Annotated in this window: 204 protein-coding genes, 3 rRNA genes and 5 pseudogenes (2 of these 212 running past the window's edge); 85 read left to right on the forward strand and 127 right to left on the reverse strand. The window is 72.8% G+C overall.

Going from position 1 to position 224005, the window contains the following annotated elements; translation table 11 throughout:
• Window positions 1-911, forward strand: the 3' portion of a protein-coding gene (locus ACQEU6_RS10970; protein ID WP_499331178.1) for a carbohydrate kinase family protein. Its footprint begins 34 nt before the window's first position; only the last 911 of its 945 coding nucleotides appear in the window; its start codon lies off the left edge, out of view; it ends in the stop codon at window positions 909-911.
• Here ACQEU6_RS10970 and ACQEU6_RS10975 read toward each other — a convergent pair.
• Window positions 887-1591 carry an HIT family protein gene (locus ACQEU6_RS10975; protein WP_499331180.1) on the reverse strand — a complete coding sequence of 235 codons (705 nt, stop codon included), beginning with the start codon at window positions 1589-1591 and terminating at the stop codon, window positions 887-889. The two genes, ACQEU6_RS10970 and ACQEU6_RS10975, sit on opposite strands and share 25 nt — an antisense overlap.
• A gap of 152 nt (window positions 1592-1743) precedes the next feature.
• On the opposite strand from ACQEU6_RS10975, the gene ACQEU6_RS10980 reads away from it, so the two are divergent.
• Complete coding sequence (locus ACQEU6_RS10980) at window positions 1744-3129, forward strand: prenyltransferase/squalene oxidase repeat-containing protein (protein WP_499331181.1); 1386 nt, start codon at window positions 1744-1746, stop codon at window positions 3127-3129.
• A 5-nt stretch (window positions 3130-3134) separates the two neighbouring features.
• On the opposite strand, the gene ACQEU6_RS10985 is transcribed toward ACQEU6_RS10980, so the two are convergent.
• The 7 genes from ACQEU6_RS10985 to ACQEU6_RS11015 all read right to left on the reverse strand — a co-directional run bounded on the left by ACQEU6_RS10985 (window position 3135) and on the right by ACQEU6_RS11015 (window position 10411).
• Window positions 3135-3968 (reverse strand): shikimate dehydrogenase, encoded by an 834-nt coding sequence (locus ACQEU6_RS10985; protein WP_499331182.1) that lies wholly within the window; start codon window positions 3966-3968, stop codon window positions 3135-3137.
• On the reverse strand, window positions 3965-5125 hold the full coding sequence (mltG, locus tag ACQEU6_RS10990) for an endolytic transglycosylase MltG (RefSeq protein WP_499331184.1): 1161 nt from the start codon (window positions 5123-5125) through the stop codon (window positions 3965-3967). The genes ACQEU6_RS10985 and mltG overlap by 4 nt, the downstream gene beginning before the upstream one ends.
• Window positions 5122-5580, reverse strand: coding sequence for a Holliday junction resolvase RuvX (gene ruvX, locus ACQEU6_RS10995; RefSeq protein WP_499331186.1), 459 nt, complete (start codon window positions 5578-5580; stop codon window positions 5122-5124). Before ruvX ends, mltG begins: the two co-directional genes overlap by 4 nt.
• 58 nt (window positions 5581-5638) lie before the next feature.
• On the reverse strand, window positions 5639-8308 hold the full coding sequence (gene alaS, locus ACQEU6_RS11000; RefSeq protein ID WP_499331188.1) for an alanine--tRNA ligase: 2670 nt from the start codon (window positions 8306-8308) through the stop codon (window positions 5639-5641).
• A 1-nt stretch (window position 8309) separates the two neighbouring features.
• Window positions 8310-8630: a DUF6167 family protein gene (locus ACQEU6_RS11005; protein ID WP_499331189.1), complete on the reverse strand. Its 321-nt coding sequence runs from the start codon at window positions 8628-8630 to the stop codon at window positions 8310-8312.
• Window positions 8627-9010 (reverse strand): DUF948 domain-containing protein, encoded by a 384-nt coding sequence (locus ACQEU6_RS11010; protein ID WP_499331191.1) that lies wholly within the window; start codon window positions 9008-9010, stop codon window positions 8627-8629. The genes ACQEU6_RS11005 and ACQEU6_RS11010 overlap by 4 nt, the downstream gene beginning before the upstream one ends.
• Before the next feature lie 138 nt (window positions 9011-9148).
• Complete coding sequence (locus tag ACQEU6_RS11015) at window positions 9149-10411, reverse strand: replication-associated recombination protein A (protein ID WP_499340139.1); 1263 nt, start codon at window positions 10409-10411, stop codon at window positions 9149-9151.
• A gap of 264 nt (window positions 10412-10675) precedes the next feature.
• On the opposite strand from ACQEU6_RS11015, the gene ACQEU6_RS11020 reads away from it, so the two are divergent.
• From ACQEU6_RS11020 to ACQEU6_RS11035, 4 genes are all read left to right on the forward strand, one after another.
• Window positions 10676-11125 carry a hypothetical protein gene (locus ACQEU6_RS11020; RefSeq protein ID WP_499331192.1) on the forward strand — a complete coding sequence of 150 codons (450 nt, stop codon included), beginning with the start codon at window positions 10676-10678 and terminating at the stop codon, window positions 11123-11125.
• A 117-nt stretch (window positions 11126-11242) separates the two neighbouring features.
• Window positions 11243-11890: a thioredoxin-like domain-containing protein gene (locus ACQEU6_RS11025; RefSeq protein ID WP_499331193.1), complete on the forward strand. Its 648-nt coding sequence runs from the start codon at window positions 11243-11245 to the stop codon at window positions 11888-11890.
• Window positions 11887-12513 carry a DUF305 domain-containing protein gene (locus tag ACQEU6_RS11030; protein WP_499331195.1) on the forward strand — a complete coding sequence of 209 codons (627 nt, stop codon included), beginning with the start codon at window positions 11887-11889 and terminating at the stop codon, window positions 12511-12513. The genes ACQEU6_RS11025 and ACQEU6_RS11030 overlap by 4 nt, the downstream gene beginning before the upstream one ends.
• A gap of 65 nt (window positions 12514-12578) precedes the next feature.
• Window positions 12579-13142 (forward strand): TIGR03086 family metal-binding protein, encoded by a 564-nt coding sequence (locus ACQEU6_RS11035; RefSeq protein ID WP_499331197.1) that lies wholly within the window; start codon window positions 12579-12581, stop codon window positions 13140-13142.
• A gap of 15 nt (window positions 13143-13157) precedes the next feature.
• On the opposite strand, the gene ACQEU6_RS11040 is transcribed toward ACQEU6_RS11035, so the two are convergent.
• Together ACQEU6_RS11040 and ACQEU6_RS11045 are read right to left on the reverse strand one after the other, a co-directional pair.
• A complete protein-coding gene (locus ACQEU6_RS11040) occupies window positions 13158-14393 on the reverse strand; it encodes a DUF349 domain-containing protein (RefSeq protein WP_499331198.1) in 1236 nt (411 codons plus the stop codon).
• A 73-nt stretch (window positions 14394-14466) separates the two neighbouring features.
• Window positions 14467-15216 (reverse strand): peptidylprolyl isomerase, encoded by a 750-nt coding sequence (locus ACQEU6_RS11045; RefSeq protein WP_499331200.1) that lies wholly within the window; start codon window positions 15214-15216, stop codon window positions 14467-14469.
• Window positions 15217-15436: 220 nt separating this feature from the next.
• On the opposite strand from ACQEU6_RS11045, the gene ACQEU6_RS11050 reads away from it, so the two are divergent.
• From ACQEU6_RS11050 to aspS, 3 genes are read left to right on the forward strand one after another with little or no spacing between them, the layout of a single operon-like run.
• A complete protein-coding gene (locus ACQEU6_RS11050; RefSeq protein WP_499331202.1) occupies window positions 15437-16132 on the forward strand; it encodes an MBL fold metallo-hydrolase in 696 nt (231 codons plus the stop codon).
• 11 nt (window positions 16133-16143) lie between these two features.
• Complete coding sequence (hisS, locus tag ACQEU6_RS11055; protein WP_499331203.1) at window positions 16144-17424, forward strand: histidine--tRNA ligase; 1281 nt, start codon at window positions 16144-16146, stop codon at window positions 17422-17424.
• The gene (gene aspS / locus ACQEU6_RS11060; protein ID WP_499331204.1) at window positions 17421-19181 is read left to right on the forward strand and encodes an aspartate--tRNA ligase; all 1761 of its coding nucleotides are present in this window, start codon (window positions 17421-17423) and stop codon (window positions 19179-19181) included. The genes hisS and aspS overlap by 4 nt, the downstream gene beginning before the upstream one ends.
• 54 nt (window positions 19182-19235) lie before the next feature.
• Here the strand turns inward: aspS and ACQEU6_RS11065 are convergent, their stop codons facing one another.
• From ACQEU6_RS11065 to pgsA, 18 genes are all read right to left on the reverse strand, one after another.
• Window positions 19236-21719, reverse strand: a complete 2484-nt coding sequence (locus ACQEU6_RS11065) for a RelA/SpoT family protein (RefSeq protein WP_499331205.1) — start codon at window positions 21717-21719, stop codon at window positions 19236-19238.
• 104 nt (window positions 21720-21823) lie between these two features.
• The gene (locus ACQEU6_RS11070) at window positions 21824-22348 is read right to left on the reverse strand and encodes an adenine phosphoribosyltransferase (RefSeq protein WP_499331206.1); all 525 of its coding nucleotides are present in this window, start codon (window positions 22346-22348) and stop codon (window positions 21824-21826) included.
• Window positions 22349-22360: 12 nt separating this feature from the next.
• A complete protein-coding gene (gene secF, locus ACQEU6_RS11075) occupies window positions 22361-23530 on the reverse strand; it encodes a protein translocase subunit SecF (RefSeq protein WP_499331208.1) in 1170 nt (389 codons plus the stop codon).
• A 2-nt stretch (window positions 23531-23532) separates the two neighbouring features.
• Entirely contained in the window at window positions 23533-25338 is a 1806-nt protein-coding gene (gene secD / locus ACQEU6_RS11080) for a protein translocase subunit SecD (protein WP_499331210.1), read from the reverse strand.
• A 41-nt stretch (window positions 25339-25379) separates the two neighbouring features.
• Window positions 25380-25880: a preprotein translocase subunit YajC gene (yajC, locus tag ACQEU6_RS11085; protein WP_499331212.1), complete on the reverse strand. Its 501-nt coding sequence runs from the start codon at window positions 25878-25880 to the stop codon at window positions 25380-25382.
• Between the two features lie 178 nt (window positions 25881-26058).
• On the reverse strand, window positions 26059-27132 hold the full coding sequence (gene ruvB, locus ACQEU6_RS11090) for a Holliday junction branch migration DNA helicase RuvB (protein WP_499340141.1): 1074 nt from the start codon (window positions 27130-27132) through the stop codon (window positions 26059-26061).
• Between the two features lie 143 nt (window positions 27133-27275).
• Complete coding sequence (gene ruvA, locus ACQEU6_RS11095; protein ID WP_499331214.1) at window positions 27276-27884, reverse strand: Holliday junction branch migration protein RuvA; 609 nt, start codon at window positions 27882-27884, stop codon at window positions 27276-27278.
• A complete protein-coding gene (gene ruvC / locus ACQEU6_RS11100; protein ID WP_499331216.1) occupies window positions 27881-28456 on the reverse strand; it encodes a crossover junction endodeoxyribonuclease RuvC in 576 nt (191 codons plus the stop codon). The genes ruvA and ruvC overlap by 4 nt, the downstream gene beginning before the upstream one ends.
• 55 nt (window positions 28457-28511) lie before the next feature.
• Entirely contained in the window at window positions 28512-29663 is a 1152-nt protein-coding gene (locus tag ACQEU6_RS11105; RefSeq protein WP_499331218.1) for a GNAT family N-acetyltransferase, read from the reverse strand.
• A gap of 92 nt (window positions 29664-29755) precedes the next feature.
• The gene (locus ACQEU6_RS11110) at window positions 29756-30511 is read right to left on the reverse strand and encodes a YebC/PmpR family DNA-binding transcriptional regulator (protein WP_499331220.1); all 756 of its coding nucleotides are present in this window, start codon (window positions 30509-30511) and stop codon (window positions 29756-29758) included.
• A 3-nt stretch (window positions 30512-30514) separates the two neighbouring features.
• Window positions 30515-31132 (reverse strand): pyridoxal 5'-phosphate synthase glutaminase subunit PdxT, encoded by a 618-nt coding sequence (gene pdxT / locus ACQEU6_RS11115; protein ID WP_499331222.1) that lies wholly within the window; start codon window positions 31130-31132, stop codon window positions 30515-30517.
• 105 nt (window positions 31133-31237) lie between these two features.
• Window positions 31238-31852: a DUF6928 family protein gene (locus ACQEU6_RS11120; RefSeq protein ID WP_499331223.1), complete on the reverse strand. Its 615-nt coding sequence runs from the start codon at window positions 31850-31852 to the stop codon at window positions 31238-31240.
• A gap of 140 nt (window positions 31853-31992) precedes the next feature.
• Window positions 31993-32916, reverse strand: coding sequence for a pyridoxal 5'-phosphate synthase lyase subunit PdxS (gene pdxS / locus ACQEU6_RS11125; RefSeq protein ID WP_499331225.1), 924 nt, complete (start codon window positions 32914-32916; stop codon window positions 31993-31995).
• Window positions 32917-33049: 133 nt separating this feature from the next.
• A complete protein-coding gene (locus ACQEU6_RS11130; protein WP_499331227.1) occupies window positions 33050-34090 on the reverse strand; it encodes a DUF3048 domain-containing protein in 1041 nt (346 codons plus the stop codon).
• A gap of 124 nt (window positions 34091-34214) precedes the next feature.
• Entirely contained in the window at window positions 34215-34757 is a 543-nt protein-coding gene (locus ACQEU6_RS11135; protein ID WP_499331229.1) for a LemA family protein, read from the reverse strand.
• 8 nt (window positions 34758-34765) lie between these two features.
• Window positions 34766-35929, reverse strand: a complete 1164-nt coding sequence (locus tag ACQEU6_RS11140; protein ID WP_499331230.1) for a glycosyltransferase family 4 protein — start codon at window positions 35927-35929, stop codon at window positions 34766-34768.
• Between the two features lie 10 nt (window positions 35930-35939).
• On the reverse strand, window positions 35940-36869 hold the full coding sequence (locus ACQEU6_RS11145) for a phosphatidylinositol mannoside acyltransferase (protein WP_499331232.1): 930 nt from the start codon (window positions 36867-36869) through the stop codon (window positions 35940-35942).
• Window positions 36866-37528, reverse strand: a complete 663-nt coding sequence (gene pgsA, locus ACQEU6_RS11150; protein ID WP_499331234.1) for a phosphatidylinositol phosphate synthase — start codon at window positions 37526-37528, stop codon at window positions 36866-36868. Before pgsA ends, ACQEU6_RS11145 begins: the two co-directional genes overlap by 4 nt.
• A gap of 363 nt (window positions 37529-37891) precedes the next feature.
• Between pgsA and ACQEU6_RS11155 the strand changes: the two genes are divergently transcribed.
• Both ACQEU6_RS11155 and ACQEU6_RS11160 read left to right on the forward strand, forming a co-directional pair.
• A complete protein-coding gene (locus tag ACQEU6_RS11155; protein WP_499331235.1) occupies window positions 37892-40048 on the forward strand; it encodes an elongation factor G-like protein EF-G2 in 2157 nt (718 codons plus the stop codon).
• A gap of 220 nt (window positions 40049-40268) precedes the next feature.
• Window positions 40269-41126: a polysaccharide deacetylase family protein gene (locus ACQEU6_RS11160; RefSeq protein WP_499331237.1), complete on the forward strand. Its 858-nt coding sequence runs from the start codon at window positions 40269-40271 to the stop codon at window positions 41124-41126.
• 24 nt (window positions 41127-41150) lie between these two features.
• On the opposite strand, the gene ACQEU6_RS11165 is transcribed toward ACQEU6_RS11160, so the two are convergent.
• Window positions 41151-41753, reverse strand: coding sequence for an HIT family protein (locus ACQEU6_RS11165; RefSeq protein ID WP_499340143.1), 603 nt, complete (start codon window positions 41751-41753; stop codon window positions 41151-41153).
• Window positions 41754-41965: 212 nt separating this feature from the next.
• Here ACQEU6_RS11165 and ACQEU6_RS11170 point away from each other — a divergent pair, with 212 nt between their 5' ends.
• Entirely contained in the window at window positions 41966-42622 is a 657-nt protein-coding gene (locus ACQEU6_RS11170) for an Asp23/Gls24 family envelope stress response protein (RefSeq protein ID WP_499331239.1), read from the forward strand.
• On the opposite strand, the gene ACQEU6_RS11175 is transcribed toward ACQEU6_RS11170, so the two are convergent.
• From ACQEU6_RS11175 to ACQEU6_RS11200, 6 genes are all read right to left on the reverse strand, one after another.
• Window positions 42604-43206, reverse strand: coding sequence for a hypothetical protein (locus tag ACQEU6_RS11175; protein ID WP_499331241.1), 603 nt, complete (start codon window positions 43204-43206; stop codon window positions 42604-42606). The genes ACQEU6_RS11170 and ACQEU6_RS11175 overlap by 19 nt on opposite strands.
• A 105-nt stretch (window positions 43207-43311) precedes the next feature.
• Entirely contained in the window at window positions 43312-45291 is a 1980-nt protein-coding gene (thrS, locus tag ACQEU6_RS11180; RefSeq protein WP_499331243.1) for a threonine--tRNA ligase, read from the reverse strand.
• Window positions 45292-45572: 281 nt separating this feature from the next.
• Window positions 45573-47036, reverse strand: a complete 1464-nt coding sequence (locus ACQEU6_RS11185) for a sugar porter family MFS transporter (RefSeq protein ID WP_499331245.1) — start codon at window positions 47034-47036, stop codon at window positions 45573-45575.
• 48 nt (window positions 47037-47084) lie between these two features.
• Window positions 47085-47717 (reverse strand): class I SAM-dependent methyltransferase, encoded by a 633-nt coding sequence (locus ACQEU6_RS11190; protein ID WP_499331248.1) that lies wholly within the window; start codon window positions 47715-47717, stop codon window positions 47085-47087.
• Between the two features lie 76 nt (window positions 47718-47793).
• Window positions 47794-48297 carry a cysteine dioxygenase gene (locus tag ACQEU6_RS11195; protein WP_499331250.1) on the reverse strand — a complete coding sequence of 168 codons (504 nt, stop codon included), beginning with the start codon at window positions 48295-48297 and terminating at the stop codon, window positions 47794-47796.
• Window positions 48298-48339: 42 nt separating this feature from the next.
• Complete coding sequence (locus ACQEU6_RS11200) at window positions 48340-48432, reverse strand: putative leader peptide (RefSeq protein ID WP_499331252.1); 93 nt, start codon at window positions 48430-48432, stop codon at window positions 48340-48342.
• A gap of 162 nt (window positions 48433-48594) precedes the next feature.
• Between ACQEU6_RS11200 and ACQEU6_RS11205 the strand changes: the two genes are divergently transcribed.
• Both ACQEU6_RS11205 and ACQEU6_RS11210 read left to right on the forward strand, forming a co-directional pair.
• On the forward strand, window positions 48595-49848 hold the full coding sequence (locus tag ACQEU6_RS11205) for a sensor histidine kinase (protein WP_499331254.1): 1254 nt from the start codon (window positions 48595-48597) through the stop codon (window positions 49846-49848).
• 258 nt (window positions 49849-50106) lie between these two features.
• Window positions 50107-50781 carry a response regulator gene (locus ACQEU6_RS11210; RefSeq protein ID WP_499331256.1) on the forward strand — a complete coding sequence of 225 codons (675 nt, stop codon included), beginning with the start codon at window positions 50107-50109 and terminating at the stop codon, window positions 50779-50781.
• A gap of 14 nt (window positions 50782-50795) precedes the next feature.
• Here ACQEU6_RS11210 and ACQEU6_RS11215 read toward each other — a convergent pair whose 3' ends face one another.
• A complete protein-coding gene (locus tag ACQEU6_RS11215) occupies window positions 50796-51752 on the reverse strand; it encodes a quinone oxidoreductase family protein (RefSeq protein WP_499331257.1) in 957 nt (318 codons plus the stop codon).
• Window positions 51753-51778: 26 nt separating this feature from the next.
• Window positions 51779-52525 carry an SDR family oxidoreductase gene (locus ACQEU6_RS11220; RefSeq protein ID WP_499331259.1) on the reverse strand — a complete coding sequence of 249 codons (747 nt, stop codon included), beginning with the start codon at window positions 52523-52525 and terminating at the stop codon, window positions 51779-51781.
• A 46-nt stretch (window positions 52526-52571) separates the two neighbouring features.
• Between ACQEU6_RS11220 and ACQEU6_RS11225 the strand changes: the two genes are divergently transcribed.
• Both ACQEU6_RS11225 and ACQEU6_RS11230 read left to right on the forward strand, forming a co-directional pair.
• Window positions 52572-53795, forward strand: a complete 1224-nt coding sequence (locus ACQEU6_RS11225; RefSeq protein ID WP_499331260.1) for an acyl-CoA dehydrogenase family protein — start codon at window positions 52572-52574, stop codon at window positions 53793-53795.
• Window positions 53792-54457, forward strand: coding sequence for a TetR/AcrR family transcriptional regulator (locus ACQEU6_RS11230; protein ID WP_499331261.1), 666 nt, complete (start codon window positions 53792-53794; stop codon window positions 54455-54457). The genes ACQEU6_RS11225 and ACQEU6_RS11230 overlap by 4 nt, the downstream gene beginning before the upstream one ends.
• 30 nt (window positions 54458-54487) lie before the next feature.
• On the opposite strand, the gene ACQEU6_RS11235 is transcribed toward ACQEU6_RS11230, so the two are convergent.
• Window positions 54488-55507, reverse strand: a complete 1020-nt coding sequence (locus ACQEU6_RS11235) for an ROK family transcriptional regulator (RefSeq protein WP_499331262.1) — start codon at window positions 55505-55507, stop codon at window positions 54488-54490.
• A 75-nt stretch (window positions 55508-55582) separates the two neighbouring features.
• On the opposite strand from ACQEU6_RS11235, the gene ACQEU6_RS11240 reads away from it, so the two are divergent.
• Entirely contained in the window at window positions 55583-56770 is a 1188-nt protein-coding gene (locus tag ACQEU6_RS11240; RefSeq protein ID WP_499331264.1) for an MFS transporter, read from the forward strand.
• Between the two features lie 89 nt (window positions 56771-56859).
• Here the strand turns inward: ACQEU6_RS11240 and ACQEU6_RS11245 are convergent, their stop codons facing one another.
• From ACQEU6_RS11245 to ACQEU6_RS11280, 8 genes are all read right to left on the reverse strand, one after another.
• Window positions 56860-57063 (reverse strand): cold-shock protein, encoded by a 204-nt coding sequence (locus tag ACQEU6_RS11245; protein WP_067639228.1) that lies wholly within the window; start codon window positions 57061-57063, stop codon window positions 56860-56862.
• Between the two features lie 193 nt (window positions 57064-57256).
• Complete coding sequence (gene kynU / locus ACQEU6_RS11250; RefSeq protein WP_499331265.1) at window positions 57257-58507, reverse strand: kynureninase; 1251 nt, start codon at window positions 58505-58507, stop codon at window positions 57257-57259.
• Window positions 58504-59550: an amidohydrolase family protein gene (locus ACQEU6_RS11255; RefSeq protein ID WP_499331266.1), complete on the reverse strand. Its 1047-nt coding sequence runs from the start codon at window positions 59548-59550 to the stop codon at window positions 58504-58506. The genes kynU and ACQEU6_RS11255 overlap by 4 nt, the downstream gene beginning before the upstream one ends.
• Window positions 59543-60115 (reverse strand): 3-hydroxyanthranilate 3,4-dioxygenase, encoded by a 573-nt coding sequence (locus ACQEU6_RS11260; protein ID WP_499331268.1) that lies wholly within the window; start codon window positions 60113-60115, stop codon window positions 59543-59545. Before ACQEU6_RS11260 ends, ACQEU6_RS11255 begins: the two co-directional genes overlap by 8 nt.
• Window positions 60112-60555: a RidA family protein gene (locus ACQEU6_RS11265; RefSeq protein ID WP_499331269.1), complete on the reverse strand. Its 444-nt coding sequence runs from the start codon at window positions 60553-60555 to the stop codon at window positions 60112-60114. Before ACQEU6_RS11265 ends, ACQEU6_RS11260 begins: the two co-directional genes overlap by 4 nt.
• On the reverse strand, window positions 60555-61298 hold the full coding sequence (locus ACQEU6_RS11270; protein ID WP_499331270.1) for a 2-keto-4-pentenoate hydratase: 744 nt from the start codon (window positions 61296-61298) through the stop codon (window positions 60555-60557). Before ACQEU6_RS11270 ends, ACQEU6_RS11265 begins: the two co-directional genes overlap by 1 nt.
• The gene (locus tag ACQEU6_RS11275) at window positions 61298-62083 is read right to left on the reverse strand and encodes a 2-keto-4-pentenoate hydratase (protein WP_499331271.1); all 786 of its coding nucleotides are present in this window, start codon (window positions 62081-62083) and stop codon (window positions 61298-61300) included. The genes ACQEU6_RS11270 and ACQEU6_RS11275 overlap by 1 nt, the downstream gene beginning before the upstream one ends.
• Before the next feature lie 11 nt (window positions 62084-62094).
• On the reverse strand, window positions 62095-63531 hold the full coding sequence (locus ACQEU6_RS11280; RefSeq protein WP_499331273.1) for a 2-hydroxymuconic semialdehyde dehydrogenase: 1437 nt from the start codon (window positions 63529-63531) through the stop codon (window positions 62095-62097).
• 187 nt (window positions 63532-63718) lie between these two features.
• On the opposite strand from ACQEU6_RS11280, the gene ACQEU6_RS11285 reads away from it, so the two are divergent.
• Window positions 63719-64648, forward strand: a complete 930-nt coding sequence (locus ACQEU6_RS11285; RefSeq protein WP_499331274.1) for a LysR substrate-binding domain-containing protein — start codon at window positions 63719-63721, stop codon at window positions 64646-64648.
• Here the strand turns inward: ACQEU6_RS11285 and ACQEU6_RS11290 are convergent, their stop codons facing one another.
• The 6 genes from ACQEU6_RS11290 to ACQEU6_RS11315 all read right to left on the reverse strand — a co-directional run bounded on the left by ACQEU6_RS11290 (window position 64649) and on the right by ACQEU6_RS11315 (window position 70077).
• Window positions 64649-65518: an alpha/beta hydrolase gene (locus ACQEU6_RS11290; protein ID WP_499331275.1), complete on the reverse strand. Its 870-nt coding sequence runs from the start codon at window positions 65516-65518 to the stop codon at window positions 64649-64651.
• Window positions 65519-65651: 133 nt separating this feature from the next.
• Window positions 65652-66404, reverse strand: coding sequence for an amino acid ABC transporter ATP-binding protein (locus ACQEU6_RS11295; protein ID WP_499340145.1), 753 nt, complete (start codon window positions 66402-66404; stop codon window positions 65652-65654).
• Window positions 66405-66442: 38 nt separating this feature from the next.
• Window positions 66443-67381: an amino acid ABC transporter permease gene (locus ACQEU6_RS11300; RefSeq protein WP_499340147.1), complete on the reverse strand. Its 939-nt coding sequence runs from the start codon at window positions 67379-67381 to the stop codon at window positions 66443-66445.
• A 13-nt stretch (window positions 67382-67394) separates the two neighbouring features.
• Window positions 67395-68336, reverse strand: coding sequence for an ABC transporter substrate-binding protein (locus ACQEU6_RS11305; RefSeq protein WP_499331277.1), 942 nt, complete (start codon window positions 68334-68336; stop codon window positions 67395-67397).
• Window positions 68333-69142, reverse strand: a complete 810-nt coding sequence (locus ACQEU6_RS11310; RefSeq protein ID WP_499331278.1) for a deaminated glutathione amidase — start codon at window positions 69140-69142, stop codon at window positions 68333-68335. The genes ACQEU6_RS11305 and ACQEU6_RS11310 overlap by 4 nt, the downstream gene beginning before the upstream one ends.
• Window positions 69139-70077, reverse strand: a complete 939-nt coding sequence (locus tag ACQEU6_RS11315) for a substrate-binding domain-containing protein (protein WP_499331279.1) — start codon at window positions 70075-70077, stop codon at window positions 69139-69141. Before ACQEU6_RS11315 ends, ACQEU6_RS11310 begins: the two co-directional genes overlap by 4 nt.
• Window positions 70078-70206: 129 nt before the next feature.
• Here ACQEU6_RS11315 and ACQEU6_RS11320 point away from each other — a divergent pair, with 129 nt between their 5' ends.
• On the forward strand, window positions 70207-71541 hold the full coding sequence (locus tag ACQEU6_RS11320; protein ID WP_499331281.1) for an aminotransferase class I/II-fold pyridoxal phosphate-dependent enzyme: 1335 nt from the start codon (window positions 70207-70209) through the stop codon (window positions 71539-71541).
• On the opposite strand, the gene ACQEU6_RS11325 is transcribed toward ACQEU6_RS11320, so the two are convergent.
• Genes ACQEU6_RS11325 through ACQEU6_RS11335 form a run of 3 tightly spaced genes read right to left on the reverse strand, consistent with a single transcriptional unit; the run spans window position 71538 to window position 73824 of the window.
• Complete coding sequence (locus ACQEU6_RS11325; protein ID WP_499331283.1) at window positions 71538-71981, reverse strand: NUDIX domain-containing protein; 444 nt, start codon at window positions 71979-71981, stop codon at window positions 71538-71540. The genes ACQEU6_RS11320 and ACQEU6_RS11325 overlap by 4 nt on opposite strands.
• The gene (locus tag ACQEU6_RS11330; RefSeq protein WP_499331285.1) at window positions 71978-72616 is read right to left on the reverse strand and encodes a response regulator transcription factor; all 639 of its coding nucleotides are present in this window, start codon (window positions 72614-72616) and stop codon (window positions 71978-71980) included. Before ACQEU6_RS11330 ends, ACQEU6_RS11325 begins: the two co-directional genes overlap by 4 nt.
• Entirely contained in the window at window positions 72604-73824 is a 1221-nt protein-coding gene (locus tag ACQEU6_RS11335; RefSeq protein WP_499331286.1) for a sensor histidine kinase, read from the reverse strand. Before ACQEU6_RS11335 ends, ACQEU6_RS11330 begins: the two co-directional genes overlap by 13 nt.
• Window positions 73825-73997: 173 nt before the next feature.
• On the opposite strand from ACQEU6_RS11335, the gene ACQEU6_RS11340 reads away from it, so the two are divergent.
• From ACQEU6_RS11340 to ACQEU6_RS11360, 5 genes are all read left to right on the forward strand, one after another.
• Window positions 73998-74729: an ABC transporter ATP-binding protein gene (locus tag ACQEU6_RS11340; protein WP_499331288.1), complete on the forward strand. Its 732-nt coding sequence runs from the start codon at window positions 73998-74000 to the stop codon at window positions 74727-74729.
• Complete coding sequence (locus tag ACQEU6_RS11345) at window positions 74726-77167, forward strand: ABC transporter permease (protein WP_499331290.1); 2442 nt, start codon at window positions 74726-74728, stop codon at window positions 77165-77167. The genes ACQEU6_RS11340 and ACQEU6_RS11345 overlap by 4 nt, the downstream gene beginning before the upstream one ends.
• 11 nt (window positions 77168-77178) lie before the next feature.
• Window positions 77179-77349, forward strand: coding sequence for a hypothetical protein (locus tag ACQEU6_RS11350; RefSeq protein ID WP_499331291.1), 171 nt, complete (start codon window positions 77179-77181; stop codon window positions 77347-77349).
• Window positions 77350-77459: 110 nt separating this feature from the next.
• Window positions 77460-78299 carry a DUF4253 domain-containing protein gene (locus tag ACQEU6_RS11355; RefSeq protein ID WP_499331293.1) on the forward strand — a complete coding sequence of 280 codons (840 nt, stop codon included), beginning with the start codon at window positions 77460-77462 and terminating at the stop codon, window positions 78297-78299.
• Between the two features lie 28 nt (window positions 78300-78327).
• Window positions 78328-79491, forward strand: a complete 1164-nt coding sequence (locus tag ACQEU6_RS11360) for a VldE C-terminal domain-containing protein (RefSeq protein ID WP_499331295.1) — start codon at window positions 78328-78330, stop codon at window positions 79489-79491.
• A gap of 7 nt (window positions 79492-79498) precedes the next feature.
• Here the strand turns inward: ACQEU6_RS11360 and ACQEU6_RS11365 are convergent, their stop codons facing one another.
• The 8 genes from ACQEU6_RS11365 to ACQEU6_RS11400 all read right to left on the reverse strand — a co-directional run bounded on the left by ACQEU6_RS11365 (window position 79499) and on the right by ACQEU6_RS11400 (window position 88863).
• Entirely contained in the window at window positions 79499-81391 is a 1893-nt protein-coding gene (locus ACQEU6_RS11365) for an ATP-binding SpoIIE family protein phosphatase (protein ID WP_499331297.1), read from the reverse strand.
• 168 nt (window positions 81392-81559) lie between these two features.
• A complete protein-coding gene (locus ACQEU6_RS11370; RefSeq protein WP_499331298.1) occupies window positions 81560-82333 on the reverse strand; it encodes an SDR family oxidoreductase in 774 nt (257 codons plus the stop codon).
• Between the two features lie 48 nt (window positions 82334-82381).
• A complete protein-coding gene (locus ACQEU6_RS11375; RefSeq protein ID WP_499331299.1) occupies window positions 82382-83242 on the reverse strand; it encodes a spermidine synthase in 861 nt (286 codons plus the stop codon).
• Window positions 83243-83285: 43 nt separating this feature from the next.
• Window positions 83286-84314, reverse strand: a complete 1029-nt coding sequence (locus ACQEU6_RS11380; RefSeq protein ID WP_499331300.1) for an ABC transporter ATP-binding protein — start codon at window positions 84312-84314, stop codon at window positions 83286-83288.
• Entirely contained in the window at window positions 84298-85332 is a 1035-nt protein-coding gene (locus ACQEU6_RS11385; RefSeq protein ID WP_499331302.1) for an ABC transporter ATP-binding protein, read from the reverse strand. The genes ACQEU6_RS11380 and ACQEU6_RS11385 overlap by 17 nt, the downstream gene beginning before the upstream one ends.
• An 8-nt stretch (window positions 85333-85340) precedes the next feature.
• Complete coding sequence (locus ACQEU6_RS11390; RefSeq protein ID WP_499331304.1) at window positions 85341-86303, reverse strand: ABC transporter permease; 963 nt, start codon at window positions 86301-86303, stop codon at window positions 85341-85343.
• A gap of 7 nt (window positions 86304-86310) precedes the next feature.
• Window positions 86311-87237 carry an ABC transporter permease gene (locus ACQEU6_RS11395; protein ID WP_499331306.1) on the reverse strand — a complete coding sequence of 309 codons (927 nt, stop codon included), beginning with the start codon at window positions 87235-87237 and terminating at the stop codon, window positions 86311-86313.
• A gap of 6 nt (window positions 87238-87243) precedes the next feature.
• Entirely contained in the window at window positions 87244-88863 is a 1620-nt protein-coding gene (locus ACQEU6_RS11400) for a peptide ABC transporter substrate-binding protein (protein ID WP_499331307.1), read from the reverse strand.
• Window positions 88864-89069: 206 nt separating this feature from the next.
• Between ACQEU6_RS11400 and ACQEU6_RS11405 the strand changes: the two genes are divergently transcribed.
• Window positions 89070-90470: a M20/M25/M40 family metallo-hydrolase gene (locus tag ACQEU6_RS11405; RefSeq protein WP_499331309.1), complete on the forward strand. Its 1401-nt coding sequence runs from the start codon at window positions 89070-89072 to the stop codon at window positions 90468-90470.
• Between the two features lie 57 nt (window positions 90471-90527).
• Here the strand turns inward: ACQEU6_RS11405 and ACQEU6_RS11410 are convergent, their stop codons facing one another.
• The 3 genes from ACQEU6_RS11410 to ACQEU6_RS11420 form a co-directional block, all read right to left on the reverse strand.
• Window positions 90528-91304 carry an ABC transporter permease gene (locus ACQEU6_RS11410; RefSeq protein ID WP_499331311.1) on the reverse strand — a complete coding sequence of 259 codons (777 nt, stop codon included), beginning with the start codon at window positions 91302-91304 and terminating at the stop codon, window positions 90528-90530.
• The gene (locus ACQEU6_RS11415) at window positions 91301-92296 is read right to left on the reverse strand and encodes an ATP-binding cassette domain-containing protein (protein WP_499331313.1); all 996 of its coding nucleotides are present in this window, start codon (window positions 92294-92296) and stop codon (window positions 91301-91303) included. The genes ACQEU6_RS11410 and ACQEU6_RS11415 overlap by 4 nt, the downstream gene beginning before the upstream one ends.
• A gap of 150 nt (window positions 92297-92446) precedes the next feature.
• On the reverse strand, window positions 92447-93091 hold the full coding sequence (locus tag ACQEU6_RS11420; RefSeq protein ID WP_499331316.1) for a PadR family transcriptional regulator: 645 nt from the start codon (window positions 93089-93091) through the stop codon (window positions 92447-92449).
• Between the two features lie 101 nt (window positions 93092-93192).
• Between ACQEU6_RS11420 and ACQEU6_RS11425 the strand changes: the two genes are divergently transcribed.
• The 3 genes from ACQEU6_RS11425 (at window position 93193) to ACQEU6_RS11435 (ending at window position 96015) form a co-directional block, all read left to right on the forward strand.
• On the forward strand, window positions 93193-94149 hold the full coding sequence (locus tag ACQEU6_RS11425) for a hypothetical protein (protein ID WP_499331318.1): 957 nt from the start codon (window positions 93193-93195) through the stop codon (window positions 94147-94149).
• A 64-nt stretch (window positions 94150-94213) separates the two neighbouring features.
• Window positions 94214-95251: an MBL fold metallo-hydrolase gene (locus ACQEU6_RS11430; RefSeq protein ID WP_499331320.1), complete on the forward strand. Its 1038-nt coding sequence runs from the start codon at window positions 94214-94216 to the stop codon at window positions 95249-95251.
• 125 nt (window positions 95252-95376) lie between these two features.
• A complete protein-coding gene (locus ACQEU6_RS11435; protein ID WP_499331322.1) occupies window positions 95377-96015 on the forward strand; it encodes a pyridoxamine 5'-phosphate oxidase family protein in 639 nt (212 codons plus the stop codon).
• Window positions 96016-96114: 99 nt separating this feature from the next.
• Here ACQEU6_RS11435 and ACQEU6_RS11440 read toward each other — a convergent pair whose 3' ends face one another.
• Window positions 96115-96303 (reverse strand): DUF5302 domain-containing protein, encoded by a 189-nt coding sequence (locus ACQEU6_RS11440; protein WP_185024029.1) that lies wholly within the window; start codon window positions 96301-96303, stop codon window positions 96115-96117.
• Window positions 96304-96444: 141 nt separating this feature from the next.
• Between ACQEU6_RS11440 and ACQEU6_RS11445 the strand changes: the two genes are divergently transcribed.
• Window positions 96445-97872, forward strand: coding sequence for a cytochrome P450 family protein (locus tag ACQEU6_RS11445; RefSeq protein WP_499331324.1), 1428 nt, complete (start codon window positions 96445-96447; stop codon window positions 97870-97872).
• Between the two features lie 11 nt (window positions 97873-97883).
• On the opposite strand, the gene ACQEU6_RS11450 is transcribed toward ACQEU6_RS11445, so the two are convergent.
• Window positions 97884-98243 (reverse strand): DUF7668 domain-containing protein, encoded by a 360-nt coding sequence (locus tag ACQEU6_RS11450; protein ID WP_499331325.1) that lies wholly within the window; start codon window positions 98241-98243, stop codon window positions 97884-97886.
• Between the two features lie 95 nt (window positions 98244-98338).
• Between ACQEU6_RS11450 and ACQEU6_RS11455 the strand changes: the two genes are divergently transcribed.
• A complete protein-coding gene (locus tag ACQEU6_RS11455) occupies window positions 98339-98746 on the forward strand; it encodes a DUF2795 domain-containing protein (protein ID WP_499331327.1) in 408 nt (135 codons plus the stop codon).
• Between the two features lie 7 nt (window positions 98747-98753).
• On the opposite strand, the gene ACQEU6_RS11460 is transcribed toward ACQEU6_RS11455, so the two are convergent.
• From ACQEU6_RS11460 to ACQEU6_RS11500, 9 genes are all read right to left on the reverse strand, one after another.
• On the reverse strand, window positions 98754-100250 hold the full coding sequence (locus tag ACQEU6_RS11460) for an FAD-dependent monooxygenase (RefSeq protein WP_499331329.1): 1497 nt from the start codon (window positions 100248-100250) through the stop codon (window positions 98754-98756).
• Window positions 100251-100355: 105 nt separating this feature from the next.
• A complete protein-coding gene (locus ACQEU6_RS11465; protein ID WP_499331331.1) occupies window positions 100356-101957 on the reverse strand; it encodes a long-chain-fatty-acid--CoA ligase in 1602 nt (533 codons plus the stop codon).
• Between the two features lie 77 nt (window positions 101958-102034).
• Window positions 102035-102898 (reverse strand): hypothetical protein, encoded by an 864-nt coding sequence (locus tag ACQEU6_RS11470; protein ID WP_499331332.1) that lies wholly within the window; start codon window positions 102896-102898, stop codon window positions 102035-102037.
• A 49-nt stretch (window positions 102899-102947) separates the two neighbouring features.
• Entirely contained in the window at window positions 102948-104102 is a 1155-nt protein-coding gene (locus tag ACQEU6_RS11475; protein WP_499331333.1) for a cytochrome P450, read from the reverse strand.
• 206 nt (window positions 104103-104308) lie between these two features.
• Window positions 104309-104674 (reverse strand): hypothetical protein, encoded by a 366-nt coding sequence (locus tag ACQEU6_RS11480; protein ID WP_499331335.1) that lies wholly within the window; start codon window positions 104672-104674, stop codon window positions 104309-104311.
• Between the two features lie 107 nt (window positions 104675-104781).
• Window positions 104782-106083 carry a UDP-N-acetylglucosamine 1-carboxyvinyltransferase gene (gene murA, locus ACQEU6_RS11485; protein ID WP_499331336.1) on the reverse strand — a complete coding sequence of 434 codons (1302 nt, stop codon included), beginning with the start codon at window positions 106081-106083 and terminating at the stop codon, window positions 104782-104784.
• Window positions 106084-106163: 80 nt separating this feature from the next.
• Window positions 106164-106787, reverse strand: a complete 624-nt coding sequence (locus tag ACQEU6_RS11490; RefSeq protein WP_499331338.1) for a LysE family translocator — start codon at window positions 106785-106787, stop codon at window positions 106164-106166.
• Window positions 106788-106849: 62 nt separating this feature from the next.
• Entirely contained in the window at window positions 106850-107875 is a 1026-nt protein-coding gene (locus ACQEU6_RS11495; RefSeq protein ID WP_499331340.1) for a M4 family metallopeptidase, read from the reverse strand.
• Window positions 107876-108059: 184 nt separating this feature from the next.
• Window positions 108060-108653 carry a TetR/AcrR family transcriptional regulator gene (locus ACQEU6_RS11500; protein ID WP_499331342.1) on the reverse strand — a complete coding sequence of 198 codons (594 nt, stop codon included), beginning with the start codon at window positions 108651-108653 and terminating at the stop codon, window positions 108060-108062.
• A gap of 63 nt (window positions 108654-108716) precedes the next feature.
• Here ACQEU6_RS11500 and ACQEU6_RS11505 point away from each other — a divergent pair, with 63 nt between their 5' ends.
• Both ACQEU6_RS11505 and ACQEU6_RS11510 read left to right on the forward strand, forming a co-directional pair.
• Complete coding sequence (locus ACQEU6_RS11505) at window positions 108717-109949, forward strand: MFS transporter (protein WP_499331343.1); 1233 nt, start codon at window positions 108717-108719, stop codon at window positions 109947-109949.
• Between the two features lie 300 nt (window positions 109950-110249).
• Window positions 110250-110759: a tetratricopeptide repeat protein gene (locus tag ACQEU6_RS11510; protein ID WP_499331345.1), complete on the forward strand. Its 510-nt coding sequence runs from the start codon at window positions 110250-110252 to the stop codon at window positions 110757-110759.
• A 427-nt stretch (window positions 110760-111186) separates the two neighbouring features.
• On the opposite strand, the gene rrf is transcribed toward ACQEU6_RS11510, so the two are convergent.
• From rrf to ACQEU6_RS11525, 3 genes are all read right to left on the reverse strand, one after another.
• Window positions 111187-111303 (reverse strand): 5S ribosomal RNA (gene rrf, locus ACQEU6_RS11515).
• Between the two features lie 151 nt (window positions 111304-111454).
• Window positions 111455-114568, reverse strand: a 23S ribosomal RNA gene (locus tag ACQEU6_RS11520).
• 446 nt (window positions 114569-115014) lie between these two features.
• A 16S ribosomal RNA gene (locus ACQEU6_RS11525) occupies window positions 115015-116530 on the reverse strand.
• Together the 16S, 23S and 5S rRNA genes form the textbook arrangement of a ribosomal RNA operon.
• Window positions 116531-117347: 817 nt before the next feature.
• Here ACQEU6_RS11525 and ACQEU6_RS11530 point away from each other — a divergent pair.
• Window positions 117348-118085, forward strand: coding sequence for a hypothetical protein (locus ACQEU6_RS11530; protein ID WP_499331346.1), 738 nt, complete (start codon window positions 117348-117350; stop codon window positions 118083-118085).
• On the opposite strand, the gene ACQEU6_RS11535 is transcribed toward ACQEU6_RS11530, so the two are convergent.
• Together ACQEU6_RS11535 and trxA are read right to left on the reverse strand one after the other, a co-directional pair.
• Window positions 118003-118836 (reverse strand): putative RNA methyltransferase, encoded by an 834-nt coding sequence (locus tag ACQEU6_RS11535; RefSeq protein ID WP_499331347.1) that lies wholly within the window; start codon window positions 118834-118836, stop codon window positions 118003-118005. The genes ACQEU6_RS11530 and ACQEU6_RS11535 overlap by 83 nt on opposite strands.
• Before the next feature lie 114 nt (window positions 118837-118950).
• Window positions 118951-119304 carry a thioredoxin gene (trxA, locus tag ACQEU6_RS11540; RefSeq protein ID WP_499331348.1) on the reverse strand — a complete coding sequence of 118 codons (354 nt, stop codon included), beginning with the start codon at window positions 119302-119304 and terminating at the stop codon, window positions 118951-118953.
• 130 nt (window positions 119305-119434) lie between these two features.
• On the opposite strand from trxA, the gene ACQEU6_RS11545 reads away from it, so the two are divergent.
• Window positions 119435-120445 carry a sigma-70 family RNA polymerase sigma factor gene (locus ACQEU6_RS11545; RefSeq protein WP_499331350.1) on the forward strand — a complete coding sequence of 337 codons (1011 nt, stop codon included), beginning with the start codon at window positions 119435-119437 and terminating at the stop codon, window positions 120443-120445.
• 146 nt (window positions 120446-120591) lie between these two features.
• Window positions 120592-121941, forward strand: coding sequence for a class II 3-deoxy-7-phosphoheptulonate synthase (locus tag ACQEU6_RS11550; protein WP_499331352.1), 1350 nt, complete (start codon window positions 120592-120594; stop codon window positions 121939-121941).
• 114 nt (window positions 121942-122055) lie between these two features.
• On the opposite strand, the gene ACQEU6_RS11555 is transcribed toward ACQEU6_RS11550, so the two are convergent.
• From ACQEU6_RS11555 to ACQEU6_RS11565, 3 genes are read right to left on the reverse strand one after another with little or no spacing between them, the layout of a single operon-like run.
• Window positions 122056-122424 (reverse strand): ATP-binding protein, encoded by a 369-nt coding sequence (locus ACQEU6_RS11555; protein WP_358468614.1) that lies wholly within the window; start codon window positions 122422-122424, stop codon window positions 122056-122058.
• Between the two features lie 44 nt (window positions 122425-122468).
• Entirely contained in the window at window positions 122469-122795 is a 327-nt protein-coding gene (locus tag ACQEU6_RS11560; protein ID WP_499331353.1) for an STAS domain-containing protein, read from the reverse strand.
• A gap of 43 nt (window positions 122796-122838) precedes the next feature.
• Complete coding sequence (locus tag ACQEU6_RS11565) at window positions 122839-125094, reverse strand: SpoIIE family protein phosphatase (protein ID WP_499331355.1); 2256 nt, start codon at window positions 125092-125094, stop codon at window positions 122839-122841.
• 328 nt (window positions 125095-125422) lie between these two features.
• On the opposite strand from ACQEU6_RS11565, the gene ACQEU6_RS11570 reads away from it, so the two are divergent.
• Together ACQEU6_RS11570 and ACQEU6_RS11575 are read left to right on the forward strand one after the other, a co-directional pair.
• Window positions 125423-129664: a HAMP domain-containing protein gene (locus ACQEU6_RS11570; protein WP_499331357.1), complete on the forward strand. Its 4242-nt coding sequence runs from the start codon at window positions 125423-125425 to the stop codon at window positions 129662-129664.
• 70 nt (window positions 129665-129734) lie between these two features.
• Window positions 129735-130391 carry a response regulator gene (locus ACQEU6_RS11575; protein WP_499331359.1) on the forward strand — a complete coding sequence of 219 codons (657 nt, stop codon included), beginning with the start codon at window positions 129735-129737 and terminating at the stop codon, window positions 130389-130391.
• A gap of 28 nt (window positions 130392-130419) precedes the next feature.
• Here ACQEU6_RS11575 and gltX read toward each other — a convergent pair whose 3' ends face one another.
• Window positions 130420-131820 (reverse strand): glutamate--tRNA ligase, encoded by a 1401-nt coding sequence (gene gltX, locus ACQEU6_RS11580; RefSeq protein WP_499331360.1) that lies wholly within the window; start codon window positions 131818-131820, stop codon window positions 130420-130422.
• A gap of 45 nt (window positions 131821-131865) precedes the next feature.
• Entirely contained in the window at window positions 131866-132444 is a 579-nt protein-coding gene (locus ACQEU6_RS11585) for a TIGR03086 family metal-binding protein (protein WP_499331362.1), read from the reverse strand.
• Window positions 132445-132541: 97 nt separating this feature from the next.
• On the opposite strand from ACQEU6_RS11585, the gene ACQEU6_RS11590 reads away from it, so the two are divergent.
• Together ACQEU6_RS11590 and ACQEU6_RS11595 are read left to right on the forward strand one after the other, a co-directional pair.
• Window positions 132542-133417: a helix-turn-helix domain-containing protein gene (locus ACQEU6_RS11590; RefSeq protein ID WP_499331364.1), complete on the forward strand. Its 876-nt coding sequence runs from the start codon at window positions 132542-132544 to the stop codon at window positions 133415-133417.
• Window positions 133414-134052: an NUDIX hydrolase gene (locus ACQEU6_RS11595; RefSeq protein WP_499331366.1), complete on the forward strand. Its 639-nt coding sequence runs from the start codon at window positions 133414-133416 to the stop codon at window positions 134050-134052. Before ACQEU6_RS11590 ends, ACQEU6_RS11595 begins: the two co-directional genes overlap by 4 nt.
• 3 nt (window positions 134053-134055) lie before the next feature.
• On the opposite strand, the gene ACQEU6_RS11600 is transcribed toward ACQEU6_RS11595, so the two are convergent.
• From ACQEU6_RS11600 to ACQEU6_RS11610, 3 genes are all read right to left on the reverse strand, one after another.
• Entirely contained in the window at window positions 134056-134817 is a 762-nt protein-coding gene (locus ACQEU6_RS11600; RefSeq protein WP_499331367.1) for an SDR family NAD(P)-dependent oxidoreductase, read from the reverse strand.
• Between the two features lie 84 nt (window positions 134818-134901).
• On the reverse strand, window positions 134902-135912 hold the full coding sequence (locus tag ACQEU6_RS11605; protein ID WP_499331368.1) for a methyltransferase: 1011 nt from the start codon (window positions 135910-135912) through the stop codon (window positions 134902-134904).
• 92 nt (window positions 135913-136004) lie between these two features.
• Window positions 136005-136505, reverse strand: coding sequence for an HAD domain-containing protein (locus tag ACQEU6_RS11610; RefSeq protein WP_499331370.1), 501 nt, complete (start codon window positions 136503-136505; stop codon window positions 136005-136007).
• A 101-nt stretch (window positions 136506-136606) separates the two neighbouring features.
• On the opposite strand from ACQEU6_RS11610, the gene ACQEU6_RS11615 reads away from it, so the two are divergent.
• Window positions 136607-137461, forward strand: a complete 855-nt coding sequence (locus ACQEU6_RS11615) for a class II glutamine amidotransferase (protein WP_499331371.1) — start codon at window positions 136607-136609, stop codon at window positions 137459-137461.
• Between the two features lie 57 nt (window positions 137462-137518).
• On the forward strand, window positions 137519-138331 hold the full coding sequence (locus tag ACQEU6_RS11620; RefSeq protein WP_499331372.1) for a PIG-L family deacetylase: 813 nt from the start codon (window positions 137519-137521) through the stop codon (window positions 138329-138331).
• Here ACQEU6_RS11620 and ACQEU6_RS11625 read toward each other — a convergent pair.
• The 5 genes from ACQEU6_RS11625 to ACQEU6_RS11645 all read right to left on the reverse strand — a co-directional run bounded on the left by ACQEU6_RS11625 (window position 138324) and on the right by ACQEU6_RS11645 (window position 143745).
• On the reverse strand, window positions 138324-139466 hold the full coding sequence (locus ACQEU6_RS11625; protein WP_499331374.1) for an ARPP-2 domain-containing protein: 1143 nt from the start codon (window positions 139464-139466) through the stop codon (window positions 138324-138326). The two genes, ACQEU6_RS11620 and ACQEU6_RS11625, sit on opposite strands and share 8 nt — an antisense overlap.
• On the reverse strand, window positions 139463-140905 hold the full coding sequence (locus tag ACQEU6_RS11630) for a hypothetical protein (RefSeq protein WP_499331375.1): 1443 nt from the start codon (window positions 140903-140905) through the stop codon (window positions 139463-139465). Before ACQEU6_RS11630 ends, ACQEU6_RS11625 begins: the two co-directional genes overlap by 4 nt.
• A gap of 476 nt (window positions 140906-141381) precedes the next feature.
• Window positions 141382-141744 (reverse strand): VOC family protein, encoded by a 363-nt coding sequence (locus ACQEU6_RS11635; protein ID WP_499331377.1) that lies wholly within the window; start codon window positions 141742-141744, stop codon window positions 141382-141384.
• An 83-nt stretch (window positions 141745-141827) separates the two neighbouring features.
• Window positions 141828-142460, reverse strand: coding sequence for a TetR/AcrR family transcriptional regulator (locus tag ACQEU6_RS11640; RefSeq protein ID WP_499331379.1), 633 nt, complete (start codon window positions 142458-142460; stop codon window positions 141828-141830).
• A complete protein-coding gene (locus ACQEU6_RS11645; RefSeq protein WP_499331381.1) occupies window positions 142453-143745 on the reverse strand; it encodes an acyl-CoA dehydrogenase family protein in 1293 nt (430 codons plus the stop codon). Before ACQEU6_RS11645 ends, ACQEU6_RS11640 begins: the two co-directional genes overlap by 8 nt.
• A gap of 106 nt (window positions 143746-143851) precedes the next feature.
• Between ACQEU6_RS11645 and ACQEU6_RS11650 the strand changes: the two genes are divergently transcribed.
• From ACQEU6_RS11650 to ACQEU6_RS11660, 3 genes are all read left to right on the forward strand, one after another.
• Window positions 143852-144916: a phosphotransferase family protein gene (locus tag ACQEU6_RS11650; RefSeq protein WP_499331382.1), complete on the forward strand. Its 1065-nt coding sequence runs from the start codon at window positions 143852-143854 to the stop codon at window positions 144914-144916.
• Window positions 144917-144972: 56 nt separating this feature from the next.
• Window positions 144973-145479: a GNAT family N-acetyltransferase gene (locus ACQEU6_RS11655; protein WP_499331384.1), complete on the forward strand. Its 507-nt coding sequence runs from the start codon at window positions 144973-144975 to the stop codon at window positions 145477-145479.
• Window positions 145480-145665: 186 nt separating this feature from the next.
• Window positions 145666-146604: a TIGR03621 family F420-dependent LLM class oxidoreductase gene (locus tag ACQEU6_RS11660; protein WP_499331385.1), complete on the forward strand. Its 939-nt coding sequence runs from the start codon at window positions 145666-145668 to the stop codon at window positions 146602-146604.
• On the opposite strand, the gene ACQEU6_RS11665 is transcribed toward ACQEU6_RS11660, so the two are convergent.
• The 3 genes from ACQEU6_RS11665 to ACQEU6_RS11675 are packed head-to-tail and all read right to left on the reverse strand — an operon-like array spanning window position 146601 to window position 150203.
• Window positions 146601-148094 (reverse strand): sugar ABC transporter ATP-binding protein, encoded by a 1494-nt coding sequence (locus ACQEU6_RS11665; protein WP_499331387.1) that lies wholly within the window; start codon window positions 148092-148094, stop codon window positions 146601-146603. The genes ACQEU6_RS11660 and ACQEU6_RS11665 overlap by 4 nt on opposite strands.
• A 1-nt stretch (window position 148095) precedes the next feature.
• Window positions 148096-149166, reverse strand: coding sequence for a sugar ABC transporter substrate-binding protein (locus ACQEU6_RS11670; RefSeq protein WP_499331388.1), 1071 nt, complete (start codon window positions 149164-149166; stop codon window positions 148096-148098).
• A complete protein-coding gene (locus ACQEU6_RS11675; RefSeq protein WP_499331390.1) occupies window positions 149163-150203 on the reverse strand; it encodes an ABC transporter permease in 1041 nt (346 codons plus the stop codon). Before ACQEU6_RS11675 ends, ACQEU6_RS11670 begins: the two co-directional genes overlap by 4 nt.
• 103 nt (window positions 150204-150306) lie before the next feature.
• Between ACQEU6_RS11675 and ACQEU6_RS11680 the strand changes: the two genes are divergently transcribed.
• The 3 genes from ACQEU6_RS11680 to ACQEU6_RS11690 all read left to right on the forward strand — a co-directional run bounded on the left by ACQEU6_RS11680 (window position 150307) and on the right by ACQEU6_RS11690 (window position 153593).
• Window positions 150307-151059, forward strand: a complete 753-nt coding sequence (locus ACQEU6_RS11680) for an SDR family NAD(P)-dependent oxidoreductase (protein WP_499331391.1) — start codon at window positions 150307-150309, stop codon at window positions 151057-151059.
• 27 nt (window positions 151060-151086) lie between these two features.
• Window positions 151087-152730, forward strand: a complete 1644-nt coding sequence (locus ACQEU6_RS11685) for a thiamine pyrophosphate-binding protein (protein ID WP_499331393.1) — start codon at window positions 151087-151089, stop codon at window positions 152728-152730.
• A 62-nt stretch (window positions 152731-152792) separates the two neighbouring features.
• Window positions 152793-153593 (forward strand): IclR family transcriptional regulator, encoded by an 801-nt coding sequence (locus ACQEU6_RS11690; RefSeq protein ID WP_499331394.1) that lies wholly within the window; start codon window positions 152793-152795, stop codon window positions 153591-153593.
• A 137-nt stretch (window positions 153594-153730) separates the two neighbouring features.
• On the opposite strand, the gene ACQEU6_RS11695 is transcribed toward ACQEU6_RS11690, so the two are convergent.
• Both ACQEU6_RS11695 and ACQEU6_RS11700 read right to left on the reverse strand, forming a co-directional pair.
• Window positions 153731-154414 carry an RlpA-like double-psi beta-barrel domain-containing protein gene (locus ACQEU6_RS11695; protein WP_499331396.1) on the reverse strand — a complete coding sequence of 228 codons (684 nt, stop codon included), beginning with the start codon at window positions 154412-154414 and terminating at the stop codon, window positions 153731-153733.
• Window positions 154415-155183: 769 nt separating this feature from the next.
• Window positions 155184-155681, reverse strand: a complete 498-nt coding sequence (locus ACQEU6_RS11700; RefSeq protein ID WP_499331397.1) for a hypothetical protein — start codon at window positions 155679-155681, stop codon at window positions 155184-155186.
• Window positions 155682-155999: 318 nt separating this feature from the next.
• On the opposite strand from ACQEU6_RS11700, the gene ACQEU6_RS11705 reads away from it, so the two are divergent.
• The gene (locus tag ACQEU6_RS11705) at window positions 156000-157094 is read left to right on the forward strand and encodes a winged helix DNA-binding domain-containing protein (RefSeq protein ID WP_499331398.1); all 1095 of its coding nucleotides are present in this window, start codon (window positions 156000-156002) and stop codon (window positions 157092-157094) included.
• A 103-nt stretch (window positions 157095-157197) separates the two neighbouring features.
• On the opposite strand, the gene ACQEU6_RS11710 is transcribed toward ACQEU6_RS11705, so the two are convergent.
• Complete coding sequence (locus ACQEU6_RS11710) at window positions 157198-158097, reverse strand: transposase (RefSeq protein WP_499328793.1); 900 nt, start codon at window positions 158095-158097, stop codon at window positions 157198-157200.
• 240 nt (window positions 158098-158337) lie between these two features.
• Window positions 158338-159426 (reverse strand): IS701 family transposase, encoded by a 1089-nt coding sequence (locus tag ACQEU6_RS11715; RefSeq protein ID WP_499340068.1) that lies wholly within the window; start codon window positions 159424-159426, stop codon window positions 158338-158340.
• Window positions 159427-159623: 197 nt separating this feature from the next.
• Here ACQEU6_RS11715 and ACQEU6_RS11720 point away from each other — a divergent pair.
• Window positions 159624-160621 (forward strand): annotated as a pseudogene (locus tag ACQEU6_RS11720) (IS5 family transposase).
• Between the two features lie 311 nt (window positions 160622-160932).
• On the opposite strand, the pseudogene ACQEU6_RS11725 reads toward ACQEU6_RS11720, so the two are convergent.
• Both ACQEU6_RS11725 and ACQEU6_RS11730 read right to left on the reverse strand, forming a co-directional pair.
• Window positions 160933-162081 (reverse strand): annotated as a pseudogene (locus ACQEU6_RS11725) (IS701 family transposase); the annotation flags it as partial.
• 77 nt (window positions 162082-162158) lie between these two features.
• On the reverse strand, window positions 162159-162428 hold the full coding sequence (locus ACQEU6_RS11730) for a hypothetical protein (protein WP_499331401.1): 270 nt from the start codon (window positions 162426-162428) through the stop codon (window positions 162159-162161).
• Between the two features lie 364 nt (window positions 162429-162792).
• Here ACQEU6_RS11730 and ACQEU6_RS11735 point away from each other — a divergent pair, with 364 nt between their 5' ends.
• Window positions 162793-164193: a DUF2786 domain-containing protein gene (locus tag ACQEU6_RS11735; RefSeq protein ID WP_499331403.1), complete on the forward strand. Its 1401-nt coding sequence runs from the start codon at window positions 162793-162795 to the stop codon at window positions 164191-164193.
• Between the two features lie 82 nt (window positions 164194-164275).
• Here ACQEU6_RS11735 and ACQEU6_RS11740 read toward each other — a convergent pair whose 3' ends face one another.
• Complete coding sequence (locus ACQEU6_RS11740) at window positions 164276-164488, reverse strand: helix-turn-helix domain-containing protein (RefSeq protein ID WP_021594883.1); 213 nt, start codon at window positions 164486-164488, stop codon at window positions 164276-164278.
• A 416-nt stretch (window positions 164489-164904) separates the two neighbouring features.
• Here ACQEU6_RS11740 and ACQEU6_RS11745 point away from each other — a divergent pair, with 416 nt between their 5' ends.
• The 3 genes and pseudogenes from ACQEU6_RS11745 (at window position 164905) to ACQEU6_RS11755 (ending at window position 169720) form a co-directional block, all read left to right on the forward strand.
• Window positions 164905-165864, forward strand: a complete 960-nt coding sequence (locus ACQEU6_RS11745; protein WP_499331405.1) for a hypothetical protein — start codon at window positions 164905-164907, stop codon at window positions 165862-165864.
• 236 nt (window positions 165865-166100) lie between these two features.
• A pseudogene (locus tag ACQEU6_RS11750) lies at window positions 166101-167326 on the forward strand (IS110 family RNA-guided transposase).
• Window positions 167327-169039: 1713 nt separating this feature from the next.
• On the forward strand, window positions 169040-169720 hold the full coding sequence (locus tag ACQEU6_RS11755; RefSeq protein WP_499331406.1) for a hypothetical protein: 681 nt from the start codon (window positions 169040-169042) through the stop codon (window positions 169718-169720).
• A gap of 138 nt (window positions 169721-169858) precedes the next feature.
• Here ACQEU6_RS11755 and ACQEU6_RS11760 read toward each other — a convergent pair whose 3' ends face one another.
• On the reverse strand, window positions 169859-170641 hold the full coding sequence (locus ACQEU6_RS11760; RefSeq protein ID WP_499331407.1) for a hypothetical protein: 783 nt from the start codon (window positions 170639-170641) through the stop codon (window positions 169859-169861).
• A 125-nt stretch (window positions 170642-170766) separates the two neighbouring features.
• Here ACQEU6_RS11760 and ACQEU6_RS11765 point away from each other — a divergent pair, with 125 nt between their 5' ends.
• The 6 genes from ACQEU6_RS11765 (at window position 170767) to ACQEU6_RS11790 (ending at window position 177508) form a co-directional block, all read left to right on the forward strand.
• Window positions 170767-171705 carry an aldo/keto reductase gene (locus tag ACQEU6_RS11765; protein WP_499331408.1) on the forward strand — a complete coding sequence of 313 codons (939 nt, stop codon included), beginning with the start codon at window positions 170767-170769 and terminating at the stop codon, window positions 171703-171705.
• A 63-nt stretch (window positions 171706-171768) separates the two neighbouring features.
• Window positions 171769-172677, forward strand: a complete 909-nt coding sequence (locus ACQEU6_RS11770; RefSeq protein ID WP_499331410.1) for a serine/threonine-protein kinase — start codon at window positions 171769-171771, stop codon at window positions 172675-172677.
• A gap of 461 nt (window positions 172678-173138) precedes the next feature.
• The gene (locus ACQEU6_RS11775; RefSeq protein ID WP_499331411.1) at window positions 173139-174422 is read left to right on the forward strand and encodes a citrate synthase; all 1284 of its coding nucleotides are present in this window, start codon (window positions 173139-173141) and stop codon (window positions 174420-174422) included.
• Between the two features lie 145 nt (window positions 174423-174567).
• Window positions 174568-175791: a cytochrome P450 gene (locus tag ACQEU6_RS11780; RefSeq protein WP_499331413.1), complete on the forward strand. Its 1224-nt coding sequence runs from the start codon at window positions 174568-174570 to the stop codon at window positions 175789-175791.
• A gap of 140 nt (window positions 175792-175931) precedes the next feature.
• Window positions 175932-176846, forward strand: coding sequence for a hypothetical protein (locus tag ACQEU6_RS11785; RefSeq protein ID WP_499331415.1), 915 nt, complete (start codon window positions 175932-175934; stop codon window positions 176844-176846).
• Between the two features lie 11 nt (window positions 176847-176857).
• Window positions 176858-177508, forward strand: a complete 651-nt coding sequence (locus tag ACQEU6_RS11790) for a hypothetical protein (RefSeq protein ID WP_499331417.1) — start codon at window positions 176858-176860, stop codon at window positions 177506-177508.
• 171 nt (window positions 177509-177679) lie between these two features.
• On the opposite strand, the gene bioB is transcribed toward ACQEU6_RS11790, so the two are convergent.
• On the reverse strand, window positions 177680-178840 hold the full coding sequence (gene bioB, locus ACQEU6_RS11795; RefSeq protein WP_499331418.1) for a biotin synthase BioB: 1161 nt from the start codon (window positions 178838-178840) through the stop codon (window positions 177680-177682).
• Between the two features lie 614 nt (window positions 178841-179454).
• Entirely contained in the window at window positions 179455-179685 is a 231-nt protein-coding gene (locus ACQEU6_RS11800) for a hypothetical protein (protein ID WP_499331420.1), read from the reverse strand.
• Window positions 179686-179845: 160 nt separating this feature from the next.
• On the opposite strand from ACQEU6_RS11800, the gene ACQEU6_RS11805 reads away from it, so the two are divergent.
• Window positions 179846-180529, forward strand: a complete 684-nt coding sequence (locus ACQEU6_RS11805) for an alpha/beta fold hydrolase (RefSeq protein ID WP_499331421.1) — start codon at window positions 179846-179848, stop codon at window positions 180527-180529.
• Window positions 180530-180637: 108 nt separating this feature from the next.
• Here ACQEU6_RS11805 and ACQEU6_RS11810 read toward each other — a convergent pair whose 3' ends face one another.
• Both ACQEU6_RS11810 and ACQEU6_RS11815 read right to left on the reverse strand, forming a co-directional pair.
• The gene (locus tag ACQEU6_RS11810) at window positions 180638-181258 is read right to left on the reverse strand and encodes a DUF4291 domain-containing protein (protein WP_499331423.1); all 621 of its coding nucleotides are present in this window, start codon (window positions 181256-181258) and stop codon (window positions 180638-180640) included.
• Between the two features lie 34 nt (window positions 181259-181292).
• Window positions 181293-181997: a TetR/AcrR family transcriptional regulator gene (locus tag ACQEU6_RS11815; RefSeq protein WP_499331424.1), complete on the reverse strand. Its 705-nt coding sequence runs from the start codon at window positions 181995-181997 to the stop codon at window positions 181293-181295.
• An 87-nt stretch (window positions 181998-182084) separates the two neighbouring features.
• On the opposite strand from ACQEU6_RS11815, the gene ACQEU6_RS11820 reads away from it, so the two are divergent.
• Window positions 182085-182981: a TIGR03620 family F420-dependent LLM class oxidoreductase gene (locus ACQEU6_RS11820; protein WP_499331425.1), complete on the forward strand. Its 897-nt coding sequence runs from the start codon at window positions 182085-182087 to the stop codon at window positions 182979-182981.
• 166 nt (window positions 182982-183147) lie between these two features.
• Here the strand turns inward: ACQEU6_RS11820 and ACQEU6_RS11825 are convergent, their stop codons facing one another.
• Window positions 183148-183804, reverse strand: coding sequence for a response regulator (locus ACQEU6_RS11825; RefSeq protein ID WP_499331427.1), 657 nt, complete (start codon window positions 183802-183804; stop codon window positions 183148-183150).
• Window positions 183805-183812: 8 nt separating this feature from the next.
• Entirely contained in the window at window positions 183813-184949 is a 1137-nt protein-coding gene (locus ACQEU6_RS11830; protein WP_499331429.1) for a sensor histidine kinase, read from the reverse strand.
• A 159-nt stretch (window positions 184950-185108) separates the two neighbouring features.
• Between ACQEU6_RS11830 and ACQEU6_RS11835 the strand changes: the two genes are divergently transcribed.
• From ACQEU6_RS11835 to ACQEU6_RS11845, 3 genes are read left to right on the forward strand one after another with little or no spacing between them, the layout of a single operon-like run.
• Window positions 185109-186014 (forward strand): ATP-binding cassette domain-containing protein, encoded by a 906-nt coding sequence (locus ACQEU6_RS11835; RefSeq protein WP_499331430.1) that lies wholly within the window; start codon window positions 185109-185111, stop codon window positions 186012-186014.
• Complete coding sequence (locus ACQEU6_RS11840; protein WP_499331431.1) at window positions 186011-186787, forward strand: ABC transporter permease; 777 nt, start codon at window positions 186011-186013, stop codon at window positions 186785-186787. The genes ACQEU6_RS11835 and ACQEU6_RS11840 overlap by 4 nt, the downstream gene beginning before the upstream one ends.
• Entirely contained in the window at window positions 186784-187566 is a 783-nt protein-coding gene (locus tag ACQEU6_RS11845) for an ABC transporter permease (RefSeq protein WP_499331433.1), read from the forward strand. Before ACQEU6_RS11840 ends, ACQEU6_RS11845 begins: the two co-directional genes overlap by 4 nt.
• Before the next feature lie 76 nt (window positions 187567-187642).
• Here the strand turns inward: ACQEU6_RS11845 and ACQEU6_RS11850 are convergent, their stop codons facing one another.
• Window positions 187643-187951, reverse strand: a complete 309-nt coding sequence (locus ACQEU6_RS11850; protein ID WP_499331434.1) for a hypothetical protein — start codon at window positions 187949-187951, stop codon at window positions 187643-187645.
• Between the two features lie 587 nt (window positions 187952-188538).
• Here ACQEU6_RS11850 and ACQEU6_RS11855 point away from each other — a divergent pair.
• Entirely contained in the window at window positions 188539-189405 is an 867-nt protein-coding gene (locus tag ACQEU6_RS11855; protein ID WP_499340149.1) for a Sco1979 family transcriptional regulator, read from the forward strand.
• 10 nt (window positions 189406-189415) lie between these two features.
• On the opposite strand, the gene paaI is transcribed toward ACQEU6_RS11855, so the two are convergent.
• Complete coding sequence (gene paaI, locus ACQEU6_RS11860) at window positions 189416-189856, reverse strand: hydroxyphenylacetyl-CoA thioesterase PaaI (protein WP_499331435.1); 441 nt, start codon at window positions 189854-189856, stop codon at window positions 189416-189418.
• Window positions 189857-189947: 91 nt separating this feature from the next.
• On the opposite strand from paaI, the gene ACQEU6_RS11865 reads away from it, so the two are divergent.
• The 10 genes and pseudogenes from ACQEU6_RS11865 to ACQEU6_RS11910 all read left to right on the forward strand — a co-directional run bounded on the left by ACQEU6_RS11865 (window position 189948) and on the right by ACQEU6_RS11910 (window position 200195).
• Window positions 189948-190349 carry a nitroreductase family deazaflavin-dependent oxidoreductase gene (locus tag ACQEU6_RS11865; RefSeq protein ID WP_499331437.1) on the forward strand — a complete coding sequence of 134 codons (402 nt, stop codon included), beginning with the start codon at window positions 189948-189950 and terminating at the stop codon, window positions 190347-190349.
• Between the two features lie 105 nt (window positions 190350-190454).
• Complete coding sequence (locus ACQEU6_RS11870) at window positions 190455-191573, forward strand: phosphotransferase enzyme family protein (protein WP_499331439.1); 1119 nt, start codon at window positions 190455-190457, stop codon at window positions 191571-191573.
• 146 nt (window positions 191574-191719) lie between these two features.
• Window positions 191720-192586 (forward strand): NAD(P)-dependent oxidoreductase, encoded by an 867-nt coding sequence (locus ACQEU6_RS11875; RefSeq protein ID WP_499331440.1) that lies wholly within the window; start codon window positions 191720-191722, stop codon window positions 192584-192586.
• A gap of 84 nt (window positions 192587-192670) precedes the next feature.
• Entirely contained in the window at window positions 192671-193060 is a 390-nt protein-coding gene (locus ACQEU6_RS11880) for a VOC family protein (RefSeq protein WP_499331441.1), read from the forward strand.
• Between the two features lie 13 nt (window positions 193061-193073).
• A complete protein-coding gene (locus ACQEU6_RS11885; protein ID WP_499331442.1) occupies window positions 193074-193676 on the forward strand; it encodes a class I SAM-dependent methyltransferase in 603 nt (200 codons plus the stop codon).
• A 67-nt stretch (window positions 193677-193743) separates the two neighbouring features.
• Window positions 193744-194583, forward strand: a complete 840-nt coding sequence (locus tag ACQEU6_RS11890; RefSeq protein ID WP_499331444.1) for a hypothetical protein — start codon at window positions 193744-193746, stop codon at window positions 194581-194583.
• Window positions 194580-195674: a hypothetical protein gene (locus ACQEU6_RS11895; protein WP_499331445.1), complete on the forward strand. Its 1095-nt coding sequence runs from the start codon at window positions 194580-194582 to the stop codon at window positions 195672-195674. The genes ACQEU6_RS11890 and ACQEU6_RS11895 overlap by 4 nt, the downstream gene beginning before the upstream one ends.
• A 7-nt stretch (window positions 195675-195681) precedes the next feature.
• Window positions 195682-197154 (forward strand): hypothetical protein, encoded by a 1473-nt coding sequence (locus ACQEU6_RS11900; RefSeq protein WP_499331447.1) that lies wholly within the window; start codon window positions 195682-195684, stop codon window positions 197152-197154.
• Window positions 197151-198506, forward strand: a complete 1356-nt coding sequence (locus ACQEU6_RS11905) for an AAA family ATPase (protein WP_499331448.1) — start codon at window positions 197151-197153, stop codon at window positions 198504-198506. Before ACQEU6_RS11900 ends, ACQEU6_RS11905 begins: the two co-directional genes overlap by 4 nt.
• A 71-nt stretch (window positions 198507-198577) precedes the next feature.
• Window positions 198578-200195 (forward strand): annotated as a pseudogene (locus ACQEU6_RS11910) (IS1182 family transposase).
• A gap of 84 nt (window positions 200196-200279) precedes the next feature.
• Here ACQEU6_RS11910 and ACQEU6_RS11915 read toward each other — a convergent pair.
• A complete protein-coding gene (locus ACQEU6_RS11915; protein ID WP_499331449.1) occupies window positions 200280-201347 on the reverse strand; it encodes an IS110 family RNA-guided transposase in 1068 nt (355 codons plus the stop codon).
• 471 nt (window positions 201348-201818) lie between these two features.
• Window positions 201819-202631 carry an ABC transporter ATP-binding protein gene (locus ACQEU6_RS11920; RefSeq protein ID WP_499331451.1) on the reverse strand — a complete coding sequence of 271 codons (813 nt, stop codon included), beginning with the start codon at window positions 202629-202631 and terminating at the stop codon, window positions 201819-201821.
• A gap of 192 nt (window positions 202632-202823) precedes the next feature.
• Between ACQEU6_RS11920 and ACQEU6_RS11925 the strand changes: the two genes are divergently transcribed.
• Together ACQEU6_RS11925 and ACQEU6_RS11930 are read left to right on the forward strand one after the other, a co-directional pair.
• Entirely contained in the window at window positions 202824-203339 is a 516-nt protein-coding gene (locus ACQEU6_RS11925; RefSeq protein WP_499331453.1) for a hypothetical protein, read from the forward strand.
• 101 nt (window positions 203340-203440) lie between these two features.
• Window positions 203441-204130, forward strand: coding sequence for a thioesterase family protein (locus ACQEU6_RS11930; RefSeq protein WP_499331455.1), 690 nt, complete (start codon window positions 203441-203443; stop codon window positions 204128-204130).
• 148 nt (window positions 204131-204278) lie between these two features.
• On the opposite strand, the gene ACQEU6_RS11935 is transcribed toward ACQEU6_RS11930, so the two are convergent.
• Both ACQEU6_RS11935 and pip read right to left on the reverse strand, forming a co-directional pair.
• The gene (locus ACQEU6_RS11935; RefSeq protein ID WP_499331457.1) at window positions 204279-206051 is read right to left on the reverse strand and encodes a chromosome segregation ATPase; all 1773 of its coding nucleotides are present in this window, start codon (window positions 206049-206051) and stop codon (window positions 204279-204281) included.
• Window positions 206052-206078: 27 nt separating this feature from the next.
• Window positions 206079-207080 carry a prolyl aminopeptidase gene (pip, locus tag ACQEU6_RS11940; RefSeq protein WP_499340151.1) on the reverse strand — a complete coding sequence of 334 codons (1002 nt, stop codon included), beginning with the start codon at window positions 207078-207080 and terminating at the stop codon, window positions 206079-206081.
• An 82-nt stretch (window positions 207081-207162) separates the two neighbouring features.
• On the opposite strand from pip, the gene ACQEU6_RS11945 reads away from it, so the two are divergent.
• On the forward strand, window positions 207163-207387 hold the full coding sequence (locus ACQEU6_RS11945; protein WP_499331458.1) for a hypothetical protein: 225 nt from the start codon (window positions 207163-207165) through the stop codon (window positions 207385-207387).
• On the opposite strand, the gene hrpA is transcribed toward ACQEU6_RS11945, so the two are convergent.
• The gene (gene hrpA, locus ACQEU6_RS11950) at window positions 207384-211316 is read right to left on the reverse strand and encodes an ATP-dependent RNA helicase HrpA (protein ID WP_499331460.1); all 3933 of its coding nucleotides are present in this window, start codon (window positions 211314-211316) and stop codon (window positions 207384-207386) included. The genes ACQEU6_RS11945 and hrpA overlap by 4 nt on opposite strands.
• Before the next feature lie 217 nt (window positions 211317-211533).
• Here hrpA and ACQEU6_RS11955 point away from each other — a divergent pair.
• Both ACQEU6_RS11955 and ACQEU6_RS11960 read left to right on the forward strand, forming a co-directional pair.
• A pseudogene (locus ACQEU6_RS11955) lies at window positions 211534-212109 on the forward strand (serine/threonine-protein kinase); the annotation flags it as partial.
• Window positions 212110-212383: 274 nt separating this feature from the next.
• Window positions 212384-212947: a lysozyme family protein gene (locus tag ACQEU6_RS11960; RefSeq protein ID WP_499331462.1), complete on the forward strand. Its 564-nt coding sequence runs from the start codon at window positions 212384-212386 to the stop codon at window positions 212945-212947.
• 14 nt (window positions 212948-212961) lie between these two features.
• Here ACQEU6_RS11960 and ACQEU6_RS11965 read toward each other — a convergent pair whose 3' ends face one another.
• Window positions 212962-213870: an SDR family oxidoreductase gene (locus tag ACQEU6_RS11965; protein WP_499331463.1), complete on the reverse strand. Its 909-nt coding sequence runs from the start codon at window positions 213868-213870 to the stop codon at window positions 212962-212964.
• Window positions 213867-214640, reverse strand: coding sequence for an SDR family oxidoreductase (locus tag ACQEU6_RS11970; protein WP_499331465.1), 774 nt, complete (start codon window positions 214638-214640; stop codon window positions 213867-213869). The genes ACQEU6_RS11965 and ACQEU6_RS11970 overlap by 4 nt, the downstream gene beginning before the upstream one ends.
• 87 nt (window positions 214641-214727) lie before the next feature.
• Between ACQEU6_RS11970 and ACQEU6_RS11975 the strand changes: the two genes are divergently transcribed.
• Genes ACQEU6_RS11975 through ACQEU6_RS11990 form a run of 4 tightly spaced genes read left to right on the forward strand, consistent with a single transcriptional unit; the run spans window position 214728 to window position 218192 of the window.
• Complete coding sequence (locus ACQEU6_RS11975; RefSeq protein WP_499331466.1) at window positions 214728-215474, forward strand: enoyl-CoA hydratase family protein; 747 nt, start codon at window positions 214728-214730, stop codon at window positions 215472-215474.
• On the forward strand, window positions 215471-216334 hold the full coding sequence (locus ACQEU6_RS11980; RefSeq protein ID WP_499331467.1) for a CoA transferase subunit A: 864 nt from the start codon (window positions 215471-215473) through the stop codon (window positions 216332-216334). Before ACQEU6_RS11975 ends, ACQEU6_RS11980 begins: the two co-directional genes overlap by 4 nt.
• Entirely contained in the window at window positions 216331-217062 is a 732-nt protein-coding gene (locus ACQEU6_RS11985; RefSeq protein WP_499331468.1) for a CoA-transferase subunit beta, read from the forward strand. The genes ACQEU6_RS11980 and ACQEU6_RS11985 overlap by 4 nt, the downstream gene beginning before the upstream one ends.
• Window positions 217059-218192: an NAD(P)H-dependent flavin oxidoreductase gene (locus tag ACQEU6_RS11990; RefSeq protein WP_499331470.1), complete on the forward strand. Its 1134-nt coding sequence runs from the start codon at window positions 217059-217061 to the stop codon at window positions 218190-218192. The genes ACQEU6_RS11985 and ACQEU6_RS11990 overlap by 4 nt, the downstream gene beginning before the upstream one ends.
• 25 nt (window positions 218193-218217) lie before the next feature.
• On the opposite strand, the gene ACQEU6_RS11995 is transcribed toward ACQEU6_RS11990, so the two are convergent.
• Entirely contained in the window at window positions 218218-218835 is a 618-nt protein-coding gene (locus ACQEU6_RS11995) for a TetR/AcrR family transcriptional regulator (protein WP_499331471.1), read from the reverse strand.
• Window positions 218836-218901: 66 nt separating this feature from the next.
• Between ACQEU6_RS11995 and ACQEU6_RS12000 the strand changes: the two genes are divergently transcribed.
• On the forward strand, window positions 218902-219483 hold the full coding sequence (locus ACQEU6_RS12000) for an AhpC/TSA family protein (RefSeq protein WP_499331473.1): 582 nt from the start codon (window positions 218902-218904) through the stop codon (window positions 219481-219483).
• A 32-nt stretch (window positions 219484-219515) separates the two neighbouring features.
• On the opposite strand, the gene ACQEU6_RS12005 is transcribed toward ACQEU6_RS12000, so the two are convergent.
• From ACQEU6_RS12005 to ACQEU6_RS12025, 5 genes are all read right to left on the reverse strand, one after another.
• On the reverse strand, window positions 219516-220496 hold the full coding sequence (locus tag ACQEU6_RS12005) for a quinone oxidoreductase family protein (protein ID WP_499331474.1): 981 nt from the start codon (window positions 220494-220496) through the stop codon (window positions 219516-219518).
• Window positions 220496-221506: an aldo/keto reductase gene (locus ACQEU6_RS12010; RefSeq protein WP_499340153.1), complete on the reverse strand. Its 1011-nt coding sequence runs from the start codon at window positions 221504-221506 to the stop codon at window positions 220496-220498. Before ACQEU6_RS12010 ends, ACQEU6_RS12005 begins: the two co-directional genes overlap by 1 nt.
• Window positions 221507-221613: 107 nt before the next feature.
• The gene (locus ACQEU6_RS12015) at window positions 221614-222474 is read right to left on the reverse strand and encodes a helix-turn-helix transcriptional regulator (protein ID WP_499331475.1); all 861 of its coding nucleotides are present in this window, start codon (window positions 222472-222474) and stop codon (window positions 221614-221616) included.
• A gap of 71 nt (window positions 222475-222545) precedes the next feature.
• Entirely contained in the window at window positions 222546-223748 is a 1203-nt protein-coding gene (locus ACQEU6_RS12020) for a CaiB/BaiF CoA transferase family protein (RefSeq protein WP_499331477.1), read from the reverse strand.
• Window positions 223745-224005 carry the final stretch of an acyl-CoA dehydrogenase family protein gene (locus ACQEU6_RS12025; protein ID WP_499331478.1) on the reverse strand. 918 nt of this gene lie beyond the right edge of the window, so the window shows 261 of its 1179 coding nt (coding positions 919-1179); its start codon lies off the right edge, out of view; its stop codon occupies window positions 223745-223747. The genes ACQEU6_RS12020 and ACQEU6_RS12025 overlap by 4 nt, the downstream gene beginning before the upstream one ends.

Consider the following 224005-nt stretch of genomic DNA (forward strand, 5'->3'; position numbering starts at 1 on the left):
GCCTCCACGGCGCCGCCGAGCGCCGCTTCACGCTCTTCGTCGTCGGGGACGCGGGAGTCGAGGTGCGCGCGAGCCTTCCGGACGTCCGCTTCGCCGAACTCGGCGCAGACCGGCTCTGCTACGCGCCGGCACAGGTGATGACCGCGGGGACGGCGGTGAACCTCGCCCGCTGCGCGGCGGGCTACTTCCGCCGGATCGGCGTGCTGGCCAAGGTCGGCGACGACGACTACACCGAGGCGATCCGCCGCGAACTGCGCCGGATCGGCGCGGCCCACCGCCTGGTCGTCGAGCCCGGCGTCCCGAACGGCGTCTCGGTCATGCTGCGCGACGGCGCCCGCGGGGCCGACGGCAGCGGGCCCGGCGTCCGGCTGCTGGTCGTCCAGGACGAGCCGCCCGCCCGGCGGCTCACCGCGGCGGACGTGCGCACGGCGGCGGACGGGATCGAGGAGGCCGACGTGCTGGCCGTGGACGGGTACTCGCTGCTGGCCCCGGACTCCCGGGAGGCGCTCCACGAGGCGGTCCGCACGGCGCGCGCGGCGGGAACCCGGGTGGCGTTCGACGTCGTCCCCCACGACATCGACGCGCGGCTCCCGGCGTCCTGCGTGCTGCCGGTCCTGGAACGGGCGGACCTGGTCGTCTCCGAGGCGCACACCCTCGCGCGCCTGCTCGGCCGTCCGCCGCCGGGCGGCGGGGAACCACGGGACCTGCTGCCGGTCCTCGACCGCGCCGTCACCGGCGGTCCCCTGTGGCTGCTGCGGTTCGGCCCGACGTTCCTGGAACGGGTGCTCGCCCACCAGCGGGGAAGGTCGCCGGTGACCTACTCCACCGGCTACACCCCCGATATGCCGCGGGCGGGGTACGGGGACCGGCTGGCCTCCTGCGAGCTCTACTGGTGGCTGTCGGGTGGCTGATCCGCGCCCGGCAGGGCGGCGGCCGCCGACCGCATCACCCGCAGCGTGCGCAGGAAGCGCCGCCTGCTGGCGGGCAGCCCGAAGGTCTCCTGCCAGCGCCAGGGCAGGTTCGGGCCGGCGGCCGCCACGGCCCAGCGCAGGAACTGGCTCGGCACGCCGTCGCCGGGGTGGACGGTCGCGGCGCCGCCCTCCTCGATCAGCAGGTAGGAGCGGCCGGCGCGGAAGCGGGTCCGGAGGGCCGCGTGGTCCGCCGGCACGCCGGGGCGCCCCTCCCGCTCCACGATCGCCCGTACCCCGGTCACGCCGGGGAGGAAGTGCCAGTGCGCGTGGTCGATGCACGCGCCGCCGCCCTGGGGCCCCGCCGGGCCGTGCTCGAACATCAGCAGTCCGCCGGCTCCGTACGCCTCCAGGTAAAAGCGGGCCACGCGGTCGCGCCACCGCAGCGCGCGCTCCCACATCGGCCCGGAGAAGTCTCCGGCGCACTGGTGGTGCTCGCGCGTCACCAGCAGCAGGTGCCCCTCGGCGAGCGGCGCGACGTCCGGGATCAGGAAGAAGTCGCGGTCGCCGGCGATGACGCCCGACTCGCCGGGCAGTCCGGCCATGCCGTTGAAGCGGAATCGCAGCGGGGGGCACAGGACGCAGTCGTGATCGGGCTCGTCCCGGACGGTCGGCTCTGCCAAGCCACCTCCAGCTTTGCGGCATGTGGGAGCGGTCTGCCTCCAGCGTGCCCGGTGTCCCGTGCCCACGCTCGCTACGGCGGCGGATACAGACGCGGAACCCGCGAGGTACAAAGCCTGGCCCGCCGGGAATAACAAGAGCAGAAGGCAAGAACGTGAACCAGACACCCCCGCTCCCTTCCCGTGCGCCCCGTGCGCCCCGCGCCGCCCGCTCCGCCGCCTGGCGCCGCGGCGCGGACGCCCCGTTGATCGATCTGGCCGTCCTCGACGCCCGGCTGAACGAGTCGCTGGACGTCCTGCGCGACACCTACGCCCCCGCACTCGGCGCCGGCGGGGGCTGGTACCACGAGCTCGCGCGGCCCGAACCCGGCACCACCGCCACCGCCCTCGGGCTGATGGCGTTCGCGGAGGCGGGGCGGACGTTCGAGCACTTCGACGACGGCCTGGAATTCCTCGCCGCCCGGCAGACCCGGTCCGACGACCCGCTGCGCGACGGCGGCTGGGCCACCAAGACCAGCCTCGGCATGCCGGTGGTGGAGGCGACCGGCTGGATCGCGCGGTTCCTCGCCCGCGCCCGCTGCGACCTGCGCGACGACGCCCCCGACCTGGAGCGCGCCTACCGGTGGCTGCTGTACAACCAGAACTCCGACGGCGGATGGGGCTCGCTGCACGGCTGCCCGTCCCGGGTGTGGCTGACGTGCCTGGCGCTCCGCGCGCTCAGCCAGCTCAACCCCTACGACCCCGCCGTCGACCGCGGCGTGGAGTGGCTGACGGCGGACCGGACCGCGAACCGGCCCGCCTGGGGGCCGACGCAGGCGGCCCGGCCCACCGTCACGCACACCGCGTTCGCGCTGGTGACGCTGGCCGAGGCCCGCCCCGGCCTGAAGACCGAACGGCTGCTGGACGCCTACGACTGGCTGCTGGAGCACCTCGACCCCGACGACGACCACACGTGGATCGAGACCTACGGCGTCTCGCCGCCCACCGTGCCGGAACGCGCCGGGCAGGAGCCGGTGTGGCGGCTCGCCCTGTGGCACTACGGGCTGCCGATCGCGCTCACCGCGCTGCTGCGGGACCCGCGCGGCCCGCACGGTCCGACCGTCGCCCGCGCGTTCCGGACCCTGGTGCGCGGGGAGGTCGCCGATCCGCGCTGGAACGGCTCCCCCGGCAGCGGGCGCACGTCGCTGTGGACGCTGTGGTGGCGGCTGGAGACGCTGGTGGCGCTGTCCCGGATCCCGCTCGCCGGGAACGCCGACATCCTGCACTGGCTGCCGGACGCGATGGTCGTGCAGCGCGCCCACGCCCGGGAGCGCGGGCTGCCCGACCTGCTCCCGCACCGCCGCCTCGTCGACCCGGTCGGGCTGGTCCAGCGGCACTGGGCGGCGTTCCTGCTGAGCCTCGTGTGCGCCGGCAGCGCGCTCGGGGTCGGCGCGGGCCTGTGGGGCTGGAAGGACTTCTGGCTCAGCGTGATCCTGCCGATCGTCCTCACCAGCATCGACGAGTCGGTGAAGCGGCGCCGCGCCCAGCGCGCCCCTCCCTGACCGGGTCAGCCGCGGCGGGCGATCTCCGCCTCGCCCGCGGCGCGCATCGCCTCCACGGGCACGTCGTCGCGGCCGGTCATCAGGGCCACCTGCCGGACGGCCTGGTGCAGGAGCATCGCGAAACCGCCGACGACCGTGCCGCCCGCGCGCTCGACGGCCGCGGCGAGCGCCGTGGGCCACGGCGCGTACACGACGTCGAACAGGGCCGCGCCGGACGCGGCGACCGGTGCGGCGAACGCGTCGGCGGACCCTCCGGGGAGGGTCGACACGACGAGTTCCGCGGGCAGATGCGCGGACGCCTCGTCGAGCGGCACGACCCGGACGGCGAGGCCGAACCGCTCCCCCACCCGGGCCGCGCCGGCGGCGCGCTCCGGCGTCCGCACGGCGAGGACCGCCTCGCGCGTGCCGAGGCCGGCGAGAGCGGCCAGTGCGGACGCGGCGGTCGCGCCGCCGCCCAGCACCAGCGCCGCGGCCGGGGCCTTCAGCCCCGCCTCGGCGAGCGCCGTCTCGATGCCGTGCACATCGGTGTTGTCCGCGTGCCGCCGCCCGTCCCGCAGGACGATCGTGTTCGCGCCGCCGACCTTCGCCGCGAGGTCGGAGACCGTGTCGGCGAGGCCGAGCGCGACGCGCTTGAGCGGCATGGTCAGCGACAGGCCCGCCCATTCGGGCCCGAGACCGTCCAGCAGCACGGCGAGGCCGTGCTCGCCGCACTCGATCGCCTCGTAGGACCAGTCGTCCAGCCCCATCGCCGCGTACGCCGCCCGGTGCAGGACCGGCGACAGGGAGTGCGCGACCGGCGACCCCAGCACCGCCGCGCGGCGGCCCGTCCCGACGGTCATTGGCCCGGGTGCGCCTTCTGCCAGGTCCGGAACTCCTTCTCGATCGCCTGCCGCTCCTTCTCCGTCGTGGCGAACTTGGTGACCTTGTTCGTCGGGTCGGTCGCGATGAAGTACAGCCAGGTCCCGTCCTCCGGGGCCAGCGCCGCCTCGATCGCGTCCGGCCCGGGATTGGAGATCGGGCCGGGCGGCAGGCCCGCGTGCTGGTAGGTGTTGTAGGGCGAGTCGGTCAGCAGGTCCTTCTCGGTGACGGTGAGCCGCCGCTCGTTCAGCGCGTACAGCACCGTGGTGTCGAACTGCAGCTTCATGCCCTTGTCCACCCGGTTGTAGATGACCCGGGAGATCCTCGGCAGGTCGCTGGGCTTGCCGCCCTCGGCCTGGACCAGGCTGGCGAGCGTCATGACCGTCGCCGGGTTCATGTGGGCCTTGCGCGCCTCGGCGACCAGGTCGACGCTGTCGGCCTCCCTGGTGAACCGCCCCACCATCTCCTTGAGGATCTGCTCCGCCGAGCCGTTCGGGTCCAGGTCGTAGCGTCCCGGGTACAGGTACCCCTCGATCCTGCCCCGCGCGTAGGAGGGCAGCCCGAGGTTCTTCGGACGCTTCGCCACCGCCTGGAACTCCTTGACGGAGATGCCGGTCTTCTTCGCCAGCAGTTCGAAGACCTCGACGGCCCGCCGGCCCTCGGGGATCGTGACCTGGTTGCCGGCCCGCGACTTCGGGTCCAGCAGCAGCGCCACCGCCGCGGCCGAGGACATCTGCAGCCGCATCTGGTAGAAGCCCGGCTGGATGCTGGAGGCGCGCGTCTCCTTGTTGTAGGTCTTCACGAACGCCTCGGAGCTCTTGACGACCCTGTGCTGCTTCAGCGTCGTCCCGATCACCGACCCGGTCGCGCCGTCCTTGATCTGGACGGTGACCTTGCCGGAGCCCGCGCCCTCGAAGTCCGGCGGGTGCCACTTGTTGTCGAGCCACGCGTACCCGAGGACGCCGCCGGTGCCGAACACCGCCACGAGGAACGCCATCGCGAACAGCGCGGCGGCGCGCCCGCTGCGCCTGCGCCGCTTCTGGCGTTTGCGCCGGCGCCGCTGGTCCCGCCTGCCGCGGGACTCCTCGGAGGCGGGCCCGTCGCCGTACGGGTCGGAGAAGAGGTCCAAGTCGTTCATGAGCTCCCCTGGACGATCTCGCCCGGGGGGCGTCCGGTCAACCGTTCGGCGTCGAGGGCCGCCTGGAGCAGGACCGCCGCGGCGGCCTGGTCGACGACCTTGCGCCGCGCCTGGCCGTGCACTCCGCCGGCCCGCAGGCCGCTCTCGGCGGTGACGGTGGTGAGCCGCTCGTCGTGAAGACGCACCGTCCCCGCGGGGAGGCGCCCGGCGAGCCTGGCCGCGAACCTGCGCGCCGACTGCGCCGCCGGCCCCTCCCGGCCCGACAGCGAGGTGGGCAGCCCGACGACGACCTCGATCGCCTCGTGCTCGGCGACCAGGCCGACGAGGCGGTCGACGTCGCCCTTGCCGCTCTTCACCGTCTCCAGCGGAGAAGCGAGGATCCCGCCGGGATCGCATCGGGCGACCCCCACCCGCACGCTCCCGACGTCGACCCCCAGCCGCACGCCGGTCCTCATGGCCTCGCCCCCGCCCGGCGGTGGCGCGGCCCGTTTCTCCCGCCCCGTCGTGCCGGGCTCACGCGGCCCCTACTGCCTGCTCGACGGCGGCGAGGGCATCGCCGATCGCGGCGGGGTTGGCGCCGCCCCCCTGGGCCAGGTCGTCCTTGCCGCCGCCGCCCCCGCCGAGCGCCTTGGCGGCCAGGCCGACGAGCGCGCCCGCCCTGAGCCCGCGGTCGCGCGCGCCCTGGGTGACGGCGATGACCACGACGGGACGGTCCTTCGGCACGCCGGCGACCATCACGACCGCGGGGCGCGCGGTGAGGCGCCCGCGGACGTCGACGGCGAGCTTGCGCAGGTCGTCGGCGCCGGTGCCGTCGGGGGCGCGGTGCCCCACGAACGCGGTGCCGCCCACGTCCACGGCGCCCTCGGCGAGAGAGCCGGCGATCGCCAGCACCTGCTGGGAGCGCAGCTTCTCCAGCTCCTTCTCGGCGTCCCGCAGCCGGGCGACCACACCGGAGACGCGCTCGGGCAGCTCCTCCTTGCGGGCCTTCATCTGCTCGGCGAGCTGCGCCACGAGGACGCTCTCGCGGGCCAGGAAGCGGAAGGCGTCGATGCCGACGAGCGCCTCGACGCGCCGGACGCCGGCGCCGATGGACGCCTCGCCCAGCACCTTGACCAGGCCGAGCTGCCCGCTGCGGGCGACGTGGGTACCGCCGCACAGCTCGCGGGAGTAGTCGCCGACCTCGACGACCCGGACCTCGTCGCCGTACTTCTCGCCGAACAGCGCGAGCGCGCCCATGGCGCGGGCCTCGTCGATCGAGGTGTGGAAGGCGCGGACGTCCAGGTCGCCGACCAGGACCTCGTTGACCTCGTCCTCGACGTCGCGCAGCACGCTCGCGGGGACGGCGCCGGACGCGGTGAAGTCGAACCGGAACCGGCCGGGCGAGTTCTCCGACCCGGCCTGCGCGGCGGACTCGCCGAGCGCACGGCGGAACCCGGCGTGCACCATGTGGGTCGCGGTGTGCGAGCGGGAGATCGCCCGGCGCCGCTCCACGTCGACCTCGGCGTAGGCGGTGTCGCCGGCCTGCGCCTCGCCGCTGCGGACCCGCCCGCGGTGCACGATGAGCCCGGCGAGGGGCGCCTGCACGTCGGTCACCTCGACGACGGCGCCGTTGCCGAACCTGATCAGGCCGTGGTCGGCGAGCTGGCCGCCGCCCTCGGCGTAGAACGGGGTGCGGTCGAGGACGACCTCGACCTCGGCGCCCTCCCCGGCGGCGGGCGCGTTGGCGCCGTTCACCAGCAGCCCCACGAGACGGGCGTCGCCGGCCAGGCTGCCGTAGCCGGTGAAGTCGACCCTGCCGCCGGCGCCGGTGAGCAGCTCGTCCAGGACGGACACGTCGAGGTTGCCGGTCTTCTTGTCGCGGGCGTCCTTCTTCGCGCGGTCCCGCTGCTCCTTCATGAGCCGGCGGAAGCCCTCCTCGTCCACCTGGAGGCCCTGCTCGGACGCCATCTCCAGGGTGAGGTCGATCGGGAAGCCGTAGGTGTCGTGCAGCTTGAACGCCTGGTCGCCCGCCAGGGTCGCGCCGCCGGAGCGCTTGGTGTCCGCGACGGCCGTGTCGAAGATCGTGGTGCCGGTGCGCAGCGTCTGGAGGAAGGAGTCCTCCTCGGCGTCGATGACGGTGTGGATGTTCGCGGCGGTGCGCACGAGCTCGGGGTACTGCTGGCCCATCGCCCGGATCGCGACGGCGGTCAGCTCGTGCATGAGCCCGGCGTCCTGCCCGCCGAGCAGGCGCAGGTTGCGGATGGAGCGGCGCAGGATGCGGCGCAGCACGTAGCCGCGGCCCTCGTTGCCGGGGCGGATGCCGTCGGCGACCATCATCGTGCCGCTGCGGACGTGGTCGGCGACGACGCGCAGCGACACGTCCGCGCGGTGGTCGCGGCCGTAGGAGGTGCCGGTCAGCCCGGCGGCGCGGTCGAGGACCCGCCACAGGGTGTCGGTCTCGTAGATGTTGTCGACGCCCTGCAGGATCGCCGCCATGCGCTCCAGGCCCATGCCGGTGTCGATGTTCTTGGCCGGCAGGTCGCCGAGGATCGGGAAGTCGGTCTTGCTCTCCCCCGGACCCCGCTCGAACTGCATGAAGACGAGGTTCCAGACCTCAAGGTAGCGGTCCTCGTCGGCGACCGGGCCGCCCTCGCGGCCGTACTCGGGGCCGCGGTCGTAGTAGATCTCCGAGCAGGGGCCGCACGGGCCGGGCACGCCCATCGACCAGAAGTTGTCCTCCATGCCGCGCCGCTGGATGCGGTCGAGGGGGACGCCGACCTTGTCGTGCCAGATGTTCTGGGCCTCGTCGTCGTCCTTGAAGACGGTGACCCACAGCTTGTCCTCGGGGAACCCGAAGCCGCCTTCGTCCCGCGACCGGGTCAGCAGCTCCCAGGCGAACGGGATCGCCTGCTCCTTGAAGTAGTCGCCGATGGAGAAGTTGCCCAGCATCTGGAAGAAGGTGGCGTGCCGGGTGGTCCTGCCGACCTCTTCGATGTCGGGCGTGCGCACGCACTTCTGCGCGCTCGTCATCCGCTGGGACGGCGGGGTGCGCTGGCCGAGGAAGTACGGCTTGAAGGGGACCATGCCGGCGTTGACCAGAAGCAGGGTCGGGTCCTCGGCGACCAGGCTGGCCGAGGGCACCACCGTGTGCCCGCGCTCCTCGAAGAATCCGAGGAAGCGGCGTGCGACCTCTGCCGACTCCATATCAGTGGCCATCCTTGTCGTTCTCGATGATCGTGTATCTCGCCTTGAGCACGCGGCGGTGCGCCGGCCCCCCGCCGTCCGGCGGGGCCTGGTCCATGCGGACGGCCTCGCGCAGCTCGTCCTCACGGGCCTGCATCTCGGTACGGACGTCGGAGGCGAAAAGCCTCAGCCGCTCTCCGGCACCCTGCCCGGTCGACACCGCCCGCGCCGCGACGCCCTCGGGCGACAGGGCGCGCGCGAAGCGCTCCACGCGCCTCTTGACGCGGTGCGTGGCGTAGACGCCGGCGCCGGCGCCGACCGAGATCCAGAACAGCCGCCTCATCTGCGTCCCCTGCCCGGGGAGCGGGCCGGAAGCTCCGGACGTCCGGACGCGGCGCGCTCCTCCCCGTCGCGGTTGCCGAGGGCCTTGCGGACGCCGTAGGAGAAGGCGGCGGCCTTCACCAGGGGCCCGCCGACCACCGAGGTCATCACGGTGGTGACGGCCGAGACGTTCTGCGTGACGCCGGCGACCTGCCTGGTGATGACGTCGGTGCGGCCGAGCTGCTCGTTGGCCCGCTTCACCGTCCGGGTCATGTCCTCCATCAGCGGGCCGGCCTGGTCGCCGATCTCGCGGACGAGCTCGCTGGCCTCGCCGAGCAGCCTGGAGAGCTTCAGCAGGGTGAGCGCGATGAACGAGACGAGCACCGCCCAGAACACGGCCACGATGAGGCCTGCTAGCTGTCCACCAGTAAGCATCAGGGCTTTCCGTTCACGTGAGGTCGGCACGGGGCCGGGCATGGCCTGACAGACCTTACCGGTCCACCAGGCCGCATGGCGGGAGCACCGGCCGACCAGGAACGATCATCGCCGGTCGGCGGCGCCGCGCAGGACGGAGCGGATCCGCGCGAGCACCTCGGTGAACCGGGCTTCCGCGCCGTGCCTGGTCGGCCGATAGTACTCCCGTCCGTCGACCGCGTCAGGCGCGTACTGCTGCCGGACCACCCCGCCGGGGTGGTCGTGGGCGTACCTGTAGCCCTGCCCGTGCCCGATCTTCGCGGCGCCCTTGTAGTGGGCGTCGCGCAGATGCCCGGGGACGGGCCCGGCGAGCCCCTTGCGGACGTCGCCGAGCGCGCCGTCCACCGCCGTGATCACCGCGTTGGACTTCGGCGCGAGGGAGAGATGGATCACCGCCTGGGCCAGGTTGATGCGGGCCTCGGGCAGGCCGACGAACTCGACCGCCTGAGCGGCGGCGACCGCGGTCTGCAGGGCGGTCGGGTCGGCCATGCCGACGTCCTCGCTGGCGTGCACGATCAGCCGCCGGGCGATGAACCGGGCGTCCTCGCCGGCCTCGATCATGCGGGCGAGGTAGTGCAGCGCCGCGTCGACGTCGCTGCCGCGGATGCTCTTGATGAACGCGCTGATGACGTCGTAGTGCTGGTCGCCCTCGCGGTCGTAGCGGACGGCGGCCCGGTCGACGGCCTTCTCCAGCACGTCCGCGTCGATCGCCCCGCCGTCGTCGACCACGAGCGCGGCGGCCTCCAGGTAGGTGAGGGTGCGGCGGGCGTCGCCGCCGGCGAGCCGGACGAGGTGGTCCTCGGCGGCGGGGTCGAGGGTGACCGCCCCGCCCAGCCCGCGCTCCTCGGTGAGGGCGCGGCGGATCACCTCGCGCAGGTCCTCCTCGCCGAGGGGCTCCAGGGTGAGCAGCAGCGAGCGGGACAGCAGCGGGCTGATGACGGAGAAGAACGGGTTCTCGGTGGTGGCGCCGATGAAGGACACCCAGCGGTTCTCCACGGCGGGGAGCAGCGCGTCCTGCTGGGCCTTGTTGAAGCGGTGCACCTCGTCGACGAACAGGACCGTCTGCCGGCCCGTCATGCCGAGCTCCCGGCGCGCGAGGTCGATCTCGGCGCGGACGCGCTTGACGCCGTCGCTGACCGCGGAGACCTCCACGAATCGGCGGGAGGTGACATGGCTGACGACGGTGGCGAGCGTGGTCTTGCCCGTGCCCGGCGGGCCCCACAGCACGAGCGACATCGGCACGTCCCGGTCGACGAGCTGCCGGATCGGGGTGCCCGGGCCGAGCAGGTGGCCCTGGCCGACGACCTCGTCGAGGGCGCGGGGCCTCATGCGGACCGCGAGGGGCTGCTCCGCGCCGCCCCGTGCGGGCGCCGCCGGCGGCTCCGCCCGCACGTCCGCCGGGACCGCCCCGTTCCGCTCCGGCGCGTCGAAAAGGCCCTCCGGCTCGCCCGATTCCGCCCTGCTGGTCACGCTCCGACACTATCTCTCGGCACGGACAGTCCCGGACGGTCCCTCGCAGGTCCGCGCGGGCGGGAACCCGGAGGGCGGCTGCGGCGTTGGAACAGCCCGGAAGACGCGACCAGGAGCGTGACGGTGTCCGGTGAGGCCCCCCGTCGACGCCACGGGCTGGCAGGGCTGCTCGTGGCGCTCTTCGTCGTGGGCGGGCTGGTGTTCAGCTACGGGCTGGGCCACGCTCCCCCGCCGCGCGTGTGCACCCAGCACGCCGTGAGCGTTCCCCTCGGCGCCGTCTCGGGGTCCGCGGGCCACGAGCAGCCGGGCGACGGGGCCGTGCCGCTCCACGCCTCTCACGGCCTCGCACAGGGCGCGCCGGCCGCGGCCCCGATGAAGGTGCCCGCGCCCGTCCCCCTTGACGCGTGCCTGTGCCTGGCCGTCCTGTTCGCCCTGGTCCTGCTGGGCCTGGCCGCGGGGCTGCGGCGGCCGGCCGCGCGCCTGCCCGCGCGTCTCGGCTGGACGTTCGCCCCGCCGCCCTGCACGCGGCTCGCCCCCGCGTCCTCGCCCTCGCTCCAGGTTCTCCGGCTGTAGACGGACCGGCCTTCCGGCCGTTCGCACCGCCCGCATCACGCCTTCGCCGGATGCGGCGCCGCACTGTCCGTTCTGACCAGTCCGTTCTGACCTACAGCACCCCTGAGAGGACGCCGCATGTCCAAGAGCGCCCGCAACAAGAACGCCCGCAACAGCGCCGCACGCGACCAGAACGCGCGCGGCAGGACCACCAAGAACGCACTGACGCAGCGCGAGGTCCCGTGGGGAGGCATCGCGTTCTTCGCCGTGATCGGCCTCGTGGCGGTCGTCGCCATCGGCTTCACGTTCATGCAGACCAGGTCGTCGTCCGCCGACGGCTCCTCCTCCATCCGCGGCCTGGTGACCAAGGACGGCCTCGGCCGCGGCCACGTCGACGGCGCCGTCGAGTACGAGAGCGACCCCCCGATGGGCGGGGACCACAACACCGTCTGGCAGAACTGCGACGGCCGCGTCTACGACGCGCCGCTGCAGAACGTGAACGCCGTCCACTCGCTGGAGCACGGCGCCGTCTGGATCACCTACCGGCCCGACCTCCCCGCCGACCAGCTCGGCGCGCTCAAGGGCAAGGTCACCGGCACCGACTACACGCTGCTCAGCCCCTACCCGGCCCAGGACTCGCCGGTCACGCTCACGGCATGGGGGCGGCAGCTGAGCCTCCAGGAGGCCGCCGATCCGCGGGTGGACCAGTTCCTGCGGGACTTCGTGAAGGGCCCGCAGACCCCCGAGCCGGGCGCGGCCTGCTCCGGCGGCAAGGACGCCCCGTGAGCGACGCCCCCGCGGCGCCGCGGGGACGGCGGGCCACCGTCGTCCTCGCGGCCCTGGTCCTGCTCGCCGGCGCCGTGCTGGTCGCGTTCGCCGTCTCCCGCTCGGGAAGGCCCGGCGCGGACGGTCCCGAGGCCGGGTTCGCCCGCGACATGAGCGCGCACCACGCCCAGGCTGTGCAGATGTCGTTCATCGTCAGGGACCGTACGGACGATCCCGAGACCCGGCTGCTGGCCTACGACGTCATCAACACCCAGTCCGCCCAGATCGGCATGATGACGGCCTGGCTGGACGAGTGGGGCGTGCCGAAGACCGATCCGGCCGGGCGCATGCGCTGGATGTCCGGGCACGGCGGCCACCGCGCCGGCGGGGCCGCGATGCCGGGGATGGCGACCCGCGAGCGGCTCGCCGAACTGGAGAAGGCGTCCGGCCGCGCCGCCGAGGTGCTGTTCCTCAAGCTGATGATCGCGCACCACCGCGGCGGCGTGGACATGGCGCGGGCCGCGCTGGAGCGCACCGGGCACGACCGGGTGCGGCGGCTGGCCCGCACGATGGTGGAGGGGCAGGAGGCGGAGATCACGCAGATGAACGCGATGCTCCGGCAGCGCGGCTCCCCCGCCGTGTGATCCGGTCCCGGCGAGCTTCGCGATAGCGCTTGACAGCGCCGCCGGATCGCGCGTCACTGACCACCATGGCTCACAACCTCAGCGGCTACCACCGGGCCCTCGACCTCTTCGAGGGCCTGGTGGCCGGCGTCCCCCGCGACGGGTGGGACGCTCCGTCCCCCTGCGCGGGCTGGACCGCCCGGGACGTCGCCGGACACGTGACCGGCGGCCAGTTCCTGGTCCGGGCGCTGGCCTCGGGAGAGCCCGAGCCGGACCTCGGCGCCGACCCCGCGCGGTACGTCGCGGGCGACGTCCTGATGAGCTGGCGGACGGCCCGCAAGGAGTGCGCGGCCGCCCTCACCCCCGACGCGCTCGGCCGCCCCATCCCGTTCGACGGGCTGGGCGAGCTGCCGCTGGGCGACTACCTGGAGGGCTACATCCTGGAACCGCTGGTCCACGCCTGGGACCTGGCCCGCGCGACGGGCCAGCCGTCCCGCCTCGACCCGGACCTCGTCCACCACGCGTTCGCCACGGCCCAGGTGGTCGCCGCCTCGCTGCGGGCCGAGGGGCGTCTGGCGCCGCCCCTGCCCGCCCCGCGCGGCGCGGACGAGCAGACGCGCATGCTCGCGTTCCTCGGCCGTACGGCCTGAAGGCGGCGGCGAAGGTCAGGAGAACTCGGCGAGGGTCCGCTCGGCCTCTTCGAGCCAGGCGCGGCGGGCGCTGAGAGCCTCCTCCGCCTCCTTGACATCCTTCTGGCGGCCCGCCTCACGGGCCTTGCCGAGCCGCTTCTCCAGCTGGTCGATGGAGCTGCGCAGCTGGCCCACCGTGGCCTCGGCGCGGGCGCGGGCCTCGGGGTTGGTGCGGCGCCACTCGTTCTCCTCGGCGGAGCGGACGGCGTCCTCGATCTTGCGGAGCCGCCCTTCGAGCCGGTCGCGCTGGTCGCGCGGCACCATCCCGGCGGCCTCCCAGCGCTCCTGGACCGTGCGCAGCGCCTGGCGGGCCTGCCGGACGTCCCGCACCGGCAGCAGCCGCTCGGCGTCGGCGAGGATCTTCTCCTTCTCCTCGGCGTTCCCGCGGAACTCGGCGTCGCGCTCGGCGAACGCCGCGCCGCGGGCCTGGAAGAAGGTGTCCTGGGCGCCCTTGAAGCGGGCCCACAGGTCCTCCTCTGCGTCCCGGGAGGCGCGCCCGGCGAGCTTCCAGCGGCGCATCAGGTCGCGGTAGGCGGCGGCGGTGTCGCCCCAGTCGGTGGAGCCGGACATCGCCTCGGCCTCGGCGACGAGGCGCTCCTTCTCCCTGCGGGCCTCCTCGCGCTGGTCGTCGAGGGTGGCGAAGTAGGCCTTGCGGCGCTTGGTGAAGGCGTTGCGGGCGGTGGACAGCCGCTTCCACAGGGCGGTCTCGGTGGGGCGGTCGATGCGGTCGGCGGCCTTCCACTCCTCGACCAGCTGGCGCAGGCGCTCGCCGCCGTTCTTCCAGTGCGTCTCATCGACGGCGATGCGCTCGGCCTCGGCGACGATGCGCTCCTTGATCTCGCGGGCCTCGTGCCGGTGCTGCTCGCGCTGGGCCTTGACCTCCTCGCGGCGCCGGCCGACCTGCTCCGACAGGCCGTCGAGGCGGCGCAGGAGGGCGTCGAGGTCGCCGACGGCGTGCGCCCCGGCGACGGCCTCGCGCAGCCGGTCGATGCCCTGCTGGGCCTGGCCCGGCTGCAGGTCGGTGGTGCGGACCCGCTGTTCGAGCAGGCCGATCTCGGTGACGAGCGCGTCGTACTTGCGCTTGAAGTAGGCCAGGGCCTCTTCGGGCGCGCCGGCCTGCCAGGATCCGACGACCCGCTCACCGTCGGCCGTCCTGACATAGACGGCGCCGTCCTCGTCCACCCGGCCCCAGGGATCGGTCGCGCTGGACACCCTTGCCTCCTGAATCGCGGGTCCGGACGCGCTCACGGCGGCCGGACCCTCCACACCTTAGTATCCCGTTCGCCTATTTCCCGGCGATCGTGACGTCCTGGATCTCTACCTTCTTCTTGGGCTTGCCGTCGCCCTTCGGGTCCGAGCCCGCACCGGCGATCTTCTTCAGCACGTCCAGCCCCTTGGTGATCTTTCCGAACACCGTGTAGTCCGGCGGGAGCTGCGAGTCCTTGTAGACCATGAAGAACTGGCTGCCGTTGGAGTCCGGCAGGCTGCTGTGCGCCATGGCGAGCGTGCCCTCGGTGTACGTGGCGCCGCTGGTGTTCTCGTTGGCGAACCCGTAGCCCGGCCCGCCCGTGCCCTTCGCGGTCGGGTCGCCGCACTGCAGCACGTTCAGCCCGCCGCTCGTCAGCCGGTGGCACGAGGTCTTGTCGAAGAAGTTCTTCTGCGCCAGGTACGTGAACGAGTTGACCGTGCACGGCGCCTTGCTGCCGTACAGCTGCACCTCCACGTCGCCCTGGTTGGTCTTCATCGTCGTCTGGACCACGTCCGTGTGGGCGGGCTTTCCCGGAGGGGTGCCGATGCCCTTGGGCGCACCGTCCTGCTGGGCCGCCTTGTAAGTGCACTGGGGCCCCGCGGCGGTGGACTTGTCGTCCTTGGTGAAAACCATGTACGCGGCGCCGCCGACGACGACGACCGCCACCACCGCCGCGGCGGTGATGACCTTGAGTCGGCGCGCCCGCGCCGCCTCCTGCGCCTGCCGCTGCTGCTGGCGCTCGTAGCGCTGCCGCGCGAGCTGCTTCTTGCGGTCTTTCGCCGCCACGTACCTCGCCTCTCCGGTGTGATCAGGTGAACGTGCAGCGCATAGTAGCGGTACCCGGGAGTAAAAGCGCCTCCGCGTTCAGGGAGCGCCTTCCCGCCGGGCCGCGCCCGGCGGGCCGCGCCGCGCGACACGTCGGCCGCGCCATCTCGTTCGCGGTGGCCGTGGCCGCGCCGGTACCCTCGGACACGCCCACCCGAGATGGTTCTAAGGAAGGACGACCGTGCTCGTCGCCGGGTTCCCCGCTGGATCATTCGCCGCGAACTGCTACGTCGTGGCGCCCGCCGCCGGTGAGGAGTGCGTGATCGTCGATCCCGGGCAGGACGCCGAGGGCGGGATCGAGGAGATCCTGCGCGAGCACCGGCTGAAGCCGGTCGCGGTGCTGCTGACGCACGGCCATCTCGATCACGTCTGGTCGGTGGCCCCCGTCTGCGGCGCCAAGGACGTCCCCGCCTACGTCCATCCGGACGACCGCGACCTGCTGACCGATCCGGCCAGGGGCCTGTCCCTCGGCGCCGGGCAGCAGCTGTTCGGCGGCCTGGAGCTGTCCGAGCCGGACGACGTGCGCGAGCTGGCCGACGGGGCGGTGCTGGAGCTGGCCGGGCTGAGCTTCACCGTCGACCACGCGCCGGGCCACACGCCCGGGTCGGTGACGTTCCGGACGCCGAAGGCCCAGCAGATCCCGGACGTGATGTTCACCGGCGACCTGCTGTTCGCCGGCTCCATCGGGCGCACCGACCTGCCGGGCGGATCGTACGAGCAGATCCTCGCCAGCCTGTCCCGGGTGTGCCTCACGATGCCCGACGAGACGGCCGTCCTGCCCGGCCACGGCGAGCAGACCACAATCGGCCGCGAGCGTGCGACCAACCCGTTCCTCTCGGAGTTGGTCCCCGCGGACGGACCTGACAAGGGATTCTGATCTAAAAGACCATGAGTTCGAGTTTCCGGGCCCCGAAGGGGGTCAGCGAATACGTTCCGCCGCGCGCGGACCTCTTCTACGCCATCCGGGAGGCGTTCGCCGAGCAGGCGAGGCTGGCCGGTTACGGCTACCTGGAACTGGCGGTGTTCGAGGACACCAACCTGTTCCGGCGCGGCGTCGGCGAGTCCACCGACGTCGTGTCCAAGGAGATGTACACCTTCGAGGACAGGGGCGGCCGGTCCCTGACCCTGCGCCCCGAGTTCACCGCGTCGGTGCTGCGCTCCGTCCTGGAGAACAACCTGCACAAGGGCCCGCTGCCGGTGAAGGTGTGGACCACCGGGGCCGCGTTCCGGGCCGAACGCCCGCAGCAGGGCCGCTACCGGCAGTTCTACCAGCTCGACCTGGAGGCGATCGGCAGCGAGGACCCGCAGGTCGACGCCGAGACGATCGCGATCGCGTGGAACTGGTACCGCTCCCTCGGCCTGACCCGCGTCCGGCTGCTGCTGAACTCGCTCGGCTGCAAGGAGTGCCGCCCCGCCTACCGGGCCCTGCTGCAGGACTTCCTGCGCGGCCTGGACCTGGACGAGGACACCCGCGCCCGCGTCGAGATCAACCCGCTGCGGGTGCTGGACGACAAGCGCCCCAAGGTCCGCGAGCAGCTCGCCGGCGCCCCGCTGATGGCCGACCACCTGTGCCCGGCCTGCAAGGCGCACCACGACCGGGTCCGGGAGCTGCTGGCCGACCTCGGCATCGCGTGGGAGGACACCCCCACCCTCGTCCGCGGCCTGGACTACTACACCCGCACCACCTACGAGTTCGACCACCCGCTGCTCGGCGCCCAGTCCGGCATCGGCGGCGGCGGCCGCTACGACGGGCTGTCGGAGGACATCGGCGGCCCCGCGCTGCCCGGCATCGGGTTCGGGCTCGGCCTGGACCGCACGGTCCTCGCCCTGGAGGCCGAGTCGCCGGACGGGGAGGGGCCCGCGTTCGCCGCGCGGCCGCGCTGCGAGGCGTTCGGCGTGGCGCTCGGCGACGCCGCCGAGCGGCGCATGTTCGCGCTCGTCGCCGAGCTGCGCCGCGCCGGGATCGCGGCCGACATGGCGTTCGGCGGCAAGAGGCTGAAGGGTGCCATGAAGGACGCGGACCGCTCGGGCGCCCGGTACGCCGTGATCCTCGGGGAGCGAGATATCGCGGACGGCGTCGCCCAGGTCAAGGACCTGGCCGAGGGCGAGCAGACCGCCGTCCCGCTCACCGACCTCACCACGACGTTGAAGGAAAGGCTCTCGAAATGATCCGCACCCACGAGGCGGGCACGCTCCGCAAGGAGCACGCCGGGCAGCAGGTAACGCTGGCCGGCTGGGTCGGCCGCCGCCGCGACCACGGCGGCGTCACGTTCATCGACCTGCGCGACGCCTCCGGAACCGCGCAGGTCGTCTTCCGCGAGGAGGACACCGCGCACGACCTGCGCGCCGAGTACTGCGTCAAGGTCGTCGGAGAGGTCCGCGTCCGGCCGGAGGGCAACGAGAACCCCGAGCTGCCCACCGGCGATGTCGAGGTCGCCGCCGACCGCATCGAGGTGCTCTCCGACGCGGCGCCGCTGCCGTTCCCCATCGAGGGCGACGTCAACGTCAACGAGGAGATCCGCCTCAAGTACCGCTACCTCGACCTGCGCCGCGAGAGCGTCGCGCGGGCGATGAGGATCCGCTCGGAGGCCTCGTTCCTGACGCACGAGGTGATGCGCGAGCACGGCTTCGTGAACGTCGAGACGCCCACCCTCACCCGGTCCACCCCCGAGGGCGCCCGCGACTTCCTCGTCCCCGTCCGGCTCCAGCCGGGCCACTGGTACGCGCTCCCGCAGTCGCCGCAGCTGTTCAAGCAGCTCCTCATGGTCGGCGGCCTCGAACGCTACTACCAGATCGCCCGCTGCTACCGCGACGAGGACTTCCGCGCCGACCGGCAGCCCGAGTTCACCCAGATCGACATCGAGATGTCCTTCGTCGACCAGGACGACGTCCTGGCGGTCGGCGAGGACCTCGTGGCGCGCCTGTGGAAGGGGATCGCCGGGTACGAGGTCCCCCGCCCGATCCCCCACATCACCTACGCCGACGCGCTGGCCCGCTACGGCTCCGACAAGCCCGACCTGCGGTTCGGCAACGAGCTGACCGACATGACCGAGTACTTCGCCGACACCTCGTTCCGCGTGTTCCAGGCCCCGTACGTCGGTGCGGTCGTCATGCCCGGCGGCGCGTCCCAGACCCGCAAGGAACTGGACGGCTGGCAGGACTGGGCGAAGGCCCGCGGCGCCCGCGGCCTCGCCTACGTGCTCGTGCAGGAGGACGGCACGCTCGGCGGCCCGGTCGCCAAGAACCTCTCCGACGCCGAGAAGGCGGGCCTCGCCGCCAGGACCGGCGCCTCCCCCGGCGACGCGGTCTTCTTCGGCGCCGGCAAGCGGCACGCCACCCAGGAGCTCCTCGGCGCCGCGCGCCTGGAGATCGGCCGCCGCCGCGACCTGATCGACGAGTCCGCCTGGAAGTTCGTCTGGGTCGTGGACGCCCCGATCTTCGAGCCCGTCGAGGACGACAAGGGCGAGCAGATCGGCTGGACGTCGGTGCACCACCCGTTCACCGCGCCCAAGGCCGAGTACGCCGACACCTTCCAGGACGACCCGGGCACGGCCCTCGCCGACGCCTACGACCTCGTCCTGAACGGCAACGAGATCGGCGGCGGCTCCGTCCGCATCCACCGCGCCGAGATGCAGCAGCGCGTCTTCGACGTGCTGGGCCTGTCCAAGCAGGAGGCCGAGTCCAAGTTCGGCTTCCTGCTGGAGGCGTTCAAGTTCGGCCCGCCCCCGCACGGCGGCATCGCGTTCGGCTGGGACCGGGTGGTCATGCTCCTCGCCCGGCAGGAGTCGATCCGCGATGTGATCGCCTTCCCGAAGGCCGCGTCCGGCCACGACCCCCTGACCGCCGCGCCGACCCCCATCACCCCGGAGCAGCGCGCGGAGGCCGGCGTCGACTTCGTCCCCGAGGACGAGCACGCCGAGAACTGACCCGTACGCGAAAGGGCGGCCGCGGGTGCGGCCGCCCTTTCGCGTACGCGGGTCCTACTTGGCGGCGCCGCTGGTCACCCGGTAGACGTCGTAGACGCCGTCGATGGAGCGGACGGCCTTCAGGACGTGGCCGAGATGCTTCGGGTCGCCCATCTCGAAGGTGAAGCGGCTGACGGCCACGCGGTCGCGGGTGGTGGTGACCGACGCCGACAGGATGTTGACGTGCTGGTCGGACAGGACGCGGGTCACGTCCGACAGCAGGCGGGGGCGGTCCAGCGCCTCCACCTGGATCGCGACGAGGAACACCGAGTCCTCGCCCGGGGACCACTTGACGTCGATCAGGCGGTCCGGCTGCGACCTCAGGCTCTCGACGTTGGCGCAGTCGGAGCGGTGGACGGAGACGCCGTGGCCGCGGGTCACGAAGCCGACGATGTCGTCGCCGGGAACCGGGGTGCAGCAGCGCGACAGCCGGACCCACACGTCCGGGTCGTCGGCCACGACGACGCCCGGGTCGCCGGCGGGGCGGGTGCGCTTGCGGCGGGTCGGCAGCGCGATCTCGGCGAGGTCCTCCTCGGCGCTCTCCACGCCGCCGAGGGCGTCCACGAGGCGCTGCACGACGTGCTGCGCGGAGACCTGGCTCTCCCCCACGGCCGCGTACAGGGACGACACGTCCGGGTAGCGCATGTCGCGGGCGAGGGCGAGCAGGGCCTCGCCGGACATCATCCGCTGCAGCGGCATGTTCTGCTTGCGCATCGCGCGGGCGATGGCGTCCTTGCCGGACTCGATCGCGGTGTCGCGGCGCTCCTTGGAGAACCAGTGCTTGATCTTGTTGCGGGCGCGGGCGCTCTTGACGAAGCCGAGCCAGTCGCGGCTCGGGCCCGCGTCCTGCGACTTGGAGGTGAACACCTCGACGGTGTCGCCGTTGTCGAGGGTCGATTCGAGGGGGACGAGGCGCCCGTTGACGCGGGCGCCGATACATCGGTGCCCGACCTCGGTGTGGATCGCGTACGCGAAGTCGACGGGGGTGGCGCCCTGCGGCAGCGCGATCACGTCGCCCTTCGGCGTGAACACGAACACCTCGGAGACCGACAGGTCGAAGCGCAGCGACTCCAGGAACTCGGCCGGGTCGGCGGTCTCCTTCTGCCAGTCGAGGAGCTGGCGCAGCCACTGCATGTCGCCGGCCTTGCGGCCGCCGACCGTCTCCTCCTTGTACTTCCAGTGCGCGGCGACGCCGTACTCGGCGCGGCGGTGCATGCCCCACGTGCGGATCTGCAGCTCGACGGGCTTGCCCTCCGGGCCGATCACCGTCGTGTGCAGCGACTGGTACATGTTGAACTTCGGCATCGCGATGTAGTCCTTGAACCGGCCGGGGACCGGGTTCCATCGCGCGTGGATCGAGCCGAGGGCGGCGTAGCAGTCGCGGACGCTGTCGACGAGGACCCGGATGCCGACCAGGTCGTAGATGTCGTCGAAGCTGACGTCCCGCGCGATCATCTTCTGGTAGATCGAGTAGTAGTGCTTCGGCCGGCCCGTCACGGTGGCCTTGATCCGGGCCTCGCGCAGGTCGGTGGAGACGTTCTCGATCACTTCTTGCAGGTAGACGTCGCGGCGCGGGGCGCGCTCGGACACCAGGCGGGCGATCTCGTCGAACCGCTTGGGGTACAGCGTGGCGAACGCGAGGTCCTCCAGCTCCCACTTCAGCGTGTTCATCCCGAGGCGGTGCGCGAGCGGCGCGAACACCTCCAGGGTCTCGCGGGCCTTCTTCTCCTGCTTGTGCCGCGGCATGTAGCGCAGGGTGCGCATGTTGTGCAGCCGGTCGCCTAGCTTGATCACAAGGACGCGGATGTCGCGGGACATCGCCACGACCATCTTGCGGACGGTCTCGGCCTCCGCGGCCTCCCCGTACTTGACCTTGTCGAGCTTGGTGACCCCGTCGACCAGGGCGGCGATCTCGTCGCCGAACTCGGCGCTCAACTGGTCGAGGGTGTAGGGGGTGTCCTCGACGGTGTCGTGCAGCAGCGCGGCGCAGAGCGTCTCGGTGTTCATGCCGAGCTCGGCGAGGATGGTGGTGACCGCGAGCGGATGGGTGATGTACGGGTCGCCGCTCTTGCGCTTCTGGTGCCGGTGGTAGTGCGCGGCCACGTCGTAGGCGCGCTCGATGAGCCGGAGGTCCGCCTTCGGGTGCGTGTTGCGGACCGTCTTGATCAGTGGTTCGAGTACCGGGTTCATAGCGGGGCCGCGCTGGGCGCCCAACCTGGCGAGCCTACGGCGCACCCGGGCGGCGGACGGCGGGATCGTGGCCGGCGTGGGCCTGGACGGGACGGCGGCCCCGGACGCGTCATCGTCGTCCGGGGCGGTGCCAGGGCCTGGAGCAGGGGTGACATCAGATCTCGACGAGGGCTGGGCGGGCGGGGCGGACGGGGACGTCCGCGCTGCGGGCTCGTCGGGCTCGGGCGGCCGGACGTCGGGCGGTGGGGGCGCGCGCCGGTCCTCGGCGGCGGTGTTCACCGCGTCGGTCGATACCACCTCACCTGGCACCCAGCCTCCCTAGTCCACACCGGGCGCCGCACCCGCCGTCGCGCGGGCCGCGCCCGTTTCCTCCGGACCCTGATGGCGTCAGTGTATCCGGCCCCTATTTCGTACTAGACCGTAACCAGGGTATGAACGTCCAGATTCCCCAGCTTGTCGCGTCCGCGCAGGAACGACAGCTCAAGGAGGACCGACAGTCCGACGACCTCTCCGCCGCCCCGCCGGACGAGTTCGGCGGCGGCCCTGGCCGTTCCGCCGGTGGCCAGGACGTCATCGACGATCAGCACCCGGTCGCCGGGTTCGAAGGCGTCGAGGTGGATCTCGATCGTCTCGCTCCCGTACTCGAGATCATAGGTCTCCGCGTCCGTCGCCGAGGGCAGTTTCCCCTTCTTGCGCACCGGGACGAAGCCCGCCCCGAAGTGGTAGGCGACGGGCGCGGCGAGGATGAACCCGCGTGCCTCGATACCGACGATCTTGTCGACGGTGCCGCGGCCGTGGTGGTTGACCACGGCGTCGACCACCCCGGCGAACGCCACGTGGTCGGCCAGCAGCGGGGTGATGTCCTTGAACATCACCCCCTGCTTGGGGTAGTCGGGGATGTCGCGGATCCGCTCCTGGATCAGCTTGCCGAGGTCCACTCCGTCCCCGCCCTACTTGCCGCGCCGCTGCTGCCGCGACCCGCGTTTCGGCTGCTGCCGCGACCCGCTCTGCACGACCTTCCGCACGGTGACCGTGCTGGAGATGTCGGGAGTGCCGTCGCCGGCGTCGTCACCGGCGTCGTCGTCGGACGGGGCGTCGTCCTGCCCCCCGGCGGCGGAGGCGCCGGCCCCGGCCCTGACCTTGGTCTTCGACGCCCGCTTGGGGCTCTGCTCGCGCCGGGCGATGTTCTGCCGGATCTGCTTGAACTTCGGCTCGCGCTCCTTGAACTGGACGAGCAGCGGCGTCGCCACGCAGATCGAGGAGTACGTACCGACGATCATGCCGACGAACAGGGCGAGCGACAGGTCCTTCAGCGTGCCGGCGCCGAACAGCGTCGTCCCGATGAACAGGATCGCCCCGACCGGCAGGATCGCCACCAGCGAGGTGTTCAGGGAGCGGACCAGGGTGCTGCTGAGCGCCTGGTTGGCGGCCTCGCTGTAGGTCGTCCTGGAGGTCGGGCCGAGCGGCTTGGTGACCTCCTTGATCATGTCGAAGACGACGACCGCGTCGTACAGCGAGTAGCCGAGGATCGTCAGGAAGCCGAGCAGTGTGGCCGGGGTCACCTCGAAGCCGGACCAGGCGTAGATGCCCGCCGTGATCACGAGGTCGTGGACGAGCGCGACCACCGCGGCCACGGCCATCCGCCACTCGAACGCCACCGACAGGTAGGCGATGATCAGGACCATGAAGACGAGCAGCGCCTGCCACGCCTTCTTCTGGATCTCACCGCCCCACGAGGCGCCGACGACCTGCGTGCTGACCTTGTCGGCCGGGACGGTCAGCTCCTTGGCGACGCTCGTCTTGACCTCGGTGACGCGGTCGGAGGACAGGCTCTCGGTCGTGACCCGCCAGTCGCCGCCCGCCTTCTGCACGATCACCTGGTGGGCGCCGCCGTCGCCGACGGCGCTGCGCACCTGCTCGATCGACGCGCTCGGCGCCTTGAAGGTGAAGACGGAGCCGCCCTTGAACTCCACGCCGAAGTTGAGGCCCTGCACCAGCAGGCCCGCGATCGACAGTGCCAGCAGCAGCCCGGAGATCGTGTACCAGATCTTCGGCCGGCCGACGATGTCCGCGCTGATCTCGCCCCGGTAGATCCGGGAGATGGCCGCACGCGTTCCCATGCTCAGGCCTCCTGGCTCGTCGTGCGGGCGGCTGGGGCGGAGGTGTCCTGCGCCTTGTGCAGGCGCCTTGGATCAAGGCCGGACATCGGATGCCCGCGCCCGAAGAAGTTCGTGCGCGCCAGCAGCGCGACCAGCGGCTTGGTGAAGAAGAACACCACGATGACGTCGATGAGCGTCGTGAGGCCCATCGCGAAGGCGAACCCGGCCACGCCGCCGACCGCGAGGAAGTACAGCACCAGCGCCGCGAGGAAGGTGACGGCGTCGGCGACGAGGATGGTGCGCCGCGCCCGCTTCCAGGCGTTCTCCACCGACGAGCGCAGCTTGCGTCCGGCCCGCAGCTCGTCCCTCAGCCGCTCGAAGTAGACGATGAACGAGTCGGCGGTGATGCCGATGGACACGATGAGGCCGATGATGTGCGGCAGGGAGAGCCGGAAGCCCATGCCCTCACCGAGGATCACGACCGCCTCGTAGGTGATGGCCGACGCCACGACCAGGCTGGACACCGCCACCAGGCCGAGGCCCCGGTAGTAGAACAGGCAGTAGAGCACCACCAGGCCGAGCCCGATCGCGCCGGCGATCAACCCGCCGGTGAGCTGGTCGGAGCCCAGCGTGGACGACACCTCGTCGATGGAGCTCTGCTTGAACTCCAGCGGCAGCGCACCGTACTTGAGCACGTTGGCGAGGTCGGTGGCGTACCCCTGGTTGAAGCTGTCGGGCGGGCCGTCGATGCTGGCGGTGCCGCCGGTGATGGCGCCCTCGCGGATGCTCGGCGCGGAGACGACCTGTCCGTCCAGGACGATCGCGACCTGCGCCTGCGGGGAGGACGGGTTCTGCTGGTAGGCCTGGGACGCGGCGGTGGTGACCTCGCCGAACTGGCGGGCCCCCGTGCCGTCGAACTTCAGCGACACCGACCAGCTCGCCTGGCCCTGCTGGGCGTTCGGCGGCATCGCGCTCGCCGAGGAGACGTTCTCGCCCAGCACCCGGACCGGGCCGAGGATGTACTTGGCGGCCTGGCCGCTCTCCTCGTCCTGGTCGCAGGCGGCGACGAACTTGCGGTTCGGGTCGTTGGACCCCGGGGCCCGCCGCTCGCCGCCGTAGCAGTTCAGCGCCTCGAACTGGCTGATCACGGCCTTGTCGGTGACGCCCGGGTAGTCCTGCGTGGGCGCCGTGGGCTGCCCGGACGGCTGGCCCAGCGGCGACGACGCCGAGGGCGCGGCCGACGGGGACCCGGACGGCTTCGGCGTCGGGGCCGTCAGCGCACCCGACAGGGCCCTGCCGCGCGGGGTGGACGACGCCGACGGCGAGGCTCCGCCCGAGGGGGAGGCCGACGCGGACGGCGAGGGGCTCTTCTTGCCCCCGTCCTTCTTCTCCCCCGTGCCCTTGGACGGGCTGGGGGACGGGGCGGGCGCCGCCCCGTTCGACGGCTTCCCGTCGGCCACCGCGAACACCTGGCGGAACTGCAGCTTGGCCGTCGTCCCGATCAGGTTGACGACGCGGCCCTGCCCCTCACCGGGGACGTTCACCACGATGTTGTTGCTGCCCTGCTTGGCGACCTCGGCGTCGGAGACCCCCAGACCGTTGACGCGCTTCGTCATGATCTTGACGGCCTGGTTCATCTGGTCGGCCGGGGGGTTCTTGCCGTTCGCGGTCTTGGCCGTGAGCGTCACGGTCGTCCCGCCGGCCAGGTCCAGGCCCAGCTTGGGTTTCGTCTGCCCCTGCCAGACCGCCAGACCGGCCATGACCACCATGACCGCGAAGAGCGCGAGGAGCGTGCGCCCGGGCTTGGGAGCATTCTTGGGCGGAGCCACTTGTCGTCGTACTTCCCGTCGTATCGTCGCCGTGAGAGGGGTCAGGCGGGCTTGTCGCCCGCCTCGACCTTCGCCTTCCCCTTCGGCTTGGACTCGGGCTCGCCGTCCTCGCCCGCGGCTTCCGCGGCCTCGTCGTCGCCGTCCTTGGACAGGTCGACCTCGGAGCCGTCCTTGGAGAGGTCGACGCGGTCGCCGTCCTCGTCCTCGACGTCCTCGACGTGCTCGTCGTCGAGTTCCTCGGGCTCGTCGTCCTTCAGGACCTGCATGACGGCCTGCTTGACGAACCGGACCTCGACGCCTTCGGCGATCTCCAGCACGATGCCGTCGTCGTCGACCGACACGACGGTCGCGCGCATACCGCTGGTCGTCAGGACGCGGGCGCCCGGTTCCATGGCGTTCTGCATCTGCATCTGCTCTTTGCGCCGCTTGCTCTGCGGCCGGATGAGCAGGAAGTAGAAGACCAGTGGCACGGCGAGGAGCAGGAGCAGGTTGAAAGACCCGCTACCGCCGGAACTCGCCGCGAGAATCATGTCGCTGCCCATTACTGGGGCATCCTTCCGAAGTCGATTGCCCAGCCTGTGACCAGACCGGTCACGTGCAACGGGACCGCCGGCTGGAGACGGTGAACCAAGTCCCGGAGTCTAGAGAGTACGCGAGACCCCGGCAACGAGGCGACGATCGGCGACGCCGGGAAGTTCCCAACCCGTTATCGGATGATCACTATTCCGCCCCGCCGACGTCCCTGTCCAGGTCGAACAGGGTGCCCGCCATCGGCGCCGTCGGCGGCTGGGCGAGCCCCAGGTGCGCCCACGCGGCGGCCGTGGCGACCCTTCCGCGCGGCGTCCTGGCGAGCAGGCCCTGCCGGACGAGGAACGGCTCCGCGACGACCTCCACGGTCTCCGGCTCCTCCCCCACCGACACGGCCAGCGTCGACAGGCCCACCGGCCCGCCGCCGAACTTGCGCATCAGCGACTCCAGGACAGAACGGTCGAGCCGGTCCAGGCCCCGTTCGTCCACCTCGTACAACGCCAGGGCGGCGCGGGCCGATTCCCGCGTGACCACGCCGTCCGCGCGCACCTCGGCGTAGTCGCGGACGCGGCGCAGCAGCCGGTTGGCGATGCGGGGCGTGCCGCGCGAGCGCCCGGCGACCTCGGCGGCGGCGTCGTCGGAGACCTCCACGTCCAGCAGCCGGGCGGAGCGGCGGACGATGATCTCCAGTTCGGCGGGCTCGTAGAAGTCCATGTGCGCGACGAAGCCGAACCGGTCGCGCAGGGGGCCGGGCAGCATGCCCGCCCGCGTGGTGGCCCCCACCAGCGTGAACGGGGCGATGTCCAGCGGGATCGCCGTCGCCCCGGGGCCCTTGCCCACGACGACGTCGACGCGGAAGTCCTCCATCGCCATGTAGAGCATCTCCTCGGCGGGCCGCGCCAGCCGGTGGATCTCGTCCAGGAACAGCACCTCGCCCTCGGCGAGCGTCGACAGCACGGCCGCGAGGTCGCCGGCCCGCTCGATCGCCGGCCCCGAGGAGATCCGCAGCGGCTGCCCGAGCTCCGCCGCGATGATCATGGCGAGGGTGGTCTTGCCGAGCCCGGGCCCGCCGGACAGCAGGACGTGGTCGGGGGTCCGGCCGCGCCCCAGCGCGCCGTGCAGCACCAGCGAGAGCTGCTCGCGGACCCGCTCCTGCCCGACGAAGTCGTCCAGCTTCTTCGGCCGCAGCGCGGCCTCGATCTGCTGCTCCTCGACCCCGTCGACGTCCGCGGACACCAGTCGCCCGGTCTCGTCGATCCCGCTCATCCGCGCTTCCCGCGCCTCCCTCGGTTCGCTGCCGCTCATGCGTGTCTCCTGTGGGGGGCGACCCCCCACACCCCCCGGTTCGCTGCCGCTCATGCGTGTCTCCCGTGGGAGGCGACCCCCCACACCCCCCGGTTCGCTGTCGCTCATTGTTTGCTGAGCTTCTTCAGAGCCGACCGCAGCAGCGTCGCGACCGGGGGCGTCTCGCCGCCGTCGAGCTCCGCGGCGACGGCGTCCACGGCGGCGTCGGCGTCCTTGGCCGACCAGCCGAGGTTGACCAGGCCCATCTGCACCTGCCCGCGCCAGGGCTCGGCGCGGGCGGGGCCGCGCGGGTCGCCGGCGTCGTCGCCGACCGGGCCGCCGAGGCGGTCCCGCAGTTCCAGGACGATGCGCTGCGCGCCCTTCTTTCCGATGCCGGGCACCTTGGTGAGCGCGGTCACGTCCTCGGTGGACACGGCGCGGCGCAGCGCGTTCGGCGAGTGGACCGCCAGCATCGCGAGGGCGAGGCGGGGCCCGACGCCGCTCGCGGTCTGGAGCAGCTCGAAGACGGTGCGCTCGTCGTCGTCGGCGAACCCGAACAGGGTGAGGGAGTCCTCGCGGACGACGAGGGAGGTCGGCACCCGCGCCTCCTCCCCGACCCGCAGGCCGGCCAGCGTGGCGGGGGTGCACTGCACCGAGAGGCCGACCCCGTGCACGTCGACCACCGCCCCGTCGGGTCCCGCGGCGGCCACCCGGCCGCTGACGAAGGCGATCACTGGACGCTTCCTCCTCTGCTCCGGGCGGCGAGCCGCTCCCGTTCGGCCCTGGCCGCCTCCTCGATCCGCGACCGCCGCGCGTGCGCGAGCCGCTGCTGCGCTCCCCCGCGCCACACGTGGCAGATGGCCAGGGCGAGCGCGTCGGCGGCGTCGGCCGGCTTCGGCGCCGTCTCCAGGGACAGCAGCCGGGTCACCATCCTGGTCACCTGCGCCTTGTCCGCGCGGCCGTTCCCGGTGACGGCGGCCTTGGCCTCGCTGGGGGTGTGCAGCGCGACGGGCAGGCCGCGCCGGGCGGCCAGCAGCATGGCGATCCCGGCGGCCTGGGCCGTGCCCATCACGGTCCGGACGTTGTGCTGGGAGAACACGCGCTCGACGGCGACGGCGTCGGGGCGCAGCTCGTCCATGACGGCCGCGATGCCGGTCTCGACGCCCAGCAGCCGCAGGGCGTGGTCCTCGTCGGGGGCGGTCCGCACGACCGACACGTGCACCAGGTGCAGCCGCTTCCCCGGAGCGCCCTCGACGACCCCGACCCCGCACCGGGTGAGCCCGGGGTCCACCCCCATCACCCGCACGGCCGCTCCTTCGATCACTTGTTCGGCCGCCAACGCTACCAATCCGCGTGGCCGGTCAGAAGTAATCGAGCGAGAACGGCGTGGCCGCGAACACGGCCGTGAGCGCCTCCGCGTCCCCGCCCTGGAGGAGGCCGGAGCGGCGCAGCGTCGACACCGGGATCCCGGAGTAGAGGGCCGCCAGGCCGCACGGGCCGAGGCGCACGGCTCCGTCGTCGGCGGCGGAGCGTTCCAGCCGCCCCTCCCCGTCCTTGACCTCCAGGCGCCAGTGGCCCGAGTTCGCCGGGCGCCACGGGTCGTCGATCTCCAGCGGGACCCCGGCCGCGACCCCGGCCGGATAGCCGCGCGCCGCGATCGCCGCGGGCGCGTCGACGACCCGCAGCATCCACTGGGAGCGGTGGACGGCCTCGTGCTCGCGCTCGCGCGGCAGCCACAGCACCGGGTCCATCGGCGACACGCAGGCCCGCACCGACTCGGCCGTGGACGAGCCCGACCCGACGACGGCCCACAGCGCCCTCAGCGTCCTCTCGGAGGAGGCGACGAGCCGGAGGACCTCCAGGCCGGCGTTGCCCTCCGTCCACCGGTAGGAGAGGAACCCGTCCTCGGCCAGGTAGTGGTAGGTGTCCGGGACGTCCAGGAGCTCGCGCCATCTCGCCTCCGGCCAGCCGACCGGACCGCAGTCGCGCGCCGCCCGGTGCGCGCGGCCGAGGACGGCGGCCACCTCGGCGGCGTCGCCGGGCCCGGCCCTGCGGACCGGGACCCGCTCGGCCGCGATCGTGCGCAGCGCCTCGGTCGACAGGTCGACGTGGTGCCAGCCCCCCGCGTGCTCCCAGCCGAGCGACCGGTAGAGCCGCGTCGTGGCCGGATAGAGCACGGCGAGCGGGTGCCCGAACCCGGCACACCGCTCCAGCAGGTCGGTCATCAGCCGGCGGCCGAGACCCCGCCCGCGCTCCTCGGGGGCGACCGTGATCGCGCCGACGCCCGCCGCGGACACCGCCCGCCCGTGCCACCACTGCGTGATGTCGAGCAGGGCGCCCGCGGCGACGACCGCGCCGCCGTCGAACCCGGCGAACTGGCGCCCGGCCTCCGCCGCCCGCCGGCCGTGGCGGGCCCCCCGCGCCCACACCTCGTCGGGCACCGGCCCGAAGGCCCGGGCCCGGATGTCGCGGACGGCGTCCACCTCGTCGGGTGCGAGAGCGCGAATCTCCATGATCCAGACCGTACGCGACGGCGCCGACGAGAAACGCCGCCGCGCCCGGGCGGGCGGCGGCGGCGTCGCCGGCGCTGTCGTCAGACGGGGCGTCAGGCGTCGATGGAGGCCATGACCTCGTCGCTCACGTCGAAGTTGGCGTAGACCTCCTGGACGTCGTCGGAGTCCTCCAGGGCGTCCAGGAGCCGGAACACCTTCTTGGCGTTGTCCTCGTCGAGCGGGACGGTGACGCTCGGCAGGAACTTGCTCTCCGCCGACTCGTAGTCGATCCCGGCCTCCACCAGCGCCGAGCGGACCGCGACCAGGTCGCCGGCCTCGCTCACGACCTCGAAGTTCTCCGCGTCGAGGTCGTTGACCTCCTCGGCCCCGGCGTCCAGGACGGCCATCATCACGTCGTCCTCGCTGGTGCCCGCCTTGGGGACGATCACGACGCCCTTGCGGTTGAACATGTAGGAGACCGAGCCCGGGTCGGCGAGGGAGCCGCCGTTGCGGGTGAGCGCGACGCGGACCTCCGAGGCGGCCCGGTTGCGGTTGTCGGTCAGGCACTCGATGAGCACGGCGACACCGCCCGGGGCGTAGCCCTCGTAGGTGATGTTCTGCCAGTCGGCGCCCCCGGCCTCCTCACCGGCGCCCCGCTTGCGGGCGCGCTCGATGTTGTCGTTCGGGACCGAGTTCTTCTTCGCCTTGTAGATGGCGTCGTAGAGGGTGGGGTTCGCCTCGGGGTCGCCGCCGCCCGTGCGGGCCGCCACCTCGATGTTCTTGATCAGCTTGGCGAAGAGCTTGCCCCGCTTGGCGTCGAGGGCCGCCTTCTTGTGCTTGGTCGTCGCCCACTTGGAATGGCCGGACATCTGTCAATCCTCCTCTGTCGTCCGGCGCACCAGATCGGCGAAGTAGTGGTGCACGCGGAAATCACCCGTCAACTCCGGATGGAACGCGGTCGCCATCAGGCGGCCCTGGCGGACGGCGACGATCCTACCGGCGTTCGGGCCGCTCTCCGCGCGTCCGAGGATCTCGACGGCGTCGCCGACGGACTCCACCCAGGGTGCGCGGATGAAAACGGCGTGGTACGGCGTGTCCCCCATACCGGTCAGCGGGACTGCGGCCTCGAACGAGTCGACCTGCCGGCCGAACGCGTTGCGCCGCACGGTCATGTCGATCCCGCCGACGGTCTCCTGGCCCGCCACGCCGCCCCGGATCCGGTCCGCCAGCATGATCATGCCGGCGCAGGAGCCGTAGGCGGGCATGCCCGCCTCGATCCGCTTGCGCAGCGGGTCGAGGAGCTCGAACGAGCGCGCCAGCCGCCACATGGTGGTGGACTCGCCGCCGGGCAGGACCAGCCCGTCGACCTGTTCCAGCTCGTCGGGACGGCGCACCTTCACGGTGCGCGCCCCGGCCTCCTCCAACGCGCGCGCATGCTCGCACACGTCGCCCTGCAGGGCGAGGACACCGATCGTGGGCACAGCAGTCACGTGGAAACCTTCCGGGACACAAGGAGACGTCTCAACCCTAGACGCTCCTTACAACGCCCCACGACCTTGCTGATCTTCCCCGCGCCCGCTCCGGCCCGGGCGGGGTCAGGCGTGCCGGAAGCGGCGGACCGGGAGTTCCAGGGGCAGGAAGCCGTCCTCGCCGCGGTCGGCGATGCCGCGGCCGAACATGTACTGCTCGGCGAGGGCGAGGCCGAACTCCTCGGGGTCGAACGGGAGCGGCACGTCCGGGGCGCCCGCGTCGACGGCGCGCCAGAACGGGCGCTCGGCGCGCAGCCGCTCGCCCTGGTCGACGACCACGCCGTCCTCGGCGGTGACGTACACGTCGCGGAGCAGCACGCCCGACTCGTACCAGCGGAACCAGCAGCTGCGGACCACGTTGTGCAGTACGAGGACGCCGCAGCGGGAGCCGGGAAGCGCCGCGGCGGCGGTGTCGGCGATGCGGCGCGCGTCGTCGTCGAGGCAGAACAGCCGCCTGTCGCACAGCAGCAGCGCCCGGTCGAAGGCGCCGACGAACAGCTCGTCCTCGTACGGCCAGAGCGCGAAGTCCAGGACCGTGTCGCCGGTCTCGGTGAGGGTGGCCGCCGGGTACAGGCGTCGCGCGATCTTCGCGGCGGCGTCGGGGTCGGGCGCCAGGCCCGGCCGGAACACCTCGCCGGGTTCACCCGCGCTCGCGCACGCCAGCGCGACCGACCAAGCCATGCTCTTCCCTCCCGCGGCCGGGCACCGGCCAGGGCTCGCCCCTCCGACCGCGCCGTCAGCGTAGACCCTCGCGGCGGCCCGTGTGGAGGGGGATACCCACCGATCCGCCCGGCCACCCGGGCCGGGCGGACGCACCTGCGCTACCAGCCGCGGCCGGCGAACTTCTGGTCCTCGCCGAGGGTCGCGGCGTTGATGCCGACCATGGCCTCGCCGAGTCCGCGGGACACCTTGGCGATCACGTCGGGGTCGTCGTGGAAGGTGGTGGCCTTCACGATCGCCTCGGCGCGCTGGGCGGGGTTGCCGGATTTGAAGATCCCGGATCCGACGAAGACGCCCTCGGCGCCGAGCTGCATCATCATCGCGGCGTCGGCGGGGGTCGCGATGCCACCCGCGGTGAACAGCACGACGGGCAGCTTGCCCGCCCGTGCGACCTCCTTGACCAGCTCGTAGGGGGCCTGGAGCTCCTTGGCCGCGACGAACAGCTCGTCCTCGGGCAGGGACTGCAGACGGCGGATCTCCTGCCGGATCCTGCGCATGTGCGTCGTGGCGTTGGAGACGTCGCCGGTGCCGGCCTCGCCCTTGGAGCGGATCATCGCCGCGCCCTCGGTGATGCGGCGCAGCGCCTCGCCGAGGCTGGTGGCCCCGCAGACGAAGGGGACGGTGAACGCCCACTTGTCGATGTGGTTGTCGTAGTCGGCGGGCGTGAGCACCTCGGACTCGTCGATGTAGTCGACGCCGAGGGCCTGCAGCACCCGGGCCTCGACGAAGTGGCCGATGCGGGCCTTGGCCATGACGGGGATGGAGACCGCGGCGATGATCCCGTCGATCATGTCGGGGTCGCTCATCCGGGAGATGCCGCCCTCGGCGCGGATGTCGGCGGGCACCCGCTCCAGGGCCATGACGGCGACCGCGCCCGCGTCTTCGGCGATCTTCGCCTGCTCGGGCGTGACGACGTCCATGATCACGCCGCCCTTGAGCATCTCCGCCATGCCGCGCTTGACGCGGGCGGTCCCGGTCTCGGGTGCGGCGTTGTCGGGGGCGGGAGTGGAAGTGGACACGGGCATTCCTTACGTGGACGGACGACAAGTCTTTTCCCATGATATTGCCTGCTCGTCCTGCCTCTCGACCCGGCAGAGTGTCAGCGGGGGGGCACCGGCCGCTTACGGAGTGACGGGACGGGCCGCCGGACGTGCGCCGCTAGGGCGTGTAGGGCTTGCCGTCGTTGACGAGCACGACCCAGACCTGGCCGCGGGCGAAGTTCATGGGCTTGCCGTCAGCGGTGGTGTAGGTGGTGCCCGCGCCCTCGGAAGGGCGCGACCACTTGGCGTTGTAGGCCTTGCCGTCCCGCAGGACGACCGCGCGCCCGCCGCCCGTGGTGTGGATCAGCGGCGTGTAGCTGCCGAGGAAGTCGTGGAACTTCGAGCGCGTGGTCTTGGCGTACTGGACGACGACGGTCCTGCCGCCCAGCAGCCCGCCCTCGGCGGCGCGGTCGGGGCTGCCGCCCCAGCTGGCGAGCCACCGCTTCTGCTTGGCCGACCATGTGAACCCCATGGTGGCGGCGGGCCACCGGGCCGTGAACGAGCGGGTGGGCTTGCCGCCGTCGGGGGCGTCGCCGAAGCGGAAGCCGATGTCGCGCGGCTTCGCGGCCTTCGGCGCCTGCTTCAGCAGATTCCTGGGGTCGGCGTAGAGGTTGTAGGGGATGCGCCTGTCGCCCGAGCGGAAGTACGCGCTGCCCGCGCTCTCCTGTGAGATGTCGTACAACGGCGCCTTGCGGATGTACTTCTTCATCTTGCTCTGGACGCCGGAGAACGCGAAGGCGGGACGGCCGAACTGCGGCAGGATGTGCAGGTCGGAGATGCGGGCGCTGCGGACGGGCCCGACCTTCTTCGGCAGCTTGGAGGAGTAGACCGCCATCAGGCGGGTCTCGCCGCCCTCGACCTGCTCGACGTAGACGATGTCGGCGGCCGACACGCCGCTCTGCGGGAGCGCGGGCCGCGTGTTCTCGATCTTGACCGCGAGGACGGGGTTGGCCAGGCCCCTGGCTCCGCCGGTGAACGGATGCGTCGCCGGAGCCGGCGTCGCGGTGTCCTGGGGCGCGCCCGTGCCGCTCGGCGACGGCGGCGGCGCCGACTTCGCGCCGTCCGAGCCCGAGCAGGCCGACAGCGCGGCCCCGAGGACGAGGACGCCCAGCCCCGCGGCCGCGCGGCCCCGGACGGTGGTGTCCCAGACAGATCGCACGATCTACCCCTCCTTTGGACGATCTGCCAGAGGGTAGCGAACGCGGTCCGGTGCGCTCGCCCGCCCGGTGGTACGGCGGCGGGGGCCTCGCCCGATCAACGCCGCCCCGGCGGATCGCGGGACCTCAGATCCCGGGCGGGTCGTCGTCGATCTCGAAGAAGTCCGGGAGCGGGGCCCTCCCGGCCAGCGGCAGGACGCGGATGAGCAGCTTGCGGCGCGCGATCCGGGCCTGGGAGACGGCGTCGTTGTAGAAGCGGCGGGCGTAGGCGACCTTCGCGGCGGCGGACGACAGCTCCTCCAGGACCACCTCTCCGTCGCCGCCGCCGCGGGCGGCGAGGGTGTCGACGAACCCGGGCTGGTCGACGGCGGCGCGCAGCGCGCGCGACAGGTCGCTCTCGGCGAACTCGCGGCCGTCGGCGTCGGCGGTGCGGGCCTCGTGTGCGGCGGTGGCCAGCACCAGACTGGTGGCGGGGTCCAGGAGCCGGGACGCGGCCAGCTCCAGCGTGGCGGCGGCCCGCCTGACGAGCGCGGCGTCCAGCGCGGCGCGGGCCGTCTCGACCCGCACGTGCAGCCGGTCGAGCCGCGTGGCGCGCCACGAGACGTACACCCCGACGAGGAAGACGACGGCGACCCAGAACAGGACGTCGATGATCCAGTCGTAGGACACGCCGCCCCCTACGCGCCGAGCCCGGACTCGACCACGCCGGCGCGGCCGCCGGTGACGGTCTCGTACACCCGGACCACGTCGCGGGCCACCGACGACCAGTCGTAGACCCGGACGGCGGCGCGCGCCTCCGCGGACAGGTGCTTGCGGCGGGCCGGGTCGTCGAGCAGCTCCCCGGCCGCCGCGGCGAGCGCCTCGTGGTCGCCGGCCGGGAACAGCACCCCGGCCCGGCCGCCGCGCAGGACGCGGTCGAACGCCTCGATGTCGCTGGCGAGGATGGGCGCGCCCGCCGCCATGGCCTCGGCGAGGACGATGCCGAAGCTCTCGCCGCCGAGGTTGGGCGCCACGAACACGTCCACCGAGTGGTAGGCGCGGACCTTGTCCCGCTCGCTCACCATGCCGAGCACGACGACGCGGTCGCGCAGGTCGGCCGGGACCCGGGCCAGCACGTCGCCGGCGTCGCCGGGGCCGGCGATCAGCAGCCGCAGCCCCGGGCGCAGGCGGCCGAGGACCTCGAAGGCGCGCAGCAGCACCGGCAGCCCCTTGCGCGGCTCGTCCATCCGGCCGAGGAACCCCAGGGCTCCCCCGTCGCCGCCCCGGGGCGGCGCGTCCGTGCGGCCGCGCCAGCCCGGCAGCGGCTCCGCCATCGCGTAGCGCTCGGTCGCGACGCCGTTCGGGATCAGGACGGCGTCGCCGCCGAGGTTCTCCACGAGGGTGGTGCGGGCGGCCTCCGACACCGCGATCCGGCCGGTGATCTTCTCCAGGGCGCTCTGCAGGATCGGCGCGGTGACCGACAGCGCCCGGGACCTCTCGTAGGACGCGTGGAACGTGCCCACGATCGGCCCGTCGGCCGCCCAGCAGGCCAGCAGCCCGAGCGAGGGCGCGGCGGGCTCGTGGACGTGCAGGACGTCGAAACCGCCCTCGCGGATCCAGCGCCGGACCCGGCCGGCCGAGAGGAACCCGAACGCCAGCCGCGCGACCGAGCCGTTGTAGGGAACGGGGACGGCCCGCCCGGCCGGCGCGACGTAGGGCGGCAGGTCGGCGTCGTCGTCGGCGGGCGTGATGACCGACACCTCGTGGCCGAGCGCGACCAGCGCCTCGGCGAGGTCGCCGATGTGCTGCTGGACGCCGCCGGGCACGTCCCAGGTGTAGGGGCAGACGATTCCCACCTTCATCGGCCGGCCCTCATCTTCGGCCGTCCGCGAGGTCGTCCACCCAGACCTTCTGCAGCATGTGCCAGTCCTCGGGGTGGGCGGCGATGCCCTCCTCGAAGGCGCACGCGAGGTCCTGGGTCATGGCCTGGATCTTCTCCTGTCTGCCGCCCTCGTCCGGCACGGGGATCTCCTCGTGGACTCGCGCCGCCCAGTACTCGCCCTCATACCAGAGTGTCACGGGGATGAGCGCGGCGCCCGTCTGAACGGCCAGCGCGGCCGACACGGCGGGCATCCGGGCGGTGGCGCCGAAGAACCGCACGTCGATGCCGCTCTCGGTGAGGTCGCGGTCGACGACCAGGCACACCGGGCGCCCGGCGCGCAGCCGCTGCGCCATCCGCCCGTAGGCGGAGGCTCCCCGGTGGGCGAGGACCTCCATCCCGAGGCCCTCGCGGAACTCGACGAACCGGTCGAACAGCGACGCGGGTTCGAGCCGCTCGGCGACGGTCGTGAAGGGGTAGCCGCAGTGCACCAGCCAGGCGCCGGCGTGCTCGTAGTTGCCCATGTGGGGCAGCGCCAGGATCACGCCGCGCCCGGCGTCGAGGTTGGTGAAGATCTTCTTCTCGCCGGTGACCCGCATCCGGCCGAGGATCCGCGCCCGGTCGTACTCGGGAAGCCGGAAGACCTCCAGCCAGTAGCGGAAGTAGGAGCGGAGCACCTTCTTGCTGAGGACGCGGACCTCGTCGTCGACGGCGTCCTTGCCGAGGACGCGGCACAGGTTCTTCTCCAGCTGCCGCACGCCTCCGCCGTAGCGGTGCCAGGTGCGGTCGGCGAGCGCCGTGAACGCCAGGCGCGCCGCGCTCTCCGGCATCTTGCGGACGACCGTCCAGCCCAGGGCGTAGACGGCGTCGGTCACCTCGTCGCGAAGCGACGGCGGCGCCTCTTCGCGGCGGGGCGTGGTCATGGGCGCGGCTCCGGCGTCTTCTCGGCCCCGTTCCGCTCGCCGTCCCCCGCTCCCGCGGCCGCGCCGGGCCTCGCCTGGGCGTACACCGCGGCGAACCGCTGCCCGACCGTGACGGTGCTGAGCACGGCGAGGCCCCACAGGGCGACGGCGAGGATGTAGGGGACCCCGAGCCCGTCGAACCCGGCGGCGACCAGGGCGACGATGAGGCGCTCGGCCCGCTCGGCGATGCCGACGTTGCACGTGTAGCCGAGGCCCTCGGCGCGGGCCTTGGCGTAGGACACCACGACCCCGGCGACCAGGCAGTACAGGGCGACCCCGGCGAGGGGCTCCTGGCCGCTCCGGTACAGCCCGATCATCAGCCCGGCGAAGATCGCGGCGTCGGCGACGCGGTCCATGGTGGAGTCCAGGAACGCGCCGAACGCGGAGATCTTCCCGGTGACCCGGGCGACCGCGCCGTCGAGCATGTCGAACAGGACGAACGCGGTGATGACCATCGTCCCCCAGAAGAACTCGCCGCGGGGGAACAGCACGAGCGCGCCGGCGGCGACGCCGACCGTCCCGATGACGGTGATGGCGTTGGGCGAGACCCCGGTCCGCGCGACCGCCTGTCCGACGGGGGTGAGGACTCGCCCCAGCGCGGGCCTGATCTTGTTGAGCATCGACGTCCGTTCTCGTGATCATCGGGAGTCGCGGCCGCCGGGAGTCGTGCTCACCGGGGGCGGCCCCGCCGCGGGCGACCGGCGCCCACGCGGCGCGGCCCATCGTAGTGCGCACGCCGCGGGCGCGCGGCCGGTCAGGGGTCCGCGGCCGCCGACCGGCCGCACGGCCGGCGGATCGCGGTTGTTTGCCGTTCACCCCTTGTGATCCCGGCCGCCACGGGAAAGGCTGTTGACACGGGTGTGACGTCGGTCACGCGCGATGGACGAGGTCGGACGCCGCACTCGGACGTCAGGGCCGGGCCCGCCGGGCCGGGCCCCAGCCGCACGCGGGCCTCCGCGAGAGGCCTGTCCGAGGAGGTAGTCATGGCGGACAAGGGAGGCCACCCGGGAGCCCCCGGCAGGGCACCGGAGGCCGGCGGGTGCGACAAGGTGCGCAACGTCGCGCTGGTCGGCCATTCTGGGGCCGGCAAGACCACGCTCGTCGAGGCGCTGCTCGCCGCCACGGGCGCGCTGCAGCGGGCGGGGAAGGTCGAGGACGGCACCACGGTCAGCGACTCCGACGAGGTGGAGGTGCGCCAGCAGCGCTCGGTCAACCTCGCGCTCGCGCCGCTGACGCACGGCGACATCAAGGTCAATCTCATCGACACCCCCGGCTACGCCGACTTCGTCGGCGACCTGCGGGCCGGGCTGCGCGCCGCCGACGCGGCGCTGTTCGTGATCTCGGCCGTGGACGGCATCGACGGGCTCACCCGGATGATCTGGGAGGAGTGCGCGGCGGTGCGCATGCCGCGCGCCGTCGTCATCACCAAGGTCGACCAGCAGCGCGGCGACTACGACGACGTGGTCCTGACCTGCCAGGACGTCTTCGGTGAGGGCGTCGCGCCGCTGTACTTCCCGGCCCAGGGCGACGACGGCCTGAAGGGCCTGGTCGGGCTGCTGTCGCAGCGCTGCCTCGACTACTCGACCGGGCGGCGCACCGAGTGCGACCCCGATCCCCGGTACCTGGACCAGATCTCCGAGCAGCGCGCCTCGCTCATCGAGGGGATCATCCAGGAGAGCGAGGACGAGACCCTCATGGACCGCTACCTGTCCGGTGAGGAGATCGACGTCAAGGCGCTCATCGAGGACCTGGAGACCGCGGTGGCGCGCGGCAGCTTCTACCCCGTCCTCGCGACGTCGGTGCCGCACGGCGACCACCCCGGCCCGGTCGTCGGCATGCTGGAGCTGCTGGAGGTCATCACCCAGGCGTTCCCGTCCCCCCTCGAACACGGCATCCCGCCGGTGGCCCCGGTGGCGGGCGGCCCCCCGAAGGAGATCGCCTGCGATCCGGAGGGGCCGCTGGTCGCCGAGGTCGTCAAGACCACGTCCGACCCCTACGTCGGGCGGATCTCGCTGGTCCGCGTCTTCTCCGGGACGCTGCGCCCCGACACGACCGTGCACGTCTCCGGGCACGGGATGGAGGACCGCGGCCACGAGGACCACGACGTCGACGAGCGCGTCGGCGCGCTCACCTCCCCGCTGGGCAAGACGCAGCGCACCGTGTCGTCCTGCGGGGCGGGCGACATCTGCGCGGTGGCGAAGCTCGGCCGCGCGGAGACCGGCGACACGCTGTCGGATCCGGGCGCCGCCCTGGTGATGGCCCCCTGGTCCATGCCGGACCCCCTGCTACCGGTCGCGATCCGTGCGAAGTCCAAGGCCGACGAGGACAAGCTGAGCCAGGCGCTCGGCCGGCTCGTCGCCGAGGACCCGACGCTGCGGCTGGAGAACAACGCCGAGACCCGGCAGCTGGTCCTGTGGTGCATGGGCGAGGCCCACGCCGACGTGCTGATCGACCGGCTGCGCGCCCGGTACGGCGTCGAGGTCGAGCGGGTGGACCTGCGGGTCCCGCTGCGGGAGACGTTCGGCGGGACGGCGAAGGGCCTCGGCCGACACGTCAAGCAGAGCGGCGGGCACGGCCAGTACGGCATCTGCCACATCGACGTCGAGCCGCTGCCCTCCGGCGACGGCTTCGAGTTCGTCGACAAGATCGTCGGCGGGGTCGTCCCCCGCCAGTTCATCCCGTCGGTCGAGAAGGGCGTCCGGCAGCAGATGGAGCGCGGCGTCTCCGCCGGGTACCCGATGGTGGACATCAAGGTCACGCTGCACGACGGCAAGGCGCACTCGGTCGACTCCTCCGACATGGCGTTCCAGGCCGCCGGCGCGCTCGCGCTGAAGGACGCGGCGGGCCAGGTGCCGATCCTGCTGCTGGAGCCCGTCGACGAGGTGGAGGTGCTCATCGCCGACGAGTACGTGGGCCAGATCATGTCCGACCTCACCTCGCGGCGCGGCCGGGTGCTCGGCTCCCAGGCGGTGCCCGGCGGACGCACGATGATCAAGGCCGAGGTGCCGCAGCTGGAGATCGTCCGGTACGCGATCGACCTGCGGTCGATGTCGCAGGGCACCGGCACGTTCACCCGCGGCTTCCTGCGCTACGAGCCGCTCCCCTCGCATCTCGCCGACAAGGTCGCCGCCGACGGGTGACCGCGCACGCCGGCGGACGGGGCCCGGCGCGGGCCGGGCCCCGGCGCCCCGTGAGCAGGCCCGCCCCGTTCCCGCCCCCTCCGCCGCGGTGACGCCCGCCGCCCGCGGGCTCGACCTCGGGGGGGAGCCGGGCTCATCCCGCAGGGTGACCCGCGATTCGGCCGCACGGCCGATGATCAGGGCGGGTCCGCGGTGGCATCGTGGTCGCACAATGGAAAACGTGGACGACCCCCGGCGTCCGGCCGCCCCCGGACGCCGGGCGTTCATCAAGGGGTTCGGTCTGGCGGCCGCCGGAGCGGTCACGCTGGGCGCGGGGGCGGAAACGGTCGGCGCCGTGGTCGGTTCCGGCAACCCGCCGACGTCGGCGATGGCGGTTCCCATCGCCGGTCCGTGGCGGCCGGGGAGCGCGCATGTGGACGTGGTCTGGGGCGTCGACACCGCCCAGAAGCTCGTCGCCCTCACCTTCGACGACGGGCCGATGCCCAACTGGACGCCCATGGTGCACGACATCCTGGACGCCGAGCGGGTCAAGGCCACGTTCTTCCTCGTCGGGGAGCGGCTCGTCCGGCACGCCCGGCTCGTGCACGGGCGGATGGACCGGCACGAGGCCGGAAACCACACCTGGCAGCACCAGGACCTGTCGCGCCTCTCCGACGCGCGGGCCCTGGAGCAGTTGCGGCGCGCCCACAACGCCATCGGGCGGATCGTCGGCAAGGAGCCCCGGTTCCTGCGGCCCCCGTTCGGCCGCCTCGGCGGGACCACGCTGAGCGCCGCGTGCCGGTTCGAGTACGACATCGCGCTGTGGTCGATCAAGATGCTGGAGAAGACCTACGAGGACGACCCGCCCGCGCTGGTGGACTACATCGTCGGCAACACCGGGCCCGGGGCGATCCTGCTCGCCCATGACACCGGCCACCACGACCGCCTGGTCGCGCTGCGCAACCTCGTCCCGATGATCCGCGGCCTGCGCGCCAAGGGGTACGAGTTCGTCACGGTCTCGGAGCTGATGAGCGTCTCGCAGGCCCCGCCCCGCCCGCCGGGCGACGGGGGCCTGCGCCGCGCCGCGCCTCCTGCGTAGGACGGGGGCGCGGCGGGCCGAGGGTCAGGCGTGCGGCCAGGCGTCGGCGAGCATCTGGCGGGTGTCGCGCAGCAGCTGCGGCAGGACCTTGGTGTGCCCGACGACCGGCATGAAGTTCGTGTCGCCGCCCCAGCGCGGGACGACGTGCTGGTGCAGGTGAGCGGCGATGCCGGCGCCGGCGACGAGGCCGAGGTTCATGCCGACGTTGAAGCCCTGCGCGCCGCTCGCCTTGCGCAGCGCCGTCAGGGACCGCTGCGTGAACGTCGCCAGCTCCACGTACTCCGGCTCCTCCAGGTCGGCGTAGTCGGCGACGTGCCGGTACGGGACGACCATCAGGTGCCCGGAGTTGTAGGGGTAGAGGTTCAGCACCGTGAACACCGACTCCCCCCGGGCCACGATGAGGCCCTCCTCGTCGGTCATCTTCGGGATCTCGCAGAACGGGCAGCCGTCGCCCGATCCCGCGCCCGTGGGCTTGTTCTCGCCCTTGATGTAGGCCATCCGGTGCGGGGTCCAGAGCCGCTGGAAGTTGTCGGGCGTGCCCGCGCCGCCCTTCTCCTCCTCGAAGCGGGGCGTGCGCTCGTTCCCGGCGCCCGACCCGGGCGCGTCCTCGCGCCCCTGCTGCACCACGTACTCCTCCGGCTCTGCGCTCAAGGCGGCGGTCTCCTTTTGTTCACGGCCTGACCAGCAGCATAGAGAGAGACGCCCCCGGGACTGTAGCCGGGATCCCCTAGCATGGCCCGTCGGCGGGCCTTCGGACGCGCCCGCGATCCGGTGCCTGCGTGACGTTCCGCGCGTCGCTCCGACACCATGGTCACCCGACCGAACCGCAGGGAGCGATCATGACCGGGCTCGACAAGCGCCAGACCGGGAACGCCGAGCAGACGCCGGGGGCCGGACCCGGGCCGCTGTTCCCCGGGGCGCCCGCCGGCCGCCCGGGGACGGAGCCTCCCTCCCTCACGGGCGCGGTTCCCCCGGGCACGCCCTCCCAGAGCACTCCCTCCCAGAGCACGCCGTCCCAGAGGGAGCCGTCCCTGGGCGCACCGCTCCCCGGAACGCCGCTGTCGGCGCCGCCCGCGGCCCCGCCCGCGGCGCAGCAGTCGGTGCCTCCCCCGCGGGGCGTGCTGTCGTCGGGCCCGAGCGCGGTGCCGATGACGATGCACGGCTCGTCCGGCGACCTCAGCGCGCCGGTGGACGGCCGCATCACGATCGGCAACGCGGTGATCGGGAAGATCGCCGCGTTCGCGGCGCTGGAGGTGGAGGGCGTCGCCGGCCTCACCGTCCGGGACGAGCCCGCCGCGACGGGCGTGCGCGTGGTCCAGAACGACGACGAGGTCACGCTGGACGTCGCCATCGCCGTCGAGTACGGCCTCGTGATCAAGGACGTGGCCACGAGGGTGAAGGCGAACGTGGCGCGGGTGGCGGGCATGATGCTGGGGACGCGGGTCGCCGCCGTCAACGTGTCCGTCGAGGACGTCCGTCAGGCGGGCCGGGCGTAGCAGTTCTGCATGCCGCCCCCCACCGAGATCGTGGTGACCTTGACGCGCTCGACCAGCTGCGGCGCGACGCCCGTGAAGTGGAACGTCTGCGGCCCGCCCCCGCGCACGGTGGTCTGCTGAGCCTTCGGCTCCTGCCCCCGCAGCGAGAGTTCCGCCCGGATCGCGCCGCTGGCGGAGACCGCGATGACCACGTCCACGCCGGTGGGTGTGGCCCGGTAGTACGCCGTGCCCCTCGGGCAGGCGCCGACGCCGCCCGAGCCGTTCTGCGAGGGGATCTGCGGGCCGCCGCCCGGGCCGCCGGAACCGTCGCCGCCGCCTGGATAGGGCTGGCCGCTCCCGTTCTGCTGCGGGGCGGGATTGGTCGGGGTCACAGGGAGGCCGGCGCCTCCGGGAAGGCCCGTCTGACCGCCCGGCGCGGACGGGTTCGCCGTCCCCCCGGCGCCGGCCGCGCCCTGCGTGCCCTTGTCCATCAGGGGCATGAGCAGGACGACGACCGCGGCGGCGACGAGCGCCAGGGTGCCGGTGTAACCGGCGATCCGGAGCCAGAGCGACCGGCCCCGCCGGCCCGGCCTCCTGGACTTCATCTCCGCTGTCTCCCCGGTCCTCGAACGTGGTCGATGAGGCTACCAACTCCGGGCGCGCCACTTCCGGGTCGCGCTCGCGCGGAGCGGGCGCGACCCGTCCGGGGCTCAGATCTGCACGCGGGCCCGCACGGCCTCGACGATCTCCTCGACCGCCTCGTCGATCGGGACGCCGTTCTTCTGCTCGCCGCCCCGATACCGGAACGACACCGCGTCCTTGGCGACGTCGTCGTCGCCCGCGAGCAGCATGTACGGGACCTTCTGCTTCTGCGCGTTGCGGATCTTCTTCTGCATCCGGTCGGAGGAGGCGTCCACCTCGACGCGCAGGCCGTGCTCGCGCAGCCGCGCGGCGACCTTCTCCAGGTGCGGGACGTGGCCGTCGCCGATCGGGATGCCGACCGCCTGCACCGGCGCCAGCCACGGCGGCATCGCGCCCGCGTAGTGCTCCAGCAGCACGCCGAAGAACCGCTCGATCGAGCCGAACAGCGCCCGGTGCAGCATCATGGGCCGCTGCCGGGTGCCGTCGGCCGCCTGGTACTCCAGGCCGAACCGCTCGGGCTGGTTGGGGTCGACCTGGATGGTCGACAGCTGCCAGGTGCGCCCGATCGCGTCCTTGGCCTGGACCGAGATCTTGGGGCCGTAGAACGCCGCGCCGCCCGGGTCGGGGACGAGGTCGAGCCCGGTGGCCTCGGCGGCGTCGCGGAGGGCGGCGGTGGCCTTCTCCCACATCTCGTCGGAGCCGATGAACTTGTCGGACTCGTCGCGGGTGGACAGCTCCAGGTAGAACTCGTTCAGGCCGTAGTCGCGCAGCAGGCCGAGGACGAAGTCGAGGAGGCGCTTGATCTCCTCGCCCATCTGGTCCTCGGTGCAGTAGATGTGCGCGTCGTCCTGGGTCATGCCCCGGACGCGGGTGAGGCCGTGCACGACGCCCGACTTCTCGTACCGGTACACCGACCCGAACTCGAAGAGCCGCAGCGGCAGCTCCCGGTAGGAGCGACCGCGCGCCCGGTAGATCAGGTTGTGCATCGGGCAGTTCATCGGCTTGAGGTAGTAGTCGCCGCCGTCGATCTCCATGGCGGGGAACATGTCGTCCTTGTACCAGCCGAGGTGCCCGGAGGTCTCGAACAGGTGGCCCTTGGTGATGTGCGGGGTGTTGACGAACTCGTACCCCTCCTCCTCGTGCCGGCGGCGCGAGTAGTCCTCCATCACCTTGCGGACGGCGCCGCCCTTCGGGTGGAAGACGGCGAGGCCGCTGCCGATCTCGTTCGGGAAGGAGAACAGGTCGAGCTCGGCGCCGAGACGGCGGTGGTCGCGCTTCTCGGCCTCCTCCAGGAACCGCAGGTACTCGTCCTGCTTGTCGCGGGACTCCCAGGCGGTGCCGTAGATCCGCTGGAGCTGCGGGTTCTTCTCGCTGCCGCGCCAGTACGCGCCGCCCGAGCGCATCAGCTTGAAGGCGGGGATGACCCGGGTCGACGGCAGGTGCGGGCCGCGGCACAGGTCCTTCCAGCGGAGCTCGCCGGACTTGGCGTCGAGGTTGTCGTAGATGGTCAGCTCGCCGCCGCCCACCTCGACCTCGGCGCCGTCGGCCGCGTCCGGGCCGGAGCCCTTCAGGCCGATCAGCTCCAGCTTGTAGGGCTCGGCGGCCAGCTCGGCGCGCGCGTCCTCGTCGGAGACGGGGCGGCGGGAGAACCGCTGCCCCTGCTTGACGATCTCGCGCATCCGCTTCTCGACGCGCTTGAGGTCGTCGGGGGTGAACGGCTCGGGGACGTCGAAGTCGTAGTAGAAGCCGTTCTCCACGGGCGGGCCGATGCCCAGCCTCGCCTCGGGGAACAGCTCCTGGACGGCCTGCGCCATGACGTGCGCGGCGGAGTGCCGCATGATCGCCCGGCCGTCGTCCGAGCCGATCTCGACCGGCTCGACGGCGTCGCCGTCGCCCAGCTCGCCGGCGAGGTCGCGCAGCTCGCCGTTGACGCGGGCGGCGATCACGGTGCGGCCGTCGGCCTCCAGCGCCTGGCCCGCGGTGGTGCCCGCCGGCACCGCCCGCTCGCTCCCGTCGAGGGTGATGCGCAGCTCAGACACGGTGGACACGGGTACTCCTCGGAATGATGGGTCGGGGTCAACGGGGTTCGATGCTATCGACTCGGGGTGTCCCCCGGCGTCCGGCTCCATCGGCCGTTCCTCTCGGTCGGCGGAGGGCCCGCGGCGTCCCCGGACGGCGGAAGGGCCCCGGGGATCGCTCCCGGGGCCCTTCCGCGTGCAATGTCAGAACATGCCGCCGTCGCGCCGGGAGTGACCCGGCGTCGTCGTCTCTGCGAACACGTGCGGCATGGATCCACTGTAACCGATGGGCGGGCGCGCGGCCCGGCCTTTCACGCGCGGGCCCGCGGTGCGGCGAGGTCGTCCATGTCCTCCAGCTCGCGGCCCTTGGTCTCGGGGACGGCGCGCAGCACGAACAGGAACGCCAGGATCGAGAAGAGCGTGTAGATGCCGTACGCCAGGCCCAGGGAGAAACCGGAGATGCCGGGGAACGTCGTGGTGATCACCCAGTTGGCGAGCCACTGCGAGGCGGCGGCGACGGCCAGGGCGGACGCCCGGATGAAGTTGTTGAACATCTCGCCGAGCATCACCCACACGACCGGCCCCCACGTCGCGGCGAAGGAGGCGACGAACACGTTCGCCGCGACGAGCGCCACGGGGCCGGCGACGCCGCCGAGGCCGGGAGCGCCGTCCACCACGGGGGCGGTCGCGAAGCAGACCGTGAGGGTGCCGAGGGAGGCCGCCATGCCGGCGGCTCCGGCCAGCAGCAGCGGGCGCCGCCCGATCCGGTCGACGAGCGCGATCGCGACCAGTGTGAACGCGACGTTGACCACCGAGTTGATCACCGAGGTGAGCATCGCGTCGTTCTCGGAGAACCCGACGGCCTGCCACAGCGAGGAGGAGTAGTAGAAGATCACGTTGATGCCGACGAACTGCTGGAACACCGACAGCAGGATCCCGGCCCACACGACCGGCATCAGGCCGAGCCGGTCGCCGCGCAGGTCGCCGAGCCGCACGGGCCGGTCCGCGGCGATGGACCGCTCGATCTCGGTGATCTTGACGTCCACGTCCCCCCGGCCCATCACGCGCCGCAGCACCTGCCGCGCGCGGGCCGTCTCGTGCTTCTTGACCAGGTAGCGGGGCGACTCGGGGATCGTGGTGGCGATCAGGCCGTACAGGACGGCCGGGACGACCGCGCTGACGAACATCCACCGCCACGCGCCGCCGCCCAACGGGAACGTTCCAGTCGCACCGCCGTCGGACACCCGCGCGATGACGTAGTCGACCACGAGGGCCGCGAAGATGCCGAGCACGATCGCCATCTGCTGCAGCGAGCCGAGCCGGCCGCGCAGCTCGGCCGGGGCGATCTCGGCGATGTAGGCGGGCGCGATCACCGACGCGGCGCCGATGGCGAGGCCGCCGACCAGCCGCCAGACGGTGAGGTCGACCGCGCTGAAGGCCAGCGCGGAGCCGAGCGAGCTGACCACGAACAGCCCGGCGGCGATGAGCATCACCCGCACCCGGCCGATCCGGTCGCCGAGCGGCCCCGCGAACCAGGCGCCGGCGGCGCAGCCGAGCAGCGCGGCGGAGACCACGAAGCCGACCGCGAAGCCGCCGAGGCCGAACTCCTGCTTGAGCGCGTCGACCGTTCCGTTGATCACCGAGGAGTCGTAGCCGAACAGGAAGCCGCCGAGAGCGGCGGCCCCGGCCAGCAGCGCCGCCACCGCCGCCGGGTGCGACCCCCCGTCCTCGCGGTGCTCGTCCGCCTGCCTCGGTCCGCTGCCCGCTGTCGTCATGGAGGCCGATCTTCCCCGGGAGCCGGACCTTATGCGGGCGCCGCGGGCTCAGTCGCGGACGGCGATTCCGAGCACGTGCGGCGACGCCGGGTTGGCCCGGCTCGGCTCGGGGAACTCGAACCGCCGCTCGGCGCGCACGGTGAAGCCGCTGCCGGCGATCCACTCGCTCGTCGGGCGGGTGACGTGGCAGCCGGCGGCGAAGAACGGCCACAGCAGGTCCGCGTAGCGCTGGAAGCGCACCTTGCCGGGGGTGCTGCCCCGCACGTGCTCGTAGTAGCGCAGCTCACCGCCCGGCTTGAGGACGCGCCGCAGCTCGGCCAGCGCCCGGACGGGGTCCCGGACCGAGCACAGCACGAGCGACGCGACCGCCACGTCGAACGAGGCGTCGTCGAGGTCGAGGTCCTCGGCGAGACCGGGGCGCACCGTGATCGGCACCGGCGCGCGCTCCGCGGCGTGGGCGGCCTTCGCGCGCAGCCGCGGCTCGGGTTCGACGGCGACGACCCCGGTGACCTCGGGCGGGTAGTGCGGGAAGTTGGCCCCGTATCCGGCACCCACCTCCACCACGCGGCCGGACGCACCGGCCAGCAGCTCCGCGCGGCACGCGTCGCCGCCCGCCTTGGCGCAGCCGGCGTCCAGCCGCGGATAGAGGCGGGCGAAGATCGGATGGCTCAGGTCGGTCATTCCCGCAGTCTCCGTCGCCCCGGCGATCACCGCAAGATCGGCGCTGCCTCGGGGTGCGCACCCGGGCGGCCGGGCCTCACCAGTCGGCGGCGGACTCGTCGGCGAGCCGGATCAGGCCGCCGCCGGCGTCCACGTCGTACCGCCGCATCGCGCTGAGCGGCGGCGAGTAGACATGGACGCTCACGGCGGGCGCGTCCGAGGTGTTGCGGACGTCGTGGACGTAGCCCGGCCCGAAGGAGTGGGCCTGCCCGGCGCCGACGCCGCGCGCGGTCCCGATCCGGCGCGCGGCGTTGACGCGCTGCTCCTCCAGGGCGCCGAGGGCGACCGCGAACGCGCCCGCGGAGTCGCCGTGGTCGTGGAAGCCGGTGGACTGGCCGGGGAGCCAGCTGATCAGCCATATCTCGTGGTCGGCGTCCTGGTGGACGCGCTCGTACCAGCGTCCTCGCGGGTCGAGCCGGACCCGGAGCAGCCACTCCCCCGGGTCGGTGGCGAGCCCGCGCGCCCGCTCGGCGAGGCGCCGGGGCGTGAAGGGCGCGCCTTCGGGCGCGGGCACGGTGAGTCCGGTCGTGGTGACGGTCATGCGGTCGCTCTCCTAGCGGTGTGCTGCCATTCCTCGTCGCGCTCAGCGGGACGGGCGGCGACACAGCGCGCTGGCCTGGCGGCGCAGGTCGACGTGCAGGCGCTCATGGCGAAGTCCGGAGATCGGCACGGGCACCAGCGTGGCGCAGATTCCCTATAAAGTCAATCGGAAATAGCCGTTTACCGCCCCTCCGCGGCGAGAGGAGCGCTGCTCAGGGCTGATACCCAGGGGCTGCATCCGATCTCCCTCCCCGGGGTCAGGCCGCCGGGGCGCCGGAAGTCCTAGGCTCGCAGCCAAATGAACGATGAAGACCGCCCCGCGGCCTCGGGCCGCACCCGGCTGGCCGCCGGTGTCCGCGCCGCCCTCGTGCTCGGCCGCGACGAGCCGGCCGTCACCCTGCTGCCCGCCCATCCCGCGCTGCGCATCCCGATCCTGCTCGTCCTGACGCTGCTGGCCCTCGGGTTCACCGCCGGGGCCATCGCCATCTCCGTCACGCAGTACAAGGTCAACGCGCAGCTGGCCTGGCCCCTCGGCGCGCTGCAGGCGATGCCCCTGCTGTTCGCGGCCCGCTGGCCGCTGGCCGCCTGGCGGGTCGCCGCGGCCGGCCTGCTCCTGACGGTCTTCGTCCGGCACGGCGAGGGCTTCATGCCGTGGCCGGTGACGGCGATCCTCGCCCTGATCGTCATCCTGTTCTTCGTCGGCGTCGGCGCCGCCCGGCAGACCACCGTCGGCGTCGGCGCGGTGACCATCGCCGGAGTACTGGTGCCCGCGGTGCTGCTCGGGATGCCCGGCTGGTTCGGCATGATCCTCGCCGGGATCGCGGCGGTCGCGCTGACCTTCGGCGACGCGGTCGGCGGGCGGCACTCGGCGGTGGAGGAGCTGCGGTGGCGCGAGGAGCAGCACCGGCGCGACCTGGCCCGCCAGGCGGTTCTGGAGGAGCGGGCCCGCATCGCCCGCGAGCTGCACGACGTCGTCGCCCACCACATGTCGGTGATCGCGATGCAGGCGGAGGCCGCCCCCTACAAGATCCCCGAACTGCCGGACGCGGCGCGGCAGACGTTCGAGGTCGTCCGGGACGCGGCCCGCGAGGCCCTCACCGAGACGCGCCGGGTCGTCGGGCTGCTGCGTGCCGACGACGAGGGCGCCGAGCGCGCCCCGCAGCCCGGCCTGGAGCGGCTGGACGACCTGGTCGCCGCTTCCCGCCGCTCCGGGCTGTCGGTCGCGAGCGCCGTCGTCGGGATGCCGCGCCCCCTGCACGCCGGCGTCGACCTGTCGGCGTACCGGATCGTGCAGGAGTCGCTGAGCAACGCCGCCCGGTACGCGCCGGGCTCCCGGGTGCACGTCGAGGTGCGGTACGGCGCCGACACGCTGACGGTGTCGGTCACCGACGACGGCGCCCGCAGCACCCCGGAGGAGTCGCACGGCGGCGGCCACGGCCTGGTCGGCATGCGCGAACGCGTCACGATGCTCGACGGCAGGCTCGACGCCGGCCCGCGGGAGGGCGCCGGCTGGTCGGTCGTGGCCGAGCTCCCCTACGGCGATCCGGACTAGTCTGTGTTTCACAGTCCCGGCCCGCTTCGCTCGCCTTGCGGCCCGCTTCGCTCGCCTTGCGGCCCGCTTCGCTCGCCTTGCGGCTCGCTACGCGACCGGAACTGGGCGAACGCGGCATCGCTTCGCGATCCGCCCGGTTCCGCTCGCCTCCGGCTTCGCTCCACCGGGCGGCTCACGCGTTCACGAGCATGGCCGAGGCCACTTCGAAACACGCCCTAACCCGGGGCGAGCCGATCATCCGGCCCGTAGGGTTGTTCCGTGACGATTCGGGTGCTGATCGCCGACGACCAGGTGATGATCCGCGACGGGCTCGCGGCGCTGCTGTCCTCCGACCCGGGGATCGAGGTGATCGGGCAGGCGGGCAACGGCCGCGAGGCCGTGGAGATGGCCCGCCGGCTCGACCCGGACGTGGTCGTCATGGACATCCGGATGCCGGAGATGGACGGCCTGGCCGCCACCGCGGAGCTGGCCGGCTCCCCCGAACCGGACGCGGACCCCGCCGAAGCGCGGCCCAAGGTGCTCATCCTGACCACCTTCGACCTCGACGAGTACGTCTACGAGGCCCTCGGCTCCGGGGCCAGCGGGTTCCTGCTGAAGGACGCCTCGGCCGCGGACCTGGTGAACGGCGTGCGGGTCGTGGCGGCGGGCGACGCGCTACTCGCCCCGTCCATCACCCGCCGGCTGATCGGGGACTTCGCGCGCCGGCGCCGGCACCAGCGGCCGAGCCCGAAGGCGACCGCGGGCCTGACGCCCCGCGAGCTGGACGTGCTGCGCCTCATGGCGCGCGGCCTGTCCAACGCCGAGATCGCCGCCGAACTGGTGCTGGCCGAGCAGACGGTCAAGACGCACGTCGGGCACGTGCTGACCAAGCTCGGGCTGCGCGACCGCACCCAGGCCGTCGTCTACGCCTACGAGAACGGGCTCGTCGGCTAGCGGCGCGCCGCGGCTCAGCGCGACGGGTCGAGGACGAGCTTGCCGGTGGTGCGCCTGGCGCGCAGGTCCTCATGGGCCCGCCGCACCTCGGTGAGCCCGTACTCGCCGCCCGCGACGACGCGGATCCCGCCGTCCGCGGCGAGGGTGAACAGCTCGTCCAGCGCCCGGCGCATCACGTTGCCGGGGAGCTGGAAGACGTGCGCCAGCCACATGCCGGAGATCGTCGTGGAGTGCGACATGAGCGTGGCGGGCCGGACGGGCGAGGGCTCCGTGCGCGACGCCATCCCGTAGAAGGCGAGGCGTCCGAACGGCGCCAGGGCGCGCAGGCTCTGGTCGGTCACCGTCCCGCCGGTCATCTCCAGGACGGTGTCGACGCGCCTGCCCTCGTTGGCGTCGATCAGCGCCCGGGTGAGGTCGGGCACGCCGGCGTCGATCGCGACGTCGGCCCCGAGGTCGAGGGCGAGGCGCCGCTTGCTCTCGGAGGAGGCGGTGGCGATGACCCGCCCGGCGCCCCAGGCCTTGGCGAGCTGCACGGCGATCGTCCCGACCCCGCCCGCGGCGGCGTGCACGACGACGGACTCGCCGGGCTCCAGGTGGACGCTGCGGCGCAGCAGCACCCACGCCGACGCCCCCTGAACGATCATGCCGAGGGCGGTGACGTCGTCGATTCCGTCCGGGACGTCCCAGGCCAGCGCCTCGGGGGCGACGGCCTTCTCCGCGTAACCGCCGGTTCCGACGAGCGCGACGACGCGGCGGCCGCCCGGCGTCGTCCCGACGACCTCGCCGCCCGGCACCATCGGCAGCGTGGACTCCGAGAGGTAGCTGTTCTCGGCCTGGTGGGTGTCGGCGTAGTTGACGCCGGCCCGCGAGACGTCGATGAGCAGGTGGCCCGGCCCGGCGGACGGCTCGGGCAGCTCGGTGGCGGTCAGGACCTCGGGCCCGCCGAACTCGGTGATCTGGATCGCGCGCATGACTCTCCTCGGAAGCTCTCGGATGCTCAGCGGGGCCCGGGGACGCCGCGGAAGCGGAACGGCTCGGACGGGCGGCCCGGCACCACGTACCACGCCTCGCCCGCGCCGTCGGCGTCCAGGATCCGCATGAACGCCTCGACGACGTCCCCCACCTCCAGGATGGGGAAGCCGGTCTCCTGGAGATGCCCCTTCAGCGGGGTCAGGATGTCGGTGTCGGCGAAGGACGGGCACAGCGCGTTCACGCGGACGCCCTCGCCGGCGAACGCGGGGCCGAGGGCGCGGACGAGGCCGACCACGGCCGCCTTGTTGGCGCCGTAGACCGGGTCGAACGGCGTCGCGGTGAGCGCCGCCATGCTCGCGGTGGCGACGATGTCGCCGCCGCCCCGGGCGCGCAGCGCGGGCAGCGCGGCGTGCGCGCCGAACACGACGCCGTCGAGGTTGATCTCCATGGCCCGCCGGTACGCGGCGAGGTCGAAGTCGTCGCCGACGCCCCCGCCGCCCGCGACCCCGGCGTTGAGGAACGCCACGTCCAGGCCCCCGAAGCGGTCGACGGCGACCGCGACCGCGGCCTCGCTGTCGGCGGGGTCGCGAACGTCGCAGCGGACGAACGCGCCGCCCAGCTCCCTCGCGAGCGCGTCCCCGGCCTCCGCGTCGACGTCGGCGAGCACGACCCGCGCGCCCTCGCGGGCGAGGCGGCGCGCCACCGCGGCCCCGATGCCGTTGGACCCGCCCGTGATCAGCGCGACCCTGCCGGTGCCGTCGAAGGGTGCCATGGGGGACTCCTCCCGAAGTAACTGACTCGTCAGTTACTCTAGCGGAATGGACTTCGGTTTGAGCGAGCGGGCCCGGGAGCACCTCGGCCGCCTCCAGGACTTCATGGACTCCCACGTCTACCCGGCCGAGCCGGTCTACGCGGCCCAGCGGGCCGAGCTGCGCGCGGCGGGCCGCGAGCACCACGTCCCCCAGATCGTCGAGGACCTCAAGGCGGAGGCGCGCGAGCGCGGCCTCTGGAACCTGTTCCTTCCCGACTGCGAGGACCCCGCACACGGGCTCTCGGTCACCGACTACGCCTCCCTCGCCGAGGTGACGGGCCGCTCCCCCGCCCTGGCGCCCGAGGCCACCAACTGCGCGGCGCCGGACACGGGCAACATGGAGGTCCTGCACCTGTTCGGCACGCCGGAGCAGAAGGAGCGCTGGCTCGCGCCGCTGCTGAACGGCGAGATCCGCAGCGCGTTCGCGATGACGGAGCCGGACGTGGCGAGCTCGGACGCCACCAACATCTCCACCCGGATCGAGCGCGACGGCGACCACTACGTCGTCAACGGCCGCAAGTGGTGGATCAGCGGCTCCGCCGACCCGCGCTGCAAGATCATGATCGTGATGGGCAAGACGGACCCGGAGGGGCACCCCTACCGGCAGCAGTCGATGGTGCTCGTGCCGCTCGACGCTCCCGGGGTGGAGGTCGTCCGGCCGCTGCCCGTGTTCGGCTACCAGGACCAGCACGGCCACTGCGAGATCACCTTCACCGACGTCCGCGTCCCGGTGGAGAACCTGGTCGGCGAGGAGGGCGGCGGCTTCGCCATCGCGCAGGCCCGCCTCGGCCCCGGCCGCATCCACCACTGCATGCGCGCGATCGGGATGGCCGAGCGGGCGCTGGAGCTGATGTGCGAGCGCGCGGTGTCGCGCGTGGCCTTCGGCGGGCCGCTGGCCAAGCAGGGCGTGGTGCGCCAGCAGATCGCCGAGTCGCGGATGGCGATCGAGCAGGCCCGGCTGCTCACCCTCAAGACCGCCTGGCTGATCGACCGGCAGGGCGTCCAGGCCGCCCGGTCCGAGGTGGCGGCGATCAAGGTGATCGCCCCGCGCGTGGCGCTGGACGTGGTCGACCGCGCGATCCAGGTGCACGGCGGCGCCGGCGTCAGCGACGACACCCCGCTCGCCGCGATGTGGGCGGGGCTGCGCACGCTGCGCCTCGCGGACGGCCCGGACGAGGTCCACGTGCGGAGCGTGGCCCGCGCCGAGCTCGGCAGGTACCTCGGCACATGACCGGCGGCACGGGGGAGGCGGCGCCGGGCGCGCGGCGGCGCATGCCGCACGCCCGGCGGCGCGAGCAGCTGCTCCGGGCGGCGCTCGCGGAGTTCGGCCGGCGCGGGTACCACCTGACCCAGATGGAGCACGTGGCGGCGGGGGCACAGGTGTCCAAGGCGCTGCTGTACCAGCACTTCACCTCCAAGGAGGAGCTGTTCGCCGAGATCACCGAGGCGATCGTGGCCGAGCTCACCGGGCGGCTGAACCACGCCGTGCTCGCCGCGCACGGCTCGGCGGACGGCATCCGGGCCATGATCCGGGTGCTGTTCGACTACGCCACCGAGGAGCCGGACGCGTGGGCCCTCGTGGTCCGGCATCTCGACAAGCCCGAGGTGGGCCTGGAGCTGCGGGAGCTGCGCGACCGGCTCGGCACCGCGTTCGCCGACCTGCTGCTGCGCCGCCGCCGCGCCGACCCGGCGCTGTCGCCGGCGGCGCTCGCGGTGAACGAGCGGCGGACCCGGCTGCTCGTGCCGCTGATGTACGGGTCGATGCTGTCGATGGTGTCGTGGTGGCTGGAGCATCCCGACACGCCGCGCGAGCGGGCCGAGCAGATGGCCGTGGAGTTCATCTGGCTCGGTCTGGACCGGCTCCGGTCGGGCGAGCGCCTGCCGAAGGAGTGAGCCGCCCGAGGCCGGTCGGCCTCCGGCCGCTCAGCCGAAGACGTCGTCGCGGACCAGGTCGAGGGCGGTCAGCACCGCGCCGCGCAGCACGGCGTCGCCCTCGACGAGGCTCGGCCGCACCTCGGTGGCGGCCGGGCTGAGCAGGCCCAGGTGCGCGGCGACCAGGCCCGCGAGCCGGTCGCCGCCCGCGCGGCCGAGCGCACCGCCGAGCACGACGAGCCCGGGGTCCAGCACGGCGACGAGCACGAACACGGCCTCGGCGATGCGCCCGGCGATCGTCTCGTCGCGCAGGCCCGCGACGGCCGGCCCGTCGAGCAGGGCGCAGAAGTCCGTGCCGCCGACCTTCAGCAGGCCCACCTCGCCCGCGCCGCCGGACGCGCCGCGCCGCAGCCGGCCGTCCAGGACGAGCGCCCCGCCGACGCCGTCGTCCAGCCAGAGCAGCGCGAAGTCGTCGCGGCCCGCCGCCGCGCCCTCCCGGTGCTCGGCGACGGCGCCGAGGTTGACCTCGTTCTCCACCAGGACCGGGACGCCCAGCCGGTCGCGCAGGGCCGCGCCGAGGTCGGGCCGGCCGCCGGGGACGCCGCTGTCGGTCGCGCGCCCGGTGCGCGGGTCGATCAGCCCGGGGGTGCCGAGCACCACCGTGTGCAGGGCGCGTCCGCCCGCCGCCTCGGTCACCGCGCCGGCGACGAGGGCGCACAGGTCGGGGGACGGGGGCAGCGGCCGCGACGCCGATCCCGCCGGGCTCCCCGCGATGTCGGCGACGCTGACGTGCACGGCGTCGCGGCGCAGGTCCACCCCGGCGACGTGGGCGCGGTCCGCGACCAGCCCGTAGAGGCGGGCGTTCGGGCCCCGCCGGTCGGCGCCGGTCTCGCCCGCCACCTCGATCAGCCCGCCGGCCCGCAGCCGCTCGATCAGGTCGGACACCGTCGGCCGCGACAGCCCGGTCAGCGTCCGCAGCTGCGGCGCGGTCAGCGGACCCCGCCTCAGCAGCAGGTCGAGGGCCAGCCGGTCGTTGATCGCGCGGGCCATCGTCGGGTCGGCGGTCTTCACGGCCCCATCGTAGTAGGCAGGGAACCTGCGTGATCCGCTTTTCATCAGGAAGGCTGCCTGTTAGTTTCTTGGATCATGAACTCCCCCCACCGCGCCATCGCGGTCGTGTTCGCCTTGCACGGCGCCGTCGCCGGCACCCTCGCCACCCGCATCCCCTGGATCCAGGACCGGCTCGACCTGTCCCCCACCGTGCTCGGCGCGGCGCTGCTCTGCCCGTCCATCGGCGCGTTCGCCGGCATGCCGACCGCGAGCCGCATCGCGCACCGGATCGGCGAGCGCCGGGCCACCCGCCTGCTGATCGCGGCCTGGTGCGCCGCGGGCGCGCTGCCCGCGCTCGCCCCCGCCCCCGCCTTCCTGTTCGCGGCGATGCTGCTGTTCGGGGCCACCGCCGGCATGTCCGACGTGGTGATGAACGCGCACGCGGTGTCGGTGGAGCGGCACCTGGGGCGGCCGGTCATGTCGGGGCTGCACGGTCTGTGGTGCGTCGGCAGCCTCGTCGCGGGCGGCACCGGGATCCTGGCCGCGCACGCGGACGTCGACGCCCGGCTGCACCTCGGTCTGGTCGCGGTCGTGCTGCTGGCGGTGGGCGTGCCGGCGGGCCGCGGGCTGCTGCACGCCCGGCCGTCCCCCGGGACCCCGGCGCCGCGCCGCTTCGCGCTGCCGACCCGCGCCGTCCTCGCCATCGGCGTCGTCGGCTTCTGCGCCACGTTCGCCGAGGGCGCCAGCGCCGACTGGACGGCCGTCTACCTGACCGAGGTGGCGGACGCGGGCCCCGGACTGGCCGCCGCCGCGTACACGGTCTTCATGTCGTGCATGGCGGGCACCCGGCTTCTCGGCGACCGGCTGGTGCGGCGGCTCGGCCCGGCCCGGGTGGTCCGGTGCGGCGGCGTGGTGGCGGTCCTCGGCGGCGCGCTGGTGGTCGCGTCACGGGCGCCCTGGCCGGCCATCGCCGGGTTCGCCCTGCTCGGCGTCGGCGTGGCGACGGTCGTGCCGCTGGTGTTCGCGGCGGCGGGCGCCGCCGGCGCCACCCCGGGCGAGGGCGTGGCGGGCGTCGCGACGATCACCTACCTGTCCGGGCTGACCGCGCCCGCCATCACCGGCTGGACGGCCGGGGCGCTGTCCTACCCGGCGGCGTTCGCGGTCATCACGTGCGTGGTCGCGGTGATGACCGTGACGGCCGGGGCCCTGAACCCGCGCGACGGCGGCGCGGCCGGGCGGCCCGCGGCCGAGCCCGCCGGCCGGGCCGAGAAGGCCGTGCCCTAGGGACGTCCCGGCGGGCACGCGTCCGGCGGGCATGCGAAAGGCCGGGAACGCGCGAGCGTCCCCGGCCTCAGCTGAGATCCGGCAGGACCTTAGAGCGGGTAGACGCCCTCGGCCTGCGGGCCCTTCTGGCCCTGAGTGATCTCGAACCCGACGCGCTGGTTCTCGTCGAGGCTGCGGTAGCCGTTGGTGGTGATCGCCGAGTAGTGGACGAACACGTCGGGGCCGCCGCCGTCGGGCGCGATGAACCCGAAGCCCTTCTCAGCGTTGAACCACTTCACGGTGCCTTCGGCCATGGTCTTTCCCTTCCGGGTAAAACGTCTCCGGCCCGCCGGTCGACGGGGCCGGGCTGCAAGCGGACTCACTCACGCCCGCCGGTCACCCGGAGAAAACGCTTCGAGACTGCTTGGCGCCGGCCGGCCGGGCCGACGCCATCGTGCAACGCAGACGAACTTACCCGATGCCGGGCGGGCCCATGCACCGACACACCTAAAGAAGATCTGCCAGGGCGGCGGCGGCCCGGTGGCAGTCGTGGAACGTGCAGTACAGCGGGACGGGCGCCAGCCGGACGACATCCGGATCCCGTGCGTCGGCGATGACGCCGTGCTCCCCGGCGAGCCGCCGGACGAGCCCGCCGGCGTCCGGCGCCCGCACCGACAGCTGCGCGCCGCGCGCCGCCGGGTCGGACGGCGTGACGACCTCGGCGCCGATCCCCGCGAGCCGGTCCGCCAGATAGCCGGTGAGGCGCTCGCTCCTGCCGCGCAGCGCCTCCATCCCCACCCGGTCGAAGATCTCCAGGGAGGCCAGCACCGGGGCGAGCGCCATGATCGGCGGGTTGGAGAGCTGCCAGGCGTCGGCGGAGGCGGGCGGCGCGATGTCGGGGTCCATCCGGAACCGGACGGCGGGGTCGGTGCCCCACCAGCCCGCGAGCTTCGGCACGGAGGCGTCCCGGACGTGCCGCTCGTGGACGAAGCACCCCGCGACGGCGCCAGGACCGCCGTTGAGGTACTTGTAGGTGCACCAGGCGGCGAAGTCCACGTCCCAGTCGTGCAGCCGCAGAGGGACGTTCCCGGCGGCGTGGGCGAGGTCCCAGCCGACGACCGCGCCGGCGGCCCGGCCCGCCTTGGTGATCGCCGCCATGTCCATGAGCTGGCCGGTCAGGTAGTTGACCCCGCCCAGCAGGACCAGCGCGACCGTCGCGCCCTCGCGGTCGAGGAACGCGACGACGTCCTCGGTGCGCAGGGCGTCCTCGCCGTCGCGGGGCCTGAGCCGCACGACCGTCCCGGCGGGGTCGAGCCCGTGGTGCTCGGCCTGGCTCGCCACCGCGTAGGAGTCGGACGGGAACGCCGCGTCCTCGATGACGATGCGGGTGCGCGTCCCGGCGGGGCGGTAGAAGCTCGCCATCATCAGGTGCAGGTTCACCGTCAGCGAGTTCATCGCGACCACCTCGTGCGGCAGCGCGCCCACGAGGCGGGCCGCGGGCCCGCGGAGCAGCTCGTGGTAGTCCACCCAGGGGCGGCGCCCCTGCGTGTGGGCCTCGACGGCGAGCCGCGCCCAGTCGTCCAGCTCCTCGCGGATCCGCCCCGCCGCGCTCCTCGGCTGGAGCCCGAGGGAGTTGCCCGCGAAGTAGGCGGCCTCCGGGTGGGGCCCGCCGGGCGCGGGCGGGATGAGGAACTCCCCGCGCAGCGCGGGCAGCGGATCGGTCTCGTCGAGGCGCCGCGCCTCGTCCTCCAGGGTCACTGCGCCATTCCTTCGGTGGTCACCAGGTCGTGGGCGGGCGCGAAGAACGCCTCCGCGTTGCCGCCGAGCAGCCGGGCGCGCTCGGCGTCGTCCAGGCCGGGGCACGCCCTGATCGTCGCGCCCGGGTCCTTCTCGCCGAGCGGGAACGGGTAGTCGGTGCCGAGCATGACGCGCTCGGGGCCCATCACGTCCACGAGCAGCCGGAGCGCGCGGGGGTCGAACACGGCCGAGTCGACGTGGAACCGGCCGACGTACTCCGACGGCGGGCGCGGCGAGTCGGCGCGCACGATGTCGCGCCGGTGCCAGGCGTTGTCGGCCCGCCCGAGCAGGAACGCGAAGCTCCCGCCGCCGTGGCAGAAGCACAGGCGCAGGGACTCCGGGAGCCGCTCGAACGCGCCCGACAGCATCAGCCCGAGGATGCTCAGCTGCGTCTCGGCCGGCATGCCCGACAGCCACGGCAGCATGTGGCCGCGCATCCGGTCGGCGCCGAGCATGTCCCACGGGTGCGCAAGGACCGGCAGGTCGAGTTCCGCGCAGTAGGCGAGGAAGTCCGTGATCCCCTCGTCGTCGAGGTTGCGGTCGCCGACGTGGTTGCCGATGTGGACGCCGCGGTGCCCCGCGGCGGCCGCCCGCTTGGCGACCTCGCGGGCGAGGTCCGGATCCTGGAGCGGCACCTGGCAGAGCGGCAGGAGCCGGTCGGGGGCGTCCGAGCAGAACGCCAGGACGCGTTCGTTCACGAGGTCGCACCAGTCGGCGGCGCGGGACGGCTCGGCCGCGTACCCGAACATCAGCGGCGTGGACGAGACGGCCTGCCGGCCGACGCCGGCCGCGTCCATGTCGGCCACGCGGCGCGCGGCGTCCCAGAGCGCCTCCCCGACGGGCCGGTACTCGGCGTCGCCGCACATCATCATGCCGGCGCCGCCCCCGTCGACGCGCAGCCACGGCTGCCCCTCGTCGGCGAGCATCCGCCCCTCGTCGCGGCCGATCTCCGGGAAGACGTGCGTGTGGACGTCGAAGACCGCCGCCGAGGCCCCGTCAGGCACGGGGAGCCGTCGTCGGGGTCATGGACCGCGGCCACTGCCGGCCCGGGTGCACCGCGCCGCAGTTCGGGCACTTCCGGTCGCCGCCGTAGAAGCCCTCGAACGCGGGCGGCAGGTCGTCCACGATCGAGCGGACCTGGAGCTCGGCGCGGTGGACGAGGTGGTGGCACTCGGTGCAGTACCACTCGAACGCCTCCGTGAGGCCCTCGGGGCGGGGGATCTCCACGACGAGGCCGATCGACCCGGGCTCGGGCCGCTGCGGGGAGTGCCGGACGTGCGGCGGCAGCAGGAAGACGTCGCCCTCGTTGATCTGCAGGTCGGTGGGCGGGCGGCCCTCCTCCTCCATGACGCGCAGCACCATGTTGCCCTTGAGCTGGTAGAAGAACTCCTCGGTCGGGTCGTCGTGGAAGTCGGTGCGCTGGTTGGGGCCGCCGACCACCATGATGATCAGCCCGGCGTCGTCGAAGACCTGCACGTTGCCGACGGGCGGCTTCAGCAGGTCCCGGTGCTCCTCGATCCAGGCGTCGAAGTTGAACGGCCGTCCGAACGACGGCTGGGGCAGGGTCATGCTCCGCCCTCCTTTCCGGTCAGCGTCGCCTGCGGTAGGTGCGCGACGCACGAGATCTCGACGAGCAGGTGCGGGTGCGGGAGCTGGTGGACGGCGACGGTCGTGCGGGCGGGCCCGGTCTCGTCGAAGTACTCCCCGTAGACCTCGTTGTAGCCGCCGAAGTCGTTCATGCTCACCAGGTAGGCGGTGACGCTGACGAGGTCGGACAGGCCGCCGCCGACCGCCTCCAGCAGGTCGCGGATGTTCTCGATGACGGCGCGGGTCTGCTCCCGGACGTCGAGGTCGGTGACGCCCATCGCGTCGGCGCTCGCCCCGGCGAACGTCCCGTCCGGGCGGCGCGAGCTCGTCCCGGACACGAACACCAGGTCGCCGGCCCGCCGCAGGTGCGGGAACCGGCCGCGCGGCCGGGCCTTGCCCTCGACGAGGATCGCGTCGTCCATCAGGTCGTCACCTCCACCGCGCCGAGGCCCGCGCCGACGACGCGGACGTGGGCGTCCTTCGGCAGCGGGACCGCGGCCGTCGCGGCGCCCGCGAGGACGATCCAGCCCGGCTCCAGCGTCATCCCCGCGCCGAGCGCGAGCCGGGCCGCCGCCCGCAGCGACCGCGCCGGGTCCCCGAGGATCGCGGCGGACGAGCCCGTCTGCACCGGGCGCCCGTCGATCTCCAGCAGCAGCCCGGCGTTCGACAGGTCGCGGGGCGCGTGCCAGGCGCCGACGCCGAACCGGGCCGCCGAGGCGTTGTCGGCGATGACGTCCGGGAGCGTGAACGCGAAGTCCTCGTAGCGGGAGTCGAGCACCTCGAACCCGACGGCGACGCCGGCCACGGCCGACTCGACCTCGGCCGCGGAGCGGACCTCCCGCCCGATCAGGTAGGCGATCTCGGGCTCGATCCGCGGGTGGACGAGCCGGGACACGTCCACCGACGGCCCGGCCGCCATGCCGTCGGTCAGCAGGCCCCAGATGACGTCGTCCACGCCCATCTGGACCATCTTCGCCCGGCTGGTGAACCCCATCTTCACCCCGGCGAGCCGCTCGCCCCTGCGGCGCCGCCGCTCGATCCCGGCGCGCTGCACCGCGTACGCCGTCGCGACGTCCAGCGGCCCCCGGCCGGTCAGCTTGGGGATCGCCCGGACGTCCCGGGCGGCCTCGTCGAGCGCCGCCGCGAGCGCGTGCACGTCCGCCATCAGGACTCCTCCTTGCCGAAGGCGACGCGGACGTCGCCGAGCCCGTCGATGCGGGCCTCGAACACGTCGCCCGGCCCGGCCGGGACCACCGGCCCGAGCGCGCCGGTCAGGACGGTGTCGCCGGCGCGCAGCGGTCGGCCGACGCGGACGAGGGTGTCGGCGAGCCAGAGCGCGGCGTTCAGGGGGTGCCCGAGGCAGGCGGCGCCGTTGCCGGTCGAGACCTGCTCGCCGCGCCGCTCCATGACCATCCCGCACAGGCGCAGGTCGACGTCGGCGAGCGGGACGGGGCGGTTGCCCAGCGCGTACATGCCGGAGGAGGCGTTGTCGGCGACGGTGTCGGCGAGCGTGATGTCCCAGTCGCGGACGCGACTGCCGACCACCTCGATGGCGGGCAGCGCGAACGCCGTCGCGCGGATCACGTCGGCGGCGGTGTGCCGCTCGTGGGTCAGGTCGCGCTCCAGCACGAGGGCGACCTCCGCCTCGGCGCGCGGCTGCAGCACGGCGCCGGCGGGGATCTCCTCCCCGTCCGGGACGGCCATGTCGGCGAACAGCATCCCGAAGTCGGGGCTGTCCACCCCGATCTGCGCCTGGACGGCGCGCGACGTCAGGCCGATCTTGCGGCCGGCGAGGCGGCGCCCCTCCCCCAGCCAGCGGTCGGTCAGCCGGTCCTGGACGGCGTAGGCGTCCTCCGCCGTGCTGATCAGGTCGCGGACGGGCGCGCACGGCGCGCCGGCGGCGTGGGCGCCGAGCAGCCGCTCGGCGGCGGCCTCGATGTTCGTGGTCACTGGGCTCGCTCTCAGATCTGGACGCAGACGTTGACGGGTTCGGAGAAGAAGTCCAGGGAGTACTCTCCCCCCTCCCTGCCGATCCCGGACGCCTTCACGCCGCCGAACGGGGTGCGCAGGTCGCGCAGGTTCCAGCAGTTCACCCAGACGATCCCGGTCTCGACGCGCGGCGCGACCCGGTGCGCGCGCGACAGGTCCCGCGTCCACACCGTGGCGGCGAGCCCGTAGGGGCTGTCGTTGGCGAGCGCGAGGGCCTCGTCCTCGGTGTCGAACGGCGCGACGTGGCAGACCGGCCCGAAGATCTCCTCCCGCACGGCCCGGGCGGTCTCGGGGAGACCGGTGAGGACGGTCGGCTCGACGTGGAAGCCGCCGTCGCGCGCGTCCCCGAACCGCGGGGCGCCGCCGCCGGCGACGACCGCGGCGCCCTCCTCGCGGGCGAGCCGGAGGTACGACAGGACCTTGTCGCGGTGCCCTGCCGAGATCATCGGCCCGTAGCCCTCCAGCGCGCGGGCCCGTGCGCCGAGCCTCGCCGCGAACTCCTCGAAGACGGGGCGCTCCACGTAGACGCGCTCGGTGCACAGGCAGATCTGCCCGGAGTGGGTGAAGGAGGAGCGGACCGTCCCGTCGACGGCGGCGTCCAGGTCGGCGTCGGCGAAGACGAGCGCGGGGTTCTTGCCGCCCAGCTCGAACGAGACGGGGGTGACGTGGTCGGCGGCGTTGCGCATGATCGCGGCGCCGGTGGCCGACTCGCCGGTGAACGCGATCGCGTCCACCCCGGGGTGCCCGGTGAGGAACTCCCCGGCAGCGCCGGGCCCGTGCCCGTGCACCAGGTTGAACACGCCGTCGGGAAGGCCCGCGTCGTCGATCACCCGGGCGAGCAGCGTCGCGGTGGAGGGCGTCTCCTCCGACGGCTTGGCCACCACGGCGTTCCCGCAGGCGAGCGCGGGCGCGATCTTCCAGGTCGACAGCAGCAGCGGCAGGTTCCACGGCGAGACGACCGCCACCACCCCGAGCGGCCGGCGGACCGTGTAGTTGAGCGCCTCGCCCGTCCCGGAGCTCCACCCCGGGACCCGCGTGGTGTACGCCCGCTCCGGTCGCCCGTACAGCAGGTCGGCGTAGGCGCGGAAGTTGCCGACGGCGCGCGGCACGTCGACGGTCTCGGCGAACGCGCGGGGCCGGCCGGTGTCGGCCACCTCGGCGTCCACGAACTCGCCGAACCGGGCCTGGACGCCGTCGGCGACGCGCCGCAGCGCCGCGGCGCGCTCCTCGGCGGCCATCGCGCCCCAGGGGCCTTTCAGCGCGGACCGGGCCGCGGCCACGGCGTCGTCGACGACCTCCCGCGTGGCCTCGGGCACGGCTCCGAGCTCGGCGCCGTCCGCCGGCGAGACGAGGGGGAAGGCCGGACCGTCCGAACGGAACACCCCGCCGACGTAGTGCTCAGCCTTCATGCGCTTCCCTCCCGCGTGGCTCGACATCCCGATACTCCGCCCGCGAAGCTATGCCTGGCAAATACCAAATCCCCCGGCGGCTATGACGGAACGGCTATGGCCCGGCCCCGGTCTCGGCCCGGCGGCCATACCCGAACGGTGACCCCGAACCCCGCCGGATATGACTGAACTGTGATACCAAGTCGGTATGCGCCCCATCGACCTGCTCAACGGACGGCTGAAGCTGCGGCACCTGGTGCTCGTCGTCGCCGTCGCCGACCAGGGCAGCGTCCTGCGGGCGGCCGAGCATCTGCGCCTCGCGCAGCCCGCGGTGACGCGAAGCCTGCGCGAGGTGGAGGGCCTCCTCGGCGTCGAGCTGTTCAGCCGCGGCCCGCGCGGCATGACCCCGACGATGTTCGGCGACGCGTTCGTCGAGCACGCCCGCGCCGTCCTGGCCGAGCTCCGCCGCGCCGGCGAGCGCATCAGCGGCCTGGCCGACGGCGAGGTCGGCACGGTCACGATCGGCACCCTGCTCGCCGGCTCCAGCGTCCTGCTCCCCCGCGCGATCGCGGCGCTGAAGCGGGACCGGCCCGGCGTCACCGTGATCGTCCAGGAGGCCACCTTCGACGCGCAGGTCCCCCGCCTGCTGGACGGCGAGATCGACCTGATCCTCGGCCGCCTCAACCCGATCGGGGACCTGCGCGGCCTGCGCCAGATCACCCTCTACGGCGAGCCCGTCCGCCTCGTCGCCCGCCGCGGCCATCCCGCGCGCTCCGTGCCGGGCCTCGGCCTGGCCGACCTGCTCGCCTACCCCTGGGTGCTGCCCCTGGAGCAGACGGCGCTGCGGTCGGAGCTGGAGCAGGTCTTCCGCGCCGCCGGCCTGGACCCGCCCGGCAACCTCGTCGAGTGCACGTCGGTGCTGACCGTCCGCACCCTCGTCCGCGACACCGACATGATCGCCGCTCTTCCGGAGCTGGTCGCGCGGACCGACGCCGACATCGCGCCGCTTCCGGTGCCGCTGGAGACCGTCCGCCGCCAGGTGGGCGTCACGCTGCCCGCGCACCGCGCCCCGACCCCGTCCGCCCGGCTGATGCTGGACCACCTGCGCGCCGCGGCGGCCGAGATCACCGCCGGCTGATCACACCGCGCGGACCAGGTCGACGAGCGCCCGGCCGGTCGCGGAGTCCGGATCCGCCAGGTCGAGGACCACGTCGAAGTGGTCGCGGTCCGGCACGATCATGAGGTCCCCGGCGTCCCAGTGCGGATGGAACGTCCGGGACTGCGCGAGGAAGCCGTCCCCGTCGTCCTCCGCGACCACGAGGACGGCCGGGCAGCGGTAGGGCGCCGGCAGCAGCGCCGGGCTGAGCGCCGCGGCCCGCGCCAGGTCCAGCCGCACGGCCTCGTTGACGTAGACGCGGGTGATCGGGCGGATGTCGAACAGCCCGCTGAACGGCATCGCTGCCTTGACGACGTCGGCCGGCAGCCCGAGCGGCTCCTGCCAGCCGCCGACCATCGTCATCCCGGTCAGGTGCCCGCCCGCCGAGCTGCCCCCCACCACGATCCGCTCGGGGTCGAGGCCGTGCTCGCGGCCGTGCCGGTACACCCAGGCCACGGCCGCTCTCGCCTGCCGGACGATCTCCTCCAGCGTCGCCTCCGGCGCCAGCGTGTAGTCGGGCACCACGGTCGCGACGCCCTGCCCGTGCAGCATCCGCGCCATGAACGACGACACGTCCCGCGACAGCGCCATCCAGTAGCCGCCGTGCAGGAAGACGAACACCGGCCGCAGGCCCTCGCCGGTGCCCCAGACGTCGAGCCGCTCCCCGCTCGCCTCGTCGTAGACGATCCCCGGACGACCCGGCAGCCCCTCGACGGCCGCCTCCGACATGGCCCGGTACCGGGCCATGTGCCGGTCGAACAGCTCGGGCCCGGCCTTCCTGCGCACGTTGTAGGCGACGTCCAGTTCCTCGTCGCTCAGTCCGGCGCCCGGCCAGTCGTCCAGATCGTCCACGAACGCACCTCCTCTTCCGGGGCAAGCCTCGCGCCCGCCCGGGACACGATCAAATACCCTTCCCGGCTCGCGGTATCACGCCCTCGCCATACCCCGGCCGGCGGCCCCGCCGCGCCGGCCGGGAAGCGGGACGTCAGAGCACCTTGCTGAGGAAGGCCTTCGTGCGCTCGTTCTTCGGACGGTCCAGGACCTCGGAGGGGCTGCCGGACTCCACGATCACACCGCCGTCCATGAAGACGACGCGGTCGGCGACCTCGCGCGCGAAGCCGATCTCGTGCGTGACGACGATCATGGTGAGGCCCTCCTCGGCGAGGGTCTTCATGGTGTCCAGCACGTCCCCGACGAGCTCGGGGTCCAGCGCGGAGGTCGGCTCGTCGAACAGCATCAGCTTCGGCCGCATCGCCAGCGCGCGGGCGATCGCGACGCGCTGCTGCTGCCCGCCGGACAGGTGGCGGGGGTAGCCGCCCGCCTTGTCGGCGAGGCCGACCTTGGCCAGCAGCTCGGCGGCCCGCGCCCTGGCCTCGGCGCGGGACTCGCCGCGCACGCCGGTCGGCGCCTCGATGACGTTCTGCAGGACGGTGAGGTGCGGGAACAGGTTGAACTGCTGGAACACCATGCCGATCTCGCGGCGCTGCCGCGTGATCTCGCGCTTGCGCAGGTGCCGCACCTTCCCGCCGGACGCGCTGAAGCCGATCAGCTCGCCGTCCACGCGGACGGAGCCCCCGTCGATGGTCTCCAGGTGGTTCACGCACCGCAGGAACGTCGACTTGCCCGACCCGGACGGCCCGAGCACCACGACGACCTCTCCGGGGCTCACGTCCAGGTCGACGCCCTTCAGCACCTCCAGATGGCCGAACTTCTTGCGGACGCCTCGGGCCCGCACCATCGGGACCGCGGACGCCGGCGCGCCCTTCTCCAGCGTGGTCACGGCGACACCTCCGGGACGGGACGGCGGCGCCGCATCAGGACGAAGTCCCAGAAGCCCTGCCGGGCGTCGCGGGTGGCGCCGCGCGAGTAGTGGTGCTCGATGAACGACTGCCCGACGTACAGGATCGAGGTGATCACCAGGTACCAGAGGCAGGCGACGAGCAGCAGCGGGATGGTCTGGAACGTCCGGTTGTAGATGGACTGGACGGTGTAGAGCAGGTCGGCGAGGGCGATCACGCTGACCAGCGAGGTCGCCTTGAGCATGTTGATCACCTGGCTGCCGGTCGGCGGCACGATGAACCGCATCGCCTGCGGCAGCACGATCCGCCGGAAGGTGCGGGCGCCGCCCATGCCGAGCGCCTGCGCGGCCTCGGTCTGGCCCGGGTCCACGGCGAGCAGCCCGCCGCGGATGATCTCCGCCATGTAGGCCGCCTCGTTGAGGCCGAGGCCGAGGATGGCGGCGATCAGCGGGGTGATGAGGTGGTTGGTGTCGCCGTGCAGGAACTCCGGCCCGAAGGGGACGCCGACCGACAGCCGCGGCAGCAGCGCCGACAGGTTGTACCAGAGCACGAGCTGCACCAGGACGGGCACGCCGCGGAAGAACCACACGTAGAGGCCGCAGGCGCTGCGCAGCAGCGGGTTGTCCGACAGCCGCCCCACCGCGAGCATGATGCCGCCCGCGATGCCGACCGCCATCGCGATGACGGTCAGTTCGAGGGTGATGGCGATCCCGTCTCCGATGATGGAGGCGTTCATGTAGCGGCCGACGACGTCCCACTGGAAGTTGTCGTTGGTCCACAGCAGGTGGGCGAACTGGGCGGCCAGCACGAGCACGACGAGCGTGGCGACCCACCGCAGCGGGTGCCGCACGTGCGCCGCGCCCGCCACGTCGACGTCGACGTCGCCGACGGTGCCGCGGGGATGCTCCTTGGTCATGGTCACCGCCGCCTCACTCCTTCCTGGGCGCCAGGTTCACGCCCGGCTTGTCGAGCATGTTGTCGGTCAGGCCCCACCTGGTCATGACCTTCTTGTACGTGCCGTTCTCGATCAGCTTCCGGAACCCTTCGAGCAGGACGCCCCGCAGCGGCGAGTCCTTGGCGACGACCGACCCCTGGTAGAGGTCGTCGAACCCGTTGGGCCTGCCCGTCCCGGCGAGCTCCAGGTCGTCGCCCGACTGCTCCACGAAGTAGCTGAGCGGCGCCTGCGAGGAGAAGAAGCCGTCGGCCCGGTTGGACCGGACGGCGAGGATCGCGGTCGGCTGGTCCTTGTAGGACTGGACCTGCACGGCGGGCTCGCCCTGCTGGACGCACGCGGCCGACTGGGTCTTGACGACGTCCTCGGCGGAGCCGCCCGCCATCACCGAGATCTTCGTCCCGCACGTGTCGGCGATGGAGCCGATGTGCTTGGGGTTGCCCTTGGGGACGGCGAAGACGACGAACTCGCGCACCCAGTCGACGAAGTCGTTGGCGGCCTCGCGCTCGGGGAAGTCGCCGACCGGGCCCATCGCGAAGTCGTAGCGGTCGGCCTTGATGCCGGTGAGCAGGCTGGGCAGCCCGTCCACGGTGACGTGCTCGATCTTGACGCCGAGCAGCTGGCTGAGGGCGGTGGACAGGTCGGCGGAGGCGCCGCTCAGCGACCGCCCGTCCGAGCCCGCGATCTCGTAGGGCGGGAACGAGCCGTTGTTGACCGAGATCAGCTTGCCGGACGCCTTGTTCTTGGCGGGCAGCCGGTCGTGCAGCGCGCGGTCGAGGGTCTGGCGGAGGTCGGCGGCGCCGACGCCCTGCGAGGACTTGCCGTTCAGGATCCCCTCCGCCTCGGGCGGGTTCGCCCCGCACGCGGCGGTTCCCGCGAGCAGGGCCGCCGCCGACAGGGCGGCGATGGCGCGCCTCATGCGGTCTCCTTCAGCGGGCGGATGGACGGGTCGACGCGGAACCTGCGGTTGGCGAGCACGGGCAGCGCGCGGCGGGCCTCGGCCAGCTCCTCCCGGTCGGCGATGGCCCACAGGAGGCCGGGCCGGCCGCCCAGCCGGTCGCGGACGGTGCCGAGCGGGTCGACGACCATGCTCGCTCCGATGTTGCGGCGGCCGCACTCCCCCGACGCGGCGACGTAGCAGGTGTTCTCCAGCGCGCGGGCGGTCACCATGACCTCCCAGTGCCGCTCCTTCGCGGGGCCGCGCACCCAGGCGGCCGGCACCGCGAGCACGTCGGCGCCCGCGTCGACCAGCAGCCTGGCCATTTCCGGGAATCTTACGTCGTAGCAGGTCATGAGGCCGACCCGCCAGCCGTCGCAGTCGAGGACCACGGGCTCGCCGTCGCCGGGCGTCACCCGGTCGGACTCCCGCGCGCCGAACGCGTCGTAGAGGTGGACCTTGCGGTAGGCGGCCACGAGCTCGCCGTCGCGGACCGCGACGAGGGTGTTGTGGACCTTGCCGTCCCCGGCGGGTTCGTGCACGCCAGCGACGACCGTGGTGCGCGAGCCCGCGCTGTGGGCGCGCAGGGCGGTGACGAAGGGGCCGTCCAGCGGCTGCGCCGCGCCGGCGATCCGGTCGGGCTCGTCGATGAACAGGGCGAGGGAGTCCTCGGGCAGCACCAGCAGGCCGGCGCCGCCCTCGACGGCCTCGTCCATCAGCGTCACGCAGGTCTTGAGGTTGGTCTGCCAGTCCTCGGTGGAGGCGAACTGGCCCACGGCGATCCTCATCCGAAGAGCTCCTCGGCCTTGATCGGGCGGGGCGCGATGCCCTGCTCGTACAGTTCCGCGCAGAACGCGGCGGTCATTGCGGCGTTGGCCTCGGCCCCGTAGGGCATCCAGTCGGGTCCGAAGATCCGCGCCTGCGCCTCCAGCTCGTCCAGCAGCCAGGGCGTGGTGTCGGCGAGCAGCCGGCGGCGCTCCAGCCAGAGGCGCTTGGACGCCTCGAAGGCGTCCTGGACGGCCTCGGGGAGCCAGGGGTGGGCGTCCACGACCTCCCGCTTGAGGGCGAGGAGGTGGATGCCGGGGACGAACCCGGTCCGGGCGTAGTAGGCGGTCTCGGCGGCGCGGTAGTCGCCGTAGAGGTGGCGGAACCGGCCGCGGGAGGTGAACATCTCCGCCGGCATGAACGGCGTGAGGACCGCGTCGAGGCTCCCGTCGGCGAGACCCTCGACGAGGGGCGTGCCGGTGACCCGTACGTTGCCGGGCAGCGGGCGCGAGCCGACCCGGTCCTTGCCGGTCTCGCCGGGCGCGAGGGACCCGACGCGCCACTGGACGCCGGACAGGTCGACGCCCTCGGCCCGCAGCAGGGCCCGCGTCCAGGTGTTGCCGGAGTCGGGCCAGCCGGTGAGCCCGATCGTGGCGCCCGCCAGGTCCCGGGCCGAGGAGAGCTCGCTGCTCCCGCGGACGAGCACGCAGCGGTGCCGGAAGCCGCGCATCAGGAAGACCGGCAGGCCCACGAGCCGGTCGTCGCCGCCGGCGCGCCCGAGCGCGTAGCGGCTGAAGGACGTCTCGCCGCCGTCCAGGTCCGGTTCGGCGAGGACGTCGGGGGTGGCGTCCCGGGTCTCGACCTCCAGGGCCGCCCCGCGGGCGCGGGCCCGGCCGGTCAGCAGCGGGACGACATGGTCCCAGTCCCGCACCGCCAGACGAATCCGTGGAATCGGCACAGCACTCCATTTCCGCATGTAGAAGGGGGTTTGCCCGCCCATCGGGCGCGATGGGACCCGACTTTAGGGTCTGTTTGTAGCCAGTACAATGGGCCTTTTGTTACTGCACATAACTTGTCCGGAGGTACCGTGACCGACGCGGCGTGGCTGGCCGAGCGCATCGGCGACCGCACGGCCCGGGGCATCGCCGCCGCGATGACGGGCCTGATCCGCGGCGGGGAGATCCCGGCGGGCACCCGGCTGCCGACCGTCCGGGGCCTCGCGGCGGAGCTCGGCGTGAGCCCCGGAACCGTCGCCGACGCCTGGGCGACGCTGCGCCGGCACCGCGTCGTCAGCGCCCAGCGGCGGCGCGGCACCGTGGTGATCGGCCCGCCGAACGTCCCGCACCCGGCGCGGTACGAGCGGATCGGGGAGTTCGGCACCCGGCTCGCGATCGACCTCGCCGTCGCCGCGCCCGACCCGGCGCTGCTGCCGCCGCTGGACGCGGCGCTCGCGGCCGGCGCCCGGACCCCGCACCTGAACGACTACACCCGCGAGACGATCACGCCCGCGCTGCGCGCCGCCGTCGAGCCGGGCTGGCCCTTCCCCACCGCCGGCATGCTCACCGCGGGCGGCGGCTACGAGGGCGTCCAGCTCGTCTGCCAGACCGTCGCCGTCCCCGGCGACCGCATCGCCGTGGAGGACCCGACCGGCGCCCGGCTGCTGGACATCCTGGAGGCGCAGGGCGCCGAGATCGTCCCGGTCTCGTGCGACGCCGAGGGCCCCGAGCCGGACTCGCTCGCCGAGGCTCTCGCGGCGGGGCCGGCCGCGTTCGTGTACCAGCCGCGCGCCCACACCCCCCGCGGGCACGCGCTCACCCCCGCGCGCGCCGCCGCGCTCGCCGCGCTCCTCGCCCCGGCCAGCACGCTCGTGATCGAGGACGACGGCACCGGCGAGGCGTCCGCCTCACCGGCCGTCAGCGTCGGGACCCACCTGCCGGACCGCACCGTCCTCGTCCGCTCCTACTCCAAGTCGCACGGCCCCGACCTGCGCATCGCCGTGATCGGCGGCGCGGCCGAGCCGGTGGAGCGGGTCCGGGTCCTGCGCAGTTTCGGCACCGGGTGGACGAGCCGCGTCCTGCAGGACGCCCTGGCGCACCTGCTGACCGACCCCGCGACCGGCGAGATCGTGGCGCGGGCGCGCCTGGCCTACGCCGAGCGCCGCGACGGGCTGGCCGCCGCGCTCGCCGAGCGGGGCGTGCCGACGGGCAACCGCGACGGGCTGATGCTGTGGGTCCCGGTCGCGGACGAGTCCGGCGCGCTGGTCACGCTGGCCGCGCACGGCGTCGCCGCCGTGCCCGGCAGCCGCTACCAGATCGTCCCGTCCGGCCCGCACCTGCGGATCGCGACGAGCCGCCTGCACGACGCCCCGTTCCCGCTCCCGGAGCTGGCGGACCTCATCGCGCTGGCCGCCCGCCCCCGCTAGGGGACGAGCCCCGGCAGGTCGCCGGCGTGGTCGCGCAGGTAGGCGGTGAGCACCTCGGGGACGAGGTTCAGGCGCCCCGCGCCGGCGGGCGTGCACGGGACGAGGTCCACGTCGTAGCGGCCGTTGGCGGGGTCGTCGAACTCGGGGCCGTGCCGGCGCGAGAGGTCCATCGTCACCAGGCGGCAGACGTAGAAGGTGTTGAGGCGGTGCACCTCGGGGGTCTGCTCGGCGCACGCGAAGACCTGCCGGACGGGCCCGGCGGTCGCGCCGAGCTCCTCGTCCAGCTCCCGGCGCAGCGCCGCCTCGGCAGACGCGTCGGCGGGCTCGATCCTGCCGCCCGGGGTCGTCCAGTAGACGGGGCGGCCGGGCACGGTGCGGCGCAGCAGGACGAGTGCGTCGCCGTGCAGCAGGAGGGCGCGGGCGCCCCGGCGGACCCTCACGCGTTCAGGTACGCCAGGACGGCGAGCACGCGGCGGTGCCCGCTGTCGGTGGGCGGGAGGCCGAGCTTGGCGAACACCGCGCCGATGTGCTTGCTCACCGACCGCTCGGTGATGACGAGGGTCGCGGCGATCGTGGCGTTGTCGAGGCCCTGCGCCATCAGCCCGAGGACCTCGCGCTCGCGGGGCGTGAGCTCCTGGAGCGGGTCGTGCCGGGAGGTCATCAGCTGGGACACGACCTCGGGGTCCAGGGCGGTGCCGCCGGCGGCGACGCGGTCGAGGGCGTCGAGGAACTCGTCGACGCGGCCGACCCTGTCCTTGAGCAGGTAGCCGACGCCGCCCGCGCCGCCGGCGAGCAGCTCGGCGGCGTAGGTCTGCTCGACGTACTGCGACAGCACCAGCACCGGCAGGCCCGGCAGCCGCCTGCGCGCCTCGATCGCCGCGCGCAGCCCCTCGTCGCGGAACCCCGGCGGCAGCCGCACGTCCAGGACGGCGGCGTCCGGACGGTGCGTCAGCAGGGCGGGCAGCACGTCCGGGCCGCTGCCGGCGGCGGCGACCACCTCGTGGCCGCCCGCGTCCAGCAGCATGGCGAGGCCCTCGCGGAGCAGGACGCTGTCCTCCGCGATCACGATCCGCACGGCAGTTCCACCTGAAGCGTCGTCCCTTCCCCGTCGGGGCTGTCGAGGCGGGTCGTCCCGTCGAGCGCCGCCACCCGGCGGCGGATGCCCGCCAGGCCGCTGCCCCGGTCCGGGTCGGCCCCGCCCTTGCCATCATCCCGCACGGTGATCGTGAGGCGGGCGGGTTCGCGGCGGAGCGCGACCCACCCGTGCCGGGCGCCGCTGTGCCTGGCGATGTTGGTGAGGGCCTCGGCCACGACGAAGTAGGCCGCGGCCTCGACGGCGGCGGGCGCCCTGCCGTCCTCGACGTCCAGCTCGACGGGGATCGGCTGCCCGGCGGCGAGCGCCCGCAGCGCCCCGGCCAGGCCGCGGTCGGACAGGATCGGCGGGTAGATGCCGCGGATCACCGTCCGCAGCTGCGTGAGAGCCTCCTCGACCCCCTCCCTGGCCTCCAGGAACAACGTCCGGGCCGCGCCCGGGTCGGCGTCGAAGCGGCGGTCGGCGAGGCCGAGCCGCAGGGCGGCGGCGACGAGCTGGGCCTGCGTCCCGTCGTGCAGGTCGCGCTCGATGCGGCGCAGTTCGGCGCCGTGCGCCTCCAGGGCCTCGGCGCGGGTCTCGGCCAGCTCCTCGACCCGCTCGGCCAGGCTGGTGCGCCGGGTCGGCGACAGCAGGACCTCGGCGAGCCTGGCCTGCCACCGCAGGATCCGCGGCACCAGCCACAGCAGGATCGCCAGGTCGAAGGCCCCCTGCAGGAACGGCATCGTCAGTGCCTTCGGCCAGCTGTCCAGGGTGATGAACGCCGCCTGGGAGCCTTCGGGCGCCGCCCACCACCACAGCGGCAGCGACAGCGTGAACGGGACGGCCGGCCACACCGCGACCGCGACGGCCGCCGCCGCCAGGGCGGTGAGCCCGTGCGCCGCCATCCACGCCGCGTCCCGCCAGGTGGAGGGCGATCGCAGCAGGCGGCGCGCCTCGCCGAGCCCCTCGCCGGAGGACGGCCGGTACGGCTCGGGGATCTCGCGGCCGAGAACGCGCCCGGCCCGCCGCCGTTCGGCGTTCGCCAGCGCCCGCAGGGGCTTCACGGCCGACGGCAGCCACGGCAGCAGCAGGAACGACAGGGTCAGCGCCGCCGTGAGCGGGACGAGCCCGGCCATCGCGGGCAGGCCCGTGCGCAAGGCGCCGACCACTCCGCGGGTCGCGTCCGCGCTGCGTTTCAGGGCTCTGCTCATGTCACCTCGAAGCACACCGTAAGCGACGTCGACGCGACGCGCACCCGGGCGTGCCCCCGGGCCGGTGGTGTAGCCCGCTACACCACCGTTTCGGGAGCGCGCGCCCATGTGCCCGACCCCCCGCGGAACCTAGGTTCGTCCAGGTGAGAGGCGGCATCCGACGGAGGGGGACCATGACCACGATGACGGCCGAGGCGACCGCGGAGGCGGTGGGCCTGGACGCGGTCACCAAGACCTACGGGGCCGTGCGGGCCCTGGACGGCGTCACCTGGACGTTCCGCCGCGGCGGGTTCACCGCGGTGATGGGGCCGTCCGGGTCGGGCAAGAGCACGTTCCTGCACTGCGCGTCCGGGCTCGACCGCCCGAGCGGGGGCACGGTCCGGATCGGCGGCGTGGACATCGGCGGGCTCGGCGAGGCGAAGCGGACCCGGCTGCGCCGCGAGCGGATCGGGTTCGTGTTCCAGGCGTTCAACCTGGTCCCCTCCATGGACGTCGAGCAGAACATCACGCTCCCGCTGCGCCTCGGCGGCGCCGAGCCCGACCCGGCCCGGCTGGAGGAGATCGTCCGGCGGGTGGGCCTCGCGGACCGGCTGCGGCACCGCCCGTCCGAGCTGTCGGGCGGCCAGCAGCAGCGCGCCGCGCTCGCCCGCGCCCTGATCACCCGTCCCGAGGTCGTCTTCGCCGACGAGCCGACCGGCGCCCTCGACCCGCGCACGGCCCGCGACGTCCTGCGGATGCTGCGCGAGGCGGTCGACGGGACCGGCCAGACCGTCGTCCTGGTCACCCACGACCCGGCGGCCGCCGCGTGGGCCGACTCGGTGCTGTTCCTCAACCGCGGCCGCATCGTCGACGAGCTGGCCGCCCCGACCGCGTCCGCCGTCGCGTCCCGCTGGGAGGCGCTGTGAAGGGCGGGACCGGGCAGGGCAGAGGGGCGTTCGCCGGGATCTTCGTCGCGCTGGCGTTCGCGGCGACGCTCGTGGGCGCCTGCGGGGTCCTGCTGGAGTCGGCGCTGCGGGCGCACGCGCCGGCCGGGCGGTTCGGCGCCGCCGCCGCGGTCGTGACCGGGCCGCGCGAGGTCACCGACCGGATGAAGAGGTTCGCGGACGAGCCGGAGGAGCAGAGTCGGCCGCTGGCCGAGCCCGCCCGCGTCCCGGTCGCCGCCGCGGCGGGGCTGCGGGCCGTTCCGGGCGTGCGGGACGTGGTCGCGGACGTGTCCTTCCCCGCCCTGCTCTCCTCCGGGCGGACGGTGACGGGCCACGGCTGGGAGTCCGCGGCGCTCCGGCCCTACCGGCTGGGCGCGGGCCGCGCGCCGCGGGCGCCGGACGAGGTCGTGCTGAGCCGGTCGTCGGGCGTGGCGCCCGGGGCGGTGGTCCGCATCCAGGTCGACGGTCCGCCCCGTCCCTACCGGGTGTCCGGGGTCGTCGCCGAGGGTCCCGCCGCGGCGTTCTTCACCGCGGCGACCGCCGCCGCCCTCGGCGGGCACCCGGGCTTCGCCGGCGCCCTCGCGGTCCTCGGCGACCCCGACGAGGACGCGCTCCGCAAGGCCGCTCCCGGCCTCGCCGTCTCCTTCGGCGCGGCGCGCGGCGACGCCGCGGACCCGGCCGTCGCCTCCGCGCGTCCCGACATCGTGGAGCTGTCCGCCTCGCTCGGCGGCGTCGCCGTGATGACCGCGCTCGTGGTCGTCGGCGGGCTGATCGTGCTGTCGGTGCGGGAGCGGGCACGCGAGTTCGCGCTGCTGCGGGCGGTCGGCGCGACCCCGGGGCAGGTGCGGGGCCGCCTCCTGCGCGAGACGCTGCGGGTCGGGGCGCCGGCCGCGCTGACCGGGGGCGCGCTGTCCCTCGGGGCGGGCGCCGCGCTGCACGCCGCGATGGTCCGCGAAGGCGTCCTGCCGGACGGCTTCGGGCTGGCGCTCGGTCCGCTCCCCGTCCTCGCGGCGGTCGCGGTCACACTGATCGCCGCGGCCGCGACCGCGTTCCTCGCCTCCCTGCGCCTGTCGCGGATCCGGCCCGTGGAGGCGCTCGGCGAGGCCGCCGCCGAGAACCCGCGCCTGCCCCGCTGGCGCGCCGTCACCGGCGCCGCCTTCCTCCTCGTCGGCCTGAACGCCCTCGGATTCTCGGCGGGCGCCACCGGCGCCGCCGCGAGCGCCTCGATCGGCGGCCTGGTCATCTCGCTGATCGTCGCCACGGCCTTCCTCGGGCCGCTGGTGGCGCGGGCCGGGAACCGGGTGCTGGGCCGCGCCGCCAGGACCGCCGCCCCGGTGGCCGGCCGGATGGCCCAGCACGCCGCCGGCGCCGCCGCCCTGCGCGCCGGGTCGCTGATCACGCCGGTCGCCCTGGCCGTCGCGTTCGCGGGCGTCCAGCTCTTCGCGCAGTCCACCGTCGCCCACGCCGCGCGGACGCAGGCCGAGGACGGGAACCGCGCCGACCGGGTCATCGTGGCGGCCGGCCCCGGGCTTCCGCGGGGCGTCGCCGAATCGGTGCGACACGTCCCCGGCGTCACGGCCGCGACGCCGGTCAGGCGCACCACCGTCGTCATGGCGGTCAAAGAACTGGGCGAGAAGAACCTGCGCTCGCTGAACGGCAGCGGCGTGGGCGCGGACGCCGCCGCGACGCTGGATCCGGGGGTGTCGTCCGGGCGGCTCGGCGACCTGCGCGGCGACGCCGTCGCGCTCAGCCGGGACGTCGCCGGCGGCCTGCGCGTCGGCTCGACGGCTCCGCTGTGGCTCGGCGACGGGACGCCGATCCGGGCGCGCGTCGTGGCCGTCTACGACCGCGGCCTCGGCTTCGGCGACGTGCTGCTCCCCCACGGCGTCGTGGCCGCGCACTCCGCCTCGCCGCTCGACGACCGCGTCCTCGTCCGCGGACGCGCCGACCTGGGCGCGGTCACCGCCGCCTACGCCGGGGCCCGGGTCGTCTCCCCGGACGCGTTCCACGAGGGCCTCTCGCGGGAGATCGAGCTCCAGGGGTTCGTCAGCCGGCTGGTGGTCGCCGCGATCACGGGGTTCATCCTCATCGGCCTCGTCACGACGCTGGCGCTGGCGACGGCGGCGCGCCGCCGCGAGTTCGCGCTGCTGCGGCTGGTCGGCGCCACCCGCCGCCAGGTCCTGCGGATGCTGCGCCTCGAGGCCGCGATCGTGCTCGGCACCGGCATCGCGGTCGGCGCCCTCATCGCGGCGGTGACCCTGACGGCGTTCGCGGCCCGCGTGACGGGCCTCCCCCTGCCCTCCGTCCCGCCCCTGCCCTGCGCGGCGATCCTCCTCGGCGTGGCCGGTTCCGGCGCCGCCGCGATCCTCCTCCCGGCGCGCGCCGTGCTGCGCCGGCGCACCCCTCCCTCCCTCTCCTGAAAGGCGCTTCCATGAGCAACTCCACCCGCTGGACGCTGATCTGCGTCCTCATCGGCGTGAACGTCCTGTCGAACGCGGTCCTCGGCGACGGCTGGGTCCAGATCGCCGTCAGCGCCGTCACCGGCCTCGCCGCGGCCGCCGTACTGATCGACCTGCTGCTCCGCGGCCGCCGCGAGCCCTGATCCCGGCGGGGCCGACCGCCCGGACGAGTGAACCGCACGGCTCGTCTCCCGGTCGGCCCCCACCGCCGTTACGATCGCCACTGGCATGCTCTGTACCGGAACGGCGTGAAATGGATGATGTGGAGGTCCGGCACCTGCCGGGCGACCTGCCGCAGCTGTTCGACGGCGGCGCCGGGGACGGCGCGGCCGGACGGACGCTGTCGGTTCCGCTGCCCGACGGTGATCTGGTCTGGCCCGACCCCGGGTACCCGCAGCGGCAGTCCCTCCTGCGGCCCGCGTTCTGGCTGAGCGACGAGCCCACCGGCGGCGGGCTGTGGGCCCGGTTCCGCGCCGAGCACGCCCGGTCGGGCCTGTGGCCGCTGCTCATGGACGAGTCCGACCAGCCGTGGGCCGCCGGCCAGATCGCGCCCGAGCCGGTCGCCGAGGTCGGCAACTACCACCCCCACGCGTTCATGTACGAGGTGTGGGCGGACTGGGCCGAGCAGGCGGCCGACGAGGACCACGACGACCTCGCCCCCTACGGGCGGCACTGCCCCGGCCCCGCGCCCGCGGGCGTCCCCGTCGACGACCCCGGCGCCATGGCCGACCGGCACGCCCGCGCCCTGGCCTCCCGCGGCCTGTCGCTCGGCCTGGTCGCGGTGGACCGCGGCGCCGACGCGGTCGCCGCCGTCGGCTGGCAGGGCGCGCTGAACCACAACGAGTGGACGGCGCCGCTCGCGGCCGTCCTGCGCAGCTGGGAGGACCGCTTCGGCGCCCGCGTCGTCGCGCTCGGCTTCAACACCCTGGAACTCAGCGTCGCGGCGCCGCCCGTGACCACCCGGCACGCCGTGCACGTCGCGGCCGAGCACTGGGCGTTCTGCCCCGACATCCTGTTCCAGGGGCCCGGCACCCTCGCCGGGTACGCCGAGGAGATCCGCGGCAAGACCAACTGGTCGTTCTGGTGGGACTGACCGGCGACGGAGACGGGGGCGGGCACCGATGCGACGCAGCGGCAGGGCGCTTTCCGCGGTCATCGCGGCCGGGATCGTCCTCACCCTCGCGGCCGACGTCACCGTGCTCGCGCGCGCCCGGACGGGCGGCGGGCCCGGCGGGCCCGGCGGGCCCTCGCGCGGGACGACGAACGACCTCGTGTCGGTCGCGGACGAGCCGCGGGCGCCGGCCGTCGCGCCGCTGACCCGCCGCTACACCCCGCACCTGCTGGTCGCCGGGACGTCCTCGCTGCCGCCCTGGGCCGTCGAGCGGACCAGGCGGCTCAAGGGCGTCGCCGGGGTCACGGTCGTGGACGCCGCGCGGGCCAGGGTCGGCGGGCGCCGCATGGGGCTGCTCGGCGTCGACCCGTCGGGGTTCCGCGCGTTCGCGCCCGAGCCCACGGCCGGTTCCGACCAGCTGTGGCAGACCGTGGCGTCCGGCGGCCTGGCGGTGTCGTTCGAGCGGGGCCGCGACGGGGCGCTGCCGCTCGGATCCGTGGTCCCGGCGGGCCGCACCGCGAACCCGGCGCAGATCCGCGTCGGGGCCTACGCCTCGATGGGCATCGGCGACGTCGACGCCGTCGTGTCGCGCGGGCAGGCCCGCGCGATGGGCCTGCCCGACGGGAACGGCCTCGTCATCAGCGCCCCGAAGGCCGACACCGCGACGCTGGTGAAACGCCTGAAGAAGATCCTCCCGCGCGGCACGAAGGTGGCGACGCTGGCGGCGGCGAAGAACGGCGGCGGTGCGCGGCGCAAGAGCCCCCCGCGGGTGACCGGGCGGCCGGACGGGGCTTCCGGCGACCGCACGCCCATCACCGGCAACGCCATGACGCCCACGATGCGGACCGTCCTGCTGGAGGTCGCCGGGATGTTCGGCCCCTTCCCCGTGATCGGCTGCCACCGCTCCACCGGCGACCCGCAGGACCACGGCGACGGCCGCGCCTGCGACTTCATGGAGAGCACCGGCGGCCGGGCGCCGAGCGCCGGCGCCCGGCGGCACGGCGACCAGGTCGCCGCGTACGCCGTCGCGAACGCGCGGCGGCTCGGGATCTCCTACGTCATCTGGAGGCAGCACATCTGGAACGTGCGCGGCGGCGGATGGCGGCCGATGGAGGACCGGGGAAGCATCACCCAGAACCACTACGACCACGTCCACATCTCGGTGCTGCGCTAGCCGCCCCTCACGGGAGCGGCAGCTCGCACCACACCACCTTGCCGCCCTTGGTGCGGCGCACGCCCCAGCGCTGCGCCAGCCGCCCCACCACGTGCAGGCCCCGGCCCGACTCGCTCGCCTCGTCGTCCTCGTCGTGGTGGCGGATGCGGGGGCGCCCGTCGGAGGAGTCGAACACCTCGCACACCAGCCCGCCCTCCCGCACCAGCCTCAGCCCGATGCGGCCGCCCGCGTGCCGGATGGCGTTGGTGACGAGCTCGGAGGCCAGCAGGGTGGTGGTGTAGGCCATGTCCTCCAGGCCCCAGCGGGCGAGCCGGTCGCGGATGAGCCCGCGCGCCCGGCGCACGGCGGCGGGCTCGGCGGGAAGCTCCCAGGAGGCGTGCCGGTCGGCCGGGATCCGCGCCAGCCGCGCCACGAGCATGGCGATGTCGTCGCGGTGCTGGTCGTCGTAGACGCCGTCGAGCGCCGCCTGGCACAGGTCCTCCAGGGGGCGGGCGGCGGCGCCGGGCCCGAAGGTGGTCTGGAGCCGGGCCAGGCCGTCGTCGATGTCGCGGGCCCGGTTCTCCACCAGGCCGTCGGTGTACAGGAACAGCAGCGTCCCGTCCTCGACGGTGAACTCGCGGCTGACGATGGGGCCCTGGCCGCCGACGCCGAGCGGCGGCGCGGGCGGCACCGGCAGGTACTCCGAGGCCGCGCCGGGCGGGACCAGCAGCGGCGGCAGGTGCCCGGCGCTGGCCACCTCGCACCGGCCGCTGACCGCGTCGTAGACGACGTACGCGCAGGTGGCGAAGTGGGGTTCGCGCTCGCCGAGCGTCCGCATCAGGGAGTCCAGCCGCTCCAGCGCCTCGGCGGGCGGCAGCTCCAGCCCGGCGAGGGTGTGGATGGCGGTGCGGAGCCGTCCCATGGTGACGGCGGCCTTCACGCCGTGCCCGGCCACGTCCCCGACCACCAGCGCGACCCGCGCGCCCGGCAGCGCGATCGACTCGTACCAGTCGCCGCCGACCTCGATGAGCCGGCTGCCCGGCAGGTACCGGTGGTGCACCTCCACCGGCGACGGCGCCGACAGCCCGGTCGGCAGGAGGCTGCGCTGGAGCGTCAGCGCGGTGGCCCGCTCCCGCGAGTACTGCCGGGCGCTCTCGACGAAGATGGCCGCCCGGCTGGCGAACTCCATCCCGATCTCGACGTCGTAGGCGTCGAAGGGGCGGTGCGCGACGTTGCGGGTGCAGACGAAGAAGCCGAGGACGCCCACCGCCGAGGTGATCGGCAGCAGCAGCATCGAGGCGCCCTTGAGCAGCTCGGCGACCGGCGGGCGGCGCCACGACGAGGCGAGCCTCGACGCGCCCTCCCCGCCGAGGGCGCGCAGCACCGGCTCGCCGGACTCCAGGCACAGCGCGTACGGGGTCTCCTCCGGGTAGACGAGGGACTCCCCGGTCGGGAACGTCGCGTCCCAGGCCGGGTCCTGGTCGTCGAACCCGATCGCCATCCGGCGCAGCTGCGGGCCGTCGGGGCCCTGCGGCCCCTCGTCGGCGTCGATGTGGCTCTCCAGCAGCATCAGCGCGCCGGAATTGCAGAAGTGCGGGACGAGCACGTCCATCAGTCCGCGCGCCAGCAATTCCAGGTCGAGCGTGGAGCCGATCCGCGGGAGGGCGTCGTCCAGCAGAGCGCGGCGGATGACGGCCGGGTCGACGAACCGGTCCGCGAGCGGCACCGGCACCTTCACCACGGCCAGCGCCGTGACCTCGGGCGCGCCGCCGCTCATCGGGTGGACGGTCACGACAGCGTCGAGCATGCCGCCGACCGGGGTCTCCACGGCGAGCATGGCGGTGCGCTCCCGCCCGGCCCTCAGCGCCTCCAGCAGCGGCCGGTGCGCGCCGGGGATCACCTCGTCCAGCCGGGCGCCCAACAGGCCGTCCCCATTCGGGCACAGAACCGCAGCGGCGTTGCGGTCGAACTGGAGAATTCTCCCCGACGAATCCATGCCGAGAATGAGAATTCGGGTGGACGACTCCATCGCTCGATTATGGGACATGGCGGAGCCCGATGAGAGCGATACGCGCGGGGAATCCGTCCCTTACCGATGCGTATGGGTCTCGGCCAGGAACTGACCCCAGGTCCGCTTCCCCACGGCGCGGTCCGGCGCGAGATGACGCCCTTCCCGGAAAGCCCGCGCGGCGCGTCCGGGAAGCGGCACCGGCACCCGGACGGGGCGCCGCAGCCCCCGCGCCTCCAGGTAGTCCCGCATCATCTCCTCGACCGTGAGCACCTCCGGGCCGCCCATGTCCTCGACCCGCCGCGCGGGCCCGGCGGCCAGGGCCAACTCGGCCAGCCGCCCGGCCACCTCGCCGACGTCGACGGGCTGGTCGCGCAGCCCTCTCGGCAGCAGCACCACGCCCGGGACTTTGGTGAGCGCCTTGAAGACCGCGTCCGGCAGCGTGTGGAACTGGGTGGCCCGCAAGATCGTGTAGGGCAGGCCCGATTCCTCGATCGCCCGCTCCACCGCGTACTTGATCTTGTAATACCTGTAAGGGATCGTGTCGACGCCGACGATCGAGATATAGACCAGGTGCGGCGCGCCCTGCCGGCGCGCGGCCTCGACCAGGGTCCGCGCGGCGGGCAGGTCCCGCTTGGCGTGGAGCGGGTCGCTGGCGCAGTGCACGATCGTCTCGACGCCGGCGAGCGCGTCCTCGACGCCCTCGCCGCTCACCAGGTCGCCCCTGCACCAGGTCACCCCGGCCTCCGGTTCCCTGGCGCGGCGGCTGAGCGCGCGCACGTCCGCTCCGGCCTCGGCCAGCAGGCGGGTGACGGGCCGGCCGAGCGTGCCGCTCGCCCCGGTCACGAGGATCATGGGTGTCTCCTGGTCGGTCGCCGGACGGGGAAGGCCGCTCGCCATCGGTCAGGACCTGCCGAAGACCTGCGGCGGCGGGACGGGCGCGACGATCTCCTCGCCGTCGCGCAGCGGGGCGGCGCCGGCGCAGAACGCCGCGAGGTCGCCGTCCTCCAGCAGGCGGGCGCGGGCGGCGCCGCCCGCGGCGCGGCGCGTCAGCTCCGCCGCGGGGAGCGGCTCCCGGGACGCGGCCACGATCAGGTTCCCGAAGCGGCGGCCCCGCAGCACGCCCGGGTCGCCCATCAGCAGCGCGTGCCGGAACACCGACCGGATCGTCGAGGTCACCCGCCGGGCGAACGGCAGCCGGAAGCCGTCGGCGACGTTGGCCAGGTAGACGCCCCCGGGCCGCAGCACCCGCGCGGCGTCCAGGACGAACTCGCGGGTCGCGAGCTCCGGCGGCATCGACGCCCCGGCGAAGGCGTCCATCACGACCAGGTCGTCGGCCTCGTCCGCCAGCGCCGCGATCCCCGAGCGCCCGTCGGTGACACGGATCCGCAGGCCGGCGACGCCCTTGACCGGCAGCTGCTCCCGGACGACCTGCACCAGCGCCGCGTCCGGCTCCAGCACCACCTGCCGCGAGCCGGGCCGGGTCGCGGCGATGTAGCGGGGCAGGGTGCACCCGGCGCCGCCGACGTGGACCGCGTCGAACGCCTCCCCTGCCAGTCCGAGCGAGTCGACGACGTCGCCCATCAGCCGCATGTACTCGAAGTCGAGGTAGGTGGGGTCGGACAGGTCCACGTACGACTGGGGGACGCCGTCGACCAGCAGCATCCAGCCGCCGTCGCGGTCGGCGTCGCGCAGCAGCTCGGCCTCCCCGCCGGCGATCTCGTAGGTTCGCGGACGGGGGGCGTGCCTGCCCTTGCGTGCCATGGCCCCCACCCTACGGACAGCGGGCCCCGGAGCCCGCGACACCTCAGGTCTGCTCCGTCACGTCCGTCAGGGCGGCCTCCGCCGCGAAATGGCAGGCGCTGGGGTGGGCGGAGCCGTCCCGCTCCTCCAGGGCGGGCGGCTGCTCCGCGCAGACGTCGCGCGCCTTCCAGCAGCGGGTGCGGAACCGGCAGCCGGACGGCGGGTCCAGCGGCGACGGCGGCTCGCCCTCCAGCCGGATCTGCTCCGCCCAGCCCGGCGCGTCCGGGTCGGGCACCGGGACGGCCGACAGCAGCGCCTGCGTGTACGGGTGCGTGGGGTGCTCGTAGATCTGGGCCTCGTCGCCGGTCTCGACGACCTTGCCCAGGTACATCACCGCGATCCGGTCGGAGATGTGGCGGACGGCGGCCAGGTCGTGTGCGATGAACACGTACGCCAGGCCGAGTTCGCGCTGCAGCTCGGCGAGCAGGTTCATCACCTGCGCCTGGACGGAGACGTCCAGCGCCGACACCGGCTCGTCGCACACGATGACGTCGGGCCGCAGCGCCAGGGCGCGGGCGATGCCGACGCGCTGGCGCTGCCCGCCGGAGAACTGGTGCGGGTAGCGGTTGACGTGCCCGGGGTCGAGGCCGACGAGCTCCAGCAGTTCCCGCACGCGCCCGCGCCGCTCGCCCTTCGGCGCGACCTCGGGATGGACGGCGAACGGCTCCCCCACGATGTCGCCGACCGTCATCCGCGGGTTGAGCGAGGAGTAGGGGTCCTGCATCACCATCTGCACGCGGCGGCGCAGCGCCCGCAGCTCCGGCTTCGGCAGCGCGAAGATGTCGCGGCCGTCGAAGCGGACGGTCCCCGCGGTGGGGCGCTCGGCGGCGAGCAGCAGCTTGGCCAGGGTCGACTTCCCGCACCCGGACTCCCCGACGATCCCGAGGGTCTCTCCGCGCCGCAGCTCCAGGTCCACCCCGTCCACGGCCTTGATCTGGCCGACCGCGCGCTTGACGACGACGCCGCGGGTCACGGGGTAGTGCTTGACGAGCCCCTCCACCCGCAGGATCGGGTCCTCACTCGGCTCCGGCACCGTGCACCTCCTCGGCGAAGTGGCAGGCGGCCTCGTGCCCGGGGGCGACGGTGACGAGCGGCGGCCGCTCCGCCGCGCAGAGCGCCTCGGCGCGGGGGCAGCGCGGCTGGAACGGGCAGCCCGGCGGGAGCGCGGCCGGGTTCGGCGGCGCCCCCTTGATCGGGACGAGCGGGCCGCCGCGCCGGTCGAGGCGCGGCACCGAGGCCAGCAGGCCCCTGGTGTAGGGATGGGCGGGCCGCGCGTACAGCTCCCGGGCGGGCGCCTGCTCGGCGACCGACCCCGCGTACATGACGACGATCCGGTCGGCGACGCCCGCGACGACGCCGAGGTCGTGGGTGATCAGCACCATGCCCATGCGCAGCTCGTCCTGGAGCCCGGCCAGCAGCCGCATGATCTGCGCCTGCACGGTCACGTCGAGCGCGGTGGTCGGCTCGTCGGCGATCAGCACGTCCGGCTCCAGCGCCAGCGCCATCGCGATCATGATGCGCTGCCGCATGCCGCCGGAGAACTGGTGCGGGTAGTCGCCGAGCCGCTTGGCGGCGGACGGGATCCGCACCCGCTCCATCAGCTCGACGGCCTTCGCCGTGGCGTCGCGGCGGCCGAGCCCCCGGTGCACCCGGAACATCTCGCGGAGCTGGTCGCCGACCGTGAAGACCGGGTTGAGCGCGGTCAGCGCATCCTGGAAGATCATCGAGATGCGGTCGCCGCGGTAGGCGCGGCGCCGCCGCTCCGGCAGGCCGAGCAGCTCCTCGCCGCGCAGCCTGACCGAGCCGCGCTCGACGCGGGCGGGCGGGACGTCCAGGATGCCCATGACGGCCTGCGCCGCGACGCTCTTGCCCGATCCCGACTCGCCGAGGATCGCGAGCGTCTCCCCCTCGCCGAGCGTGTACGACAGCCCGTTCACCGCGTGCACGTCCTGGTCCCGTACGCGGAACCGGACGTGCAGGTCCTCGACGCTCAGGAGCGGCGCCGGCGGCTCCGGGGCCGGAACCGGTTCGTCCTTCAGGTCCGTGGTCATGTCTCGGCTCACCGCAGTTTGGGGTCGAGGGCGTCGCGGACGGCGTCGCCGAGCATCAGGAAGCTCAGCACCGTCGCCGACAGGAACAGCGCGGGGAAGATCAGCAGGTGCGGGTGGTCGACGAAGGAGTCCTTCGCCTGGTTGAGCTGGAGCCCCCAGGAGACCTCCGGGTACTGCAGGCCGACGCCGAGGAAGTCCAGCGTCGCCTCGCCCACGATCACGTGGCCCACGTTGAGGGTGGCCACCACGATCACCGGGGCGATCGCGTTCGGCAGGATGTGCCGGAGCATGATCCGCCGGTCTGACGCGCCGAGCAGCCGCGCCGCCTGCACGTAGTCGGCGTCCCGGACGGAGATGACCTGCCCCCGCATGATGCGGATCATCGTCGTCCAGCCGAGCAGGACCAGCACCAGCGTCATCGCCCCCACGCCGTGCGAGGGGAACGCGACCAGGATCACGGTGGCGCCGAGCACGAACGGCAGCCCGAAGAAGACGTCGGTCAACCGGGCGATCAGCGCGTCGACGAGCCCGCCGTAGTATCCGGCGAGCAGCCCGAACAGCAGCGCGATCAGCAGCGCGAACACGGTGACGGCGACGCCGATCAGCAGGGTCGGGCGGGCGCCGTGCACGACGTGCGCGTAGTAGTCGCAGCCCGCGAGGTCGGTGCCGAACCAGTGGTCGCCGGACGGCCCGAGCTTGGCGTCGTTGGGGTCGCAGCCCTCGTTGACGGCCGTGGCGGTGAACAGCCGCGGGACCACGGCCATGACCGTCACGAGCGCGAGGACCGCCACCGAGCCCCAGAAGACCCAGCGGCGCCGCAGCTCGTGCCACGCGTCGTCCCACAGCGAGGCCCGGCCGATCGCCCCGCCGGCGGCGGCGACCGCGGCCGCGCTCGTCCCCGGGGCCCCGCCGCCGGGCGCCGGCTCCGGCTCCGCGCCCGGCGGCCCCGCGTCCGGCTGCTTGATGGTCATGCGCTCCTCACTCGTACCTGATCCGCGGGTCGAGCACCCCGTACAGCAGGTCCACGACCAGGTTGACCAGCAGGAAGATCAGCACCAGCAGGGTGACCGCGCCGACCACGACCGGCCCCTCCTTCAGCTGGATCGACTGGAACACCTGCTCCCCGATGCCCGGCAGGTTGAAGATGCCCTCCGTCACGATCGCGCCGGCCATCATGTTCCCGAAGTCGACGCCGAGGTAGGTCACCACCGGGATCAGCGAGTTGCGCAGGGCGTGCCGGCCGACCACCCGCGCCCGCGACAGGCCCTTGGCGTTCGCCGTCCGCACGTAGTCGGCCCGCAGGTTCTCCGACAGGCTCGTCCGGGTCAGCCGCGCCACGTACGACAGGCCGAGGGAGCCGAGCACCATCCCGGGCAGCAGGTAGGACATCGGCCAGCCGTCGTCCGTCCCGGCCGTGGGGAAGACCTGCCAGTGCAGCCCGAACAGGAGCTGCGCGGTGTAGCCGAGCACGAACACCGGCACCGCGATCACCAGCGTGGTCCCGCTGAGGACGAGGCTGTCGGCGAACTTCCCACGGCGCAGCCCCGCCCAGACGCCGAGCAGGATCCCGACGACCAGCTCGAAGACCCAGGCGGTGACGGCGAGCTGCACCGTCACCGCCCAGCGCCCGCTGAGCATCTCCGACACGCTCTGGCCGGTGTAGTTCTCGCCGAGGTCGCCCTGGAGGAGGCCCCACATGTACTTCGCGTACTGCACCAGCAGCGGGTCGTTCAGGTTGTAGCGGTCCCGGAGCGTCTCCAGGACGTTGTCCGGGACCGGCTTGTCCCCGGCGAGCGCCTGGATCGGATCGCCCGGCAGCGCGAACACCATCGCGTAGATGAGCAGCGTGGTGCCGATGAAGACGGGGATCGCCTGCAGGAGCCGCCGGAGGACGTAGCGCCACATCGCCGGCTACTTCACCGTCACTTCGGTGGCGATCAGCCCCGTCGAGAACGGGGTGATCGTGACGTCGTCCACCCGCTTCGAGCGGCCGCCCTCGCCCGCCCACGTCCACAGCGGGATCATCGGCATCTCGCGGACGGCGACGTCCTCGGCCTGGTTGTAGAGCGCGTTGGCCTGCTGCTGGTCCGACGCCTTGTTCGCCTTGGCGATGAGGTCGTCGAACTCCGTGCTCTTCCAGCCCATGCGGTTGCCCGCCGAGCCCCACATGTTCTCCAGGTAGTTCTGCGGGCTCGGGTAGTCGGCCTCCCAGTTCTGCCGGTAGGGGCCCTTCTCCTTGCGGTCGCTCAGCAGGGAGAAGTAGTCGGACGCGGGCACCTGCCGGAACTGGATGTCCTTGATGCCGAGGTTGTCGCGCAGGGAGTTGGCGACGATCCGCATCCACTGCGCGTAGGTCGGCTGCGCGTTGGAGAAGTACAGCTCCAGCGTCCCGGAGAACCCGCCGGCCTTGTCGAACAGCTGCCTGGCCTTGGCGGGGTCGTAGGTGCACAGCTCGCCGCAGGCGTTGGCGCGGTGGCCCGGGATGATCGACGGGATCAGCGAGTCGGCGGGGAAGTAGGAGCCGTTGAAGACCGCCTTGTTGATGCCCTGGCGGTCGATGGCCATCGAGATGGCCTTGCGGAGGTCGGGGTTGGCGAACCGCTTGTCGAACACCGGGAGGCCGAGGTAGTCGGTCGTGCTCATCTTGCGGGCGAGGAACCGGTCGCCGAGGAGCCGCTTGGCCTCGGGGACCTTGGCGGACGGGATGGTCTGGAGCACGTCGATGCGGCCCGCCCGCAGGTCGGTGTAGGCGGTGTCGGCGCTGGAGTAGCTCTTCCAGGTCACGCCCTTGTTCTTCGCCTTGCGCGTCCCCGCGTAGCCGGGGAACGCGACGAGCTTGACCTGCTTGTTGCGCTCCCAGTTCCCGTCCATCTTGTACGGGCCGTTGCCGATCGGGTGGTCGTCGAACGCCTTGGGGTCCTTGAGCCCGGCCTTCGGCATCGGCGCGTACGCCGGGTAGGTCAGCAGCAGCGGGAACTGGCTGAACGGGTCGTTGAGCGTGACCTTGAGCGTGCTCTGGTCGACGACCTCGATCCCGGAGAGCTTGTCGGCCTTCGGCTCGGCCTTCTCGTCCTCGGGGTTCATGTCCTCGTACCCCTTGATGTACGAGAAGTAGTCGTTGGCGCCCATCGCGTTCGGCCCGTAGGCGGCGTTGTTCCACGCGTCGGCGAAGCTCTGCGCCGTCACCGGCTCCCCGTTGTGGAACTTCTGGCCGGCCCTGACCTTGATCGTCCAGACCTTCTGGTCGTCGGAGGTGACCGACTCGGCCGCCAGCGGGACGGCCTTGCCGTCCTTGGTCAGGTCCATCAGGTTGTCGAACAGCTCGGTGATCACGTCGAAGGCGTAGCTGCCGGTCGTGTTGGCGGGCATCAGGTGGTCGGGCTCGGAGTGGCCCACGGTGAACGTGCCGTCGCTCGCCTTGGCGTCGTCCCCGCCGCACGCCGAAAGGCCGAGCGACGCGGCCAGCGCCACCGCCGCGAGACCCGCGACGTTCGACCGGAGACCCCTTCCGGCACCCCTCAGGCTGGTCATGCTCCTCCTCGGCCTGTCGTTCGGCGCACGGGCTCTTGACCGCCCGCCGTCCCTGGAACGCTCGCAGCGTCGTACTCAGCGTGGCAGTTTGGGTACGGCGCTGACGGAGTCGCAACCGGATCGAGACGAACTTGATCATTCGTTGACACTGGTCAGCGAGGGAGCAAAATGAAGCCTCGTTGCGGAAGGGGAGCGAGGGGGCAGTGGTGCGGTTCGATCAGGCGGGCGGGACGGCCGGCGGCACGGTGGAAGACAAGGTGGACGGCAAGGCGGACGGCAGGGCGGGTGGCGCGGCGGACGGCACCGGAGGTGACCGGGCCGGCGCCGAGGCGGCGGCGATCTGCGCCGACCTGATCAGGTTCGCCACCGTGAACCGGGGCGAGGGGGTGGCCGAGCCGGAGCGCCCGGCCGCCGAGTACGTCGCCGGCCTGCTGGACGAGGCCGGCGTCCGGGCGACGGTCGTGGAGTCGGCGCCGGGCCGCGCGAGCGTGCTCGCCCGCGTCCCCGGCACGGACCCGTCCCATCCGGCGTTCCTGGTCCACGGGCACCTGGACGTGGTGCCCGCGGACCCGGCGGACTGGACGGTCCCGCCGTTCGCCGGCGAGGTGCGGGACGGGTGCGTGTGGGGACGCGGCGCCGTCGACATGAAGGGCAGCCTCGCGATGACGCTCGCGACCGTGCGGGCGCGGCTGCGCGAGGGGCGGCGCACCCGCGGCGACCTGGTGCTGGCGTTCCTGGCCGACGAGGAGTGCACCGGCGACTACGGCTCCCGGTACGTGGCGCGCGAGCACCGCGCGTTCTTCGAGGGCTGCACGGAGGCGATCAGCGAGTCCGGCGGGTTCAGCGTCGACGCCGGCGGAACGCGGATCTACCCGATCGCGACCGGCGAGCGCGGCACGACCTGGATGCGGCTGGCGGCGCGCGGGACCGCCGGGCACGGGTCCAAGCCGGCGCCCGACAACGCGGTCGCCGAGATCGCGCACGCGGTCTCCCGGCTCGCCTCCCATGAGTGGCCGGTCCGGCTGACGCCGGGGGTGCGGGCCCTGCTGGACGGGCTCGCGGACGCCCTCGGCACGTCCATCGACCACGACCGCCTCGACGCGGAGGCGGCCCGGCTGGGACGCGCCGGGCACCTGTTCGCGGGGACGATCCGCAACTCGGCGAACCCGACCCGGCTCGACGCCGGCTACAAGGTCAACGTCGTGCCGGGCACGGCGTCCGCGCAGGTCGACGGCCGCTACCTGCCCGGCACGGGCGAGGAGTTCCTCGCCACGATCGACCGGCTGCTCGGCCCGAAGGTGACCCGCGAGTTCATCAACTACGAGGAGGCTCCCGCGGCCGACCCCGCGGGCCCGACGTTCGCCGCGCTCGCCGGCGCGCTCCGCGCCGAGGACCCGCTCGCGCGCCCCGTCCCGTACGTGATGGCGGGGGGGACCGACGCGAAGTCGTTCCACCGCATCGGCATCACGAGCTTCGGTTTCGCGCCGCTGCTGCTCGGCCCCGAGCTCGACTACTTCGGGATGTTCCACGGCGTGGACGAGCGGGTCCCGCTGGACGGCCTCGCCTTCGGGACGCGCGTGCTGGACCGCTTCCTCGGCACCCGTTAGCCCGGCAGGGGGTTCCGGTGCCGGCGGCCACCGGAACCCCCTCGGGCCTCTCCCCCGTCACTGCGACTTCTGGTAGCTCCGGAGCGAGTGGACCGCGAGCCCCACGGCGGCGGCGGTCAGCACGAGCAGCCATCCGCCGTGCGTCACGACGGCCCCCCGGTCGGGCTCGGCCGCGAGCGCCCCGCGCGACGCGTCCAGAGCCCAGCTCACCGGGTTGCCCTCCGCCACGTGCCGCATCCACGGCGGCATCAGGCCCTTGGCCATGAACGCCGACGACAGGAACGTCAGCGGCAGCAGCAGCATCACGTTCAGGCCGATGATCGTGTTGCGGTCGCGCACGAGCAGCGCGAGCGTGTTGGACAGCGCCGCGAGGACGACGCCGATCAGCACCGACGCGGCGACGAGCACCGCCAGGCCGGCGGGGCCGCCCGGGTAGCGCGCGCCCGCCGCCCGGCCCAGGGCGATGATCACGACCGACTGGAACGCCGTGCTGAGGGCCTGCTCGACGACGCCGGCGTTCGCGATCGCGCCGCGCCGCACCGGCGTGACGAGGAACCGGTCCAGGGTGCCGCGCTCGATCTCGTCCATGGTCGCCATCCCGGCGAAGGAGTTCAGCGACACCGCGTTCATGACCACCACGCCGGGCACGATGTAGTCCAGGTAGGACTGCGCGCCGAACCCGGGCAGCTCGGCCACCTTCCGGAACAGCCCGCCGAACAGGAACAGCCAGATCATGGGCTGCGCCAGCGTCATGACGACGACGGCGGGGTTGCGCGCCAGCGCTGACAGCCGCCGGTGCGTCATCCACCAGGTCCCGGTCGCGAGCGCGGTCATCGGGCACCTCCTGCGGCGGCGGTCTCGGCGTGGCCGGGGGCGTCGGCGCGCGCGAACCGGCGCCCGGCGTAGCGCAGGTACACGTCGTCCAGGGACGGCCGCGCGACGGTCGCCGCCGCGGCGGGGACGCCCGCCTGGTCGAGGGCGGCGAGGACGGCGGGCACGGCCGACGCGCCGTCGTCGGCGCGGGCGCTCAGGCGCGGCCCGTCCAGGACGACGTCGCGGACGCCGGAAAGGCGGCCGAGCGCCTCCCGCACCGGCGGCCCGGGCGGCGCCTCCCGCCATTCCACGTGGACGGCGTCGCCGCGCAGCTCGCCCTTGAGGGAGTCGGGGGTGCCCTCCACCACGACGCGGCCCCGGTCGACGATCGCCAGCCGCCGCGCGAGCCGGTCGGCCTCCTCCAGGTAGTGGGTGGTCAGCAGGATCGCGAGCTCGTCGTCGCCCGCCAGTCGCGCGATCTCGGCCCACATCGACGCGCGGGCCTCCGGGTCGAGACCGGAGGTGGGCTCGTCCAGGAACAGCACCCGCGGCCGGTGGACGAGGCCGAGCGCGACGTCGAGCCGGCGCCGCATGCCGCCGGAGTAGGTCTTCACCGGCCTGCCCGCCGCGTCCTCCAGCCCGAACCGGGCGAGCAGCTCGGCCGCGCGGCTCCGCACCCGCGCCCCGCCCATCCCGTGGAGGCGGCCCTGCAGGACGAGGTTGTCGCGGCCGCTCGCCTCGGGGTCGGCGCCGGACCGCTGCGACACCACGCCGATGAGGCGGCGGACCCGGTCGGGCCTGCGCAGCACGTCGTGCCCGGCCACGGCCGCGGCGCCCGCGTCCGGCCGGACCAGCGTGGTGAGGATCTTGACGGTGGTGGACTTGCCCGCCCCGTTGGGGCCGAGCAGGCCGAGGATCTCGCCCTGTCCGACCGTGACCGACAGGCCGTCCAGCGCCCGGACGTCGCCGGGGTAGTTCTTCACGAGGCCCTCGGCCTCGACGGCATGCGCCATGTTCTCCTCCGTGCCAGGAAACGTGCCGCACGAAGGGCCCCGGATAGGCTGGTGTCGCGTCACGCCGCCAGGGCCCGCCTCGCGCGGGTTCTCGGTGGTGGGTCCGGCCCGGCGGCGGTGTTGCAGCACCGCCGCCGGGCCTTTCGCTCGCTAGTCCTCCGGGGCTCCCCTCTCCGCCAGCTCGGCGATCTCGGGCGGCATCTCGCCGGTCGCGTGGAAGGAGCGCCACAGGTCGAGGTGCGGCAGCGTGCCGTCCTCGATCTCGGCGAGGAGGCCGCGCACCCACGCGGCCTCGGCGCGCCGCATCGCGAGGTCGTACTCGGCCTCCAGCAGGAAGAGGCGCGGCACCTCCGGCTCGCCCTCCAGCGCGGTCCGGTCGGCGGCGATCTCCCGCTCCATCGCGTCGAGGCGGCCGCGCAGCAGCGCCGCCGCCTCGTCGGGGCCGAGCGCGCCGAGGACCGAGAGCCCCGCCTCGAACCGGGGCCGCTCGCGCTCGGGCACCCCGATCAGCTCCCGGACCCAGTCGGCCAACTCGTCCCGCCCCGCGTCGGTGATGCCGTACACGGTGCGCTCGGGCCGCGCCCCTTCCCGGGCGCTCCCCTCGACGGCCAGGAACCCGTGCTTCTCCAGGTTGCGGACCACGGTGTAGAGCGAGCCCCACTTGATGTCCATGTCGCGGTCCTTGCCGCGGGCGCGGATCAGCGACGCCATCTCGTACGGGTGCATCGGCCTGGCGGTGACGGTCGACAGCACGGCGAGCCCCAGCAGGTTGCCCACCTTGCGCCGCTTGGCCATCCCCGCCTCCTCGCGAACGAGTATTCGTGGACGAGTATCACAGCCGCGGCCGCCTTCGTCCACCCCGATGCCCGCGCCTCAGGCGCGGGTAGAGATCGGACGTGGACTTCTCCAGCGCGGCCGACGACCTGTACGGCGTCCTGCCCGCCGACTTCGTGGAGACCCGGAACCGCCTGGCCCGGGAGGCGAAGGCGGCGGGCGACGCCGCGCTCGCGAAGCGGATCGGGGCGCTGCGGCGCCCCGCGCTCTCGGCGTGGGCGGTGAACCTCCTGGCGCGTTCGGCCGCGGACGAGCTCGCCGGCCTGCTGGACGTCGGCGAGGAGATGCGGGCGGCCTGGGGCTCGGGACGCCGCCTCGGCGACCTGGAGCAGCGCCGCGCCGGGCTGGTCGGGTTGCTCGTGCGGACCGCCGGCGAACTCGCCGCGGACGCGGGCGGCGCGCTGCGCGAGCAGGCCGCCCGCGAGGTGGAGGACACCCTCCAGGCCGCCACGGTGGACGCGGGCGTCGCCGAGGAGGTCCGCGAGGGACGGCTGTCGCAGCCCCGCAGCCATTCCGGCTTCGTTCCCGCCGGGTTCCCCATGGCGCCGCCGGATGGAGAAGAACGCGCGGAACCGGAGCCCGAGGAGAAGCGCGCCGCGCCGAAACCCTCTGAGGAGGAGGGCGCCGAGCGGAAGCGACCGCCTGGGAGGAAGGCGGAGCCGGCGAAGTCGAACGTCACGCGCACGAGCGCCGCCCGCGCCAAGCGGGCGGAGACGCTGCGCAAGCGCGCCGAGCAGGCCGAGGACAAGCTGGCCGAACGCGAGGAGCGGGCCGACGCGGCCCGGCGCGAGATGGAGGAGGCGTCCGCCGAGGTGGGGCGTATCCGGCACGATCTGGAACGGGCGATCGCCGAACGGGACGCCGCGTCCAGAAGGGCCGACCGCGCCGAGCAGAACCGCGCCCGCGCGGAGGCGGCCGTGCGGGAGGCCCGCGGGGCCGCCGCCGAGGCCCGCCGCGCCGCCGCCCGCGACCCGCACCCCCAACGGGCCCGCGACCGGGGCGGGGCGGGGCGGGGATAAACGGGATCTCCGGGATGAAGTAGGTTCTTCCCGAACATGGTTCGGCAATCAGAGGGGGCGCGCGGTGGCGGCACCGGTCGTGGAGCAGCCGACGGACTGGACCGAGCCGGGCGCTCATCCGGTGGCGCCCGGGGTGCACCGGATCCCCCTGGCGCTGCCGATCCCGTCGCTGCACGCCGTCAACGTGTACGTCGTCGAGGACGCCGAGGGCCTCGTGGTCGTGGACTCCGGCTGGGCCATGCCCGACACGAAGGCCGCTCTCGAAGCCGCGCTCGCCGTCCTCGGGCATCGGCTGGACGACGTCGCGCAGTTCCTGGTCACCCACGCCCACTGGGATCACTACTCGCAGGCCCTGGCGCTGCGCGAGTCGTTCGGGACGCGGGTGCGGATCGGGCGGGGCGAGCGGCCGTCGATCGAGGCGTTCGACGCCCGCCGGGGGCTGCACCCCCGCCAGGTCGAACTGCTGCGCCGGTGCGGCGCGGACGAGGTGGCCGACGAGATCGCGGGCCGGCCCGTGGAGCGTTCCGAGCGGGACGTCCCGCACACCATGCCGGACGCGTGGCTGGACGACGGGGAGCGCGTCGCCCTGACGGACCGGGGACTGGACGTCTTCGCCACCCCGGGGCACACGCGCGGCCACGTCGTCCTGCGCGACGCGGTGGCCGGGCTGCTGTTCGCGGGCGACCACATCCTGCCGCACATCACGCCGTCGATCGGACTGGAGACCGAGCCGGAGCCCAAGCCGCTGCGCAGCTACCTGGAGTCGCTGCGGCTGGTCCGCGACATGCCGGACACCGTGCTGCTGCCCGCGCACGGTCCCGTGCGGCCGAGCGTCCACACCCGGATCGACGAACTGCTGGAGCACCACGCAGAACGGCTGGACGCCGCCGCCGCGCAGGTCCGCGCCGGGCGCGCCACGGCCTTCGAGGTGGCGGCCGCGATGCCGTGGACGCGCCGCAGGCGCAGCCTCGACGACCTGGACGCGTTCAGCCGGATGCTGGCCGTGCTGGAGATCGAGGCGCATCTGGACGTCCTCGCCGACCGGGGCGCGCTGGACGCCCATGAGGAGGGCGGCGTCCGCCGCTACGCCCCGCGGCGCTGACGCTCCCGGCGTTCGGATCCGGCGCGCCGACGGGGTCCGGCTGCTTCCCCCGAGGGGCGCGGCCCGGTGCCCGCAACCCCCCGGGTTACGCTGATCTCCGGATTCTCCCGGCGGAAGGAGCGGCGATGACGGTCGCCTCCGAGTTCACTGCGATCACCTCCGCGCAGGAGCTGCGCGAGCTCCTCGGCGCGCCGATGCGGCGGGCCGTCGACAAGGAGCGGGTCACGCTGCACGAATGGGACCGCGCGTGGCTCGCCCGGTCCCCGTTCTGCCTGATCGCCACCAGTGACGCCGCCGGGAACTGCGACGTCTCCCCCAAGGGCGACCCTCCGGGGTTCGCGCACGTCATCGACGGCACGACGATCGCCGTCCCGGACCGTCCCGGCAACCGCCGCGCGGACGGGTTCATGAACCTGCTGAGCAACCCGCACGTCGGCTTGATCTTCTTCGTGCCGGGACGCACCGAGACCCTGCGGATCAACGGCCGGGCCATGCTCGTCCGGGAGGCGCCGTTCTTCGACGAGATGGTCGTCAAGGGGCACCGGCCCGCCCTCGCGCTCGTCGTGGACATCGAGCAGATCTTCTTCCACTGCGCGAAGGCGCTCATGCGCTCGAAGCTGTGGAAGCCGGAGTCGTGGAATCCCGAGGCCCTGCCGCCGCACGCCCGGATCGTCAAGGACGTCCAGTACACCGAGGAGAGCGTCGAGGAGCTCCGGGAGTACTACAGCGAGGCGAACTACGGCAAGAAGCTCTACCAGGGCTGACACGGCGGCCGCCGGCCGCGCCGCCGCTCGCGGGCGACGGGGGCGCCGCAGAACGCGAAGACCCCCGCGCCTTCCGCGCGGGGGTCTGCGAGCGTGCGGTCAGCCGCTCTTGCGGCGGAACTGCCGCTGGTGGTCGGCGCGCTCGTGGGTGCCGCGCACCTTCGAGCCGCTCCGGCCGCCGGCGCCGGCGTTCTTGCTCTCCGCGCCGCGCTTGCGCTCCAGCGCCTCCCGGAACCTGCGCTTCACCTCGTCCTCGCCGTCTTCGGGCGCTCCTGCGGAGTCGGCCATGCGGACCTCCAGCTCTTGTATGGGCACCCCTAGCGTCACATACCCCGCGAGAGCCGCGGGCTCGTGCACGCCGAAAGATCGCCGTGGGAGATTCCAGCATAAACCGGCCACCGGTGAACGATCTCTCCTAGGTTTGTGCACGTGGAGCCCCAGACGCCGCAGGCCGAGTCCGCCCCCGCCCATCCGCCGCTGGAGGCGCTCGCCGTCCAGCCGCTGCTGAACCGCGACCACGGGTCCCGTCCCGCGGCGTTCTACGAGGAGCTGCGCGCGGAGTACGGCCCCGTCGCGCCGGTGGACGTCCTCGGGGTGCCCGCCTGGCTCGTCGTCGGCTACGCCCAGACGCTCGACATCCTGCGCGACGCCCGCGGGAACTGGAGCCGCCGGGTCGGCACCTGGCGCGCGTACCGGGAGGGCGCGGTCCCGGCCGACTGGCCGATGCTGCCGGTGGTCGAGTCGGACAACTGCGGGTTCCGCGACGGCGCCGACTCCACCCGGCTGCGCGGCGCCTGGAGTGAGGGGCTGCGGCCGTTCCAGGACCGGGGCCGTCCGGAGGCGAAGGCGCTGGAGCAGGCCGTCCGGCGGTACGCCGACGAGCTGCTCACGGTGATCGCCGAGAGCGGCGGCCAGGCCGGGGAGGCGGACCTGGCGGCGCAGTACGCGCGGCCGCTGCCGCTGATGGTGATCGGGCGGCTGCTCGGCTCCGGGACCGGCGACGGCGACGGCGACGGCGACGACGACAGCGGCGACGAGCTGATCGCCGACCTGTGGCGAGTGATGGACGCGGGCCCGGACGCCCAGGAGGCGTCCGCCCGGCTGATCGCACGGGTCGCGGACCTGTGCGCGGCACGGGTCGCGGACCCCGGCGAGGACCTGCCGTCCTTCATGCTCGCCGCCGTGCCGGACCTGACCGCCGAGGAGCTGACCGCCGAGATGGCGATGATGACCGGCCTCGTCGGCGACGTGACGGGAACGCTGATCAGCAACACCATCACCGAGGTCCTCGCCGGCGAGACCGGCGCCGGCGACAGCCTGTCGGCCGGGATGCTCCAGGAGGCGGTCAACCGGGCGGCGGCCGCCAACCCGCCGTTGGCGAACCTGGCGTTCCGCTGGGCCAAGTCCGACGTGCGCCTCGGCCGCTTCCGGATCGCGGCGGGCGACCCGGTCATGGTCTCGCCCGCCGCCGCGCACCGGGACCCGGCGTTCGCGGCGGGCGGCGGCCCCGACTCGATCTACAGCTCGCGCGCCCATCTGGCGTGGAGCGCCGGGCCGCACGCCTGCCTCGGCCGCGACCTCGCCACCACCGTCACCACGATCGCGGTGGAGCGGCTGTTCGACCGCCTCTCCGGGCTGCGGCTCGCGCTGCCCGCCGACGAGCTCGCGTGGCGCTCGTCGCCGCTGATACGCGGCCTGCGGTCGCTGCCGGTCACCTTCGAGCCGACGGGGGCCCCACCCGAGCCGGGGCCCTCCCCCGCCGTCGAGGAGGCGGCCGAGCAGGAGGCCCCGGGCGAGGGAGGGCAGGACTCGCTCGTGCGGCGCGTCCTGCGGACGATGCGGCTGTCGCAGTCCTGACCGCCGCCGGCTCACCCGCCGGCGGGCTCTCCGACGCCGTCGACCTCCACGGTCCACACGCCGTCCATGGCCTCGGTGAGGGTGAGCCGCAGCACCAGGGCGGAACGCCCCTCCTGCGCCGTCCACAGCGGGAGGGCCACCCCGAAGACGCGCTCTCCGCCCGAGACCGGCTCGCCCCCGGTCACCTCAAGGTCGGCGAAGGCGCCGTCGGGCGGGCTGATCAGGTCGCGCCCGGACGCGGTCACCGCGTCGGCCATCTCCGAGGCGCTCAGCCTGCGTCCCTCGGTGAGGGTCTCGAGCTCCTCGTAGTCGCCGCGGACCAGCAGCCCGACCACGACCCGCACCGCGTTCACGCCCTCTTCCGGCAGCATGCGCCACACCGTACCGCGCCGCCGTCCGCGGGATCCCCCGCATGTTTGGACGCGCGCCCGGGAACGTTCAGTCCGATAGGCGCAGGGAGGTTGAGATGCCGGACAAGAGCGACAAGCACGGCGCGAAGCTGGACGAGGAGATCGGCCGCGAGACGCAGGGCATGGTCCGCGGCGGCCATCCCACCCACGCCGAGGAGTTCAAGGAGACCGAGCCGTTCTCCAACGACTACCCCGCCGACCCGGCGGCGGCCACCGCCGGCGACCGGGAGGGCTCCCCGCCCGGGATGAGCGCGCGGGACGTGGAGGGCCGCAGCGCCCTCGGCAGGATGCTCAGCGGCGCCCGCTACCCGGCCCGCCCGAACGAGCTGGTCCGGCACGCGGCCGAGGGCGGAGCCCCGGACCAGGCGCTCGACCAGCTGCGGACGCTGCCGAAACGCGAGTACGAGAACGTCGCCGACGTGGCCGAGCAGCTCGGCTACGGCCGCGAGGAGCGGCTCTACTGATCGAGCGCTACTGATCGGCGCCGGGGCCGCACCACCGGCTCAGCGCGTCCCGGATCGCCGCGGCGCGCCGGTCCGGCGCCGTCTCGTCGCTCGCCCAGGCGATGTAGCCGTCCGGGCGCACCAGCACGGTCGTGCGCGTCGCGCCACCGGCGACGGCGCAGTGCACGCGCCCGGCCCACCGCTTGGCCGCCGGGTAGGTGACCGCGGGGTCGTTCGCGGCGACGACCAGGACGAACCGGCCGTCCGCCGGCAGCCGGCCGAGCCTGCCGGCCCCGCCCAGCAGCGGGACGTCCGGGGCCCGCCTCCCGGTCAGGGGATGCGAACCGCGCGGCGCCGGGTAGGCGATGTCGATGCCGGAGACCGCGGCGGCGACCCGCCGCGCGGCGGGCGGGAAGCGGGTCGCCGCGAACGCCGTCGCGGCGCGGGCGGTCCGCAGCCATCGGGGCTCGGCGAAAGTGAACCGCAGCAGCGCGCCGCTCCTGCGCAGGACGGTCCTCCCGACAGGATGCCGCTCCTCGTGGTAGCTGTCGAGCAGCCATGACGGCGCCCAGCCGCGCAGTTCGGCGGCCAGCTTCCACCCGAGGTTCGCCGCGTCCTGCATCCCGGTGTTCATCCCCTGCCCGCCCGCGGGCGAGTGGACGTGCGCGGCGTCCCCGGCGAGGAAGACCCGTCCCACCCGGTAGCGCGGTACCTGCCGCTCGTCGCTGTGGAACCGGGACGTCCATCGGGGGTCTCGCATGCCGTGGTCGGTGCCGAGGGCGCGGCGGGTCACCTCGCGCAACTCGTCCATGTCGACCGGTTCGGAGTCGGGCGCCTGGTGGCGCCGGTTCCACGCGATCACCCGGTACCAGCCCTCCCCGAAGGGGGCGACGAACGCGAACGCGTCGCCGACGGCGCCGGCGGTGAGCACGTCTTCGGGCGCCTCGTCCAGCCGGACGTCGGCGAGCATCACCGACCGCACCACCGCGCGGCCGGGGAACGGCACTCCGAGCGCCCGCCGGACGGCGCTGCGGACGCCGTCGGCGCCGACCGCGTAGGACGCGCGGAAGGTCCGCGTCCCGCCGGCGGTCCGCGCGTCGATCTCCACACCCGCCGGGTCCTGGCGGAGCCCGACGGCCTCGGCGCCGTACACGATCTTCGCCCCGGCGGCCGCGGCCCGCTCCCTCAGGACGCGTTCGGTCTCGTACTGCGGTGTGACGAGGACGTACGGGAAGCGGCCCGGGAGCCGGGACATGTCGAGGTCGGCGGAGCCGAGCAGCCGCAGCCGATCGGTCCGCGTCCCCGTCGCGACCAGTTCGTCGGCGACGCCGCGCGCGTCCAGGATCTCCAGGGTGCGGGCGTGCACGGCGAACGCCCGCGTCAGGTCGGTCGTCTCCTCGGCACGGCGTTCCAGCACCGTGCAGCCGATCCCGGCCGCGGCCAGGTCCCCTGCCAGCAGAAGGCCCGTAGGGCCCGCTCCCACGATCAGCACGCGCCCGGTCGGTCCGTCGGTGGGCGGCATCATGCGCTCCTCTCGCTCGCACCCGGCGGCGCGGGTGCCCGGCGCAGAGGACACTTCCCGCGAACCGCCGCGCCTCACACGCCGGGAGGCCCCGCGACGGCGGGGTTCTCAGCCCTGGACGCGGCGCTCGCGCCCCGCCCACTCCTTCTCGCGGAGCTGGAACTTCTGGATCTTCCCGGTGGACGTCTTGGGCAGCTCGGCGACGAACTCCACCGCGTCGGGCGCCTTGTACCGGGCGAGGCCCGCCCGGACGTGCTCGACCAGCTCGGCCTCGGTGGCGGTGCGCCCCTCGCGCAGGACCACGAACGCCTTCGGGCGTTCGCCCCACCTGTCGTCCGGCACCGCGACGACCGCGACCTCCAGCACGGCCGGGTGCGAGTCGATCGCCCGTTCGACCTCGACCGTGGAGATGTTCTCCCCGCCGGAGACGATGATGTCCTTGGACCGGTCGCGCAGCTCGACGTAGCCGTCGGGGTGCCGGACGCCGAGGTCGCCGGAGTGGAACCAGCCGCCGCGGAACGCGTGCGCGGTGGCCTCCTCGTCCCGGTGGTAGCCCTTCATGACGTTGTTCCCGCGCATGACGATCTCGCCGAGCGTCGTCCCGTCGGCCGGGACGTCGTCCATGCCGCCGTCGACGACCCGCAGCCCGTCGGTCTGGATCATGCCGACGCCCTGCCTGGCCAGGAGGCGGGCCCGGTCACCGGCGGGCAGCCCCGCCCAGCCGGGCTGCGGCTCGCACACCGAGTACGGTCCGTAGGTCTCCGTCAGCCCGTACACGTGCACGATGTCCGCACCGAGCCCCTCCATCTGCCTGATGATCGTCGGGCTCGGCGGCGCGCCCGCCGTCGTGACGGTCAGCGGCCGCTCCAGCGGGTGCGCCTCCGCCGCGTTCGCGATCGTCACGAGGACGGTCGGGGCGCCGTTGAGGTGGGTGACGCCCTCGGCGTCGATGAGCCGCCAGATCTCCGCGGCGGCGACGGCGCGCAGGCACACCTGCGTCCCGCCGGTCGCGGCGAGCGCCCACGGCGTGCACCAGCCGTTGCAGTGGAACATCGGCAGCGTCCACAGGTAGACGCTCTCGGGGGTGTGCCGCGAGTGCACGACCTCGCCGAGCGCGTTGAGGTAGGCGCCGCGGTGCGTGTAGACGACGCCCTTCGGCCGGCCCGTGGTGCCGGACGTGTAGTTGATCGAGATGGCGGCGTTCTCGTCCGCGACGGCCCAGGGCAGCGGGTCGTCGGAACCGCGCTCCATCAGCTCCTCGTAGCCGATGCCGCCGACCGCCGGGTCGGGGTCGGCGCCGGCCGCGGGGAGGGTGACCGTCAGGGGCAGGGCGCCCGCGAGCGGCGCCGCCGACGGATGCAGCCCCGCGTCCACGACCAGTGCCTTCGCACCCGAATGACCGAGGATGTAGCGGATCTCGTCCGGTGCCAGCCGCGTGTTGATCGCCACGAGCACGGCCCCGGCGAGCGGCACCGCGAAATGCGCGACGAGGAGTTCGGGGACGTTGGGCGCCAGGTAGGCGACCCGGTCCCCGGGCTCGATCCCCGAGGCGCGCAGCGCGTTCGCCAGCCGGGTCGTCTCGGCGGCGAACGCGGCGTAGGTGGCGCGCCGGTCCCCGTGGGCGTAGGCGGTCTTGCCGGGGAACACCCGGGCCGACCGTTCGAGGAACGCGAGCGGGGTGAGCGCCGTGTGACCCGGGCCGTTGTCCATCGGGAGCCTCCGGTGCCGTCGGATGTGGCCTGCGTCTCCAGGATCCCACGCGCGCCCGTCCCGCACCCGGACGGCGGCTAGCGGCCGGCGTTGCGGGTCAGGATGGAGACGGCCCTGACGGTGGCGTACCCGCGCCATTCCAGTTCGGCGGCCGGCGAGTAGGAGGCGAAGTCGACGCGCCATCCGCCGTCGTCCTCCTGCATGCCGTCGAGCCGTCGAAGTTCGGCGGCCACGACCTCCGGCTCGAAGAGGGACCGGGCGGGGCGGCCCGGGTAGGGCGCGAAGTCGAGCGGGCGCAGCGTCTCGTCCTCCAAGCCGCCCTCCACGTGGAGGAGGCCGTCGTCCGGGACGTGCCCGCCGAGCAGGGCGAGGGCCTCCGTGTCGCCGGCGGCGTCGGCCAGCCACATGGCGAACTGCGCCTCCAGGGCGTGGAACGCGCCCTTGGCGCGGAGGGCGTCGAGGCAGTAGCGGGTGGCGCGGTCGAGCCAGGGGTGCCGCGCGACCGCGCGGTCGTGGGCGGCGACGCGCCGCGCCGTCGCGGCGACCACCGAGGTGATCTGCAGCGAGGACGACCCGGGGTCGGCCTCCGCCCAGAACGGCGCGCAACCCGCGGGGTCGGGGACGGCCAGGCCGAACGGCAGCCCGCCGTCGGGCAGTGTCACCGAGTCCAGCCAGTCGCAGAGCGCCACCGCCTCCGGTGCGGTCGCCGGGGCGAGTTCCTCGAAGACCTCGAAGGCGTGCAGCGCGGGGCCCGGCTGGCTCGTCCGCGACCGGAGGTCGGGCTCAAGGCCGTGGCCGTACCCGCCGTCGGGATTCCGGTAGGCGTTGAGCGCGGCGAGCAGGGCGTCCCGGTCGCCCTCCCCGGTCAGCAGTTCGAAGCGGCGGCGGTCCAGAGGACGCGCGTGCGTGGCCATGAAGTCGGATGCCTTGGACAGATCCATGCCTCCAGCGTGGCCGCCGGGGGCGCCCCCGTCTTGTAGGTTTCGGCCATCACCAGGTAAGGAACAGCTCCTTGGGCGAGCGGTGGATCAGGCTCGGCAGCATCTCCACCGGTTCCTCGACGCGCAGGCCCGGGAGCCGCGCGGTCAGCTCCTCCAGCGTGACGCGGACCTGTTCGCGGGCGAGCTGCGAACCCGGGCAGGCGTGCACGCCGTGCCCGAACGCCAGGTGCCGCTTCGGCTCGCGGGTGATGTCGAACTCGTCGGGCCGGTCGTGGGCCAGCGGATCGCGTCCGGCGGCGGCGTAGGCGACGAAGACCTCGGCGCCCGCGGGCAGTTCGGTGCCCGCCACCCGCACCGGCCGCGTCGTGACCCGGCGGAACCCCTGGACCGCCGGGTCGTAGCGCGCGGCCTCCTCGACGGCCGCCGGGATCAGCTCGGGCCGGGCGCACAGCAGCTCCCACTGCTCCCGGTCGCGCAGCAGATGCAGCACCGCCGTCCCGATGAGCGCCGTCGTCGTCAGGTGCCCGGCCAGCAGGATGTTCTGCAGGTTGGAGATCAGTGTGCCGTGCGGCTCGATCGCCCGCGCCATCTCACCGCACAGGTCGTCCCCCGGCTCCCGGCCCCGCACGTGCGCGTCCAGCACCCGCTTCATGCCCGCGACCCGCTCGGCGGCGGCGACCTGCTCGTCCGCGCCCATCGGCCGGAAGACCAGGTCCTCCGCCCGGTAGCCGCCCTCGATGAGGGCGGGCACCTCGTCCGGGTCGATGCCGAGCATGTGCCCGATCACCTCGCCCGGCAGGACGCGGGCGTACCGTCCCATCAGCTCGACGCGGTGGTCGCCGGCGAAGGACGCGACCAGTTCCCGGGCCCGGCGGGTGACGAACGGGAGGGCCGCGGCGACCCGCTTCGGCGACAGCCCCCGCGTCAGCGGCTCGCGCACCCGGCGGTGGTCGTCGCCGTCCGCCGTGAGCACGACGGGGCGGCCCTGCGGCAGCGACCGCAGCACCTCGACGGCCTCGGGCCCCGGGATCACGTCCGGCCGCAGCGCGTTCGCCGAGGAGAACGTGTCCGGATCGCGCAGCACCGCCCGCGCGTCGGCGTGCCGGGCGACGAGCCAGGCGTCCAGCTCGGGGACGAGGGTCAGGCCCTCGGCCTCGCGCGCCCGGGCGTAGAACGGATACGGGTCGGTCCGGTCGAACTCCACGGCGCCCCTCCAGAGGTCTGATCATCACCGTAGGAAATGGGAGTGCGGCGCGGGAAGGCCCCGGCCTAGCCTGGCCGGATGGACGTCAGTTTCGAACGAACGGGTGACCGCCGGTACGCGACCGTCGTCAGGCTTCCGGGCCGGCGCCCGCGCCGGATGGACCCGGCCCCCGGCTACGACGACCACATCCCCCACGACCTCGTCCACTACCTGGCCGAGGCCGAGACGGGCCTCACGTCGGGCGTGTTCGGGCGGGCCGCGGCGGGCGGCGGCGACTTCACCGAGACCGTCGAGACGCCCGGCGACTCGCGGCGGCGGGCCAGGGAGCAGCGCCGGCTGAAGAAGCGGGAGGCGTTCCTCAACCGGTCCGACCGCGGCGACATGGAGAGGTCGGAGTACCTGGCGGGCCTGTGCGACCTCGCCTGGCGCCGCCGCGCCGGCGCGCGCACCCCCGCGTGGGCCGAGCACCGGCCGATCCCGCCCGAGGACGGGCCCGCGGTGGACCGCGTCCTGGCCCGGCTGGACGAGCTGGCGCCGCTCTGGCACGACCTGCCCGTCGGCGGCTCGCTCACCTTCACCTGGCCACGGACGACCCCCGCCCCCGGCCGTCCGTCCCAGGCTGCGTTTCACAGTCCCGGCCTGCTTCGCGCGCATGGCCGAGGCCACTTCGAGACAAGCCCTAGCCCGCCCGCAGCGACAGGCCGAGCGTCCGGAACTGCTCGACCGGACGGTGGTAGCCGCGCTCGATGTGGTGCACGCCCCGGAGCGTGGACGGCCCCTCCGCGACCGCCGCCGCCAGGACCGCCGAGAACCCGGCCCGGATGTCGGGCATGGTCACGTCGCCGCCGCGGAGCTTGGACACCCCGCGCACCACCGCCGAGTGCAGCGCCGCCGTGTCGTGGTAGCGGCAGGCGGGACCGCCCAGGCACGTGTCGTAGACCTCGATCTCAGCGCCCATGCTCTGCAGCGCCGGGACGTAGGCGAGCCGGTTCTCGTACACGGTCTCGTGCAGCACCGACATGCCGTCCGCCTGGGTGAACAGCACCATCAGGGGCGTCTGCCAGTCCGTCGCGAACCCGGGGTGGGTGTCGGTCTGCACCGCCGCGGGGCGCAGCCCGCCGGGCGCGGACGCCATGATCCACTCATCGGTGATCTCGAACTCGGCGCCCATCCTGGTCAGCGTCGTGATGGCGGTGACGAGCCGGTCCTGCGGGCATCCGTGCACCCGCACCTCGCCCCCCGTCACCAGGCCCGCGACCAGGTAGGAGAACGCCTCGATCCGGTCGCCGCCGAGCCGCGTCTGCGCGCCGCTCAGCCGCTCGACGCCCTCCACGACGATGCGCCGGTCGGGGGCGAAGGAGATCCGCGCGCCCATCCGCTGCAGGAACAGCGCCAGCTCGGTGATCTCCGGCTCGGTCGCCGCGTTGCGGATGACGGTCTTGCCCTCGGCCCGCACCGCCGCCAGCAGCACCGTCTCGGTGGCGCCGACGCTCGGGTACGGCAGCTCGATGCGCGTCCCGACCAGGCGCGTGGCGTGCGCGTGGATCCCGTCGGACGCGAGCGACACCTCGGCCCCGAACGCCCGCAGCGCCTCCACGTGGAAGTCGACCGGCCTCCGCCCGATCGGATCGCCCCCGACCAGCGGCACGAACGCCTCGCCGGCCTGGTGCAGCAGCGGGCCCAGCATCAGGATCGGGATGCGGTTCAGCCCGGTGAACGCCTTGCCGACGCTCGGGTCCGACACCGGCCCCGGCACGACGGTCACGTCGCCCCCGGACCGCTCCACGGTCATCCCGACGTGCTCCAGCATCCCCGCGGTGATGCCGACCTCGCCGACGTCCGGCGCGTTGCCGATCGTGCTCGGCCCGTCCCCGAGCATGGCCGCGACCATGTGCTTGCTGACCGCGTTCTTCGCCCCGCGCACGGTGACGTCCCCGCGAAGCGGGCCCGACGGCTCGATGTGCCACAGCTTCTCAGTCACCCGAGCAGCCTACGGCGTCCCGGCCGGGGCCCGCCGTTTTCGCCGCAACCCCGGCGCTCGCGGTGACGACGATCACCCGGTCAGGGGCGCCCGGTCAGCAGGCCGGCGGCGAAGCCGAGGAAGGCCACCCCGCTGAGCCGCTCCGTCCGCCGCCGGAAGGACGGGCGCCGCAGCCGCCCCCCCATGGCGGCCGCCGCGCCCGACACGAGCCAGAACCAGACCGCGAGTTCGGCCACGTCGATCGCGGTGAACAGGACCGTCGTGCCGAACACCGGCGCCCCGTGCGGCATGAACTGCGGGACGAGGCTCATGTAGAAGACGCCCGCCTTGGGGTTCAGCAGGTTGGTCCCGATCCCGGCGCGGAAGGCGGCGCGCCGGCCCGCGGCCGCGACGGGCTCCGGGCATGCGGCCTCGGCCTTCCTCCTGGCGTGCCGGAGCGCCGTCGCCCCGAGCCACGCCAGGTAGGCGGCACCGCAGACGCTCACGGCGGTGTACGCGACGTGCGAGGCGGTCAGCAGGGCGGTCAGGCCGGCCGCCGTGGCGAGCCCCCACACCGCGCACCCGGTCATGACGCCGAGCGCCGCGGCCAGCCCGCAGCCGCGGCCCGCCGAGACGGAGGTCCGCAGCACCAGGAACGTGTCGAGCCCCGGCGCCACGTTGACGATCATCGCTGCCAGGGCGAAGGCGAGCGCGGCCGTGATCATGAGCAGATGCTACGACGCTCCTGACGGCCGCACCACGCCCCCGCGGTCACGCGGTCACGCGGTCACAGGATGCCCCGCGCGGCGAACGCGTCCCGTGCGGCGCGGGCGGCCGCCGCTCCGTAGAGGCGCTGCGCCGCGGCGACGGTCGCCTCGGCCGCGGCCTCGAAGGAGGTGTCCGGAGCGAACGCGAACTGCGCCTCGACGATCAGCGTGCTCGCCCGGGCGTCGCCCAGCGCCTGCCGGACGTCCCACAGCGCCCGCGACCAGATCTCGCCGTCGGCGTGGACCTCGCCGACCACGTCCTCGGGGTAGTGCTTGGTCCCGTCCAGCCTCCGCAGGCAGTGCGTCGGCCCGGACGTGTAGGCCACCGAGTCCCAGTCGGCGACGCACGGCTCCGGGGTCCTGGTGGGCGTGCCGGCCGCCCAGCCGGTGACCGCCACCGCCAGGTAGTCGCCGAACGCCTCGCCGATCGCGCCCGACTCCAGGTTCGCGCCGAACCCGGTGACCTGCCCGTCCTGCACGGAGTGGCCGTACTCGTGGATGATCACCTCGGCGTCCTCGGCGTCGTCCACCCCGCCCTTGCCGAGCGTGATGTTCGCCTTGTCGCCGCGGAAGAAGGAGTTGTCGCCTCCGTACTGGTTGATCCGCAGCTCGATCTGCCGCTGGTTCACGGGGCGCAGACCGGACCCGAACCCGAGGTGCTGGAGGTACCGCTGCGCGGTCGTCACCCAGTGGTAGCCCATCACCTGCTCGAACTGGTCGGAGTCGCGGTGGTAGGCCGGCAGCGCGCCGCCGTCGATCCGGGCGGCCTTGCCGGTCTCGCTCTTCACCCGCACGTACCGCCCCGTGAGCGAACCGGACCCGTCGAGGTCGGTGAGGGTGACCTGCCGGTAGGCGGGCGCGAGCGCGGCGTAGTCGGCGTCCTTGGCGTCGGTGAGGGACTGGTCGCCGAGCTGCTGGACGGGGTTGGGGGAGAAGACCGTCCCGGCGGCGGTCGCGCCGAAGTCCGCGGCGGACGCCGCCGGCGTTGCGGCCATCAGGGGAAACGCGGCCACGGCCGCCAGGGCGAAACGTCGTGTGTTGCGCATGGGCGGACGGTATGACCAGGTCCCGCCCGAGGACAGGTCCAATCCGCACCGGGCCCAAGTCTGTCGGGCATCGCCTGGCGGCGCCGCCGAACACTGGCGAGGTTTGCGCTGGCGCCCGCGCCGCGCGCAGGAGTAGCGCCATCGCGGGGGTCGGACTCGGCGTCCTGCGGCCGACAGGCCGGGGTCAGGGCGCCGCGGCGCCGTTCTCCGTCCAGGAGTCGGCGAGCGCGCACAACTCGCCGAGCGCGGTCTCGACGCGTTCCCGGTCGCCGGTGGTGAGGAAGTCGGTCAGCAGACCCGAGTAGGCGCCGTTGAGGAACGTCGCCCTGACGCGGGCCGGGCCCGCGGCGAGACCGCGGGCGGTCAGGGCTCCGGCGACGAACCCGGCCCGTTCCGCGAGGAACGCCGGCACCTTGTCGCCGAGACGGCCCGCCGCCGCGAGCCCTTCGATCTCAAGGACGAGCCGGGTCCGCGCGATGTTCTCAGGCGCGAGGTGGCGGTCCCAGGAGTCGCGCACGACGGCGCCGATTCCGCGCGCCGTGTCGTCCCAGCCCTCGGTCGCGTGAAGCTGCTCGTGCTGGACCTCGTCCAGGCGCTTCAGCAGCGCGCCGAGGAGCGCGTCCTTGTCGGCGAAATGGTGGGTCAGGACGCGCGTGCTCTGGCCGAGCGCCTCGGCGATGGGACGCATCGACAGGCCGGACATCCCGTGCTCGGCGAGGTGGTCGAGCACGGCGTCGAGTATCTCGGTGCGGCGGCGGGGGTCGCGCGGCCTCGGCACTGGCGGTTCCTTCCGTGGTCCGGGGCGTCCAGCCTATAGGGCAACGACTGTTACCTTTATGGCGTGCCCCTCTTCCGACGCCCCCGCGGCGACCTCCGGCTCGCCGCGCTCGCACTGACCGCGTTCGCCCTCCAGACCGACGACTTCGTGATCGTGGGCGTGCTGCCCTCCATCGCCGGCGGACTCTCGGTCAGCGAGGCCGCGGCCGGGCAGCTCGTGACCGTCTTCTCCGTCATCTGCGCCGCGATCGCGCCCGTGGCGGCCGTGGTCACGGCGTCCTGGCCGCGGCGCCGCCTGCTGACCGGCGGCATGCTGGTGTTCAGCGCCGCCAACCTCGCCGTCCCGCTCGCCGCGTCGTATCCGGCGCTGATGGCGCTGCGGATCCTGGCCGCGCTCGCCGCCGCGGCCGTCCTGCCCGCGGTGTTCGCGGTCACCGCCGCGCTCTCTCCCCCGGAACGCCGGGGCCGCGACCTCGCCACCGTGATGGCAGGGCTCACGGGCGCCGTCGTGGTCGGCGTCCCGCTCGGGACGTGGACCGGTGCGGTGCTCGGCTGGCAGGCCACCTTCGTGACGGGCGGCCTCCTCGGCCTCGCCGCGCTGGCGTTCCTGCGCGTCGCCGTGCCGGACGCCCCGCCGTCGCCCGCGACGGGTCTCGGCGAACGCCTGCGCCCCCTGGCCCGCCCCGCCATCATGTGCGCACTGCTCGCCGCCGTCGCCGCGGTGCTCGGCAACCTGATGATCCAGACGTATCTGGCGCCTTTCCTGGCCGGGGCCGCGCGCGTCACCCCGTCCGGCCTCGGCGGCCTTCTCGTCCTCACCGGCGTGGCGGGCATCGTGGGCGGGCGTCTCAGCGGCTCCCTGGTCGACCGCTTCAGCCCGTTGAGAGCGTTCGCGACCGCCTCGGCCGCCTTCATCGCGGCGATGGGCGGGCTGGCGCTGGCCTGGTCGATGCGTCCGGCGCATCTGGTGCTGGTCGTCCCGCTGCTGCTGGTGTGGTCGGCGGCGGCCTGGGCCGTCCCTCCCCCCGTCCAGGCGCGCGTTCTCGCGCTGGCCGCCGAGGAGACCGGCCCGCAGGCGCTGGCGCTCAGCAGCAGCGCGGTCTACGTCGGCGCCTCCCTGGGCGCGGGCCTCGGCGGCTGGCTGCTCGGCACGCTGGGAGCGGGCTCGCTGCCGCTCGCCGCCGCGGCCTGCGCCCTCGGGGCAGTGGGGCTTTTCAGACTTGCCGGGCGCGACGCGTCGGACTCCGTCCCGGAGGACGGGCCCGGCGTCACCGGGAACCGCGGTGCGAGCGTGTGACCTGGGAACCGGCGGCCGCGCCGGTGCGAGGTGTGTGGGTTGGCACCGGCGCGGCCCTAGTTCCGACCGTGGCCGGACGGTCCAATCCTGCCGTAACCAACGTTGCACCAGCGTTGCGGCGACCGCGCCGGCGGCCTCATACGGACGCGGAGCCCGTCTTCGAGAAGGGGAGGCCCCTCTGCATGATCGCCGGAAACGCCACCCGCCGGCAGACCGTGCCTGGCGGAGCCGGCGCTCATGGCGCGCTCTGGCTCGGCCTTGCCTGCGCGGCACGAAACCGGTGACCGTATTCTGGCGGACATGATCGATCCCGCGCCCGACTGGGAGCAGCGCATGGCCGGCCTCTGGGCCGCCTTCGACGACCACGAGCCCGCGGACTTCCTCGCGAAGGTCGAGGCCCTGACCGCCGAGCTCCCGTCCGGCGACGCCGTCGGCGAGTACGAGCTGGCGTCCGCACACGACTCGATCGGCAACGAGGCGAAGGCCGCCGACCACTACCGGCGGGCCTTCGCCGCCGGGCTCCCCGAGGCGCGCCGCAGGCCGGCCACGATCCAGTACGCCAGCACGCTCCGCAATCTCGGCCGGGCCGAGGAGAGCGCCGCCCTCCTGGCGGCGGAGCGCGTCGCCGGTTCGGACGAACTCGACGACGCCGTCACCGCGTTCCTCGCGCTCGCGCTCACCGACGTCGGCCGCGAACGCGAGGCGGCCAGCCTCGCCCTCGGCGCCCTGTCCCGTCATCTCCCCCGGTACAACCGCTCGCTCTCCAACTACGCGAAAGCCCTGACACAGAACGACGGACCCACGAGCTAGCGCCCCCTGCGACAGTCCTCACACTCCGCGCGGACATCCGGCCTTCCCGCAAGCGCCGTCGGCTCTGCGCCAGGCTGGTTCGACGGAGGACGACTGGCCGCCCGCCTCCACGCGGCATCGGCATCCGCACGCCGTGACCGCCCCGCCCGCTCACCGGGTCTGCGACGCGGTTGAAGCCAGTCCCATGAACAACCCGACGCGCCGGCCGGGGCGACGGCTGCCAGTCTCACGCGGCCCAGCTCCACGCATGGCTGCCTTCACCGGCAAGGAGCCGATAGAACGATCCCTTCCGAAATGTTCCGGCCGCCCCTGGCGTATGAGCGCCGGGCCGGCGAGGCGATCACATGATCCACGAAAGCCCGCGACTCATTTCCCGCGAAAATGAGAAAGGCCCCGCCGGTAACGGCGGGGCCTTTCTGCAAAATATGTCCGGCGGCGTCCTACTCTCCCACACGGTCCCCCATGCAGTACCATCGGCGCTGAAGGGCTTAACTTCCGGGTTCGGGATGGGACCGGGTGTTTCCCCCTCGCCAAAACCACCGAACGTCTCAACGCACCACCCCAAAGGGGCAGGCAAATCCACGTTCGAACCATTCGGCTCGACATTCACTTATCAACACGGGTTCCCGGTTGTTTCCTGGGAACCACACAGGGACGCGAACAACTCACACAGCGACTCACTCTGAACGTTCAGTGTGTTCAAGCCACTCGGCCTATTAGTACCGGTCGACTCCACACGTTACCGCGCTTCCATCTCCGGCCTATCAACCCGGTCGTCTACCGGGGGCCTTACACCCACAAAGGGATGGGAGAACTCATCTCGAGGAAGGCTTCCCGCTTAGATGCTTTCAGCGGTTATCCCGACCGAACGTAGCCAACCAGCCGTGCCCCTGGCGGGACAACTGGCACACCAGAGGTTCGTCCGTCCCGGTCCTCTCGTACTAGGGACAGACCCTCACAATTCTCCTACGCGCACAGCGGATAGGGACCGAACTGTCTCGCGACGTTCTAAACCCAGCTCGCGTGCCGCTTTAATGGGCGAACAGCCCAACCCTTGGGACCTACTCCAGCCCCAGGATGCGACGAGCCGACATCGAGGTGCCAAACCATCCCGTCGATATGGACTCTTGGGGAAGATCAGCCTGTTATCCCCGGGGTACCTTTTAGCCGTTGAGCGACACCACTTCCACACGTAGGTGCCGGATCACTAGGCCCTGCTTTCGCACCTGCTCGACACGTCCGTCTCACAGTCAAGCTCCCTTGTGCCCTTGCACTCGCCACCTGATTGCCAACCAGGCTGAGGGAACCTTTGGGCGCCTCCGTTACATTTTGGGAGGCAACCGCCCCAGTTAAACTACCCACCAGGCACTGTCCCCCACCCGGATACACGGGTGCGGGTTAGACGCTCAAAACGACCAGAGTGGTATTTCACCAATGACTCCACCCAAACTGGCGTCTGAGCTTCAGAGTCTCCCACCTATCCTACACAAGACGCTCCAAGCGCCAATGCCAAGCTATAGTGAAGGTCCCGGGGTCTTTCCGTCCTGCTGCGCGAAACGAGCATCTTTACTCGTACTGCAATTTCGCCGGGCCTGTGGTTGAGACAGCGGGGAAGTCGTTACGCCATTCGTGCAGGTCGGAACTTACCCGACAAGGAATTTCGCTACCTTAGGATGGTTATAGTTACCACCGCCGTTTACCGGCGCTTAGATTCTCAGCTTCGAAGGAACAAGTCCCCCTAACCGGTCCTCTTAACGTTCCGGCACCGGGCAGGCGTCAGTCCGTATACAGCGTCTTACGACTTCGCACGGACCTGTGTTTTTAGTAAACAGTCGCTTCCCCCTGGCCTCTGCGACCCCACCCAGCTCAGACAGAAAATGCCATCACCAGGCAAGGTCCCCCTTCTCCCAAAGTTACGGGGGCAATTTGCCGAGTTCCTTAACCACAGTTCACCCGATCGCCTTGGTATTCTCTACCTGACCACCTGAGTCGGTTTGGGGTACGGGCCGCCGGTACACTCGCTAGAGGCTTTTCTCGGCAGCATGGGATCACTCACTTCACCTAAAACGGCTCGGCATCAGCTCTCAGGATACGCGAGAGACGGATTTACCTGTCTCTCTCCCTACAGCCTTACCCCGGGACAACCATCGCCCGGGCTGAGCTACCCTCCTGCGTCACCCCATCACTCACCTACTACCCCCTCGGGTCCCACGCTCCCCATCCACCAGGCCCGAAGGCCCAAAGAACAGTTCGGGTGGTTAGCATCAGAAGGTTCAGCGTTGGCGCATACCAGCGGGTACGGGAATATCAACCCGTTGTCCATCGACTACGCCTGTCGGCCTCGCCTTAGGTCCCGACTTACCCTGGGCGGATTAGCCTGCCCCAGGAACCCTTGGTCATCCGGCGCACACGTTTCTCACGTGTGATTCGCTACTCATGCCTGCATTCTCACTCCCGCACCCTCCACCCCTGGGTCACCCCGAGGCTTCACCGGATACAGGACGCTCCCCTACCCATCAACACCACATGGTGCCAATGCCACGGCTTCGGCGGTGTGCTTGAGCCCCGCTACATTGTCGGCGCGGAATCACTTGACCAGTGAGCTATTACGCACTCTTTCAAGGGTGGCTGCTTCTAAGCCAACCTCCTGGTTGTCACAGCAACTCCACATCCTTTCCCACTTAGCACACGCTTAGGGGCCTTAGCCGATGATCTGGGCTGTTTCCCTCTCGACTACGAAGCTTATCCCCCGCAGTCTCACTGCCACGCTCTCACTTACCGGCATTCGGAGTTTGGCTGACGTCAGTAACCTGGTAGGGCCCATCAGCCATCCAGTAGCTCTACCTCCGGCAAGAAACACGCGACGCTGCACCTAAATGCATTTCGGGGAGAACCAGCTATCACGGAGTTTGATTGGCCTTTCACCCCTAACCACAGGTCATCCCCCAGGTTTTCAACCCTGGTGGGTTCGGGCCTCCACACCGTCTTACCGGCGCTTCACCCTGCCCATGGCTAGATCACTCCGCTTCGGGTCTACAGCATGCGACTAAAAACGCCCTATTCAGACTCGCTTTCGCTACGGCTACCCGCCACCGGTTAACCTCGCCACACACCATAACTCGCAGGCTCATTCTTCAAAAGGCACGCCATCACCAACAACAACCCCGAAGAGTCGCCGAGGAGGCTCTGACGGCTTGTAGGCACACGGTTTCAGGTACTATTTCACGACCCCTCACCGGGGCACTTTTCACCTTTCCCTCACGGTACTGGTCCGCTATCGGTCATCAGGAAGTATTCAGCCTTACCACGTGGTCGTGGCAGATTCACACGGGATTTCACGGGCCCCGTGCTACTCGGGAACACACCCAGAAGCCACTCAAATTTCGTCTACCGGACTCTCACCGTCTACGGTCGGCCATCCCAAGCCATTCGACTATCCGAGCAGTTTATAACTCCTCGGCCCAGCGGCAGCTGGACCAGGGTGGTCCCACAACCCCGCACACGCAACGCCTGCCGGCTATCACACGCGCACGGTTTAGGCTCCTCCGCTTTCGCTCACCACTACTCACGGAATCACTATTGTTTTCTCTTCCTGCGGGTACTGAGATGTTTCACTTCCCCGCGTTCCCACCAACCTGCCTATACATTCAGCAGGCGGCGACACCCCATGACGAGTGCCAGGTTTCCCCATTCGGAAATCCCCGGATCAAAGTCTGGTTGCCGACTCCCCGAGGCATATCGCAGGCTCCCACGTCCTTCATCGGCTCCTGATGCCAAGGCATCCACCGTATGCCCTTAAAAACTTGAACACACAAAACGATCAGAACAAATCGCAGATAAACAAACAAGAACAACCCGAAGACAACCCCTCACAAGAGAGGATCACTCCAAGGAGCTCTCATCGTTCACCAGAGATGCTCGCGTCCACTGTGCAGTTCTCAAAAAACAACCGGGCCCACCAAAACCACACCCCAACCAAGAGGTGCGGTTCTGGTCCCGTAATCCGAGGTCACCCGGGCTTGCGCCCGTTCCCTCAGGACTCAACAGCGTGTTCAGCCTCCCAGCCGCCCGGAGCTCACCTTTCCCACTCCCCGAGGTCACCCCCGAAGCGGTACTAGCTGAGCCGCACGGCCAGCAGACTGAGTAGCCAGTGCTCCACATCTATGAGCAGCCACCTGACAGACATTCGCTGTCAACAGCAGCCACCGACCGGAATCCCTCTCACGAGGCGACCCGGCCAGTTGATGCTCCTTAGAAAGGAGGTGATCCAGCCGCACCTTCCGGTACGGCTACCTTGTTACGACTTCGTCCCAATCGCCGGCCCCACCTTCGACCGCTCCCCCCACAAGGGTTGGGCCACGGGCTTCGGGTGTTGCCGACTTTCGTGACGTGACGGGCGGTGTGTACAAGGCCCGGGAACGTATTCACCGCAGCGTTGCTGATCTGCGATTACTAGCGACTCCGACTTCACGAAGTCGAGTTGCAGACTTCGATCCGAACTGAGACCGGCTTTAAGGGATTCGCTCCACCTCACGGTATCGCAGCCCTCTGTACCGGCCATTGTAGCATGTTTGCAGCCCAAGACATAAGGGGCATGATGACTTGACGTCATCCCCACCTTCCTCCGAGTTGACCCCGGCGGTCTCCCATGAGTCCCCACCCGAAGTGCTGGCAACATGGAACGAGGGTTGCGCTCGTTGCGGGACTTAACCCAACATCTCACGACACGAGCTGACGACAGCCATGCACCACCTGTCACCGGCCCAAAAGGACCCACCATCTCTGATGGTTTTCCGGCGATGTCAAGCCTTGGTAAGGTTCTTCGCGTTGCGTCGAATTAAGCAACATGCTCCGCCGCTTGTGCGGGCCCCCGTCAATTCCTTTGAGTTTTAGCCTTGCGGCCGTACTCCCCAGGCGGGGCGCTTAATGCGTTAGCTGCGGCGCGGAATCCGTGGAAGGACCCCACACCTAGCGCCCAACGTTTACGGCGTGGACTACCAGGGTATCTAATCCTGTTCGCTCCCCACGCTTTCGCTCCTCAGCGTCAGTACAGGCCCAGAGAACCGCCTTCGCCACCGGTGTTCCTCCCGATATCTGCGCATTTCACCGCTACACCGGGAATTCCATTCTCCCCTACCTGCCTCTAGTCTGCCCGTATCCACCGCAGACCCACGGTTAAGCCGTGGGCTTTCACGACAGACGCGACAAACCGCCTACGAGCTCTTTACGCCCAATAATTCCGGACAACGCTTGCGCCCTACGTATTACCGCGGCTGCTGGCACGTAGTTAGCCGGCGCTTCTTCTGCAGGTACCGTCACGTTAGCTTCGTCCCTGCTGAAAGAGGTTTACAACCCGAAGGCCGTCATCCCTCACGCGGCGTCGCTGCGTCAGGCTTCCGCCCATTGCGCAATATTCCCCACTGCTGCCTCCCGTAGGAGTCTGGGCCGTGTCTCAGTCCCAGTGTGACCGGTCGCCCTCTCAGGCCGGTTACCCGTCGTCGCCTTGGTAGGCCATCACCCCACCAACAAGCTGATAGGCCGCGAGCCCATCCCCAACCGAAAAACTTTCCACCAACACCCCATGCGGAGGCTGGTCACATCCGGTATTAGACCCAGTTTCCCGGGCTTATCCCAGAGTCAGGGGCAGGTTGCTCACGTGTTACTCACCCGTTCGCCGCTCGAGTACCCCCGAAGGGGCCTTTCCGCTCGACTTGCATGTGTTAAGCACGCCGCCAGCGTTCGTCCTGAGCCAGGATCAAACTCTCCATCAAGGTCACACGACCAGCCAGGGGGCGAACCCCGACCAGCCAAACCTCAGGAAACAATCCCAGCATCGCCACCTCAAACGAGGTGACATTGCCTCAAAGAAATCCCCACCACCCCCGAATAAACGAGAGCGGCACGGGGCGACCCGGCCAAAACATGACCGAGCCGATAAAGGCACTGGCTTTTAACACGCTGTTGAGTTCTCAAGAAACGGACACCCACCGCGCCGGACCCCGCTTCCGCGGCCCCCGGCTCCGGGGCAACCCTGCTAAATTACCAGACTCATCCTCGCTGTCAAGCCGATCCGCGAAGATCTTTTCGACGAACGAAGGTGGGCCGGTCCCCCACGCGGACGACACAACACCAAGCCGAAGACTCGGAGAGATCGTTCTGTGGGAGGCGCCCTGCGGGCCGGCCACCTTGCGGCGTCCTGCATCCCGTCCTGGGCTTGCCCTTCAAGAGTACCCCGGCCGCAGAGTCCTGCGAACCGTTTTCCTCTTTCGGTGTCCCCAGGGCCGGCCGCCTCTCGGCGTCCGCTTCCCCTTGGGGCGAGAGAGACATTAAGACGCCTCGCCGGGAGCGTCAAATCGCGGCGCCCGCGAGGCCGTCCCGCTCGTCACCCGGGCACACCATCAGGGGCGCTGACCTCGCTTTTCACGTACTACGTGCTTCGGGTCACAGTGGGGTAGCGTGCCCTGACCGCTCTCCCCGCGGCGAACTGGCTCGCGGGGCGGGCGGCGGCTCCCGGGTCGGCTGTCGCCCGAGGTCAGGAGGAACCCGGTGAATGTGTCCGTCGCCGTTCGCGCTTCGGCGGAGCGTCTCGTGGTCGCCGCGACGATGGGGCCCACGGTCCATGACGTCCACGCCTGGCGGTTCAAGGTCGTTTCCGGCCTGATCGAGGTGCACGCGGACCCGGCCAGGTTCCGGCCCGGGCACGATCCCGCGGGGCGCGGCCTCCACCTCGGCAGCGGCGCCGCGCTGGTGAACCTGCGACTGGCCGCCGCGCAGCTCGGTCACGAGGCCGTCGTGCGGTTGCTCCCCGACCCGGGACGTCCATCCGTCCTCGCGTCCGTGCGCCTGGCCGGACGGCACCGCATCACCCGCGAGGAGCGACTTCTCTACGCGGCCACGCTCCGCCCGTTCCGCGCCGGCACTCCGGCCGTGGGCGCTCGCCCCCCTTCACGGGTCGTCGACGAGCTGGCCGGGGAGGCGCGGCTGGAGGGAGCGACGCTTCACCGGCTTCCACCGACGACTCACTCCTCGGGGCAACGGGCGATTCTGACGACGCGAGGGGACTCCCCTGCCGAGTGGCTCCGCGCGGGCCAGGCCCTCCAGCGCCTTCTGCTGAGTGCGACCGCCCGCTCGCTCGCCACGTCGTTCCGCTACGAGACGCTCGACGTGCCGGGCGTCGAAGGAGAGACGGAGCCGGGCGAGACCCCGCAGGTCCTCCTGGAGATCACACAGGCCGGGGACGCGTCTACTCCAGCCGCCGGTAGGTGGACAGGACGAACGACAGCGGTGCGCGCAGCGGCTCGGGCAGCCGTTCCAGCCTCTCCCTGAGCCGCTCGGGCGGGACGTGGTGCGCGCTCGGCCCCATGCCGACGAGCGTGACCACCTCGCCGTGCGTCAGGACGGTCTCGGTTTCGAGGTCCTGACGTGCGTCCAGCTTGAAGAAGCCGGAGAGCGCGGCGTCCATGCGCTCGGTCTTGTTCTCGTCGATCGAGAGCAGGCCCAGTGGCTCCACCAGCGTGCCGAGGTGCCGGGGCGACGGAGTCACCGTGAACAGCAGCCCGTCGTCGCGGAGCACGCGGTGGAACTCGGTCGCGTTGCGCGGAGCGAACACGTTGACGACGGTGTCGGCCGCGCCGTCGCGCAGCGGGAACGGGCGCCAGAGGTCCGCGACGACGGCGCCGCAGCGCGGATGCGCCTTGGCGGCCCGCCGGGCCGCGTGCTTGGAGATGTCCAGGGCGAGACCGGCGGCGTCCGGCGCGCGGTCGAGGATGCGGCTGAGGTAGTGCCCGGTTCCCGCGCCCGCGTCAAGGACGAAGGCGGGGTCGGCGCGCGAAACGTTCCACGCCAGTCTGTCCGCGAGACCCGCGAAGTGCCCCGCGCTCAGGAACTCGTCTCTCGCGCGGACCATCTCCGGTGTGTCCGCCGTCCCCGGACGGGCGTTGCCCGGCAGAAGGTTCGCGTACCCCTGCCGCGCGATGTCGAAGGCGTGCCCGCCCGGGCAGGCCAGGCTGCGGTCGGCCAGTTCGAGGTCGGCTCCGCACACGGGGCACACCAGGTATCGGACGACATCGGCGAGCATCCGTCCATCATCGACCATGCCGGCCGGTGCGGGGGCGGCGGCGTCCGCTTCTTTGCCGTCGCGCCTCCCCGGCGCCCCCCGGGCGTCGCGTCCGCGCAACCTGGCGGACGGCGGTCAGGCCTTCGCGCGCCGGCGGACGTCCTCCATGTCCAGGCCGCGGACCTGCTCGATCACGTTCTCCAGCACCGACTCGGCAAGCGCGCCCGGCTCGGCGAACACGATCATCCCGTCGCGGATCGCCATCAGCGTGGGGATGGACCGGATGCCGAACCGCTTCGACAGCTCGGCCTCGGCGTCGGTGTCCACCTTGCCGAAGACGATGTCCTCGTGCTTGCCCGCCGACCTCTCGAACACGGGTCCGAACCTCTTGCACGGCCCGCACCACTCGGCCCAGAAGTCGACCAGCACGATGCCGTCGCCCTGGGCCACCTGATCGAAGTTCTCAGCGGTCAGTGTGACCGTCGCCATGTCGGTTTCTCCTCAGTCGGGGTATCACGACGTAGAGCGGCTTACAGCCCCGCAGTATTCCTCACGTGGGAATCACAGAGCGGTAATTGACGTTGTCCTCCTAGGGAGATCGCACCGGAGAAGGGTCAGGATGGCTGGAACCCGTACCAAGGGCGACAGGGTCGAAGTCCCCGACAAGGATCTTGTCGGGGCGTACCTCGACCGGATCGGCCGTACTCCCCTGCTCGACGCGCAGGAGGAGGTCGATCTGGCCAAGGCGATCGAAGGGGGCCTGTACGCCGAACAGCTGCTCGACGAGGGGAAGGTGCCCGAGGGGGCGTCCCCCGAGGAGCTGGCGGAGCTGGCCGCGGCGGGGCTGCGCGCGAAGCAGCGCTTCGTCGAGGCCAACCTGCGGCTGGTCGTCTCGATCGCCCGGAAGTACCCGACCGACTCGTTGCCCCTCATAGACCTCATCCAGGAGGGGAACCTGGGGCTGATGCGCGCGGTGGAGAAATTCGACTACCGCCGCGGCTTCAAGTTCTCCACCTACGCCACCTGGTGGATCCGGCAGGCGATCGGCCGCGGGCTGAGCCACACCGCCCGCACGATCCGCCTGCCCGTCCACGTCGAGGAGGAGCTGTCCCGGCTGCGGCGCGCGGAGCGCCAGCTCAGCCGTGAGCTCGGCAGGGAACCGAGCCGCGAGGAGCTCGCGGGCGCCGTCGGCGCCGACGCCGAGCACGTCGACGAGCTGCTGCGCTGGCGGCGCGACCCGGCGAGCCTGGACGCGACCGTCGACGACGCCGGCGAGACGCCCATGGGCGACCTGCTGGAGGATCCGGACGCCGTCACGCCCGAGGCCGAGATCCTCGCGCTGGACGACATCGAGGGCCTCGGGCGGCTCCTGGACCGGCTTCCCGAGCGCGAGTCCGCGATCCTGCGGGCCCGGTTCGGGATGGACAGCGGGCAGCCGCTGTCGTACGCGCAGATCGGCGCCCGGTACGGGCTGAGCCACAACCGCGTCCGGCAGATCACCGACCGTTCGCTGCGGCGGCTGCGGCAGCTGGCCGGCGAGACGGACCTGAGCGGCCGCCGGGCGCTGGTCGGCGGCGCGGGCAACGGCACCGCGCCGGAACCGGCCACCGCCGGGTCCCGGGCGGCCTGAGCGGGCGCCCGAAGCGGCGTTCACGCCGCATGACCGGCGACAGGGCGGCTCCGGAAACGGGGCCGCCCTGACCCGTCCGGGGCCCGCGCCCCCGCCGTGCGGGGCTTCGCGTTCACGCAGGGCGGACCGTGCCATAGCCTTTCAGGGTGAGTACTTCCGCCGTCTTCGGGGACCTCGACGCGTGGCGCGCCCTCCCCGCCCTCCAGCAGCCCGATTGGGACGATCCGGACGAGGTAGGCGAAGTGGCCGCCGAGCTGGCGGCCCAGCCGCCACTCGTCTTCGCCGGCGAATGCGACCAGCTGAAGGCCCAGCTCGCGGACGTCGCCCGGGGTGAGGCGTTCGTCCTGCAGGGCGGCGACTGCGCCGAGACGTTCGAGGGATCGAACGCCGACGCGGTGAAGAACAAGCTGAAGACGCTGCTGCAGATGGCGGTCGTCCTCACCTACGCGGCCAGCGTCCCCGTCGTGAAGATCGGCCGGATGGCGGGCCAGTACGCCAAGCCGCGCTCCAAGCCCGTGGAGGCCCGCGGCGGCGTCGAGCTGCCCGCCTACAGGGGCGACGCGGTGAACGGGTTCGCCTTCGACGGCGCCTCCCGGCGCAACGACCCGCAGCGCCTGCTCAAGGCCTACCACTGCTCCGCGGTGACGCTGAACCTGTGCCGGGCGTTCACCAAGGGCGGCTACGCCGACCTGCGCCAGGTGCACGCCTGGAACCAGGACTTCGTCGCGCAGAGCCCCGCGGGCCGCCGCTACGAGCAGCTGGCGGGCGAGATCGACCGGGCGCTGACGTTCATGAAGGCGTGCGGGGCCAACCCGGACGAGTTCCACGGGGTGGAGTTCTACTCCAGCCACGAGGCGCTGCTGCTGGAGTACGAGCGCGCGCTGACGCGCATCGACCACCTGAGCGGCCTGCCCTACGACGTGTCCGCGCACTTCCTGTGGATCGGCGAGCGGACCCGGCAGCTGGACGGGGCGCACGTGGAGTTCCTGCGCCACATCCGCAACCCGATCGGGGTGAAGCTCGGCCCGACGACCTCGGCCGACGACGCGCTGGCCCTGATGGAGCGCCTGAACCCCGAGCGCGAGCCCGGGCGGCTCACCTTCATCACCCGCATGGGCGCCGACCGCATCCGCGACGCGCTGCCGCCGCTGATCGAGAAGGTGCACCAGAGCGGGGCCCCGGTCGCGTGGATCTGCGACCCCATGCACGGCAACACGTTCGAGGCGCCGAGCGGGCACAAGACCCGGCGGCTGGACGACGTGCTCGACGAGGTGGCCGGGTTCTTCGAGGTCCACCGGGCCCTCGGCACGCACCCGGGCGGCATCCACATCGAGTTCACCGGCGACGACGTGACCGAGTGCGTCGGCGGCGGCCAGGGGCTCGCGGAGGCCGACCTGCACCAGCGCTACGAGACGGCCTGCGACCCCCGGCTCAACCGGGGCCAGTCGCTGGACCTGGCCTTCATGGTCGCGGAGCTGTACCGCAAGTCCGTCTGACCGGCGCGGGACACACCCGGCCCGCCATGATCGGTGCGCGCCCGCCCGCCCCGTGCGGCGGGCGCGCCGCCGATCGGGGCCGGTGCGCGAGGCGCGTTCCAGACGGGACGCGTGTCAGATGTCGACCTCGGCCCAGACGACCTTTCCGCCGGTCACCGGGTCGGCGCCCCAGGAGTTGGCGAAGCGGTCGACGATGAACAGGCCGCGGTGCGACTCGTCCAGGGGGCCGGGGACGGTCAGCCGGGGCAGCTGCGCCGCGCGGTCGCGGACCTCGACGCGGATCCGGCCGCTGCCGCGCAGCAGCCGCAGCTCCAGCGCCGTCCCGGCGTGCCGGACGGCGTTGGCCACGAGCTCGGCCACGATCGCGGTGACGAGCTCCTCACGTTCCATGAGGGCCCAGGTGCGCATGGTGCGGGCCGCGAGTCGCCTGGCGTACTCGACCGCCTCGGTCTGGGGCGCCGCGCGCAGCGTGGTCTCGGTCATCGGGTCGGTCACTCCGCCCGCTCGCCGTTCTTCATCGTGTCCCTTCACCGCCCATCGGCCGAAGCCTCCTCCGCCGGGCCCTCGATGAGGAAGCGGTCGAGCCCGGTCGTGCGCAGCACGTTCTCGACCCGGCCGTAGGCCCCGGTGACGGTGAGCGTGGCGTTCTGCGCGCGCGCGTGCTTGTACGCGCGGACGAGGACGTTCAGGCCGGAGGAGTCACAGAAGTCGACCGCCGCGAGGTCGACGACGACCGACCGCTCGCCCGCGTCCACGAGCTCGGTCAGCCGAGCGCGCAGCTCGTCGGAGGAGTGCAGGTCTATCGAGCCGCGCGCGGAGATCGTCGCACGGCCGTCCTGTCGTGTCGTGTGCAAGGCAAGCCCCACGCCACCCCACCTTACCGATTGTTGGTCTCCATCATGACGCCCGCAGAACGATGAGGGCAACGTCGTCGTTCGAGGGCTCCGGGCCGAAGTCGCGCACCGCGCGCTGGATGCGTGCCGCCACCGCGCCGGCGCTCAGTCCGGTGCAGCCGGCGAGAAGCCGCTCCAGGCCGTGCCCGTCGCCGAGAAGCCGGTTGCCCGAGCGCCGCTCGGTGACGCCGTCGGTCACGCAGAGCAGGACCTCTCCGCGGTGAAGGTCGACGGTGTCGGTGTGGAACTCCACGCCGTCGAAGACGCCCAGCAGCGGCTGGGGCGAGGCGGCCTCGCGGACGCCGCCCTCCGGGTCGAGCACCAGCGGGGGCGGGTGCCCCGCGCTCGTCAGTTCGATCGTCACTCCGTCGCGGCGCCGGCGGGCCGCGATCTCGCCGTGCAGCAGGGTGAGCAGCCGCCCGCGCTCGCCCTCGCCGAGGATGAGCCGGTTGAGGCGGGTGAGGACGGCCGGGACGGTCAGGTCCTCGGCGGCGAGGATGCGCAGCGCGTGCCGGGCCAGGCCGGTGACGGCGGCGGCCTCGGGGCCGGTGCCGCACACGTCGCCGATGGCGAACCGCCAGCGGGACGCGGGAGCGGGCCCGCCGGGCCGGCGGCCGCTCTCGAAGACGTCGTAGAAGTCGCCGCCGACCTCGCTGCCCTCCCCTGCGGGCTCGTAGACCACCGCCACCTCAAGGCCGGGGATCTCGGGGATGCCGGGCGGCAGCAGGCTGCGCTGCAGGGCGCTGCTCATGGCGGTCTGGGCGGAGAACAGGCGCGCGTTGTCGACGGCCAGGGCGGCGCGGCGGCTCAGCTCCTCGGCCAGCTCGATCGCGCTGCGCGGGAAGCGGTCGCCGGCCGGGCGGCCGATCACGATGGTGCCGATGCGGCGGCCGCGGGCGATCAGGGGGAACGCGTAGACCTGGTCGGTGGCGGTGCCGCCGACGGCGGCCCGGACCTCCTCGGGCGCGGCGGCGAGCCCGTTCCAGGGCCCGGCGGCGTCGGTGGGCGGGACCGCGCCCGCGTGTTCGAGCAGCTCGCGCAGGCCGTCGGAGCGCTCCTCGTCGGCGTGCCACACATAGGCGAGCCGGTCGGGCTCGGCCTCGGTGACGGTGTAGACGGCGCACCAGGTGGCCAGGCGCGGCACGACGAGCTGGGCGACCAGCGCCATCGTGCGCTCCTGGTCGAGGGTGCCGGCGAGCAGGTCGCTGGCCTCGGCGACGAAGCTGAGCCAACCGCGCCAGGATCGTTCCAACTCGCCCACCCTGGCCTTCTCCAGGGAGAGCGACATCTCGTCGGCGAGCCGGCCGAGCCGGGCGCCGTCGGACTCCTCGAAGCGGCCGGACCGGGACGAGACCGCCACGATGAGGCCCGTCAGGCGCCCCTGGGACTCCAGCGGCGCGGCGGCCAGGGACGCGGCCCCCAGCGCCGCCGCGGTCGGATCCGAGGCGTCCGCGGCGACCCAGGGGGCGCCGGCGCGGGCGGCGGGGCTGAGGGAGGCGACCGACAGCTCCCCGAGCGGCATCTCGGCGGCCGTCCCGGCCGCCGACCCCATGATCAGTCGCCCGTCGCGCTCGGTCAGCAGTACGGCGGCGCCCTCGGCGCCGAGCACCTCCCGGGCGGCGGCGGCGCCGTCCTCCATCGCCTCGACGGCCGCCGGGGAGCGCAGGAGCCGGTCGCCGGCCACGGGCATCTCGCTCGCGCCGCCCGCGAGCCGGTCCTCCCGGGGCTGCCCGCCGGCGCCCGAGCCGTCCCGCGCCGGCTCTGCCGCTTCACGGGCGCGGACGGCGTGCTCGTCCCGCACGGCGCCGCCGCCGGCGTCGGCGGTGAAGGCGGCCTCCGCGCCCTCCGCGGCCGCGCCCGCGGCCGGTGCCCCCGGGCCGGTGGCGCCCGGCCTGGGCAGCCGGAACCAGACGCCCTTGGTGCGGCGGTCGTAGGAGACGCCCCAGGAGTCCGCGAGGCGGGCGATCGACGGGAGGCCGCGGCCGCTGGAGGCGGTGACGCCCGGCATCTCGATGCCCCGGGTGGGGTGGCGGTCGCGGACCTCGATCTCGACGTCCCGGCCCGCCAGGCGGCAGGAGACCTCGAACGAGGTGCCCGCGTAGGCGATCGCGTTGGTGGCGAGCTCGCTCGTCGCGAGGACGGCGTCGTCGGCCATCTCGTCCATGCCCCAGTCGGCCAGCACCTTGCGGACGAACCGGCGCGCGTCCGCCACCGCCGCCGCGGCGGACGGGAAGGTGGCCGTCGCCGTCTGCCGATCCAACTGTCGTCCCTCGTTCGAAGCGTTCCCAACCCGGGCCTGGCTATCGTGACAGACTGGTCGGCCGCCTGGCGCCGAGAGCCGCGAACCCGCCCGGGAATGCGTCCGGCCTGGGCCTTCACGATCCCCGCCACAACACGACAGACCGTAACACGAAGGCTACGAGGGCGGACGCGCGCCCGGTCCCGCCCCGACAGCGGAAGAACACGGAGGAAAGTCCGCCGCGGCGCGGCGACGTAGAGTACAGGTGCGGCCGATGAGGCCCCCAGAGCAGCCAGGAGTCCGTGGTATCCGGATAACCGATGAATCGCGGGCCAGGAGGATGAAGAGCATGCCGCGTACCGCGTCACGTGCCCGCCCCAGCGGCGGGTACCGCGACACCACCCCGCGTTACAGCGACGCGGACCTCGAACCGCTGTTGAAGGCGCTGGTCGCCGTGCGGGACGGCAAGGCGAGGTCGGAGCTGAACGTGCCGGGCGAGGGCGCCGTGGCGGAGGCCGCGGCCGTCCTGGAGGAGATCCGCGAGAACGGCATGGAGCTGGCCTCGGGGCTGAGCCGCGTCCGCAAGGAGATCGGCCGGGACGGGCAGCTGCGGGGGCGCCTGACGCCGGGGACGCTGCGGGGGACCTGGGCGGGCGCGGTCGAGGACTCCAACGCGATCATCGACAAGCTCACCGACCTCGCCACCGGGATGAGCCAGGTGGTCGAGGCGGTGGCCGCCGGCGACCTGAGCCAGCGGGTGGAGCTGCGGGTGCGCGGCAGGCCGATGCGCGGGGAGCTGCTGCGCATGGCCAAGTCGGTCAACGGCATGGTCGAGCTGCTCGACCAGTTCACGTGGGAGGTCACCCAGTTCGCCCGCGAGGTCGGCACCGAGGGGCGGCTCGGCGGCCAGGCGCCGGCGCGCGGCATGACCGGCCGCTGGCGGGACGTGACCGCGTCGGTGAACGTGATGGCGTCGCGGCTGACCTCGCAGGTCCGCGACATCGCGGAGGTCACCACGGCGGTGGCGCGCGGCGACCTGACCCGCAAGGTCACGGTGGAGGCGTCCGGTGAGCTGCAGGAGCTGAAGCTCACGGTGAACACGATGGTCGACCAGCTGTCGGCGTTCGCCGGAGAGGTCACCCGCGTGGCCCGGGAGGTCGGCACCGAGGGGCAGCTGGGCGGCCAGGCGAACGTGCCGGGCGTCAGCGGCGTCTGGAAGAACCTGACCGACAACGTCAACGCGATGGCGAACAACCTGACCTACCAGGTCCGCAACATCGCCCAGGTCACCACCGCCGTCGCCGAGGGCGACCTCGGCAAGAAGATCACGGTCGACGCGCAGGGCGAGATCCTGCAGCTCAAGAACACCGTCAACACGATGGTCGACACCCTGTCGGCGTTCGCCGACGAGGTCACCCGCGTGGCCCGCGAGGTCGGCACCGAGGGGCGGCTCGGCGGCCAGGCCCGGGTGCCCGGTGTGAGCGGCGTGTGGAAGGACCTGACCAGCAACGTCAACGGCATGGCGTCCAACCTGACCTACCAGGTCCGCAACATCGCCCAGGTCACCACCGCCGTCGCCGAGGGCGACCTCGGCAAGAAGATCACGGTCGACGCGCAGGGCGAGATCCTGGAGCTCAAGGACACCGTGAACGCGATGGTCGACACGCTGTCGGCGTTCGCGTCCGAGGTGACCCGCGTGGCGCGGGAGGTCGGCACTGAGGGGCGGCTCGGCGGCCAGGCGATCGTGCCCGGCGCGGGCGGGGTCTGGCTCGACCTGACCGACAACGTCAACTCGATGGCGAACAACCTCACCAACCAGGTGCGCGGGATCGCGCAGGTCACCACGGCGGTGGCGCAGGGCGACCTGACCCGCAAGATCGAGGTCGACGCGCAGGGCGAGATCCTGCAGCTGAAGACGACCCTCAACACGATGGTGGACACGCTGTCGGCGTTCGCCGACGAGGTCAGCCGCGTCGCCCGCGAGGTCGGCACCGAGGGGCGGCTCGGCGGCCAGGCCCGGGTGCCCGGCGCCGGCGGCATGTGGAAGGACCTGACCGACAACGTCAACGGCATGGCGTCCAACCTGACCTACCAGGTCCGCAACATCGCGCAGGTCGCGACCGCGGTCGCGCACGGCGACCTGACGCGGCGCATCGACGTGGACGCCCAGGGCGAGATCCTGGAGCTGAAGACCACGCTGAACACGATGGTGGACACGCTGTCGTCCTTCGCGTCCGAGGTCACGCGCGTGGCGCGGGAGGTCGGCATCGAGGGGCGGCTCGGCGGCCAGGCCGAGGTCGAGGGCGTCTCGGGCACCTGGAAGCGGCTCACCGAGAGCGTCAACGAGCTGGCCGGCAACCTGACCACCCAGGTCCGCGCGATCGGGGAGGTCGCGAGCGCGGTCGCCACCGGCGACCTGACCCGCACGATCACCGTGGAGGCGCGCGGCGAGGTCGCCGAGCTGAGCGACAACGTCAACCTGATGGTCGCCACGCTGCGCGAGACGACCCGCGCCAACGAGGAGCAGGACTGGCTCAAGACCAACCTGGCGCGGATCGGCGGGCTCATGCAGGGCCACCGCGACCTCCAGCAGGTCGCCGACCTGATCATGCGGGAGCTGACGCCGACCGCGAGCGCCCAGTACGGCGCGTTCTACCTGGCCGAGAGCGCGGGCGAGGAGCCCGACCTCGCGCTCATGGCCGGGTACGGGACGCGGCGGCACCGCGGCGGGCCCGTCCGGTTCGGGCTGGGCGAGGGCCTGGTCGGGCAGGCGGCGCAGGAGCGCCGGCCGCTGCTGATCGCCGACGCCCCGGCCGACTACGTCAAGATCGGGTCGGGTCTCGGGGAGGCGTCCCCGGTCAACATCATCGTGCTGCCGATCGTGTTCGAGGACGAGGTCCTCGGCGCCATCGAGCTGGCCTCGTTCGGCCGGTTCACCGACGTCCACCTGGCGTTCTTCAGCCAGCTGATCGAGACGATCGGGGTCACGCTCAACGCGATCCGGGCCAACACCCGCACCGAGGCGCTGCTCGGCGAGTCCCAGCGGCTCGCGCAGGAGCTGCAGGAGCGCTCGGACGAGCTGCAGCGCCAGCAGGGCGAGCTGCGGCACTCCAACACCGAGCTGGAGGAGAAGGCGGCGCTGCTGGCCCAGCAGAACCGCGCGATCGAGATCCAGAACTTCCAGATCGAGCAGGCCAGGCGGACGCTGGAGGAGCGCGCCGAGCAGCTGGCGATCTCCTCGCGGTACAAGTCGGAGTTCCTGGCGAACATGTCGCACGAGCTGCGCACGCCGCTGAACAGCCTGCTCGTGCTGGCCAAGCTGCTGTCGGAGAACCAGGACGGCAACCTCACCGGCAAGCAGGTGGAGTTCGCCCGGACGATCCACGAGTCCGGCACCGACCTGCTGGAGCTGATCAACGACATCCTGGACCTGGCGAAGGTCGAGGCCGGGAAGATGGAGGCGCACCCGCAGCGCCTGTCGGTGTCGGCGCTGGTCGACTACGTGGACGCCACGTTCCGCCCGCTGTCGGTCGACAAGGGCCTGCAGTTCGGCGTGGAGGTCGCGCCGGACGTCCCGGCCGCCCTCAACACCGACGAGCAGCGGCTGCAGCAGGTACTGCGGAACCTGCTGTCGAACGCGGTGAAGTTCACCGCCGAGGGCGAGGTGCGGCTCCTGATCGAGCGGGCCGGCGACATCGACTTCACGCTGCCCGCGCTGTGGAACACCCCCGACGTGATCGCGTTCCGGGTGATCGACACCGGGATCGGGGTGAGCGCCGACAAGCTCCAGGAGATCTTCGAGCCGTTCCAGCAGGCCGACGGGACCACGAGCCGCCGGTACGGCGGCACCGGGCTCGGCCTGTCGATCAGCCGGAACATCGCGCGGCTGCTGGGCGGGGAGATCCACGCCGAGAGCCAGCCGGGCAGGGGCAGCGTGTTCACGCTCTACCTGCCCGCCCAGTACAGCGACCGCGACGACCGGCGCCGCTCGGCGCTGCCGGACGAGGCGGTCGCCGCGGGCGCGGAGACCCCGCCCGGGGTGGTCGCCGGGGGCCCGCACGGGAACGGCGGCGCCCTTGGCCCGGCCGGGGAGGGCGCGCTGCCGGTCGAGCAGCGCCCACCCGGCGGGGAGCGCACCGGCAAGCCCGAGCAGGCGCTGAACGGGATGCTGCAGGAGCCGCCCACGGACTTCCTCGACACGGTCCTGTCGGGCCGCAAGGTCCTGATCGTCGACGACGACGTGCGGAACGTGTTCGCGCTCACCAGCGTCCTGGAGGGCTACGGCATGGAGGTCCTCTACGCCGAGGACGGGCAGGCCGGGATCGACGTCCTGCACCGCAACCCCGACGTGGCCGTCGTGCTGATGGACATTATGATGCCCGGCCTCGACGGCTACGCCACCACCGCCGCGATCAGGGAGATGCCGCAGTTCGCCGAGTTGCCGATCATCGTCATCACGGCCAAGGTGATGAAGGAGGACCGGGAGAAGAGCCTCGCCTCCGGCGCGTCGGACTATGTGCCGAAGCCCGTGGACGTGGACCATCTCCTCGATGTCATGAGGAACTGGCTGCAGCCCTCCATCGTCCGCTGAGGAGAGGAGCCGGGCAGTAGGGTCGCCGTGGGTGTGCGGCGCTGGAGGGACCGGGATCGGAGAGACGCGCGTGGACGACAAGGCCAAGATCCTGCTCGTGGACGACCGCGAGGAGAACCTGATCGCGCTGGAGGCCATCCTCAGCTCGCTCGATCAGGATCTGGTCCGGGCGCGGTCCGGCGAGGACGCGCTGAAGGCGCTGCTCACCGAGGAGTACGCGGTCATCCTGCTGGACGTCGTCATGCCGGGCATGGACGGGTTCGAGACGGCCCGCGACATCAAGCGCCGCAAGAAGACCCGCGACCTGCCGATCATCTTCCTCACGGCGGTGAACAGCGACCCCGACTACGCCTTCCGCGGCTACGCCGCGGGCGCGGTCGACTTCATCTCCAAGCCGTTCGACCCGTGGGTGCTGCGGGCCAAGGTCTCGGTCTTCGTGGAGCTGCACAACAAGAACAAGCAGCTCCGCGACCAGACGGTGCTCCTGCGCGAGCAGGCGGCGCTGCTGAGGGAGCAGACGGCGCTGCTGAAGGCGCGGCCCGCGGAGGCGCCGCCCGAGGAGCCCGCCGACGACGCCGCGGGCGACCGCCTGGCCTCGGTGGAGGAGCAGGCCGAGGTGCTCGGCAAGCACGTCCCGTCCACGCTGCGCGACGAGTACGAGGAGCTCAGCCGCAGGCTCCTGCTGCTCCGCGAGGCCCTGGACGGGCAGGAGCCCGTCCAGGACTGACCGCCCCTGCGGAGCCCGCGGGGCACCGCTAGGCGGCGGCCTCCAGGCGGGCGCGGGCGGCGGCGATGCGGGCGAGCGTGCGGTCGCGGCCCAGGATCTCCAGGGACTCGAACAGCGGCAGCCCCACCGTGCGGCCGGTGATGGCGACGCGGACGGGCGCCTGCGTCTTGCCGAGCTTGAGCCCGTGCTCGGCGCCGATCCGCTCCAGCCGGTCCTTCAGCTCGCCGGCGTTCCACGGCGCGTCCTGGTAGGCGGCCTCGGCGGCGGCGAGGATCGCGGCGGCGGGCTCCTTCATGGCCTTGTTCCAGGACTGCTCGTCGGACGGCGGCTCGTCCAGGAACGCGAAGTCGATCATCTGGACGATCTCCGACAGCAGCGCGACGCGGGTCTGCGCGAGCGGCGCCAGCTCGGCGAACACCGCGACGTCGACGTCGAAGGGCGCCTCCTGCAGGAACGGCAGGCACTCGGCGATGAACTTCTCGGGGGGCAGCGCCCGGATGTACTCGCCGTTGATCGCGCGGAGCTTCTTGACGTCGAAGAACGCGGGCGAGGTGTTGACGTCCTCGATGCGGAACTCCTCGACCATCACGTCCCACGGGACGATCTCGCGGTCGTCGGACGGGGCCCAGCCGAGCAGCATCAGGTAGTTGCGCATGGCGTCGGCGAGGTAGCCCTCGGCGCGGTAGTCCTCCAGGGCGACCTTGTCGCGGCGCTTGGACAGCTTCTGCCGCTTCTCGTTCACGATGACGGGCACGTGCGCCCACACCGGCGGCTCCGCGCCGAGCGCCTCCCACAGCAGCTGCTGCTTGGGCGCGTTGGACAGGTGCTCCTCGCCGCGCACCACGTGGGTGATGCCCTGGCTCATGTCGTCGACCGCGTTGGCCAGCAGGAACATGACGGACCCGTCGGCGCGGGCGATGACGAAGTCCTCGAGGAGGGCGTTGTCGAAGACGGGCTTGCCGCGCAGCAGGTCGACGACGGTGGTCTGCCCCTCGTCCGGGGTGCGGAAGCGGAGGGCGCGACCGGGGCCCGTCTCCAGGCCCCGGTCGCGGCAGAAGCCGTCGTAGCCCTTGTGCTGGTCGCCGGTCCGGGCCACCACCGCTTCGCGGGAGCAGTCGCAGTAGTAGGCGCGGCCGGCGTCCTTGAGCGTGTGGACGGCCTCGGCGTGCCTGTCGGCGTTGGCGGACTGGAAGTAGGGGCCCTCGTACTGCCCGCCGTCCATCCCGAGCCACGCCAGCGCGCGGATGATGCCCTCGGTCCATTCGGGGCTGTTGCGGGAGGCGTCGGTGTCTTCGATCCGCAGCACGAGCGTGCCGCCCGACTGCGCGGCCATCGCCCAGTTGAACAGCGCCGAGCGGGCGCCGCCGACATGGAACATGCCGGTCGGTGACGGGGCGAAACGTACGCGGATCGAAGAGGTCGAAGACATGCCTCCCAGCGTAGAGCGATCGGGGACCCGCTCGCGCCGGGTTATTCAGGGCTTCCAGCGCGGATCGCGGCCGGACAGCCCGAGGACGCGGTCGAGCATCGGCGCGTCGTCCGGCACGGCGACCTCGGGCCCGATCACGCCGTACTGGCGGCTGATCTCGGCCGTGGAGGCGATCTGCTCCCACGCCGCCTGGACCACCGGCTCCGGGAAGGTCGGCTCGCGGCCGGTGGCGACGGCGAGGTCCCAGCCGTGCAGGACGTACTCGCCGAGCACGATCCCGGCGATGAAGCCGGCGGGCATGCCCTCCTTGTTGCCGGTGAGGCTGGTGTTCCCCTCCCAGGCGGCCGGGTCCTGCCATGCCTCGGCGGTCCGCCGCGCCTGCTCCGCGAAGCGCTCGGCCCAGCCGGGCTCGGCGGTGAGGTCGTGGTCCTCCCCCGGCCCGGCGGGCGGCGCCTTGCGCGCGGCGGTCTCGCCCCGAGCGCTCCAGAGGGCCAGATGGTTGACGAGGGCCCGCACGTCCCACTCCGGGCACGGTGTGGGCGCGCCCATCCTCTCTTCGGGAACCTCCAGGACGATCCGCGCCGCGGCCTCCGCGGCGGGCGTCAGCCGGCTCCGGATATCCATGATCTCTTCCTCGCTCATCCGTTCGAACACACGCCCACGCTAGGGCGGGCCCGCGGCGCCGGTCTTGAACAAACGCGACACCGATTAGCCTGAGCCGGTGGAACGATCCCTGCCCGGCGGGACGCGGGGCATCCTGCACGCGCGAACGGGGCTGGAGCGGTTCCGGATCGAGCGGTTCGAGCCGCCCGCCGCGCTCGCCGCGTTCGTCGCGAACTTCTGGGTGCTGCGCTGGGACCTGCGCGGGCGGCCGCCGCACCGCCAGCGGGTCATCACGCGCCCGTCGGTCCACATGACGTTCACCAGTTACCTGACCGCCGGGACGACGCGGGCGCGGATCGCGGGAGTCGTGCGGGACGACTTCGTCGAGGAGATCCACGGCGAGGGGCGCGTGGTGGGGGCCGCCTTCCGGCCGGGCGGGTTCAGGCCGTTCATGGACGCGCCGGTGTCCACGCTGACCGGCCGGTTCCCCGGAGTGGACGAGGTCTTCGGCGAGGAGGGCCCGGCGCTCGCCGAGGAGGTCTTCGCGACCGCCGACGCACGGGAGGCGATCGGGCGGCTCGCGGCGTTCCTGTCCGGCCGGGATCCCGAGCCCGACCCCGCCGCGGGCAGGGCCGCCGCGATCGTCGAGCGGATCGCGTCGTGGCCGGGCCTGGTGCGTGTCGACGCGCTGGCCGCGGACGTCGGCCTGAGCGCGCGCAGCCTCCAGCGCCTGTTCCACGAGTACGTGGGCATCGGCCCGAAGTGGGTGATCCGGCGGTTCCGGATGCAGGAGGCGGCCGAGCGGGCCGCGTCCGGGACCGGGGTGGACTGGGCCGATCTGGCGGCCGATCTGGGCTACGCCGACCAGGCTCACTTCACCCGCGACTTCACCGCCGCCGTGGGGACCTCGCCCGCGCGGTACGCGCGGGAGGCCGGGCCGGACGAGGAGACCGGACGGGACGAAGAGACGGGGCCTGGCAGGATCGACGCATGAGCGCCCCCTCCCCCGGCCCCCTCGACGACCTCGCCGCGTTCCGGGCGCTCGCCGCCGTACGGCTCGGCTCGTTCGAGCACACGACCGTCCCGGACGCGCCCGGCCTGCGCCGCGCCGGGGTCGTGCTGTGCGCGGTCGAGCACGACGGCGTCCCGTCGCTGATCCTCATCAAGCGCGCCTACCGGGGACGGAACCCGGGCCAGTGGGGGCTGCCGGGCGGCGGCCTGGAGGACGGCGAGACCCCCGAGCGGGCGGCGCTGCGCGAGCTCCACGAGGAGATCGGCCTGACCGCGGGTCCCGCCGACGTCCTCGGCAGGCTCGACGACTTCCCCGCCGCCTCCGGCTTCACGATCACACCGGTCGTGGTGGCACTGGACGTCCCGGGGCCGCTCACGCCGAGCCCGGACGAGGTCCACTCCGTTCACCACACGAGCCTGCGCAGACTCGCCGACGACGACACCCCCGTCTGGGTCCCGCGGCCGGGCGGCGGGCATCTGCTGCAGATGCGGCTGGGCCCCGAGTGGCACGTCCACGCCCCCACCGGCGCGATGCTGTGGCAGTTCCGCGAGGTGGTGCTGCTGGGCCGGCCCGCCAGGGTCGCCGACTTCGCCCAGCCCGACTGGACGCGCCACTGAGGGTCAGAACGTCCCGCCGTCCACGACGACGCGCTGCCCGGTCACATAGGACGCGGCGTCCGAGACGAGGAACCGGACCACGTCGGCGACCTCCTCGGGCGTGCACACGTGCCCGTAGGGGGACACGGCGTCCTGCTGCCGGATGTCCTCGACGCCGGCCGTGGCGCGGACCAGCCGGCGCCCCATCTCGGTGTCCACCAGGCCCGGGGCGACGACGTTGACGTGCATGCCGTTGCCGCGCTCCTCCTTGGCGATCACCTGGGCGAGCGCCTCCATCGCCGCCTTGCCCATCGCGTAGGGGCCGCCGAACGGCGGCATCAGGTCCGTGGCGACGCTCGACACGAAGACCATGTCGCTGCGCTCGGCGCGCCGCATCAGCGGGATCAGCGCCTGGCTGAGGTGGTGCGGGCCGAACGCGTGCACGCGCATGACCCGCTCCAGCTCGGCGGGGTCGGTGCCGGCCACGCTGTCGCCGCGGCTGGCGATCCCCGCGCTGTGCACGAGGACGTCCAGCCCGCCCAGCTCCGCCCCCACCCGCGCGGCCAGGGAGCGGCACTGGTCGAGGTCGTCGACCGAGGCGCGGAACGCGAGGCCCCGCGCCCCGGCGGCCTCGATGTCGGCGATTGTCCTGCGCGCGGCCTCGTCGTCGCGCCGGTAGGCGACGGCGACCCGGGCGCCGTCCGCGGCCAGCGCCAGGGCGATGGCCCGGCCGATCCCCCGGCTTCCTCCGGTGACCAGGGCCGTACGGCCGTCGAGAGAACTCACGCGACCCTCCTTCGTCGGGCTGCCTGGGGCGGTCCCATCCTGCCCGGCCGCGCGCCCCCGCCGTAAGCGGCCCCTGACACAGGGCTAGTCCGCGATTTCCGCCTCGATGACGTGGTAGGCGGACTCTCCCAGCGGCCCGGTCAGCGAGACGACCGCGAGCCCCGCGCCGGCCAGCAGCTCCCGGAACTCGGCCTCGGTGCGTTCCCGGCCGCCCGTCGCCACGAGCATGTTGAGGTCGTTGTTCACGATCCCCGCCGAGCCCGGCGTGACCGTCTCCGGCATGACCTGCTCCAGCAGGAGCACGCGGGCGTCCGGGCCCATCGCGGCCCGGCAGTTGCGCAGGATGGCGGTGGCCTTCGCGTCGTGCCAGTCGTGGATGACGCTCTTGAGCACGTAGGCGTCCGCACCGGGCGGAACGGCCTCGAAGAAGTCGCCCGGCACGATCTCGGCCCGGTCGGCGACGTCGGCCAGCGGGCCGGCGGCGGCGGCCAGCCCCGTCGGCAGGTCGAAAAGGACGCCGCGCAGGCCGGGGTGGGCCCGCAGGATCGCGGCGAGCAGCGTGCCGTCCCCGCCGCCGAGGTCGGCGACCGTCCCGTAGCGGCCGAAGTCGTGGGCCTCGACGACCGCCGGGGCGACGTCGCGGGTGTGCTCGGCCATCGCCCGGTTGAACGTCTCCGACAGCTCGGCGTCCGACGCGAAGTACTCGAACGGCGTACTGCCCGTCACCCGTTCCCACGCGTACTCGCCCGTGCGCACCGTCTCGGCCATGTCGCCCCACGTCCGCCACACCTGGGGGCCGCAGAACAGCCTGATCAGCGAGCGGACCGAGTCGGGGGCGTCCGCGCGCAGCCGCCGCCCCTCCTGCGTCAGCGCGAACAGGTCCGGCTCCTTCTGCTCCACGACGCCGAGGCCGGTGAGGCCGCGCAGCAGCCGGTGCAGGGACGGCGCGTGGGCGCCGGTCGCCTCCGCCAACTCGGCGCTCGTGCTCGGCCTGCCCTCGGCGAAGGCGTCCGCCACCCCGATCTCGGTGGCCACGTGGATGATCTGCGCCGGCATGAACCCGAAGGCCAGGTCCATCAGCGGTGATCTCGGCATAGTCGGCTCCCTTCGTTGCCCTCCCCAACGCTAGGAGGCCCTCGGAAGGGGCGTCTTGGACGAATGGAACCTCGGGCCGCCCGGGCCCGCTCTCACCCGGAGCGGGCGCGCAGCCAGGCCGCGGCGGACTCGACGTGGTCGTCGGTCAGGCCGGTCAGCGGGTCGATCTCCACGAGGAGGTGGTCGGCGACGTCCGGCTCCCCCGCGATGCAGTCGGTCGCGTCCGGCTCGTCCTCGAACCAGACGAACGGCCGGTCCTGCGCCCACGCGGCCACGTGCCGGGCCTTCCAGGCGCCCAGCGTGCGCCCCTCCGTGATGCCGGGGAACCGCGGGATCGGCACGAACGGCAGCTCCGGAAGCCCGATGCGGGGACTGATCCACACGTTGGCGTTGTGGCCCCAGTAGCTCGCCCAGGCCAGCTCGGCGCCCGTGGACGCCGCCAGGTCGAGCAGCGACGCGCCGTGCCCGGGATAGAGCCACAACTTGTACGTCACGCCATTCGGCGAGCACTCGTGCCGCTCGAAGCCGCTGTGCGGCCGCTCGAACGGGTTGAGCACGCCATCGACGTCCAGCAGAACCACCGGCGACCCCATACCCGGACCGTACGGCATCCGGGACCGCCAGTCGAAGGCGCTTTGCCGTGCGCATGACCGTGCGCGGTCTTAGGCCGCCGCCATGCGGGCATCGTCCCTGTATGTGCCGCTTGTTCGGGATGACCACGGGAGGACCGCGCGTCCGCGCCACCTTCTGGCTGCTGGACGCTCCCGACAGCCTGCGCTCCCAGAGCCGCCGCATGCCGGACGGGACGGGCCTCGGCTGGTTCTCGCTCGGCGGGGAGCCCGTCCGCGACCGCGCCCCCGTCGCCGCGTTCCGGGACGCCGACTTCAACTCCGAGGCGCGGCACGTGGTGTCGCACACCTTCATCTCCCATGTCCGGTACGCCTCGACCGGCGCCCCCGACGTCCACAACTCCCACCCCTTCGTCATGGACGACCGGCTGTTCGCCCACAACGGGGTGGTGCGGGGGGTCGACGTCCTCGACTCGTGGCTCACGGACGTGGACCGGGCGCTGATCCAGGGGCAGACCGACTCGGAGTTCGTGTTCGCGTACATCACCGCGGAGATCCGCCGGCAGGGCGACACCGCGTCCGGGCTGATCGCGGCCGTCCGGCGCATCGCCGCCGAGTTGCCGATCTTCGCGTTGAACATCCTGATGGCGGAGTCGGGGCGGCTGTGGGCACTGCGCTACCCGGACGCCCACGAGCTGTGGGTCACCACGCCGGACCTGAGCGAGCCGGGCACGGAACGCCATCTCGGCGCCGGCAGCGAACAGGGCCGGGTGAAGGTGGCCGCCCACCGGGAGCCGACGCCCGCCTGCGTCCTCGCCAGCGAGCGCCTGGACGACGACCCCGGCTGGCGGCTCCTCGACCCCGGCGAGCTGCTCATGCTGGACGGCACGGAGGCGTCCTCGGAGTTCCCCTTCGACGCGCCAGCGCACCCGCTGACCGCCGCCGACCTGTCGGGGGCCGAGTCCACCTCGCAGACCTGATCGACTGTCGCACCCGGCACATAGAGTGGACGGCCGAACCTGCCGAGGAGTCTCCAGATGACGCAAGAACTCACGCTGATGGCCGTCCACGCCCACCCCGACGACGAGGTGCTGGGAACCGGGGGGCTGCTCGCCCGCAGCGCGGCCGAGGGCGTCCGCACGGTCCTGGTCACCTGCACCAACGGCGAGCAGGGCGACGACGACGGCGGCGTGAAACCCGGCGAGCCCGGCCACGACGCCGAAGGGGTGGCGCGGCGCCGGCTGGCCGAGCTCCGCGAGTCGGCCGCCCTGCTCGACATCGGCCATCTGGAACTGCTCGGCTACCAGGACTCCGGCATGGACGGCTGGTCCACCAACGACGACCCGGCGGCGTTCGCGAACGTGCCGCTGGAGAAGTCCGCCGGGCGGCTCGCCGCGCTGATGGAGCGCTACCGGCCGCAGGTGGTCGTGACCTACGACGAGAACGGCGGCTACGGGCACCCCGACCACATCCAGGCCCACCGGATCGCGCTCGCCGCCGCCGAGCGGACCGGCATCCCCGACAAGGTCTACTACACGGCCATCCCGCGGTCGGGCGTCAAGCAGATGTTCGAGGCCGCCCGGGCCGCGGGCATGGACCTCGGCTTCGAGCCGCCCGACGACTTCGGCACCCCCGACGAGCTGATCACCAGCGCGCTGGACGTCTCCGCCCACTTCGAGGCCAAGCGCGACGCGCTGCTGGCGCACGCCAGCCAGGGCGAGAACATCTTCTTCCTGAAGCTGCCGGAGGAGATGCAGAAGGCGGCGTTCTCGTCGGAGGCGTTCATCCGCCACTTCAGCCGGGTGGAGGCACCGAACCGGGAGGACGACCTGTTCGCGGGCCTCAGGTAGCGCGCCGCTGCGCCCGGAAGTGGTCGAGGACGTCCTGCCGCAGCAGGTAGCCGAACCCCGCCCGTTCCAGGCGCAGCGCCAAGCCCGCCCTGTCGGCGCCGAGAGCGGCGGCGGCGGCGCCCAGCCGCCAGTCGTGCTCGGCCAGCCGCCTGAGCAGGTACCCGCGCCTGACCTGCGCCTCCGAGAGCCGGAACGACTTGAGGTAGGCGACCTCCCCGTCCCCGCCGGTGATGACCTCGCCGATGTGGTTCTCCCTTCCCAGCGTGAACGAGGGCAGGAACCGCGCCAGTTCGAACCCGCGCAGCGACTGCACCGCCCGGCGCGTCCCGTCCTCGTCGAAGAGCCGCGCGGCCATGACCTCGTCGTGGAAGGCCGCCCACTCGGCCTCGCGCGTCTCCGCCGCGGCGCGCAGGTCGCCGAGCGTCCTGATCCCGGCGGGGTCGATCGGCGCGGACAGGTCGCCCGCCGGCGCGCCCAGCAGGCCGTACATGTAGATCAGCTCGCCGAAGAGGTCCTCGACCAGGGTCGGGTGCAGCGCCCGGTAGTCGTCGGGGTGCGGCACGGCGAACGCGCTCGCCAGGGCGTCGGCGACGTACACCAGCACCCCGCACTGCCCGGGATGGATCTCGAAGATCCGCAGCGCGTCCTCCAGGCCGCGCACCCGCCCGCCGAGGTAGGACTCCTCGCAGCGCGGCGACAGCCCGTGCCTGACCGCCCTGCGCGACCACTCCTCCCAGGCGATCTCCGGGCCGCCGAAGTGCAGCGCCAGATAGCCCTCCACGGCCAGGTGCAGGGGAAGGAAGCGGAGCCGGTCCCTGCCCGCCTTCCTGGCCATCCGCCGCGTGAACCGCACGGGCATGCGCGGCGGGGCGGCCCGGGTGTCGCGCTCCAGGAGGCGCGCCCCGTACGAGGCCGCCTGCGCCTGGTCGCCGTCGCTCCACGTCGCGACGAAGGCGTGGGGGACGAACGAGACGTAAGCGGCGTCGCCCACGTCCACGACCGTCACCGGCTCCTCGAACGCCTTCCGGTGCAGCCGCAGATGGGGCACGGGCTCGTCCCGGACGAGGGGGACGAGCCTGACCGAGCCCCACACCTGCGCGGGCCTGGTCTCCAGCCCGTCCAGCGTGATCGTCATGCGCGGTCCCCGAGGAAGCGCGCGGACCGGTCGGCCAGGTGCGCCCGCAGCTTCGGCAGGCCGACGCGCCCCTCGGCGAACCGGGCCAGCTCGACCAGCGCCGGCAGGTCCTCGGCGTCGCGTACGCCCGCGGTCGGCACGCCCGGCGCCAGCCGCCGCACGTCGAAGTCGTCCGCGTCGTAGACCGGGTTCAGGTGCACGATCATGACCCGCTGCCCCGGGGCGCGGCGGTGCCCGGGGTCAAGGCGCGTACGCCAGACGCGCAGGACGTCCGCGGCGAGCCCGGGCGGCGCGTTGTCCCAGCCGTCGGAGACGATGAGGAGCCGTTCGGGCCCGGTCCCCAGCGCGTCGATGATCCGACGGCCGAGCGGCGTCGGGCCGGACGGGTACACCAGCAGCTCGTCGGTGCGTCCCGACGTCCACAGCGGCGTGTACTCCTTCGCGAGCGCCTCCAGCAGGTGGTGCGCGGCGAGCGCGACCGCCAGCGGGCGCCTGCGCTTCTCTCCCGAGCCCAGCGAGGAGTAGCTGTCGTCCAGCACGGCCGTGACCCGTCCCCAGGAGCCGCGCGCGGACCCGGCCACGCGCCGCGCGGCGGTGCGCAGGGCCTCGGACAGTTCGGCCCGCCGCCGGGCCCGGTCGTCCAACGGCAACGCCAGCACGTAGGACGCGAGCCTCGTCAGCGGCATCTCGCCCAGGTCGGCCCGCACGGCCTCGACCCCGGCCTCCCGCGCGCTCTCCTGCAGGCGCAGCCGCTCCAGCCGCGTCATCCTGTGCTGGATCTTCTCCAGGAAGACCTCGCGCGGGATCCCGTGCTTGGCGGCGAACCCCTCCGCGACCGTGTACGGAAGCTCGTAGATCGCGGCCTGCTCGTAGTGCGCCCGACGCCACTGCTCGTAGAGGGGCGTCCGGAACGCCTTCACGCCGGACGGCGCGAACAGGAACGCGGGCTGCTCCCCGCCGAGCCGCAGGTGCGCGTGGCGCACCGCGTCCTTCACCGCCGTCCGGTACTTGACGGAGTCGAACGCCGGGTCGCGGCGGCCCGCTATCCAGTCGCGGATGACGGCGCGCGTCCGCCGGTTGTTCACGCCGAGCCGCCGCAGGTCGCGGAACAGCCGGTACACCCGCTGCGGCGGCAGCCGCTCCAGCCGCCGCGCGATCAGGCGCCCCTCGCCGCGCCGCCGCTCCACGCCCACGTCGCCCGCCCGCACCAGCAGGTTGCGGATGATGATCGCCGCATTGTGGTCGTTGACGTCCAGCGCGAGCACCGCCGCGTACATGTCGCGGTAGTTCTCCAGCATGTACTCGTGCAGGAACTCCAGGCTGAGCCGCTGCTCCCCCGAGCCATGGTGGAATTCCCGCTGCCCGGTGGACGTGATCGCGGCGTTGACGAACATCAGCACGTCCTCGCACGCGACGAGGTCGGCGAACGTCTCGCTCATCACTCCCCCGGTCGGTCGAAGGCGCCGGCCGGGGAATGGGGGCGCGAACAGCGAAGCATCGCTTGAGAGGCAAGTTCCGGAAGTCGCACCGAAGTCCCGCGGCCGGCCCCCGCACCGTAGCACCGGGCCGCCGCGGCGGCCGTTCATTATTCCGGACGGGAGGACTGCCGGCCGTGCGGGCGCTGAGCATCATCGAGGCGACGTCGAGGACGGCGACTGATTTCATTCCTGGGCTGCCGAAAATTGCCGGAAAAATGGCGAGGCGGGGCCGGGCATCCTCGCAGTTCAGAGCGCGGAGGAACTGCCCCGTCCAACGGATCTCGGCAGATCTCGACACGAGGTGTCAGTGCCGGAGAGCTGAGCGATACCGTCCGACACGGAATTGCTCAACGCCCTCGCCCGGCGGCGTTCGACAGGGTCCACGGGCCGATGCTGGGGCCGGCGGCGGGCGGCCGCCCGGTGAGGGCGCGGCGAGGTCAGGGGCGGTAGGTGCCGAAGTACCACTCGTTGCCGTCGGGGTCGCGGGCCGCGTAGTCGCGGGAGCCGTAGTCCTGGTCGGTCAACTCGCGGAAGATCTCGGCGCCGGCGGCCTTCGCGCGGTCGTGGTGGGCGTCCGGGTCGTCGACGGCGACGTAGACGGCCGCCCTGGCGGTGGCGGCGGCCCCGAACATGATGAGGCCGGTGTCGTAGCGCATCTCGGCGTGGACGATCGCGCCCTCGCCGTCCTTGTGGACCTCCACGGGTTCGAAGCCGAACGCCTTCTCCAGCCATTCGAGCGTCCTGGCCGGCTCGGCGGCCCGGATCAACGGGTAGAAGGTGCGGCGGATCTCGCTGGTCATCTCGTCCTCCCTGAGGTCTGGATGCCCAGTCTGCGGGGAGCCGATCCTCCCGTCTTGGACGAATGCGACCCGACCACCGGCGGTCAGCGGCGGGCGGCGTCGCGTTCGGCGGCGAGGCGCCGGGTCTCCGCGGAGACGGGGGCGCCGAGGATCGCCGCGACGACGTCGACCAGGTAGCTGGTGAACAGGCGGTCGTCGGTGCGGGGGCCGGAGCGGGCGCGGCGGGCCAGTTCGATCGCGGCGCAGAGGATGGCGGTGAAGCGGCGGTGGAGCCGGGCCGCGTCCTCCTCCAGAAGGGGCTCCACGAGGGTCCGCCAGCGGCAGAGGCTGTCGCGGGGATCGTCCAGGACGGCCACGGGCACGACGGGGTCGGGGCGGTTCAGCACGTCCGCCCAGATCTGCAGGTAGGCGCGGCCCGAGTCGTCGGCCAGGCGGGCCGCCAGGGGCCGGACGAGCGCCGCGGCCAGGGGGCGGACGCCCCGCTCGCCGTCCTCGTAGGCGTCGAGCAGGGCGTGCCGGCGGGCCTCGACCTCCGGGGCGTGCCGGGCGAAGATCGCGCGCAGGATCCCGGCGCGGTCCCCGAAGTGGTACTGGACGGCCGTGGCGTTGCGGGCGCCGGCCTCCTGGAGGATCTCCCGGAGGCTGACGGCGTCCACGCCGCGAGCGGCGTAGAGGGCCTCGGCGGCGTCCAGCAGTCGTTCCCGTGTGTCACTCATTGCCGATCGCATGCTCCAGGGCCTCGGCGAACCGCTCGCGGGCCGCCTCCCGGCGGGTGGGCAGGTGGCCGGACGGCCACAGGCCCTCGACGGGCTCGACGTCGCGCAGCAGCTGCCGGGCCAGGGTGATCTTGTGGACCTCGGTGGGGCCGTCGGCGATGCCCATCGCCTCGGCCCCCATCATCATGGCGGCGAACGGCATCTCGTTCGACACGCCGAGCGCGCCGTGCAGGTGCATCGCCCGCTGGACGACGTCGTGGTAGACCTTCGGCATCGCGGCCTTCACCGCGGCGATGTCCCTCCGGACGGCCCTGTAGTCCCGGTGCCTGTCGATCAGCCAGGCGGTGCGCAGCACGAGCAGCCGGAACTGCTCGATCTCGATCCAGCTGTCGGCGATCTTCTCCTGCGTCATCTGCATCTTCGCCAGCGGCCCGTAGCGGGTCCGGCGGGAGACCGCGCGCTCGCACATCATGTCGAACGCCTTGCGGACCTGCGCGATCGTCCGCATGGCGTGGTGGACACGGCCGCCGCCGAGGCGGGTCTGGGCGATGGCGAACGCGCCGCCCTCCTCGCCGAGGAGGTTCCCGGCCGGCACCCGGACGTCCTCGTAGCGCAGGTACCCGTGGGAGCCCTCGCGCTCGCCGCCGACGCCCACGTTCCGGACGGTGACCAGCCCCGGCGCGCCGGCCGGCACGATGAACATCGACATGCCCTCGTAGGCGGAGACGTCGGGGTTCGTCACGGCCATCACGATCAGGAACGTCGCGTGCCGGGCGTTGGACGAGAACCACTTCTCACCGGTGATGACCCAGCCGTCCCCGTCGCGGACGGCGCGCGTGGTGAACAGGGTCGGGTCGGCTCCCCCGTGCGGCTCCGTCATCGAGTACGAGGAGGAGATCTCGCCGTCCAGGAGGGGGCGCAGGTAGCGCTCCTTCTGCTCGGGCGTGCCGAAATGGGCGATGATCTCGGCGTTGCCGGAGTCGGGCGCCTGGCATCCGAACACCGACGGCGCCCAGCGGGAACGGCCGAGGATCTCGTTCAGCAGCGCGAGCCTCACCTGCCCGTACCCCTGGCCGCCCAGTTCGGGACCCAGGTGACACGCCCACAGGCCCTTCTCGCGCACCTGGTCCTGGAGGGGGCGCACGAGCCGCTTGCAGCGGGGGTCGGCCTTGTCGTAGGGGTCGCCGAGCACCAGGTCGAGCGGTTCGACCTCGTCCCGGACGAAGGCGTCCGCCCAGTCGAGAAGTTCCTGGTAGGCGGGGTCGGTCTCGAAATCCCAAGCCATGGCGAGCCTCCTCGGCCGTGTCCCCCGATAATCGATCTACCTCAGTAAGTAATGCAAGTGCATGACTGTTACTCTCCGGTCCATCGAGCGTCGGAAAGGGACCGCCGTGCAGCCTGAGCAGATCGACCGCGCCCTCGTGGACTTCGACGTCCTGGCCGGGTGGATGGAAGGCCGGGGCCTGCCGGGCGGCCCGTTCGACGCCGTCGAGCGGCTGGCGGGCGGCACCCAGAACACGCTGGTCCGGTTCCGGCGGGGCGGCCGCGACTACGTGCTCAGGCGCGGCCCGGGCCACCTGCGCGCGAGGACGAACGAGGTCCTGCGGCGCGAGGCCCGCGTGCTGGGGGCGCTCGACGGGACCGACGTCCCCGCGCCGCGCCTGATAGCGGCCTGCCCGGACGAGACCGTCATGGGCGGCGCGGTCTTCTACCTGATGACCCCGGTGGACGGCTTCAACGCGTCGGTCACGCTGCCCGAACCGCACGCGCGGGACGCGTCCGTCCGGCGCGAGATGGGGCTGAACGCGGCGCGTGCTCTTTCCGCCTTGGGCGCGGTCGACCACGAGGCGGTCGGGCTCGGCGACTTCGGCAAGCCAGAGGGCTTCCTGGATCGGCAGGTGGGCCGCTGGCTGTCCGAACTCGACTCCTACGGCGCGCTGGACGGCTACCCAGGGCCGGACATCCCCGGCCTCGACGACGTCGCGCGGTGGTTGGAGGAGCACCGTCCCAAAGCGTGGCGCCCGGGGATCATGCACGGCGACTACCACCTGGCCAACCTGATGTACTCCTACGACGGGCCGGAGGTCGCGGCGATCGTCGACTGGGAGATGTCCACGATCGGCGACCCGCTGCTCGACCTCGGCTGGCTGCTGGCCACCTGGCCCGACCGCGCCGACCAGAGCGCCGCCCTCGCCGGCCCGCTCGGCGCCGCCGGGGGGCTGCCCACCGCCGAGGAGCTCGTCGAGGTCTACGCGGAGCGCGCGGACGCCGTCGACGGGCGCGACCTTTCGTCCATCACCTGGTACGCGGTGCTGGCCTGCTTCAAGCTCGGCATCGTCCTGGAGGGGACGCACGCCCGCGCTTTCGCGGGCAAGGCCCCGAAGGAGACCGGCGACCTCCTCCACTCGATCACGCTCGGTCTCTTCACCCGCGCCCGAGACTTCATCGGCTCCTGAGGACCTCGCGCCGGCGGCCGGGAACTGCCAGGATCTCCCTCGCACGGGGAGGTGCGATGGAGATCCGCAAGGGCGGGCCGGACGACGCGCCGGTGATGACGGCGATGCTGGACGGCGCGGTGGCGTGGCTCGCCGCCAACGGACGCACGGGGCAGTGGGGCGGCGAGCCGTGGTCGCAGGACCCGCGCCGCGTCGAGCGGATCGCCGGCATCGCCCGCGACGACGAGATCTGGGTGGCGCTGATCGGCGGGCGGCCCGCCGGCGTCATGGCGGTCGCGCCCGGCCCCCCGCACTACGTGGACCCGGTCGAGGAGCCGGAGCTGTACATCACCCTCCTGGTCACCGACCGCGCGTTCGCCGGGCGCGGGGTCGGCGGCGCGCTGATCGCCAAGGCGAGGGACGAGGCCGGGGCGATGGGCGTCGGTCTGCTGCGCGTCGACTGCTACGGCGGCGACGACGGGCGGCTGGTGGAGTACTACCGGAGCAACGGGTTCGAGACGGACGCCGCCTTCACCGTCGGCGACTGGCCGGGACGAGTGCTCTCCCAACGTATCCGCAGGTAGACGGCCTGTCGCTTGCAAAACAGCGCCGCGCGCCGCAGCCTGGAAGTGACCGGCGTGAACGGGGCAGTCGGTGACGCCCTTACGCCGCACGGACGGCGACCGAGCCGCTCGCCCCGTTCCGCCGGTCGAAACCTCATGTCGTATTCCTGCCAGCCAGGCGCCCCCGCCACGGGGCACGCTCGGGACATGCACAAGAACTTCCGCTTCGGCGTGGTGGGCGAGTCGATCCGCTCGGGCGCGGAACTGACCGCCACGGCCCGCCGCGCCGAAGAGCTGGGATACGACGTCCTGACCTTGCGAGACCACTTCGTCGCCGAGCCGTTCGGCGACCAGCTCGCACCCATGGTGGCGCTGGCGTCCGCCGCGTCCGCGACGACCGCCCTGCGGCTGGGCACGATGGTCCTCTCCAACGACTTCCGGCATCCGGTGATGCTCGCCAAGGAGGCCGCGACGCTCGACCACCTGTCGGGCGGGCGGTTCGAGCTCGGCCTCGGCGCCGGCTGGCTGCGCGAGGAGTACGAGGCCGCGGGGATGCCGTTCGACCGGCCCGGGGCGCGGGTCGGGCGGCTGGAGGAGTCGCTGCAGATCCTGCGCGGCCTGCTCGGCGGGGAGGAGACCTCGTTCGCCGGGGAGCACTACACGGTCGACGGCCTGACGGTGTTCCCGCGCCCGGAGCGGCGGCCGCCGCTCGTCGTGGGAGCGGGCAGCCGGCGCATGCTCGGCATCGCCGGCCGGCACGCCGACACGGTCGGGATCCTCCCCCGCGCCCTGCCCGAGGGGGAGATCTCGGACGAGCTCTCCGAACGCCTTCCGGACACCATCGCCCGCAAGGTCGACTGGGTCCGCGAATCCGCCGACGGGCGGGACGTCGAGCTGAGCATGATGGTGACGCCCGTGTTCGGCCCCGACCCCCGCGGCGCCGCCGCCAAGGTCGCGGTGACGCGCGGGTGGGGCACGTCGTCGGCCGGGCTGGTCCTCGACATGCCGTCCCAGTTCGTGGGCCCGCCCGAGCACATCGCAGAGCAGATGCTGGCCCGCCGCGACCGCTTCGGCTTCACCTACTACCAGGTCCCGGACGCGGCCATGGAGGCGTTCGCCCCCGTCATCCCCCTCCTGACCGCCTAGAGGGGATCGGCGAAGCCGGCGTTCATGGCGAGGCTCAGTTCCGGCTCGGTGAGCCGCTCGCCCGCCAGGGCGTCGACGATGCGGCCGCGCTGGAGGACCACGACGCGGTGGCACAGCTCCACCAGCTCGGCCAGGTCGCTGGAGGCGATCAGGACCACCTTCCCGCCGGCGGCGAGGCCGCGGACGATGTCGTGCAGTTCGGTGCGGGCGCCGACGTCCACGCCGCGCGTCGGGTCGTCCAGGGCGAGGACGGCCGGGTCGGCGTCCAGCCACTTGGCGAGGACGGCCTTCTGCTGGTTGCCGCCGGACAGGTTCCCCGCCCGGTCGAGGACGTCGCCGCGCACCCGCAGCCGCTCCATGTGGCCGCGGGACCGCTCGACGAGGCGGGCCCGGCGCGGCATGGGCCCGCCCCGCCCCTGACCGAGCCAGCTCACGGACGTGATGTTCTCCCAGAGGGGCTTGTCGAGCATCAGCCCGCGGCCCTTGCGGTCGCCGGAGATGTAGGCGACGCCCGCGGTGACGGCGTGCCGGGCGGACCGGGGCGTCCGCCCGCCCGGCAGGCGGACCGTGCCGGACGACGGCCGGGCCCGGCCGCACACGGCGTCCAGCACGGCCAGGTGGCCGGAGCCCTGCAGGCCCGCCAGCCCGACGATCTCGCCGCCCTCGGCGGTGAGGGAGACCTCGCGCAGCCGGCCGGGCACGGTCACGCCGGTCAGGGCGACCGCCGCCCCGCCGGGGCGGCGCGGGGCGGCGGTCGCGGCTGCCGCGTCCCGGGCGGGCTGCCCGAGCATCGCGGTGACCAGGGAGTCCAGGCCGACGTCGGCCGCGGGCTCGCCCGGCAGCACCACCCGGCCGTCCCGCAGGACGGTGACCCGGGTCGCCACCCGCATCACCTCCTCCAGGAAGTGCGAGATGTACAGGACGGCCAGGCCCCGCCCGGCCAGCCGCCGGGTGACGGCGGCGAGCCGCGCGGCGGCGTCGCGGGGCAGCGCCGAGGTGGGCTCGTCCAGGATCAGCACGCGCGGTTCCTGCAGCAGCGCCCGGCAGATCTCCAGGAGCTGCCGGTCGGCGAGGGGCAGTTCGCCGACCCTGGCGTGCGGCGGGACGTCCAGGCCCAGCTCGGCCAGGACGGGCCCGGCCAGGCGCCGCATCTCCCGCGTGCTGACCAGGCCCCCGCGCCGCGGCGCCCCGTAGGGGAAGAGGTTCTCCAGCACGGTCAGGTCGTCGTAGGTCATCAGCTCCTGCGACACGATCGCGACGCCCTGCGCCGCGGCCTGCCGCGCGTCGGCGAACCGGACGCGGGCGCCGTCCAGCTCGACGACGCCGCCCTCGGGCCGCACCACCCCGGAGATGATCTTCACGAGGGTGGACTTGCCGGCGCCGTTCTCGCCGACGAGCGCGTGCACCTCCCCCGCGTCCAGGGTGATGCCGACGCCGTCGAGGGCGGTGACCCCGCCGTAGTGCTTGACCAGGCCGGAGGCGACCAGCATCTCAGCGGGCCTCCTTGAGCGGGCGCATGCTCGCGCCGGGGCTCGCGAGCAGCCGGTCCAGCTGCGGCTTGTACCACTGGTAGGCGTCCCGCACCGACCGCTGCCGCTTGATGATCTCGTCGATGTCGGAGGAGTCCATGACGAGGCCCGGCGTCTTGAACCAGCCGTCCGGCAGTTCGCCGTCCTTCTCCCGCACCGAGGAGATGAGCATCGCGGTCGCGACGTAGCCCTTGAGGTAGTGCTCGGGGTCGACCCCGGCGAAGTTGGTGCCCTTCCTGATGTACTCCAGGGTCTTCGGGTCGACGTCGAAGCCGGCGGTGAGGTACTTGCCCTTGCGCTGCTCCTTGAGGCGGCCGAGGTTGTAGCTGTCGGCGTCGCCCACGCCGAGGAACGCCAGCGCGGCCGGGTTCGCGTTCACCTGCGACTGCCAGGCGCCGAAGTTCTGCGCCGGGTCGCTGTAGGTCTGGAACGGGCCGAGGACGCGGATGCCGGGCGCCAGCTTCGCGAGCGTGTCCTTGATCCCCCTGGCCCGGCTGTCGAGGACGGGCGTCCCGGGGTTCGGGACCCCGACGACCACGGTGCCCTTGGCGTCCCTGCCGAGCTTCTTCACCGTCGCCTCGGCGAGCAGCCCGCCGAGCTCGTAGTTGTCGTTGCCGACGTAGAAGCCGACCTTGCTGCCGTCGGTCGGCGCGGTGTCGAGCGCCACGATCGGGATGCCCTTGTCGACGGCCTGGGCGGCGGGCCTGGTGAAGATGGGCGGGTCGAGGTTCTCCAGGACGATCCCGTCGGGATGGGTGACGGTGAGGTTCTGGAACAGCTGCTGCTCGGCGGGCCCGTCGGTGTTGGGCGGGCCGACGACCTTGAAGTCGATGTTCCCGGCCTGCCTGGACGCCTCCGTGGCGCCCTCGTACATCTCCCGGGCGAAGTTCAGGCTGTAGTTCGCGACGGCGATGCCCATCCTGAGCCGCTCGCCCTTGCCGGAGCCGCCTCCGTCACCGCAGGACGCGGTGAGGGCGGCGCCGAGCACGAGGGCGAGGGCCGCCGCGACGGGCCCGCGGGGACGCGGGATCATGGGTTCCTCCCTGGTGAGCGCAGGTCACGGACGCGGCGCAGCAGTGGCGCGGCGCCGACGGCGACGAGGATCACGCCGCCGGTCGCGAAGGTCGTCCAGTTGATGGGGACCTCGAAGAACACCAGCGCCGCGGTGACGACGCCGAGGATGAGGGTGCCGGCCGCGGCGCCGAGGACGGAGCCGGTCCCGCCCTTCAGCGGGGTGCCGCCGATGATGGCCGCGGCGATGGCCGTGAGCTCGTAGCCCTGGCCGATGGTGGGGTCCCCGGCGATGAAGAACGCCAGGGCGAGGACGGCCGCGACGCCCGCCATGAGCCCGGACAGGGCCAGCGCGGCGACGCGGGTCCGGGTGACGGGCAGCCCGCCGAACTCGGCCGCCTCGGGGTTGGAGCCGATGGCCCGCACCCGCGCGCCGAACCGCGTCCGCGTGAACACGACCGTCAGGACCGCGACGGCGAGCGCGAACACCCACACCGCGTTCGGGACGCCGAGCGACTCGCCGCCGCCCAGCACGGCGAAGAACGCGTGGTCCTGCGGCAGGTCGGTGATCTGCTTGCCCTCGGCCAGCGCCAGCCCCACACCGCGCAGCAGCATCGACGTGGCGAGCGTGACGATGAACGAGGGGAGCCGCAGATACGTGGTGACGGCGCCGTTCAGGGCGCCGACGAACGCCGACAGCGCGAGCACCGCGAGAGCGGCCGCCCACGGGTTCCAGCCGTCCCGGATGAGGAGGGCGCCGGCCACGACGCCCATCGCGTACATCCCGCCGACCGACAGGTCGACCTCCCGCATCGCCAGCGCGAACACCATCCCGCAGGCCATCAGGCCGACGTAGACGGAGTTGTGCGCGGTCGTCAGCAGGTTGCCGGCGCGCAGGAAGTCCGGCTGGAGCAGTCCGACGCCGAGCACCAGCAGGATCAGCACGCCGACGACGCCGGCCTCGTCGGGGATCGGCCGGCGGGCCCGGGGGCGCCGCGCCGGGAAGGCGTCCTTGTCGTTCTCCGAGGCCGGCACGGCCGCGGGCTTTCGTACGGACATGCGGCGAGCATGTGACCCGCGCCACGCCATCACAAGGAAGCCGTTTCACCCAGTGGAAACCGCGCCTTGCCCGGCGGCCCGGGGGTGGCGCACGCTGCCGTCCATGAGCGAGACGCCGTCGAGCGACGGACCACAGCGGGTCGCGCTCGTGACCGGCGCGGCGGGCGGGCTCGGGCGGGAGTTCGCGATCGCCCTGGCCGCGCGCGGGCACCGGGTCGCGGGCCTCGACCTCGCCGACCTGTTCGGCACCGCGGACGCGATCGGCGACCGGTTCCACCCCGTGCGGGCGGACGTGACGGACCCCGACGAGGTCGAGGCCGCCGTGGAGGAGACCGCCGCCCGCCTCGGCGGCCTGCACATCGTCGTGAACAACGCCGGGATCTACCCGCCGCTGGAGTTCGAGAAGACGACGCTGGAGGACTGGCGCCGGGTCATGCGCGTCAACCTCGACGGCCCCTTCCTGGTCTCGCGGGCGGCTCTGCCCCACCTGAAGGCGGCCGGCTGGGGGCGGATCGTCAACATCGCCTCCGCGGTGGTGTTCCTCGGGCCGCCCGACCTCGTCGCCTACACCACGTCCAAGGCCGGGCTCGTCGGCTTCACCCGGGCTCTGGCGAGCGTCGCCGGCCCCTACGGGATCACGGTGAACGCGATCGCTCCGGGCCTGACCCGGACGGCGACGGCGGCGCGGACGACGGGCGCGGCCGGCGGGTTCGAGCGCGTCCGCGACCTGCAGATCGTGCGGGCCGTCGAGGAGCCGGGCGATCTGCTGTCCACGCTGCTGTACGTGTGCGACGAGGGCAGCGGGTTCCTCACCGGCCAGACGATCAACGTCGACGGCGGCTCCGCCAAGCACTGACCGCCGAGGAACGAAAGAGGCACCCGCATGAGGCCGATCGAGGCGCTGCTGGAGATCGCCCGCGACGAGGGCGTGACGCGGATCTTCGGCAACCCCGGCACGACCGAGCTCCCCCTGATGGACGCGCTGGCGGAGGCCCCCGACCTGCGCTACGTCCTGGGGCTGCAGGAGGGGTCGGTGGTGGCGATGGCCGACGGCCACGCGCGGGCGTCCCGCCGCACGTCCATGGTCAGCCTGCACGTCGCCGCGGGCGTCGCGAACGGCCTGATCGGGATGCTGAACGCGCTGCGCTCCCGGACCCCGATGGTGCTCGTGGCGGGCCAGCAGGACCGCCGCCACCTCGTCCAGGACCCGATGCTGTCGGGCGACCTGGTCGGCCTCGCGTCCGCGGCGACCAAGCAGGCGGTGGAGGTGCACCACGCCCGCGACCTCCCGATCGTGCTCCGGCGCGCCTTCGCCCTCGCGGCGCGGCCCCCGGCGGGGCCCGTGCTCGTGTCGGTCCCCATGGACCTGCTGGAGGAGGACGCCGACGTCGCGGTGCCCGCCCGCTCCCCCGCGTCCGGGCCGGGCGCGGCCGAGGCGGGCGACGCGGCGGCGCTGCTCGCCCGCGCCGAGCGCCCGGTGATCATCGCGGGCGACGGGGTGGGGCGGGCGGGCGCGGTGGCCGAGCTGGTCGCGGTCGCGGAGCGGCTCGGCGCGGCCGTCCACCACCAGCCGATGAACGACGGCATCGACTTCCCCACCGGGCATCCGCTCTACGCCGGCATGCTGGCGCCGCGCAACGCGGCCATCCGCGAGACGCTCGCCGGCTACGACGCGGCTCTGATCGCCGGCTGCCACGCGTTCATGCCGCACCACTACACCCCCGGCCCTGCCGTCCCCGACGGGCTCGCCATCGTGCAGGTGGACGAGGACCCCGCGGAGCTCGGCCGCAACTTCGCCGTCCGGCACGGCCTGACGGGCGATCTGCCCGGGACGCTCCGGGCGCTCGCCCGCGGCCTCGACGGAGCCGTCCCGGCAGCGCGGGAGCGCGCCGAACGGCTGGGGGCCGAGCACGCGCGGGCGAGGTGGGAGGTGGAGGAGGCCGCACGCGCGGCGTACGAGGCGTCCCCGACGGACCCGCGTGCCGCCGCCCACGCCGTCGCGGCCGGGCTGCCCGGCGGGGCGGTGGTCGTCGAGGAGGCCATCACCGTCGGGCTGAAGCTGCGCGCGGTGCTCCGCCAGGACAGGCCCGGCTCCTACGTGCACACGGTCGGCGGCGGCCTCGGCTGGGGCATCGGCGCGGCGGTCGGCACCCGGATGGCGGACCCGGACCGCCCCGTGGTGGCGGTGCTCGGCGACGGATGCTCGATGTTCGGCCTGCAGGGCCTCTGGAGCGCGGCGCGGTACGGGGTGCCCGCGGCATTCGTGATCATGAACAACGGCGAGTACCGCACCCTCAAGGACACCCTCGACCAGACCGGCGGCGCCTCCGCCGAGCACGGCCGGTACGTCGGCATGGACCTCGCCCCGCCCGCGCTCGACTGGCAGAGCGCCGCGCGGCTGTTCGGCGTCGACGCGGTGCGAGCGGGCTCGGCGGACGAGCTGCGCGACGCGGTCGCCTCCGTCAAGGACCTGGCCGCGCCGCTGCTGATCGAGGCGCCCGTCGCGGGGCACGGGGCGGACCGGTGACCGGAGGGGCCGCGCGCTTGCGCGCCCTTGCCCGCGGGACCGTTCACGGACACCATCGGGGCATGGACGTGCGGACCACGGGCGAGGAGCCGCCCCGATCGGTGCTGGCGCGCGGGCTCAGCCTGCTGGACGCCTTCGGCTCCGCCGACACCGAGCTGAACCTGACCGAGCTGGCGGCCCGCACCGGGCTGCCGAAGCCGACGGCGCACCGGCTCCTGGGCGAGCTGGTGCGGTGGGGCGGGGTCGAGCGCACCGGGTCCGGCTACCGGCTCAGCATGCGGCTGTTCGTCCTCGGGCAGCGGGCGCCCCGCCCGCGCGGGCTCCGCGAGGCCGCGCTGCCCTACCTGGAGGACCTGTACGAGGCGACCCACGAGAACATCCACCTGGCCGTCCTCGATGGGACGGACACGCTCTTCCTGGAGAAGGTGACCGGGCGCCGGTCGATGCCGATCGTGTCCCGGGTGGGCGGACGGCTGCCCGCGTACTGCACCGCGACGGGAAAGCTGTTCCTCGCGCTCGGGCCGCCGGAGCGGCTGGAGCGGGTGCTCTCGGCGGGGCTCGTCCACTACACCCCGCACACGATCGTCATGCCGGGGCTCCTGCGGAGGGAGCTTGCCCGCACCGCCGACCGCGGCTACGCCGTCAACCGGGAGGAGTCGGAGGCCGGGGTCTCCGCCGTGGCGGCGCCCGTCCTCGACCACCGGCGGCGGGTGATCGCCGCGATCTCCATCACCGGCAACGTGTGCCGGCTGGACCTTGACCGGCTCGCCCCCGCGGTGCGGACCGCGGCGCGGGCGTTGTCGCGGGAGCTCGTCCGCGACGGCGCGCGCCCGGGCGCGCTGAAAGCGGGGATTCCCCGGTGATCTTTCGATACCGGGGAATCCCCGCTTTCCATGCACCGGCAGCCCTGTGCCGGGACTGGGAGAGGCCTTGCGGACCGGGCGTGGGCGGGTTCACATTCGCACTGTGAGCCGTTCACGAATGGCCCGCCGGCCTCATGTCATGAGCCGAAAGGCTTCGGGGCGCCCTTCTTGCCGGCGCCGGAGCCCCAGGACAGGACCTCCCACTTGACGCCGCTCAGGTGACCCTCGCCGGTGCCGGCGTTGTACTTGCTGGCCGGCTTCTTGCCGTCCAGCAGGTACCGGAAGGTGTAGGTGTCGAGGTCGAGCATGACGCCCCGGTGGGACGGCTCGCCCGGCCCGCGGTCGCCGACGAAGCCGGTGACGCTGCGGCCCTTGTAAGTGACCTTGACCTTGGTGTGCATGGGCCAGCTGGGGCTGGCGAACAGGCCCTTCTGCATCGGCTTGCCGCCGGCGGGGGCGCCGGTGTCGCCGTTCACTCCGGACCCGTCGTCCCAGAAGTAGGACGCCTTCGTCTTGCCGCTGAGCAGGGCCTTCGGGCCCTTCTTCGCGGGCTTGGCGGCCTTGGACCGGGCCTTGGAGTCGGCCTTGGCCTCGACCTTGGCCTTCGCGGGGGCCTTCGGCGCGGTGAACCCGCCCAGTGCTCCCTTGTCGGCCGGCCGCTCGGGGGACTTGTGCTCCTGCGCGGCCACGGCCTGCTGCGGCAGGAACTGCTTCTTGGGAGCGGAGTCATCGCTCGCGGCGGCGACACCGGCCACCATCATGCCCGCGAGGGCGGTGCCGGTGACGCCGGTCAGGATGATGTTGATCGCTCGCTGCTGCATGGAGATCCTTCGTTCGGGGTACAGGGCTGCCGTTCCGCACGGGACGGACGTGCAGGTCGCACGCCTGTTCCAGGCAGGGGTGAACGGCTCCGAGACTCGAGACTCGGGAGATGCCGCCGCGGCGGAGACCCGCTTTGGAACGATCCACGGGCATGGTGGACCGCGCCCGCGCTCATCCGGGCACGACCGGTCTCGGGCGTGCGCGGCGAAACAGGCTCGGGTGAAGCGGGAAGGGTGCCGACCGGGGGCTCACGGGCCCAGCACGGTGCGCGGCCGCTGCATGGTACGGCTGCGTTCGGCGAAGGAGATCCCGCCTGGCGGGCGGGAAGCGGCGGTTATGCGATTGGCCGGGTCAACGGTTCTTTGACCCTGACCTGGGCATGACTATATACGGCATTACCGTGCTATCGCCAAACGGGGGATTTCTTTACCTTTGACAAGGTAGATCTTTTTCTCCCGGACTGGCCGGGAACGCCTTTCCCGTAAGGCCTGAGGGCCGGTCACAAGGCGCCGAACGCACCCCAAGAAAGATCTTAATCCGATGGCCCCGGCTCCGCCGCGGCCTGGAAGCACCGCTCAACCGCGGGCGCGGGACCAGCCCGCGGCGCACGGGCGCTGAAGACGGGTGACCGCACACCCGGGCCGCATCACGGCACACGCGTGACCGCATGAAAGAAGGCGGCCCGCATGATCGGGCCGCCCGGCGCGGCCGCCGCCGGAAAGGCGCGGCCGCCTTCCCGCACGGCCGTCAGCCGTACGGGGGACGTCGTCAGTGGGTCGGGTAGACCGAGGGCACGAGCGGCGTCGGGCCGGTTCCACCGGTGAACACGGCGGGGCCCGGCTGCGGAGCGGTGTAGGGCGACTCTGCATAGGGGGCCTCCACGTATGGAGCCTCCCCATAGGGCGCCTCCACGTACGCGGGCTGCCCGTATACGGGCTCCCCGTAGGGCAGGGCCGCCACGATGGGGCCCTGCGCCGCCGGGACGGCCTGGGCCGCGGGCGGCGGGAGGGGAGGCGGCACATGCGAGCCGTCCGCCCTGCGCTGCTCCGTCGCGGCCACGCCGCGCCGCTCGGCCAGCACGGCCATGAGAGCGCGGGCCGTCTCGGCGTCCATCTTCAGCAGGACGCTCGGCATCCCTGACTGATCGACGAACGGGGACACCGAGGGCGGTGCCGGCAACTGCGGGAGAGCCGCCCGCATCTCCTCGCGGAGATCCTGGGCCAGCCGCAGCGCCTGTCGGTCACTGTCGTTCAAGTGTGCGGTCATCGCGATCTCCGGGGAGTTCACGTGCGGGGGTCCGGGGCAATCCTGCTAGGGATGGCGTGCAGGTGCAAGGGCTGATGCACGTGCATTTCAAGAAAAATCCTTCCGTAACCCCCGGGTCTGTCGATCGTTCCGGATCAAGCCGAGGGCCTCCAGAGCGCCTTGACCAGCACAAACCCGAACAGCAGGCCACCCTCCCGCAAACGGTCCATACGGTACGTACCTGCCCGGCTACGCAAACCGCCGCCGGGCGTTCGCCCCGAGGGGGCCTCGCCTGGCTACAGCGCTGCGTACGGAGATCGTCCACGGCATTCTGGACGGATGACAGAGACCCTGAGCGTTCGGGCCCTCAACCGGGCCACGCTGGCACGGCAGTTGCTGCTCGCACGCGAACCGATCCCCGTCACCGAGGCGGTGGGGCGGCTGGGCGGGATGCAGGCTCAGGAGCCCAAGCCTCCGTTCCTTGGGTTGTGGACGCGTGTCGAAGGGTTCCAGGCGTCCGATCTGCACTCCGTCTTGCACGACCGGTCGCTCGTGCGCGCCACGATGATGCGCGCCACGTTGCACCTCATGGCGAGCACGGACTACACGGCGTTCCGTACGGCGATGCAGCCGATGCTGAACGACGGCCTCCGGATACTGGGCGACCGCGCCAAGGGACTGGATCTGGAGAAGGTCGTTCCCGCCGCACGCTCCCTCCTGGAGGCGGGACCGCTCACGTTCAACGAAATACGCGAGCTACTCCAGCAACGGTTCCCGGAGGTCAACGACCGTGCCCTCGGGTATGCCGTCCGGCTGTGCGTACCTCTGGTCATGGTGCCGACCGAGGACAGGTGGGCCTTCCCCCGCACGTCGCGCTTCGCACTGGCCGACTCGTGGCTGGGTTCGCGGCCGAACACCGAGAACGCCGTCGACGAACTGGTGCTCCGCTACCTCGCCGCCTACGGCCCGGCGTCCGCCGCGGACGCGCAGACGTGGTCCGGACTGTCTTCGACCGGTGAGGCGCTGGAACGCCTTCGCCCGGGCCTGCGCACCTTCAACGACGACAAGGGCCGGGAGTTGTTCGACCTGCCGGACGCGCCGCGCCCCGGCGAGGACGTCGCCGCGCCCGCACGGTTCCTTCCCGAGTTCGACAGCCTCGTCCTCGCGCACGCCGACCGCAGGCGCATCATCGCCGACGACCACCGCCCGATGCTCACGACCAAGAACCTTCGCGTCCGCGCCGTCTTCCTATGGGAGGGGTTCGCGCACGGCATCTGGGAGACGGAGTACAAGCGGAAGGTGGCGACACTCCGGATGCGGCCGTTCAAGGCGCTTCCACGGGCTGCCGTCGCCGGGCTGAGGGCCGAAGGCGAAGCGATGCTGCGCTTCCTTGAGCCGGACGCCAGGGACACGGTCGTCACCGTCGAGGAATGACGAGACCGCCTTCCGCCCCGCATACGGCGGCCCCCTGACGATGGCCAGGGGCCGCCGGGGAGACCGCTGCTAGATCGTTGATGGGGGTTGTTGAGTGCTCTGGTTAGTGGTCGTAGGCGGTAAGTGATCGCTTGGTTGGGGCGTCGATGAGCCAGTTGTGCCAGATCGCGGCGTTGAGGGCGCAGATGCGCTGGCACAGGCGCGTCCACAGGCCTTCGGTGGTGCGGGCGGCGTGGCGTTCCAGCCCGAGTTGGTTCTTCAGTGTCCAGATCACCGCCTCGATACGCTGGCGCAGCCAGCTGGGGAACACCTTCACGGCGGGTTCGGGCTCGTCGTCGCGGACGGGGCGGATCAGGATATGGCCCAGGTCGGCGGCGGCCTTTTCCACCCCGGCTCCGGCGAATCCCTTGTCGCACACGATCGGGCACGGTCCCGGCGCGGCCTGCTGGACGTGCAGCAGGTGCACGGCCTGTTTGCGTTCGTCCAGCTCTTTGGGGTGGGCCAGGCTGAAGGAGCACACCGCGCCTTCGGCGGTGGTGATCAGCATCAGTTTGGCGCCCCAGTAGAAGGCGTGGTGGGACTTGTCCATGCCGTAGCCGGCGATCTCGCCCAGGGCCGAGCGGTGCACGGTGGTGCGTGAGGCGCCGCAGCGCAGCGGAGTGCCGTCCATCAGCCGCAGCCGCTCCTGCCAGGAGGGCGTCTGGCGGACCAGCCACATCGAAGCGGCGAACAGAGCGGGCGCGGCATCGCGCAGGTGCCGGTTGTACTCGGACTGACCGGGCAGCCGCGGGAACAGGTGCCCGATCCTGCCGGGCGCGGTCCGCAGCCACCGCCGCTCGGAATCGCAGCCGAGCAGGACCTGGGCCACAGCGACGCACACCAGTTCAGCGTCGTTGAGGGTGCGGTCGGGGCCGCGTCTGCGGGTGCGGTCGGCCGACCGCAGGACGTGATCGTCCAGATGGACGTAGAGTGCGGTCAGAAGGGCGTCCAGGTTTGTCTTCACACACTGATCATGGGCGCCCTTCGTCATGCCCGCAGCGGTTCAGCAAACCTCCATCAACGATCTAGTACTGCAACGACAGGTTGTGTCTCTCGCGTCTGCGATAGTGGCTGTCTCTGGCTCGTTGCTGGGCGCGTCTTCTCCATTCAGACCATTTCAGAGCGTGGTCGATGAAGTGTGTGGTGCGCATTACGACGCGGTTCCACAGGCGACGGATCTCGTTGATGCTCAGCGGGCGAATACCTACCGGCAGGTATTCGAGATCTCCCCTTTTTGGCAGGCCCGCTGGAGCCTGAGCAGGAAGGCGGAAGCAGCCATGGACAAAGTGATGTGCCGATACCAGGCCTGGTAGCCGCGGACCTGATAGTGGTCGAATCCTGTCTCATTCTTGGCCGCTTGAAAGCACTCCTCGATGGCCCACCTACTGCCCGCCACACGCACCAATTCCTTGAGGAGAGTCTGCTCTGGGGCGAAGCAGATGTAGTAGGCGATTTCATTCGGATCGCTGATGCTTCTGCGCGCAAGAAGCCAGTGCCCTGCTCCGGGTTCACGAAATGGTCTGATGTCGACAGCAGCCCAGTCGTACAACCGTGGACCATGAGCTCCGTCTCCGCAGCTCAGCCGCTGCCACGCGTCCTCCTCCAGTTCGTCGATCAAGTGGTGGACACGCTCCTGGGTCAGCTTCATCGAGATCACCATCTGCGTTTTGGGAACGGCGACCACGTGGGCGATGCCGCGTTCTTCCATCCACCACCGCAGCCGCCACACCTGCCCGTAGGCCGCGTCCGCGGTGACCCACCGGAAGGGGATCCCCGATGCGACCACCCGTTCAAGTAAGGCCTTGCCCAGATCGGGCTTGGTGGCGAACTCCACTTCATCGCCGATACCCGCCTGGCGGCACCGTTTACGGTCTTCAGTCCACGACTTCGGCAGATAAAGCTCACGATCGATTAGCGCCCGCCCCGCAGGACTCGCATAGGCGCAGAAAACGCCAATCTGACAGTTCTCGATCCTGCCGGCGGTCCCTGAATACTGGCGGGCCACCCCAGCGGACCGCATGCCCTTCTTTAGGAACCCTGTGTCATCAAGAATCAGCACACCCTGTTCAGGGTCCCCGATGGATTTAGCGACCATAGTACGAATGTCGTCCCGCAAACCATCCGTGTCCCAGGCGTAGAAGTTCAGTAGACGCTGAAGACGCTCAGGACCATTCTCACCCGACATCTCAGCAAGAGTCCATCCGTTCTTCCGCTCCAACTCGCTCAGGAGTCCACGCAGGTAGGAGGCTGCCTGGCGGCGTGACTCCACCCGGGGAAAACGATGAGCGAACATAGCCAGAAAGTCAGAGAATTCCCGCGACCAGGCTTCGACATCGATCGTGACCACCACCACTGCCTACCGTACGCAGCGCCGTGATCACAACCTGTTGTTGCAGTACTAGGGCCTGTTCGTAGTTCGGATCAGTTGCAGCCGGTCACAATCCAGTAACTCGCCCACGCCGATGCGAGAGCGGGCGATATCACCGGTGCATGACGCGCGGTGATGTGACCGATACCGAGTGGGAGCTGATTGAGCCGCATCTGCCGTTGGGGGTGTCTGGGCCGATCGGTGACCTGCGCAATCAGTTCAACGCGGTGATGTGGAGGTTCCGGACCGGCAGCCCGTGGCGGGACGTGCCCGCCACCTACGGCAACTGGTCCACGATCTATGACCGATTCCGGGCCTGGGCGTGCCAGGGGGTCTTCGAGAACCTGATGAACGCGGTGATCGACGAGGCGGCGGCCCGGAGCGATGTCGACCTGGACCTGGTCAGCGTGGACTCCAGCGTCTGCCGCGCACATCACCACGCCGCCGGGATGGTGGTCGCGCCCGAGCGGTTGGAGGAGTTGGAGCGGGCCGCGGCCGAGGAAAAGGGGCTACGCCAAAAGGGCAAACCGGGCCCATGGACCAGCACTCCGGCGACGAGCCCGACCCCGCACGGGAGCGCCGGCGCCGGGTACGCCGACGCCGCAAGGCCCGGCTGAAGGCCGCTGATCTGGGCCGGTCCCGAGGCGGGCTGACCAGCAAGATCCACCTGTCGGCCGACCGGCGCTGCCGCCCCCTGTCGATCGTGCTCACCCCCGGGCAGGCCGCCGACAGCCCCCGTTTCATCCCCGTCCTGGACAGGATCCGGGTGCGCGGCCCGGTCGGCCGCCCCCGGACCCGGCCGGCCGCGGCCGCCGGCGACAAGGCCTACTCCTCACGGGCCAACCGCGCCTACCTGCGCAGACGCCATATCAAGGCGGTGATCCCGGAGAAGGTCGACCAGGCCGCCAACCGCAAGAAGAAGGGACGACGCGGCGGCCGCCCGGTCAGCCACGACGCCGAGCTCTGCAAAGACCGCAACACCGTCGAACGCTGCATCAACAAGTTCAAGGAATGGCGAGGGCTTGCCACCCGCTACGACAAGACACCCGATAGCTACAAGGCCGGGCTCCACCTGCGCGGATGCATCATCTGGCTGCGCAGCCTCCCAACCCTCCCATGATCCGAACTACGAACAGGCCCTAGTACTACATAGCTAGATCTGGATGATCTGGAGGCGCAGGTGTCGCCTGAAGTGGTGCCTGCGCGCTTCAGCTTGATGGCCACGGCGGAGGGCGGACCAGTAGAGTCCCAGGTCAACAGCGTGATCGTCTTTACCGATCAGGTTGAACAGACGCCGGATCTCTGCGATCGACAGGGCGATCAGTCGCCGGAGAGGCCGTTGAGGTGACCGTCCGGGGGGCGGGTGGTGATTGCTGCCGGTCCGTCTGTTGTGCGCCGCCGGTCGCCGCCGGTTGTCCACAGGGGGCGGGTCCCCTTTTTGGCGGTATGGCGCAGCACGGCGAGAAAGGCCATGGCGAGCATCGCCAGGGTGATGTGGCGGTACCAGGCGCGGTAGAGCCGGAACTGGTATTGCGCCAGCCCCGCTTCCTGTTTGGCGGCCTCGAAACATTCCTCGATCGGCCAACGGGAGCCGATGACCCGGACCAACTCGCATAATCCTTCCCCGCGCGGGTTGTAGGAGTGAAAGTACGCGAGTTCGCCATCGGTGATGTTTCGCCGGAACACGTACTGGTGTCCCGGGAACGGTGCCTCGATCACGGCCCAGTCATAGACCCGGAAGCCTTTCGATCCGATTCCGCAGGCTCGGCGTTGCCAGTCGTGGGGTTTCAGTTGTGCGGCGACGGTCTCGACAATGGCGGGGTCGCCTGTCGCCGAGGAAACGCTTCCGGTGATGACGGTGGTGTTCTTGGGCACGGCCATGCAGTAGGCGATCTGTTGTTCCTCCAGATGACGGCGCAGTCTGTGGTTTTGGCCGAACTCCTCGTCCCCGGCGAACCACGCGAACGGCACCCCTGCCCCGACCGTCCGGTCGATCATGGCCTGGACCTGCTGCGGGCGGGTCATGAACGCCAGGTCCTCGGGGACGCCGGCCTCGGCCCGCCGCTCGGCGTCGGCGCACCAGGAGCGTTCGGGCATATAGAGTTCCCGGTCGATGAGCACCCGGTCTCCGGCCGTGTTGGCGTAGGCCAGGAAAGTGCCGATCTGACAGTTGTCGACCCGGCCGAGCGTCCCGGAGTACTGCCGTTGTACCCCGGCCGACTTCTTTCCCTTCTTAGCGAACCCGGTCGGGTCGGCGATCAGCACCGCCCGGGGATCGGCGAAATACTCCATCGCATAGGACCGCACATCGTCGCGCAGCCCATCGGCGTCCCATGACGTCAGGTTGATGAACCGCTGGACCGCTGTCGGCCTGCGCTCCCCGGTGAACTCCGAGATCGTCCAGGAATTCTTGCGCGCGAGTGGCGCCAGCAATCCCCGCAGGTACTGCCGGAAATGCTCACGTGACTCCGTCCGGTACCATCGGCGCTCGAACCGGACGCACACCGTCTCGAAATCCGAATTCCATCTGTCCAGAACCGCTGCCGTCACCGCACCGGCGCACTCACGAGAGTCAAACATACAGACACCGTTACACCACCCAGTGTGATCACGTAGAGGAATCGTTCGATCGCCCACCGAGATCTAGGCATGTAGTACTAGCCGGCGCCGTTCTCACCACGCATCTCCTCCACCACGACGCTCTGGTAATCGCGGGAGGTGTCCGGGACGTAGCTCAGCCGCGCCAGCGCCTTGCCGTCGTGGTCCCTGATTTCGAAGTGGTAGCCCTCTCCCGCCTCGCCCACGTGCGCCGCGGCCTGGTCGTGCCTGAGCCGGCACATGGTGTCGACCTTCTCCAGTGCGACCTTCAGGCTCCCCGCGTCGCTGATGAGCCGCGCGGGCTCACTCGTCTCCCAGATCTCGAACATCAGTCGTGTCCTGTCGGCGGTCGGTCGGAAGGAACGGGCGGGGCATTCCAGACGTCTGGGACAGCTTGCGCCTATATGGTGGATCTTTCAATCAACCGAGATATCGGATTGATCACTATTCGAAGCCGTCCACGCTCATAGTGTCATGTCCGCATGTGCTGGCAACCCTCCCCTTCCGTTGTCCAAAGCCCGCGCACGGTGCGGTCGTCCCGCCCATGACCGAACAAGGTTCGGACGAGCTCGGCCCGTCCCGCGACCGGGGCGGCCCGCCGTAGCCTTTGCTCTTCCAGCGAGCAGGCGGCGGGATTCGTCACTCCGGGATGGAAGGATCGTCCCCGGACGACATCGGACGGCAGGAGTGGCGGTGCGGAAGACCTGGCGAAACGGCCGGACGTCCGAAGCCTCGGCCGCCCTCAGCGCCGACGAGGCGTTGCGATCGCTCACCCTCGGCGACCGCACCGCGTTCCGGCGGCTCGTGGGCGAGCTGGCCGACCCTTCCGGCGCACCCGACTGGACAGTCGCCACCGACCGCCGCCTCGCCGAGCGGCTCCGGCAGGGGGTCGCCTCCGCCTGGCAGCGCGGATGGCAGCCGGCCGACCTGGTGCGCTTCACCACCCGCCGGTACACGACCCGCCATGCGCGCCTCTCCACCGACGCGATCGCGGACGAGGCGCGCACCTCCTCCCCCGGCACCGTCGACGACCGCCGGCAGGAACAGCTGACCGCCCTAGGGGCCGACGTGTGGTGGCCGTATGACGGCTCCCACCCGTCCCACTGGTGCCGTCGCGAAGGCGTCGGACGAGCGACCTACGTCACCTGCGCCATCGAACTCATCCACCTTCTGGAAACCCTTCCGAAGCTCCCTCCCATCACCCCGCCCCCCGGCGAACGCGGATCAGAGTCAGGCGGGCACTCCGCTCGTCCAGGCGCGTTCAACTCAGGGGGCCATGCCAACGAGAACTCCACGGGAACGTCCCGCCCCGGTCGGCACACGTCGGGTTCCAAGAAGGCTCACGGGGGATCGCCAGGAGAGACCAGGACCGACGGTGGAAGGCGCGGAGAGGCCGACCAGCGGATTCTGGGGCGGGTCCGCGCACTTCTGGCCAAGGCCGAGTCGACCGAGTTCCCCGAGGAAGCAGAGGCGCTCAGCGCGCGCGCCCAGGAGTTGATGGCGCGGCACAGCATCGACCACGCGCTGCTCGCTGCGGAGACGGGCGACATGGGCGGCCCAGACGGGCGCCGCATCGCGGTGGACAGCCCTTACGAAGCACCCAAGGCGGTCTTGCTGACGGTGGTGGCCGAGGCGAACCACTGCCGCGCGGTCTGGCACCGGGAGCTGGGGTTCTCCACCGTCCTCGGGTTCCCGGCCGATCTGGCCGCGGTGGAGATCTTGTTCACGTCCCTGCTGGTGCAGGCGACGTCCGCCATGGTGCACGCGGGCCCCAGGCGCGACGCGCGGGGGCGGTCACGGACGCGTTCGTTCCGCCACGCGTTCCTCAACGCCTACGCCGTCCGCATCGGGGAGCGGCTGCGGGGGGCGGCGGACCGGGCTGCCGCGAGCGCCGGCGGGAAGGATCTGCTTCCCGTGCTGGCGGCGCGCGACCAGGCCGTCGACCAGGCCGTCGACACGATGTTCCCCAGCCTCGCCAAGGGGCGGGCGGGTTCGGTCTCCAACTATGAGGGCTGGGTCGCCGGGCGGGCGGCCGCCGACCTCGCCAGCTTGAACGGGCGCTCCGAGGTCACCGGGGCGTTCCGCGGCCCGTAGCGCACGGGGTCCCCCCGGGGGGCGAGGGGGACGTCCGGCCATGTACTCGCTTCTTCCTTGTCTCGCTGTGTCCGGGAGCGGGTCAGTCCTTCTTGCGCCGGGTATTGCCGCCCCGGCCGCGCAGCGGCACTCCCGCCTCCTTCAGCACGTTGTAGATGAACCCGTACGACCGGCCGGTCTCGGCGGCCAGATCGCGGATGCTCTCGCCGGCGGCGTACCGCGGAGCGAGTTCGGCGGCGAGCCTGGTGCGTTCGGCACCGGTGACGCGGGTGCCCCTCGACAGTGTTCGAGCCACGGGGACCTCCTGTTTCCAAGGCTGGGCGGCGGGGCCCGTCCCCGCAGCTCACAGCAGTGTTGATCTCCCCAACGTACACATTCCCCCCGATTGCGCCGTCGATGCCGCGCGAATCACCGCGAATTCGGCCGAAGCTGGTCTTTTCCATGGCGAACGGCGTGTCGGAACTAGACAGACGTGTCTGTCACTGCCGCCTCTCGGCCGATCCGCCGGACCACCCGCTCCGGCAGCCCCAAGACCGGAACCTCGCCTTCCCCACAGGCCCGACCGGTTCCACGCACACCCCGTCCCGAGCGGGCCACCGACCCCGCAACCGCCTCAGAGAGCGCCGAGTTATCCACAGAACGTGGTTCTACTGCCCCGCGTCCGAGCGGCCACGCATGCTGGGCACGTCCCGGCAGACGAGGAGGAGTCCCATGGCCACGATCACGTTCCCGGTCCCGTCCACCACCACCTCACGGTTCGCCATCGCCGCCACCAACGTCCCGGATGCCCCCTCCACACTTCTCAGAACCGTGGAGGGCCCCTACCTCGCGCATATCGCCGGACGCCTGGGCACGCCCCAACTCCAGGTCGCCCGCGAAGCCCTCACCTGCCTCCGCTGGGACCCGGGCCAGATCACGGCCGCCCGGCCGGAGCACCGGCAGCTCGCGCGAGCCTTCAACGACGCCGAGCAGTTCGCCGTCGTCACCGCGTTCGCGCCGGTCACCGACCAGCCCCGATCGGCCCAGGTGGCCCGCGCCGCCGCGTACGCCATCGCCGAGGCCACCGGAGGGATCGCCGCCGACCTTGTCACGGGCCACGTCCTGACCCCGTCCACCCGGGAGAGGACGCGTTTCGTCCTGGCCGACCGATGGCTGGGCGACGTCCTGCCGCCGTTCCGCGCCAACGGCCGCTGCACCGCCGCGGACCCCGCCGCCGATCCGGAAGGCGTCAACGGCTGCGCCTGCGTCCGGCTGCGCACCCGCGGCCTGCGCCGCTTCGGCCTCCCCGAACTCCAGCTCACCGACGTCGCCTGCCCGCACGACCTCACCGCCCTCAACGTCCTGCGCACCACCGCCCGCCGCCTCCTGACCGACCACTGGTCCTGGCTGGCCACCGGCCCGGCCGTCCGCGACCGCACGATCCCCGACGACCTCGACCTGACCCAGAGCGACTTCAACGACTTCTGGGGCACCACCCGCCGCGTCCCCCTGACCCCGCCGTCGCCCTTCCAGATCCGCCTCTCCCCCCTGACCTCCCGCCTCATCGCCGTGGGCCCGCCGGCCTACTTCGAAGGCACGGTCAACGACTGGCTCTGGGGCGACACCCTCCCCCTGGGCATGCACGACACCCAAGAGCCCCCCGAGCAACCCCCCATCCCCACCGCCGCCTAATGGGAGCTGCCGGGTCGTAGAGACTCGGTAGCCGTAGCCGCCAGCAGGTGAGCACTCCCGCCGCCGGAAGCCGTCCGACTTCTGAGGTCAGACCGTGCCCCTGCTGGTCGGCCGGGAGGCCAGACCGCTGATGGGGTGGCGTGCCCGCCCAGTGGGGTGTGAGCACTGGATCCATTAGGCCGCGTGCCGCGCTTTCCGCAGGCTGCAAGGAGCGAAGTACCTGACCAGGAGGACGAGTGCTGCTGATCGGCGATGACTGGGCCGAAGACCACCACGATGTCGAGGTCCAGGACGAGACCGGCCGGAAACTGGCCGCCGCGAGGTTGTCCGAGGGCGTGGAGGGGATCGCCAAGCTGCACGAGCTCGTCGCCGAGCACGGCGGTGGGGACCTTGATGCCGCCGAGGTCGTGGTCGGGATCGAGACCGACCGCGGCTCATGGGTGCAGGCCCTGATCGCCTCCGGTTACCAGGTCTATGCGATCAATCCCCGGCAGGTGGCCCGGTTCAAGGAGCGGTACGCCTCCTCCGGCGCCAAAAGCGACAAGGGCGACGCACACGCGCTGGCCGACATGGTCCGCATCGACCGGGCCCAACTGCGGCCGGTGGCCGGGGACAGCGCCCAGGCCCAGGCCGTCAAGGTCGTCGCCCGCGCCCACCAGACCCTGATCTGGGAACGCACCCGCGCCTTCCAGCGGCTGCGCAGCACGCTGCGGGAGTACTTCCCGCTGCCCTGAACGCCTACGCCGACCTGGCCCTGACCAGCACGGACGCACTGGAACTGCTGATCAAGGCGCCCGCCCCGGCAGCCGGGGCGAAGCTGACCCGCACCCAGATCACGGCCGTCCTGGCCCGCGCCCGCCGACGCAACCGGGACGCCAAAGCGGCCACGATCCAGACCGCGCTGCGCCAACGGCAGCTCGGCCTGCCCGAGCCGGTCACCGCCGCTTACGCGGCCACCGCCACCGCCCACGCCCATCTGATCATCGCGCTGAACGAGCAGATAGCCGCAATGGAGGAGCAGGTGAAGGCCCATTTTCGAACGCACCCGGACGCTGAGATCTACCTCTCGATGCCCGGCATCGCGGAGATCACCGGCGCCCGGGTGCTCGCCGAGTTCGGAGACGACCCCACCCGCTACGCATCCGCCAAAGCCCGCAAGAACTACGCCGGCACCAGCCCCATCACCCGGGCCTCCGGCAAGAGCCACACCGTCCAGGCCCGCTACGTCCGCAACAACCGCCTCGCCGACGCGCTGCAGACCCAGGCGTTCTCAGCCCTGCGCGCCTCGCCCGGCGCCCGCCGCTACTACGACAAACAGCGCGCCCGCGAGACCGGCTACAACCCCGCCCTGCGCCAGCTCGGCAACCGCCTCGTCGGCATCCTCCACGGATGCCTCAAGACCCGCACCCTCTACGACGAAGCGACCGCCTGGTCGCACCACGCACACCTCCATGCCGCTTGACATCAAACGACATGGGGTGTCTGACCTCTGCCCCTCACCGAGCAGCCGCCCGCCCGGCACCGACCTCAACAAGGTCAGAAGCACTCACACACCGGCTCCGGCATCACTGGCGTCACCTTCGCCGCGCCGGCACCAACGAACCTTGTCAGACTGGTTGACCAAAGAAGCGATGTGGTGCCGCCTCGTTCACGACAAGGCCCCGCCGGGACACGCTCGACGGGGTGGCCCATGCGGCTCCCGCCTCCCGCCGGCGTGGGACCACAGCCTTAGGGCAAGCCCGGTCAGCGCTTGGACTGTGGTGTGCCTCGTCGGAGGCAAGCTCCCATCAGGGCTTGCTGGGCGGTCTGGCGGCGAGCGGCCTCCCAAGCTGTGGTCGCCGCATCGGACTCCGGGCACTGTGGCCGGTCGTGGCGCAGGTCAGGTCGCAGTCTGGGGCGGCACCCAAACATGCTCATGACGATGTGGGCCCGGCCGCAGCATCGGATACACCTCGCGCCTCCCCAGCCGCATCGGCAGCCCAGCTGGATCGGGAGCGCGGAGGGCTCGTTGGGGATCGGGTGGGCTTTGCCGCTTGGTGAGTGGTCATCGAACAAAGTGTGGTGCCAAGTCGATCCCGGCAAGACTGACTTTGCCGTCGGTTCAGTCGGAGCGACGTGATTTCAGCGGCTGAACCTTCATCTGGGAGGCGGCGGTTGCTTCCCTTCTTGATCTGGTGGAGAGTGCTGAACACGCGGGGGAGTTCGAGCGCCGGTCGCGGTGACAGCGAGTGACAGTTTTGGAACCGCGACGTGAGCCGACCATGCCACTTCGAGAGACTCCCCAAGAATCCCGATCATGTGCTGATCATGCAGATGTCGTCGCCTTGGGATTCCCATCACCGTTCCCGCCTCGCCGCGCATCCCTTTGAATTCACGGGAATTCAACGCTTCGGCGCCCCCGCTCGACGGCGGGCGGGACAAGATCCGACATTTCGGGATGATCTGGATCATGTCATGCATATCAGTCGCGAGCGCGGGGGTCGCGACTTCCCGGGATCGCCGGGGCGGACTGTGGGCAATGTTCAACGCTCCGTAGCCAAAGTGGCTACGATCGGCCTTCACACGGTGACCGACGCGATCCCCCGGGGCGAAGATGAACCGTTTTCTGGCACATCCCAGGCTCGCCGTCGCCTTCGGCGAATGGCTCCGCTGCACCTGCGGGTTCCTCGGGTGTACCGCCATGGCCGGCGCCATCACCATCGGTGCGGCGGCTCCTTCCGACGCGGCCGACGGAATCGAGCCCGAACCGCGCGGGCCCGTCCCGCCCGCCTGCCGCCACACGGCAGGCATCGGCGACCGGTACAACCCGCACAAATGCAAGGAAGGATGGGTGTCGATGTACGAGAGATCTCGGCGACGTTCGGGACACGGCCGAGATTTCCCTCGCTGGGGCGACCGGTTCGACCGGAAACCCAAGAAGGAACCCAAGGCGCCATCGCCTCACCCGCTGGAGAACCCGGCACCACGTCCAGCCGTGCCGAGTCGCCCGAGAATCGCGCCCCCCTCTCCCCACCCCTCCCCGAGCAATTCCAGGAGCCCGTCCACGGCACCCACGGGCACATCCACGGCGTCCGCCCCGGTACGAGCACGCGAACAGGCCGACGAGGTCGAACCGCGTCCGACCGCGCTGCAGCCGGTCCTGCTTCTCGGGCTGCTGCTTCCCGCCGCAGCGGCGATGTGCTACCCGTTCCGGCATCGCATCTACACCGCCGCCGCCGGCCTGTCCCCCGTGCCCGCTCCCCCGGCCCAGGGCCCGCAGCCCGCGCAGTTCTCCTACCTCCCCGCGCTCAACCCGTTCGCCATACCGGCCGCAGGCCTCAAGGGCCCGGGCGCCACCTCCACGGCGCGGGTCCTGGCGCTGACCGCGCTCGATGCGCACGGAGACGACTCGCTGGTCGTCGTCCCGCGGCCCGACGCCATCACCCTCTTCGGGCTGGCCGAGGACGAACTCCTCGACGACGACACGGCCGGACTCTTCATCCCGGGGAACCTCGACGCGGCGCTCGCCTACCTGGAGACCGAACTCGCCATCCGCGAGAAGACCGGGGTCACGCAGGCGCGCCGCCTCCTCCTGGTGGCCGACTGCGCCCATGAGGCCGAGAGGATCACGGCACTCCTCACCCGGCATCCGGACGCCGTGTTCGCGGTCCTCCTCGGGCACTGGACGGGAGACCAGGCCACGATCGACGACGAGGGCCTGGTCGAGGCGCCGCCCGCCGTGGCGTCCAACTTCCCTTCGCGCCTCCCGGCGATGTCGCGCACGGAAGCCCGTGACCGTCTCCTGAAGGTCCTGGTCCAGTACAAGGAGACCCAGAAGCCACCGACTCGACGCCGCTCGACTTCCCGGCGCAGTTAACGGGCACCTGATGCGCTTGAACGCCCAGATGCGGGGACCTCGCCGGGCGAGCACCACCGGGCGGCCATGTTCCGTCGTCCCGGTAGGGCGTTGCTCTGCGCCCAACCCGTCCTGGCACCTTCGCTGCGGGAGTGGACCCTAAGGCGCGGGGCTCTCCTGTCTCGCTATGCCGGCTCTGATCGTGGTGAGGCTTCTCAGGGCTCGTCCCAGGGCCGCGGTGTCCGGGGGCTGGTCGATGTCGCGGTCCACAAAGGCCGAGCAGCGGAGCATCCAGGCGCGGACCACGTCTTCGACACGCGTCTCGGACCGGCGCGTTCGGGCGAGGGCAAGGTTCCGTTGCTCCTCCCCTACCTGACGGATCAGCCGCTCGTCCGCGCCCAATGCCCGGACGTCGGAGAGCGCGTGGCGGCCGAGCCTGTCCGCCGCCAGTCCGCGCTCGCTCGCGATCCGATCGAAGGTCTTGCGAGGCCAGCCGAGGATGGTCGCCGCTCCACCGGAGTCGACGGTGTCGGTCAGCGGGCCCTTCCTGGCGGTGACCACGCGGCGCACGGAGTCGGGAGCGAGCCCGTCCAGGTCCCGAAGCAGGTAGACGGGGTAGCCGCGGAAGGTGCTGATGACGTCGAGGTCGCCTTGGGCCACCAGCACCTCGACGTCACCGCGTTCGACGTCGAGGCCCACACGGGACGCCAGCCGCGCGGCGGCTCTCGCCGAGCCGATCGGGGGCTCGGCGCCGAACCGGGCGACGATCTCCTCGCCGCGGCCACGCGCGCCCTCGGCCAGGGCGGCGGACCACCGGTCCCCCTCGAGGTCGGGTTTCGGGAGCAGCCCGTGTTCCAGTCCGAGGCGCAGCTGCCATCGGGAGAGGCCGAGCAGGGCGGCGAGCTGGTTGGCACCGTGATCGGCGCGGGTCGTCTCAGGCATTGCCGGGCCTTTCTTGTCGCGTTGACGTGGACATGCCCCAGCCTCACGAACGGACGCCGCCACAATGGTGAGAACGAGATTCTGTGGATAACGGGAGCCGGAGGCCTTCATGGAAGGCTGGGGGCATGGACGCGATACGTCGGCTCGGAGTCGGTCTCGCCGCGCTGGGACGGCCGGCCTACATCAACGTGGGAAGCGCCGGGGAACTGCCGCCTGGGCGGAGTGTCGAAGCGATGCGCGAGGCGACCTGGAGCGTTCTCGACGCCGCCTACGCGGCAGGCGTTCGGCGGGTGGACACTGCACGCTCCTACGGCAGGGCAGAGGAGTTCCTAGGCGGCTGGCTGGCGTCACGCGCCCCTGAAGGGGTCCGCGTGTCGAGCAAGTGGGGCTACACCTACGTGGGCGAGTGGAAGACCGAAGCGAAGGTGCATGAGGTCAAGGAGCACAGCCTTGGCCGTTTTCAGACCCAGTACGAAGAGACGCGAAGCCTGCTGGACGGGTACCTGGCCGTCTATCAGGTGCATTCGCTCACTGAAGAGAGCCCGCTGTTCCAGGACCCCGCTCTACAGGAGGCTCTGGCCCGGCTCACGTCTCAGGGCGTTCGCGTTGGGTTCTCGACGTCCGGGCCACGGCAGGCGGACACGATCAGGCGCGCCATGGGGTTGGAAGTGACCGGGCAGAGGCTGTTCAGCACAGTCCAATCGACGTGGAACATCTTGGAGACCTCTGCCGGGGATGCGCTGGGCGAAGCCCACGACGCCGGTCTGCATGTGCTGCTCAAGGAAGTACTGGCCAATGGAAGGCTCGCCGTGCAGCCACCTTCGGAAGTGCGAGACCTCGCGTCCAAGCATGATGCGGGGCCGGACGCTGTGGCATTGGCAGCGGCGCTCAGCAACCCGTGGGCCGACACCGTCCTTATCGGCGCGGTGAGCACCGGCCAGTTGCAAGCCAACCTGTCGGCGACGGATGTGCTCCTTGATGAGGGCGATCTGGAGGAGCTGGCGAGGCTGAACATCCCGGCGGAACGCTACTGGGCCGAACGGAGCGCGCTTTCCTGGACGTGACCGGTCGGACGGATCCCCGTGCCGTGGCACGATTTGAGCCCGCCCCACCATGATCGGAAAGCCGTGTCCCTGCAGCCCGACCCTCCCCAGATGATCGGCCCGTACCGCGTGGTCTCCCGGCTCGGTTCCGGCGGCATGGGCGAGGTGTTCCTCGGGGCGTCACCCAGCAGGCGGCTGGTCGCCGTGAAGGTCATCCGGCCGGAGCTGCTGGACGATCTCAGGTGGAGGGAACGGTTCCGACGTGAGGTCACCTCGGCCCGCTCGGTGAGCGGCTTCTACACGGCGCCCGTCGTCGACGCCGACCCGGACGCCGCGCAGCCGTGGCTGGCGACGCAGTACATCCGCGGGGTGAGTCTCTCCAAGGTCGTCCGGGAGAAGGGGCCGCTCCAGGAGCAGACGGCCTGCCGGCTGGGAGCCGGTCTGGCGGAGGCACTGATCGCGATTCACGGGGCGGGGATCGTCCACCGCGACCTGAAGCCGTCCAACGTCCTGCTCGCCTCGGACGGTCCGCGGGTCATCGACTTCGGCATCGCTCGGCCCCTTGACGCGCTGCCACTCTCGCGTACGGAGATTCTGGGAACGCCTGCGTACATGTCACCGGAACAGGCCCTCGGCGATCCCGTCCACATGGAGAGCGACGTGTTCTCCCTGGGCTCGACGCTCGTCTTCGCGGCGACCGGTGCGGCGCCGTTCGGTGGCGGGCGCAAGGTCCGCGGACGGATCGTCTACGGCGAGCCCGACCTCGCCCTCCTGCCCGCCCCCATGTTGGGGCTCGTCACGCGCTGCCTGACGAAGGATCCGGCGGAACGCCCGACACCCGGGCAGATCCTCGTCGCCCTGAGCACGCTGCTGGACGCGCACTACGGCGAGGAATGGCCGCCCCTGGACGTCGAGCAGTTGATCGACGTCCAGGAGCAGACGCTGGTCGAACTGACGGCGGAGCAGCCGACCTTGCATGAGCCGCACCAGTAGAGCCCACGGGGTCGTATGACCGGCCGGCCATGGGAGGTGAAGCTGAGATTCTTCTCACGTTCCGCGCGTTCACCGGCACGGCGCCGAACGATCACCGTGGCATCCTCTCCCGTCGCGCGAGATCATGAGGACGCCTCGCCGGCCGAGCGGCCAGTGCACGACCGGCGGGGAGGGTGAATTCTGGTCGATCGCTGTCGACCGTCCAGCTTTCTGCCCAGGCCAGCCGGACCAGGCGTTCCGGACCGACTCGTCCCGTTCCACTGTGCGGGCGGAAGGTCCGGGGCCGCCGCGTCCGCGAGTCCCGGTGGAGCGGGCGTGACGAGACGTGAGCGGCTCGAACGCCCGCGCCGCCGGACGGTCCACCGTCAACGGGGACGGCCCGGATCAGCCCCTGTGATCACGTGGATACGATGAAACCGGAACGTCTACGCAGGTGTGGACGCAGTTGGGAGTGAGCGAGTATGTCGGATTTCGAGCTCGACCACGCGGGCGGCCGCATGCCTCTGGAGGTCAGCGAGGCGACCGAGGGTCCCGCGGGGCTGGTCGTGGGCAGCCTCCTCAAGGAGACGGGCCATGTCACGCTCGATCCGGGTTTCACCAACACGGCGTCCACCACGTCCGCCATCACCTACATCGACGGTGAGGCCGGCATTCTGCGCTACCGGGGTTACCCCATCGAGGAACTGGCGGAGAAATCGTCCTTCCTCGAAGTGGCCTACCTGCTGATCTACGGCGAGCTCCCGACGGCCGACAAGCTCAGCGCGTTCACCGACAGCGTGCGCCACCACACGCTGCTGGACGAGAAGTTCCGCGCCTTCTTCTCCGCCTTCCCGCGCCGCGCCCACCCGATGGCCGTGCTGTCGTCCGCGGTCAGCGCCCTGTCGACGTTCTACCAGGACAGCCTCGACCCGTTCGACCCCGAGCAGGTCGACCGGTCGAGCATCCGGCTCATCGCGAAGCTCCCGACCATCGCGGCCTACGCCTACAAGACGTCCAACGGCCAGCCGCTCCTCTACCCGGACAACTCCCTCGGGTACGTGGAGAACTTCCTGCGCATGATGTTCGGGCTGCCCACGCAGCCGTACGAGATCGACCCGGAGATCGCGCGCGTGCTGGACATGCTGTTCGTCCTGCACGCCGACCACGAGCAGAACTGCTCCACGTCCACCGTGCGGCTGGTGGGGTCCAGCCAGGCGAACCTGTTCTCCTCGGTGTCCGCGGGCGTCGACGCTCTGTTCGGCCCCCTGCACGGCGGCGCCAACCAGGCCGTGCTGGAGATGCTGGAGCGCATCCACGAGAACGGCGACGACATCGACTCGTTCGTCGAGCGCGTCAAGAAGAAGGAGCCCGGCGTCAAGCTCATGGGCTTCGGGCACCGCGTCTACCGCAACTACGACCCGCGCGCCGCCGTCGTGAAGAAGGCGACGGGCAAGGTCCTGGACGCGCTCGGCAAGTCCGACCCGCTGCTGGACCTGGCCATGCGCCTCGAAGAGGTCGCCCTCAGCGACGACTACTTCATCGAGCGCAAGCTCTACCCGAACGTGGACTTCTACACCGGCGTCATCTACAAGGCGATGGGGTTCCCCACGAACGCCTTCACCGTCCTGTTCGCGCTGGGCCGGCTCCCCGGCTGGATCGCGCAGTGGCGCGAGATGATGAACGACCCGTCCACAAAGATCGGGCGCCCGCGCCAGGTTTACGTGGGACCGGGCGAGCGTCACTTCGTGGAGCTTTCCGCCCGCTGACGGCGGTTTCCCGGGCGCGGCCCGGGACGGCGGACGCGCGTGTGCGGCGGGCCGGGACCCATCCCGGCCCGCCGCATGATCATCTTTCGGGGCGCCGCCGGGTTAGCCTGTGGGCGACGACTCCCCAGCCGGAAGGCGCTCCCCCATGCCCTCCATTGCCGAGAGCAGCCTCGTCAGCCTGGACTTCTGGGCGAAGCCACAGGGCGAACGCGACGAACTCTTCGCCTCCCTCCGGGCGACGGATGGGCCGGTCTTCTGCCCCGTGCCGGACGAACCGGGGTTCTACGCGATCACCCGCTACGAGGAGGTCGCCGAGGCCAGCCGCAACCCCGGGGTGTTCAGCTCGCAGCCCACCGCGGTCAGCCTGGTCGATCCGCCCCCTCAGGTCGCCCCCTACAGCGGCTCCATGATCAGCATCGACGATCCCCGGCACGCCCGGCTCCGGCGGATCGTCTCCCGATCTTTCACGCCGCGCCTCGTCCAGCGGGTCACGGGAGACGTCGCCGTCCTGGCCCGCCGCATCGTGGACGACTTGGCCGAGCGCGGCCCGTGCGACTTCGTCGAGCACGTCGCCATGCCGATGCCCCTGCAGATCATCTGCTCGATGATGGGCATCCCCGAATCCGCGTACGACGACGTCATCGACGCCACGAACGTCATCATCGCCATCGGCGACCCCGACTACGTCAGCCCGGACGGAGCCGACAGGACGACGGTCCTCACCGAGAAGTTCTCCCTCCTGCACGCGCTCATGACCGACCTCGGCCGGCTGCGCCGCGAGAACCCCGCCGACGACCTCGTCAGCGCGCTGACGCATGCGAACGTCGACGGGGAGGCCCTCGACGACCTCGACCTGGGCCGCTTCTTCTCGCTGCTGGTGGTGGCGGGGAACGAGACGACGCGCAACGCGCTGTCGCACGCCCTGTGCCTGCTCACCGACAACCCCGGGCAGCGGGACGTCCTGCTGGCGGACCTGGACGTCCGCCTTCCGGCCGCCGTCGAGGAGATCGTCCGCCACGCGACCCCGGTGACCTGGATGCGCCGCACGCTGACCCGCGACCACGAACTGGGCGGACACGTCTACCGCGGCGGCGACCGGATGATCCTCTACTACAACTCGGCGAACAGGGACGAGAGCGTCTTCAAGGACCCGCACGCGTTCGACGTCATGCGCTCGCCCAACCCGCACTTCGGCTTCGGCGCCCCCGGACCGCACTTCTGCCTCGGCGCGCACCTCGCCCGCCGCGAGATCACGGTGCTGCTCCGCGAGCTCTACACGCGGCTGCCCACCCTCCACGCCACGGCGCCGCCCGTCCGCCAGCGGACGAGCTTCATCAACGCGATCAAGTCCGTGACCTGCGCGTTCTGACTCCCGCCGGGAAAGCCCCCACCAGCCGCTCCGCGACGCGGACAGGCGTTATCCACAGAAGCTCGTTCTCACCGACCCGCCCGCCGGCCTCCTCGAAGCTGGACCTCACACGCCGGTCCAACGGCCACGAGGAGGCTGCAATGCGCGTCACCATCACGGTCCCCGAAGAGACGACCGCCGATTTCGTCGTCGCGACCGACAGGAACCCCGGCGATCTGTCGCCGGCGATTCTCCGGAGGTTCTCCGGCTCCTTCGCGGCGGCGGTGTCGGAACGGCTCGGCTCCCCCCGCCTCTCGATCGCCTGCCACTCCGCCGCGAACTCGCCGTGGGACCTCTCCCGCGTCGCCGCACCTGACGACGACGACACCGACCGGCTTCGCCAGGCCACGCAGCACATCGGCATCACCTCGATCCTGCCGGCCGGTGATCTCCCGTTAGGGCCGCATCTCGCCCGCGCCGCGGCGAAGGCGATCGCCGAATCGGTCTGCGGCGTGCTCGTGGACCCGGCATCGAGCCAGATCCTGCCCGTCGTGCCGTTCGGAAGATTCGACGAGTTCGCCCTCGCCGACGACTGGCTCGGCGCCGCCCTGCCGCCCTACAGGAACTCCGGCCGCTGCACCGCCGACGAGGACGACATCGACGGCTGCGCCTGCGTCTACCTCACGACCCGGGGGCTGTGCCGGTTCGGCCTGCCCGAACTGCAGATCACCGGCGTCGCCTGCCCGCACGACCTGGCGGCGCTCAACGTCCTGCGCACCACGGCCCAGCGGCTGCTGCCGCTCGGCAGGCATCCCGGAGAGCACACCCTGCCTGCGGAGTTGCTGCTGACGAGCGCCGACTTCTCCGCTTTCTGGGGCAATCGCGACCCCATGTGGGACGACGGCCCTCTCGCGGTCCGCCTCACCGAAGTGACGCCTCACCGGCTGGCCGTGCACCCGCCCGCGGACTTCCCAGGGGCACCGAACGAATGGCTGTGGGACGAGCTCCCGCCCATCATGCATGAACTCCTCAGCTGCGAACCGGACCGCGCCGTGGCGAGCCATCCGAGTGGCTAACGTCGTCGGGCATGGAGAACGAGCAGGCGCCGGGATCGCTCGCGAGGGCGCTGGCGGATGTGGCGGCAGAACGTGAAGCCCAAGACCGCAGGTGGGGCGTCCAGGAGTTCCCGGACGGCACCGGCCCAGGTTTCACCGCACGCGCAGAGGAGGCGAAGCAGACATGCGCCACAGCATGGTCGCGCGGCGAGCTGACGTGGCGTCACATCCTCACCGAGGAGTTCCATGAGGCTCTGGCCGAATCCGACCCGCGAAACCTCCGTAACGAGCTGGTCCAGACGGCGGCGGTCGCCCTCAAGTGGGTCCAGTCCCTGGACCGGCGTCACGGCGGGACCGTGCACCGGACCGGGGACGAACGCCGATCGGAGAAGCTCGTCCGCGACCGGATACCCGAGATCATCCGGGATGCGGGCCGGGCCCCGGAGACCCGGACCGCGACTGGCGAGGAGCATCCGGCACTGCTGCGCAACAAGCTCTACGAGGAGGCCGGCGAGTACGTCGCCACCAACGATCCCGCGGAACTCGCCGACCTTCTGGAGGTACTCCACGCCCTCGCCGCCCTGCACGGCCTCACACCCGAACAACTGGAAGAGCAACGTGCTGCCAAGGCGGCAGAACGCGGAGCCTTCTCCAAGCGCTTCGTCCTCCGCCTCCCCCATTGACCCCGCTGCCCCGAGCGGTCGTAGGCCACGGCACCGCCGACCGGGTTCAGAAGCACTTCATCGCAGCCCGCACCCGCAGGAACCACAACCGCCTCAAGCCCAGCCCACCGGAGACACCAGCAGATCCGCCAGGACGGGACGGCTGACCCCGATCGGACCGGCGCTCCTGGGTCAGGCGTTGGGTGGAAGGGAGGTGCCGGGGCCGCGACGGCGGACCGTCACCAGATCGGCTCGGGCGGGTGCGGGCGTCCCCGGTGGACGGGCGTTGCCTTCGCCGCCGACGTGTTCTGGCTCCGGTGCGTGATTGGGCACGGGGGCCTTCGGCCGCCTCCGGTGTTCGGGCAGCGTGGTGGTGGCAGTGCCCTCGACCTCGAAGCCCGCGTCAGTGATCATGTCGAGGTCGGCCTTGCCGGCCTGCCCCTCGCTGGTCAGGTAGTCGCCCAGGAAGATCGAGTTGACCACGTGCAGCGCGAGCGGCTGCAACGTTCGCAGATGGATCTCCCGCCCCCCGGCGAGCCGCACCTCCACGTCCGGGCAGACGAAGCGCACCATCGCCAGGATTCGCAGGCAGCGCTGCGGGGTGAGGGCCCACTTCCCGGCCATCGGCGTCCCCTCGAACGGGATCAGGAAGTTCACCGGGACCGAGTCCACGTCCAGGTCGCGCAGCGCGAAGACCACGTCCACCAGGTCCGTGTCGCTCTCCCCCATGCCCGCGATCAACCCGGAGCAGGCCGACAGGCCCGCCGCCTTGGTCTGCCGAACGGTGTCGACCCGGTCGCCGAACTCGTGCGTGGTGCAGATGTCCGCATACGAGGCTTCGGCGGTGTTCAGGTTGTGGTTGTAGGCGTGGACACCGGCCTCTCTCAGCCGTCCGGCCTGCGCGCCGGACAGCAGCCCGAGGCAGGCGCAGATCTCCACGTCCTCGTCGCGGTCCCTGATCGCCGAGATGACGCCGGCGACCCGCTCCACGTCCCGGTCGGTCGGGCCGCGCCCGCTGGCCACCAGGCACACGCGCTTGGCGCCGCCCGCCACGCCGGCACCGGCCGCCTCGGCCGCCTCGCCGGGCTTCAGCCAGGTGTAGGTCAGGACGCCCGTCTTCGATCCCAGCCGCTGCGAGCAGTACGAGCAGTCCTCAGGGCAGAGTCCCGACTTCAGGTTGACCAGGTAGTTCAGCTTGACCCGGCGCCCGAACCAGTGCCGGCGCACCTTGCCGGCGGCGGCCACCACGTCGAGCAGTGCGTCATCGGAGGTCTCCAGCACCGCGAGCGCCTCGTCCCGCGACAGCGGCTCCCGGCGCATCCCCTTGCCGACCAAAGTCTCCAGCAGCTCCATGGCGCAGATCCTCGCCGCCTGCGAACCCCCCGCCAAGGCGCGCACCGCACAAGAAGATCGATCAAGATCTGTCGCTAACGGGAGGTGGCGGAGGCGAGCCCGATCACCCCACCCGGTAGGGCACCGCCAACGCCCCACGGACCACGCCACCACGCAGCGCCATCACCCTGCGGAGGGTCCGCTTTGAGAGCAGGAGTGCCGGGTCCGGCCACCCCGCCCGTGTGGAGTGCCATCAGCGCGGCGCGGTTTGTGAGCCCGCTCGCCACGTCTCGCCGAGCGCCACCACGTGGTGAAGCCTCACTATCGCGCGGCGCCACCACCCGTGGAGCGTCGTTCGCAGAGCAGAGGTGGTCAGCCCGCTCGCCACGTCTCGTGGAGCGCCATCATCACCTCATGGAGCACCACCATCGCGCGGCGCCTTCCCCGCGCCGGGGCGCTTGCAAAGAGCGGGGTGGTGGGGTCGCTCATCATGGCCCTTGGAGCTTCTTCATCGGCCCGCTACGCGTCGCCCGTAGAGAGCAGAGGTGATGCCTCGCGGGGCGTCTTTGACGCCTGGCGAGGGCTCACCATCGGGCGTTGCCGTGGCCCCGTTGGTGCGGGTTGGGCTTGGCGGGTCAGGGCCAGACCTGGTGGAGGGTCCAGGGGCCAGGGGTGTGGGGGGCGAAGACCTCGGCGATCGCTGGGCCGTCGGGGGTCGCCACCTGGAGGCGGTAGAACCTGGCCTGGCCTGGGGCCTGCCATTCCTCCAGGACTCGGCGCACGTGGTAGTGGCCGCGGGGGCCGGTGATCTGGGAGGGGCGGCCCGTGGGCGTGGTCTCCGCCGAGACCGGTTCATCGATCAGCACGGAACGAGAAGCTATACCGAACACACGTTCGAAGCGAACGGAACACGCCGTCTCGGTCCCGGCTTCCAGCCGCACCGGGCTGTGAGCTCGGGTCTCGCGGGAAGGGAATTGTCCGCGGGGCTGGCTAGTGTCGCTGGCGCCGCACTAGGGAGGGCGACACATGGCGACCTACACACTCATCCCGGGCGCGGGCGGGCAGGCCTGGTTCTGGCATCGGCTGGCGCCGGAGCTGCAAGCGCGAGGACACGACGTCGTAGCCGTCGAGCTTCCGGCCGGAGATGACTCCGCGGGCCTGTCGGAGTACGCCGACACGGTCGTCGGGGCGATCGGCGACCGCCGGGACCTCATCCTGGTCGCGCAGTCGATGGGCGGCTTCACAGCGCCTCTCGTCTGCGAGCGGCTGCCGGTCGGCCTGCTGGTGCTGCTCAATGCCATGGTCCCGTCGCCAGGTGAGACCGGCGGTGACTGGTGGGCGAACACCGGGCAGGCGAAGGCGATGGCCGACCAGGCGGTCCGCGAGGGCCGGACGCCGTCGGCGGAGTTCGATGTCGAGGAGTGCTTCTTCCACGACGTGCCGGACGATGTGACGGCCGTGGCGCTGTCGCAGGAGCCCGCGCAGTCGTCCACCCCGTTCGCGGAGCCGTGGCCGCTCCACGAGTGGCCCACCACGCCGACGGTGTTCCTGCAGGCGCGGGACGACCGCCTCTTTCCGCTGGAGTTCCAGCGGCGGGTGGTGGGCGAGCGGCTGGGGATCGCCGTGGACGAGATGCCCGGCGGGCATCTCGTCGCGCTGAGCCGGCCGCGGGAGCTCGCCGATCGCCTGGAGGCGTATCGCGCGCGATGATGCGGTCTGCCCTTATTCGGGACGCGTCTCCGGGGCTTGCCCGGGGGGGTGCTCTGGCTGGGGTCCGTGGCCCCCGACCCGGGTGTGGCGGGTGGTGGACCCGGGCCGTTATGGGTTCTGCTCCGCGGTCGTCGGCTCCTGGGACGCGCCGAGGCGGGCGACCAGAGCAGGCATGAGGGGGTAGGGGCGTTCCCTGGGGAGCAGATCTCTGGCTTGGGGTGTCCGGCCGGCCTTGCGCAGTCCCTGGATCTTGCGGACCAGCGGGGTGATGTCCTCGATGCCGAGGATCCAGTCATCGACGTAGCGGTCCACGATGTGGCGGCTGAGGCCTATCTGGATGCTGCGCCCTTCGAGTTTCCGGCCGCGGAGGGAGCGCTCGGGGTCCCATTGGACGTGCACGACCGACTCCGCGAACCGGCGGCGCCAGTCCTCGGAGCTCGGGAAGACGCGGCGGTCGGGATCGGTCGGCACGGCCAGTCCGAGCGCCTCCTCCCAGCCCGCGCGGCTGATCCGGACGGCGAGGATCGTCTCCTGGCCGGGTTTGCGCGCCCAGTCGCTGCGGGCCATGAGCCAGAGGAACGACGGTTTGATCCAGGTCATGCGGTTCCGGGAGAACGGCGGGACGAACGTGCCGCGGCTCGCGGCGGGGACGCCGATCTCGGGTGCGTACGCCTGGTAGACGGTGATCGAGTCGCGGTCGTACCGGGCACGGATCTCGCGGGTGCGCATGATCTGGCCAGCGTGGCGCGGGGCGCGCCGCGGCTCAAGGGGTTTTCCGGCGGCGGTGGGCCTTCTGGCGGCAGGCGGGCCCGCAGAAGCGGGCGGGGCGGCCCGTCGGCGCCGCGTCGAGCGGCTTCCCGCACACCGCGCAGCGTCTTTCGTTACGCTCCCCGGACACTGTTTCGTCGTCTTTCGTTACGAGACGGAGCGCGTCGCACGCCAGGGCCGTCATGCGTCCGGGACTGCCCTCGGGGCGCTGCCGGCGTTCCATCATCATGGCCCCGACCATCAGGGAGCGGACGTCGCGGACGTCCACGTCCGGGCGGACCGCGCCGGCGGCCTGCGCGCGCCGCAGCAGCGCGTCGAGAGCCGCCGTGAACTGCTCGTCCATGCCGCAGGAGTCGAGCGTTCGCAGGTCCGCGGCCAGCGCGTCGCACAGGGCGTGGTTGAACATCGCGCGCTCCACGACCCACATGAGGAAGCCGTAGAAGGCCTCCCCCGGCTCCTCCGCGTGGACGAGGGCCTGCGCTTCGTCCACGATGCGCTCGATGCGGTCCGTGACGACCGCCCGGAACAGGGCCTCCTTGGTCGGGAAGTGGCGGTACACGGTCCCGGCTCCGACGCCCGCCCGGCGGGCGATGTCGTCGAGCGGGACGAGGCGGCCGTCCGCCGCGAACGCCTCGAACGCGGCCTCGAGGACCCGTTCGTGGTTCCGGCGCGCGTCGGCGCGCTGGGGTCGTCCGCTCACCCGGCGCCCCCTTCCTCGGTTGACAAGCGGGGCGGACGTTCCGGTAACGTCCTAAGCGGGTTGCTCGTTCCGATTATAGGAGGACCGATGACGGCGGTGAACGAGGCGCGTGCCGGGCTCGGCAGGATCGGCGTCGGGCTCGTGACGCCCATCGCGCCGGCCGGCGAATGGCGGAGCGCGGCGCGGCGCGTGGAGCGGGCGGGCTACGGGGCGATCTGGGTGAACGAGGCCATCGGCGGCCGGGAGGTGTTCACGCAGCTGAGCGTGATGCTCGCCGCGACGGAGCGGATCGTCCTCGGCTCGGCGATCGCGAACCTGTGGGCGCGCCATCCGGCCGCCATGCAGGGCGCCGCGTCGGTCCTGGCCGACGCCTACCCCGGAAGGCTCGCGCTCGGCGTGGGCGTCAGCATGGGGGCGATCGTGGAACAGAGCGGGCAGGAGTGGACCAGCCCGCTGAACCGGATGCGCGAGTACCTCGACGGCATGGACGCGGCCGTCGGCGCGGCACCGGCGCCCGAGAAGCCCTTCCCGCGGCTGCTGGCGGCCCTCGGACCGAAGATGCAGGAGCTGGCCCGGGACCGCGCGGACGGAGCACTCCCCGCAGCGATGCCCGTCGAGCACACCAGGCAGGCCCGAGAGAGGCTCGGCGACGACAAGCTCCTCGTCGTCATGCAGACCGCCATCCTCGAGACGGACCCGGTGAAGGCGCGCGCACTCGCGAGGGGCACCCAGATGCTGGAGCTTCCGGGCTCCCCCTACGTCCGCTCGCTCAAGGCGCTCGGCTACGAGGACGACGCGGTCTCCGGCGGCGGCTCCGACGAGGTCATCGACGCCTGCTTCAACTGGGGCGACGAGGACGCCATCGCCAAACGGATCCAGGAGCACCTCGACGCGGGAGCCGACCACGTCTGCGTCACGGTGTTCACCCCCGATCTGGCCTCGGCCGCCGACCAGTTCGAGCACCTGGCCCCGGCCCTGCTCTGAACACCCACGCGCCCCCGGCGACTCCCATGCGTCCGGCCGCGGCGTCTGGCGCGGGATCGACATCCCCGCAGGCCCGGCGGTGGACCGCGGCTCGGCAGGGCCCGAAGCGGGGTCGGACGTTCCAGGGTGCCTCAGGTGGATGACCGCCGCTCCGGCCCGCGCCCGGTCAGCGGGGTCGGACGAGGCCGGTCTCGTAGGCGGCGATGACCAGTTGGGCGCGGTCGCGGGCGTGGAGTTTGGCGAGCAGGTGGCCGATGTGGGTCTTCACGGTGGCGGGGCTCAGGTGGAGGTGCTCGGCGAGTTCGGTGTTGGACAGGCCGCGGGCGATGAGGGTCAGGACCTCCCGCTCGCGGTCGGTGAGGGCGTCCAGCCCGGTCGGCGGGGGCTGCGCGGGGCCGGGGCGGCGGACGAACTCGGCGATCAGCCGCCGGGTCACCGACGGGGCCAGCAGCGACTCGCCGGACGCGACGACGCGGATCGCCGACAGCAGGTCGGCGGGCGGGGTGTCCTTCAGCAGGAAGCCGCTCGCCCCGGCCCGCAGCGCCGAGTAGACGTAGGTGTCCAGGTCGAAGGTCGTGAGGATCAGGACCCGGACGTCCGGGATGCCCGCGCAGATGCGCTGGGTCGCCTCGATGCCGTCCATCTCGGGCATGCGGACGTCCATGAGGACGACGTCGGGGCGTTCCCGGGCGGCCAGCTCGACGGCCTCGGCCCCGGTGCCGGCCTCGCCGACGGTGCGCAGGCCGGGCGCGGTGTCGATCAGGACGCGGAAGCTGCCGCGCAGCAGGGCCTGGTCGTCGGCGACGAGGACGCTCAGATCCAACGGGGTTCCTAGGAGTCGTACGGGAAGGCGGCGGACACGCCGAAGCCGCCTTCGGGGCGCGGGCCGGCGGTGAAGTCGCCGCCGTACATCATGACGCGTTCGCGCATGCCGATGAGACCGTGCCCGTCGCCGCCCGGCAGGACGCGCGTTCCGGGCCCGTCGTCGGTGACGTCGATGCGCACCCGCAGCCCGTCGGCGCGGACGCGGACGCGGCAGCGCGCGGGGGCCGCGTGCTTGACGACGTTGGTGACCGCCTCCTGGACGATGCGGTAGGCGGAGAGCGCGACGCCCTCGGGGAGGTCTCCGCTCTCGACGTCCAGGTCGACGTGGACGCCGGCCATGGCGGCGCGTTCGGCGAGGCCGGCCAGGTCGGCGAGGCCCGGGGACGGGGTGAGGTCGGCGTCGGCGGCGCCGGTGCGCAGGACGCCGAGGAGGTGGCGCATCTCGGCGAGCGTGCCGCGGCTGGTGGTCTCGATGACGCGGAGGGCGTCGAGGGCCTCCTCGGGCCGGGCCTCGGCGACGTGGACGGCGACGCCGGCCTTGACGGCGATGAGGCTCATGCTGTGCGCGACGACGTCGTGGAGCTCGCGGGCGATGCGGAGCCGCTCGCCGGAGACGGCCTGGTCGGCGAGGCGGCGGGCGTCGTGCGCGGCGTGGGCGCGGCGTTCGCGGACGACGCGGCCGAGCGTCCAGGACGCGCCGAGGACGGAGGCGCCGAGCAGCAGCCTGCCGAGGAGCTCGGCCTGCGCGCCGACGGGGCCGGCGACGGCGCCGGCGAAGATGAACACGGCGCTGACGACGCCGATGAGCAGGGTGGGGACCCAGCGGCGGCGGCGCCGGGTGAGCGCGACCTGGTAGAGGGCGAACCCCGCGGCGGCGTAGGTGTCCCAGGGCAGCCCGAGCAGCAGCGTGGCGGTCGAGGCGGACAGGACGGCGGCGAAGACCGGGACGGGCCACAGGCGCCGCACCGCGAGGGGCAGGGCCGCCGCGGCGACGAGCGGGACGAGGAGGAGCGGCGAGGCGTCGGTGCCCGCGGGCAGCACCAGCAGCACGAGGGCGTAGAGGAGCGCGGCCCCGGCGTCGAGGCCGATGAGGCCGCGCCGGCCGAGCCGCGGGAGCGGGGAGCGCAGCTCGGATTCGTCCACGTCACGAACGGTAGCGGCACCGCCGGCGCCCGCGCCTCATGCCGGAGGCCGTCATACCGGGGGTGGAGGCGGCGGGACGGGCTCGGAGCACGGTCGCACGCGCGGTCCCCGCCCGCGATCCGATGTGCCCGGGGGCGGTCGCGTACGACGCTCGACGACATGATCGAGGTACGCGAACTGACCAAGCGCTACGGCGGGACGACCGCGGTGGACCGCCTGTCCTTCACGGTGAGGCCGGGGGCGGTGACCGGGTTCCTCGGCCCGAACGGGGCCGGCAAGTCGACGACGATGCGGATCGTGCTGGGCCTGGACCGCCCCGCGTCCGGTGAGGCGCTGGTCAACGGGGGGCGGTACACGGCGCTGAAGCGGCCGATGCGCGAGGTGGGGGCCCTGCTGGACGCGGGGGCGGTGCAGGGCGGGCGCCGGGCGTTCGACCATCTGGGCTGGCTTGCGCGCAGCAACGGGATCGGGACGCGGCGGGTGACGGAGGTCCTGGAGCAGGTGGGGCTCGCCGGGGTCGCGCGCAAGCGGATCGCCGGGTTCTCGCTCGGAATGCGGCAGCGGCTCGGGATCGCGGCGGCGCTCCTCGGCGATCCGGGGGTGCTGATGTTCGACGAGCCGGTGAACGGCCTGGACCCCGACGGCGTCCGCTGGATCCGCGAGCTGATGCGGGCGCTCGCCGCCGAGGGCCGGACCGTCCTGGTCTCCAGCCATCTGATGAGCGAGATGGAGCTGACCGCCGACCGGCTGGTCGTCATCGGGCGCGGGCGGCTGATCGCGGACACGTCGGTGCGGGAGCTGGCGGAGCGGTTCCGCCGCGGGGTGCTGGTCCGCTCGCCGCGTCCGGCGGAGCTGACCGCCGTGCTCGCCGCGGCGGGGGGCCTCGTCGAGGCCGTCCCGGCGGGGGCCCTCACGGTCACCGGGCTGGACGTGGCGGCCATCGGCGACACGGCCGCCGCGCACGGGATCCCGCTGCACGAGGTGACGCCGCACAGCGCCTCCCTGGAGGAGGCCTACATGGAGCTGACCGCGGGGAGCACCGAGTTCGGGGCGGTGGCGCCGTGATCGACGCGCTCGCCGCGGAGTGGTACAAGCTCCGGACCATCCGCTCGACCTTCGCCGTCCTCGGGACGGTCGCGGCGTTCATGCTGCTCTGCGTCCTGTGGTCCTGGTACGTGACCCGCTACTGGGACGGTCTGCCGGCCGCGAAGAAGGCGACGGCGCAGGCCGCCCCGGCGGAGCAGCCCCTGGCCGTGGCCTTGCCGGTGTGCGCGGTGGTGCTGGGGGCGCTGACGGTCACCTCGGAGTACGCGCACGGCATGGTCCGGACGACGCTGGCCGTGCTGCCGGTCCGCCCGGCCTTGTACGCGGCCAAGGGCAGCGTCGCGGCCGCGACGATGCTCGCCGCGTCCTTGGCGGCGCTCGCCGCCGGAACCGCCGCCGGGAACGCGGTCGTGGGCGACCGTCCCGTGGCCGCGTTCCAGGGGTCGGCGGCGGACGTCGCGGTCCACCTGCTGTGGCTCGGCCTGACGACGGCGGCGATCACGCTCATCGCCTTCGGGCTGGGCGCGGCCCTCCGCTCCACGGCAGCGACGATCACGGTGGGCATGGCCGTGCTGTTCGTGGCGCCCGGCCTCGCGCAGCTGCTGCCGTCGCCGTGGGACGAGCGGATCTCGTCGGCGCTTCCCGGCAGCCTGTCCAACCAGATCGCGGGCCCGCCGGGCTCGTCGACCGACCACGGCGTGCTGGCGGCGCCCGCCGCGATCGCACTGCTGGTGACGTACACGGCGGTCGTGCTCGGGGCCGGCGCCTTCGCGTTCACGCGGAGGGACGCGTGATCGGCCCCGCGGTCGCCGCCGAGTGGCGCAAGCTGCGCTCGGTCCGCTCGACGTACGGGGTGCTGGCGGTCACGGCGGCCTTCACCGGGTTCACCCTGCTTCTGGCGATCCAGATGGCGCATGTCTGGGACGGGCTTTCCACCGACCGCCGTGACGAGTTCCTGCTGCGCCCGCTGCAGGAGCTCAGCACGTGGGTGGCGTCGCTGTGCCTCGCGGTGCTCGGCGCGCTGTCCGTCACGTCCGAGTACCGCTCGGGGATGATCCGCGCGACCCTCACCGTGCTCCCGCGGCGCCGCGCGCTGCTGGCGGCCAAGGCGGTGGTGGTCGGGACGGCCGCCCTGGTCGCCGGGGAGGCCGCCACGGTCGGCTCGTTCCTCGGCACCCGGCTCGTCATCGGCGACCGCCCGTTCCCGGACCAGCACGCGTCCATCGCCCACGACCTGCCCGGCTTCCTGGTCGAGGGGACGGCGGTGCCGGTCTTCGCGCTGCTCGGCCTGTCGCTCGGGGTGCTGCTGCGTTCCACGGCGGGGACGCTCGTGTCGGTGGTGTTCCTGTGGCACGTCCTGCCGCTGCTCGTCTTCCACCTGCCGCGACCGTGGAGCGAGCGCGTCGGCTCGGTCATGCCCGGCGGACTGCCCGCCCAGATTGCGGGGCTCGGCGCGGACAACTCCATCTACGGCGATCTGCTGTCACCCGGCGCGGCGACGGCCCTGCTGCTCGCGTACGCGCTCGTGCCGCTCGGGTCGGCCGCGCTCGTTCTCGCCAGGCGTGACGCCTGAGGCCCCGGAACCATCGACGGCGGCGTCCCCGTGCGGGGCGCCGCCGTCAGTTTCGCGGGCTCGTCCTCGGTGGGGCTCAGCCGGTCCGCAGGGAGCTCGTCTTGATCGCCAGGCGTTCACGGAGCATGTCGACGGCCTCGTCGATGCGGGGCGCGGCCGCCTGCGCGCGCACGCGCCGGCCGTCGATCTCGGCGACGGCCTGGGCCAGGGCGGGGCGCGGCAGTGACCGGTCCGCCACCACGCTCAGCGTGACTCGGACGCACGAGACGTCGCGGACTCCGGCCAGCGCGCCGCGGACGGCCCGCTCGGCCGCCGCGCGCTCGTGCGCCGAGACGTCGCCCGAGGTCAGGAATCGGATCTCCGGTCGCTCACGGGTCGCGTTCATGTGTTCCCCCAGATGCGCGGGTGTGGTCGCCTGTGCGTGCCGGCGGCCGCGGCCGCCGCTCTCCAGTGACAACGCCGCGGGCGCCCAGGATCGCGCCCGCGCGCGACGAGAGCTTCGTCACCCGGCCGCACCGACCGCGCGGTTCATACCGCTGGGAATGTTCGCCGAATAAGTGGTCAGGGACATTCACGAGGTCCGCAACGGGCCGCGAAATGGCCTGTCAGGATTGGCCGCTCGCATTGCGGGGAGAGCCATCGGCAATTCGCGTCCGAACACCCTCGGCACAGGTACCGGTAAAATGACCACCGAGGCCGACTCCGATGCAACGACACTGCAACGTTCCGCAGCCGCACCGCCACCGACAGCACTGGTCACGGGACTCCGCAGCGGCTTCGCGCACGTCAACCGCCGTTCGGGCGCACACGGACCGCAAGGCGGTATTCCTACTTCCCAAAAACGCTCGCGCATCCTCTAACATAGGGCGGTGCCGTTCCGCCCACGAGCAGACCCGTCGACTGGCTGGTGACCCCTTGCCCCAGGATTCAGCTGCCCCTACACCTCCGTCCGAAGGTGATCCGGCCGGACGGCTGATCGATTATCCGCGCCGCGGCGGGCCCACTGTCCTGCGCATTCTCCTCGGCGCGCAACTGCGGCGGCTGCGCGAGTCGCGCGGCATCTCCACCGAGCAGGCGGGCTACGAGATCCGCGGTTCGCACTCCAAGATCAGCCGGATGGAGCTGGGCAGGGTCGGCTTCAAGGAGCGCGACGTCGCCGATCTGCTCACCCTGTACGGCGTCTCCGACCCCGCGGAACGGGCCCCGCTGCTGTCGCTCGCGAAAGAGGCCAACACTCCCGGTTGGTGGCACCGGTACGGCGACATCCTGCCGAGCTGGTTCGAGGTGTACCTGGGGCTGGAGGAGGCCGCCTCCCTGCTGCGCACCTACGAGTTGCAGTTCGTGCCCGGGCTCCTGCAGACCGAGGACTACGCGCGCGCCGTCGTCCGGCTCGGGTACTCCGACGCCAGCGACGAGGAGGTCGAGCGCCGCGTCCAGATCCGCACCACCCGGCAGGAGCGGTTCACCTCCCCCGAGGCGCCGACCCTGTGGGCCGTGCTGGACGAGGCGGTCGTGCGCCGCCCCCTCGGCGGCCGCGAGGTGATGCGCGAGCAGATCCGGCACCTGATCGAGGTGTCCGAGCTGCCCAACGTCACGCTGCAGATCGTGCCGTTCGGCGCGGGAGGGCACGCCGCCGCGGGAGGCCCGTTCACCATCCTGCGGTTCGCCGAGCCCGGCCTCTCCGACGTCGTCTACCTGGAGCAGCTCACCAGCGCGCTCTACCTCGACAAGCCGACCGACGTCGACACCTACATGCGGGCGATGAACAACCTCTGCATCACCGCCGAGCGCCCCGACGAGACGTCGCGCTACCTCACCCGGATCCTGAGCGAGCTGTGACCCGCGCGCCTCAGGGCGCGCCGCCGTCCAGGACGCGCTGGTCCCTGCTGCGGCTTCCGCCGCGGAACTCCGCGATGACCTCGCCGCCGGGGACGCGCCGCACCGTGACGTCGTAGACGCCGCTCCGCCCGTACCGGGTGCGTTCGACCGCGGTCGCCTCCAGGACGTCCCCGCCGCGCGCGCTCGCGACGAACACCACGTCGGCCGACGCCGCGACCGTCACGGAGTCGTAGGTGTTGCACGCGTAGGCGAACGCCGAGTCGGCGAGCAGGAACAGGTAGCCGCCGTGGGCGATCCCGTGCCCGTTCACCATGGCGTCGGCCACCGTCATCCGCAGCCGCGCCCGCCCCGGCGCGATCTCGGTGATCCGCATGCCGAGGTCCTGCGCCACCCTGTCGCGCGCGTACATCGTCTCGGCGCACCGCCGTGCCAGCTCCGCCGCATCATCCACCACGCCAGGGTAGTGATCCCCGGAAGGACGGCCCCGGCCCGCGGGTCACAGGAGGGCGTCCTCACGACCATGGCGACAAGAGGAGAAGAGCATGCTGTACGGCAAGGAACACGTCGATCGCTACCGGGAGACCGACGGCGCGGAGGGACACGACTGGCAGGGCACCGTCACCCTCCTGCTCACCACCACGGGGCGGCGCAGCGGCAAGGAGCGCACGACCCCGCTCATCTACCAGACCGAGGGCGCCGCCTACCTCGTCGTGGCGTCCAAGGGCGGGGCGGACGACCCGCCGCTCTGGTACCTCAACCTGCAGGACAACCCCGAGGTGAAGGTGCAGGTGAAGGGCGACAAGTTCGTCGCGCGGGCCCGCACGGCGAGGCCCGACGAGAAGCCCGGCCTCTGGCGGAAGATGGCCGCCACCTGGCCGGCCTACGACGAGTACCAGGAGAAGACGGACCGCGACATTCCCGTCGTCGTCCTCGAACGCGCCTGAGGCCCGGGACCGCGCGGTTCACTTTCGCGCCGCGGCCCGGACGTGTAGCGTCGGCGTAGAACACCCATTCGACCGCCGTCCGTCCGAAGCAGCCGAGGTGCCGAGGTGCCGACGTCCGAGAGTGCTGACGCCAGAGACAGGGGCGGCGCCGAACACCGGGCCGACGCCGAACACCGGGCCGACGACGGCGGGCCCGGCGCCGAGCCTCCGCCGCGGCTGCTGAAGCGCTGGGAGATCGGCGCGGCGGCCGCCGCGGCCACCGGTCCGGGCCACCGGAGCTGGCGCGTCGACGCGGCGGGCGGAGCGTTCTTCCTCAGGGAGCACGCCGCCGCCGACCGGCGCCGCCTGCTGTTCCAGCACCGCGTCACGACCGCGCTCGACGCGGCGGGGCTCCCGGTGCTCGCGCCCGTGCCGGCGCGCGGCGGACGCACGCTGGTCACCGCCGCCGGCCGCGGATACGTCCTGTACCCGTGGGTCGGCGGCCGCGGCCGCGGCGGGCTGGAGCTGACGTTCGCCCAGTGCGGGGCCCTCGGCGAGCTGCTCGGACGGCTGCACGCCGCGCTCGACGAGCTCACGCCGCCCGTCCAGCAGAGCTTGCTCGTGCCGGCGCCGCGCGCCGCCGGCGCGGCCGCCGCCGTCGAGGCGATGCTGCGCGACGTCCCGGACGGCGGGGACGGCACCGACTTCGACGCGCTGACGGCGCGCCGCCTCCGGGAGCGCCGCGACCTGCTGACCGAGTTCGCCGGGCACCAGCCGCCCGACATCGAGGTGAGCACGGTCGGGCACCTGCACGGCTCCTTCCACGCAGAGCACCTGCGCTACGGCGGGTCGGGCAACGTCACCGCCGTACTCGGCTGGGGCGGCCTCACCACGGGCCCGGTCGCCGGGGAGGTCGTGCGCGCGGCGGCGCGGCTGTTCGCCTGCGAGGACGAGCGCGGCCTCGACCTCGACCGCGTGCAGGCGTTCGTGCGCGGGCACCGCTCCGCCTTCCCGCTGGACGCCGGGCAGATCCAGGCGGCCGTGCACCGCGAATGGTGGGAGCGGCTCTGCGACGTCGCGCCGCTGCGGCACCGCTACCTGGGCGAGGACGGCGCGGGCGAGCGCGGCCCCGCCACGCTCGTCGGCTGGTGGTCGGCCCAGCTCGACCGCACGCTCGACGCGTTCGCCGTGCCGTACACCGCCGGGTACGCCGACGCGCACGGCGACAGCCCCGCCTACGGCTGACCGAGCCGGCCCGCCGCCGATGCGGCGGCGCGGCGACGCATTCCCGCCTCCGTACGGGTAGGGACCCCTCCGGATGCGCATCGGGCCGCGATGTGCGAGTGTTGTGCCCGAACTGTTTTGTATCGAGCAGTCCAAAAGGAGGCAGGATGACTCAGGTCGCAGTGCTCGGCACCGGGATCATGGGTGCCGCGATGGCCCGCAACCTGCTGGGGAGCGGCCACGGAGTCGCCGTCTGGAACCGCACGGCCGCCCGCGCGGAGCCGCTCGCCGCCGACGGCGCCGCCGTCGCGGCCACCCCCGCCGAGGCCGTCCGGGACGCCGGCGTCGTCATCACCATGCTGAACGACGCCGAGACGGCCCTGGCGGTGATGAAGGACGCCGCGCCCGCGCTGCGCGCAGGGCAGGTCTGGGCGCAGACGGGGACGGTCGGCGTCGGGGACGTGCCCGCGCTGGCCCGGTTCGCCGCCGACCACGGGCTGACGTTCGTCGACTCCCCCGTCCAGGGCACCAGGCAGCCGGCCGAGCAGGGCGAACTCGTCGTCCTCGCCGCCGGGCCGCAGGACGCGCGCACGGCCCTGGAGCCGGTCTTCGGAGCGATCGGCGGCAGGACGGTGTGGCTGGACGAGGACGGCGCGAGCGGCGCGGGCACCCGGCTGAAGCTGGCCGCCGTGAGCTACGCCATCTCGCTGACCTCGGTCGTCGCCGAGTCGGTCGCGCTGGTGAAGGGGTTCGGGCTCGACCCGTCGCTGCTCGGCGAGGTCCTCACCGGCGGCCCCCTCGACAGCCCCTACCTGCGGGCCAAGATGAAGGCGATGCTCGACGGCGACTTCGAGCCGAGCTTCGCCGTCCGCAACGCGGAGAAGAACACCCGGCTCATCCACGACTCCGCCGAGGCCGCGGGCGTCCGCGTCGACGTGAACGACGCGGCCGGCGAGCGGTTCCGGCGCGCCATCGAGCTGGGGCACGGCGACGAGGACATGGCCGCCACCTACCGCGCCGGCTTCGCGGACTGACCCGGGCCGGGTCGGACTCCTCCGGGCCCACCCGCCGGGCGCGGCAGTGCGCCCGGCGGGCGGCGCCGGGGCCAGGATGGTGGCATGGACGTACTGAGCAGCCGCATCCTGCTTCGCCCCGCCGATCCGGCGCGCACCCAGCGCTTCTACCGCGACGTGCTGGGCCTCGCCGTCTCCCGGGAGTTCGGCCCGGCCGACTCCCCCGGCGTGGTGTTCTTCCTCGGGCCGGGCCTCCTGGAGGTGTCGGGGCACGGCGCAGGCGAGACCGGGTCGTCGCCGATGCTCTGGCTCCAGGTCCGCGACGTCCGGGCCGAGCACGAACGGCTCGCGGCCGCCGGCGCCCGCGTCGTGCGGGAGCCGCGGGAGGAGCCGTGGGGACTGGTCGAGATGTGGATCGAGGACCCCGACGGCGTCAAGATCGTTATTGTGGAGGTGCCGGAGGGGCATCCCCTCCGGCGCGACCCGCGCTCCTGACCCGGCGGTGACGATGACCGGCGACTACTGGAACCACAACACGCACTACCACGGCGTCGTGCTGCGCAACGTGCCGCGCGGATGCGGTGAGGCGCTGGACGTCGGCTGCGGGGACGGCCTGCTGGTGCGCCGCCTCGCGCCCCGCGCGGCGCATGTCACCGGGCTCGACCGGTCGCCGGAGATGGTCGCCGAGGCGGCGGAGTCGAGCCGGGGCGCCGGCAACGTCGACTTCGTCGAGGCGGGCCTGCTCGAATACGACCTGCCGGAGGACTTCTACGACTTCGTCTGCAGCGTCGCGGCCATCCACCACATGGACTTCGTCAAGGGCCTGACGGCGATGCGCGGCGCCGTCAGGCCCGGCGGCACCCTGGTGGTCGTCGGGCTGGCGAACAACAAGGGTCTCCGCGACCGGGCGCACGCGGCGGCGGGCCTCCCGGCGCACTACTTCCACCGCCTCCGCAACCGGCGGCGGGCGGGCGACCCCCGCGCGCCGGTCATGGACCCCGAGATGACCTGGGCCGAGGTGCGGGACGAGGCCCTGCGGCTGCTGCCCGGCGCCGTGTTCCGCAAGCACCTCCTGTGGCGCTACTCCCTCGTGTGGCGCAAGCCGCGCTGACCCCTCCCGGAAACCACAAAACTGGAAAACACTGGAAGTGTCGGGAAGTACCTGTACTGTCTGCCGCATGTCCCGGCCCCCCGGCGCCTCCACCCCCGACGAGCTGGAGGCGCGCATCGCCCGCCTGCGCGCCGCCGTGCGCCGGGCCATGGCCGGGGGCGACCGGGCGCGGGCCCGCGAGCTGCGCGCCGAACTGCGCGAGGCCGAGACCGCGTGGGACGACGCCGTCCTCGGCGACGTCCCCGTGTCGGGCGCCCGCCGCGACGTGGACGACGGCCCGCGCGGCCTGCTGCCCGTCCGGGAGCAGGTCCACCAGGCGCTCACCCTCCTCGGGGCCCCCGCCGCGCCGAAGCTGATCGGGGCGGTGTACGCGGCGTTCTTCCCCGGCGAGATCCCGGGAAGCCGCCTGACGAGCCTGCGCCGCGACGAGGAGCGCTCCTTCCGCACCGCGCCGTACGCGCGCCCCTACTACCTGTGCGCCGCGCTGACCGCCGACCTGCTCGCGCCCGCGCGCGGACTCCTCACCGTGAGCACGTGGCCGCTGGAGCAGCGCGTCGTCGGGCCGCTGAGCCCGCGCACCGATTTCCTCACCTGCGCGCTGCGCCTGGCCGAGCACGCCGGGCGCGGGACGCCGTCGCCGGACGTGCAGCGGCTGCTGTGGCGTTTCGCGTCCAACATTCCCGGTGCGGGCACCGGTACGGTCGGTACAGTCGATCCGGCCGTGCTCGCCGAGGCCGCCCGGGCCGAGCTGGACGTGCACCGCGACCCGGACCAGCGGCGGCGCGAGTCGGCCGCGGCACGCGCCAGGGAGAGGCTCGACGACGCCGAACGTCTGTTCGGCACCCGGCTGCGGGCCCTGCGGGATCCCGGCCGGCGCCCCGCCATCAACGGAGAGACGGACCGATGACCGACACCGCGCCGGACCTGGACCGGCTGCGCGGCGACGCGCGCCCGCGCAACCACGACGCCCGCACGATCGCCGCGCTCACGTCCAATCCGGGCTGCGCGCGCCGCGGGGTGATGGACGCGGCGGGCGTCGACAAGGACGCGGTGGCGCGGGCCCTGGGGTTCCCCGCGCCGTTCGGCCAGTCCCAGTTCGCGATCACGCGCGGGAACGCGTTCGAGGCGCAGGTGAAGGCCGACGGCTGCGCGGAGCTGCTGACGCTGCTGCGCGAGCGGCTCGGCCTGGCCGTTCCCGAGGTCGCCTACGACGACCTGGAGGTGGTCGCGGGCAACGAGGGCCGGGAGTTGCGGCACTCGCGCACGCGGCGGCTGGTCGCCCGCGCGCTGGAGACCGGCGAGGGGACGCTGTTCGACCACCCGCTGCTGCGGCTGGAGATCGCCGGGCGGCCCGCCTACCTGGAGCCGGACGTGATCGCGTTCCAGCTCGAAGGCCGGATGCACGTCATCGAGATCAAGTCGTTCGCCGTGGTGGACGGGCAGGCCGAGCCGGAGCAGGTCGCGGCGGCGGCCCGCCAGTCGGCGGTGTACGTGCTGGCGCTGCGGCGCCTGGCGGTGGAGCTCGGGCACGACCCGGCGCGGGTGTCGCACGAGGTGTTCCTCGTCTGCCCGGAGAACTTCTCCAACCGCCCCACCGCGACGCCGCTGGACGTGCGGCCGCAGCTCGCCGTCCTGGAACGGCAGCTCGCGCGCCTCACCCGCGTCGACGACATCCTCGCCGAACTGCCGGACGACCTGACGTTCGAGCCCGGGGAGGCGCTCGCGGAGTCCGTGCGGACCGTCGAGGCGCGGTACGCGCCCGAGTGCATGGCGGGCTGCGAGATGGCGCTGTTCTGCCGGGACGAGGCGCGGGCGTGCGGCGCCACCGGCGCGCTCGGCCGGTCCGTCCGCGACGACCTCGGCGGCCTCGACACGATCGGCGCCGCGCTCGCGCTGGCGGACGGGTCGCTGCACCCCTCCGACGACCTGGCGGAGACGGCCGAGCAGCTGCGCGCGGCGGCCCGGCTGCGCGACGAGGCGCTGCACGGGGCCGCGTGATCCGCCCATGACCGCTCTGTCCTCGCTCGCGCGGCTGCAGGCGGCGGACGCCGGGATCGCGCAGCCGCTCGCGACCGTGCGGCACTGCCACGTCTCCGGCGCCCCGCTCGTGCTCGTCCCGCTGAAGCTCGCCGGGGAGGCGGCGGCGCCGCTGGCCGTGATGCTCGGCGGCGCGCCGGACGACGCGGCGGTGCTCGTCGTCCCGCAGCCGCGCAACCGCGACCTGCGGTTCGCCTTCGCGGCGACGTTCGCCAAACTGGTCCTGAACCACATCGAGACGAGCCGCGGGCCGGTGGAGGAGCTGCCGCCCGGCAAGGACGGCGACGAGCGGATCCGGTACGGGGACGCGCCGCAGCTGCTCGTGCCGAACCGGGGCGGCGTCGCGTTCCTGCGCATGGTGGGCCGGTCGACGCGGTTCCGCAGCACCGAGGGCCCGTACGCGGTGGACCCGGCGGTCCCGGTGCTCGGCCGGTGGCTGACGTGGTTCGCCGACCGCCACGACCATCCGGGGTCGTCCCTGCTGGGGGCGGTGACGGAGCTGCTGCGGCTGCACTGGGCGACCGGGCAGAGCTCGCTGGAGGACGGCAACCTCGCCGCGCTGATGGGCTGGATCGACCCGCCGGACGGCCTCGACGGCCCCGCCGCGGCGGCCCGCGCCGAGGACCCGGTCGTCTGCCCGCCCGCGGGCCCGACGACCGACCCGACGTTCGACAACGAGGTCCTCGCCCCCGCCATCGCCGCCTACGACCGGTCGGGCGGGGCTCCCGCCGCCGAGGAGCGGCTGCGGACCGCGATCGCGAGCCAGCTCACCCCGACCTGGGAGCTGATGTGGCGGGCGGTCGACCTGCTGCGCGCGCTGCCGGAGGGGGCGAGCGTCCCCCGCCGCTGGGAGCGCGACCGGGACGCCTTCACCTATTACCACCAGACGTTCGGCGAGGCGTATCCTCAGGCGCGCCGCGATCCGCCCGTCCGCGCGGCGCGGCGGCTGCACGACCTCGAACGCGCGCAGGACGCCTACGACGCGCAGCGGGCGTTCGACGACCCCCTGGTGATGGCCGAGCACCGGCTGGCCGGCCAGGCGTTCGGCGGGACGGTCACCGAGTGCGACCCCGCACGGCTGGACGAGACGGGCAAGCGGCCGAAGCTGCGCCCGCTGCTGCGGGTCGGCACGCGGGACCCGGTGCGGCTCGACGTCGGCACGACCGTGTGCAGTGCCGCCAGACCGGCGCTCAAGGGGAGGATCGTGGAGTTGGACGACGGCGGCGTGCTGCTGGAGCTGACCGGCGGGATGGGCCGCAAGCTCACCCCGGAGGCGGGCGCCGTCCCCGAGGTCGGCGACCGGGTGTGCTTCACCTCGTTGACGGAGGGCTCGTTCGGCGCGGCGAGGTTCCCCGACCGGGAGGACACCCCCTGGACGCACGGCGGGCCGCCCGCTGAGTACGTGCCGACCCACGAGGACGCCGAAGAGGAATGGTCGTGACCGGTCAGGCGGGCCGTCACCTGGTGGCGGCGCGGGACCCGGAGCCCTCCCTCGCTCCGGGCGACGCCGCGGCGCGGGTCGTCGACGGCGTCCTGGCCGACCTCGGCGGCGGGCACCGCGGCGTGGTGGTCGACTCCCCGCCCGGCGCGGGCAAGTCGACCCTGGTGGTCCGCGCGGCCGCGCACCTGGCCGAGGCCGGCGAGCGGCTGATGATCGTGGCGCAGACCAACGAGCAGGTCGACGACCTCATCGACCGGATCGCCGCGAAGCATCCCGGAATCACGCTCGGCCGGCTGTCGGCGTCGGGCTACGTGCCGTCCGAACGGGTGATGGCGCACCCGTCGGTCCGGGTGGCGCAGAAGGCCGACGACCTCGCCGAGCGCACCGTCGTCATCGCGACGGGCGCGAAGTGGGCCACGCTCTCGGACGGGTCGTGGCCGTGGGCGATCGTGGACGAGGCGTACCAGATGCGCTCGGACCTGCTGCTGCGCATCGCCGGGCGTTTCGAGCGGGCGCTGTTCGTCGGCGACCCCGGCCAGCTCGACCCGTTCTCCACCGTCGAGGTCGAACGCTGGGCGGGCCTGAGCTGGGACCCGATGCGCAGCGCCGTGTCGGTCCTGCTCGCGCACAATCCGGAGCTTCCCGTCCACCGGCTGCCGGTGTCCTGGCGGCTGCCCGCGTCGGCGGCGCCGGTGGTCTCGGACGCGTTCTACCCGTTCACCGGTTTCCGCGCCGGCACGGGCCCGGGCGACCGGAGGCTGGAGTTCGCCGCGCGCGGCATGGGCACCACCTACGACCACGCGCTCGAAGAGGCGGCGGCCACCGGCTGGGCCCTCTACGAGCTGCCCGCCCGGCACACGCTGCGCACCGACTCCGAGGCCGTCCGCGCGACGGCGGCGCTCGCCGTCCGGCTGCTGCAGCGCGGTCCCGTCGCGCACTCCGAGCTCGGGTCGAACCCGGTGGACGCCGCACGCGTCGCGATCGGCGCGGCCCACCGCGACCAGGTCACCGCGATCCGCGCCGCGCTCGGCCCGCACGGCGAGGGCGTCACCGTCGACACCGCCAACCGGCTCCAGGGCCGCGAGTACGACGTGACGGTCGTGCTGCACCCGCTGTCGGGCCGCCGCGACGCGACCGCGTTCCACCTGGAGTCGGGGCGGCTGTGCGTGCTCGCGTCGCGGCACCGCCACGCGTGCGTCGTCGTGGCGCGGGCAGGCATCCCCGAGCTGCTGGACGCGCATCCGTCCGCCGAGCCGGTGCACCTCGGCGTGCCGGTCAAGTTCCCGGACGGGTGGGAGGCGAACCAGTCGGTCCTGGCCCACCTGGCCAGGCACCGCGTCGCCGGCGCCTAGAAGACTGTTGAAGATCTTGGGGTTCTGGTCCCGTCGCGGATGCGGTGGGGTCAGTGTGGTGTGTTGTGGTGATGGGTGAGTGGGCTGGGGAGTCGGTCGGTCCGGATGTGTGGGAGACGTGCCGGGAGCTGATCCCGGCCAGGAGCGTGTTTGCGTTCCTGGCCGAGCATCGGCAGGCGTTGTTCCCGGTGGAGTTGTTCGCCGACATGTATCCCTCGGCCAACGGGCGGCCGTCGATGCCGCCGCAGATTCTGGCCGCGGCGATCACCTTGCAGGCACTGCACGGGTTGTCTGATTTCGAGACGGTGCAGGAGTTGCGGTGTGACCTGCGGTGGAAGGCCGCGTGCGGGTTGGGTCTGCACGACACCGCGTTCGATGCGTCGCTGCTGGCCTACTTCCGTCGTCGGCTGGCGCGTTCGGCGCGGCCGGACCGGGTGTTCGAGGCGGTCCGGCGGGTCGTCCAGGCGACCGGGGTGCTCAAGGGCCGGCAGCGGCGGGCGCTGGACTCGACCGTGCTGGACGATGCGGTCGCGACCCAGGACACCGTCACCCAGTTGATCGCCGCGGTCCGGGCGGTGATCCGCGAAGTGCCGGGAGCGGCCGGGGTGGCCGCGGCGGCGTGCACCGCGCACGACTACACCGATCCGGGCAAGCCGCGCATCGCTTGGAACGATGAGCAGGCCCGCGCCGGCCTGGTGGACGCTCTGGTCGGTGACGCGCTGCGGTTGCTGGGGCATCTGCCCGAGCAGGAACTGGGCGAGCGGGCCGCGAACGCGGTCGGGATCCTGGCCCTGGTCGCCGGGCAGGACGTCGAACCGGCCCAGGGGTCCGACGGCCGCGACGGACGCTGGCGCATCACCGACGGCACCGCCCCGGACCGGATGATCTCGACCGTCGACCCCCAGGCCCGGCACGTGCACAAGACCCGCAGCCACCGCCAGGACGGCTTCAAGGCCCACCTGGCCGTCGAGCCCGAGACCGGCTTGTTCACCGCCGTGGCCCTGCGGCCCCGGCGCCGGGGCCGCCCACCACGAAGCCGTCGTCGGCCTGGACCTGCTCGCCGTCGAGGACACCCCGGTGGAGGTGTTCGGCGACACCGCCTACTCCACCGCCTACTCCACCGCCTACTCCACCGCCTACTCCACCGGCGACGTCCGCCACGCCCTCACCGCCGCCGGGCACCGGCTGTTCATCAAGCCCGCCCCGCTGCGGCCCGCCGTCCCCGGCGGCTTCACCCTGGACGACTTCGCCATCGACACCACCAACGGCACCGTGACCTGCCCCGCCGGGCACACCGCCCCCTTATCGGCCCCGGGCGGGCGGCACCACCAGCGCAAAGCCGTGTTCGGGAACCGGTGCACCGGGTGCCGGCTGCGCGAGCGGTGCACCAACGCCAAGACCGGCCGGATCCTGACCATCCGCCCCCACCACGACCTCCAAGCCGCCGCCCGCCGCCAAGCGGCCGGCGATCCGGACCGGCAAGCCGACTACCGCCGCTGGAGACCACCGGTCGAACGCGCCATCGCCTGGCTCGTCCACCACGCAAACCGCCGCCTCCGCCACCGCGGCACCATCAAAGCCGACGCCTGGCTCCACACCCGAGCCGCCGCCCTCAACCTCCGCCGACTCATCAACCTCGGACTCACCCGAACCAACGACACCTGGCACCTCTCACCAGCCGGCACATAACCACGAGGGGCTTGTCCGGCCCACAGCCGGACAAGCCCCTCGCGCAAGATCTTCAGCAGTCTTCTAGAGATCCTTCTATGTTCGTCAAGCTCGGCTGATGGCCGTGTCGGTGGTGTTGAGGAGTCGGTAGATCTGGCGGGCTAGGTAGCGTTTGAGGCAGCGGCGGATCTCTTTGGTGGTGCGGCCTTGGGCCCGGCGTCGCTCGACGTAGGCGCGGGTTTGCGGGTCGTGGGTCATGCGGGTGAGGACGGCGATGTGCAGGGCTCGGTTCAGGCGCCTGTCGCCGCCGCGGTTGAGGCGGTGGCGGACGGTGTTTCCCCAGGACGCGGGGATGGGGTTCACTCCGGCCAGGGCGGCGAACGCGGCCTCGGAGCGCACCCGGCCGTGATGCGACCAGGCGGTCAGGCAGATGGCGGCGGTCACGGGCCCGATGCCGGTCTTGTTCAGCAATGGTGCGGCCTGGCTGGCCTGGACGAGCTGGGTCATGCGGGCGCCGTTGGCGGCGATCTGTTCGTCGAGTTCGAGCACGCGTTTGGCCAGCCGTATGGCCTCGGTGCGGGCGGTGGCAGCGCCCAGTTCCTCATCCCGAGCACGCCAGCGGGCCACCGTGGCGATCTGTGTGCCGGTCACTGGCTTGCGGGCATCGATACCCAGGTCGACGACGCGCAGGAGCGCGATCAGCGCGTTGAGGGTCGCGGTGCGTTCGGCCGTCATGTGGTCGCGGGCGGTGACCAGGACCCGCAGCGCGGCCCGCACCCCCTCGGCCAGGCGCGGGCGGCGCAACTCGCGGGTGTCCAGGGCGAGGACGGCGGCGGCGATGCGTTGAGCATCCAGCGGGTCGGACTTACCGATCCCGTGGTTGGCGCGCGCGTTCATCCGGGCCGCTTCGACCACCTGATAACCGGTCCGCTCGACCAGGGCTGCCAGACCGGCACCGTAGGACGCCACGCCCTCGATCACCCAGAGTGCGGCCAGGTCCGCGCCGGTGCGGCGGGCCGCCCACGCGATGGCGCGGGCCATGCCCGCCGCCGTGGTCGGGAACTGCCCGGTGTCGATGACCTCACCGGTGGCGGCAAGGATCGCCAGGACGTGGTTGCGGGCGTGGGTGTCGACGCCGATGACGAACGGGTGAGTTTGCGCGACGATGGCCACAGCGGCTCGGGTCCTTCCTATCCCAGGTACAGCGGTCCGGCCGCCGGCGGCCGGCGCCGGTCTGGATAGGAGTCACTTCGGGGCAGCACTGTGATGAGTCGCGCCCATCGGGCGGACAGCCTTCTGATCAGGTCACCGAGGTGGGCCAGGACGGCGTCGGCCGCCCCCGCCCCGGGACGGACAGATCTCTAGAAGAGCACCCCGGAAGGGGCCGAGCCTGTCTCGAGTCACGTCCAAGGTCGGAGCAGCCGACACCATCCTTGCCAGCCGATCCCAGACCAGCCAGCACAAGACTCACAGCCTGTCTCGAAGCGGCCTCGGCCACGCGCGCGAACGCGTGACCTGGCCGGTGGAGCGAAGCCGGAGGCGAGCGGAACCGGGCAGATCGCGAAGCGATGCCGCGTTCGCCCAGGCCCGGTCACGCAGCGAGCCGCAAGGCGAGCGAAGAGGGCCGGGGCTTTGAAACACAGCCTAGTCGGAGCGCTCCGCGGCGGGTCGGGCCCGGCCGGCGGTCGCGGCCCAGCGGCCGTGATGCCGGCTGATGGTGATCGGGTGGTCGAAGCACGCGCTGACCAGCTCGGTCGTGAGGACGTCGCCGGCCGGCCCGGAGGCGAGCACCTGCCCCTCGCGCAGCAGCAGGGCGTGGCTGGTGCTGACGGGCAGCTCCTCCAGGTGGTGCGTCACGAGCACGGTGGTCAGGTCGGGACGCTCGGCGCGCAGCTGGTCGATGCCGGCGAGCAGCCGCTCCCGGGCGGCGACGTCCAGGCCGGTGGCGGGCTCGTCGAGCAGCAGCAGCGGCGGGTCGGGCATCAGCGCCCGCGCGATCAGCGTGCGCCCGCGCTCCCCCTGCGACAGGTTCGGCCAGCGGGCGCCCGCGCGGGGCGTGAGGCCCATCAGCGCGATCAGCTCGTCCGCACGGCGCAGGTCCTCGGCGGCCGGCGTCCAGCGCGGGACGAGCTCGATGGTGCCCGTCACGCCGGTCAGGACGACCTCGCGCACCGTCCGCGCCGACTGCAGGGGGTGCCGCGGGTCGACCTGCCCGATCAGCCTGCGCAGCTCCCCGACGTCCACGCGGCCGAGCCGGCGCCCGAGGATCTCCGCCGTGCCGCGCGTCGGGTGGGTGTAGGCGCCGAGGATGCCGAGCAGCGTGCTCTTGCCGGCCCCGTTCGGGCCGATCAGCGCCCAGTGCTCGCCGCGCAGCACCGTCAGCGTGACGCGGTCGAGCAGCGTCCGCCGCTCGCGCACCAGATCGATCTTGTCGGCGTTCAGCACGACGTCGGGCACGGGGACTCCGTTCGAGAGCGCGAAATGAGGGCACGCGGGTGGATGTGCGGCGTGCGGACGCGGGAGACCGGGGTCGCCGGAGCGAGAGCGTCGGTGATGGGTCCTCAACGTACCCGAACGCCGCGGCCTGGTACGAGCGAGGCGTCCGGCCGGATACTGTGAGAGCCGGTGCCTCAGCGATCGGGGAGGGACATGGAGGACCTCGGCTTCATGTGCGCCCGCTGCGGCGGCGAGGTGCACGACGTGACGCACAACCGCGAGGGCTCGCTCGACGGCGTCGGCTACCGCCACAACCGGCGGGTCGAGCCGTGGGACCACGAACTCGAACTCGCGGTCGGCGAGCCCGCCCCGCTCGACCAGGCATGCGACTTCTGCGGCGTGGCCGCGCCGCGCTGGCTCTACTACCCCACGCTCGACCCCGACGACACCGACATGTTCGAGGTCGAACTGGACACCACGCACCTGTCGGACGACGACACCGCCGTGGCCGTCCTCAACATGCTCTACCCCTGGTACGGATGCGACACGTGCTCCGTCCTCGTCGCCGACCGCAACGTCGACCTGCTCATCGCCCGGGCCCTCGACCGCACCCCCGTCCCCGCGGACGGCCCCGTCGACGAGGACACCGTCCGCGCCCGCCTGCGCGGCTCCCTCTCGGTCTTCTTCACCACCCGTCCGGGCAGGCCGCAGCCTTCCCGGGCCGTGTAGCGCGGCGGGTACCGGCTACCCCCGGGGGGTGGGTTGTCGGTGGGGCTCAATATGATCGGTCCCGTTTTGGTTTGGCGGTAGTGAGCACGGGGGATGGACAATTGATCATCGAGAGGCGGTTCCACGGGCCGGACGGGTCCGGGAACGGCGGATACGTGGCGGGGCGCCTGGCGGGGAGGGTGCCGATCGACACGGTGACCGTGACGCTGCGGCGGCCCCCGCCGCTGGACACCGAGCTGGCCGTCACGGTGGAGGACGAGCGCGGGCACAGCGCGCGGCTGTGGGACGGCGACCGGCTCGTCGCCGAGGCGCTCGCGGGGGCGATCGTGGTGCCGCCCATCGCGGCCGTCCCGTTCGAGGAGGCGCTGAGGGCGGCGGAGAAGTACCGGGCGGCGGAGAACCACCCGTTCCCGGGGTGCTTCGTGTGCGGGCCGGAGCGCGAGCCCGGCGACGGGCTGCGGCTCGAACCGGGGCCCGTCGCCGACGACACCGTCGCGGCGCCGTGGGTGCCCGACCGGATGCCCGAGCGCGAGCTGGTGTGGGCCGCCCTCGACTGCCCCGGCGGCTGGTCGTTCGACGTGGCGGGCCGCCCGGCGGTCCTCGGCACGATGACGGCGCAGGTCATGGACGTGCCGGACGCGGGTGAGCGGTGCGTCGTGATGGGGCTCGCGCGCAGCCGCGAGGGCCGCAAGATGCACGCGGCGACCGCCCTGTACGGGGCGGACGGGCGGCTGCTGGGCCGCGCCGAGCAGATCTGGATCGAGGTCGATCCCGAGACGTTCGGGCGCTGACGGTCCGGCCGACGATCCGATGGGCGGGGCCGCCTGGGCCCGCCCATTCCGGCGGTCTGTGTCGTCCGACACTGTCACTCGCACCGGATCCGCTGTTCAATCTGAGCTTCCGCGGAGAACGGGAGGCGGATCGATGCGCGGAGACGGGTTACTCATTCTGGGGCTGGCGGCGCTGGCCGTGTACACGGGGGCTTACTGGGAGCGCGCACGCCGCGCCGCGATGGACCTGGGGCGCGACCATCGGAGGGTCCCGGCACCGCGGCGGACCGCGGTGAGGGAGCGCGACCAGGTCCTGGCGTCCGCCGCCGTGGCGGCGCTGGCCCTGGTCCTGGTGGTCGGCCTCGGCTGAGTGAGCCCGGACGGCGCGGCCGTCCGGGCCTGGGCGGTCAGTGACCGGTGAACAGGGGGTCCTCCCGGTCCGCGCCGTTGAGGAGGCGACCGTGGTTCGGGGGGAGGCCGCCCGGTGCGGGCTGGCCGCCCGTGGTCGAGCCCGGCGTCCCGTTCGGGGCCGGCGGCGTGATCGGGGCGGGGGCCCCGAGGGGCACCGGCGCGCCCGGGTGGGGCGGGGGCCGCCCGGGAAGGGGCCGCCGATCGGGGGCGGGCCCGGCGGCACGCCGGGCGCCGCCGGGGCGGGGCCGGGGGCTCCGGAGGGCGGCGCGCCGGGCGGTGGCCCCGGGTGGCCGCCGCCGGACATCCGGCCACCGGGCGGGAAGTTCGACGACAGCGTGTTGTGGGTGAGCTGGTCGATCTGGCGGCGGGCGCGGTCGGCCTCGGCGCGGGCGGCGTCGCGCTCCTCGGCGAGGGCGGTGAGCGCGGCCTGCTGCTCGGCGACCGACTGCGACAGCTGCCGCAGCTGCACCGCCTGGTCGTTGACCTTGGCGTTCAGCTCGTCCCGCTCGGCCGTCGCGACCGTGGCCTGCGCCAGCGCGGCGTCCCGCTCCTTGGCGGCCTCGTCGGCGCGGGCGCCGGCGCGGACGACCTCCGCCTCGGCCTCCGACTGGGCGCGCAGCGCGGTGGTGCGCTCGGCCTCGGCCTTGCTGGCGGCCTGCATGGCGCGCTGCCGCTGCGCCTCGGTGTCGCGCATGGCGTTGCGCAGGTCCTCGGCGCCCTGCTTGGCGACCGCGGCCTCCACGCGCTGCGCCTCGGCGGCGCCCTCCGTCTCGGCGAGCTTGGCGTGCAGGCCGACGAGCTCGGCCCGCGCGGCCTCCAGCGCGGCGAGCAGCTCGGCCTCGCGGGCCGCGACCCGGTCGCGCTCGCTCTCGGCGGCGAGCTTGGCCGTCATGGACTGCTGCGCGATCTGGTGGGCCTCCTCCCACGCCTGCTGCGCGGCGTCGCGCTTGGCGGTGGCGAGCTTGGCCTCCTCGCGGGCGCGCCCGGCGTCCCCCTCGGCCGTCTCGGCGCGCTTGCGGGACGAGACGGCCTCGTGCCACGCCTCCTCGGCCTTGCGCTGGGAGGCGTCGCGCTCGCTCTGCGCGATGGCGAGCTCGCGGGCCGCCTCGGCCCGCACCTCCGCGACGCGGCGCTCCACGCCGGCGACGCTCAGCTCGGAGGTCAGCGAGTCGGCGAGCGCGTCGGCGGCCCGCTCCATCCGCTCGACGATCTCCCATGCCGACGCGACCTGCCCGGTGAGGCCCGGCGCGTCCCGGCCGCGGTCGCGGCGCTCGCGCGCCTCGCGGGCGCAGGCGCCGTCGTTGTCCTGGCAGTAGCGGACGGTGCGGGTGGCGCCGACCGGCTGCGGGACGGGCCGCCCGCAGTTGGCGCACGGCCACACCGTGACCGGCTCGCCCATGCGCGCGACCGTGGTCTCGACGGGCGCCCCGGACCCCGTGCCCTCGTCCGCCGAGCCCTCGGAGACCGCGCCCTGGGGAGCCGCGGCCGCCCCCAAGGGGCCGCTAATGTCGCGCTCTTCGCTATTAGGCATGCAATGAACCTTACGCACCCCCACGCGTCACTGCAGTGACTTGGGTGGTACATGTGGGGGCGCCCACTTCGCGGAAAAGTGAGCGGCGAAGGCGTCGGTGGCCTCGACGAGGAGGTCGCGCGTCCCGGGCTCCCCTCCGCCGTGCCCGGCGTCCTCGACGACGTGGAACCGCGCCTCCGGCCACGCGCGGTGCAGGTCCCACGCCTGCTCCAGCGGCGTCTTCACGTCGTAGCGCCCGTTCACGATAACGGCGGGGATGTGCCGGACGCGGTCCACGCCCGCGAGCAGGCCGCCGGCGGGGAGGAAGCCCCCGTTCGCGATGTAGTGGTGCATGATGCGGGCGAACGCCACCATCACCGCGTCGTCCAGTTCCGGCGGCGGGACGGGCAGGAGCGTGTTGGCCGCCAGTTCCCACGCGGCCCAGGCGCGGGCGGCCGGGAGGCGGACGGCCGGGTCCGGGTGGCCGACGCGGCGGCCGTAGGCGGCCAGCAGGTCGTCCTGCTCGGCGGGCGGGATCGCGTCCCGGAACGCCGCCCACTCGGCCGGGAACAGGCGCGCCGCGCCGGTCGGGGTCAGCGCCCACGCCTCGTCCCACGGACGGACGAGGTAGATGCCGCGCAGCACCATCGCGCCGACCCTGCCGGGGTGCGCCTGCGCGTACGCGAGCGCGAGGGTGCTCCCCCAACTGCCGCCGAACACGAGCCAGCGTTCGATCGACAGGTGCTCGCGCAGGCGCTCCATGTCGGCCACCAGGTGCGGCGTGGTGTTGTGGTCGAGCGGCACCGCCGGGTCACCGGCTCCGGGCAGGCTCCGGCCGCAGTTGCGCTGGTCGAACAGGACGACGCGGTACCGGGACGGGTCGAAGAACCGCCGGTGGTCGGGCAGGGACCCGCCTCCGGGCCCGCCGTGCAGGACCACCGCGGGCAGTCCGTCCGGATTGCCGCAGGTCTCCCAGTAGACGCGGTCGCCGTCGCCGACGTCCAGCAGCCCGGAGTCGTACGGCTCGATCGATGGGTAGTACTCCCGCAAGGCCATGTCCCAGTATCACCCGACGTGATCACGCGTCGTCCCGCCGCCGCTCCCGCGCGCCGCGACCCGCTACCCTCCCGGCATGACGCAGCCGACGTGCACGCAGTGCGAGGGCGAGGACCTCGAACAGGGCTTCATCGAGGACGCGGGCGAGGCCTCGCGCGGCTACTCCCGCTGGATCCCCGGGCCGCTGGAGCGTGGAATCTTCGGCGGGGCCAAGCGCATGGGCCGGCCCCGCTGGCAGATCGACGCGCTGCGGTGCCGCCGCTGCGGGCACCTGGAGCTGTTCGCGCGCACTCCCGCCTAGAGCTGGGCCATCGCCTTGCGGATGCGCTTGTCGGAGACGGGGAAGCGGGTGCCGAGCTGCTGGGCGAAGAGGCTGACCCGCAGCTCCTCCAGCATCCAGCGGACCTGCCGGACCGGCTCCTCCCCGCGCCGGGCCGGGGGGAGCCGGCGCAGCGTCTGGTCGTACTCCTGCGTCAGCACTTCGACCTGGTGCGCGAGCATGCGGTCGCGGCCCGGATTCTCAGGGAGCTTGTCGAGCCTGACCTGGAGGGCGCGCAGGTAGCGCGGGAGATCGGGGAGCCGGGCCCAGCCGGTCGCGGTGACGAATCCCGGGTGGACGAGCGTGCCGAGATGGGCGCGGACGTCGGTGAGCGCCGGGACGAGGGTGAGGCTCGCGGTGCCGCGCAGCCTCCGGTCGATCTCGTGCGCCTCGGCGAGGATCCGCTCGACCAGGCCGACGATCTGGGCGGTCGCGTCGTGCAGGTCGGCGCGGACCCGGTCGTGCAGGGCGCCGAAGCCGCCCTGGTCCCACGCGGGCCCGCCCGCCTCGGCGATGAGCCGGTCGGCCGCGGCGGTGACGCAGTCCTCGAACAGGGCCGCGACCGACCCGTGCGGGTTGTGGCTGAGCGCCAGCTTTCCCTTGTTGGTCAACCGGCCCTGGATGAGCTTCACCGGCGACGGCGCGTTCAACAGGATCAGCCGCCGCGTGCCCAGCCACATCGCACGGCGCTGCTCGGCCTGCGTCTCGTACATGCGCACGGCGACCGTGTCGCCCTCGTCGGTGAGCGCCGGATAGGCCTTGACGTCGTAGCCGGCCTGGTTTCGCTCGTAGGTTCGCGGCAGCTCGCCGATCGTCCAGGCGGTGAGCCCGGACCGCTCGATCGTGGACGCCGCCTTCGACAGCGTCCCCCGCACCTTTCCGGCGAGGCGGCGTTTCAGCTCGTCCAGGTCGGTGCCCTCGCCCAGGGTCCGGCCCGCCGCGTCCACGACCCGGAACGTGATGCGCAGATGGGCGGGCAACCGGGACGGGTCCCACGCCTCGCGCGCGACCGGCACGCTCGTCATCGCGGTCAGCTCGCGCTCCAGGGCGTCCAGCAGGGGCTCGGTGCGCGGCGCGACGCGGTCGAGGATCTTGCGCGCGTAGTCGGGCGCCGGGACGAAGTTGACGCGCAGCTGCTTCGGCAGCGACCGGATCAGCTCGGTGGCCAGTTCGGTGCGCAGGCCCGGCACCTGCCAGTCGAAGCCGGCGGGCCGCACCTGGTTGAGGACCTGGACGGGGATGTGCACGGTGACGCCGTCGGCGTCGGCGCCCGGCTCGAACTGGTAGGTGAGGCGCAGCCGCAGCGCGCCCTGCTGCCACACGTCCGGGTAGTCCGACTCGCTGACACCGCCCGCGGAATCGTTGATCAGCATCGACTTCTCGAAGCCGAGCAGGTCGGGGTCGGCGCGCCGGGCCTTCTTCCACCAGGCGTCGAAGTGCCGCCCGGAGACGACGTCCTCGGGGATCCGCGCGTCGTAGAAGTCGAAAAGGGTCTCGTCGTCGACGAGGATGTCGCGGCGCCGGGCGCGGTGCTCCAGCTCCTCCACCTCGTCGAGCAGGGCGCGGTTGTCGTGGAAGAACCGGTGGTGGGTCTCCCAGTCGCCCTCGACGAGCGCGTGCCGGATGAACAGCTCGCGCGACAGCGCCGGGTCGATGGAGCCGTAGTTGACGCGGCGGTCGGCGACGATCGGCACCCCGTAGAGGGTGACCTTCTCGCGCGCCATGACGGCCGCCTGCTTCTTCGACCAGTGCGGCTCGCTGTGGTTGCGCTTCACCAGGTGCTGCGCGAGGGGCTCGACCCACTCGGGCTCGATCCTGGCGTTGATCCGCCCCCACAGCCGGGACGTCTCGACCAGCTCCGCCGACATCACCCAGCGCGGCGGCTTCTTGAACAACGACGACCCCGGGAACACCGCGAACTTCGCGCCCCGGGCGCCGAGGTACTCCTGCCCGCGCCGCTGCTTGTCCTTCTTGTCGACGTCCATCAGGCCGATGTGGGAGAGCAGGCCGGCGAGCAGCGAGGTGTGGATGCGGTCGGGCGGCGCGTCGGCGGTGTTGAGCGTGACGCCGAGCGACTTGGCGACCTGCTTGAGCTGGCCGTGGAGATCCTGCCACTCGCGGATGCGCAGGTAGTGCAGGAACTCGTTCTTGCACATGCGGCGGAACGCGCTGCCCGACAGCTCCGACTGCTGCTCGCGCAGGTAGTTCCACAGGTTCAGGTAGGCGAGGAAGTCCGAGCCGGGGTCGGCGAACCGGCGGTGCCTGTCGTCGGCGGCCTGCTGGTTCTCGGCGGGCCGCTCGCGCGGGTCCTGGATCGACAGCGCCGCCGCGATGATCAGCACCTCGCGGACGCAGCCGTTGCGGTCGGCCTCCAGGATCATGCGCCCGAGCCGGGGGTCGACGGGCAGCTGGGCGAGCCGGCGGCCGAGCTCGGTGAGGCGCCTGCGCGGGTCCTTCTCGGCCGGGTCGATCGCGCCGAGCTCGTGCAGCAGGTCCACGCCCGCCTTGACGTTGCGGCGGTCCGGCGGCTCCACGAACGGGAACGCGGCGATGTCGCCGAGGCCGAGCGCGGTCATCTGCAGGATGACCGACGCGAGGTTCGTCCGCAGGATCTCCGGGTCGGTGAACTCCGGGCGGGACTCGAAGTCCTCCTCGGAGTACAGCCGGATGCACACGCCCTCGGAGACACGGCCGCAGCGGCCCTTGCGCTGGTTCGCCGACGCCTGCGACACCGGCTCGATCGGCAGCCGCTGCACCTTGAGGCGGTGGCTGTAGCGGGAGATGCGGGCGGTGCCGGGGTCGACGACGTACTTGATGCCGGGGACCGTCAGCGACGTCTCCGCGACGTTGGTGGCGAGCACGACGCGCCGCCCGCGGTGCGGCTGGAAGACGCGGTGCTGCTCGGCCGACGACAGCCGCGCGTACAGCGGCAGGACCTCGGTGGTCCCCCTCTGCCGGGTGAAGTGCTTGGTGAGCGCGTCGGCGGTGTCGCGGATCTCCCGCTCGCCGCTGAGGAAGACCAGGACGTCGCCGGGCTCCTCGCGGCCGAGCTCGTCGACCGCGTCGACGATCGCCTGGACCTGGTCGCGGTCGGGGTCGGCGGACGGGTCGTCCGGGTCGGCGACGGGGCGGTACCTGACCTCGACGGGGTAGGTGCGCCCGGACACCTCCACGATCGGCGCGTCCCCGAAGTGCGCGGAGAACCGCTCGGGGTCGATCGTCGCGGAGGTGATGACCACCTTGAGGTCGGGGCGCCGGGGCAGGATCTCCCTGATGTAGCCGAGGAGGAAGTCGATGTTCAGGCTGCGCTCGTGCGCCTCGTCGATGATGAGCGTGTCGTACTGGCGCAGCAGCCGGTCGGTCTGGATCTCGGCGAGCAGGATGCCGTCGGTCATCAGCTTCACGAGCGTGCCGTCGCTCGACCGGTCGGTGAAGCGCACCTTGTAGCCGACGGTCTCGCCGAGCTCGGTGCCGAGCTCCTCGGCGATGCGGTCGCCGACCGTCCGCGCGGCGAGCCGCCGCGGCTGGGTGTGGCCGATGGAGCCGAGCACGCCCCGGCCCAGTTCGAGGCAGATCTTGGGGATCTGGGTGGTCTTGCCGGAGCCGGTCTCACCCGCGACGATCACGACCTGGTGGTCGCGGATCGCGGCGAGGATGTCGTCCTTCTTCTGCGACACGGGCAGCTGCGGCGGATAGCCGACCGCGGGCACGGCGAGCCGCCGCCGCTCGACCCGCCGCTCGGCGGCCTCGACGTCGGCGGCGATCTGCTCCGCGACCCCGGCCCGGCGGGCGGCGTCCCGCATCTTCTGGACGCCGTCGATCCTGCGGCGCAGCCGGTGCTGGTCGCGCAGCATCAACTGCGGCAGGCGCGCACTCAGGCCGGCGAGCGGCGATTCCACACTCGTCCCCATAACCATCGACAAGGATAGGGTTCCAGGCCTCCCAGGCCCCGCTGACCCCACAACCTTCGCACCGTAGCCGGAACACCCCGCACGGGGCGATCTATTATCCCGTCCTTCCAACGCCGCGTCCGGAAGGCGCATTCCCCCTCCGCGGCGACGTCTCGCACCTGATCCTTCACCGAAAGCCACTGCACCGGCCCTTGTCCGTCATTCATGATTGGGAGACGTGGAGACCCCGATCGCCGCCGGGCGCTACCGGATCGACAGCCACCTCGGATCTGGCGGCTTCGCCTCGGTCTGGCGGGGGCACGACCCCGACCTCGACTCCCCCGTCGCGATCAAGATCCTGGCCGGGCACTGGACGCTGCGCACCGACGTGCGGGACCGGTTCGTCCAGGAGGCGCGGCTGCTGCGCCGCGCCGACTCGCACCGGCTGGTGCAGGTCTTCGACATCGGGGAGCTGCCGGACGGCCGGCCCTACTTCGTGATGACCTACGCCGACCGCGGCACGCTGGCCGAGCGGCTCGCCGACGGGCCGCTCCCGCCGGGCGAGGCGCTGCGCACCGCGCAGGAGATCATCCGGGGCGTGCAGGACCTGCACGACCTCGGCATCGTGCACCGCGACCTGAAGCCCTCCAACGTGCTGCTGCGGTCGGCGCCCGGCGGCGGCGAGCGCGTCATGATCGCCGATCTCGGCATCGCGCGCACCGGTGAGCACCTGTCGAGGCTGACGCTCCCCGCCGGCTCGCCCGGTTACATGGCGCCCGAGCAGACGCAGGTGGACGGCGCTCCGGACAGCCGCGCGGACGTCTACGGGCTGGGCGCGCTGACCCACCACCTGCTGACCGGTGAGCCGCCGGCCGTGCCGCCGCGCCCGCTCGGCCAGACCCGGGCCGCGATCCCGTCGGGGGTCGGCGCGGCTGTGACGCGCGCGCTCCATCCCGACCGGGACAGGCGCTGGGCGTCGGCGGCGGACTTCGGGGAGGCGCTGGCGCGGGCGTCCGGGAGACGCGCACCGGCGCGATCGCGCCGAGGAGGCGCCCCGCGCGGAGCGCCTGCGCGGCCGGCGGCGGGCGGTGGCGGCGGCCGGCGCGGCCGCCGCGGTGGCCGTGGCCGCCGTCGCGTTCGCGTGGCTCCCCCACCGGGACGCGGGCACGGCGCCGGAGGAGCGGAACCGGCAGTGGCTGCGGGCGGGGTCCGACGTCCCCGCCCGCTACCGCGACGTGATCGTCCAGGCCGGGACGTGGTGCGAGCTGCGCGGGCTGAGCCCGGCGCTGGTCGCGGCGATGCTGAAGGCGGAGAGCGGCTTCGACCCGCACCTGTCCGACCCGGCGCACGACGAGTACGGCATCGCCCGGTGGACCCCGCACGTGCTGGTGTTCTGGCAGCCCGGCGGGCTCGACAACCCCGAGCCGAGGCCCGCCCAGATCACGCCGGAACTGTCGATTCCCGCGATCGGCCGGTTCCTGTGCTACTGGGGGAAGGACCTGAAGGACGTTCCAGGCGACCCGGCGCTGATCCTCGCCGCCGCGTACCGCACGTCGGCCACGACCGTCGTGAAGACGAGAGGCGTCCCGGCCAGGTACCGGCCGTACACCGAGAAGGTGCGCCGGTACATGGACGACTACCGGCCGCGCTGAGACGCGGGCGCCGGTCAGCCCGCCCCGTACACCGGTTCGGGGGCGGGGGCCTTCGCCAGGAGGTCCATGACGACGTCGCCGACCTCGGCCGGGGCCCACCTGGCGCCCTTGTCCGCGGCGGGCCCGTGGCGGAAGGCGTCCATCACGCAGATCCTGCCTCCCTCGGCCTCGAAGACCCGCCCGGTGACCTCCCGCGACCCCGCGGAGCCGAGCCAGACGACGAGCGGCGAGACGTTCTCGGGCGCCATGGCGTCGAACTCGCCCTCGGCGGGGGCGGCCATCGTCTGCGCGAAGACCTCCTCGGTCATCCGGGTGCGGGCGGCGGGCGCGATCGCGTTGACCGCGACGCCGTACCGGCCGAGTTCGGCGGCCGCCACGAGGGTCAGCCCGACGATGCCCGCCTTCGCGGCGGAGTAGTTGCCCTGGCCCACGCTGCCGAGCAGCCCGGCGCCGGAGGAGGTGTTGACGACGCGCGCGTCCACGGGGCGGCCGGCCTTGCTCTCGGCCCGCCAGTACCGCCCGGCGTGCTTGAGCGGCAGGAAGTGGCCCTTGAGGTGCACGCGCATGACGGCGTCCCACTCGTCCTCGCCGAGGTTGACCAGCATCCGGTCGCGCAGGAACCCGGCGTTGTTGACCAGGGTGTCCAGCCGCCCGAACGCGCCGGTCGCCGCGGCGACCAGCCCGGCGGCGCCCTCGTCGGTGGCGATGTCGTCGGTGCTGGCGACCGCCCGGCCGCCGAGCGCCTCGATCTCCCGCACGACGTCGTGGGCGGGGCCCCCGGAGGCGTCGCCGGTGCCGTCGCGCGCGACGCCGAGGTCGTTGACGACGACGAGGGCGCCCTGCCGGGCGAACTCCAGCGCGTGCGCGCGCCCGAGGCCGCGTCCGGCGCCGGTGACGGCGACCACCCGGTCCTTGCAGATCATCGCGTTTCCTCCTTGTTGACGGTGGCGGCGTCCAGGAAGGCGGGGCGCTCTCCCCCGCCGTGCACCTGCATCGACGAGCCGGTCACGTAGGACGCCAGGTCGGACGCCAGGAACACGCAGGCGGCGCCGATGTCGTAGGGGTCGGCGAGGCGGCCGAGAGGGACGGTCCTCGCCACCGCGGCGACGCCGTCCTCGTCCCCGTAGTGCAGGTGCGCCAGTTCGGTGCGGACCATGCCGAGGATCAGCGTGTTGACCCGGATGTGCGGCGCCCACTCGACCGCCAGCGACTGGGTGAGGTTGTGCAGGCCCGCCTTGGCGGCGCCGTAGGCGGCGGTGCCCGGGGACGGGCGCACCCCGCTCACGCTGCCGATGTTGACGACCGAGCCGCCCCCGGCCTCCATGATCCGGGGCCGCAGCGCGCGGGCCATGATCAGCGGCGCCGTCAGGTTCAGCTCCATGATCTTGACGTGGGTGCGCAGGGCGCCGTCGGCCACCGGCAGGTACGGGGCGCCGCCGGCGTTGTTGACGAGCACGTCCACGCGGTCGAGGCCGTCCGCGAACGCCTGCACGGCGTCGGGGTCGCGCACGTCCAGCGAGACGAACCGCGCGGTCCGTCCGCCTGCCTCGGGCACCGCCTCCGGCTCGCGGCGGGCGACCGCGACCACGTCGGCGCCCGCCTCCAGGAAGGCGCGGCTGATCCCGGCGCCCACCCCGCGCACGCCCCCCGTCACCACGACGGTCCTGCCCCCGAGGTCGAGCGTCAGCGCCATGCCGCCTCCTGCTCCGATGACATTCCGCCTCCTCCGAACGGCTCTGCTACCGTCTGTTCTAACAAATGTTTGGTGGAAAGGTAGCGCATGGGAGTCTCCACCACGACCCTGGACGGGGTCGCCGAGATCGTCGTGGACGCGCCGCCGGTCAACGCCCTGACCGTCGCGGGCTGGTACGAGCTGGCCGACGCGGTGCTCGCGGCGGGCCGCGACCCCGGCGTCGGGGCCGTCGTGCTCCGCGCCGAGGGCCGGGGCTTCAACGCGGGCGTCGACATCAAGGAGATGCAGAGCACCGAGGGCCACGCCGCCCTCGTCGGCGCCAACCGCGGCTGCTTCGCGGCGTTCGGCGCCGTCTACGACTGCGAGGTCCCGGTCGTCGCCGCGGTGCACGGCTTCTGCCTCGGCGGCGGCGTCGGCCTCGCCGGCAACGCCGACATCGTGATCGCCTCGCGGGACGCCTACTTCGGGCTGCCCGAGGTGGACCGGGGCGCGCTCGGCGCCGCCACGCACCTGGCCCGGCTCGTCCCGCAGCACCTGATGCGCGCGATGGTCTACACGTGCCGCAACGTCACGGCCGAGGAGCTGCACCACCACGGGTCGGTGCTGGAGGTCGTCCCGGCCGGGGAACTGCGCGCCAAGGCGATGGAGGTCGCCGCGGGCATCGCCGCCAAGGACCGGTACGTGATCCGGCGCGCCAAGGAGTCGCTCAACGGCATCGACCCGGTCGACGTCAAGCGCAGCTACCGCTACGAGCAGGGGTTCACGTTCGAGCTGAACCTCGTCGGCGCGGGCGACGAGCACCGCGACGCCTTCGTCGCCAAGGGGGGCCGATGAGTTCCAAGGTGATGTCCGTCGAGGAGATCGCGGGGTCGCTGGAGAGCGGCATGACGGTCGGGGTCGGCGGCTGGGGCTCGCGGCGCAAGCCGATGGCGCTGGTGCGGGCGATCCTGCGCTCGCCCGTGACCGACCTCACCGTCGTCTCCTACGGGGGACCCGACGTGGGGCTGCTGTGCGCGGCGGGCAAGGTCCGCCGGCTCGTCACCGCGTTCGTGACGATGGACTCGATCCCGCTGGAGCCGCACTTCCGGCAGGCGCGCCAGTCCGGGGCCATCGAGCTGACCGAGTACGACGAGGGCATGTTCATGTTCGGGCTGTACGCGGCGGCGCACCGGCTGCCGTTCCTGCCCACCCCGGTCGGCCTCGGCTCCGACGTGATGAAGGTCAACCCGGAGCTGCGGACGGTCCGGTCGCCCTACGAGGACGGGAGTGAGCTCGTCGCCGTCCCCGCGCTGCGGATGGACGCGGCGCTGGTCCACATGAACCGCGCCGACGCGCGCGGCAACGCCCAGTACCTCGGCCCCGACCCGTACATGGACGACCTGTTCGCCAAGGCGGCCGACCGGACGTACGTGTCGTGCGAGCGGCTCGTCGACACCGCCGAGTTCGCCGAGGAGGGGCCGGTGCAGTCGCTGCTGATCAGCCGGTCGCAGGTGGCGGGCGTGGTGGAGACGCCGAACGGCGCGCACTTCACCGACTGCCTGCCCGACTCCGGGCGGGACGAGGCGTTCCAGAAGCTGTACGCGCAGTCGGCGGCCGATCCGGACCGGTGGTCGGCCTTCTGCGAGCGGTTCCTGTCCGGCGACGAGGCCGCCTACCAGGACGCGGTCCGGGTCTGGCGGGAGGGGGCGCGATGAGCGAGGCGACCAGGGCGGAAGTGTGCGCGGCGGCGTGCGCGGACCTGTTCCGGGGCGACGGGGAGATCGTCGCGGCGGCGGTGGCCGGGTTCGTCCCGATGCTGGGATCCCGGCTGGCGCGCGCGACGTTCGCGCCCGACCTGCTGACCACCGACGGCGGGCCGTCGCTGAGCGCCGAGCCCGTCCCGCTCGGGGCGCAGGCCGGAACGGTCGAGGGCTGGCTGCCCTTCCGCGACCACCTGTGGCTCGTGCTGAACGGGCGGCGGCACGTGGTGATGGGGCCGAGCCAGATCGACGCGCACGGCAACACCAACATCTCGTGCATCGGCGACTGGAAGCAGCCCTCGCGGCAGCTCCTCGGGGTGCGCGGCGGGCCGGGCAACACGCTGCTGAACACGACGAGCTACTGGGTGCCGAAGCACTCGGCGCGCGTGTTCACCGAGAAGGTCGACATGGTGAGCGGCGTCGGCTGGGACCGGGGCGCGCACGAGATCCGCGCCGTGGTGACCAACCTGGCCGTGCTCGACTTCGACACCCCCGAGAGGCGGATGCGGCTGCGCTCGGTCCATCCCGGAGTGCGCGTCGCGGACGTGCTCTCGGCCACCGGCTTCGAGCTCGCCGTCCCGGACGAGGTGCCCGAGACGCGGCGGCCGGACGCCGAGGAGCTGCGGATCATGCGCGAGGTCCTCGACCCGAGGGGCCTGCGCGAGCGCGAGGTCCCGGCATGAGCGAAGCGAACCGGGGGGCGCGGGAGGTCGTCCCCCCGCAAGGGACAGGCGTGAGCGGGGCGGCCGCCGGGCAGGTGCTCGACACGCCGCTGACCCGGCTGGCGGGCGTGCGGCACCCGGTCGTCCAGACGGGCATGGGGTGGGTGGCCGGGCCGCGGCTCGTCACGGCCGTGGCGAACGCGGGCGGGCTCGGCGTCCTGGCGTCGGCGACGATGACGCTCGACCAGCTCGCGGACGCGATCCACGAGGTCAAGGACCGCACGGACGCCCCGTTCGGCGTCAACCTGCGGGCCGACGCCGGGGACGCGGGCGACCGCATCGACCTGCTGATCAAGGAGGGCGTGAAGGTCGCCTCGTTCGCGCTCGCGCCGAAACGGGAGCTGATCGCCAAGCTGAAGGACGCCGGTCTCGTGGTGATCCCCTCGGTCGGCGCGCGGCGGCACGCGGAGAAGGTCGCGGGCTGGGGGGCCGACGCCGTCCTGGTGCAGGGCGGCGAGGGCGGCGGGCACACCGGCCCCGTCGCCACCACGCTGCTGCTCCCCCAGGTCGTGGACGCCGTCGACATCCCGGTGATCGCGGCCGGCGGGTTCTTCGACGGGCGCGGCCTCGCCGCCGCGCTCGCCTACGGCGCGGCGGGCGTCGCGATGGGCACCCGGTTCCTGCTGACCTCCGACAGCTCGGTGCCGGACGCGGTCAAGCAGGTCTACCTCCAGACCGGCGAGACCGTGGTGACGCGGCAGGTGGACGGCATGCCCCACCGCGTGCTGCGCAGCGGGCTGGTCGACGCGCTGGAGGGCTCCGGCCGGGTCGGCGGGCTGGTCCGGGCGCTGCGCAACGGCGCCCGGTTCAAGAAGCTGTCCGGCATGTCGTGGCGGGAGATGCTCGCCGACGGGAAGGCGATGAAGCACGGCAAGGACCTGTCGTGGTCGCAGGTGCTGATGGCCGCCAACACGCCCATGCTGCTGAAGGCCGCCATGGTGGACGGCCGCCCCGACCTCGGGGTGATGGCGTCCGGGCAGGTCGTCGGGGTGATCGACGACCTGCCGAACTGCGCCGACCTGATCGGCGCGATCGTGCGGCAGGCGGCCGACGCCATCGCCGCGCAGCAGTCGCACCTGGCGGCCCGGTAGGGGCCGCGACGGCCGGGAGGCGCCGTCACCCGCCCTCGCCGAGGCCGCGCAGCACGGCCGCCAGCCCCTCGCGGAACTCCTCGTCGGGGCCGATGCGGCGGCCGTGCCGCGCGGTCCGCGTCAGATGGGGGAACGAGTCGGCGGGCAGCCCGGCGATCACGGCGGTCCCCTCCGCCTCCAGCCCGCCCAGGTGCTCCAGCTGGATCGCGCCGACGATGTAGGCGATCAGCGCGCGGAGCGCGATCGCCGCGCGCGGGCCGGCGAAGCCCGCGTCGGCGAGGACGCCGGCGACCGTCTCGCCCCAGCGGAGCGATCCCGCCGAGTCGTGCCTGCGGGCGAGCGTCAGCGGCATGACCGCCGCGTGCGCGCGGAGCGCCTCCCGCAGCCGCAGGGCCATGGTCTCGATCCGCGCCTCCCAGGGCCCGGCGGGCGGCGGCGCGGGATCGACCTCGGCGTACACCCGGTCGACGACCAGCCCTTCCAGTTCCTCGCGGTCGCGCACGTACCGGTAGAGCGCCATGGTGCTCATCCCGAGCTCCGCGGCGACGGCGCGCATGGACAGGCCGGCGAGGCCGTCGCGGTCGATGACGGCGAGCGCGGCTCCCGCGAGCCGCCCGGTGCTGAGCGAGCGTGGTCGAGGCATGGCGCTTGACAGCGTACGGCATACGCTTACGATCGTAGGCGTACGACATGCACTCAAGGAGCGCCCATGCACCTGGCACCCGGCTCCGACGTCCCCGCGCGGGAGCTGACCCCCGTGAGCGGGCCGCCGGTCCCCGTCCCCGACCCCGGCCGCCTCGTCCACCTCCAGTTCCGCCGGTTCGCCGGCTGCCCGATCTGCAACCTGCACCTGCGCTCGATCGTGCGGCGGCACGAGGAGATCGAGGCCACCGGGATCGGGGAGGTCGTGGTCTTCCACTCCTCCGCGGAGGAACTGCGCGAGCACGTCGACGGCCTGCCGTTCCCGGTGGTCGGCGATCCGGCGAAGCGGCTGTACGCCGAGTTCGGCGTCGAGGCGGCCCGCCGCGCGCTGCTCCACCCTCGTGCGTGGCGGACGGTCGCCCGGGCCGTCGCCGGCGGCGCCTGGGACGTCCTCCGGCGGCGCGAGCGGGCCCCCAGGCTCCTCCCCGGCGGCGGCCGCCTCGGTCTGCCCGCCGACTTCCTGATCGGTTCCGACGGCAGGATCGTCGCGGCCAAGTACGGCGAGCACGCCTACGACCAGTGGACCGTCGACGAGCTGCTGGCCCTGGCCGCCGAGGCCCCGTCCCCCGGCCGGAGGGCGGCGAGGTGACCGCCGTCCGTGCCGGGAACGCCTCGTGAGGATCAGCCCCTGACCGCCAGGACGAGCTTGCCGGTGGTGGCGCCCGACTCGATGCGCTCGTGCGCCTCGACGACCCGCTCCAGGGGCAGTTCCTCGACCTGGACCCGCAGATCGCCGGACGCGGCGGCGGCGACCGCGCGGCGCAGGGCGCGCCCGGCCTCGGCCGGCGCGACGCTCGCGAACGCCGCGAGGTTGAACCCGGACACCGTCTTGTTGGCGAACCACAACTCGTTCGCCGACACGCCCACGTCGTCGGCTCCGGACGCGTTGCCCATCACGACCATCCGGCCCATCGGGGCGAGGGCGTCCAGGCTCGCGCGGCGGGCGGGTCCGCCCACCATGTCCACGACGACGTCGAACCCGCGCCCGCCGGTGAGGCCCGCGACCTCGCCCGGCAGGGCGTCGCGCAGGACGACGTCGTCGTAGCCGAACCCGCGCGCGGTCTCGATCTTGGCGGGGCCGCCGACCGTGCCGGCCACCCGGCCCGCGCCGAGCAGCCGGGCGGCCTGGCCGAGCTGGCTGCCGACGCCGCCGGCGGCCGCGTGCACCAGCACGGTCTCGCCCGGCTCGATGCGCGCGACCCGGTCCAGGACGAGGAAGGTGGTGGCGCCGTTGGACGGGACGGCGGCCGCGACGTCCAGCCCGAGGTCGAGGCCGTCCAGCGGCGCGACGAGGTCGGCGGAGGTGACCGCGACCTCGGCGTAGCCGCCGCTGTCCACGATCGTCAACGCGGCGACGGGCTGGCCCCGGCGCAGCCCCTCGACGCCCGGCCCGACCGCCCGGACGCGCCCGGACACCTCGATGCCGGGGACGAACGGCAGCGGCACGTCCACGACGCCCCGCCGGTACAGCACCTCGGCGAAGTTCGCGCCCGCGTACGCGACGTCGATGGAGACCTGCCCGGGTCCGGGCTCGGGGACCTCCACCTCGGCCTGGCGCAGCACGTCCGCGCCGCCGAACTCGGGGATCGTGACGGCCCGCATCAGTAACGCCCCCCGACGGGCGCGGGGACGCCGTCCAGCTCGGCGAGGTCGGCCGCGGTGAGGTCCAGGGCGGCGGCGCCTGCGTTGTCGCGCAGGTACTTGCGCTTCTTGGTGCCGGGGATCGGGATGACGTGCTCGCCCTGCGCCAGCGTCCAGGCGATGGCGACCTGGGCCGGCGTGGCGCCGTGCCTCGCGGCGACCGCCTTCACCACGTCGACGATGCGCTGATTGGCCTTCAGGGCGTCCTCCTGGAAGCGCGGGTTGCCGCCGCGGAAGTCGGTGTCCTCGAAGTCGGACGTGGTGACCGTCCCGGTGAGGAAGCCGCGGCCGAGCGGCGAGAACGGCACGAACGCCGCGCCGTTGGCGGCGCACCAGCCGACCACGTCGCCCGGCCCCTCCCCCGTCCCGGCGGTGTCGCCCGGCATCGTGCCGGACATCCCCCCGGGCACGCCGAGGGCGTCGCGGGTCCACAGCGACAGCTCCGACTGGACGGCGGCGACCGGGTGGATCGCGTGCGCCTCGGCCGCCTGGGCGACGTTGACCTCCGAGAGGCCCAGCCTGCGGACCTTGCCCTCGGCGACCAGCTCGGCCATCGCGCCCCACGTGTCGGCGAAGGGCACCTCCGGGTCGACCCGGTGCAGGTAGTACAGGTCGATCGCGTCGGTGCCGAGGCGGCGCAGGCTGTCCTCGGCGGACGCCTTGACGTGCTCCGGCGTCCCGTTCCGGACGAGGTCGCGGGCGACCGGCGACTCCACGACCAGGCCCGTCTTGGTGGCGACGACCGCCTCGTCCCGGCGTCCCGCCAGCGCCCGCCCGACGAGGGCCTCGTTGTGGCCGTCGCCGTAGGGCTGCGCGGTGTCCAGGAACGTCACGCCGAGGTCGAGCGCCTCCCTGATCAGCGCCACCGAGGCATCGTCGTCGCGTTCCGACTCGGTGTAGGCCCAGCTCATGCCCATGCAACCGAGCCCGACGGCGCCCACCCGCGTCCCGGCGAAGTCCCGCGTCCTCATGATGTCTCCTTCGTCGCTCATGAGGACGATCATGCTGGACGGGCCGGAAGGTAAACAGACTCGGCTCATCCCGGGTGTGGCACCACCACCCTGGACGGCGAGCCGGGTCAGCCGGCGGCGGCCAGGCCCCGGCGCGCCATCAGCCGTTCGAGGCGCTCCCGGGTGCCGGTGCCGGGGCGCGGGTTGTGCAGCACCAGGTGGTGGCCCGGACGGTCGGCGAGCGGCAGCAGCGTGCCCTCGAAGACCAGCTCCCCCGCGTCCGGGTGCCTGATGCCCTTGACCGCCTGGCCGGCTTCGCTCACCTCGTGGCGGGGCCACAGCTCGGCGAACTCCGGGCTGACCGCCAGCAGGTCCTCGATGATCCGGTCGAAACCGGGGTCGTCGGGGTAGCGGGCGGCGTCGGCGCGGAACCGCGCCACGACATCGGGCGCCGCGGCGGCCCAGTGGATGTTCATCGACCGGTACCGGACGTTCGTGAAGTAGGTGACCAGGCAGTTGTGGTCGGTGTCGCCGTACCCGAAGACCTCGCGGGCCGCGTCGTTGATCGCGACGAAGTTCCAGTGCCGGTCGCGGACGTAGGCGGGGCGCGGCGACCAGGCGTCCAGCACCCGCCGCAGCTCGGGCGTGATCGGCACCGCGGGGCCCGCCTCCGCGCGCGGCGGGTTCAGCCCGGCGAGCAGGTACAGGTGCTCGCGCTCGGCGCGGTCCAGCCGCAGCGCCCGGGCGATCGCGTCGAGGACGTCCCCGGACACCTTGATGTCGCGGCCCTGCTCCAGCCACGTGTACCAGGACACGCCGACCCCCGCGAGGACGGCGACCTCCTCGCGGCGCAGGCCCGGCGTCCGGCGCCGGCCCCCGTCGGGCATGCCGACGTCGGCGGGGGCGAGGCGGGCGCGGCGGGTGCGCAGGAAGTCGCGCAGTTCCTCCCTGCGTCGGCCGGGTGCTGCGGCGGGCGTCTGGCTGGCCATGCGGCCACGATATCCGCCCGCCCCAGGACCCGCGTGGCCGCGGAGGGGCCCCGCGGGTCCTGGAGCGGCGGTCAGGCGACCGCGCCCGCCGAGCGCAGCGCCGCGATGGCGGCGTCGTCGCGTCCCAGCTCGCGCAGCACGGCGTCGGTGTGCTCGCCGAGCGCCGGGACGGGGTCCATGCGCGGCTCGGCGCCGGCGAACGTGATCGGCGGGAGCAGCGCCCGGATGCCGCCGACCGGGGAGCCCACCTCCCGCCACCGGTCCCGCTCGGCGAGCTGCGGGTGGGCGACGAGGCCGTGCCCGTCGTTCAGGGACGCGTTCGGCACGCCCGCCTCGTCGAGCCTCCGCAGCAGTTCCTCCCGTCCCATCCGGGACGTGACGCCGGCGACGAGCGCGTCCACCTTCTCCCGGTTCCTCACCCGTGCGGCGTTCGTCGCGTACTCCGGGTCGGCCACGAGGTCGTGCCGCTCCAGGACGCCGGCGGCCAGGGCCGCCCAGCCGCGGTCGTTCTGGACGCCGATCACCACGTCGGCGCCGTCGGCCGTCGGGTAGGCGTCGTAGGGGGCGATCACGGGATGGCTCAGCCGCGTGCGCGGCGGCGGGGACCCGGTGTAGAGCGTCGTGTACATCGCCTGCCCCATCCACTCGGCGACCGCGTCGAACATCGTGATCTCCAGCGAGGCGCCCTCCCCGGTGGCGCCGCGCCGCACGAGCGCGGCGAGCGTCCCGGAGAAGGCGTACATCCCGGCCGCGATGTCGGCCAGCGGCGAGCCCGCCTTCACGGGCGTCTCGGGCGTGCCGGTGACCGAGATCAGTCCCGCCTCGGCCTGGACGAGCATGTCGTAGGCGCGCTTGTCCCGGTACGGCCCGCGCGTCCCGTAGCCCGACATCTCGACCACGATCAGCCGGGGGTCGCGGGCCCGCAGCCCGTCGGCGCCGAACCCGAGCCGGGCGGCCGCGCCGGGCGCCAGGTTCTGCAGGAAGACGTCGGCGCGCGCGACCAGGTCGGCGAGGACGGCCCGGCCCTCGTCCCGCTTGAGGTCGAGCGCGACCGACTCCTTCGACCGGTTGAGCCACGCGAAGTGCGTGCCGAGGCCGCCGCGCACGCCCGTGTCGTACGCGCGGGCGAAGTCGCCGCCGTCCACGCGCTCCACCTTGATCACGCGGGCGCCCTGGTCGGCCAGCTGGCGCGTCGCGAACGGCGCCGCGACCGCCTGCTCCAGCGCGACGACGGTGATCCCCTCCAGCGGCAGCCGGGCGCCCGCCGCGCTCACCGCTCCTCCAGCAGCCGGCGACCGATGATCATCTTCTGGATGTCGGCGGTGCCCTCGCCGATCAGGAGCATCGGGGCCTCCCGGTACAGGCGCTCGATCTCGTACTCCCGCGAGTAGGCGTAGCCGCCGTGGATGCGGAACGCGTCCTCCACGACCTCCTTGCAGTACTCGCTGGCCAGGTACTTGGCCATCCCGGCCTCCAGGTCGTTGCGCTCGCCGGAGTCCTTGCGGCGCGCCGCCATCACCATCATCTGGTG

This window comes from Spirillospora sp. CA-108201, assembly GCF_050936235.1.
Taxonomy (GTDB): domain Bacteria; phylum Actinomycetota; class Actinomycetes; order Streptosporangiales; family Streptosporangiaceae; genus Spirillospora.

Excerpts from the sequence above, each read along its gene's own strand:
- ACQEU6_RS11775 (WP_499331411.1), top strand. The coding sequence starts at position 173,139 with ATGTCGGATTTCGAGCTCGACCACGCGGGCGGCCGCATGCCTCTGGAG.
- gltX (WP_499331360.1), bottom strand. The coding sequence starts at position 131,820 with ATGTCTTCGACCTCTTCGATCCGCGTACGTTTCGCCCCGTCACCGACC.
- ACQEU6_RS11605 (WP_499331368.1), bottom strand. The coding sequence starts at position 135,912 with ATGCCGAGATCACCGCTGATGGACCTGGCCTTCGGGTTCATGCCGGCG.
- ACQEU6_RS11640 (WP_499331379.1), bottom strand. The coding sequence starts at position 142,460 with ATGAGTGACACACGGGAACGACTGCTGGACGCCGCCGAGGCCCTCTAC.
- ACQEU6_RS11295 (WP_499340145.1), bottom strand. The coding sequence starts at position 66,404 with ATGGTGCGGGCCCGAGGCGTCCGCAAGAAGTTCGGCCATCTGGAGGTG.
- pdxS (WP_499331225.1), bottom strand. The coding sequence starts at position 32,916 with ATGCCCGTGTCCACTTCCACTCCCGCCCCCGACAACGCCGCACCCGAG.
- ACQEU6_RS11460 (WP_499331329.1), bottom strand. The coding sequence starts at position 100,250 with ATGATGCCGCCCACCGACGGACCGACCGGGCGCGTGCTGATCGTGGGA.
- ACQEU6_RS11820 (WP_499331425.1), top strand. The coding sequence starts at position 182,085 with ATGACGGCGGTGAACGAGGCGCGTGCCGGGCTCGGCAGGATCGGCGTC.
- ACQEU6_RS11005 (WP_499331189.1), bottom strand. The coding sequence starts at position 8,630 with ATGAGGCGGCTGTTCTGGATCTCGGTCGGCGCCGGCGCCGGCGTCTAC.
- ACQEU6_RS11240 (WP_499331264.1), top strand. The coding sequence starts at position 55,583 with ATGAACTCCCCCCACCGCGCCATCGCGGTCGTGTTCGCCTTGCACGGC.
- ACQEU6_RS11535 (WP_499331347.1), bottom strand. The coding sequence starts at position 118,836 with ATGCTCGCCGATGTCGTCCGATACCTGGTGTGCCCCGTGTGCGGAGCC.
- aspS (WP_499331204.1), top strand. The coding sequence starts at position 17,421 with ATGATCCGCACCCACGAGGCGGGCACGCTCCGCAAGGAGCACGCCGGG.
- ACQEU6_RS11015 (WP_499340139.1), bottom strand. The coding sequence starts at position 10,411 with ATGAGGCCCCGCGCCCTCGACGAGGTCGTCGGCCAGGGCCACCTGCTC.
- ACQEU6_RS11695 (WP_499331396.1), bottom strand. The coding sequence starts at position 154,414 with ATGCAGCAGCGAGCGATCAACATCATCCTGACCGGCGTCACCGGCACC.
- ACQEU6_RS11555 (WP_358468614.1), bottom strand. The coding sequence starts at position 122,424 with ATGACCGAGACCACGCTGCGCGCGGCGCCCCAGACCGAGGCGGTCGAG.
- ACQEU6_RS11465 (WP_499331331.1), bottom strand. The coding sequence starts at position 101,957 with ATGGACAACGGCCCGGGTCACACGGCGCTCACCCCGCTCGCGTTCCTC.
- ACQEU6_RS11025 (WP_499331193.1), top strand. The coding sequence starts at position 11,243 with ATGTCCAAGAGCGCCCGCAACAAGAACGCCCGCAACAGCGCCGCACGC.
- ACQEU6_RS11700 (WP_499331397.1), bottom strand. The coding sequence starts at position 155,681 with ATGACCGCACACTTGAACGACAGTGACCGACAGGCGCTGCGGCTGGCC.
- ACQEU6_RS11875 (WP_499331440.1), top strand. The coding sequence starts at position 191,720 with ATGACTCAGGTCGCAGTGCTCGGCACCGGGATCATGGGTGCCGCGATG.
- pgsA (WP_499331234.1), bottom strand. The coding sequence starts at position 37,528 with ATGCTCAACAAGATCAGGCCCGCGCTGGGGCGAGTCCTCACCCCCGTC.
- ACQEU6_RS11885 (WP_499331442.1), top strand. The coding sequence starts at position 193,074 with ATGACCGGCGACTACTGGAACCACAACACGCACTACCACGGCGTCGTG.
- ACQEU6_RS11335 (WP_499331286.1), bottom strand. The coding sequence starts at position 73,824 with ATGAGCAGAGCCCTGAAACGCAGCGCGGACGCGACCCGCGGAGTGGTC.
- ACQEU6_RS11790 (WP_499331417.1), top strand. The coding sequence starts at position 176,858 with ATGGAGAACGAGCAGGCGCCGGGATCGCTCGCGAGGGCGCTGGCGGAT.
- ACQEU6_RS11680 (WP_499331391.1), top strand. The coding sequence starts at position 150,307 with ATGAGCGAGACGCCGTCGAGCGACGGACCACAGCGGGTCGCGCTCGTG.
- ACQEU6_RS11220 (WP_499331259.1), bottom strand. The coding sequence starts at position 52,525 with ATGGCACCCTTCGACGGCACCGGCAGGGTCGCGCTGATCACGGGCGGG.
- ACQEU6_RS11360 (WP_499331295.1), top strand. The coding sequence starts at position 78,328 with ATGCGACGCAGCGGCAGGGCGCTTTCCGCGGTCATCGCGGCCGGGATC.
- ACQEU6_RS11765 (WP_499331408.1), top strand. The coding sequence starts at position 170,767 with ATGGACGCGATACGTCGGCTCGGAGTCGGTCTCGCCGCGCTGGGACGG.
- ACQEU6_RS11850 (WP_499331434.1), bottom strand. The coding sequence starts at position 187,951 with ATGAACGCGACCCGTGAGCGACCGGAGATCCGATTCCTGACCTCGGGC.
- ACQEU6_RS11585 (WP_499331362.1), bottom strand. The coding sequence starts at position 132,444 with ATGGATATCCGGAGCCGGCTGACGCCCGCCGCGGAGGCCGCGGCGCGG.
- ACQEU6_RS11470 (WP_499331332.1), bottom strand. The coding sequence starts at position 102,898 with ATGGATCTGTCCAAGGCATCCGACTTCATGGCCACGCACGCGCGTCCT.
- ACQEU6_RS11350 (WP_499331291.1), top strand. The coding sequence starts at position 77,179 with ATGAGCAACTCCACCCGCTGGACGCTGATCTGCGTCCTCATCGGCGTG.
- ACQEU6_RS12010 (WP_499340153.1), bottom strand. The coding sequence starts at position 221,506 with ATGAGGACGCGGGACTTCGCCGGGACGCGGGTGGGCGCCGTCGGGCTC.
- hisS (WP_499331203.1), top strand. The coding sequence starts at position 16,144 with ATGAGTTCGAGTTTCCGGGCCCCGAAGGGGGTCAGCGAATACGTTCCG.
- ACQEU6_RS11385 (WP_499331302.1), bottom strand. The coding sequence starts at position 85,332 with ATGACCACGGACCTGAAGGACGAACCGGTTCCGGCCCCGGAGCCGCCG.
- ACQEU6_RS11390 (WP_499331304.1), bottom strand. The coding sequence starts at position 86,303 with ATGACCATCAAGCAGCCGGACGCGGGGCCGCCGGGCGCGGAGCCGGAG.
- ACQEU6_RS11280 (WP_499331273.1), bottom strand. The coding sequence starts at position 63,531 with ATGAAGGCTGAGCACTACGTCGGCGGGGTGTTCCGTTCGGACGGTCCG.
- ACQEU6_RS11985 (WP_499331468.1), top strand. The coding sequence starts at position 216,331 with ATGAGCGAGGCGACCAGGGCGGAAGTGTGCGCGGCGGCGTGCGCGGAC.
- alaS (WP_499331188.1), bottom strand. The coding sequence starts at position 8,308 with ATGGAGTCGGCAGAGGTCGCACGCCGCTTCCTCGGATTCTTCGAGGAG.
- ACQEU6_RS11610 (WP_499331370.1), bottom strand. The coding sequence starts at position 136,505 with ATGGGGTCGCCGGTGGTTCTGCTGGACGTCGATGGCGTGCTCAACCCG.
- ACQEU6_RS11925 (WP_499331453.1), top strand. The coding sequence starts at position 202,824 with ATGGAGGACCTCGGCTTCATGTGCGCCCGCTGCGGCGGCGAGGTGCAC.
- ACQEU6_RS11355 (WP_499331293.1), top strand. The coding sequence starts at position 77,460 with ATGGATGATGTGGAGGTCCGGCACCTGCCGGGCGACCTGCCGCAGCTG.
- ACQEU6_RS12015 (WP_499331475.1), bottom strand. The coding sequence starts at position 222,474 with ATGGCCAGCCAGACGCCCGCCGCAGCACCCGGCCGACGCAGGGAGGAA.
- mltG (WP_499331184.1), bottom strand. The coding sequence starts at position 5,125 with ATGAACGACTTGGACCTCTTCTCCGACCCGTACGGCGACGGGCCCGCC.
- ACQEU6_RS11420 (WP_499331316.1), bottom strand. The coding sequence starts at position 93,091 with ATGGCCAAGCGGCGCAAGGTGGGCAACCTGCTGGGGCTCGCCGTGCTG.
- ACQEU6_RS11895 (WP_499331445.1), top strand. The coding sequence starts at position 194,580 with ATGACCGACACCGCGCCGGACCTGGACCGGCTGCGCGGCGACGCGCGC.
- ACQEU6_RS11175 (WP_499331241.1), bottom strand. The coding sequence starts at position 43,206 with ATGAAGTCCAGGAGGCCGGGCCGGCGGGGCCGGTCGCTCTGGCTCCGG.
- ACQEU6_RS11035 (WP_499331197.1), top strand. The coding sequence starts at position 12,579 with ATGGCTCACAACCTCAGCGGCTACCACCGGGCCCTCGACCTCTTCGAG.
- ACQEU6_RS11205 (WP_499331254.1), top strand. The coding sequence starts at position 48,595 with ATGAACGATGAAGACCGCCCCGCGGCCTCGGGCCGCACCCGGCTGGCC.
- ACQEU6_RS11340 (WP_499331288.1), top strand. The coding sequence starts at position 73,998 with ATGACCACGATGACGGCCGAGGCGACCGCGGAGGCGGTGGGCCTGGAC.
- ACQEU6_RS11980 (WP_499331467.1), top strand. The coding sequence starts at position 215,471 with ATGAGTTCCAAGGTGATGTCCGTCGAGGAGATCGCGGGGTCGCTGGAG.
- ACQEU6_RS11410 (WP_499331311.1), bottom strand. The coding sequence starts at position 91,304 with ATGACCGCGCTCGCGACCGGGACCTGGTGGATGACGCACCGGCGGCTG.
- ACQEU6_RS11120 (WP_499331223.1), bottom strand. The coding sequence starts at position 31,852 with ATGGCTTGGTCGGTCGCGCTGGCGTGCGCGAGCGCGGGTGAACCCGGC.
- ACQEU6_RS11935 (WP_499331457.1), bottom strand. The coding sequence starts at position 206,051 with ATGCCTAATAGCGAAGAGCGCGACATTAGCGGCCCCTTGGGGGCGGCC.
- ruvB (WP_499340141.1), bottom strand. The coding sequence starts at position 27,132 with ATGAGCGGGATCGACGAGACCGGGCGACTGGTGTCCGCGGACGTCGAC.
- ACQEU6_RS11990 (WP_499331470.1), top strand. The coding sequence starts at position 217,059 with ATGAGCGAAGCGAACCGGGGGGCGCGGGAGGTCGTCCCCCCGCAAGGG.
- ACQEU6_RS11810 (WP_499331423.1), bottom strand. The coding sequence starts at position 181,258 with ATGCGCACCCGCGAGATCCGTGCCCGGTACGACCGCGACTCGATCACC.
- ACQEU6_RS11635 (WP_499331377.1), bottom strand. The coding sequence starts at position 141,744 with ATGACCAGCGAGATCCGCCGCACCTTCTACCCGTTGATCCGGGCCGCC.
- ACQEU6_RS11300 (WP_499340147.1), bottom strand. The coding sequence starts at position 67,381 with ATGACCAAGGAGCATCCCCGCGGCACCGTCGGCGACGTCGACGTCGAC.
- ACQEU6_RS11155 (WP_499331235.1), top strand. The coding sequence starts at position 37,892 with ATGGCGGACAAGGGAGGCCACCCGGGAGCCCCCGGCAGGGCACCGGAG.
- ACQEU6_RS11945 (WP_499331458.1), top strand. The coding sequence starts at position 207,163 with ATGACGCAGCCGACGTGCACGCAGTGCGAGGGCGAGGACCTCGAACAG.
- ACQEU6_RS11730 (WP_499331401.1), bottom strand. The coding sequence starts at position 162,428 with ATGTTCGAGATCTGGGAGACGAGTGAGCCCGCGCGGCTCATCAGCGAC.
- ACQEU6_RS11615 (WP_499331371.1), top strand. The coding sequence starts at position 136,607 with ATGTGCCGCTTGTTCGGGATGACCACGGGAGGACCGCGCGTCCGCGCC.
- ruvX (WP_499331186.1), bottom strand. The coding sequence starts at position 5,580 with ATGAGGACCGGCGTGCGGCTGGGGGTCGACGTCGGGAGCGTGCGGGTG.
- ACQEU6_RS11670 (WP_499331388.1), bottom strand. The coding sequence starts at position 149,166 with ATGATCCCGCGTCCCCGCGGGCCCGTCGCGGCGGCCCTCGCCCTCGTG.
- ACQEU6_RS11975 (WP_499331466.1), top strand. The coding sequence starts at position 214,728 with ATGGGAGTCTCCACCACGACCCTGGACGGGGTCGCCGAGATCGTCGTG.
- ACQEU6_RS11665 (WP_499331387.1), bottom strand. The coding sequence starts at position 148,094 with ATGCTGGTCGCCTCCGGCCTGGTCAAGCACTACGGCGGGGTCACCGCC.
- ACQEU6_RS11880 (WP_499331441.1), top strand. The coding sequence starts at position 192,671 with ATGGACGTACTGAGCAGCCGCATCCTGCTTCGCCCCGCCGATCCGGCG.
- ACQEU6_RS10985 (WP_499331182.1), bottom strand. The coding sequence starts at position 3,968 with ATGACCGTCGGGACGGGCCGCCGCGCGGCGGTGCTGGGGTCGCCGGTC.
- ACQEU6_RS11705 (WP_499331398.1), top strand. The coding sequence starts at position 156,000 with ATGACAGAGACCCTGAGCGTTCGGGCCCTCAACCGGGCCACGCTGGCA.
- ACQEU6_RS11140 (WP_499331230.1), bottom strand. The coding sequence starts at position 35,929 with ATGAAGGTGGGAATCGTCTGCCCCTACACCTGGGACGTGCCCGGCGGC.
- ACQEU6_RS11570 (WP_499331357.1), top strand. The coding sequence starts at position 125,423 with ATGCCGCGTACCGCGTCACGTGCCCGCCCCAGCGGCGGGTACCGCGAC.
- hrpA (WP_499331460.1), bottom strand. The coding sequence starts at position 211,316 with ATGGGGACGAGTGTGGAATCGCCGCTCGCCGGCCTGAGTGCGCGCCTG.
- ACQEU6_RS11145 (WP_499331232.1), bottom strand. The coding sequence starts at position 36,869 with ATGACCACGCCCCGCCGCGAAGAGGCGCCGCCGTCGCTTCGCGACGAG.
- ACQEU6_RS11865 (WP_499331437.1), top strand. The coding sequence starts at position 189,948 with ATGCTGTACGGCAAGGAACACGTCGATCGCTACCGGGAGACCGACGGC.
- ACQEU6_RS12005 (WP_499331474.1), bottom strand. The coding sequence starts at position 220,496 with ATGCGGGCCGTCACGATCCCCGAGTTCGGCGGCGCGGACGTGCTGCGC.
- ACQEU6_RS11900 (WP_499331447.1), top strand. The coding sequence starts at position 195,682 with ATGACCGCTCTGTCCTCGCTCGCGCGGCTGCAGGCGGCGGACGCCGGG.
- bioB (WP_499331418.1), bottom strand. The coding sequence starts at position 178,840 with ATGGAGCTGCTGGAGACTTTGGTCGGCAAGGGGATGCGCCGGGAGCCG.
- ACQEU6_RS11745 (WP_499331405.1), top strand. The coding sequence starts at position 164,905 with ATGGCCACGATCACGTTCCCGGTCCCGTCCACCACCACCTCACGGTTC.
- ACQEU6_RS11440 (WP_185024029.1), bottom strand. The coding sequence starts at position 96,303 with ATGGCCGACTCCGCAGGAGCGCCCGAAGACGGCGAGGACGAGGTGAAG.
- ACQEU6_RS11625 (WP_499331374.1), bottom strand. The coding sequence starts at position 139,466 with ATGACGATCACGCTGGACGGGCTGGAGACCAGGCCCGCGCAGGTGTGG.
- ACQEU6_RS11835 (WP_499331430.1), top strand. The coding sequence starts at position 185,109 with ATGATCGAGGTACGCGAACTGACCAAGCGCTACGGCGGGACGACCGCG.
- ACQEU6_RS11760 (WP_499331407.1), bottom strand. The coding sequence starts at position 170,641 with ATGCCTGAGACGACCCGCGCCGATCACGGTGCCAACCAGCTCGCCGCC.
- ACQEU6_RS11305 (WP_499331277.1), bottom strand. The coding sequence starts at position 68,336 with ATGAGGCGCGCCATCGCCGCCCTGTCGGCGGCGGCCCTGCTCGCGGGA.
- ACQEU6_RS11715 (WP_499340068.1), bottom strand. The coding sequence starts at position 159,426 with ATGTTCGCTCATCGTTTTCCCCGGGTGGAGTCACGCCGCCAGGCAGCC.
- ACQEU6_RS11260 (WP_499331268.1), bottom strand. The coding sequence starts at position 60,115 with ATGACCCTGCCCCAGCCGTCGTTCGGACGGCCGTTCAACTTCGACGCC.
- ACQEU6_RS11230 (WP_499331261.1), top strand. The coding sequence starts at position 53,792 with ATGACCGGCGGCACGGGGGAGGCGGCGCCGGGCGCGCGGCGGCGCATG.
- ACQEU6_RS11225 (WP_499331260.1), top strand. The coding sequence starts at position 52,572 with ATGGACTTCGGTTTGAGCGAGCGGGCCCGGGAGCACCTCGGCCGCCTC.
- ACQEU6_RS11265 (WP_499331269.1), bottom strand. The coding sequence starts at position 60,555 with ATGGACGACGCGATCCTCGTCGAGGGCAAGGCCCGGCCGCGCGGCCGG.
- ACQEU6_RS11185 (WP_499331245.1), bottom strand. The coding sequence starts at position 47,036 with ATGACGACAGCGGGCAGCGGACCGAGGCAGGCGGACGAGCACCGCGAG.
- ACQEU6_RS11510 (WP_499331345.1), top strand. The coding sequence starts at position 110,250 with ATGATCGATCCCGCGCCCGACTGGGAGCAGCGCATGGCCGGCCTCTGG.
- ACQEU6_RS11285 (WP_499331274.1), top strand. The coding sequence starts at position 63,719 with ATGCGCCCCATCGACCTGCTCAACGGACGGCTGAAGCTGCGGCACCTG.
- ACQEU6_RS11375 (WP_499331299.1), bottom strand. The coding sequence starts at position 83,242 with ATGGCACGCAAGGGCAGGCACGCCCCCCGTCCGCGAACCTACGAGATC.
- ACQEU6_RS11370 (WP_499331298.1), bottom strand. The coding sequence starts at position 82,333 with ATGATCCTCGTGACCGGGGCGAGCGGCACGCTCGGCCGGCCCGTCACC.
- ACQEU6_RS11400 (WP_499331307.1), bottom strand. The coding sequence starts at position 88,863 with ATGACCAGCCTGAGGGGTGCCGGAAGGGGTCTCCGGTCGAACGTCGCG.
- ACQEU6_RS11415 (WP_499331313.1), bottom strand. The coding sequence starts at position 92,296 with ATGGCGCATGCCGTCGAGGCCGAGGGCCTCGTGAAGAACTACCCCGGC.
- ACQEU6_RS11595 (WP_499331366.1), top strand. The coding sequence starts at position 133,414 with ATGAGCGCCCCCTCCCCCGGCCCCCTCGACGACCTCGCCGCGTTCCGG.
- ACQEU6_RS11995 (WP_499331471.1), bottom strand. The coding sequence starts at position 218,835 with ATGCCTCGACCACGCTCGCTCAGCACCGGGCGGCTCGCGGGAGCCGCG.
- ACQEU6_RS11270 (WP_499331270.1), bottom strand. The coding sequence starts at position 61,298 with ATGGCGGACGTGCACGCGCTCGCGGCGGCGCTCGACGAGGCCGCCCGG.
- ACQEU6_RS11215 (WP_499331257.1), bottom strand. The coding sequence starts at position 51,752 with ATGCGCGCGATCCAGATCACCGAGTTCGGCGGGCCCGAGGTCCTGACC.
- ACQEU6_RS11545 (WP_499331350.1), top strand. The coding sequence starts at position 119,435 with ATGGCTGGAACCCGTACCAAGGGCGACAGGGTCGAAGTCCCCGACAAG.
- ACQEU6_RS11805 (WP_499331421.1), top strand. The coding sequence starts at position 179,846 with ATGGCGACCTACACACTCATCCCGGGCGCGGGCGGGCAGGCCTGGTTC.
- ACQEU6_RS11395 (WP_499331306.1), bottom strand. The coding sequence starts at position 87,237 with ATGTGGCGCTACGTCCTCCGGCGGCTCCTGCAGGCGATCCCCGTCTTC.
- ACQEU6_RS11890 (WP_499331444.1), top strand. The coding sequence starts at position 193,744 with ATGTCCCGGCCCCCCGGCGCCTCCACCCCCGACGAGCTGGAGGCGCGC.
- ACQEU6_RS11645 (WP_499331381.1), bottom strand. The coding sequence starts at position 143,745 with ATGGCTTGGGATTTCGAGACCGACCCCGCCTACCAGGAACTTCTCGAC.
- ACQEU6_RS11655 (WP_499331384.1), top strand. The coding sequence starts at position 144,973 with ATGGAGATCCGCAAGGGCGGGCCGGACGACGCGCCGGTGATGACGGCG.
- ACQEU6_RS11195 (WP_499331250.1), bottom strand. The coding sequence starts at position 48,297 with ATGACCGTCACCACGACCGGACTCACCGTGCCCGCGCCCGAAGGCGCG.
- ACQEU6_RS11495 (WP_499331340.1), bottom strand. The coding sequence starts at position 107,875 with ATGCGCAACACACGACGTTTCGCCCTGGCGGCCGTGGCCGCGTTTCCC.
- ACQEU6_RS11110 (WP_499331220.1), bottom strand. The coding sequence starts at position 30,511 with ATGTCCGGCCATTCCAAGTGGGCGACGACCAAGCACAAGAAGGCGGCC.
- ACQEU6_RS11310 (WP_499331278.1), bottom strand. The coding sequence starts at position 69,142 with ATGAGGATCGCCGTGGGCCAGTTCGCCTCCACCGAGGACTGGCAGACC.
- ACQEU6_RS11755 (WP_499331406.1), top strand. The coding sequence starts at position 169,040 with ATGTGCTACCCGTTCCGGCATCGCATCTACACCGCCGCCGCCGGCCTG.
- ACQEU6_RS11490 (WP_499331338.1), bottom strand. The coding sequence starts at position 106,787 with ATGATCACGGCCGCGCTCGCCTTCGCCCTGGCAGCGATGATCGTCAAC.
- ACQEU6_RS11780 (WP_499331413.1), top strand. The coding sequence starts at position 174,568 with ATGCCCTCCATTGCCGAGAGCAGCCTCGTCAGCCTGGACTTCTGGGCG.
- ACQEU6_RS11245 (WP_067639228.1), bottom strand. The coding sequence starts at position 57,063 with ATGGCCGAAGGCACCGTGAAGTGGTTCAACGCTGAGAAGGGCTTCGGG.
- ACQEU6_RS11455 (WP_499331327.1), top strand. The coding sequence starts at position 98,339 with ATGCCGGACAAGAGCGACAAGCACGGCGCGAAGCTGGACGAGGAGATC.
- ACQEU6_RS11630 (WP_499331375.1), bottom strand. The coding sequence starts at position 140,905 with ATGAGCGAGACGTTCGCCGACCTCGTCGCGTGCGAGGACGTGCTGATG.
- ACQEU6_RS11450 (WP_499331325.1), bottom strand. The coding sequence starts at position 98,243 with ATGCTGCCGGAAGAGGGCGTGAACGCGGTGCGGGTCGTGGTCGGGCTG.
- ACQEU6_RS11675 (WP_499331390.1), bottom strand. The coding sequence starts at position 150,203 with ATGTCCGTACGAAAGCCCGCGGCCGTGCCGGCCTCGGAGAACGACAAG.
- ACQEU6_RS11660 (WP_499331385.1), top strand. The coding sequence starts at position 145,666 with ATGCACAAGAACTTCCGCTTCGGCGTGGTGGGCGAGTCGATCCGCTCG.
- ACQEU6_RS11965 (WP_499331463.1), bottom strand. The coding sequence starts at position 213,870 with ATGATCTGCAAGGACCGGGTGGTCGCCGTCACCGGCGCCGGACGCGGC.
- ACQEU6_RS11970 (WP_499331465.1), bottom strand. The coding sequence starts at position 214,640 with ATGGCGCTGACGCTCGACCTCGGGGGCAGGACCGTCGTGGTGACGGGG.
- ACQEU6_RS11620 (WP_499331372.1), top strand. The coding sequence starts at position 137,519 with ATGACGCAAGAACTCACGCTGATGGCCGTCCACGCCCACCCCGACGAC.
- ACQEU6_RS11690 (WP_499331394.1), top strand. The coding sequence starts at position 152,793 with ATGGACGTGCGGACCACGGGCGAGGAGCCGCCCCGATCGGTGCTGGCG.
- ACQEU6_RS11105 (WP_499331218.1), bottom strand. The coding sequence starts at position 29,663 with ATGGAGATTCGCGCTCTCGCACCCGACGAGGTGGACGCCGTCCGCGAC.
- ACQEU6_RS11435 (WP_499331322.1), top strand. The coding sequence starts at position 95,377 with ATGACGGTCGCCTCCGAGTTCACTGCGATCACCTCCGCGCAGGAGCTG.
- ACQEU6_RS12000 (WP_499331473.1), top strand. The coding sequence starts at position 218,902 with ATGCACCTGGCACCCGGCTCCGACGTCCCCGCGCGGGAGCTGACCCCC.
- secF (WP_499331208.1), bottom strand. The coding sequence starts at position 23,530 with ATGGGAACGCGTGCGGCCATCTCCCGGATCTACCGGGGCGAGATCAGC.
- trxA (WP_499331348.1), bottom strand. The coding sequence starts at position 119,304 with ATGGCGACGGTCACACTGACCGCTGAGAACTTCGATCAGGTGGCCCAG.
- yajC (WP_499331212.1), bottom strand. The coding sequence starts at position 25,880 with ATGGGCAGCGACATGATTCTCGCGGCGAGTTCCGGCGGTAGCGGGTCT.
- ACQEU6_RS11190 (WP_499331248.1), bottom strand. The coding sequence starts at position 47,717 with ATGACCGACCTGAGCCATCCGATCTTCGCCCGCCTCTATCCGCGGCTG.
- ACQEU6_RS11685 (WP_499331393.1), top strand. The coding sequence starts at position 151,087 with ATGAGGCCGATCGAGGCGCTGCTGGAGATCGCCCGCGACGAGGGCGTG.
- ACQEU6_RS11785 (WP_499331415.1), top strand. The coding sequence starts at position 175,932 with ATGCGCGTCACCATCACGGTCCCCGAAGAGACGACCGCCGATTTCGTC.
- ACQEU6_RS11170 (WP_499331239.1), top strand. The coding sequence starts at position 41,966 with ATGACCGGGCTCGACAAGCGCCAGACCGGGAACGCCGAGCAGACGCCG.